Genomic DNA, 201,557 nt, shown 5'->3' with positions numbered 1-201,557 from the left:
AAGCCAAACGCAACCAAAGACTTATCACAGCGAGCCGTAGCAACGACATCAACCGCCGCACTTACGACCAGATAAGTCTAAGCACTGTTCAACAAAATACAGCTTTAAGTGACAACCACTGCTCTTTTTGCGCCGTATACCTGAGCTAATGAATCTTAGGAAGTGTTATGACACAAAACAGCTCAAAGGTCCCTGCACACCGACTTTCACGTTTTGGTAGCCTGGCTTCGTTAGCGGGCAGGGTCGCAGGTGGAATGTTAGCCGAAGGTGCGCGCCAGCTTGTCAAAGGCCATCTGCCAGCGAAACAGGATTTGTTGTTAACTCCTGGCAATGTTAAACGTGTCGCCGAGCAACTGGCACATCTGCGTGGTGCCGCGATGAAAGTAGGCCAGCTATTGTCGATGGATGCCGGCGATCTACTACCACCAGCGTTGACCGACATTCTGGCAAGGCTACGCGCCAGTGCCAACCCAATGCCAGCTAAGCAGTTGGCCCAGGTACTGCAGCAGGAGTGGGGGGATAACTGGCAACGGCATTTTGCTGATTTTACCTTTGTGCCTATGGCTGCCGCCTCAATAGGTCAGGTGCACCAGGCTTATCATGACAACGGTAAACGTTTGGCAGTTAAGATCCAGTACCCTGGCGTCAGGCAAAGTATTGATAGTGATGTTGATAACGTGGCAACGCTACTGCGGTTAAGCGGCTTATTACCAAAGGGTGTAGACTACCAAAGCTTACTTGAAGAAGCTAAACAACAGTTAAAGCATGAAGCGGATTATTTATTGGAAGCGCGCTATTTAAGCCGCTACGGTCAACTTCTTGCTACCAGCCCTGATTATCAGGTGCCCACTGTTTTTCCGGAGTTGAGTACAGCCAATATTCTGGTGATGAGTTATGTGGAAGGTGCGCATATTGAAAGCCTGGCGCAGGCAAGTCAAGCTGAACGTGATAGGGTAATGACCTTACTGTTTCAGCTATTATTTCGGGAATTGTTTGAATTCCGCCTGGTGCAGACCGATCCCAATTTTGCCAACTATCTGTACGACGGTCGTCGGCAACAGTTAGTCCTGCTGGATTTTGGCGCTTGTCGCGAATATTCTGCGGATTTTAGTGACGGTTATCGCACCTTGTTTGGCGCAGCGCTTAAAAATGATAAAGCCAACATTGAAACCGCCTTACAACAGATTGGTTTTTTCAGTCAGCATATCGTCGAATCCCAGAAAGTCGCGGTACTAGAGTTAGTTGCTTTGGCCTGTGAGCCGTTAAAACAGCCGCATGCTTTCGATTTCGGAGCCTCTGATTTAGCCAACCGGCTACGCGAGGCCGGTATGGCCCTCAGTATGAAGCAGAACTATTGGCATACGCCGCCAGCAGACGCAATCTTTTTGCACCGAAAAATTGGCGGTCTTTATCTGCTGGCTGCCCGGTTAAAAGCGCGCGTTAATTTGCAGGCTATATTACTTCCTCACCTGGTTTGAGCGCAGCAAAGGGAGATAGTGAGCGCAGGTGTCTAGCCTGCGCTTTTGTTGCCGGGATTTAGCGTACCAAATGCCATTTAGTCTGACGGCCTGCCAGATAAATCACCGTTTTACCGTCAAAGTAGGCGCTTTGCTCCAGCTTGATATGTGCCAATTGGTTTCGCCATTCTGGAATAGCTTGCTTGATGTTACCCTCTATCGCATAGGCAGTATTGGCATAGAGCTTCCAGTCGCCTTGTACTGGCGTTGGCCCCTGATTATCCCACATTCCGATGGTGGGCCCCGGAGCATGGCCGAAAAATCCCAGTGGGTGTGAGTAAGTACTGCTGAGAATGCCGGCTGCCTGAGCTTTTTGCTGGGTGGCTTTTAAAATCTGATTGCCGGTACGCCCCGTTATAAACTCCTTTTTCAGGATATCCTGCCAGCGGTTGCCGGTTGCCAGCGCGGCTTTTAATCCTGCAGGGGCATCCTCCTCATCGGCTTTAAGCACATAGGCCATTTCCTGGGTGTCGCTACACAGCTTTAGATAACAGATCCCAACGTCAGTATGCAGAATATCACCACGTTGAATAACGCCGGACTCGCCGCAAAATGCCGTATCTTTATCACAAGGTGTGCCAGGGCGCTGTAAGCTGACATAAGGCATAAACCAAATTGGTAATTGCAACTCACTAAAACGCTCACGCAGATACCAGGCGACATCTTCAGTGGTGGTTACACCAGGCGTAATGACCCGGCTACTAAAGCCCTCGGCAATGACGCCACGGGCAATGCCGATAATATGCGGATAGACAGCCAATTCAGTAGCAGTACGTTGTTCTAACCAACGCACCACCAGATTTTCCGCAGGCACCAGGCGACTTTGGTAAGCCTGTGGTAAAACTTCTTTTAAGCGGCTATGCAGGGCCGAGGTTAAACCATCCGCCACCGGCCACTCTTTTGAGACGTTAATACCAATTGTTTTTGGATCTTTGCTGACAATTAAATCAGCCAACGCCTGCCACTGCTCATCGAGGCTGCCGCCTTGCCAGGCCGCAGTGTAGGGCGCGCCCAACGGGTAGCGGTTTACCGTCAGTTTTTCGATAGTACCATCAGCCAAGCGATTAAAAACCAGCATAGTGGTGCGCCTGGCGGCAAAGCTGGGTTGGGGCACCAGCGTAAAATACACCGGATCTTCGGCCTTTTCGCGATTAAGTACCAACCACATATCCAGGTTTTGTTCTGCCATCAGCTGTGGCAAGAGTTGCTCTAACCGCTCTGTAAGCATCGCGTTTTCCGGAGCAATACGCTCCCGCTGCGGTAGCACCGCAAAATCTGCAGCGCTATTAATATAGCGCCCCTGACTAAAGCTTGCTTCGGCGGCGACATGCAAGGGGTGGCAGATAAGTAAAGGCAGGCAGCATTTTAAAATTAAACGAATTTTATGCTTCATATAGTTTATTCTTCGTAGATGTGGTTTTAGTTATTGGGTCTTAGGTTATTCGCGTTGGCTGCAACAAGAGTTGCCGCCGACGGGCGATTAAATACGAAACTTCTGTACCAGTATATGCAGTTGTTCCGCCAGCTTTGCCAGCTCATTGCTCGAGGCACTGGTTTGATTAGCGCCGGATGATGTTTGCAATGAAAGATCTCGGATATTCACCAGGTTCTTGTCAACTTCCCGCGCTACAGTAGCTTGTTGTTCTGCAGCACTGGCGATGGTGAGGTTTTGTTCATTGATCTGCAGTACCGAAGCAGCAATTTGTTCCAGGGCTGCGCCGGCTTCGTGTGCAATTTGCCGGGTGCGATCGGCTTTTTCGGCACTAACGCTGATGGCTTTAACGGTATTACTGGTTTCCGCCTGAATGGCATGTATCATACTTTCAATTTCTTTCGTCGACTCCTGTGTTCGATGCGCCAATGCCCGTACCTCGTCGGCGACAACGGCAAACCCCCGGCCTGAATCACCTGCTCTGGCGGCCTCTATAGCCGCGTTCAAAGCTAATAGGTTAGTTTGTTCTGCGATAGCACGAATGACATCAAGGACTCTGCTGATGCTGGTTACCCGCTCAGCCAGAGTTTGTACACCCTGGTGGGTATTGGTAATTTCATGCTCAAGTTCGGCAACAGTCGCGATGGTATGTTTGACCTTGTCCCGGCCAGATTTCGCCTGTTCCTCAGCAAGCTCTGAGTTCTGTGATGTTGCGGCAGCGTTACGGGCTACTTCTTCAACAGCAGTGGTAAGTTCGGTAACTGCAGTAGCGGCTTGCTCTAGTTCATCACTTTGTTGGTGGAGTACCCGGGTTGATTGCTCAGTAACAACGCTGAGTTCTTCTGCTGTTGTTGATAGCTGATTCGATGAATCATTAATGGCAACAATAGTGTGCTTCAGCTGTTGTTGCATCTGTACTAACGCGCGGATCATCGCCGCCATTTCATCGCGGCTCTGGTCATCAAAGTGTTGTGTCAGATCGCCTTTAGCGATTGTTTCGGTAGCACTCAGAGCCTGATTGATCGGTTGTAATAAACTGCGACTAAACACGAACGCAAAGAGGGCGACTAAACCAACCGCAATAACGATCGCTGTGATCATCATGGTATTGGCCTGGTTGATAATGCTATACACATCCGTGCCAGCAGCCTCCGCCCGTGTTTGTTGATAGCGCCCAAGTTGATTGAGAGCATCCGTGACCTGAAACCCCAGCTCAGTGAAGCCCTCATGCCGAAAACTGTCTGCGCGAGCAAAATCACCAGCGCGGACAAACTCCATCAGCCGCGCGTGCTGTACATCATAATTTCTCTTGCCGGTCATCACGGCCTCGAGCATTTGCCGACCCTCTGCGGACTCGACCAAGCGCCGCATCTTTTCATAACTAGCATTAAAGCTTTGCTCTAACTCAGTTAACTGTGTAAGGGCTTGTTGTCTGGCTTGTGGGTTGGGAGCGTAGATTGCATTGAGGGTATGCAGGCGGGTAAGTAAAAAGTCGCGCCTTAGCTCGCCAACGGTGATAGCTGCAGGAACTCTGCGCTCAACCAGGGTTCCAACCACTTGACCTGTCTGATGAAATTGACTAATGGCGATAATGCCGAGAATTAAGGTAATAAGCCCCAGTAATGCAAAAGCCAGTGTTGCGCGAAGTCCAATTTTGAGTTGTCTTACCATGGTGGTTCCCTCCAAACTTATATAGTGGTAGAAGTTATAGCAGGGTGTTACCAGAAGCTCAATTTTTTACCGTTTGCCAGTAAGATAATTGCGACCAACTTTTTATGACATCATCTTGAGTTGGTTTGGCATGTTAATTATTTAGAAAGTATGGAGAATTTTGCGAAGCCAGTTATCATGGCATTGACAGCTATTTTATTGTAAAGGACATTCAAAGCGTGATTGATTTATCAAATTTCGGCTACTTGCTGCTTAGTGTGCTGGCTTTACTGGCCGCTACGCTCGGTTACTTATTGGCCAGCGTTAAGCTGCGGCAAAAACTGGGGCAGCTTGCCACCGAATTAGCAACTCAGCAGCAAATAAGTCAGACGAGTCAGCAGCAACTTGAACAGCTACAACTGAGCCATCAAACAACGCAGATGCAACTACAGCAGCTGCAACTGGCCGATACGAAAAATACTGAGAAGTTACATTTTAGCGAAACCACTAACCAACGTGTTCAGCAAGAACTGGTGCAAGCGCAACTTGAGGTTAAACAGTTATTGCAGAAGTTGGAGCAACAAACTGGTTTTACGCATGAACAACAGCAACAGAACCAGCGTCTTAGCGCACAGCTTGAAGAAAGCGCTAAGCAGTTGGTGCTGCGCAGTTCAGAATTGGAGCAGATGCGTAGCGCCCGCGAGCAGCTGCAACAGGAATATCATCATCTCTCAAACCGTTATACACAGCTGAAAACCGAGCTCGATGAGCGGGAAGCGAGCCATCAGCGGGAACTGGTTAACTTCGAAAAGCAAAAACAAAGCCTGGTGGAGCAGTTTAAAGCCTTATCTAACGAGATCCTGGACGCAAAAGCACAAAGTCTGCAGGAGACCAGCAAGCTAAGCTTAAATGCGATGTTAAGTCCGTTCCAGCAATCAATTGAAGCTTTTAAAAAAGAAGTGCAGGATATCCATCACCGGGAAACCACGGCACAGGGTGAGCTGAAAAAAGAGTTGGCATCGTTAAAAGAACTGAACCAGCATATCACCAAAGAAGCGCATGAGTTATCTACTGCACTGCGGGGCCAGAAGAAGTTGCAGGGCAACTGGGGGGAACTGGTACTGGAGAATGTGCTGGATCGCTCCGGTTTGCAGCCGGGTAAGGACTATCAGCGAGAGGTCAGTTTTAGTACCGACGACGGCAAATTCCGCCCCGATGCGATAGTATACCTGCCACAAAACAAGCATTTGGTGATAGATGCTAAGGTGTCACTCAACGCCTATACCCGTTATGTTAACGCCGAACAGGAGCTTGAGCGGCAACAAGCCTTAAAAGAGCATGTGCAGGCGGTGGCTAGCCGGATCAAAGAGTTGTCGGCGAAAGACTACTTCCGTTTGCCGGGTTTAAACTCGCCGGATATGGTGTTTATGTTTATCCCGATTGAATCGGCTTTTGTTGAAGCCCTGAAGGCGGATGAAAGCCTGTTTCAGCAAGCCATCGAAAATAATATTCTGGTGGCGACACCCACTACCTTGCTGACCAGCCTGAATATTGTGCGTCAGCTGTGGCGCTATGAAGATCAAAACAAGCACACTGCGGCTCTGGCCGACAAAGCGGAAGCGGTATTTAAAAAGCTGAACAGCTTTTTGGGGAACTTTGAAAAAATTAAACGTGGGCTCGACAGCGCTGGCGCGGCCTATTTGGCGGCTGAAAACCAACTGGTTAGCGGTCGTGGTAATCTGGTAAAACAGGTAGCCGATTTTAAAAATCTGGCACCCGCGATCAAGGCAGAGCTACCACAGTATTTTGTCGAAAAAGCTGAGCTTGAGATTGATTTTATTGCCGCAAGCGATGGCGATAAACCACAACCTTTACCTTCGGAGTTTGCTGATGACTGAGCCCCAGGTTGAAATAAAACTGTTTTCTGCCAGCACCCCGCTAAATGATGCGGTATTGCGTACGCTGGCCCATCTGCCGACCCGCAGCTTAGGGTTGCTTGTAGCCGACGAGTTCTGGTGCCGGTTATCTGATGCCGATTTTATGCGCATCGCAGTGCTACTGGCCGAGAAAAGTTATATCGAAGGTGGCTGCCCGATTGGGGCAGTAATTATCGATAACGCCAGCCGTCGCATTGTCGGCAAGGGCCATAATACGCTGGTGCAGGAAAGCCATCCTTATAATCATGGCGAAACGGCCGCGATCCGCGATGCCGGGCGGCTCGATTTTAGCCAAACCACACTTTTTACCTCACTCAGCCCTTGCAATATCTGTACGGCGCTATTGATTAACCGTGGTTTTAACCGGGTAGTGGTCGGCGATGTCAGCAGTGCTGGTGGCAATGAGCAAACGCTAAGCAATCACGGTGTTACGGTCAAGGTGCTTGAAGATAGCAAAGGTGTAGCGCTGTATCAGCAGTTCCGGCGTGAGCAACCAGAGTTAGAGCGTGAAGACTGGCTTGGCCTGCGGCAGAACAAAGACTAAATCAGAGGCTGCACAGTATGGTTATACCCGCACCATACTGTGCGCTAAAAGTCTGCTAGGGTAAGGATGTAAGCGTTTGTTGCAGCGCCGGGAACAGCCCTGGGCTCTTCTTCGATTGTAAAAGCTGCTGCGCAATACGAATATCTGCTGTGTAGTAAAGCGATGCAAAACCCAGCCGGTTGCGGCCTAAGTTGTGAAACACCATGCCAAAGGCAATGTCACCGGCGCTGAATTGTTGGTGATTGGCAGCAAAATAACTGGCTGGCCGGCTGAGTTCTTCGTCGACCAGTAACGAGCGTACCCGACCTGGCCCACCATGATAAGCCTGGATCAGCAGCAGGCGATAAATTTGCTCCTGCTTGTCTTCCGGCAAATGCCCAAATTTTGCCACAAACACCGGCTGTAGCATGCGATGGTTACGTTCAAACAGCCAGAGTGCGCAATCCACCTGAGCAATGCGGTGTAAATGCTTATTTGCCGGTACGCCACAATCTTTTAGGGCGGTTGGGGTAAGCTGTAAAATACCCCGGGCATTGGCTTTGGATTTGGCTTCACGCACACCGCCGCTTTCGATAATCAGCATCCCCGCCAGATCCGGTAACAGGTTGGGTGGCAGAGTAATCTTCTTTTGCTGCACCCGGCGGTTGTAGACGGTTTGTAACACCTCATGCAGCGACGCCTGCTTCTTTGGCGTGCCGACCGAAATACCCTGCCAATTGCCAGACAGGCGTCCATCCGGATGTTCACCCAGATAGCGGGCTATCGCGAGCGGTAAATCAACATAGGGTTGATGACAGCGAATGGCAAAGGGGTAACCGACGGTGTTGCTGTTGCCGGCAACATAGGCCGGTACCAGGCCTTGCTGCGCCAGTTGCTGACGGCTTTGATTTAACCGCTGCTGCGTTTGCAACGAATTATCGGCATCTTCGACGTATTTCAGAAAGTTACCGCGCATATCAAACAACACATGACGCTTTTGCTCGGTACAGTAGCCAGAGCGGGTCAGGATCCAGCGCCGTACATTCATCATATTGTCGTAAACGCCCTGGCTATCATCAAAGGCCTTGGTACGGACCACATCGGTCCAGCTTTGAAAAGCCGCGCCCTGTGCCTGGGAGGCCGGCGTAAAAAGCGACCATACCAGTCCTGCCAGGACCAGTGGCACATTATTGCGACGAGAGAAGAGTGCCATGCAAACTCCGCGAGCTGTTGCTATTCCGCTGAATAGTATTACTGAATGATAGCTGAACACAATACGGCATTAGGATGAGAGGCCGACTTTTTTACAGGTTGGAGCAGTGCGTTCTGTAATTGCTGTTCGCGCGGCAGCCAACCAATCCAAAGCGCCGCGACAACGTATAACAGCGTAATGTCGTGAAGAAGGATGATGCGGTGAAAATTATTGTTAGCCTGGTTGTGGCGTTGTGTTTAGCCGCCTGTTCAGTGGTCGGTCGCAGTGAGGTAGAGATTGCGCCTTATCAGGTGCTTAAGGCCGATAGCAGCCAGGGCATCGAAGTTCGCCGTTACGAGCCTATGGTGCTGGTGTCGACCAGTATGGCCGGTGATGGCAGAAATAACGCTTTTCGAAAATTATTCCGTTACATCTCAGGTGATAATGCCGGCAGCAACAATATTGCGATGACTGCACCGGTGTTGATGGCAGGAGAGCCGGCAAACGAGGGTACGAAAATCGCCATGACCGCCCCGGTATTTATGTCGGGGGCCAATAGTGAGCCGCGGATGGCCTTTGTTATGCCAAAGCACTTTACTCTCGACAGCACACCCAAGCCGACCAACCCAGATCTGCTGGTTGAGGAGGTGCGCGACTATACAGTAGCTGCTATTCGCTTCAGTGGCACCTTATCACAGCGCAATGTGCAGCGTTACAGTCAGCAATTGCAGCAATGGATTACCGCCAATGGCCTTACTGCAGTTAGCGAACCTGTTGCCGCCGGATATAACGGGCCTTTAACGCTGCCAATGCTCAGGCGCAATGAGATTTTGATCGAAATCACGCAGTAAGCATCCGGTTTAGCTGCTGTTTGGACAAGAGACTTTCAGCGCATTGATTTACAGCATAGTTAAGGCAATCAATATGTTGTATTAATAGCAATATAGTTAAATTGAACTTATATTGTATGTGGGATTAGCTGTTTGGTTGTCGCCGTGATGAAGAAAGGCGTTATTGTCTTACTTAGTTTGTTGTTGCTGTGCGCTGCAGGCCAGGTATCGGCCAGTTACGCCGGGGCACGAGATCCAGGCCTTGAGCAACGCCTGGACACCATTCTGGGAATAAACCTGCTAGCGCGTGATCGTGAAGCGTTAAGCTTGGTTCTGCGTGCGCTTAACGATCAAACCCCTACCGCCACGCTCGCTCGTGCCAAAGCCTATCAAGCTTTAGCGCAGGCAATTCAGGATAATGAGCCGGCGGCGGCAATTGCACTTCTTGATGCTTTGTCAAATGAGCCGGAAATTGCGCAGGATCCGCATGCACTTGCAGAGTTAAGTAATGCACGGGGCGAAATCTACCTCCATACCCAAAATCGCGACGCGTTACGGCGCTACCTTGGCGAGCTAAAAGATCAGAGCATAGCGGAACCCAAACTTTATTTTCACAGGTTGCATCTCATCGCGCGCAGTTATGACTTGCTCCATGATTATGAACAAGCCCTAACTTATCTGCTGCGTGCGCATGAGATGGTTGCAAGTATACAAGATGAGCAGCAACAGCGCCGCCGGCAGTTTATTAACCTGCATATCGGTCGCACCTATGCCCGTTTACGGCACTTTGACAGTGCACGACAAAGCCTGGATAAAACCATTGCAGAATCTAACCGGCTTGGGGTGACAGAATATCTACCGGAATTACATATGGTGCGGGGCTTTGTGATCCAGGTTACCGAAGGGCCTAACGCTGCCGCTGAGGCTGACTTTTTAAAAGCGACCACGCCAGTCCGCGGCGAGCCAGTTGGTCGCACTCAAATGCTGGCCTTCAATAATCTGGGAACCCTTAAACTTCATACTGGCCAGTATGCCGCGGCGGAACAATATTTCTCACAAGGCATTGAAATAGCTCATCAAATAGATAATAGCTTTGAGCTGCATATAATGCGCTTTAACCAGGGTTACGTGATGGTTAAACAAGGTGGTTATGAGCAAGGCTTAAGTATTATGGAAGCTGCCTTTGCTGATTTCAGCCAGGTCGCGCCGCCCGGTACTCAGGCAGATATGCTAAATTATTTAGCCGACGCTTATGAAACGGCACAGCGATTAGAGCGGGCATTGGGTGTGTTGAGGCAGCAGCTGGAACTACGTGAAACCGCTCATCGGGCTGAACGTGAACGCACCCTGGCTGAATTGCAAGTGCAACACGATGCTCAGGAAGCAAGCCTACGTATCCAACTACTAGAGCAGGAGTCTGCGCTACGCGAAGCGAAGATAGCTGAGCAACAACGCAATCAATATTGGGTTATCCTGCTCAGTAGTATCCTGTTCGTTGCGCTTGCATTATCTTTGTTAGCTGCCCGTTACGTACGACAACTTAACCGGCAGTTATCACAGGCTAATCAGGAATTAACAGAGTTATCTCATCGCGATCCCTTAACGCAACTTTATAATCGCCGCGCTCTGGCGGGCTTTTCTGAACAACATGGTGATTTGCTGGTGCTGTTCGATCTGGACAAATTTAAGGGTATTAACGATCAGTTCGGCCATGATGTCGGTGATCAGGTGTTGCAAAGTGTAAGCCAACGAGTAAAAGCGGTGCTTCGAACGGAAGATTTGTTAGTGCGTTGGGGTGGGGAAGAGTTTTTAGTGGTTATTCGCCGGATCAACGAGTTGGGGCTGGATGTGATCAAAGCTAAGCTGCATAGCGCTATTGTGCATTCACCTTTTGCCGACATAACGGTAAATGCATCAGGTGGCGCCGTGTTTTTACAGGGGCAAACCAGTACCTGGCAATCGGCAATCAAGCGGGCAGATGAACTATTGTATCAGGCTAAAGCAAATGGGCGCGCCCGGATCCTGCTTGAGCACAACGGCGAAGTTCAAACGTGGCAGATGCGGGAAGCGCCGCCGGAGAATAGTTAAAAAGCATGACAACGCACCTCATCCAAATTCGCCACCATTAATTGTTGGGCCTGCGGCCGGGCTTCAATTTTAGTCAGATCCAGGTTTAGCGCCTGCACGGCATAAGGTACTAGAGCTGAGCGCACAGAGAACACCCGTTTCCCCTCCTGCATATTGTAATCATAGGCAATAATCGCTTTTTGATAGTCCGTCAGGCGGGAGTCGGGTACCAGTACGATATCAATCTTGTTATTCCAGCGTTTATCATCTGCTTTGGTAAAGTCCGCGTCACCTTCCAGACCATTAATGCGACGAAAGCGGCTTAACACAAAATCGCGAAAGGCCCGATTTTTCTCACAGTAAGCACGCACATGCCAGCGCAGTGGTGTGCATACCAGAGTATGAGAGGCGATTATCCGGCTCTCTTCATCCGGCGAGCTTAACGACATATAACCCATATCGATTATTTTACCATCGCGAGCAGCCTGCACCAGTGCGCGCAATACCAAAGTTGTTGCACAAATATTTAGTGGTTAAACGACTCTCCCACAGTGCGACGATTTCGATTAGCCGGTAACGCATTAACAGCTCCCAGCGAAGTGGCCAGCCGCTGTCATCCAGGCAGTTTGGTAACTCAGTTTTCAGGTTATGCATCCCAGCTCCTGTAAATATGCCTGTTTACCAGACAGTCAATCAGCTTGATCAAGCTAACTATCTTAACCAGAGCGAACAGGAAAGGCACTTTACCTGGCAGGCTAATACCTGAAAAATAGAATGGTCTGCCTGAAAAACATACACTGAACACTTACACAGTGTGGCGCTATTTTGGTAACGGCGTATTCTGTAGCAACAGGACGTAATGTGTCGCTGCAGATAACACTTCTGGTGTGTAATGCAGTTGATAAAGGAGCAGGTGCCGGATGCACCAACACGGAACAGGACAGGGCATGATGCCGATAATATTACAGGTAAGTTTGGGCAGGGATGCCAAAACGCATTACAGGAGGCGACCATGAATATGCTGCAACAGGATCTGTTTTTAATTACGCTGGAATCGCAATTTCGTGACATCTTTCAAACCAGTAAGGCTGGTAAAGATAATAGCGAACAGCGGCTGCGTGCGCAGGGTTTTATCCATGCTGGTGAGCTGTTACAGCTTTGTACACGTCAACAGGTACAGCAGTTAATGGAGCGAGTACATCTGGAGGTATTTGGTATTCGTATTAGTGAGCGGCAACCTGCCGAGGCCAGACGTCGGCAACAGGCATTACAGCTTGGCGATTATGATTACTTTGATGAGCCGGCATTTATTCGATCACAGCGAGAGTGAAGCGCTGAAGCCAACAACAATAGCTAAACTGCGACTTATTTTGTCTTAGTAAGAGGTAAGACTGCCGTCACGATTAACTCCATCGTCTGATATAGCGTTTATTTAATGAGTAGGAGAGTACATTGAATCAACAAGCAACCAAAATCGTGATTATTAGTGGCGCTGGTATCAGCGCTGAGAGTGGCTTAGCGACCTTTCGCGATCCCGATGGCTTATGGCAGCAATATGCTCTGGAAGACCTGGCCACCCCACAAGCCTTTGCGCGTAACCCTGCATTAGTGCATCGCTTTTATAATTCGCGGCGCATACAAGCAGCGAAAGCCGAGCCCAATGCAGCGCATTTAGCCATTGCCAAGTTAGAGCAAGCCTTTAACGTGGTGGTAGTAACGCAGAATGTCGATGATTTGCATGAGCGGGCAGGGTCGAGCAAGGTGCTGCATTTGCATGGCAAATTAAATGAAGCGCGCAGCAGCAGAAATCCAAATCTGATTGAAGTTATCGGTCAGCGCGAATTAAAAGTGGGAGAGCTCGCCGCTGATGGCTCAGCGCTACGCCCTAATATTGTCTGGTTTGGCGAAGAGGTACCCGCCATGGAGCCTGCCATTAAAGAGATCGCCAGTGCCGATAAAATTTTAGTTGTCGGCACTTCACTACAAGTTTATCCCGCTGCATCATTACTATTCTATGCACGCAAGGGAGCAGAAAAAGTACTGATTAACCTGGAAGCCACCGATAATGATGCCGGCTATCAATTTATACAAGGAAAGGCGGCTACGGAAGTACCGAAGTTGGTGGAGAAGTGGTTGGCCAAGCAAGAATGGTTTGATCCTAAGTCAAAACAAACTGGCATTTGAAAAGCAATTGCTGCTGGAAAATTGCTGTTGATTTCTGTAATGTCGGACCAGTTGCTACTGCCGGGCTAAATCTGTTCTAATGCAGTTACATATTCTACAGGGCTATATTCAGCATATTTATCTGGTGCAGCATAACGATAGTTTAATGCTGCTCGATGGTTGTAGTCGTGCTGATATCGCTACGGTAACGGATTTTATTCAGCAGCAATTGGGTTTGCCGCTGGAGGCGTTAAAGCTGATTATTGTGACCCATATGCATCCGGACCATGCCGGTGGTGCACATAAGCTCAGGCGTTTAACCGGCGCCCGTATTGCCAGCCATCCCAAAGCACGGCGCTGGTATAGTGGCCTGTTGGGCCGCACCGCGCATCTGATTGATGTTAGCCTGACCTGGTGGGTTGCTACCAGGCTGGGTAAGCCCAAGCGGCATATTTGGTATAACCCGCTGTTAAAACCAGACTTGTTATTACTGGACGGGCAGCAGATACCAGGCTTTGCCGAGTGGCAAGTGCTGTACACTCCGGGCCATACCGATCATGATTTATCCTTGCTGCATCTGCCAACCAGGCAATTGTATATCGCTGACCTAATCGTATCGGTTAAAAAACGGCTGGTACCGCCATATCCGGTGTGTCATCCGAACCAATATAAGCAATCATTGCAGCGTGTGCAGGACCTTGCACCTAGCAAGATCTATTTTGCCCATCTGCCGGCACGTGCCGCTGAGAGTATCGACTTTGCCGCGATACTGGCGCAGGCACCAACCTTACCAAAAAATCATTGGCACTCGATGAAGAACCGTATCTTGCATACGCTAGGCCGACAAGATCGGTCGCATTAAGCCTGGTCGTTGTCACTGGCTGTAATAATAATGTTCTGAAACAAACGTTGGCATTTTGGTTTTTTGCGCAATAAGTTGTGCATTAAAAACTAATGCGCAAAATTTAATGCAAAAAATAGAAATTCTGAGTGCGCAACACCAGTTTGTGATGTCATTGGGGAAGTTAGTTAAGCATCAGCGGGCTCAGCGTATGGCTCAGGGCGAACTTGCTACACGCACTGGCCTGGCTATTTTGTCAGACTGGGTGTGGGAGAAGGGGATATTGAGCGCTTCCATGGCGTTATTCCACGTTTATAGATTTCAAATCTTGTTACATACGATCTTTAACAGTAAAAAGTGTATACTTTCTCAAGTCTTACTAACATTGTGAAAACATTGCCATGCACCTGCTTACTGAAAAAGTGTGGAATATGAAACCCAACAAGCCCTTAGCTAAACAGCTTGCTAAAAGGGATTTACCTGCTTTGGTGTGTGATGCCGTCAACCTGGAAGGTGTAGCAATGACTCTGCCGGAAGTGCAGACCATCCTTGATGGCATTACGGTGGGAGGTCATCGCATCAGTGATCAAAATATGGCAATTAACCAAGCTAAAGCTTGGGAGTATCTGTTCAGTCTAGTTGAGCAAGATAGGTTTACATTTGATAAAGTAACTGCCATCCAAATTCATAATATCGCCGGAAAAGAAGAGGCGTTAGAGTGGGGAAAGTTCCGCTCAGGCTATGTTTCTATTGCTGGCTCTGATTATGCCCCTCCTGCGCCTGAGATGTTAGACGATAAATGGCGTGAAATTGAGCAGCTGGTTGAAAGCGAAGTCGATATCTACGACAAGGCTATTACAGCTTTCCTTCAAATGGCTCGAGTACAATTTTTCTGGGACGTGAATAAACGCACTGGCCGTTTTATGATGAACGGTATTTTGTTAGCGAATGGGTATCCTATCATTAATGTGCCAGCTAAGCGTCAGCTAGAATTTAACACCTTAATGCTTGATTTCTACGCGGATAATAATATGACCGCAATGAATAAGTTTTTAAGAAGTTGTATCGATGAAAGAATCATTCGGAATTTTAAGCTCGATTTGCCACTAGGTTAGTCTCCAACCTAAGTTTTACCCGTTAAAACGGTTTTTATCATGAGCAATACTTGGGTTGTCGACCTTCGCCATTATCTGAACGAAAACGGTGCTATTTAAATCCCATTAAGCCCGGGGTTGCGTTTGCCCGAGCAATTTGACGCTGCTCCTTATTGGGTGGGGCTACTTCCCAAATGACCACCTTTCTTTGTCTAAGGCGCGATGTTATTTCAGTCAATGGACAATGATTTCTTGATATCGCAGATCCTTGCCATGAGTACTAAAGGGGCAAAAATTGATTCTTTGAAGCCAAATTTTTTGTAGAACGCTTGCGCACTGTTATCGATAGCATGTACTAAAATTCCGGCACCACCGAACTCAACTTCGTCAGTTATTGCCAACACCGCTTTTTGATAGTTTGCAAGCCCGCTTTAATCTGGCAAAAAGTAAACTGAAAGCATTGGATTCGATGAATGTCGGCGCACGCTGGCCGAATAAGGTTGCGTCTGTATCAGCCGGCATGCAATTGTTACCACCCAAAATAAACGCCGACTTGTTACAAAAAGTACAACAAGCGTTGCTAGAGGATAAACAGCTGGACGTTAGTTATCATGCCTTGCACCAGAGTGCAGTGAAACATTATCGGTTAAACCCGCTAGGGTTAATCCAGCGTGGTCAGATAAGTTACCTGATAGCCTCGGCTGAGCCTTATTGCGACCCGCTACGTTTTGCCATTCATCGTTTTCAGCAAGTGGAAATAACCGAATACTCATCAGTGATACCTAAAGAGTTTAACCTACGAGGCTATCTGGCTAAAGGTGCGATGGAGTTTAGCGAAGGTGAAACCATAAAGCTCGAACTTACGGTAAAACCAGTATTAGCTAACTTGTTGTTGGAAACACCACTTTCAGCCGACATGAGCTGCGACCAGCTGGTAAATGGTGATTACCACATCAGAGCAACGGTACATAAAGGCTGGCAGCTGAATTTATGGTTGATGTCGCAAAGTGATTATTTAACCGTGTTGGCTCCTTTTGATCTACGTGAGGATATCAAACAGCAGTTAACTGAGGCGCTGGCCAAATATTAATAATTAATGCTAAAAGCAATGTTTATTCACTCTATTTCAAAATGGTTTAGGAGAATTAATGTTATACAAGCTAGAGCAAGACAGCTACAAAATCTCAGGTATTGAGCCTGTTGAGTTTAAAGATTTGTCATCATTCGGAAAATTGGAAAAGGACTTAGAAAATCTTATAGCTGACAATATCTTAGATTTGTTGTTCGAAGATGCCAAGTTGATGCCTGTATTTCAAGAGCGGTCATATCAGGCTGAAGCAGATATATATGCATTGAATGAGCTGGGAGAACTTGTCATTTTTGAGTTAAAGCGCAGCGCTGCAGATTATAGTGCAGTGCAACAAGCTCTTAGATATGCAGAGGACGCTGGGCAATGGACATATCAAAAGCTAGAAAGTAAATTCAGACAATATGTTAAAGACGAAACGAAATCTCTGGTTGATGCTCACAAAGAGGCGTTTGAACTCGAGCACAACCTCGAGCCAAAAGAATTTAATCAAAAGCAACATCTGATAATTATTGGCAGCGCAGCTGATGAGTCGTTAATTTCTTCAGTGGATTACTGGCGAAAAAATGGGCTATCTATAGAGTTTCTGCCATATCGAATTTACGAGTTAGCAGGTGAAAAATACTTTGAGTTTTTTGCGCCTCCATATGATAAGCATAAAAACCCGGCAGATGTTAAAGGTGTACTATTCGATACAAACCGTACCTACGATGAAAATGGCATCTGGCATATGCTGGAAAATAAGCGGCTCGAAGCTTATGGGGATGCTAAACGTTTTGCTAGTCATGTGCATGAGGGTGATATTGTTTTTTTCTCACACAAATGGTGTGGCGTAGTAGCCGCAGCTAAAGTAAAAAGTAAGGTATACAAGCCTGACAGCGATACTTGGTATCGTGACGTTGAGTTTTTAACCCCTGTACCATCCCGGCAAGACAATTTGGCCTATATGCCGTTCGCCAAAGTCAGTGAATTTCTGGGCAAAAGCTTTTTTTGGGCGAGAACCATTAAAGTACCTTACCTGACAAAGGCTGAAGCATTGTTGTTAGTGGAAGAATTGAAAGCCTACTTAATAAAATAGCACCGGAAGCTTGAAAACCGTGTTGGCCTTACAATAAGAGTGGCTGATATATGTCAGCGTTCTCATATGTTTCCATCGCGACACAATATGACGCAAATGTTCTATATGCTGGCAATTGGTCATGATAGGAGTCTGTTAATGCCTTACCAGCTGGCGATATTACAACTAAGTGGTTTTAACGCGACAGGTGCTAAATGGTCGCAGCAAGATGCTCTCGGCTATGCTGCTGCCGGTGAGGTGCCAATGCTACTGCAGCAAGATCAAGTTAATCAAGTGCTGGAGCTGCCATCGCCAAACAGTTTATTGCTGGCCGCTGATGGGGTATCTGCCAGCCCAGCAGCGGCTATAGCAAGCTCCAGCGTTGTTAAGTATTTGCTACAGCACTGGCCTGGTACAGGGTTTTCCAGTAGGCAGTTAAGTCTGGCCCAACAATATCTTGTCGATACGCTCGGCCGCAAACGGCAGAGTTTTGGGGCAGCAACTACCATAGCGGCATTGCATTTAAGCGCAGAGCGCTTTGTGGCAATTAATGCCGGTGATAGCCGTATTTGGCGTTTGCGAAATGGTCAGTTGCAACAACTGAGTGAGGATCATGACTGGCAGAATGATAGCGCAGAGCTAAAACAACAAACCGGCCTGGCTCAATGCTACCGGGCGTTAACCAGTTATCTGGCTGCCGATAGTGAGGCGGCTGATTTTACTGTTGCGGTATCAGATGGCGCCTTGCAAACCGGCGATCAATTTGTGCTCACCACAGACGGTGTGCATGACCTGGTTACACCAGAGGAGTTAGCTGAGATGTTTGCTGTTGCTGATAGCGCCACAGCGTTGCAACAACTGCAGAGCCTGATATTGGAGCGGGGCGCAACAGACAATGCTAGTTTATTGTGGCTGCGGCCGATGGCTAACGCTGGTGAGTGCTAATGTGCAGTGTGAGCTTTGTGGGTAGCTCAATTCTAATGGGGTATATGAACCCAGGCTGGGCTAAAGGTAAACAAAGCTTTATTTGTTTGGTGCGACCTTTAAATAGAATTGCGCCCTACGATCTTCGTTGCAGACTAACTGCGGTAGTAATAACAGGTTGCCCTGGCGCTCTAGCGGTAAAAAGGTACCTTGCATCATAAGCAATAAACGTGACTGAGCTTCATTGGGCAGCTGATCTGCAAGTTGTTGTAAAATTTGCGTGTTGTAAGCTGCGGTTAACACAAACCAGCTTAGTTCATCCTGGCCTTGGGTAAGTACGTAGTCTTCTTCAGCCGCTATAGTGGGCAGGAGTAAAAAGTTACTAATACGTTCCAGCTCAATTGTGACCATGACTTATCCTCGGTATCGTCTTTAGAAGCAGCATAACGTCGCAGCGCGGCAGAATGTGTCGAGGGTTGAGTTCCTGCCGCTCCAAAGGAGCCATATACTGACTAAAAATCCTCCATCAATGCATCCCAAAAGCCAGGTTCATCATGATGCTGGTTCTTCATCGCATGCTCTAAGGGTAGATAACAAAAAGTGACACCTTCGAATTTGCAGCTCCCATCCGGATACTCCAGAAAGCGGCTTAACTTTATAAAGTCTGGATCAGATTCATCAAAAGGAACATCGACATAGATTTGTCCTTTATAGGACGACAATTCATATTCACTGGCAACATCACCGCAGGGGACATGATTGATGTGGTTCTTATCGAGCCAGTCGATAATGTCTTGCCGACTTTTCCAAGAGGACCAATCGGGGGTTGTAAAAGCCTGACTGTTAAAAGTGAGGTAGAGCACGTCTCGTTGTTTTTCTCGACAAATTTTATCAATGTATTGAATATGTTGTGGCATTTTAAATTGCTTCCCTTCAGGTTAATCCGCGCAGCCTAACGACTAAAAACGATCGAGTCAAAACGGATATGCTTGTTTTGCATACACTGTATGTTGAAACAGTATGGTGTAAATGTAAATACCGGATTAGGATTGCCGTCAATAATTAAACATTAACCTATCCTTAAGTTAACTTTGTTTTTGGCTTCGCCCTATCTCATACGAGGAAATTTATGTCTCGAACGATGTTACGTGACGGTGCCGGGCGGGTATACGCCTTTATCAATACTGAGCCAAATGGCGATCAAACTATTCGACTAGCCGATGGCGTGCCGATTGGTCGATACTATAAAGGTATGGATATGACCATGGATTTACGCAGTGGTCGTCAAATCGCAAAAGGGAATGCCTTGATGGCGTTAGTGCCGCCACCGGTGTACTGATGCGTCACTATGTTTATGTTTCAAAGAACTGAAATCTGTAATTAAGGATAATTAATGAAAGAAGCGGTATCTGCAATTCTAGGTTTTTACGAGGAAGTTCAACCTCGACTTCAGCATGAATATACCTGGAAAATTCCCGTTGTTGACGGGTTTTCTTCCACTCCACTGTCGGGTTATGACGCCAATGTTGAACTGAAAAAATTCTTAAACAAGGAATGGAAAAGTGCAGACTTTGAGAAGAAAAAAGAATTGGCGAGGTTTGTGGTGGCCGATTGGGGCGGCGTCAGAGCAAACAAAGTTGAAACACTTGATAGATACGTAACACAGGCAGATCTCCAGAGACCGATTACGCCTCTGCAGGGAGTTGCAAGTTATTCAAAGATTTTTGCGATCGCAGCGCCAGAGCAATACGCTATCTACGATGCCAGAGTGGCAGCTTGCTTAAATGCCTCTCAATTCTTAAACGGTGTCCGGCGAGGACTTACGTTTAACTATGTTTCTGGCCGAAATAATATTATCGGGCATGCAACAAAAAAACAGGGATTTGTGTTTCACCCATCTTTCAAGTCAAATGCTTTACATACTGTTGGATGGGATGCCATTCCAAAAAATGAAACCTACCAAACTTACTTAACCTTGCTAAACAGCTGTTCTAAAGCGTTATCAAATATTCCTCTTTATGCTCTTGAAATGTGTTTATTCGCATTTGCCGAAGAACAATGTAATAAAGCGCTTGCTAAGTTCGCCAGCAGTTAAAACTGTGCCAGCACAATCTGAACATATTAATCAAGGTTTACCAGGGGGAGTGGGATGTGGTTTGAAGAGCTAACCGGTTTTATTGAACAGGATGCATCACAGGTACATCAACAGATTGCAATACAAGGCGACAAGCTATTGTTTAAAAACTCGGGTAAGGTGGTGCAAGCAGGGACACTTAGTACCCCATCGTTAGCGGAGTTAAACGAACAGGCGCAGTTGGTTTTGCATACCGATGCAGTGGTAACCGGCGTTTTGTCGCTGGAAGAAGTGGTAGCGGATGTACAAGAATTGCATGCCAACCCAGATAATGCCGGTGCTTTATTCCAGGTTGCATCGCAGTTTAATCTACTAGAGATGGTCTCACCAGATGTAACGCCGGAGCAGGGTGTTACCCGCTATCAAAACGACAAAACACAGGGGCCTGCCTGTGCCATTGCCTGCGGCGCGGGGTTAATATACCGCAATTACTTTGTACCAGTTGGCGAACAGCTGGGTCAAACAGCCAATAAGCAGCTTAATATGCTTGCTTCGCTGGAGCAGGCATTGGTGCGTTACTTCAGTCAACTGGCAGCAACGGACTATGCAAATATTACGTCACCCTGGGTAATGCAAAATGGGTATGCACTGCCAAGTAAACAGCAACTTATTCTGATCAATAAGGTGCTTGCAGGGCTAAACCCAACGGAATATCAGCAGTTAAAAGAGCTGGTTTGCATAGGGCTGCAATATGATACTCAGGTAACGATAAAGCAGGCATCACATTTGGTTACTCAAGCCTATTGCTCTGCAATGCCTGTGGCTTATAGCTACCACTCCAATGATTTATGGCAGCCATTGGCAAGCTTAATTCTGGAAGCTGCCTATGAAGCAACCTTTGCGGCAGCGGTTGTGAATGCAAAGCGCACCGGCAATAAACGGCTGTATTTAACGCTGTTAGGCGGAGGCGCCTTTGGTAACCAACCGCAGTGGATCTTAAATGCGATTAAACAAGCCTGTACTCGTTATAAAGATTACGCCTTAGAGGTAAAAATTGTGAGCTACCGGTATTCAAACCCGCAGCTTGCGGCGTTGCTCTCGTCATTAACCTAGTTCGCGCAGTAAGCCAGTGCTTGAATGCCTTTGCCTAAGGTAAAGCCTGGCTGCTTATACATCATTTTTCACTCTTATCTCATTGATTTTTCAACTTCGGTAATGGCGCGACATATCTTGTCGCGACACTGCCTTATGCTGGGTTATCTACTAGTCAGAGGTGTCTATGTCCGCAAATCGCCAGATCTTAACCACCCCAAAAGAGCTACAACAATTTCTATCGCTTCAACTTAAGTTGCTGGAAAACGCTGAGCATGCATCGCTGGTCGCGCCGGTGATGCTATGGGGCCCACCAGGTGTGGGTAAAAGCACTATCGTTCGTGAGCTGTGCAAAAAACAGGGGATTGGTTTTATCGATATCCGGCTTGCACAGCGTGAGCCGGTGGATATTCGTGGTTTACCGGTAGTGCGCGGTAATCAGGTTGACTGGTTACTCAGTGGCGAATGGCCACGCGATCCGAACAGCCGTGGCATTATTTTGTTTGATGAAATCACTGCGGCCGATCGCAGCCTGCAAGTTGCAGCTTATGAGATTATTCTCGATCGGCGGCTGGGTGATCTTTACCAATTACCCCCTGGCTGGTTGGTATTAGCGGCTGGGAATCGCAGTGGCGATCGCGCAGTGGCCTATACCATGTCTAGCGCCTTAGCGAACCGGTTTTGCCATTTGGAGCTTAAAGCTGACTTAAACAGCTGGACGCTGTGGGCACGCAATCATGAACTCGACGATGGCCTGATTGCCTTTTTACGTTATCAACCACAATGTTTTTTTGATATGGAAACCGATGTTGAGCGGGGTTGGCCCAGCCCGCGCAGTTGGGAGAAAGTATCGTTTTATCTCAAGCAGCGTGAGCAATTAGGCGAAAGCCTGCTGCAAAAAATACTCTGTGGTTTAGTGGGGCCGGGGGCGGCTTATCAGTTAATCGCCTTTTTAAAATCACGCTCTGAGATGCCAGATATTGATTTAATGCTTAACGGCAAAGTGCCTATAGAGATCCCAGAGCGGCCAGATATGCTTTTTGCTTTCTGCTCAGCGTTAAGTCATCAGCTTTGGCGGCAAGATACCATGTTAGACACCCGAATCGGACGTTTTCTGGATATTGGCGTTGCCATGAGCGCCGATTTCGCGACCTTGGCATTAGTAGATTGTTTACAGCATCCAAAAGAGAGTGAAGTGCAAAGAAGAACCGAATTACTGCTGGGGCATAGCAAGTTTAGCCAGTGGTCTGATAAACACGGCCAGCACGTTAATTTGGGTAAAGGGGCTAACCTGGCCGAGGATGCACCAATATGACAGCGCCGCTCAGTATTCATTGCCGCTATCCTAATGCGCTGGAACTGCGGGATAAACAGCAGATGCAAGAAGAGTTAACGCAACTGCGATCGGATATGTTGCTGAGCCAGCCTTTTGTGGCGGTGCTGGCCATGCGTTTAAACATGGTGGTGGTGGTGGATGATCGGCTGCCCACCGCCTGCACCGACAGCCAGCATATCTTTTTTAACCTGGATTTTATGCGTAAATGCAGTGCGCCACAGCGCCGTTTCGTTATCGCACATGAGGTGTGGCATTGCGTAATGGGGCATTTTCTACGCCAGCAACAGCGTGATCAACAGCGGTGGAATTTCGCCTGTGATTATGAAATTAATGGCATCCTGAGCTACTTTTTTAAACGTGATGATCTGCCCAATAATATTTTGTTTGATCAGAATTATCGGGGTAAATCTGCCGAGCAAATTTACACCTTGTTGGGTAAATTACCGGACAACGAGTGGACAGAAACCTACTATCAGCCTGGTAATCGATTACCCGCTGGCGGAGCACAGTTTGACCAACATCAACCTGACCTCAGTATGCCAGATTTAGAGGAATTTAAGATCGACCCCGATTTTCGACCACAAAGCCCCGCTGAAATGGATGTTGAACGTTGGCGCGAATTTACCGCTGCAGCGGGACAAGTCACTGGGATTACTGCAGGTAGCTTCGGGGCAGATGTGCAACAGGTAATAAAAAATGCGCTGAAACCACAACTGAATTGGCCTACCTTATTGCAACGTTTTATTCAGCGCACCATAAGTGGCAGTTATCAATGGCATAAACCGGCCCGACGCTATCTGGCCCAGGGTTTATATTTGCCAGGCAGGCAAGGGCAGTGTCTGCGGTTGACACTCGCCATTGATACCAGTGGTAGCACCTTACAAGACTTACCAAAGTTTTTAGCCGAGCTTACTGCCATCTTACAGGGTTTTGAACAGGTACAATTGCAGGTGATAAGCTGCGATGCCAGCATTACCGATGTTAGTTTTTATGACAAATCTGATCTGCCGGCGCTAACAAAGTGGCAAGCAAAGGGGTTGGGTGGCACCAGCTTTACTCCGGTATTTCATTATATCGCTGACGAGCCGGACCATGTGGGCATACCCAATGCGCTGATATTTTTTACAGATGGTTATGGCAATGCGCCAGTCGAGGCACCTGCATATCCGGTCATTTGGGTGCTAAGCCCTAATGGCGAGCCGCCGGTAAAGTGGGGCGAAGTGCTGCATCTTCAATAAGCCGGATAGAATAGTGGAATACACGATTATGGTTAAACCTTAAGCCAAAAACGCCAGCATTATAACGATAGCTGGCGTTTTGATTAAGTGATTAAGCAGATTTTGCCAGTGCCGCCTTGGTATACCATACCTTTACACTGTCATAGGAAACGTCTGCAAATCTTGTGATAAAGGGTAATTTACTGTCATAGGCCATGGCTAAAAGCTTAGGCCGAACATATTCCGGAAACACCCGCATGGCAGCAGGTAAAATGCCGCTAAGCAATTTAGGTGATACGCTTTGCAGCAAAAATTGGAACAGCTCTTTAAGCAGCTGTTGCTGGTCAGCGTTATCGGCTTCTGCTGTTGCGCTAAGCTGTTTAAAATAATGACATAACCGTTTTAACCCGGGTACTAAGTTTTCATTCAAATTTAACCAGGTATTAGTTTGTGCCAGTTTTTTCTGCGTCATTACCGCCAGAAAATCCAACTTCTCGTCCAACAACAGATGGACAGCCTCACTACTTAGCATGGTACACAGGGTAAAAAAAGCCACCGGCTCGCTGGTTAATGCCGTCTGTACCATCAAGGGCATAAAATCGTCTGCTTCTGGCAAGCCGTTACGCTTTGCTTTAAGCCAAAACAAAAAATCAGCCTCATAACTTTCAAAAACACGATCCACCTTAATATTCCAGCGCCAGTTTGATAGCTTAATGCCCGTTGGCTCTTGCCGGAAATGTACCTGGCGACGTTGGTTTTTAAGATGCAAGACCGCCCTGAGTTCCCATAATTTCTCAATATCGTAGTCAAGCTCGGCTAAGGCTTGTAATAGCATAATGGCATGGCCAACATTGTAGGGCTTGTATTGACGAAGAGCCTGTTGCAGCAATGCCTCAACCAACTCCTGATCCATATGCTCAGTCAGTTTTTGTAGGGTGTCACGAATCATGCCCTCGTTAATAGAAAAACTGGACTGATCCAGTAATTCCGGGGCAAAGATGCCGTTGGTAAAAATTAACGGCGAGCCAACGGCTAACCGTTGCAGGTTAGGGCAATCGGTGACATGAAGTTGATCAATTTGCACGGCAGCTAATTCAGTTAGCGCGCAACGGCGTAGTTTAACGCTTTGCCAGCGGCCGGAAAGAGCAACACTGCCATGCGCTGCATCAGTTAACTGCGCTTCCTCAGCGCTAAAATCAGCAGGCGCAGTGAGCTGACTAAATTGTGGGCACTGTTGTAGTTGCAGGCGTGCCAAACCCGGTTCTAATACCGCAATAGTGCGCAAGCCTATCGCCCGTTGCACAACAAGATGTTTTACCTGACTAACCGTTAGGCAATCGATCCCTGCAATATCGGTAAACAGCAGATGATCAATATTAGCAAAAGTAGGCACAACCGCTTGTTGATAGCCCCCGTAACACACCACCAAGCTATGGTCTGGCAATTCCTGCAAGGCAGAAAAATCGCTTACCGTCATTTGGCTTAAATCAAAAAAGACTACTTCATGAAACAAGGCCGCTTTAATCTGCGGGGTGAGCGTAAGCAGCTCGTTATCCTGCAGCCAGCACATATCCAGATGCGCTAATGGGGCTTCGATGGATAAGCCATGTGGAAAATTCGGTAAATCAAGATGCACCACCCAACGATTCTCGTTATGTCCACTGAGTTGCATAGTTTTTAACGCAGTTGCACCCTGTACCCGTACGTGCCGCTCGGCAGGCTCAGGGCAATGCAACGCTAATGTTTGCAATGCGCTAACCTGATAAAGGTCTAAATGTTTAAGCTCGCGCTGCTGAATATACACTTGCTCCACCAAATTATCGGTTAAGCAACTGCTGTAATCTTGGTTTAACGGTAAAGGCGAGGTATCGCTAAAATGCTTAATAATCGTCATAGCGTATTCCCATTATTAAGCAAGGTTAGCGGTAGCTGCATTAAAACCAGCTAGCAGCTCAGGTAAGCTTATTACCGTTAGCCGGTGGGTATAGTATGCCCCGGTATCAATATAGACGCGGTTGCAAATATATTCTGGGGTTCTTACCACCACATGGCCGGATACCACGTAATCGATATTGGATACGCGTAACCTTGCTAAGTCATTTAATTGTTTAGCTTTTAAGATCCCACGACCAGAAAGTAAGCATCGTTGCCAACGCGGCTCGCCAGCCGCATTTTTCTCAGTTTGGTTACTCAACTCGGTATCATTTGCTAAATTGCGTAAACGCTGCCAGCAATTATCTGGCACATCGCCATGTACCACACCGATACGTAGATCTGAGGTGATAAGTTCCAGCGCCAATGGCTCAGCTGCCAAGTGGTGTAATTTTGTAAGCACGGTATTGGCTTCATCGCGGTTAAAGGCTTTTAGGCGGTCAAACCAGTCGCCATCATTCTGCATCCAGTAATTGTAATCACCCACTGGATAATGGTCGTGGTTACCCGTTACCATTGCAATGTATTTTCTTTCTAAGCCTTCCAAAACAAAATCAACTACTTGCGGGCAATAGTCGCCACGGTCAATTAAATCACCTACCAGCACCAGCAGATCGCTGCTTGGGTCAAACTGACGCGTATGTAATGCCTGTTCAAGCAAGTCAAAACGGCCATGAATATCACCGCAGAAGTAAATATTGCGGTAGTGTTCAACATTGAGCACTTTGAGTTTGGGTACGGATGGCATCGGTTCTGGCATCGGCATTTCTCCTGGCGGGCGATTTCGTAGCAACTCCCAAGTGTAAAGTGTGCCTGCGACAAGATGTGTCGAGCTTAGTTAGGTTGTGGCATAAAAGCTTATCTTAAAGCAACGTAATACAGTCAACGTTATGCGGGAAACCGGACAAAGGTGCCGCCAGTTTAAAAAACACAACAAAAAGCTCATCGCTAATTTTTACTCGACGCAATTTGTCGCAGCTACCCGGCATACTGGTTCTCCATTACAGAGGAGTGCCACTATGCCGATAGCAAAGCGTAAACCACGTCGTCACCAGCCAGAGTTAGATGCAGCAGCCAATTTTGAGCATCTGCCGATTGGCTTGTTGTGGAACTATCGTTTAGTTCTGGAGTGTAATGTACTCAGCCGGTTCTTTGATCAGGATGGCGAGCTGGACCGCGAAGATGCACAAAGCGTAGGCATTCCGGATCAGGCGATGGAGTTTGATCGAGCCCAGATGCAGCGCTATCTAAAGCAGCAAATCAAAGTACTGGAGCGGCAGGTTGAACAGGGCGTTCCGTTGTCATTACGCAGTAATGCGCAACAACTCGCGCAGTTGGTTGGTTTAAACGACACTGAGCAACAGGTGCTGATCTTTGTGGCGTTGGTCAAGACCGAGCAAATCGTTAACAACCTCTGCGAGATGATTCGGGTTAAGCATCTGAGTAGCCTGTGTAAGCTGGTAGCGAAGGCGCTAAATTTACCGCTAGCTGATATCAAAATGGCCTTAAGCGATAAATCAGCCTTACTTACCACCGGCATATTAGAGCTGGAAATTCACAGTTTTGGTAACACCATTGCCGATTGCTTTGACTTTCTGAGTCAGAAATTCAGTGAATTACTGCTATCTGACAACGCCGAACCGACGGCGTTTTTTAAAGAAATTATTCAGCAAGCGCCGGCATCTACTCTTAAGCTTGAGCATTTTGCCCATGTGCAACAAGACTTGGATATCTTATTACCTTATTTGCAGCACAGCGTAGCGACCAGCAAAGCCGGGGTGAATATCCTGCTGTATGGTCAACCTGGCACCGGTAAAACCGAACTGTCGCGGTTATTGGCACAGCAACTCAATGTCACTTTACATGAAGTAAGTTGCCAGTGTGATGATGGCGATGCCATCGCCGGTAATGCCAGAATGCGCGCATACCGCTTGGCACAGCGTTGTTTGGCCAATACCCAAAGCCTGTTGCTATTTGATGAGGTAGAGGATGTGTTTATCCAAAATCCGTTTGCCCGTCAGTCTGAGCAGCGTAAAGGCTGGTTAAACCGGATGCTGGAGCAAAACCCGGTTCCGACCTTATGGTTAACCAACAATCATCAGATTATTGATCCGGCCTTTATCCGCCGCTTTGATCTGGTTATTGAAATGCCAGTACCACCACAAGCACAACGCGCTGAGTTTTTGCATCAGGCTGCAGGTGGCATCTTAACGCCTAATGCTGCCATGCAGCTGGCGGCACACCCAAGGCTAACGCCAGCAGTAATCGATCGTGCCAGTAAAGTGGTACAAAGCATTCAGCTTGATACTGATAAGTATGATAAAGCGACGCTACTGCAGCGCGTGATGCAGCAAACCTTATCCGCGCAGGGGCATCAGCTACCCTTTGCTAAGGGCCAGGAATTAGGTGATGTGTACGATCCAGGCTTAATTAATACTGAAGCGAATTTGAGCGTGATTGTTGAGGGTTTAAAGATGCAGGGCTCTGGCCGCTTATGTTTGTATGGCCCACCGGGTACCGGTAAAACTGCCTTTGCGCATTATCTGGCCAAACAACTGGCTAAGCCGTTAATTATTAAACGCGCCTCGGATCTGTTAAGCCCCTATCTTGGTGAAACAGAAATGGCGGTGGCGGCAGCTTTTAATCAGGCGGCAAAGCAGCAGGCTATTTTGCTTATTGATGAAGTGGATAGTTTTTTACAGGATCGCAGTAAGGCACGGCAAAGCTGGGAGGTGAGTATGGTTAATGAGTTACTCACACAGCTTGAACGCTTTGACGGACTCTTTATTGCCAGCACTAACCTGATGCACAATTTAGATCAGGCGGCACTGCGGCGCTTTGATCTAAAAGCCTGCTTTAGTTACTTAAAACCGGCACAGGCGCAGCAGTTATTGCAGGCTCATTGCCAGCAATTAGGCTTAAATGTTTGTGATACAAGCTTGCAACGTGTCGCTAGCAGCAGCGTGTTAACCCCTGGTGACTTTAATGCAATACGCCGGCAGGCACGGTTTCAGCCATTTGCCAGTGCGCAACAGTTTGTAACAGCACTCTTGACCGATGTGGCGTTAAAAACTCAGCACCAGACTGAAAGCAAAGGGATAGGTTTTTTGCAATAACCAGATTAACTCAGGCAAGGACGCCTAATCCTCAGCGTAAAGCGCTGCGGCGCCGCGGATTTTATCCACAATTGCCTGCCTAAGCTCGGGTGGAGATAGCACCTGAATAGCCAAAGAGTGGGATAAAATCCACCACTGCAACTGCCAGCCATCAATAACGCTGGCGCTAAGTTCAAACCAGCCGTCGGCAGCTGGGGTAAGCTTCATATCTTCTGCTAACGGCGCTTCATACAGAATCTTGGCCAGATGCGGGTTAACCCGGGCCACTAACTGAATGGCTTTACCACTGCCAAACTGCAAAGCGCCTGCGTTAATATACTGCGCCAGTGAAAAGCCATCAGGTATTTTTATTGCCGTATCGGTTAGTGTTAAGGCATTAAAGCGATGCAAAGCAAATAAACGCTGGTCGCTATAGTCACCAACGGTCGCCACCAGATAGGTAATATGGCCGCGTTGTACCAACCCCAGCGGGTTAATCTGATACTCTTTTTGTACCTGATCGTGGATTGCCGTATACACCGCAGCCAATTGTTTGCCCTCGGTCATCGCCTGTTGCACCGCTTCGTAATGCTCAGCCGGCGTTGCAGGTGGCGTTAAGGGTAAAGCGGGTGAGACCACGGCAATTTTATCTGCCAACAAGCCTTTGCTGTTGCTGCCATCCAACGCATCAATTTTGCGTTTAGCCAAAGCAAAGCGATCTTTTAAGCCTTGCAGCATAGTATCTGGCAGGATAGTTTTTAAAGTGCCTTCAACCAGCTGTAACATCATCGCATCAGCAACGCTTACGCCAGGGATATGGCTGGTTTTATCCTCCATCCAGCGCCAATACTGGGCATTGCCTTCTTTATTACAATAAATGGGAAAGGGGATCGACAAATCAATCAGATCTCTATCCACTGTGCGGCGGGTCACCTCAAAACCAGCGGCAGCCAGTTTGTTATGAATATCGCTAACACTAATCCCGTTTCCTTGCGAGGGGATCATCTTTAGCACTTCCCACTGGCGGCTTATCGAGGCGTTATTTTTATTTGATGGCATCGCTGACTCCTTGCAAATCCACTTTGCCGTCATCTTAATGGCTGACTTAACAAATGAAAAGACTAAAATATCCCTAAAATCAGCACTTAACCATCTTGTTATCCGGTAGTATCTGCATAACGTTTTAGCTAAACCACATTTTGCTCGTCACATTTTGTCGTAGGCCTATTTTAGACTCACCAGTGATTAACCGCACAGGAACTGCAGCATGAAAATCCTCCATACTTCCGACTGGCATTTAGGCCAGAATTTTTACACCAAAAGCCGCAAAGCGGAGCATCAGGCATTTTTAGACTGGCTACTGCAGCAGATTACCGCACAGCAAATTGATGCGGTTATTGTGGCCGGGGATATTTTTGATACCGCTACACCGCCCAGTTATGCCCGTGAGATGTATAACCAGTTTGTGGTAGATATGCATAAAGCCGGTTGTAATTTAATAGTGCTGGGTGGCAATCATGACTCTGTTTCAGTGCTTAACGAAACCAAATCGCTATTAAAGCAACTGAATGCCTATGTTGTCGCCAATACCAGTGAAGATGCGGCAGAGCAGGTGATCCCGCTTTGTAACCGTGCCGGCGAAGTGGGCGCGATCCTCTGTGCCGTGCCCTTTATTCGGGCCCGCGATATACTGGAAAGTAACGCCGGTGACAGCGCCGATGCAAAGCGCGAGGCCCTGGCCTTGGCGATCAAACAGCATTATCAGCGGCTTTACGAAGAAGCACAGCAACAACAGGCCGCACTACCCAATTGGGTACCGATTATTGCCACTGGTCATCTGGCTGCCGTGGGGGTGACAGCTTCCGAAAGTGTACGCGAAATCTATATCGGCACCTTAAATGGCTTGCAAGCCGACACCTTTCCGCCAGCAGACTATATTGCGCTTGGCCATATTCACCGGCCACAGCTGGTAAGTAAAAATCGACCCATTTACTATTCGGGTTCACCCATTGCGCTAAGCTTCGATGAGCTTTCGCATAAAAAACAAGTCAATGTGCTGGAATTTACTACCAATAAAACACTGCAGCTGGACTTACTTGAAGTGCCGACATTTCAGCCTTTAGCCGTGTTAAAAGGCGATCTGATGGCATTAGAACAGTCCTTGCAGCAGTATGCTGACCATAGCGGCGTGGCAGTTTGGCTCAGCATTGAAGTAACAGGGCAGGACTTTTTAAGTGATATCCAGCAAAAGATCCAGCAACTTACACAAGACCTACCCGTAGAGGTACTGCAAGTTAAACGCAGCCGCAAGAACGTGCAGACTGACACCACTAAAACGGCCGAGCGCACCTTAACTGAGCTTACTCCAGAAGAAGTATTTGCCAAACGCCTGGCACAGCAAGATTTTACCAAGGATCCACAGCAGCCAGAGCGCTTAACCCTGCATTTTGCGCAAACCCTTGCCAGCTTGCACGAACAGGAGGCTAACGTATGAAGATTTTAACCCTACGCCTGAAAAACCTGAACTCGTTAAAAGGTGAGTGGAAAATCGACTTTACTGCCGCGCCCTTTGCCGACAGTGGCCTGTTTGCGATCACCGGGCCAACCGGGGCCGGTAAAACCACTTTATTAGATGCGATCTGCCTCGCGCTCTATCACGAAACGCCGCGCCTGGGCGCCATTAATAATAACAATAATGAAATTATGAGCCGCGGTACCGCCGAGTGTTTGGCAGAAGTGGAATTTGAAGTAAAAGGTATCGCTTATCGCGCGTTTTGGAGCATGCGTCGTGCCAGAAATAATGTGGACGGGCAGCTGCAGGCGGCTGCAGTAGAATTAGCGGAAGTTGCCACCGGTAAAGTGCTGGCCAATCAGATTAAGCCCAAATTAGATGAAGTGGAGCGTTTAACCGGGCTGGATTTTGGCCGCTTTACAAAATCCATGTTGTTATCGCAAGGTGCTTTTGCTGCATTCTTAAATGCCAGTGAAGCAGAGCGCGCCGGGTTATTAGAGCAGCTAACTGGTACTGAAATTTATGGTTTTATTTCACAGCGGGTGTACGAGCGTTACACAGCAGCTAAACAACAGCTGCAAGCCTTGCAGCAACAAGCCCAGCATATTGAACTGTTAAGTGAAGCACAGCAGCAGGAACTGCAGGATGCCCGCCAAGCCTTAATCACTGCCAACCAGCAAGCAGAGCAACAACTCAAAGCGCTGCAACAACAACTTAATTGGTATCAGCAGCAACAAGAGCTGCTTAGTCAGCAAGCAAGTGCCCGGCAGCAAGTGACTGAGGCACTGCAAGCAGAGCGGGCAGCTGCAGCGGATCTAAACCGCCTAAGTTTAAGCGAGCCCGCAGAAATACTGCGTACGCCCTGGCATTTATTGCAGCAGGCAGAGCAACAACTTGCCGCCTTACAAGCCGAAGCCAGCCAATTAATCGCGCAGCAGCAAAAGCTAGGCGAAAATGTTGCCCAGGCACAACAGGCGCAACAGCAAGCTGAGCAGCAATTTAACCAAGTGCGCCAGGCACAGCACCAGCATGATCTGCTGATTATGGATAAGGTATTGCCGCTGGATAGCCAGATCCAAGCTATGAATGAGCAGCTTAAGCAAACGCAGCGGCATCAGCAGCAAAGCCAGCAGCAGCTATCTGAGTTAACTTTAGACCATAGTCGTTTAAGTCAGGCGTTATCCGTTACCCAGCAACAGCTGCAAAGCACACAGCGATTTTTAGCCGAACAGCAGCACGATGGTGCTTTAGTAAGCCTGTTACCGGCCTGGCAGCAACAGCAGCAGTATTTGCAGCAGCAACAGCATGATATTCAAGCCGTAAAAGCACAGTTGCCAACGCTGGAGCAGCAAATTAACCAACAACAGCATCAACATACTGCTTTAACTACCCAAGCTCAGCAAGCGTCAACAGAGCTTAGTCAGGCCCAGCAAGCGGCTGAGCAGGCTAGTCAGCAGCTGTCTGCGCTGCACCAAGAAGGCGATTTAACTCAGATCCGAGAGCGGCTAAAGCAACAGCAAACCTGGCTTGATGCAGTAAAATATGCACAAAGCACTCAGCAGGCTTATGGCCAACTTGCGCAGCAGCAAAACGGCTATCAGCGACAAGCCCAGGATTATCAGAAGCAAGCTGAGCAATTAGTGACCCAGCAAGCGGCATTAACTGCTCAGGGAGATCTGGCCAAGCAGCTTGTTCATAGCCTCGGGCAAACTATTGATACAGAAAGCCAGCTGGCCAGCTATCGGCAACAACTCTGTGACGGAGAAGCCTGCCCACTGTGCGGCGCCACTGAGCATCCAATGCGAGCACACAGTATTGCGGTACCGGAAATTATTCAGCAGCAAGCGCAGGCCAAAGCACAGTTAGACAGCCTGACAGGCCAGTTACACGCCACCACGCTGAATATTGCTAAACTTGAACAGCAGCAAAGCTTATTAGTAGCAAGCGAGCAGCAAGCTCAGGAAAAAATCGCTGAGCTCTATCAACAATTTAGTAGCTGGTGCCTGAATTTACCGGCAGCGCTGCTGGCGTTCTGGCAAGCAGCGATTGCAGGCAAGGGACAGCATGTCGTTTCGGAGACTGCCTTAATACTGCAGCAGTTAGCCAAAGCAGACGAGCAGGGCGCCCGGGCGCTTGTGCCACAACCCGAGTTAATGACCGCGCTTAATACAGCGCTGCAGCAGGCCATCGAATTGGATAACGCACATTTAACGCAGCTATTGCAGGCACAGCAACAGCTAGCTCAGGCGCAGGCGGCGTTAAACACTAAGCAGCAAACCCATACGGCGCTGACGAATCAACTGGCATTAGTTGCGCAGCAACAGCACAGCACCCAAGCTGAGTTAAGCCGGCTGCAGCAACAGCTTAGTAAGTTAGAGCAACAAAGTGCGGCAGCCTTAACGGCACTTGTGCAAGATATCATGCAGCAAGGCTTTAGCCTAAACAACACCCTAAGCCTGCCGGAGCTGGCCAGTTGGCTAGCACAAAAAACACAAGATTTAACGCGCTATCAGCAATACCAGCAGCAAGGACAAAAACTCTCGCAGCAGCTTGCCGAACAGCAGAATCAGGTGGCTGGCCTGAGCGCACAACAGCAAGCCGCAGAGCAAAACGCGGCAAACCTGGCACAAGAGCTTAGCCGCTTAACAGAAAGCCTGACTAACCTAACTGCCGAGCGACAGGCACTTTACGGTAATAAGGTGGTAAAAGACGAAACGCAGGCCTTTACCGTGCGCGTACAACAGGCCGAGCAGCACCTGTCTCATGCTCAGCAGCTGTTACGCCAGGCCGAGCAGGCGCAGCAACAAAACCAAACGGCGATGGCGCTTAATCGAAGTAAAACCGCCGAGCAGCAAACCAGGCTTGCTGAACAAAGACAAGCATGGCTACAACAACGTGAAGCACAGCAGTTTAGCAGTAATGAGGCCTTTTTAGCGGCGTTATTGCCAGCAGAGGAGCGTAGCCGCTTAACGCAGCTAAAACAGCAGCTCTCTGAAGCAAAAACCACCGCACAAACGCTACTGTCGCAGGCCAGCAGCAAGCTTGCGGCGCTAATGGCTCATGCTGAGGCCGCAAACTGGCAGCAGCAAGTAACGGATGAGGTGGCGCAGCAGCACAATAACCTGCAACAACAGCGCGAACAGAAATTGCAGCGCCTGGGCGAAATGCAACAACAGCTTCAGGAAGATGCGAAGCGCCGGCAACAACATGCGGCACTGCTCACCGAGATCACCAAAGCAGAGTTGGCCTTTGGTGACTATGACGCGATGAATGACTTAATCGGTTCCGCCAAAGGCGATAAATTTCGTAAATTTGCCCAGGGTTTAACGCTGGATAACCTGATTTATTTAGCCAATAAACAGCTGGAGCGCTTACACGGGCGCTATGCGCTAAGTCGCAAAAATGCCGAAGGTTTAGAGTTATCAGTATTGGATACCTGGCAGGCCGATACGATACGCGATACCAAAACGCTATCGGGCGGTGAGAGCTTTTTGGTGAGCTTAGCCTTAGCACTGGCGTTATCTGATTTAGTGAGCCATAAAACCAGTATCGATTCGCTGTTTTTAGACGAAGGCTTTGGCACCCTGGATGCGGAAACTCTGGATATCGCCCTCGACGCGTTGGATAACTTAAATGCTACCGGTAAAACGATAGGGGTAATAAGCCATATCGAAGCCATGAAAGAGCGTATTCCGGTGCAACTTAAAGTCACCAAAAAAAGCGGCTTAGGCATCAGTGAGCTTAACAAAGAGTTTCGGGTAGAGGCATAAAGCGAAACGTAGAAACCGGCATGGGAAGTAAGCAGCGAAATAGCAGGGTAAAGGCCTGCTTATTTCCGCTAAGGTGCAGCAACCTAATCATCTAAAAGGGGGTATCGGCGCAGGCTAGTACAAAAGTTGTAGCTAAAGTGCTTGCCTAAGCTGTACCTGATATGGCATTAATAGGGCCAGAAAAAGCAACCAGGAAGCTGATTCAAATGGTATTAACGGATCTAAGCTACAGCGCCCTTAAAGCCTATCAACGGCAACATCGTGATCATTTCCCGGAAAACCTGTCACTGCGGGTACACCGCGCCTTAAGTTGGCTAAGTAAAGCCGAACAAGCCAGAGCCAACCAAGATACCGACACCGAATTTATTTACTACTGGATCAGCTTTAATGCCGCTTACGCCAACGAATTTGGCGAAATCGACCGTGTCGGCGAAAGAGAATTGTTTGAAGCCTTTTTAAGCAAAATTGCCGACCTGGACACCACTGAGCGGCTATACCAGCTTATTTGGCAACAATTTAGCGGCAGCATTCGCCTGCTAATGGACAATAAATTTGTTTATCAGCCATTTTGGGATTACCACCGCGGCCGCATTAGCGAAGATGAATGGCAACAGCGCTTTTTGGCATCAAAAGCTGCACTAAACGTGGCGCTGGCAGCAAAAAATGTGCCGGTTGCCATGGCACAAATTTTTACCAGGCTGTACACCCTGCGCAACCAAATTATCCATGGCGGTGCAACCTACAACAGCCAGGTAAACCGCGAACAACTCAAAGATGCTTGTAACCTGCTAAATAAGTTAATCCCACTGATTATTGCGCTAATGATGAGTGCGCCAGATCAGCTTTGGGGTGAGGGGTGTTATCCGGTGGTAATTTAGAGGTCAGCTGATCTTTTAACGTTGTTGATTTACATTTATTTATTAGTAATTTAAGGGGTCAATTATGCAGTCAAGAGTTAAAAGCGTTAAATTCATTAAGGTAAAAGGTAGTAACAAATCATCACCAGTGCATTTGACCCATTTTCCTGTAATGGGAAAGAGCGAGGGGGCGGTAATTGCTTATCTCAAAGACAAATATAAAGGTTTTGATATTATCATCACCGAGTTAGAGTGGGCTTAATTAAAAAAATAATTTCAATAGAGAGTTTAGTATGCGAATAATTATAGAAGATAATGCTCTTCCTTTATTAATGACCTCAGCCATCGAAGCCTATGATTATGAACACAAGGCTCACAAAAACGGTAAAGGTTCATCTCAACTTGAAACATATGGTTTATTGTGGGGTTATATGATCCCAAGCAAAACTGAGGGTGGCCAGGATAAAATAGTTGTTACGACTTGTACTGTCGAAACATCAGCATTAAGACACCAAGATTGGGTTGAGCCTAATTATGATTCTATACAAGCAAAAAAAGAGATGATTGAGCAATATTGGCCTCATCTTGAGTTGGTCGGGACATTCCATTCACATCCTTATAAATCACTTGAGGATATGAAAAACAGAGAAGGTCCAGCTTGGAAGGCCTCAGACGGCGATAAACTTCATTGGCCTCACATTCACGAGTGTATTGCCTACAATCAACCTGGTTTGGCGCACTTAATCATTACTGTTACTCAACTTAAAAAGAAAGGCTGGGCATATCCTGAGAAACAATATGATAGCTTTTGCAGTGGTTACAGTTTCGTTGCTGGCTTAAAGAAAATTTGGTTAACATCTTATGCTACTGTGCAAGATGTCATTTTTGAACAAGATGAAGAGAAAACATTTAGTGTCATCAAAGGTGTAGATTTGGACATACCTTCATTACAAACACGAATGTTAAAAAACAACATATAAGATCAAACCTAAGCGTGTTGATTTAGACTCAGCACGCTTTTGAACTGCAATTATCGCAGCTTTTTTGAGTAATATTCCCTAAATAATTGCAAAGTCATCATTGGGATACCTGAGCGCATGAATACAAACGTCTTTAGCGGAAATAACGCATTCAGCGGGAATAAACGCGCGCTAAGCGAGCGGGATATCTGCTCTAAGTTTATCACCCCAGCAATTCAGCAAGCAGGCTGGGATTTACAAAGCCAAATTCGCGAAGAACTCACCTTTACCGCTGGCCGCGTTATTGTGCGTGGCCGTATGCATACCCGTGGCGAAAAGCGCCGTGCTGACTATGTTTTATATCACAAGAAAAACCTACCGCTCGCCGTAGTGGAAGCCAAGGACAATAAACACAGTGTTGGTGCGGGTATGCAGCAGGCCTTGGCTTACAGTGAAGCGCTGGATGTGCTGTTTGTATTCTCCAGCAATGGCGATGGTTTTTTATTTCATGACAAAACCGGTTTAAGCGGTAAAACCGAACACGAATTATCCCTTAATGAATTTCCGTCACCGGCGCAGCTGTGGCAATGGTATTGCCAGCACCATGGCTTTGAGGACAGTGCCGTACAGCTGGTAGATACGCCTTATTATGATGACGGCAGTGGCCGCAGCCCTCGTTACTATCAGATGACCGCAATCAACCGTACCGTGGAAGCGGTAGCGCGTGGGCAAGACAGAATATTACTGGTGATGGCCACCGGCACCGGTAAAACCTATACCGCTTTTCAAATAATCTGGCGGCTTTGGAAATCACGACAGAAAAAACGCATTTTGTTTTTAGCCGATCGCAATATTCTGGTCGACCAAACCAAAAACAACGACTTTAAGCCCTTTGGTCAGGCGATGACCAAAATCACCAACCGCACGATTAATAAGTCGTACGAGATTTACTTATCCCTGTATCAGGCGGTGACCGGCACGGATGAAGAAAAAAATATCTACCGTGAATTCTCACCGGACTTTTTCGATTTAATCGTGATTGACGAGTGCCACCGTGGCAGTGCGCGGGAAGACTCAGCCTGGCGCGATATTTTGGATTATTTTAAATCGGCCACCCATATTGGCCTGACAGCCACCCCCAAAGAAACCAAAGATGTCAGCAATATCCATTACTTTGGCGAGCCAATTTTTACCTATTCGCTCAAGCAAGGCATTGATGACGGTTTCTTAGCGCCGTATAAAGTGGTGCGTATCGACTTTGATATCGATTTACAGGGGTGGCGGCCGAAAAAAGGCCAGAGAGATAAATATGGCCTGGAGATTGAAGACCGTATCTATAACCAAAAGGACATGGACAGGAATATCGTCTTTGACGAGCGCACCCAGCTGGTGGCGCAAAAGGTTACCGAATACCTGCAAAAAACCGGCGAATATCAAAAAACCATTATTTTCTGTGACGATATCGACCATGCTGAGCGCATGCGCCAAGCGCTGGTGAATCTTAACCCAGAGCGGGTACGCGAAAGCACCAAGTACATTATGCGCATTACCGGCGATGACAACGAGGGTAAGGCCGAGCTGGATAATTTTATTAACCCAGAGAGTCGTTATCCGGTAATTGCCACCACCAGTAAGCTGATGACCACCGGCGTAGATGCGCAAACCTGTAAGTTAGTGGTACTGGATCAGCGCATTCAGTCGATGACCGAGTTTAAGCAAATTATTGGTCGCGGCACCCGCATTAACGAAGATTACGACAAACTCTGGTTTACCATTCTCGATTTTAAAAAAGCCACTGAGCTGTTTGCCGATCCGGCCTTTGATGGCGATCCAGTGATGATTTATAGCCCCAAACCAGGTGAAGAGCCGGTGCCGCCTGAAGCACCTGGCACCATTGAAGAGCCCGCTGCGCCTTACGGTGAAGGCGATACACCTGAAGGTGAGGGCGAAGGCGAACCTTATGAGCCAGTTGGGCCAGGTGAGCCACGTAAAAAATTCTATGTTGCAGGCCAACCCGTCACCATGATTGGCAGTCGGGTACAGTTTTTAGGGCCAGACGGCAAACTCATTACTGAATCGCTAACCGATTACACCAAACACTGTGTGCAAAAGCAGTTTGCCACCTTAAAAGATTTCTTCCGCCACTGGAGCAGCGCCGAGCGTAAAGCCGAGATAATCGAGCAGCTTAAAGAGCAGGGCGTGCAATGGGACGATTTACGCGCAGAAGTTAAGCAAAAGCGCGGCAATGAGCTGGATGCCTTCGATTTAATTGCTCATATCGTTTACGATGCACCGCCGCTAACCAGGCGCGAACGCGCCAACAATGTGAAAAAGCGCAACTACTTCACCAAATACCAGGGCGCGGCCTTGCAGGTACTGGAAAACCTGCTGGAAAAATACGCCGATACCGGTATTGAACATATTGAAGATATGAAAATTTTGCGGCTGCCGCCGTTTGACCAGATTGGCACTGGCTTAGAGCTTATTAATGCCTTTGGTGGCAAAGCCGGTTACGAGCAAGCCTTACACGAATTAGAACAAGCGCTGTACGACGATAAAAGCATTGCCTAAACAAGCTGTGAATAGCGCAAACGAGGAACACCATGTCAATTAGCAGTACCATTAAATCCATCCAAGACATTATGCGTAAAGACGTGGGCGTCGACGGCGATGCCCAGCGTATCGGCCAGTTAGTCTGGATGCTGTTCTTAAAAATCTATGACGATAAAGAGCAGGAGTGGGAAATGTTTGGCGATTACACCTCGCCCATTCCACAGCACCTGCGTTGGCGCAACTGGGCGGCCGATGCCGAGGGGATGACCGGCGATGAGCTAAAGCAATTTATTGATAACGAGCTATTCCCGACACTGCAAAACCTGGAGCCAAAAGGCGATGACCAGCGCGCTTTTGTGATTAAAAGCGTATTTGAAGATGCCTATAACTATATGAAATCGGGTCAGCTGCTGCGGCAGATGATTAACAAAATTCAGGACGGCATCGACTTTAACAAAGCGCAAGAGCGCCACCTGTTTGGCGATATGTACGAGCAAATTCTGCGTGATTTGCAAAACGCCGGTAATGCCGGTGAGTTTTATACCCCGCGCCCGGTGACTGAATTTATGGTGCGCATGGTTAATCCCAAACTGGATGAAAAGGTGCTTGACCCTGCCTGTGGCACCGGTGGTTTTCTAACTTGCAGTATTGAGCATAAGCGCAAGCATTACGTCAAAACACCAAGCGACGAGCAGGTACTGCAAAACAGCATCTTTGGCGTGGAGAAAAAGCCACTGCCGCATTTGCTGGCTACCACCAATATGATTTTGCACGGCATTGAAGTGCCGTTTAATATCCGCCACGACAACACCTTAGCCCGGCCGCTTATCAGCTGGGGGCCAAAAGAGCGGGTCGACTGCATTATTACCAACCCGCCCTTTGGTGGTATGGAAGAAGACGGCATCGAAACCAACTTTCCGCAGGCGCTGCGTACCCGCGAAACCGCCGACCTATTTATGACGCTGATAATCCACCTGCTAAAAGACGGTGGCCGTGCTGCAGTTGTACTACCAGACGGCTTTTTATTTGGCGAGGGCATGAAGTCACGCTTAAAAGAAAAGCTACTGGAAGAGTGTAACCTGCACACCATAGTGCGCCTACCCAATGGCGTATTTAACCCTTATACCGGCATTAAAACTAACCTGCTGTTTTTCACCAAAGGCACGCCAACCAAAGACATTTGGTTTTACGAGCACCAATACCCAGAGGGCATAAAAAACTACAGCAAAACCCGGCCGATGCGTATTGAAGAGTTCGCCGTGGAAGAAGCCTGGTGGGGCAGCGAAGCCGATGGCTTTGCCACGCGTGAAGAAAACGAGTTTGCCTGGAAGGTATCGGCAGATGAGATTAAGGCGCGTAACTACAACCTGGATTGTAAAAACCCGCATATAGGCGAGCAAATAAGCCACGATCCAGAAGAGCTATTAGCCAGCTACGCCAAACAGCAGCAGGAAATACAGCAGCTACGCGACCAGCTAAAAAGCATACTGGCCGAAGCCCTAGCGCCAACTAGCGGCAGAGGTTAAGCGCATGACCGTACAAGTAGAACAGCTTATTACCGAGCATTTAGACCTATGGACGCAAGCACAAACCGCCAAAAGTACCAGCGGACGGGGCAGTAATAACAAAATAGAGCTTACCGGCATTAAAAAACTGCGCGAGCTGATTTTAGAACTTGCCGTGCGCGGTAAGTTAGTGCCGCAAGATCCAAACGATGAACCGGCCAGTGAGCTGTTAAAGCGGATTTCAGCTGAAAAAGAGGCGTTGGTAAAAGCGGGTAAGCTTAAAAAGCAAAAACCGTTGCCGCCGATTACGGATGAGGAAAAACCGTTTGAACCTCCTAGTGGTTGGCAGTTCGTTAAGCTGCATCAGATAAGTGTTATAAATGGTGGATTTGCTTTTAAAAGTACAAATTATTCAAGCGAAGGAGCTAGAGTAATTCGAATATCTGATTTTGATGACCAAGGGTTGAAATCAGAATCAATTGTAAAACATGAATATAGCTCTGTTCTAGAACCGTTTAAGCTGCAAGAGAATACAATTCTGATGGCGATGACTGGAGGAACAGTTGGTAAAGCTTTTCTAGTCAAGAAAGTTGATGAGCTTATGGTCGTCAATCAAAGGGTTGCTTCCATAAAAATTGACGGCGGTCTTTTACCTGAGTTTGTATCAGCAGTTATCAAGACTCCTCTGGTTCAAAATATTATAAATGAAGCCAAGAACTCAACCAACGACAACATTTCAATGGGCGACATTCAAGGTTTTATAATTCCGATCCCGCCAAAATGTGAGCAAATAAGAATTGTTTCTAGGCTTCACGAACTAATGGCCCTTTGCGATCAACTGGAACAACAAAGCTACCAGCAGCTCGACGCCCATAACCAAATTGTTGATGCCCTACTCGCCACCTTAACCCAAAGCCAAAACGCCGATGAGTTAGCCAGCAACTGGCAACGCCTCGCGGCACATTTTGATACGCTCTTTACCACCGAATACAGCATCGACGCGCTAAAGCAAACCATTCTGCAACTGGCGGTAATGGGCAAGCTGGTTAAACAAAACCCTAACGACGAACCCGCCAGCGAACTGCTAAAACGCATCGCCGCTGAAAAAGACGCCCTGGTTAAAGCCGGTAAAATCAAAAAACAAAAACCATTACCGCCGATAAGTGATGACGAGAAACCGTTTGAACTACCAGAGGGGTGGGAGTGGTGTAGGTTAGGGTGGATTGCTGAAATTAACCCGCGCAATTATGCCGAAGATAGTGTTAAAGCTTCATTCGTTCCAATGGCATCAATTGGTAAATCACACACCGGCGAACATTTAACTGAAACAAGAGATTGGGGGGACATCAAAAAAGGCTTCACTCACTTCGCTAATGGCGATCTGGGTATCGCCAAGATCACGCCATGTTTTGAAAACAGTAAAGCTGCAGTTTTTGATGGTTTAACTAACGGCATTGGTGCAGGAACCACAGAACTTCATATCGCCCGTTTTATTTCTCCAGAAAATACACTTGCCAAATATCTGTTGTTGAACATTAAATCACCACTTTACTTGAAGATAGGTGAGTCAAAAATGACAGGAACGGCAGGTCAAAAACGTCTGCCCAAAGACTTTTTTGAAGGTAATCCATTTGCTCTGCCTCCTATATCTGAACAAGGCAGGATAGTTTATCGGGTAAACGAACTTTTTGAGCTTTGTGATGCTTTAAGTGAGAAATTGAATAGCAGTAAACAAATTCAAGTAGTCTTAGCTGAAGCATTGGTAGAGCAGGTGGTCGCCTAATGCCCTATAGCAAACCCTGGCTAAGTTACAACGAGCAACTGGCGTTGCTGGAAAGCCGGGGTTTGCTTATTACTGATCGGGCTGCCGCGCTAGAGTATTTAGAGCGGATAGGCTATTACCGTTTAAGTGGCTATTGGTATGCTTTTCGTGAGCGCTCTGGTGAGTTGGTGTTGTTGGATAATGGTAAAAAGCCGAAAAACCCAAAGAGCACGACCATGTTTAGTGGTATGCGCGAAAAGGAGCAGGACGCCATTTCAGCGTTATATGGGCTAAGTAATGGCCGCGTTTTTGCCAGCTGGCTGCGCAGCCTAAACTATCTGCGCAATGTCTGCGCGCATCATAGCCGCCTGTGGAACCGTAATATTATTGACCAACCCAAATTACCTGATACTGCGGAAGTGGCTTGGATTGCAGACTTCACCAGTAATAATCACGCTATCGCACGCTGCTTTTTATTGCTAAAAATCTGCCAGCATTTACTGCTGATGATTAATCCATCCTCGACCTCGCCAGCTAAGATGCGGGAGCAATTACTTGATTTTCCAGACTTAGCGCATATCGGGTTAGATCTGAAAGGAATGGGCGTTACTGCCGATTGGACGAATAAATGGTAATAAAAAACCCCTAAGCAGTGTGGTCGCCGAAGCAACGTTACCGATAGGGGCCGTGTTACTGGCTAATGTAGTAGCTAAGAGGACGTTAGTCAATAAAAAGTGAGTTGGCCAAAACATTTTTTAGGCTGGCCGCGCCCTGTAATCAGGACGGGGCCGGAACGCTGTCTACACATAGTAGATGAGATGCTAAAAGCTCAGAGAAATAAAACCATTCAAGCAAGAGTAAGTCATTTCTATGCAAGCAACATTGACACTTAACTGGTATCACATTAATAGCTTTACGTTGTTCAGCAGCGAAAAAATATACGACGCTGACTTTATGCGTCGTTTTGGCAAGCCGGGAGTTTATCTTTGGGTAGAGCAGGGGGCGCATGGCAGCTTTAGCAATTATGTGGGTAAAACCAATGAGTGTTTAGTGCAGCGCAATCTATATCATTTGGCACGTTTGCTGTCGTTAAAATATTCGCTACCACGTTGTTATAACAACGGTTTACGTTATGTGTATGCTGACCCATTTAAATTTCCAGTAGAAAAGAGCTACGAGGCAGTGCTTAATCCAGCGGCCTTATCTGATGAGCGATATGTGGCAATTGCTTCTGGTATGCAAAAGTATCTTCATAATCTCACACTTTATTTTGCGGTTGTCGAGGATATTAGCTGTTTGGCTAATCTTGAAAAGCAGCTGATTTCAGATTTGTATCCAGTAGAAAATATTAGCAGTACCAGAAATCGGTATGAGCATTACAACTTGCTACATCAGGGCGATTTAAGCGATATGATGGTAAAGCAGTTTTCTAGTGCCGCACTTGCTGAATTACAACGAGATCCGACCAGGCCCAGCAAGGCAAGGTTGCAAAGCAATATGCCTTAAGCATGGTTGGTTCTTAAATAGTTAATGATAGTTCTTCTTTTTCATAGCAGGTTAAACCTTTAATGGCCACGTTATATCGTTTACAAATTACCTTACAAGACGCGCCGGTAGCTATCAACCGCACTATTGAGGTGCCAGATACGCTTAGCCTAAACCAATTTCATCTGGTGCTGCAGGCGGTGATGGGCTGGGAGAATTCACATCTATATCAGTTTGAACAGGGTAATCAGATTTGGACGCATCCGGCTTTCCTGGACCCGTCTTATGATATTGATAGCGAGTTTGTGCGTGACCAGGATTGCGAAGCCGTGCTGTGTATGTTGCTGCAAAACGTTGGCGATACCATGCAGTATTTGTATGATTTTGGTGATCACTGGGTGCATGATATTGAGCTTATCGCTATTGTTCATCGCGAGTTTAGCTTATCGCAGGCCGTTACATTATTAGAGGCTAAAGGCGCTTGCCCGCCTGAAGATGTTGGCGGGGTAGATGGCTATGCTCAGCTGTTAGCTGCTTTTGCAAACGAGGATGCGGAGGAATTGGCCGGCTATCAACTGTGGTTAGGCTGTGAGCAGTGGGATGCTGGTAATGCAAAGGCAGATGTTCTGGCAAAGCGAGTGCAAGAGGTCAATAACCTTTTACTGCATTCTGTAAGGGCGCATTTTATCAACTGGGCGCTAAACCCCAGTGACTATGTTAACCATACGCCCATTATGCAATTATTGCAGCCGTTACTTACCGTGCTTTATGCCGGGCCGCTTAAGTTAACCGTAAAAGGTAATTTGCCACTAAAATTAGTACAGGCCATGTTTAACGTTGAGCAAACTTTACCTTGCTGGCAGCAACGCCGTTTTAAAGTGAGCAAAATACATTCTGAGCAAGAATCGGCGCTGATTAGCATTAGCCGGCTCATTGCTCAAAAATCTGGTTTAGTAAAGCTCAGTGCCAATAAACTGCAACTTACTAAAACCGGTGAAAAGCTACTGCTGGCGCAAGATCATGCCAAAATTTACCAAAAGCTGTTAGCCGCCGCACTTGATAAGCTGCGCTGGACCAGTTTCGATGGTTATCCGGATTTTAGCTTTTATCAGTTGGGCTTTATGCCGATGTTGGATTATCTGCAACAAGCTGGCACTGATATTACCTCTGACGCTTTAATTGAAATGCTGCGGCAGTGGCTGCCAGAGTTTGACGTAGAGACTTATGATGATTATATCGATGATGCCTTTGTGTCACGTTTTAAGTTTATTGGTGAACTGTTTGGTCTGATCAGCGTTAAGCCGCTGCCTGATGATGAGTTATATCTGTTACGCGATCGCTTTAGCATAACCCTAAACCCTGAAGCGGCAGCCATGCTGCGTTTTCCATATCCGGTGATGTAGGTTTAAAAACGGTAAAAGCCAGAAAACTGATATCGTAGGTACAGGATTTAGTAAGTGAGTGGCCTAGCTATTTTGCCAGACTGGGCGTGGGAGAGGGGGGATATCGAACGCTTACACGGCATTATTCCGCGTATTGATTAAGACTTTGCTGTAGTAAAGGCAAAGTAAGATCGCGTCTCCGGTACGGCAAGCATACCGGAGACGGGCGCGTTGTAGTCGGCTTAGTTGGTTGCGGGAGCCCTGCTGTTTATGAAGAGCGAACCGACGACCTTCGGGCTCCCGAAGTCTTAAAACAAAAAAACCGACTTTAATAGTCGGCTTAGTTGGTTGTGGGAGCCCTGCTGTTTATGAAGAGCGAACCGACGACCTTCGGGTTCCCGAAATTTAGATACAAAAAAACCAGCTTAGTGCTGGCCTTTGAGTTGGTTGCGGGAGCCGGATTTGAACCGACGACCTTCGGGTTATGAGCCCGACGAGCTACCAGGCTGCTCCATCCCGCGTCCGTCATTGCGGGGCGCATCTTAGAGCTTTCGCTTTACATACGCAAGCGTTAATTTCGCTAATTTGGTTTGGTTGCCTATTTGCTAAGCAAAGCGTCTGTTTATTGCTGCTATTGCTCCCTAAATGCATACCAGGCTGCGCTGAAACAACCTTGGCCGCAACGCTGAGAAAGTGCGGCGCCGAGGTTGTCGATTCTGCTATACTAGCGGCCATTTTATTTTAAGGTTTGTTGCAATGCTGGAATTTTGGGCTTTAACGTCGAAGGGCGTGGAAGAGCTGTTAGCGGATGAGATCCGCAGTTATCAGGGTGAAGTGTTAAAGGTCTCAATGGGCGTAGTGCGCTTTAAGGCCGATATTAAAACGGCCTACACCCTATGTTTATGGTCACGTCTGGCAACAAGGATCCTGCGCTTAATTCAGTCGGAGCCGGTTACTGCCGAGTCGGATCTGTATCAGATCGCAAGTCAAATCGACTGGGGCCAGTTAATGTCGGTGCGGCAAACCTTAGCCGTCGACTGTGTTGGCAAGCATCCCAAAATTGATAATACCCAATATGGCGGCATGCGCTTAAAAGATGCCATTGTCGATCAGTTTCGCGAAGAAACCGGCGATCGGCCGGATGTGGATCGCTTAAACCCCGATGTGCGGTTTCAGGTACGTTTGGATAAACAGCATTTTCATTTCTTGCTGGATTTCTCCGGCCCGTCGTTACATCAGCGCGGTTACCGTACCGGGCAGGGCGAGGCACCGTTAAAAGAGCATTTAGCGGCAGCTTTATTAAAGCGCTCTGGCTGGACTGTCGGTACCCCTTTGTACGATCCGTTCTGCGGTAGCGGCACTATTTTAATTGAGGCGGCGCAAATCAGCCTGAATCAGGCGCCGGGACTGGCACGGGAAAGCTTTGCGTTTGAGCGGGCACCGGGTTTTCGGGCCGCGGTATGGCAGCAATTAAAAGCTGATGCTAAAGCGCAGGCCTTGCCCGCGGGCGACACTATCCAGTTTTGGGGCACTGATACTGACGAACGCAGCCTGAGTAAAGCGCGGCAAAATGCGGCCCGTGCCGGCGTGGCTAATTTGATCAAATTTGATTATGCCGATGCCACGGCGTTAAAAGGCGCCGTGACGGATACCTCGGGTGTGATAGTGACTAACCCGCCTTATGGCGAGCGCTTGGGCGATCTGCCGGCACTGATCCCGCTTTACAGTAATTTCTCGCTGGCGCTAAAAACCCACTATCAGGGCTGGCGCCTGGCAATTATTACCTCGAACAGCGACTTACTGCGGGCGCTGCGCTTATCTAAAGCCAAGAGCTACAAGTTTAGTAACGGCCCGCTGGACTGTGAATTTACCTTGTTTGACCTCACAGAAAAGCAGGTGCAGGTTAGCTCCAGCGCGCCCGCGTTGTTTTTTAGTGAGAGCAGCGCCTTTGGTAACCGGCTGGCGAAAAACGTAAAAGCCATTCAAAAATGGGCCAAACGCGAAGGCTTAAGCTGCTACCGCTTATATGATGCCGATATTCCGGAATATAACGTTGCGGTAGATTGGTATGACGGCGAAGTGGTGGTGCATGAATATGCCGCGCCCGGCACCGTCGATGAGCAAATTGCCCAGAAGCGCTTGTTCGATGTGGTTAATCAGGTACCAACAGTGCTGGGGATCAGCCCGGATAAGATGATCCTGAAGGTGCGGGAAAAGCAAAAGGGCACTAACCAGTATCAGGCACTGGCTAAAGCAGGCCAGTATAAAGAAGTATCAGAGTATGGCGCTAAGTTCTGGGTCAACCTGCGCGATTATCTGGATACCGGGTTATTTTTAGATCACCGTATTACCCGCCGTATGCTGCAGCAACAAGCGCAGGGTAAGCGGGTATTAAACTTGTTTGCGTACACCGGCAGTGCCTCGGTGCATGCGGCTATTGGCGGTGCGAGCAGTGTCACGACCGTTGATATGTCCAACACCTATCTGGATTGGGCTAAACGCAACTTTATGCTGAACGGCCTTAACGGTAAACAATACCAGTTTGAACAGGCAGATTGCTTACAGTGGCTCGCCCGCAGCAGGAATTTATTTGATTTGATCTTTGTCGATCCGCCAACCTTTTCCAACTCGAAACGGATGGAAGATAGCTGGGATGTACAGCGCGATCATGTCAAATTACTGAATATGTTAATTAGCAAGATGGCACCGGGCGCTAAGGTGATTTTTTCCAATAATAAGCGGCGCTTTAAACTTGATTACGCGGCGCTTGAAGAAGCCGGCTGGCAGGTGAAAGATATTTCGGCCGCGACCTTACCGGAAGATTTTAAGCGCAACCCGCATATTCATGTCTGTTTTGAGCTAACCCGGCCATGAGTGATTTAACCCTATACAGCACCTGGGGCTGCCATCTGTGTGAACAGGCCGAAGCTTTGGTGCAACAAGCTGGCCTGGCCGATAAACTGCAGGTACGGGATATCGTCGATGATGAGGTGTTATTTGCCCGTTTTCGGGTGCATATTCCGGTACTGGCAGCCAGTGATGCGCAGGGGCAGGAACAATTATTGTATTGGCCTTTTGATCACAGTGCGTTAGCCAGCTGGCTAGCCGCTTTGGATCTGACAACAACCGATTAAAGCAGGATAGGGTAACGTGGAGTTATTACGTTTTCAGCAGGCTTGCCTGGCCTTTGGTACCCACCCGGTACTGGATAAGGTGGATTTTAGTTTATTTACCGGTGAGCGGGTGTGTCTGGTTGGCCGTAATGGCGCTGGCAAGTCGACCTTTTTAAAATTGCTGACCGGTCAGCAAAATTTGGATGATGGTCAAATTGTGATGACGAACGGCGTGGCGCTAAGCCGGTTAGAGCAAGACCCCCCAGCCAAAATGGACGTCAAAATTGCCGACTTTATCCGTGATGGTGCCGGCGATTTAGCCGAAAAACTGCAGCAGTTTTATACCTTATCTGAGAATCTGGACGGTGCCGGCGATGCTGAGTACCGGTTATTTGAGCGCTTGCAAAGTGAGCTCGACGCCCGCGATGGCTGGGGCTTGGAAGCGCGGGTTGACATGCTGTGTCAGCAGTTTGATATGGACGGTAACGCCAGTTTAGCCACCTTATCTGGCGGCTGGTTACGCAAAGCTGCGCTGGCACGGGCGTTAATTGCCAAACCTGATATTCTGCTGCTGGACGAACCGACTAACCATTTGGACGTGGCTGCAATTCAATGGCTGGAGGGCTTTTTAAAGAGCTTTGCCGGCGCCATTATCTTTATCTCGCACGACCGCGCCTTTATTCGTGCTTTAGCCACCCGGATTATCGATCTTGACCGTGGCTTATTGACTTCGCATCCGGGTAACTATCAGGAATATCTGGATCGCAAACAAAAGATGATTGAAGACGAACAGCAAGCCAATGCGCTGTTCGATAAAAAACTGGCCGAAGAAGAAGTCTGGATCCGCCAGGGTATTAAAGCCCGCCGTACCCGTAACGAGGGCCGGGTGAGAGCATTAAAAGCGCTGCGCCGTGAACGTGCGGCGCGGGTAGAGCAGTTAGGCAAGGTCGATTTTGCGATTGAGCAAGCGGCGCGATCCGGCAAGCTGGTGTTTGAAACCAAACAACTCAGCCATGCCTTTAATGGGGTACCGGTTATTCGTGATCTCGACTTACTGGTAATGCGTGGGGATCGTGTGGCCTTAGTCGGCCCCAATGGTGTTGGTAAATCCACGCTGATTAAGCTGTTATTGGGTGACTATCAGCAGGATAGTGGCGAGATTAAACGAGGCACTAATCTGGAAGTGGCGTACTTTGATCAGCACCGGATGGCGCTCGACTTGGATGCGACGGTGCAGGATAACGTCGCCGACGGTAAGCAGGAGATTAACTTAAATGGTCAAAGCCGGCATGTGTTAAGTTACTTGCAAGACTTTTTATTTCCGCCGCTGCGCGCGCGCACACCGGTACGCGCCTTATCCGGTGGTGAGAAAAACCGCTTATTACTGGCCAAGCTCTTTGCTAAACCCTCTAATTTGCTGATCCTCGACGAACCAACCAACGATCTGGATGTGGAAACCCTGGAGCTGTTAGAAGATATTCTGGAGCAGTATCAGGGTACTGTATTGCTGGTCAGCCACGACCGGGAGTTTGTTAATAACACCGTGACCAGCTCACTGCTGTTTGCTGGCCAGGGCCGGATTATTGAAATTGCCGGCGGTTATGACGATGTGCTGGACTGGCAAGCGAAGCAGGGCGCTGATCTCACCGCAAAAAAAGCTGAGCTGGTAGCCGAAGTTAAAACTAATGCGCAGGAAAAACCGGCGCAGGCTTCTGTTAACAGCGCTAAGAAGTTATCATACAAAGAGAAACGTGAATTAGAGCAGCTGCCGGCGCTGATTGAAAGCCTGGATCAGCAGCTTAGCGCCTTACAGACTGAAGTGAATGATGCCGACTTTTTTAAGCACAGCGCAGACTACACCCAGCAAAGGTTGAACCTAATCCAAGAAACCGAGTCGAAGCTGGCGCAGGCGTATCAGCGCTGGGAAGAATTAGAAGCCGCAATATCGTAAATTTTTAGGGGCCCGTTAATGAAATTATCACCGATCAGCTTAGCAGTATTGCCGTTGCTGACCATGTTCTCGGCGCAAGCCGCGGTGTATCAGATTGTTGAATTAGATACCAATAATAAAGTCCGTGCCACCAGCGGCGCTGCTGCAACCTTACAGGGCGCCGTTGTGACCAATGGCAGCACTTTTCTGGATGTGCAACTTGATCTTGAGACCATTGATTTTGATAGCGACGTAATTAAAAGCTTATTAACTGAGCAACAACTTGCAGATGCGAAAAATGGTATCATCGATGCGACAGTGCAGAATATATTAATAAGTTATTTGATTAACGTTCCTTCAGTACGGAACCAACCTATTGGTATTACCCGGGTGTTTAACAAGCCGCAGAATGGCGTTAATACCGGCCTCATTATTCGCGACACTAACCAAACGCGCACTAACACCGAGTTTGCTTACGCAAGCAATAATGCTGGCCAGTTGGTTGTGGTTGCCACTGCACCTTCGCAGAAAGTCAGATTTGAACCTTTACCAGAGCCTGTACCCGAGGACACGCCTGAGCCAGAAATCCCGGTGATCCCGCAACCCTTTATGGCCTGGGTGCCACAACCTGGTTATATGCTAGGTTATGTTGTTAGTGATAATCAGACTATTGTATTACCGCCGGCGATAACTGAGCTGGGTGGTGGTATGTCGGCTGCACAGGATATTAATAATAATGGTGTGGTAGCAGGTTTTACTTCAGCTGGCGTTACTGACGATGTAAAAACAGCGGTCAATACCATTTGTACCGGGCGGTCGCAGCCATTACAGTATTGTTTAAATCTTTCTATGTCGAACCGCTCTGTTAGTTTGGCAAGTATGCTAGACCAAATTCGCAGAGTCCAAACCGTTGATGTTTTACCGCAGGGTTACCAAGAACGTGCGGCGTTGTGGCAAGTTAACGATAATGGCACTGCCAGCTTAATTCGTACTCTTGGTTATTTAGGTGAAAAAGGAAACGGGGGTATTGCTCCTGAGTCAGAAGAATATCCTGCACCAACCTATTACAGCAGAGCGACAGCGATAAATGATAATGGTATTGCGGTAGGTCATTCGCTGTACACGGATGTTGATCGAATTATTCGTTATTTTGATAACTTTGGTTTTGAATATCGTCGTGCTTATTCTGCTCCTCATGCCACTATTTATCAGCAAGATGATGTTAAAGGATTTATTAATACCCAAGATTGGTTAGCCAGTATCGCGGTAGACATTAATAACCAGGGCTTGGTAACAGGCTATGCGTTCAGAAGTATTAATAGTGCGGTACGCTCAAAACTCTTTACCTATAATATTGACAATCAGGAATTGAAGTTTGTTGATGGCTTTTTCAGCAGCTCAACAACAGAACCTCGGGCGCTTAATAATAATGGCCAGGTCGTTGGCCGTGCAGAGGTGATTATCGGTGGTACAGTAAGTCGGCGTTACCATGGCTTTATGTACGACAGCCGGGATGGCAGTTTCCGGGATCTGAATGATCTGGTGGGTTGTGATGCGCCTTACACTATAGTTGACGCTACAGCGATTAACGATAACGGCGAAGTGATGGCGACAGCTTTAGTCCGCCGCCCGCGTTTAGATGCGAAAGGGCAACAGCAATTAGATGATGCAGGCCAGGTTATCACAGAAGAGCAAGCTACTGCGGTTAAGCTTAGACCGATCCCCAATGGTCAACCGGCTAATTGCGGTGCAGAAGACCGCCAATACGAACGTAAAAGTGGTAGTGGCTCGGCACTCTGGTTGCTGATGTTAGGTGCGCTATCTCTGGTGCGTTACCGCCGTTCGCGCTAACTTCTACTGAGTCTAAACCCCAGTGCTTGAATGAGTGCTGGGGTTTTTCTTTAGGTAATCAAAATCATTTTCTTTAGATGATTTTGGTCTAACAAGCTTTTCAAACTTTTGTATCGACATCTCATGTGCTTAGCAGAAGTCAAGCATTATATTACTCAATTTGAGTTTGAACCTTCCGGTCATATTGGCTATCTATAAACTGTAACATTGTTGTGTTAGGCGCAACTTTGTTACTGTTCAAAAAACACAAAAAGTTGAGGAAGACTGCCGTATGAAAAGACAAAAACGTGATCGTCTGGAACGTGCTCATGCTCAAGGTTACCGCGCTGGTGTTACCGGCCGCTCAAAAGAAATTTGCCCTTATCAGAATTTAGATGCCCGCTCAGAATGGCTTGGAGGTTGGCGGGAGGCAATGGCAGACAGGAATGTCGGATTATTTAACAAAGGTGCCTGATTACGGCCTGTAACGCAAAAGCCCCGTTAACTAGCGGGGCTTTCTGGTTTAAGGGGCTAAGCGCTTAGAAGCTTGACGTATCCTGGAATAAACCCACTTTCAGATCGGTTGCGGCATAGATTTCACGACCATCGACACTCACCACACCATCACCAATACCCATAAACAGCTTACGTTTAATCACCCGTTTCATATTGATGGTGTAAGTGACTTTTTTCGCCGTTGGCAGAATCTGACCGGTAAACTTCACTTCACCCACGCCAAGCGCGCGGCCTTTACCCGGGCCACCTGACCAGCCTAAGAAGAAGCCCACCAGCTGCCACATTGCATCTAAGCCTAAGCAACCCGGCATAACCGGATCACCTTTAAAATGGCAGGCAAAGAACCAAAGATCCGGGTTGATATCCAGTTCAGCGATAATCTGGCCCTTGCCATATAATCCGCCTTCTTCTGAAATATGGACAATCCGATCCATCATCAGCATATTGTCTGACGGCAGTTGGCTGTTGCCCGGGCCAAAGAGTTCACCATTGGCACAGGCGATTAAATCTTCTTTTGTAAAGCTATTCTTAGTCATGTATGTTTAGTCCAATAAAAATGCTGCGTCAGCTTAGCGAACAGCTGTACGCCAGACAAGTCCGATTTGTACAACTTTGCTATTTTTATCGCAGATAACTGGCTAAGTTGGCAACGAATTTTCGTATAGTTAAACTGACATCCCTATCTGGTATGAGGTCGTACCGGTACCGGAGTGCTGTGGATAAGTTGAGGGTGTAATGAGTGATGAAAAGGCCAGAGCGCTGAGTAATGCCGAAAAGCAGCGGCGTTATCGGGAGCGGCAAAAGGGTTGTGGTAAAAAAGAGCTGCGCGGTTATTTAACACCGGAGGCACTGCAGTGTTATCAGGAAATTGCTGAAAAAACCCAGTGGAACGACAGCACCTTGCTCAGCAATGCGATTCGTTTAATGTACGCCGCGCACAAGCTGGGGCAAATTGGCATTTTGAATAGCTGGCTAAATGAGCATAAGCGTTAATCGCTGCCAGTTTTCGGCTTGCCGATGACGCTGCTGTCGCTTCGCGCTATAATGGCGGCCGTATTTTGATCACGCCCTTGCGCGGATCAGTGATTAGCCAAGCCAGGAATGTAGCATGATTTTATTTGTCCGCGATCTTACCGTTATCGACTTCTCTTATCTGCACCGCCAGCGTGGCATGCTGGGTGAGAGTTATATCGTCGATGTCGAATTACAGGGCGCGCTGGACGATACCGCTATGGTGTTTGATTTTGGCAAGGTGAAAAAGGTGATTAAGCAGGCGATCGATAGCCTGGTTGACCATAAATTAGCGGTGGCGGCAGAGTGCCCGGCGCTGCAGCTGGATACCGCCGGCGAGCTAACATTGCTGCGTTATCAGAGTGAGCGCGGTTTGCTGCAGTTAGCCTGTCCTGAGCAGGCTTTTGCAGTGATCCCTGGTACTGAAATCAATGAAGCGACGGTAACGGCATTTTTACAGCAACAAATTAAGCCGTTACTACCAGCCAATGTCGAGCAGCTAACTTTGACGTTGCGCCCGGAAAATATCAGTGGTTTTTATTATCACTACAGCCATGGCCTGAAAAAGCACGACGGTAACTGTCAGCGCATTGCCCATGGTCACCGCTCGACCATTCAGATTTATGAAAACAATATGCTGGCGCCGAAACTCAATAAAGGGTGGGCGGAGCGCTGGCAGGATATTTACCTGGGTACCGAGAGCGATCTGGTCGCGGCAGAGCAACTGGTACATCTTACCCCCGGCGCGCAGGACTACAGTTTCCGCTATCAGGCGTCGCAGGGCTGGTTTGAACTCTGTATCCCGCAAAGCCATTGTGAAATTGTGCCCTGCGATACCACGGTAGAATGTCTGGTCGACTTTATTGCTGATACGTTAAAGGCGCAGCACAGTACTCATTCGTATAAGGTGGTAGCTTATGAAGGTGTGGGCAAAGGCGCTATTGCTGTGCGCCCTTAACTGGGCAGCGCTGGCAAGTAGCAGTGCCAAAGAACTGGTTTTAGACGGGCAGTTAACCCAGGGTAGCCTGATCCGCGCCACTGTACCGGCAGGTGCTAAAGTGTGGTTTAACGACCAGCCCCTGGCAGTCAGTGAACAGGGGCATTTTGTGTTTGGCATTGGTCGCGATGCCGCACTTAAGCATCAGTTAACGGTAGAACATCAGGGGAAGCGGCAGCAGATCCCGCTGACCTTTAGTGGCCGCCAGTATGATATTCAGCGTATTAGTGGCGTCGAACAAAAATATGTTGAGCCGCCAAAAGAGGTTACTGCCCGTATCGCAAGGGATAATCGGCGGGTCAGAGAAGTACGACAAACCTTTAGCGCGAAAACGTTATTCCTGGATGCACCATTAAAACCCGCGGCAGGGCGGATCAGCGGCGTCTATGGTAGCCAGCGCATTTTTAACGGTCAGCCGCGCAATCCTCATTTTGGCCTGGATATTGCGGCACCCGTCGGGGCACCGGTACTGGCTCCCTGGGATGGCAAGGTGCTGCTGGCTGAAGATCTGTATTTTTCCGGTTTAACCCTGATCGTGGATCATGGCATGGGGGTAACCTCAACCTTTATGCATTTGCACCGTTTTAATGTCGCGGTCGGCGATACGGTAACGGCCGGTATGCAAATTGCCGAAGTGGGTGCCACCGGTCGGGTAACCGGGCCGCATCTGGATTGGCGGATAAACTGGTTCCAGGAGCGACTGGATCCGCAGTTATTATTACCTGAGTTTGCGCCAGCAGCACCAAAGCGGATCCCGCTTAACTAGTCAGCTTTCGAAAAACTGTCTGCAGCATCCACATCGCAGCCGGTTTTAGATGAATATAACAAAGCGCCGGCGGCTAGCGGCGCTTTTTTATTTGTCGCTCACCAGATTTCGGCTAGGTAGCTTGTGCTAACCAGGATGCAACCGTGCTCTGATCTGCAACGCTGAGCATCGCGACCTGCGCCTTCGCCGCCTGTAGCGTTAAGGATAAGGTGAGCAGGCGATCTTTACGGAAAATCGTTAACGGCTGTACTGAACCATAAGGCAGCCGCTTTAACAGTTGCGGCAGGCTTTTTTCCGTCACCTTATAGCCAGCCAGTGCCAGCAACTGGTCGCCGGCCATCAAACCGGCCTGATGGGCTGCAGAGTCCAGATAGAGCTGTTGTACCGTTAAGCCGCCATTTTGTGCTTTCAGGCTACACCCCAGGCTGGCCGGTGCCGCTTGTTCATTATTGCCATGGGTATCGTCAAAATGCTGTGGGCTACGCCAGCTTAGCGTCAGGCCGAGCTTGGCAAAGCTCTCAGCCAGCGGTAATGGCTGGGCGCGGTTAACCCAATCTGTAACCTGATTGGCCAGGGCAGTGAAACCCTGTGCGGCTAATGCCTGACAGAAACTCTGATCGGCGGTGCCGGTTGCCAGATATTGCTGATAGAAATCTCGGCAAAAGGCACTGAGGTTTGTGCCGGCTGCTTGTAGCTCGGCCTCAACGGCCAGCGCCACCAGGGCTCCCTTGGCATAATAGCTGACGATACTGTTAGGTGCATTTTCATCCTGCAGATAATACTTGGTCCAGGCGTTAAAACTGCTGTCGGCTAAGCTTTGCCGGCTATCGGATGGGTTTCGCGTAACCCGCGTAACCAGCTGCTCCAGTGCGGTCAGATAAGCGCTTTGGTTGATCCGGCCACTTTTAACCAGCGCAAGATCATCAAAATACGAGGTAAAGCCTTCATACAGCCACAACTGCGGTGTGTATTGTTCCTGCGCTAACTGATAAGCATGAAAAGGTGCCGGCTTTAACCGTTTTACCCACCAGGTATGAAAGTACTCATGGCTGATTAATCCCAGCAGGGTTTGATAGGCTTCATCCGGCGCTTTAAGTTGCGGCGCTGGCAGGTCATGGCGACTGCATAGCAGTAAGGTGCTGTCCTGATGTTCCAGGCCGCCGTAGCCGTTTTCGGTGATCCAGAGTAAAAACCAGTAATGACTGAGATCGTCCGGTAAACCGCCAAATACTGCGCGCTGCGCCAGACAGAGCTGCTCGGTGTCTGCCAGTAAACGTGCGCTGTCGTAATGATTTTGACCGCTGACCACCAGATAGTGCGGCACACCGTCTACGGCAAATTGCTGCAACGTAAAGTGCCCCAACAGCAGTGGGCTATCAATCAGCTGGCAGTAGTTCGCCGCCTGATACAGACCAAAATCCAACATCGCTGTGCCGCTGCAGCGTGGTAACGCGGTCGCGACGCGCCAGTTTTCGGTTACGTGAAACCGCGGGCGGATCAGCTCCAGCTGCTGTGGCAAGCTAGTCTGATCGCTAACGGCCAGACATAAACAAGCAGGATTCAGAATGGCAACTTCATCGTCGAGGTAAGCGGCGCGCACCGACATATCATTGGCGTAGATCAGATAGCTGACGGTAACCGCCTGATTACGACAGCTAAGCTGCCAGCGCTGCTTATCCAGTTGTGTAAAATCCAAGTCGCCGTCGGCATCACGGGCACTGATCTGCATAATATGGCGGGCAAAATTGCGGATCATGTAGCTGCCGGGGATCCAGGCCGGCAAACTCAGTTCATGCGAGGTGCTGCTTGGCATAAAGGTCAGCTGGATACTCAGTTGATGTGCGCTGATATCGCTAAGCTCGATTCGATAGTGAACGCGGTCCATATTTCCCCTGTTGAAATTGTTGCAACCTGATGTGCTTTTGGGCTACCTGCTTTAGATGCATGTTTTAAGCGCATAGTTCAGGCACTGACTTTAACTGCTGCGACTGCTGTTTAAAGCAGCAAAAACGGTAGCGACATTGCCACACGCCATTATAGCTTCACGTATAATAGCAGCTTTATATTACCAGTAGGTTTTGTTATGGCAAATGAAGCGCTTATCCAAAAAAGAATCGAGTACGCGGTTACGCGTGTTACTAAAACGGTGTTCCCGGGCCGCACCAACCACCATAACACCTTATTTGGTGGCGAAGCCTTAGCCTGGATGGACGAAGCCGCCTTTATCGCCGCCACGCGCTTCTGTCGCAAGCCATTAGTAACGGTATGTTCAGATCGGGGCGACTTTAAAGAATCGATCCCGGCCGGGACTATTCTGGAGTTGGTAGCTCGGGTGGCGCATGTAGGCCGCACCAGCATCAAGGTTCAGGTCGATATCTTTGTTGAGCATATGTACGACGATAATCAGCATAAAGCTATTTCCGGTAGCTTTACCTTTGTGGCGCTGGATGACGAGCGTAAACCGACACCAGTACTGGGCTAGTTTGCCGCTGGCAGTGTCGGGCTACTTGTGTTACTGGCCCGACCTTGTTATGTTCGTTCAAAATAAGCCCCGTTAAAAGAGGTCGTCATGAAAACAGCCGAGCAATGGTTTAGCGAATACGCTGTCAGCCATCAAAATCCCGTCAATAAACTGATCCACTGGTTTGCGGTGCCCATTATTTACATCACGGTGCTGGGGCTGCTGTGGCAAATTCCGATGCCCTTTGCCGGTTTTGCTGAGCAGGGCATCAACTGGGCATTACTGCTGATTCTGCCCGCACTGCTGTTTTACTTTTTGTTGTCTTTTAGTATTGGTCTTGGCATGACCATCTTTACTGCAGCAGCGGTGACCTTATTGCGAGCGCTGGAGCAACAGAGTGTGCTGGAGATCTGGCAATTATCGCTGTTGGTGTTTGTGCTGATGTGGATCCTGCAGTTTATCGGCCATAAGATTGAGGGCAAAAAGCCATCGTTTTTTCAGGATCTGGCGTTTTTATTGATTGGCCCGGCCTGGTTACTGGGCTTTATTTTAAAACGCTTACGCATTCGCTATTAGACTGCTTAGCAGATGTTAATCGTAAGCGACCGCCTGCTTGCGATTAATGTCTGTCGAAACACGGCAGGTGGTAGCGGCATTGTGGCTAAGTCACCGTATAATAATCGTATTATTCTGTAATTTCCGGCATCGAATTTGAATAAGCTGTTTGAAGACCGCAACCGCCAGTTTTGGATCCTACACACCCTGGGCTGGTTGGGTTTCGCGATTGTAAATTACCTGAGCTCACTGGTGCTGGATACCCGCGATGCTTATCTGATTGTCATCAGTTTAGATGCCTACGTTGGCTGGCTGCTGACGATACCTCTGCGCTATCTGTATCGTTCAATCTGGGCCTGGCACCCATGGAAGATGATCCTGACCGTGTTAGTGGTCGCCTTGCTGATTGCCATGTTCTGGACAGTGATCCGCAATTTTAACTATTGGGAAATTTACCGCCACGGTTACCGGCCCAGTGACTGGCTGTTATATATCAAAGATACGCCGGCGGCGTTTTATGTAATGCTAAGCTGGAGTGGTTTGTATTTTGGCATCAAGTATTACCAGACTCTGCAGGCAGAAAAACAAAAATCGCTGACTGCGATGAACAAAGCGCATGAAGCGCAGCTAAAAATGCTGCGTTATCAGCTCAATCCGCACTTTTTGTTTAATACCCTAAATGCTATTTCTACCCTGGTGCTGATCAACGATAACGACACTGCCAATAAAATGGTCAGTCGGTTAAGTGATTTTTTACGCTATTCTTTATACAAAGATCCCATTAACAAGGTACCGCTGGAGCAGGAAATCTATGCTGCCAGGCTGTATCTGGAAATAGAGAAAGTGCGTTTTTCTGAGCGCCTGTCGATCGGTATTGATATTGAGCCTGGTACTGAGAAGGCGCTGGTGCCCAGTTTGATCCTGCAGCCGCTGATTGAAAACGCGATCAAATATGCAGTGGCACGCGAGGTTAATGGCGGCGAGATCGTGATCACCGCCCGTAAATTCGGTCACGACCTGCTGTTAGAAGTCGCAGACAATGGCCCGGGGTTACCAGACATTGTTGTGGCCGATAAAACAGCGGATAATGGCAGCGGTGTTGGCCTGGTGAACACCCGTGAACGACTGGCCGCGCTGTATGACAATGATTTTGCCCTGGTACTAACCCAAAATCAGCCACGTGGCGTAAAAGTGAATATCAGAATTCCATTACAACTAGAACAAACGGAAACGGACAATGCTTAAAGTCATAGTAGTAGACGATGAACCTCTGGCCCGCAAAGGCATGTTAGTACGCCTGGCGGCTTTTCCTGAGCTGCAGGTGGTTGCTGAATGTGCTAATGGCCCGGATGCCATCGCTGCTATCAGCACGGCAGCACCGGATTTGGTGTTTTTAGATGTCGAAATGCCCGGCATGGATGGTTTTGCGGTTTTAAAAGCCTTGCAGCAGCAGAATACGCGGCTGCCTTATATTGTGTTTGTTACGGCCTATGACCACTATGCGTTTAATGCTTTTGAGGTACAGGCTGTTGATTATGTCTTAAAACCGGTAGAGCCGGAGCGCCTTAAAGCTGCGGTAGAAAAAGTATTAACCTTCCATAATGCTGCTGATAGTCAAAAGCGTACCGATCAGCTGGCGGCTGCGGTAGCTCGCCTGACCGGCGACCAGCCAGACCATATACTGGAACGTCTGGATAAAGCTGAGCCAGTGGTGAATGACCGGTACCCGGAAGCTATTAGCATTAAAGACAGCGGTGAAATTACGCGGGTACAGGTACAGGATATTGATTGGGTTGATGCCGCCGGTGACTATATGTGTATCCACACCCGGGATGGTCAAACCCATATTTTGCGGCGTACTATGAAAGAGCTGGAAAGTGAGTTGGATCCGCGGTTATTTGTGCGGGTACATCGCTCTGCGATTGTCAACGTCAATACCATCGCCAAGCTGCAGATGCTGACTAATGGGGAGCATCAACTGGTGCTAACCAATGGCCAGGCAGTCAAGGTCAGCCGTAGTTATAAGGATCGCGTAAAGCAGGTGTTTAGTCATTAAAGCCTGCTACTTTCGTTTTAAATCGCAATAAAAAGGTGCAGCAGAGTGCACCTTTTTATTATCAGTAACTGCCAACTTGTTGCTGCCAGCGGACCAGGAAAGGATCGATGGCTTTCTGGCGTTCGCCGGTTTTCGAAAGCGGGTACAGCACGGCTTCACCATTAATTTCGCCGGCCATTTGCAAATGCGCCCCTTGTAACAGTTGCTCAACGGCAAAGGCACCCAGTTTTGTGCCTAGGATCCGATCGGCACCTACCGGGCTGCCACCACGCTGAATATGACCTAAGATACAGGCGCGACATTCAATGCCAATGGCGTGACTGAGGGCTTCAGCCAGGGCAGTGGTGCCGCCTGGATAGCTATTTTCGGCAACCACAATAATATAACTACTTTTACCTAGTAGCAGTTGTGCGTGTTGAATAGGCGTAATCACTGAACGCAGATCATCCGGACTCAGGCTGCCAAACTCCGGGCAGATAATCTGTTCAGCGCCGGCTGCAATCCCGGCTGACAGCGTAATATAGCCACTATGGCGTCCCATTAGCTCAACCAAAAAAATCCGTTCAAAGGCATCGGCGGTGTCACGAATTTTATCAATGGCATCCAGCGCCGTATCAATAGCGGTGGCATAACCAATGGTGTTGTCGGTACCATCAACATCGTTATCGATGGTGCCGGGTACGCCAATAATTTGCCCCTGATAGTGTTTGGCAATTTTCAGCGCACCGCGAAAGCTGCCGTCACCACCAATCACGATCAGCGCATCAATATCCAATTGATGCAAGGTCGCGGCCGCCTGTGCCGGGCCATCCGGCGTTTGCAGTGCAGGGCAGCGGGCACTTTTTAAAATGGTGCCGCCGCGCTGAATAATATTTTGTACATGATGGCCAAGCAGCGTCTTATATTCCTGCTCGAACAAACCGTTATAGCCATGTTTAAAGCCAATCACTTCAACATTGCAGGCGGCAGCCGTCAGTTGAATCGCGCGGATGGCGGCGTTCATGCCTGGCGCATCGCCACCTGAAGTCAGCACCGCCAAACGTTTGATCCTATTCATTTGCATGCTCCTTAATGATGATTTGAGATCAGTATAAGCGTTAGTCGGCAGATTACCTTGATTTGTCGCAAGAATACGAAAAGCACAGGACAGGTACGTTCGTTTGCGCGACAATAGCAACACTGCCGTCCGTGCAGTCGCTTTTAGGATCCCGCTGATGCATCAAATTACCGGAAAAACGCTGTTAGGCTTTTTGCTTGCGCTTACCACTGCTGTGCTTTGGGGCGTGTTACCCATTGCCTTAAAAATTTTACTTGAGGTAGTGACTGCTAATACCATCACTGCGATTCGCTTTCTCGCTGCCGCCGTTATCGTTGGCGTCTGGCTGGGCTTTAGGGGTAAGCTGCCGACGCTTGTTCTGTTAAAACGCCCAAAATTAGCGGTGTTGCTGGCGATTTCGATTGTCGGTTTGCTGCTTAACTATATTTTGTATTTAACCGGTTTGGATAGATTAAGCGCGGAAACGGCGCAAACAGTGATCCAGCTGGCGCCGTTCTTAATGATGTTAGGTGGGATCTGGATTTTTAAAGAACGCTTATTGTTGTGGCAGAAAATTGGTGCCTGGACCTTGGTTACTGGTTTACTGATGTTTTTTAACGAGCGTCTGCTGACGTTGATTGCTCAGGCCAGCTCTGAAACGCTCGGCGTATTATTGGTGATCGCAGCTGCCGTTACCTGGGCGGCCTACGCGCTGGCTCAGAAACAGTTACTGGTAAATTACAGCTCAAAGCAGATTATGTATCTGATTTATTTTGCCGGTGCGCTGGCTTTTATACCGGTGTCTGATCTTCAGCCATTAGCGACCTTTAGCACCTTGCAGTGGGGTTTATTGTTATTCTGCTGTTTAAATACCGTGGTGGCATATGGTGCCTTTGCCGAAGCGCTGCATCACTGGGAAGCCTCAAAAGTAAGTGCCGTGCTGGCGATAACGCCATTAATTACCATTGGCAGTGCTAAGTTATTGGCTTGGATCTGGCCGGAGCTGGTGCGGGCGCAAGAACTGAATGGCTGGTCGTTAGTAGGAGCCTGTCTGGTAGTGGCCGGCTCGGCACTTACCGCACTGGCACCGCAGTTTGTGCAATACCGGGCGGCGCGTAAGGTTCGAAAACTACAGCGAGATGTGTTGTAACGTGCACTGCGGGTAAACGAAAAATGGCCCTAATCAGGGCCATTTTTTTCAGAATGAGATCGTTATTTTACGGTAACAATTCTACAGGTATTGGATGCGCCTACCGTCTCCATTACATCACCGTGAGTCATAATCACCAGATCACCACTTTTCAGCCCGGCTTTATCACGGATCACGTCAATTGCTTTATCCGCCATCTCTGCCGCAGAGACTTCAGTACTGTCAAAGAATGCCGGATAAACGCCGCGGTACATCGCCATTTTATTCAGAGTGCGGGTATGGCGGGATAGGGCATAAATCGGTTGTGGTGAGGTAATCCGCGACATCAATTTAGCAGTATAGCCTGACTCGGTCAGGGTAATAATAGCCTTAATGCCTTCCAGATGGTTTGCTGCATACATCGCGGATAAGGCGATGGTTTCGCTAACCTCAGAGAACGTCAGGTTCATCCGGTGTTTTGAGCTTTGCACTGACGGATGTTTTTCCGCACCGTTACAAACGCGCACCATAGCTTTGACGGTTTCGATCGGGTACTTACCGGCAGCAGTTTCGGCCGATAACATCACGCCGTCGGTGCCGTCCAGTACTGCGTTCGCAACGTCCATCACTTCAGCACGGGTTGGCATCGGACTTTCAATCATGCTTTCCATCATCTGGGTTGCCGTGATCACGATGCGGTTTAACTGCCGTGAGCGGGCGATAATGCGCTTTTGCTGGCCAACCAGTTCAGCATCACCAATTTCAACACCCAGATCGCCCCGGGCTACCATCACGGCATCAGAGGCCTTGATAATATCATCCAGGGTGGCGTCATCCGCAACGGCTTCGGCCCGTTCGACTTTAGCCATAATGCGCGCTTCAGAGCCTGCCGCAACCGCCAACTCACGGGCATAACGCAGGTCGTCGCCACAGCGAGGGAACGATACCGCTAGGTAATCGACATCAATTTCGGCAGCAGTAATAATATCGCGCTTATCTTTATCGGTGAGGGCTGGCGCAGTTAAACCGCCACCCTGGCGGTTAATACCTTTGTTATTACTTAGCTTGCCACCAACGACGACGGACGTCGTAACGCGCTCGCCCTGAACTGCCGTAACCTGCAATTGAATACGGCCATCGTCAAGTAATAACAGATCGCCGGCTTTGACATCCTGCGGCAGCTGTTTGTAATCGATCCCGACCTGAGTCTCATCGCCTTCACCTTTCGGCAAGCTGGCATCGAGTACAAAATCTTGTCCTTCTTCCAGCATAACGGCATTGTTTCTGAAGGTTGAAACCCGGATCTTCGGACCTTGCAAATCACCTAAGATAGCGACATGAGCACCGACTTTCTCGGCAGCTGCGCGTACCATCTGCGCCCGGGCTTTGTGGTCATCGGCTGAGCCGTGAGAAAAATTAAGCCGGAACACAGTGGCGCCGGCTTGGATAAGTTTTTCGATAACAGCCTGGCTGTTGGTCGCTGGCCCCAGGGTGGCAACGATCTTGGTTCTTCTTAACATTAGAAACTCCCGCTAATGACGCACTTGGCATAGTGTGTCGTAGTCTAATGTAATTTTATTACAGAATACAGGTTAAATTTGAATATAAATTACATGTCTGAGCAGTAACACGCTTTAGAGTGACATATCTTTTTTATCAAAGCGTGAGCCACGCAGACTGTCTTTAACTTTTTTCAGGTTCTCTCTAAACTTGCTGCCACGTCTTAAAGTAAAACCCGTTGCCAGGATATCAATCAGTACCAGCTGTGCGACCCGCGATGCCATTGGCATATAAAGATCGGTATCTTCAGGTACATCCAACGACAGTACTAACGAGCACTCACGCGCCAGGGGGCTTTCATAAGCAGTAATACCGATGACGGTGGCATCATTTTCTTTTGCAATAGCGGCAATTTCACACAGATTTTTAGTGCGACCGGTATGACTGATACAGACTACGACATCACCTTCAGTGCTGTTTATTGCTGACATCCGCTGCATCACGATGTCGTCAAAGCAGACTACCGGCACATTAAAACGGAAGAATTTATTCTGCGCATCGTGAGCGACCGACGCCGAGGCCCCCAAGCCAAAGAAGGAGATTTTTTTCGCCTGCGTCAGCACATCAACTGCTTTATTGATGGTGCTGATATCGACCCGCTGACGTGCCGTATCCAGCGCTGCCATTGTTGATTCAAAGATCTTAGCGGTGTAGGCTTCAGGGCCATCTTCCTCTTCAACGTGTCGGTTTACATAAGGAGTGCCATTCGCCAGGCTTTGTGCCAGGTGTAATTTAAAATCCGGAAATCCTTTCGTATCCAGGCGGCGGCAGAAACGATTGACGGTCGGTTCACTCACATCGGCCATCTTGGCCAGCGCCGCAATACTACTGTGGATCGTCACCTGCGGATTCGCCAGAATGACATCGGCAACTTTGCGCTCAGACTTGCTAAAGTTGTTGACACTGCTTACGATTTTTTCCAGTACATTCATTCGTGGTTACCTGCGCTTGTCCGTCCTCGTGCTAGGAGGGCTATGCTATAGTGCGTTTTTATCGGCGTATTATGACGACGCCTTGTTAGCTGAGTTGTCTGCTTTCACTCTGGCGGACAAAACGGTATTAAATTTACCACAATTTATCCGGAATGCGATCAAGGCTACACTATAATAATCCAATCACGCTTAACAGCCAGTATTTTGTAATTTAATTACAGTATTTGGCGTTTACAACCGCTTATCAGTCAGCTAGACTGGGTTAAGTGTTGTAAAATTACATCTTCTTTATAGGCTGAGTTATGACAACCACCCCAAACCAGGCATGTGATTTAATTTTATTCGGTACCAAAGGCGATCTCGCCCGCCGTAAGTTACTGCCAGCCTTATATCAGTTAGAAAAAGCCGGGTTACTGTGTGAACAGTCGCAAATCATCGGTGTTGCCCGGGATGAACTGGACCGCAGCAGTTATGTTGAGCTGGTTAAAACCAATCTGGTTCGTTTTCTGAAAAAAGAAGCGTTGGATGAGAACGTCTGGCAATCGCTGGCAGCCAAGCTGCAATATGTGCAGCTGGATATGACCAAAATTAGCGATTACCAGAAGCTGGCGGCGGTTACTGAGCCGAGTAAAAGAATCACTGTCAGCTATTTTGCTACCCCGCCTGCGCTTTTTGGTGATTTATGCCGCGGCCTGGCTGAAGCCGGCTTAGCCGCCGAGCCATCACGGGTCGTGCTGGAAAAGCCAATTGGTCACGATCTGGCATCGTCTAAAGTCATTAATGACCAGGTTGCTGAATACTTTAAAGAATCTCAGATTTACCGTATTGACCATTACCTGGGTAAAGAAACGGTGTTAAACCTGTTAGCACTGCGTTTTGCCAACGCCATTTTTGCTTCGAATTGGGATCATAATGCCATCGATCATGTGCAAATTACCGTGGCGGAAGAGGTTGGGGTAGAGGGCCGTTGGAGCTACTACGATGATGCAGGTCAGATGCGCGATATGGTGCAAAACCACTTGCTGCAGGTGTTATCGCTGATTGCAATGGAGCCCCCGGCAAGACTGGACGCTGATAGCATTCGGGATGAAAAGCTCAAAGTATTAAAAGCACTGCGTAAAATCGATCAGAGCAACGTGCAGGAAAAAACCGTGCGTGGCCAATACAGCGCCGGCTTTGTTGCTGGTCAGGCGGTACCCGGTTATTTAGAGGAAGAGGGCGCAAGGCCCAACAGTAAAACCGAAACCTTTGTTGCGATTAAAGTGGATATCGATAACTGGCGCTGGGCCGGTGTGCCTTTCTACCTGCGTACCGGCAAGCGGATGCCGAAAAAGCACAGTGAAGTGGTGATTTGTTTTAAACCACAGCCGCACAATATTTTTCGCGACACCTACCGCGATCTGCCCGCCAACAAGTTGATTATCCGCTTGCAGCCCGATGAGGGGGTTGAAATTCAAATGATGAACAAAATCCCGGGGCTGGGCGAACATATGCGACTGCAGCAGAGCAAGCTAGACTTAAGTTTTGACGAAACCTTTAAGTCGCAACGCATCGCTGATGCTTATGAGCGTCTGTTGTTAGAGGCGATGTTGGGAAATCAATATTTGTTCGTGCGTCGCGACGAAGTTGAGCAAGCCTGGAAGTGGGTTGACAGCATTCTGCAAGCCTGGAAAGACAGTAATGAACCGCCAAAAGCCTATCAGGCTGGTACCTGGGGTCCGGTAGCGGCCATTTCAATGATGGCGCGCGATGAACGTAACTGGGATGAGTAAGATGCAACTACAACAGTTTGTGAACAGCGATGCGTTAAACGACGCCTTTGCTGCTCAGCTAGTCACCATCTTAGAACAGGCAATTGCTGAGCGCGGCGCTGCTTATCTGGTGGTATCGGGTGGCCGCACACCGCAGGTGTTATTTGCCAAATTGGCGGACACACCTCTGGCTTGGGAAAAAGTAACAGTGTTACTGGCTGATGATCGCTATTTACCGCCGGATGCCGAGCATAGCAACGAGCGTTTAGTACGTAATACCTTGTTGCAACGCCATGCTGCCAGCGCCCGTTTTATCAGTTTATATGCCGCTGCCGATGATGCTTATGCCGCGGTGCCAGTTATTGCCAATCGGCTGTCTGCGTTGCCGACCTTTGATGCGGTGATCCTCGGCATGGGTGAAGATGGCCATACTGCTTCTTTATTTCCGTGTTGTGCAGAGTTAGCGGCCGGCATGGCGGATAATGCCCCTGTGGTATTGGCCACCAGCCCGACCACAGCGCCTTATCAGCGGATCACCCTGAGTAAAGCGCGCTTACTACAAAGCCGACAGTTGTTTTTACATTTGGTTGGCAGTAGCAAGCTGAAGGTGCTGGAGCAAGCGCAGGGAGCAACGGATGAGTTCGCGATGCCAATCCGTGCCTTTTTACATCAAACAGCGGTGCCAATGGCAGTGCTGTACTCGCCAAGTTAGAGGTTAACCATGAACCCAGTTATTCAGCGCGTCACCGACCGAATTATTGCCCGTAGCAGCAAAAGCCGGGCTATTTACCTGGACCGGCTTGAAGAAGCCCGTCGCAAGGGGCCTCATCGCGGGGCGCTCAGTTGTGGTAACCTGGCGCATGGCTTTGCCGCTTGTAATGCCTCCGAAAAAAGCGATCTGCGTAGTCTGACCAAAGCCAATATCGCTATTATCTCGTCTTACAACGATATGCTGTCAGCACATCAGCCCTACCAGTTCTACCCGGAGATCATTAAAAAAGCGGTGGCCGAAGTGGGTAGCGTGGCACAGTTTGCCGGTGGTGTCGCCGCCATGTGTGATGGTGTGACCCAGGGCCAGCCGGGAATGGAGCTGAGCTTAATCAGCCGCGATAATATCGCGATGGCGGCAGCTATTGGCTTATCTCACAATATGTTTGATGGCGGCCTGATGCTTGGGATCTGTGACAAAATAGTGCCGGGTTTATTGTTAGCTGCGCTCAGTTTTGGTCATTTGCCCTTTGTGTTTGTGCCCGCCGGCCCCATGCCGTCTGGTATTCCGAACAAAGAAAAAGCCCGGGTTCGCCAGCTGTTTGCCGAAGGCAAGGTCGGTAAAGAAGAACTGCTGGAAGCCGAAGCAAAATCCTACCATGCTGCCGGTACCTGTACTTTCTACGGTACCGCCAACTCTAACCAGTTAGTGGTAGAGGTGATGGGCCTGCATCTACCTGGCTCGTCTTTTATCAACCCTTACACGCCGCTGCGTGATGAGCTCACCCGCGCCGCTGCGCGCCAGGTGACCCGCCTGACCGATCTGGGTACCGATTACCTGCCAATTGGTAAGTTGGTCGATGCTAAGGTGGTGGTCAATGGCATAGTGGGTTTATTGGCAACCGGTGGTTCTACCAACCATACCATGCATTTAATTGCCGTGGCCCGCGCGGCTGGCTTTATTGTGAATTGGGATGATTTTGCAGAGTTATCACAAGCTACACCGCTACTGGCAAAAATTTACCCGAACGGTCAGGCCGATATTAACCACTTTCAACATGCCGGTGGCGTGCCTTTCCTGATCCGGACGCTATTAGACGCAGGCCTGTTACATGAAGATGTGCAGACAGTAGCCGGTTTTGGTTTACGCCGTTATACCCAGCAGCCGCTGCTGGAAAACGGGAAGTTGCGCTGGGTGGATGCACCGCTGCAGTCTCAGGATCCGGACGTCTTAACCACGGTTGATAAGCCCTTTAAAGCTACCGGTGGTTTACAGGTGTTATCCGGCAATATCGGTCGCGCGGTACTGAAAACCTCAGCACTGCGGCCAGGCACCGAAGTGGTTAAAGCGCCAGCTGTAGTCTTTCATAGCCAGCATGAATTAGAAGCCGCGTTTAAAGCCGGTGAGCTGAATAAGGATTGTGTGGTGGTAGTGCGGTTCCAGGGTCCCAAAGCCAGCGGTATGCCCGAGCTACATAAGTTAACGCCACCACTTGGTGTGTTACAGGATAAAGGGTTTAAAGTGGCTCTGGTCACTGACGGCCGGATGTCGGGTGCCTCAGGTAAGGTACCGGCGGCTATCCATGTTACACCTGAAGCCTTGGACGGTGGCAATATTGCCCGGATTCAAACCGGCGATTTGCTGCTGGTCGATGGCGAAACCGGCAAACTGGAAGTGTTGGTTGATGCCGCTGAGTTTGCAGCCCGTACCCCGGCCACAGCGGATCTGAGCCATAACCTGTACGGTATGGGCCGCGAGATGTTTGGTGCCATGCGTCTGCAGTTAACCGGTGCCGAGCAGGGCGCTTGCAGCTTATTTGTCACGGAGGAGCATCTGCATGGCTGAACGCCAATTCGCGATCGTCGCTGATATCGGCGGCACTAATGCCCGCTTTAGCCGGGTGGCACTGGATACGCTGGCGCTGGATCAAGTAGCGGTTTATCCGTGCGCCGATTTTCCGACTCTGGCCGCGGCGTTACAACATTATCAGCAGCAACTGGGCTTAACGGCGATTAAAGACGTCGCCATTGCTATTGCCTGTCCGGTGAACGGCGATAACGTGAAAATGACTAATTTCCACTGGCAATTTTCGATCAAAGCCATGCAAGCTGAGCTGCAGTTAAACACCTTATTGGTGATGAACGACTTCACTGCAGTAGCGATGTGTTTACCGGCGCTGGCAGAAGATCAGAAAATCCAGATTGGCGGCGGTCAGGCGCAGGCCAACAAACCCATGGCAGTGTTAGGTGCCGGCACCGGTTTAGGCGTCGCGCATTTACTCCCGGTCGACGGTAAGTTTTTACCTTTGCCAGGTGAGGGCGGTCATGTGGACTGGGCAGCGCAAACTGAGCAGGAGTGGTTTATTCAGCGCCAACTGGCGGCACAGTATGGACATGTGTCGCCAGAGCGACTGCTATCAGGTCCCGGACTTGAAGCCATTTATCAGGCACTGGCGGTTTTTCAGAAACTCGAGGTAGCACCTCTTACTGCCGGTGAGATTGGTCAACAGGCATTATCTGGCCAATCGCAACTTGCGAAAGATGCGGTAGCGCAGTTTTACGCCAGTTTAGGCGCGGTAGCCGGCGATTTGGCGCTGACACTCAGCACCTTCGGTGGAGTTTATGTCGCGGGGGGAATAGTACCGAAGTTACTGCCGTTGCTCGGTAGCAGCGAGTTTCGCGCTCGCTTTGAGGCCAAAGGCCGGTTCGCGGGCTTTAATCAACAGATCCCAACCTTTATCGTCACCGCTGAACAGCCGGGCTTACTGGGCGCAGCCGTCTATTTAAAACAAACATTGGCAGGTTAAGTTATGGCATTTACGAATTGGCAGTTACAACCGTCAGTGTTGTTTGCAATGGGCCCGGTGGTACCGGTTATTGTGATTAAAGATTTGGCTGACGCCGTACCAATGGCGAAAGCCTTACTAGCGGGTGGCATTAAAGTATTAGAAGTGACATTGCGCACGCCGGTAGCGCTGGAAGCGATTAAGCTTTTAGCCAAGCAGGTACCAGAAGCTGTGGTCGGTGCCGGTACTGTGACTAACCCAGAGCAACTGGCACAAGTCGCAGCCGCCGGCGCCAAGTTTGCAATTAGTCCAGGCTTAACCCGTGAGCTACTGCAAGCCGGCAAAGAGGCCAGCATTCCGCTGATCCCCGGTATCGCCAGTATCTCTGAGCTGATGGAAGGCACAGGTTTGGGTTATACCCATTTTAAATTCTTTCCGGCGGAAGCCGCCGGTGGCGTAAAAACGTTAAAATCGATTTATGGTCCCTTTGCTGATATCCGGTTTTGCCCAACAGGTGGCATTAACGAGCAGAACTTTCGTGAGTATCTGGCCCTGCCAAATGTCAGTTGTGTTGGCGGTTCCTGGATTGTACCTGACAGCGCGGTAGCCGCTAAGGACTGGGCAAAGATCACTGAGCTTACCGCCAAGGCAGTCGCTGAAGCGCTCTAATGTAATACAGTTTAACCAGCAACGGGCCTTTTCTGGCCCGTTGTGTTTTGCTGGCGCACTAACTTTGAGTTTTTCCGCATAACAGCGTATGATACGCCCCTTTTTTCCGGCAGCAACAATAGGTTCCCGCAGTGATTTCTACCAATAATGTAACCATGCAGTTTGGCGCTAAGCCGCTGTTTGAAAATATCTCCATTAAGTTTGGTGACGGTAATCGTTATGGCTTAATTGGCGCCAATGGCTGCGGTAAGTCAACCTTTATGAAAATTCTGAGCGGTGAAATGGAGCCGACTGCGGGTAATGTCTTTGTTGAGCCGAATTACCGTGTGGCCAAACTGCATCAGGATCAGTTCGCCTTTGAACAGTACTCAGTGATTGATACCGTGATTATGGGCCACGCTGAACTGTGGGCGGTAAAAGCCGAGCGGGATCGGATCTATGCGGATCCGGAGATGTCAGAAGAAGACGGTATGCGCGTCGCCGATCTGGAGGTGGCTTTTGGTGAGATGGATGGCTATTCCGCCGAATCTCGCGCCGGTGAACTGCTTTTGGGCGTAGGTATTCCAATTGAACAACACTATGGCTTAATGTCTGCGGTGGCGCCGGGTTTTAAACTGCGGGTATTGCTGGCGCAGGTGCTGTTTGCTGATCCGGATATTATGTTGCTGGACGAACCGACCAACAACCTGGACATCAATACTATTCGCTGGCTGGAAAACGTATTGGCCGAGCGTAACTCGACCATGGTGATTATTTCGCACGACCGGCACTTTTTAAACAGTGTCTGTACCCATATGGCTGATCTGGACTTTGGTGAGTTGCGGGTTTACCCGGGTAACTACGATGAGTATATGACAGCGGCGACACAGGCGCGGGAGCGTTTATTGGCCGATAATGCCAAGAAAAAAGCGCAGATCGCTGAGTTGCAGACTTTCGTTAGCCGTTTCTCAGCCAATGCCTCTAAGGCCCGTCAGGCCACCAGCCGCGCTAAACAGATTGATAAGATTAAGCTAGAGGAAGTAAAAGCGTCCAGCCGGGTTAACCCCTTTATCCGCTTTGAGCAGCAAAAAGGCCTGTATCGTCTGGCATTAGAAGTCGAAGGGCTAACCAAAGGCTTTACTGAACACAAGCTGTTTAAAAACCTGAAGCTGACGGTTGAGGTGGGTGAAAAAGTGGCAATCCTCGGTACCAACGGTATTGGTAAATCAACCTTACTTAAATGCCTGGTTGGCGATCTAACACCAGAAAGCGGCACCGTAAAATGGTCAGAAAACGTGAATATTGGCTACTATGCGCAGGATCATGCGCATGATTTTGCTGAAGATATGACCTTATTTGACTGGATGAGCCAGTGGAAACAGCCATCTGATGATGAGCAGGCAATCCGTGGCATTTTAGGCCGCTTATTATTCTCTCAGGATGAGATTAAAAAATCCGTGAAGGTGTTATCGGGTGGTGAGCAGGGCCGGATGTTATTCGGTAAGCTGATGTTACAGCGGCCAAATATTCTGATTATGGATGAACCGACCAACCACCTGGATATGGAATCGATTGAATCCCTGAACCTGGCATTGGAAAATTACAAGGGCACTTTACTATTTGTCAGCCATGACCGCGAATTTGTGTCTTCGCTGGCCAGCCGGATTATTGAAATCACTGATCAGGAAGTGCGTGATTTCGTCGGTAGCTATGACGAATACCTGGCAAGGCAACTGGCCTTGCAAGCCTAATATCAATTAGCTGACTTCCTGTTACCAGACAACCCCTAAGCCAGACTTAGGGGTTGTTTTTTTTATTTTCAGGCCCCAGATCAATAAACGTAAATAAAACTTAATTCAGAAATTCAGGTAGCTATGCTATTTTTTAGCTATTGTTTTTTATACCTGAACAAATAACGGGAGTGTCGAATGAAGATTAATATCGGTATTGATGAAGAGCAACGTAAAGCCATTGCCCACGGTTTGTCTGTATTGTTGGCGGATACCTATACGTTGTACCTGAAAACCCATAATTACCACTGGAACGTGACCGGCCCGATGTTTCAGACGCTGCACACCCTATTCGAAACCCAGTACAATGAGCTGGCGTTGGCCGTTGATGAAATCGCCGAGCGTATCCGTGCGCTGGGCGAATTTGCACCAGGCTCTTATAAAGAGTACGCCAAGCTGACCAATCTGAAAGAAGCGGATGGTATTCCAGCCGCAGAAGAGATGATTAAAGATCTGGTAAAAGGTCAGGAAGCCATTGCCAAAACGGCTCGCTCTATAGTGCCGGTCGCCGATGGTGCCTCAGATGAGGTAACCCTGGATCTGTTAACTCAGCGCATGACTGTGCACGAGAAAAATGCCTGGATGCTGCGTAGTCTAATCGCTTAAGCACAATATTAACGTTATCCTATCCAGATAAAACAGGGAGCCTTGACTCCCTGTTTTCTTTTTAAGCAACTCTGTACCACTTTGGTCTAATTCTGCATTTTATCGTGGTATTTTTGCCATTCATCTGACATTCTTAGCGCCCGGATGTGTTACCATCCGGCCGCCCAGCCTACGGGCAACTTACCCTCAACTAAATTTGTGCAAAAAAGTAACAGGTTTAATCATGCGAACGTTAAGTGTTTTGTCCTGCTGTGCCGCGCTGTTGCTGGCCAGCCCCGCCGCCTTGGCAGCGGCAGCTGGTTAGCTCTCCCTGACGTATTCAACTATCGGTTTTATTTGTATCGCCATTTTTGTGCTGGCTTATACGCTGGTGATGGGCGAAGAAAAATTGCATATGCGCAAATCAAAACCGGTGCTGGTTGCAGCAGGTCTGATTTGGATCCTGATTGGTTGGGTCTATGTGCAAAATGGCATGCCAAACGTGGCCGAAGATGCTTTCAGACATAACTTGCTCGAGTTCGCCGATTTACTATTGCCACAGCTGTTGCCTGTCATACCTTCCTGCATCTGCCACCGGTACTGGGTATGATGATGGGCCTGGGCTATTTGCAGTTCTTTGGCTATTTCCTGCGTATGACGTTACCAGGTTCGCTGGCCCGTAAACGCGCTATGGCAGAGCGGGCGGGGGATATGGAACGTTTACGGCGCTTAGGTGGTGTGGTGCCCTTTGATGTATTCAGTAAGGTGCAACGCGCTGAATGGGATACCTTACTGTTTTTCTATGGTGTAGTGATGTGTGTTGGCGGCCTGGGCTTTCTGGGCTATCTGGCCGTGATGTCCGACCTGCTATATAGCCAATGGGGCCCAACTAATGCCAACGTTGCCTTAGGGGTGATCTCCGCCGTAATTGATAATATTCCGGTGATGTTTGCGGTGTTGACGATGCAGCCAGATATGTCACATGGCCAGTGGCTGCTGATTACACTTACCGCAGGCGTTGGCGGAAGCCTGCTGTCGGTTGGCTCTGCTGCCGGGGTGGCATTAATGGGCCAGGCCAGAGGCATGTACACCTTTGCTGGCCATTTGAAATGGGCTCCGGTAATTGCGCTGGGTTACATCGCCTCGATTTTCGCACATCTGTGGCTAAACGCCAGCTTGTTTGACGTATACGGGTGACGCTATTCAGTCGCTGGCTTGATCCGAAAAACGCAGTCTCTGGTGGCTGCGTTTTTTATAACGGGGTCTGTCCAGTGCGGCTGGCGAAAAAACTACTAAGATTTTTCCGGAAAACCTTGTAAAATCCATCACAACAGCGACACTTAGTAAAAAGGTGTTCGTAGCAGCGTGGTCATTTTACATCAGGCGCTGTTTTACTCAGTCGGTAGGTTGTGACAACCGGAGAAGCTAAGATGAATGCGTTACAATATGCGCAGAATGTAGTAGAGCTATTTTCTTTACCTGACAGTTATTTCCGGGTGCGGGAGTTGATGGAATCCGATACGGCGAGTTTGGATGATATTGCTGAAGTTATCTTATTAGACCCGGTGTTGACATCAAAGTTATTAAAGCTGGCTAATTCAGCAATTTATCGTTTACCCTATCAGGTAGATTCTGTCAGTAAGGCTCTGCTAGTTCTTGGAAAAACTCAGGTTTATAATTTGATCCTGAGTATTGGTATCAGCTCCGCCTGTAGCCAAATAAATTGCACCGCTATCGATTTAGAGCGCTTTTGGGAGCAAAGTGTCAATGCTGCCTTAATTGCAAAATACCTTGCTACCCATATCAGCCTTAAATCCGCCGATCGCACCTATGTATCTGGCTTATTACATAACATTGGCGAGTTGGTAGTGGCTCAGCAAAATGCTGAGATAGCAACTGAGTGTCAGCAATACAGTTCTGAGATAAAGCCCTGGCAGTTGCAACAACGCAAATTAGGTTTTACTTACGCAAGTTGTGGTGCAGAGTTGTTGCATCTTTGGCAGCTGCCTGATGCGATTGCAGATCCCGTTGCATTGCAGCACAACAGTCAATACGAGGCAAGAAGTCCGGAGGATCTCATTGTTTATTTAGCAGTGAGATTGGCACTGGCCAATCAGCATCCTGAATTGTATAGCATCAAAACGCTGGTTGATCCTTTCTTATTAGAAACACTGCAGTTAACTCAAGCAGATTTACTTAAAGCCATCGACTTCTGCAATACTGAAGGGTTATTTGTATTATCCGTTCTTAACCCCCGGATAAGTACTATCTATTAATGTCGTCTTTATAGCCGGTTGTGCCGGCTTTCTTTTGGTTATTCGGATCACATCATGTCTACAAGCAATTTGTCGAAAAGACCACTGTATACTGGCTATGCAGGTTCGGCCTTACTTGAAACGCCACTATTGAACAAAGGAAGTGCTTTCTCAGCGCAGGAGCGTGCCGCCTTTAACCTGACAGGTTTACTACCGCCCCGTTATGAAACCATCGAAGAGCAGGTGAGCCGCTGTTATCAACAATATCGGAGCTTTGAAGATCCGATTAATAAGCATATTTATTTGCGCGCTATTCAGGATAATAACGAAACGCTGTTTTATCGGTTGGTGCAGCAACATTTGGAAGAAATGTTGCCCATTATCTATACGCCGACGGTCGGTGACGCCTGTGAACAGTTCTCCGATATTTATCGCAGTGCCCGTGGGCTCTTTATTAGCTATGAAGACCGCTATAATCTGGATGACGTGCTGCGTAATGCAACGAAAAGCAAAGTCAAAGTCATAGTGGTAACAGATGGTGAACGGGTGCTGGGCCTGGGTGATCAGGGCATAGGCGGTATGGGCATTTCTATCGGTAAGTTGTCGCTTTATACCGCTTGTGGCGGAATCAGCCCGGCCTATACCTTACCCGTGATGCTGGACGTGGGCACTAACAACGAAAAATTACTTAACGATCCTATGTATATGGGCCTACGGCAACCGCGGGTTGGGCAGGAGGAATATAATGAGTTTATTGACCTCTTTATTCAGGCGGTAAAACGGCGTTGGCCGGAAGCCATTATTCAGTTCGAAGATTTTGCCCAGCCCAATGCGATGCCGATTCTGCAGCGCTATCGTGACAGCGTGCGCTGTTTTAATGATGATATTCAGGGTACTGCTGCAGTAACGGTAGGGACCTTGCTTGCGGCTTGCCGTAGCAAAGGTGTGCCATTACATCAGCAAAAAGTGGTATTCGTCGGCGCTGGCTCTGCAGGCTGCGGTATCGCCGAGGCGATTATTAGCCAGATGGTGGCAGAAGGTTTAGCTGAAGCTCAGGCGCGTAGTCAGGTGTATATGGTTGACCGCTTCGGACTGCTTACCGATACCATGCCGGATTTACGTGACTTCCAGCAAGCTCTAGTGCAAAGCAGTGCGCAAATTGCCAGCTGGAGCTTTAGCGGTGACTATCCAAGCCTGTTAGACGTAATGCATTGTGCTCAGCCTACCGTGTTAATAGGGGTATCTGGTCAGGCTGGATTATTTACTGAGCAGATTATCCGCGCGATGAAAAAGGGCTGTGCCTTGCCGATTATTTTTCCATTAAGTAATCCGTCACGGCAGGTAGAGGCAACACCAGAGCAGGTGATTGAGTGGACAGAGGGAGACGTGATTGTTGCGACCGGTAGCCCCTTTAAGCCCGTTCATTATCAGGGGCGTGAATTTCTGATCACCCAGTGTAACAACAGCTATATTTTCCCGGGTATCGGTTTGGGGGTAATAGCCGCAAACGCCAGACTGATTTCAGACGAGATGTTGCGTGCTGCCAGTGAAACCCTGGCAGCGAATTCGCCTCTGGCTAACACCGGAACAGGGGGCTTGTTACCGCCTTTTACTGAGCTCGCTGCGTTAAGTAAAAGGATTGCCTTTGCTGTCGCTAAGGTCGCGATGCAGCAGGGCCTGGCGCTGGAGCTGGACGACAATGCGCTGCAACAAAAAATTGAAGATAATTTCTGGCGACCGGAGTACCGTAATTACCGCCGCGTCAGCAGTTAATAGTAATTTTACTCCCAGGGCTTAGCCCTGGGTGCTTGTTTGGATTGCTTTGAGTAAATTGGCCAACGTGGCTTGTTGTTGTTTCATTTCAGCCAATACATTTACCGCTGTCAGCATAAGTAATTGGTCACGACTGGCCAGCGGTTGCTGTGTAGCCTGTAAGGTTATCCGCTGTTCTAATTCGCTGGCAACCTGCTGCAACACTAACTCTAAATCCGACTCAGCCTTAAAACGGTAGTGTCGCCCGGCGATGGTAATACTATAAGGTCGAACACTCATTGAGGTTGTTGAGTAAGCTCAGTTAACAATTGCGTCATTTGCTGAGCGAGCTTTGCCTGACTGTCGTCTTTCTCCATCATCTCCAGTTGTAACAGCTCGTGCTGTTCTTGTAAGTTATTTAACTGTTGTTGTAATTTGATATTCTTACTGATAAGTTCTTTTACTGCATCTTGCAGCTGGTCAAATAATGTGACAGTGCTCATATCGATTTCCGGCCCTTGAAGAAAAGGCGCTACACTAATAAAAGCCGCAACGGAATACCAGTTTTAACGGAACATCCACTACTGATCGCCGGATTTATACTCAAATCATCTAACTTTCAATGTTAAATCCGACTCCAAGGGGCAATGCAGCCAAATTGCAGACCAGCCATAGTTTTGATCTGGAACAGCATTTTACTTGAGAATTGGCTTTATATTAGCGCAGAATAAATTAAAGGGGTTTAATATGCTTAAAACTGTTAGTGTTGAAAGTGTCATGCAGGATGGCTTTGCCGTAGCGGCCCGGATCGGTGAGCACCAGCTGATGATTGATCAGCCTGTTACAGCAAAAGGGACTGGGTTGGGGCCGACGCCCTTGCAGATGTTACTTTTTGCCGTTGGCGGCTGTATTGCCACTATTGGCCGGATTGCCGCCTTTCAACAGAAAATCGCACTACACGGGATGCGGATCACCGTCGAGGGGGATTATGACCCAGATGCGCTGATGGGCAAGGCGACGATCGAGCGGGCAGGCTTTCAACAGATCCGGATCCTGGCTGAGATTGACGCCGATCTGTCGGTGGAGCAGAAGCAACGCTTTCTTGATGAAGTATGCGCCCGCTGCCCGCTGCATGATAACCTGCTAACGGGGACTCAGGTCGCGCATCAATTGGTGAGCAGCTGAGTCGGCTTTGCGATAACGGCCTGAGCGCGACCACGATGCTTGCCCTGATAGAGGGCGTCGTCGGCAAGTTTTACCCACTGTTCGAGCGAACTGCAACTGACGGGTAGCTGCGCTATGCCGAAAGTCGCGCTCAGCTTTAATATGGCGCCCTGGTATGAGCAGGGCTCCTGCTGCATCTCTCGTAGTAAGGCCTCACAAAATACTTTGGCATCACTTGCTGTACAGTCCGCCAGAGCCAGAATAAATTCTTCGCCTCCCCAGCGCCCAGTCAGATCGCTGCCTCTCGCCCTTGTACTTAGCTTAGCAGCGAAATGCTGCAGGGCGGCATCACCTGCGGCGTGACCAAACTGGTCATTAATGCTCTTGAAATAATCCAGATCAATTAACACCAGGCTAAGAGATTGCTGACTGCGTTGTAACTGTAAACGTAAACGTTGAAAGTGTTCCGTAAAACCGGCGCGATTTAATAACCCCGTTAGCTCATCATGATCAGCTTTGTTTTGCAGTTGTTGTGCTAACAATTCAAGCTCCTGCGTTCTGGCACTAACCAGGCCGGCCAGACGTGCGTTGCGTCTTCTTAAATTAAGCTCTCGCAGATAGACACTTAATAACAAGGTAGTTAGGAAAACGACAGCAGAGACAATCCATAAGTAAGGTGAATACCACCAGGGTGCAGCGACCTGAATTTGGATTCGCAATGGCTCTGCGGATTGGATACCCTGACTATTCTGGCCAATCACTTCTAACAGGTAATTGCCGGGAGCTAAGCCTAAATAACGTAATTCGCGGTTACGGGTTGCGCTACTCCAGTTCGATGAAAACCCTAGCAGACGGTATCGGATAGTGTTTTTGTCTGGTTCACGGTAGTCCAGAACTGAGACACCGATCACCAATTCCCGAAAGTTAGCCGGTAACGCAATTTGCGTCTGATTAACAGGATAATGCCGGGTCTGATCTCTGCCATCGATTTCAACCTGGCTCAGCGCGACTCTGGGCACAGGCATATACTCGGCCTCTATATCAAATTTGCTATTGGCGACCCCCATAGCGGTACCCAGCAAAAAGCTGCCGTCGGGTAACAATAGATGGGCATTACGCTGCATCGTCAGATCGGGTAGGCCATCATTCAGACTATAACTGGTAAAACGTTGGCTGTGCTCATTAAAGCGGGCAGGACCATGATTAGTCAAAGCCCATAACCGTTGTTGCTGATCGAGGAAGGCGCCGGTAATAAAGACACTTGGCAGTCCTTGCTCGGTTAAAAATTGTGAACTGCTGCCGCTTTGTAGATCAAGGCGCCACAGCCCATATTCGGAGCAAAGCCAAACTATTGTTTCAGCGACAGGTAATACACAATTAAATCCTTCAACCAGATTGGCGACACCGGTTTCTACCTGGTGCCAGCTTTGCCCGACAGGTCTTTTATACAATCCGGAGTAACGGGTTGCTGCATATAGATTGCCGCTTTGATCAGTGACGATCTGATAAATCTGGTCGCCGCTGTTTGTCGCCAGGTTAGTCAGGCTAATAGTCGCCTGCTGCGTTTGCGGTTGCCAGCGAAGTAGACCCCGCTGCCAAACCCCCAGATAAAAATCGCCGTCAGTAGAGATATGAAAGGCAGTAATAGCGCCCGGAGGAATACCTGCCAGCTCAAAAGGCGTCAGCTCTGGTCTAAGCCGGCCATCCTGCATTTGATATAAGCCACTGTCTGTCGCCAGCCAGAGCGAGCCGTCAGGCTGCGAAGCAAATTGATAAATTTTGCGAATATTATGTTGTTGGCGATACAGAACCTGATGCCACTGGTTGCTGGCATGCTCCAGCCAGATTAAGGCACCGTGTGCGGCTATCCAGATATTACGTTGCTGGTCCTGATACAGGGCACTAATCAAACGACTTGCCGCCTGTTGCAGGGGGCTCGGTAGTTGACTACTCAAGGGTTGAAAAGCCCGTTGTTGCGGATTACCGATAAAGAGTCCCTGATCCCGGCTACCTACCCAGAGTTGGCTGTCGGCGTTTTCATAGAGGGTTCGGACATCGACATCCGGCAGATAATTAAAGCCCTGACGATTTTTAATCCACTGCTTAGCCTCGGTATCATATAAAAATAATCCTTCGGTGCTGCCGACCCATAAATAATTATCCGGACTTTGATAAAGTACATTTACTCGGGGAGAGGCGACTTGCGCCGGCATTTCCAGACGGGCAAAACAGTCACAGCCGGAATGATACTGATAAACCCCCGTGGCCGAACTGGCCCAGATACCCGAGCTAAAATGCTGAATAGCGCGTACTTCACGCGCTCGTTCAAGGATATTTTTTTCCGGTTGCGGCAACAGATAGCGTTTTACCTGCTGCTCTGTATTAAGCAGCACTATGCCGTCAGCGGTGGCAAACCAAAGACCTTCAGCCGATTCAGTGATCCACCAGATCCGGTTCTTATGCAATGGATGTTCGAGCTCCGGCGCCGCATAACGCTTGATCTCCCTGGGGTTAGCTAAATCAATATAGTTAACCCCCGCGACAGTACCAATCCATAAACGTTGCTTGCTATCCAGAAATAAGGTTTGTACCCGATCAGATGCCAGCGCGTCAGGATCGCCACTATCGGCCCGGAAATTGTACTGAACATCGTTTGCAGCAGCGAGATAGGTTAAACCATGACCCCAACTGGCCATCCAGATAGCGCCATTATTCTCTAATACAAATTTATCGACATTTTGCCGCCGTAAACCACTTTCTGCGACACTTAGCCAATTAACGCTTTCGCTGCCATCAAACCGTAACAGTCCGTCGCTGTCCGTTGCCAGCCACATAAAGCCATGCTGGTCCTGAGTGATGTGATAAACCGAAGACTGTCGGGCGGTCAGCTTATCGGTAGGTGGGCTAAACACATAGTCTATGTCTGCAACAGCACTGAAACAGCATATCGCCAGTAGAAGTAGCAAGGGTTGCAACAACTTTGACATCAGACCCGGACTAATATTATTTGAGCGTATTCAAGTTATACCTGTTTTAATAAAAAAGCACAATCTGACCTTGGTCTGGCGTCAGGTTAAGCAGATCGCAAGCTTTAATCTGCAAGGTGTTTACTGTTAAGATCAGGGTTGGCGGACAAATTGGGTTCGCAACAGGATCAAAGTCAGAACAGGCCGGTTTTGACTTGCAGTCATCAGAGCGTCCACGGCCGGCGCGGTAGTTGTTGTGATCAGATACGTTTTGCTCGTTATTCTGCTGCTTAGCATTAGCAGTCCGGTATTTGCCAATCCAGGCAATTTTGAACAGGCCAAAGTTACCCTCAAGCAAATTTATCAGGGCCATGAACGTACCTTTTATTGCGATTGTGCGATCAGTTGGGTTGGACGCAGTGGTGGTCGGGTTGATCATCAAAGCTGTGGCTTCGAAGTCTATGCGCCCCGGGGTACCCCTAGTGAGGCAACGCTGGCCAGAGCGGCTCGTTCAGAAGTGGAGCATATTATTCCGATCTCCTGGGTGGGGAAGCAATTAAAATGCTGGCAAAACGGCGGCCGTAAGAACTGCCAGCAACAGGATCCGTTATTTAACCTGATTGAAGCTGATCTGTTTAATCTGACCTATGCCGTAGGACAGATCAATGGTCTGCGGGCCGATCTGCCCTTTGGTATGGTTGGGCAAGAATTCAGCGGTCAGTTTGGCCGCTGTGATATCCGGATTGATACCAAACAGCGTAAGGTTCAGCCCAAGGCAGATATCCGCGGCGATATTGCGCGGGTGGCGTTTTATATGGCCGATCGCTACAACCTGAAATTAAGCCGCCAGGATCAGCAAATGTTTCTGGCTTGGCACAGTCAGGATCCGGTTTCAGAGAAAGAGCGGCAGATCCACCAGCGCACAGCTATGCAGACCGGGCGTAATAATCCTTTTGTAACCGGTGAAAAAAGCTGGCAGCTAGGCTTTGCTACCAGCGGCATTGGCTTAACCGCTGCCGGTTGGGACAACCGCAACGACACGCAGGTTGCCAAAGTGGAAAGCAGCAGCAAAGTGACAGGTCCAATCCATGCTAACCGCAACTCCAAAATCTATCACCGGCCGGATTGCCCCAATTATCAAAGTATGGCGCCAGCAAACCGGGTGATTTTCCAAACCATATCTGAAGCCGAGCAACAGGGCTATCGGGTGGCGGCGAATTGTCCGGCAATATAAAAAACAGACCAAGGAATTAATTTACCGCCGTAAGCTCTAAGCAAAATCTTAACTAAGGAGCCGGCTATGCTAAATAAAGATTTTCTTAACAAATTACTGAGTAATGGTACAGGGCTGACTGGTGCACCGGGCACCGGTGGTAGCATCAATGACTTATTAAAAGGTCGGGCCGGTGCTGCCGTAGCCGGCGGCGCACTAGGGTATTTGCTGGGAAGTAAAAAGGGCCGGCAACTCGGAGGCAAGGTGCTAACCTACGGTGGCCTGGCCGCGCTTGGTGTACTGGCTTACAAGGCCTATGGTAACTGGCAGCAGCAACAGGGAAATCAGCCAGCAAGCAGCACAGCGGCCGAGCTGCATACTGAAAGCGGTTGCCGTGCCATTCTGGTCTGCTTGATTGCTGCTGCAAAAGCGGATGGTCATATTGATGAGCGTGAGCTACAGCTGATTGAGCAGGAAATCAGCAGACTGACCACGGATGCCGGGATCCGGCAATTTGTTGATGCTGAACTGAAAAAACCACTGGATCCGGCCGCGGTGGCAAGATTAGCTACCTCAGAACAACTGGCTGCCGAGATGTATATGGCGACCTTGCTGGTGATCGATGAAGAGAGCTTTATGGAGCGTAGCTATCTGACCGAGTTGGCCAGACAGCTAAAGTTACCGGAAAGCTTGCAGCTGGAGCTGCGGCAGCAAGTTAAGGCTGCGGGCCAATTGGTAGCCGGATAAACGAAAAAGTAGGCGCCACTGCCGGCGCCTACTTTTACAAACCGAAGGGCGCAAAATCAGCCGTGCTGTGGCGTTCAGCCAGACCTGGTGTATCACCAAAGTTACGGTTTACCAGATAGCCGCGTTTTACCGCCGGACGTGCGTCCAGTTGTTGTGCCCAGCGCAACACATGCTGGTAGCTGCCGACATCCAAAAATTCAGCTGCATCGTAAAGCCGGCCCAATACCAGGCCGCCATACCAGGGCCAGATTGCCATATCGGCAATGCTGTATTCGTTACCAGCAACAAAGGGCTGGCGCGCCAGCTGCTTATCCAGCACATCCAACTGACGTTTGGTTTCCATAGCATAGCGGTTGATCGGGTATTCGTATTTTTCCGGCGCATAGGCGTAAAAATGACCAAAGCCGCCGCCAACAAAGGGGGCGCTACCCATTTGCCAGAATAACCAGTTCATCACTTCAGTTCGGGCGCCAGGCTCAGTGGGTAAAAAGGCCTGAAATTTTTCTGCCAGATACAACAAAATTGAGCCAGATTCAAATACCCGGATGCCGCGGTCACGGTCAAATAATGCCGGAATTTTCGAGTTAGGATTCAGTTCGACAAAGCCACTGCCAAATTGCGCACCGTCTTTGATGCTGATAAGCCAGGCATCATATTCAGCCGCATGACCGGCAGCTAATAACTCTTCCAGTAAGATTGTGACTTTTATGCCATTGGGCGTCGCCAGTGAATAAAGTTGCAGCGGATGTTCGCCAACGGGTAAAGGCTGCTGGTGAGTAGCGCCGGAAACCGGGCGGTTGATACTGGCAAAGGCGCCGCCATTTTCAGACTGCCATTGCCAGACTGCGGGTGGGGTATATGAGGTTGTCATCCTATGCTCCTGTGATCTGTATTTATTCTAAATCGGGCCGATATTGATAAACTACAAGGCCATTAAGACATTTTTTACACTTCAGTTCAGCTATTTGTCATTTTTATCCCGTACACTAAGTTAGTTTGAGATCGCTACAGGGAGTAATTTATGCAGAGATTAATTGCTTTGGCCGTCGCCTTGGGTATTGTTAACCCGGCACTGGGCGCTGAGGCGGAGCAACGTCTGGAACAATGTTTAGCCCTTGCCGATCAGCAGCGACTCAGTTGTTATGACGATATAGTCAAAGCCATGCAAAAGCAGCGTTTACTGGCTGAGCGACAGCCAGTAACGGCGGTTGCCCAAACTGTAGCAGAACAGCCCGATACGACGGACGCCGAGCCAGTCACAGCTGCGCCGGTAATTCCAGTTGCTACCATCCTACAAAGCTTGTGGGAACTTACCGAACAGGATAAACGCGGCACCTTTCGGGTGCGTACCTATCAACCTAACTTTATTTTGCCGGTGCATTACAGTAGCGGTGTAAACCGCCAACCGGCAAGTCCAACCCGCAGCGGTGCCGAGCTGCAGGAAAACTATAAAGATATTGAAACCAAGCTGCAGGTATCACTTCGGGCGAAAATTCTTGAAGACTGGCTATTGCCCAATGCCGATCTCTGGTTTGCCTATACCCAGACCTCGATGTGGCAGCTGTGGAACTCAGAAGACTCCGCACCTTTTCGTAGTACTGATTATCAGCCGGAGGTGGTTTATGTTATCCCGACGGCTGAGTACTTAGGCGCTTTGCCCTTTGGCTGGCGGTTACAGATGCTGCAATTTGGTTTTGTGCACCAATCTAATGGTCAGAGCGAGCCGTTATCGCGCAGCTGGAACCGCTTTTATACCGCGGCAGCGTTCGAGCGCGAGCAGGTTGGACTTCTGCTGAAGTTTAATAAACGGGTTGCTGAATCATTGTCGGAAGACGATAACCCGGATCTGACAAACTTCCTGGGCAGTACCGAGCTACAACTGAACTGGCTACCGGGCAGTGCCACCGCTTCATTAACGCGCAGAATGAACTGGCAGGATTTTTCCAAGGGCTCCTGGCAGCTGGATTTGACCTATCCAATCAATAAGCAACAACCCGATGGTTTACGGCTGCATTTACAGCTATTTTCCGGTTACGCCGAGACCTTGCTGGATTACAATCACCGGCAAAATAGTATAGGCTTGGGCGTGATGTTATTTAACTTTTAACTGTCAAACGACGATGAAGTGCCGACATACACGGCCAGTACTGTTTGTAAAGGATTTACCATGCCTGCGAAATTTACCATCGAATCCCGCCATTATTTACTGATCCTGGCGCTGCTATTGGCTTTGTATGGCAGCTATCTGCTGGTGGCACCTTACTTAGGCGCTATTGTGCTGGCCTTTGTCTTATCATTGCTGTGTTATCCGGTACACCATTGGATAGGTAGCAAAATGCCAACTAAACCCAACCTGGCGGCAACCTTGTCCTGTTTGCTGTTGGTGCTGGTGATCCTGGTACCCGCCAGCCTGGTGTTTGCCGCTCTGGTGCAACAAGGGTTGCTGGTTACCAAACAAATCTATCTTTGGCTGGGTCAGGGCGGGGCTGAGCAATTACTGCAGCATCCTTATCTGCAACAATTACAGGCACTGGCGGCTGATAAGCTCCCCGGCGATCTCTTAACACCACGGCAGATTATTGAACGTCTGAGCGAATTTGCTGCCGGCTTTAGTAAAGAGTTGTTAAACCTGAGTACCAAGATGCTTGGCGATCTGACCGGTCTGTTATTCAGCTTTGTCTTGATGTTGTTTGTGCTGTATTTCTTATTACGCGATCACGATAAAGTTGTGGCCGCTATTCAGCATTACATTCCGTTATCCCGCTCGCAAAAAGATGCCTTACTAAGCGAAGCCAAGTTGGTAGCACGCTCAGCAGTACTCGGCTCAGTGCTGACTGCTATTGCGCAGGGGCTTGCTGGCGGTATTGCCATGGCCATAGTCGGTTTTCCGGGATTATTCTGGGGCACGATGATGGCCTTTGCCTCCTTTATCCCGGCGGTAGGCACAGCGCTGATCTGGCTGCCGGCCAGTTTATATTTATTCTTTACCGGTGATTGGGGCTGGGGACTCTTTCTGGCTGGCTGGGGCGTGTTAGTGGTGGGCTCGATAGATAATGTCCTCAGACCTATTCTGATGCAGGGTAGCTCTAATATGAGCACCTTACTGATTTTTCTGGCCCTGCTCGGTGGTATCCAATTATTTGGTTTAATTGGCGTAATTTACGGCCCGATTATTTTTGCGCTAACGCTGGTATTACTGCGGCTTTATACCATCGAGTTTAAAGACTTTCTGGCGCAGCAGGATAAAAGTTAAGTCTGAGTATGACAGATGATGGTTTAAAACCGGGCTGGCTGCACTCGGTTAACGATATTGCCAAACCCGACTGGCAGGCATTATTTGATAACGCTCACCCTTTTAGTCGCCAGGCTTTTTTAGCGGCGCTGGAACAAGGTGGCAGTGTTGATGGTAATAGCGGTTGGCACAGCCAGCATCTTGCCGTTTGGCAAGGCGAGCAGTTGGTTGCCTTAGTACCTGGCTACTTAAAAACTCACTCTTATGGCGAGTATCTGTTTGATTGGCAAATTGCACAGGCCTATCAGCAATTGCCGTTAGCGTATTATCCAAAATGGGTAGCGGCGCTGCCGTTTACGCCGGTGACAGGGCCAAGGCTTGGCATGCGGCAAGGCACTGATCAACATGCGGTGCTACACGTGGTTTGTCAGTTTCTAAAAGCTGAGCTAAACCAAGGTAAACTATATAGTGCACAGTGGCTCTACCCAGAGGCTGAGCTAGCTACGTCCTTAGCGGAGCAGGGGCTATGGCTTAGATATGATGTGCAATTTCTCTGGCAAAATCAGCATTACAAAGATTTTAACGACTTTCTGGCTAGGCTGAACTCGCGCAAGCGCAAACAAATTGCTAAGGAGCGCGCCGCCTGTACCGGACTTAGCTTGCAAACTCTGACCGGTGAGCAGCTTACCGATAACCACTGGCGACAATTGATCCGTTGTTATCAGGCCACTTACCTTAAACGTTCCGGCCATCACGGGTATATCACGCCACAAAGCTTTCAACTAATGGCGAAAACAATGGCGACACAGATCGTAGTATTTGCGGCTTTTGACTCGCAACAACCACAGCAGATCGTTGCTGCCGCACTCTGTTTTCGGGGTAAGGATGCGCTCTATGGCCGTTACTGGGGCGCGTTGGAACACAATGACTATTTGCATTTTGAGCTTTGTTACTATCAGGGTATTGAGTATTGCATCAAGCAGGGATTATCGTTTTTTGATGCCGGTGCTCAAGGTGAACATAAGCTTAAACGCGGTTTTGCGCCGGTATTACGCTATGGTGCCTACCGTTTTGCTGATACGCCGTTATCAGCTGCGATCCAGGGCTATTTCAAACAAGAGCATCAGCATTTGCAGCACTATCTTCAAGCTGCAGCAGCGGCCTTGCCCTACAAAGCTCTGGTTAAATAAAGCTCCGGTTGAATAAATGGGTATTGAAGCAGCGGCTAGCGTTTAAACCAGAGTAGCCGGTTATTTGCCGGCATCGCGATATCCTGCTGTAGCAAAAAACCTTCTGCCGCCGCCAGTTGCAGAATGTCTTCGCTATGGCGAATACCCATCGCCGGATCCCGACTTTTTAAGCTGGCATCAAAAGCCTGGTTACTGGCGCTGGTGAATTCGCCTTGATAGTTAAAAGGCCCATAGATACATAGCGTTGCTTCTTGTGCGGCAAATTCATCTAAGCGCCTAAACAGGCGCTTAACCAGTGGCCAACTGATAATATGCAAGGTATTGGCAGTAAAAATACCATCAAATCGCTGCTCGGGCGTGCTGTCATCGCTGATATCCAGTGCCAATGGTGGCGGTAAATTGGCTAGCGCCGCACGGCGGATCCGTTCAGCCAGTGCCGGTAAATTGCAGTGCTGATCGCTGCTTTGCCAGCTAAGGTGAGCTAGCTGACTGGCGAAGTAAACCGCATGCTGGCCAGTACCACTGCCGATTTCCAGTACCTGCTGGCAATTGGCAAAAGCCTGATTTAATACCGACAGAATAGGGGACTTATTATTTTCACAGGCTTGCGAGTAGGGTAGATCGCTATCATTCATCGTTATCACACTTATCTTAGGTTTGCTCACAGTCTGTAGCAGCGGTTTCCAGTAGTAATTGCGCCCAAAGCGCCGCACCTTTTGCTGAAGGATGAAAGCCGTCTGCTGCCAGCAGCTCCGGGCTTAACGGCAGCTTAGCATCAACCATTACTGCATTGGGCCAATGGGCTAGCTCTTGCGTTAAAACCTTGTTTAATAGTCGCGCCTTCAACCCAAGCCACTGATTTAACGGCCAGGGTAATGCGGTAAACTGCTGCATCGGTGGTATGGCGCTGATAATAATCTTCGGCGACTGAAATCGTGTGCTAAGCAATGTGAGTAATTCCCGACACTGCTCGCGGTACTGGCGATTTCCGGTCAGAGCAGAGACATTATTCACGCCAATCGAAACATAGATCTGATCAAAGCGTTGCTCTGGCAGACCTTGTAGTAACTTAACCAGCCCGTTACAACAAAGACCGCTTTGCGCGACTAATTGCCATTCTACTGAGTTTGCAACCGCTAACGCCCGGGTAAGATAGCCCGCCAGCGCTTGTTGCTGCGAAGCGATACCGGCACCGGCTGCCGCCGAGTCACCGCAAATCAAAACTCTTAATACAGATTGTTGTGCAGCATTGCTTGCAGCAATACTGCCAGCTCTGTCACCAGTGGCTTCCGGTAACCGCACAGCCAGCTTGCGCAGGCGCTTGCCTTGCCAAAGTAATAATGGCCAAAGTAGAGCAGTGACCAAGTACCAAAATACCTGCATATAAGCTGTTCTCAAAACTCGCTATAAATCCGAAGTTAGGATTATAACACTAAATCTATCAAATACAGTTGCTTAGACATTTCCAGCATTTAATACATTTAACATAATATACATTATGGGCTATTGCAACTTAGGCAAAAACAGCTTTAAAAACTAACATAACTGGTCCCACCAACCCTTTGGGCGCTAGTACCTCATCCCATGAGCTTAATCACTTTAGCAGACTAACCGCAATAACTATTAGTCTTTTCTCCGGCATCATTTTCGCTTAAGGTTAAGTAATAAAATATGTAACCCTCTATGACAGGATGTTGAATGAAGCGGATACTTACTGCAGCGTTATTAATTTTTCCTCTTGCGGCACTGGCTAACGACCAATACAGCCAGCGCCGATGTGATTCCCTCAATGCAGAGCGTGAAACCATTAGAAAGCGTTTTAACAGTGGTTATGGTGTTTCTGAACGCAATTATTTGAACAAACGCGATCGAGAGCTATTTATGCTCATATCAACCCATTGTAAGAAACCAGTCCAGGAACGCCGGTTAAGTACAATCCAAACACCAGTGCGCTCTGAGCAAACAACAAGCTCTTCCGCTACAACGTCTTCTGTTACACGCTCACCCAGGGCAAATTTCAGTGCTAGAAACCACGTTTTCTCACCTGAAAAAAGTGCTGCCTGGGATGCTTTTTACAAGATCCCTGCTCGTTGTCGCAGCAGAGATACTGCGCCAGAGGATTTTGTATTCTGTGCAGAGGATAAAGCCGACCAACGTCGCGAATTTGAGCGCCAATGGTCTAAGCAAAACCCATAGATTGTTGTTGGTCAAATAGGTACAGTCTGGCGTTGCTTTTTAGCCCATTCGATATGTTGTTGGATTTTATCGCTCGTTAGCAGAAATGCCAGGCTGTTGTATTCTTTCGCCAGGGTCATTTCGTCGTAAAACCGATGGATAGTCTTATGACACAGTTTACAAAGCATAATGCCGGCTTGAAGCTGAGCTTTGTCATAATGCTTTTTAAAAAACGCCCGGCGATGCATTTTTCTTGGAATAAGATGATGAAAGGTTAATTCAACTTGCCGTTGGCACAGCATGCAGTGTTGAGCCGCAGTTGTTGGCATTACCAAATCCAATAATGTTTTATGTTACAGCACATAAGCAGCTATACGCTGTAGTCTGCACTTTAGCTCAAATCTCAATCTTGCAGCGGTTTAATACCAACCTGGGTAATGTCACCTTGCTCATTCATTTCACGAACCGTTAAAAGTAACTGATCCAGTTTCACCTGATCACCGATTACCACCCGGCGATGGAAACGTTCGCTAATATAGGCAGACAGCGTCTGTTCACGATTCAATTCAGCCATATTAATCGTATAGAACGCATCTAAATCGCCAAGGCTAACAGCGCCATTGAGTAAGAAATCACCGAAGAAGTTACTGTTATCCAGAACGCTCTTTTCAGCATCACTAGCCAGCATTTCACTTAGCTTTTTCACATGTTTTAAATGCGACAACACCATAATGGTATCACCGGCGGCGATGGCAGGATCTTCACTGGCCTGTAACCAATCGCCGTCCCGGATCAGCCCCAGATACTGTACCGGCAGCTGCACTGCGAGTTGCTGCCAGCGCATGGTTAGCACCGGTGAACGTGATGTCACTTTATAGGCCAGTACTTCCATCACATCTTTTGACGGAACGGCATCCAGAGGCATGGCCTGGTCAGGCTCAAGCTCTGCCGGAACTTCCAGTTTTAACCAACGGGCTACCGGGATCAAACTCCAGCCCTGTAGCACCAGCGAGACAATAACTACTACAAAGGCGACATCAAAATACAGATGCTCATTTGGCACACCGGCCAGCCATGGAAACAGCGCCAGAATAATAGGCACCGCGCCCCTTAAGCCAACCCAGCTGATAAAGAGCTGATCCCGCATCGGAAATTTGAACGGGATCAAACAGATAAATACAGCGAGTGGTCTGGCAATAAAAATCAGTACGCCCGCCAGCAATAATGCCTGCCACAGATGGTCCATCAGGTTACCGGGTGAAACCAGCAGACCTAACATTAAAAACATACTGATTTGGCTGATCCAGGCTAACCCGTCGTGCATTCGCAGAATATGGATGATCTGAGGTAAACGGGCGTTACCAACAATATACCCCATCAGGTAAACTGCCAGAAAACCGCTGCCACCAAAGGAGTTCGTCAGTGCGTAAATCATAATACTGCTGGCCACCGCCAGTAGTGGAAAAAAAGCAAAGCTTAGCGGCAATTTACGGCACAAGAATACGAACACCCTGCCCGCACCATATCCCATAGCACCACCGACCACGGCTTGCTGTAAAAAGGTCACCAACACAAAAGCGTCCAGCGCCTTGTCCTGAGCCAGCAGCGAAACCAGCGTCAGGGTCAGAATAACCGCCATCGGATCGTTACTACCGGATTCGATCTCCAATGTCGACGCCACCCGCTCTTTAATTTTTAGCCGCTGTGACTGGAAAATCGAAAATACGGCCGCAGCATCAGTAGAGCTTAGGATCGCGCCAAGCAACAAACCTTCAATCCAACCCAAGCCAAGTAAATAGGCAGCTGCCACCCCGACAGTGCCACAGGTAATCACTACTCCGAGCGTTGCTAACATCGACGCCGGCGCCAAGGCAACCCGAAATCGCTCCGGGTGCGTCCGCATACCGCCGTCGAACAGAATAATCACCAGCGCGATGGAGCCGATCAAAAAGGCAATCTGAGGGTTAGCGAACTGGATACCCCCTATTCCATCCTCACCGGCGACCATTCCAATCAGCAGGAACACCAATAGCATAGGTGCACCGAGCCGCGCCGAAATCAGCGTGGCGATAATACTGATAAAGAACAATAAGGCGCCGGCCAGTATGGCCAGGTTAATTCCATCCATTTATGTTGCTCCGCTAACAGCATACTGCCAGCGGTAACTGGCAGTATGGAGTGCACCAGGATCCGGTGCCGCTGTACCGAGAATAGCGGATTGGGCGGGGCTTTTACCAGCCTTTAACGTAAATTGCTGGTTTTTAGCTTAAAAATCAGGCAAGTTCGTCAACAATTGCCTTTAAGGCGCCAAGTGGATCCGCGGCTTTCGTGATTGGCCGGCCAATGACCATATAATCGACGCCAGCAAGTTGTGCTGCCTTGGGTGTCATCACCCGGCGTTGATCGTCTGCAGCACTGTTTGCCGGGCGGATCCCCGGGGTGACCAGTTGAAATTGCTGACCAAATTGCTGTTTTAACAAAGTCGCTTCCTGCGCAGAGCACACCACGCCATCCAGGCCCGCTGCAGCAGTTAATGCCGCCAGTTTTTGTACCTGCTGTGCCGGCGTTAGCATTATGCCAAGCTCAGTGAGATCCGATTGCTCCATACTGGTTAGCACAGTCACGGCGATCAGTTTGGGGGCCTGAGCGCCAAAAGGCAGTAGCGCTTCTTTGGCTGCCTGCATCATGCGGCTACCACCACTGGCGTGGACGTTTACCATCCAAACGCCAAGCTCGGCCGCTGCCGCCACTGCTTTGGCTACCGTATTCGGAATATCATGAAATTTCAGATCCAGGAAAACCTCAAAGCCTCGCTGTTGCAGGGCTTTAACAAAGTCAGGTCCGAAATGAGTAAACATCTCCTTGCCCACTTTTAACCGGCACAGGCTGGGATCTAACTGGCTAACCAGATTAAGCGCTTGCTGCTGCTGTTCGAAATCCAGCGCAACAATCACAGGCGAACGACAAGACATGAGATATCCTTTAGCTAAAAATTAACGGCCATCGATCCCGGCAATGGGTTCTACAGTCTCCCACTGCTGACAGGACGGACATAACCAATAAGGTTGACGGGTTTTAAAGCCACAACTGCGGCAACTATACAGGGCTTTGGAGTCGAGATAGGCGTTTACCAGCTCTTCCACCGAGATCAGTGCCTCGGCAGCCAACGCCGATTGCTGCTGACGCAGCTGCAATAATTTCTGGAATAAGCGGATATTCGGCTGTTGCCGCAGTTTAGGTAATAAATATTGCTCTGCTGCGGCGGCAGACTGATGTTCAGCCAGGTGGTCCGTCAGTAACAAACAGGCACTGATATTATGCTTGTCTGCCAGTGGGCTGAGTAACTGTTGCCATTCGGTCGCGTCCAACTGACATTGCTGCAATAATGGCAGCAGCTCTGCCGCCCATTGTACGCGCTGCTTTAACACACTCAGTATTGCCGCTTTCGCCACTGCCGGCTGCTGTTCAGCCAATGCCTGACGGGCCAGCGCAACGCGAGGCCGGATCGCTTGTGGAAAATGCTCTGCCAGTTGCTGCAGGCGGTTCAGATCCAGCTGTTGGCTCTTTTCCAGATGCTGAATTTGCATATTTGCCAACATAATGCGCAAACTACGCGATTGGGTTTTTTCAACCGCCGGTTGCAATGCTACGGCTTTTTGTGGCTCATGGGTGGCCAGGAAGATACTGAATAGCTGTTTCAGCACAGCTTCGCGCAGTAGCTCATTATCGGTGAGTGGTAACAGCAGGTATTCGGCGCGGTCAAACAAACCGGCTGAAAAGTAGTCTTTTGCCAGCTCAAACTGGATCTGCTGTGCTTTGCTTTTTGGCAGTTTTAGCTGGTGCAGCTTTTCATGAATTTTTATCGCCTTGTCCCAATCGCCTTTACGACGGAACAGGTTTGCCAGTGCCAGATAGGTATCAATAGTAGCGGCTTCAATATCCAGCAGTTCCAGCAGTTGCTCGATAGCCTTATCTTCCTGATCGGTGAGCAGAAAGTTCAAACCAGATGACAGATTGCGGGTAACGTCAGCCCTGCCCTTAAGCTCTTTGGTTTTCAGGCTATTTCGTCCCATAAACCAACCGTAAGCAGCGGCAACAGGAAGTAACAGAAATAGCAGTTCAGGCATAGCGGTCAGGCTTTATCAGCGGTTTTACTAAACCAGCCCCGGGTTTTGCGTTGTAGCGAGAAGAGCAAACTGAATACCAGGCCCAGCAGTAAGCCGGTGAGTAAAAAAATCACGGCGATATCGACGACGCGCAATTCCAGTCTGACGACCAGTAGATTCAGCTCAGTGAGTTGTTGATTAGTGGAGCCGAGTAAAAAACCCAGCAAGATTACCAGCAGCGTGAAAAAAATAAAAACCAGTCTACGCAACACTCAGCTCCGTTAAGTTTGCCGATAACAAGCAATAACTATCAGGTGTTATCTTTAACCCGATCCCGCAGTTCTTTACCGGGCTTGAAGTGTGGCACGTATTTGCCATCTAACTCAACCTTGTCGCCGGTTTTTGGATTACGGCCAACACGGGGGGCGCGATAATGCAGCGAAAAGCTACCAAAACCACGAATTTCAATACGTTCGCTGGAAGCAAGCGATTGTGCCATCTGCTCCAGAATTTCTTTTACAGACGCTTCAACATCTTTGACCTGAATATGGGGGAAACTGGTGGCAAGCTTTTCAATTAATTCAGATTTGGTCATAGACCCTCCGGCATACCTGCGTGTAGAGAAAGCAGGAGGCTTAGGCCCCCTGCTTCACTGGCATTTTAGTCCTGCTTTTGAGCAGCTTTAAATGCTTCAGCCATAGCGTTTACACCAAAGTCAGCATCTTGTTGCTTGCTGTTGATGTTATCCATAGCTTCTTTTTCTTCAGCTTCAAACTTGGCTTTGATAGACAGGCTGATTACGCGGTTCTTACGATCCACGCCCATCAGACGGGCTTCAATGGCTTCGCCAACTTTCAGCGCTGTAGTAGCGTCTTCAACGCGATCACGTGAAATATCAGACACGCGAACGTAACCTTCAACACCACCTTCTAACATCACAGTAGCGCCTTTAGCGTCAACGGCTGAAACTTCACCTTTAACGATAGCACCTTTTTTGTTGTCAGCAAGGTAATCATTGAACGGATCTTCGTCCAGTTGTTTGATACCTAAAGAGATACGCTCACGCTCTGGGTCAACTTGCAGTACAACAGCGTGTACTTCGTCGCCTTTCTTGAATTCACGAACTGCATCTTCGCCGGTAGAGTTCCAGCTGATGTCAGATAAGTGAACCAGACCGTCGATGCCGCCGTCCAGACCGATGAAGATACCGAAGTCAGTGATAGACTTGATCTTACCGCTTACGCGATCGCCCTTGTTGAAGCCCTTAGCGAACTCTTCCCATGGGTTAGCTTTACACTGTTTCAGACCTAAAGAAATACGACGACGTTCTTCATCGATTTCCAGAACCATAACTTCCACTGCATCACCCAGGTTAACAACCTTAGATGGGTGGATGTTCTTGTTGGTCCAGTCCATTTCAGATACGTGTACTAAGCCTTCTACGCCTTCTTCGATTTCTACGAAGCAGCCGTAATCAGTCAGGTTAGTGACGCGACCAGAAATTTTCGCGCCTTCTGGGTAACGTGAAGCGATAGCTGCCCACGGATCTTCGCCCATTTGCTTCAGGCCTAAAGATACGCGTTGCTTATCACGGTCGAACTTCAGTACTTTAACTGGAATTTCGTCGCCAACGTTAACGATTTCGCTTGGGTGCTTAACGCGCTTCCACGCCATATCAGTGATATGCAGTAAGCCGTCTACGCCGCCTAAGTCTACGAAAGCACCGTAGTCAGTCAGGTTCTTAACGATACCCTTAACTTCCATGCCTTCTTCTAAGTTTTCTAACAGCTGGTCACGTTCCTGGCTGCTCTCAGATTCGATCACGGCACGACGTGATACCACCACGTTGTTACGCTTCTGATCCAGCTTGATAACTTTGAATTCCAGCTCTTTGTGCTCTAAGTGTGCTGTATCACGTACCGGACGTACGTCTACTAATGAACCAGGCAGGAAAGCGCGGATGCCGTCAACTTCAACCGTGAAGCCACCTTTAACTTTACCAGTGATAACACCGATAACAGTTTCTTTGTCTTCACAAGCTTTTTCCAGGCGAACCCAGGCTTCATGACGCTTAGCTTTCTCGCGAGACAGTAAGGTTTCACCGAAACCATCTTCGATAGCGTCTAAGGCTACGTCGATGATGTCACCCACGTTCACTTCGATTTCGCCGCTCAGAGATTTGAACTGCTCAACCGGAATGGCTGCTTCTGATTTCAGACCGGCGTCAACCATAACGACGTCTTTCAGAACAGCAACAACAGTACCTTTAACGATGGCACCTGGGCGGGTTTCGATGGCTTTGAGGCTTTCCTCAAATAATAAAGCAAAATTTTCAGTCATAGTCACTTTTTCGGTTAAGTGCTCCACTTCACATCTTGTGTTATGGGGTTGCTAAATTTACCAGTAAGCATCCGTGTTACTGGCTGTCCAACATGCAGCTTCGGCCTGGTTCACCGGTTGTGCACAGGCAATTTGCCTTGCACCACCTGCAGCACCTCTTGCAGCACTTGTTCAATAGTTTTACCGGTCGAATCCAGCATATAGGCGTCCGCAGCCGGTTTTAGCGGTGCCGTCGCGCGATTGGTATCCCGATCGTCGCGGGCCTGGATTTCGCTTAAAAGGTCGCCGATATTAACATCAAAACCCTTTTGTTTCAACTCTAAAAAGCGCCGGTTGGCGCGCTCTTGCGCGGTGGCGGTTAAAAAGATTTTAACTTCAGCCTGTGGGAATACGACTGTACCCATATCACGGCCGTCGGCGACTAAACCCGGTTGTTCGGCAAAGGCGCGCTGGCGACGCAGCAGTGCTTCACGCACTGTGGGTAAGGACGCAATTTTTGATGCCATTTCAGCCACTTCCTGCGTACGGATACTGTGGCTAACATTTTCACCTTCCAGGATCACCAGGGTATTACCGGCTTCGTCACTGGCAAACTGCACATCCAGGTGCGCGGCCAGTGGTTGCAGCGCTGCTTCATCAGCGGCATCAATCTGATGATGCATCGCCGCCAGCGCTAACACCCGGTATATGGCGCCGCTGTCGAGTAACTGCCATCCCAGTTGCTGGGCAACTAAACGGCTGATCGTACCTTTACCCGCGCCACCAGGGCCATCGATAGTAATAACAGGTGCATTAAGTGGCATCCTACCCCCAGAAAACAGATTAATAGCTATTGAAAACGGCGCATATTATACAGCTTTTTATGACAAAAGCTGTGTTTAACTGCGGTGGAGAAAAAGAAAACGCGTAGCCGGCTTGGTTACGCGTTTTGACCGAGAGAGCCGGTTTTACTGGCTCAGCTGCCGGAATACCTCAAAGTATTGCGGGAAAGTTTTAGCGGTACAATCCGGATCTTCAATGGTTACCGGCGTATCACTTAATGCGACCAGTGAGAAACACATCGCCATCCGATGGTCATTATAGGTGGCAATGCTGGCATGCTTTAGCTGCGCCGGTGGCGTGATTTTCAGATAATCTTCGCCTTCTTCTACCTCGGCACCGACTTTTCTTAGCTCTGTTGCCATCGCTGCCAGCCGATCGGTTTCTTTAACCCGCCAGTTATAAACATTGCGGATCACCGTCGGCCCTTTGGCAAACAGCGCCGTGGTGGCAATGGTCATCGCAGCATCCGGTATGGCGTTATAATCACGGTCAATGCCAGTTAATTGGTTACGGGTAACGGCGATATAGTCACTGGCCCATTCCACTGTGGCGCCCATCGCCTCCAGTGCATCGGCAAAGTGAATATCGCCCTGCACCGCATCTTTACCAATGCCGGTGACTTTAATGGTACCGCCTTTAATCGCCGCGGCCGCCAAAAAGTAAGACGCCGATGACGCATCGCCCTCAACCAGCCAGTGGCCCGGTGAGCGGTAACACTGGTTACCCGTTACCAAAAAGCGCTGATATTGCTGGTTTTCCACCGTGACGCCAAAGCGTGCCATCAGAGCCAGCGTGATATCAATATAGGGTTTAGAAACCAGCTCACCGTCAATCAGGATCTCGCTATCGCCGTTCAGCAGTGGCGCCACCATCAGCACCGCCGTTAAAAACTGACTGGAGATACTGCCATCAATCCGTATTGTACCGGTGCTAAGTGGTTTACCCTGGATCCGCAGTGGCGGAAAACCGTCCTGCTCCAGATACTGAATATCGGCATCAAGTTGGCGCAGTGCGTCGACCAGATGGCCGATCGGCCGCTCATACATCCGAGGTTCGCCGGTTAGCGTCACATCAACATTAGACGCAGCCAAAGCCGCCGTTAACGGGCGCATCGCGGTGCCGGCGTTACCCAAAAATAACGTTAGCGCATGCGGATGATGAAATAAGCCGCCGAGACCCTGTACTTCGCATTCGGTACGACAAGCTGATAACTTATAACTGACGCCGAGCGCCGTTAAGGCGTTCAGCATATGCTTAACATCATCGCTGTCGAGCAAGTTAGTGATGCGGGTCGTGCCTTCGGCCAGTGCGGCTAACAGCAGAACCCGGTTAGAGATACTTTTCGAGCCGGGTAAATGCACTTCACCGGCCACTTTCGAGATAGGTTGCAGAGTTAGGGTTTTCATCCGTGTACCCTCTCAAACTCTTGCATAAAGCTGACCAGCGTTTGTACACCCGCAAGCGGCATTGCATTATAAATACTGGCGCGCATACCGCCGACCATGCGGTGCCCCTTTAACGCCAGCAAACCATGTTGCTCGGCTTCGGTTACGAACAGATCGTTTAAGCGCTCATCGGCCAGGAAAAACGGCACATTCATCCAGGAACGATATGCCGTATCAACGTCGTTGCGGTAAAAATCACTTTGATCGATAAACTGATACAGCGTCTGAGCTTTTTGCTGATTTAATTTCGCCATTGCCGCCACACCGCCCTGAGCTTTTAACCATTTAAACACTAAACCGGCCAGATACCAGGCATAGGTTGGTGGCGTGTTAAACATGCTGTCATTTTCGGCCGCCAGGCGGTAATCCAGTACCGCCGGAATGGCGCTGTTGGGCGCCGGCAATAAATCTTCTCGGACTATGGCAACGGTCAGGCCTGAGGGGCCGATATTCTTCTGCGCGCCGGCATAAATCAAACCGTAGCGGCTGACATCCAGTGGCCGCGATAAAATGGTCGATGACAGATCCGCAACTAACGGCACTGAGGTTTGCGGTAAGGTCGAGAACTCGAGGCCATCAACGGTTTCGTTCGGGCAAAAGTGCGCATAGGCCGCAGCTGAGTTAATCTGCCAGTCTGCTGGACTTAGCAAACTACGGTTGCCATCGGCGTTCTTAACGCGGATATCCTGCGCCTGGATCTGACCAAACTTAGTCCCTTCTTCAACCGCTGCGGATGACCAGGCACCAGAGACAAAATAGTCGGCGCTTTGACCGGCCTTTAATAAATTAAGCGGCACGGCGGAAAACTGGCCACGGCCACCACCGTGCATAAACAGCACCTTGTAGTTGGTGGGGATCGCCAGTAAATCGCGCAGGTCTTGTTCCGCCTCAGCGGCGACTTTAATAAAAGGCTTACTGCGATGGCTCAGCTCCATTACCGAGCAGCCTTGGCCTTGCCAGTTCACAAATTCCTGCTGGGCTTGCGCCATTACTTCAACAGGCAGCATCGCCGGGCCAGCGCAAAAATTATAGGTTGTCATGGTTAGATCTCACTTTCGTTGCGTAATTTAAAACTGGCCTTAGTTGTTCTTTCTTGTTCTGCCTAAAAGAAAACGAGCGCCAAAGCGCCCGTTTTCTAAACAGTATTATTCTTCTTCGCCGGCGTCATCCTGCGCCAGTTGGCTGTCCTGTACCTCCGGCGTACGGACTACAGCTTCGGCATCAGCCAGCGCTGTGACCTGCTCTTCCTGAATTTCAGCAATTCGCTCCACACCCGAGACTTTTTCGCCTTCCTGGGTACGGATCAGGATCACGCCCTGGGTGTTGCGACCCACTTCTGACACTTCACGTACCCGGGTGCGTACCAAGGTACCTTTGTCTGAAATCATCATGATCTCGTCACTTTCTGCGACCTGCACCGCACCGACCACCAGGCCGTTACGCTCAGAAACCTTGATCGAGACCACACCCTGGGTAGCGCGGCTCTTGGTCGGATATTCGGTCAGTGCAGTACGCTTACCATAGCCGTTTTCGGTTACAGTCAGAATAGCGCCTTCGCCCTGAGGAATAATCAGTGACACCACGCTGCCGCCATCGCGTAAGCGGATACCGCGTACACCGGTGGCGCCTCGGCCCATTGGCCTTACAGCGTCTTCTGCAAAGCGTACAACCTTGCCATCGTCCGAGAACAGCATAATTTCATTGCTGCCATCGGTAATGCCAACATCGATTAGCTTATCGCCTTCATTCAGATTCACCGCAATAATACCGTTGCTGCGAGGCCGCGAGTATTCGGTTAACGCAGTTTTCTTCACAGTACCGTTGGCGGTGGCCATAAAGACGTACTTACCTTCCTCATATTCGCGCACAGGCAGGATGGCGTTAATGCGCTCTCCCTCTTCCAATGGCAGAATATTGACGATAGGTTTGCCACGCGCGGTGCGGCTGGCTAGCGGTAACTGATACACCTTCAGCCAGTATAAACGGCCGCGGTTCGAGAAACACAAAATGGTATCGTGCGTGCTGGCAACCAGCAGCTTATCCACGAAGTCTTCATCTTTTACGGTAGTAGCCGCTTTACCACGGCCACCACGACGCTGCGCCTCATAATCAGTCAATGGCTGATACTTGGCATAACCCAGATGCGATAAGGTCACCACCACATCTTCTTCGGTGATCAGATCTTCTAAGTTGATATCCAGCATATTGTCCTGGATTTCAGTGCGCCGGGCATCGCCGTATTGGGCTTTGGCCGCAGCCAGCTCTTCGCAGATCACTTCCATCAGCCGCTCCGGGCTTGACAGGATATGCAGTAACTCAGCAATCAGGTCCAGCAGCTCTTTATACTCGGCCAGGATCTTTTCATGTTCCAGACCCGTTAACTTGTGCAGACGTAAGTCGAGGATCGCCTGGGCTTGCTGTTCCGTCAGGAAGTACTGACCATCACGGATACCAAAATGTGCTTCCAGCCATTCCGGGCGCGCCGCATCCTGACCAGCACGTTCCAGCATGGCACTGACGCCACCCAGCTCCCAGCCGCGCTCGACTAAACCGGCTTTGGCTTCTGCCGGGCTGGCTGAAGTTTTAATCAGTTCGATAATGGCATCGATATTGGCCAGCGCAACGGCTAAACCTTCTAAGATATGGGCGCGCTCGCGGGCTTTACGCAGATCGTAAACCGTGCGGCGGGTCACCACTTCGCGCCGATGCAGAATAAAGTATTCCAGCATCGCTTTGAGGCCGAGCAGCTTCGGCTGACCATCGGCCAGCGCCACCATATTGATACCAAATACCGTTTGCATCTGGGTATTGGCATATAACTGGTTTAACATCACGTCTGAGGATTCGCCGCGTTTTAGCTCAATCACAATCCGCATGCCGTCTTTGTCAGACTCATCACGTAGCGCTGAAATACCTTCAATACGTTTTTCTTTTACCAGCTCGGCAATTTTTTCAATCAGGCGCGCTTTATTTACCTGATACGGAATTTCGTTAACGATAATGGCTTCGCGGCCCGTTTTTTCGTCGGTTTCCAACGTGGTTTTGGCGCGGATATACACCTTGCCACGGCCGGTACGGTAGGCTTCTTCAATACCTTTACGGCCATTGATAATGGCCGCAGTCGGGAAATCCGGGCCCGGAATATGTTGCATCAGTTCATGCAGTTCAATATCCGGATTGGCAATTAACGCCAGACAGCCATCAATAATTTCATTCAGGTTATGCGGCGGAATATTGGTCGCCATACCTACGGCAATACCGGATGAGCCGTTAATCAGCAGGTTCGGTACCTTGGTCGGTAATACGGCCGGAATTTGTTCGGTGCCGTCATAGTTAGGCACAAAATCAACGGTTTCTTTGTCCAGATCGGCTAACAGCTCATGGGCAATGCGGGCCATTCTGACTTCGGTATAACGCATGGCAGCGGCAGAGTCGCCGTCAATCGAACCAAAGTTACCCTGACCGTCCACCAGCATATACCGCAGCGAAAATGGCTGAGCCATCCGCACGATAGTATCGTATACCGCACTGTCACCATGAGGGTGGTATTTACCGATAACGTCACCGACGACACGGGCGGATTTTTTGTAGGCCTTGTTCCAGTCGTTACCCAGTTCCTTCATGGCAAACAACACGCGGCGGTGCACTGGCTTCAGACCATCCCTGACATCGGGTAAGGCCCGGCCAACGATTACGCTCATGGCATAATCGAGGTAGGAATTTTTTAATTCCTCTTCGATATTTATTGGAACTATTTCTCTGGCCAGATCTGTCATAAAACGTTATTTTCCCTTAAATCAGATAGATAACTCGCTTTTCTTGCCTTTGTTTAGCGCGAGACAACGCCGGATTCTATCACAGAAATATTACCTTGCCATGCCTGTTTGCACCGCCTGCTCGAATTGCCGCCGTTGCCAGCACCGGCTAAGGCTTTATAATGCGCGAAAACAATCAGGTAGTGACTATGAACAGCCCCGATAACTTCGATAAAAACAGTAACGTCGATCAGAATGAAATCAGTAAGTTTAATGAGATTGCTGCCCGCTGGTGGGATCCGGAAGGCGAGTTTAAACCACTGCACTTATTAAATCCGACCCGCTTAGGTTATATCAGTGATCAACTCGGTGGGCTGTTTGGCCGCAACACTCTCGACGTCGGCTGTGGTGGTGGCATTCTGGCCGAGAGTATGGCGCGCGCCGGCGCAAAGGTAACTGGTATTGATATGGCGCCGGATGGCCTGAATGTCGCCCGCCTGCATGCCCTGGAAGCCGGAGTGAATATTGATTATCAGCAAAGCACCGCAGAAGACTTTGCCGAGCGCCACGCCGGCGAATTTGAACTGGTGACCTGTATGGAAATGCTGGAGCATGTACCGGATCCGGCATCGGTGGTACGCGCCTGTGCCGAACTGGCCGCCCCCGGTGCAACACTGGTGTTCTCTACCATTAACAAAACCGCCAAGGCGTACCTGTTTGCCATTGTCGGCGCTGAGTATCTGTTAAAGCTGGTGCCGCGCGGTACCCATCAGTTTGACAAGTTTATCCGCCCCTCAGTATTGATGCGCTATATCGAAGACGCCGGTTTGGAATTAGTGGATGCCACTGGTCTGCATTTTAACCCTCTCAATAACAGCTTTAAGCTTGGTGCCGGTTTGGATGTCAACTACTTCGTGGTAGCGCGTAAGCCACTCTGATGGTCAAGCAGCTGGGGACCGTGATACACCCTGGCTGCTAAATAACCGCTTAAACTAAAAATGACGCTTTATAGAACAAATAAATCCAAGCAAAAAAATCTATAAAAAAGCTTGCCTCTGACCGGTGCATCCGGGCACACTGAGCTCAAGGTTAGTGGCTGCTAACCGGCAAAAAAACTGCACAAAAAAGCCGCTTTTTCCTCGCTTGCAAATTCCAACAATACACACTATCTTGTGATCGTCTTTTGAAATACACCCATATGTTGTGTAAATCGTCAGCAACCCGGGTGTATTGATAGCCGTGCGCTAAACCCGATTCATTTATTATTAAAAGAAATGGAATACTTCAGCGATGACTCAAACTCTTTTTGTGACTAAGCGCGATGGTCGGCGCGAACCTCTGGATTTAGATAAAATTCACCGCGTCATTGACTGGGCGGCCGAGGGGTTAAAAAACGTGTCGGTGTCGCAGGTGGAACTGAAATCCCATATTCAGTTCTACGATGGCATCAAGTCGTCCGATATTCATGAAACCATTATCAAGGCCGCTGCCGACCTGATCTCAAAAGAGACCCCGGATTACCAGTATATGGCGGCCCGGCTGGCAGTATTCCATTTACGCAAAAAAGCCTATGGTCAATTCGAACCACCCCACCTGTACGATCAGGTTGTGAAGATGGTCGAAGCCAAGCGCTACGATATGCATATCCTGACCGACTACAGCCGCGAAGAGCTGGATATTCTGAATAGCTATATCGACCATAGCCGCGATCTGAATTTCAGTTATGCTGCGGTCAAACAGCTGGAAGGTAAATATCTGGTACAAAACCGGGTAACCGGTGAGATTTATGAAAGCGCCCAGTTCCTCTATATGCTGGTTGCCGCCTGTTTATTTGCCAATTACCCGAAGAGCACGCGGTTGGACTATGTACGCCGCTTCTATGATGCGACGTCGCTGTTTAAGATTTCACTGCCGACACCTATTATGTCGGGCGTGCGTACCCCGACCCGTCAGTTCAGCTCCTGCGTACTGATTGAGTGCGGTGATAGCCTGGATTCGATCAATGCCACCTCCAGTGCCATTGTAAAATACGTCTCGCAGCGCGCCGGTATTGGTATTAACGCTGGCCGTATTCGTGCTCTGGGTAGCCCAATCCGTAATGGCGAAGCCTTCCATACTGGTTGTATCCCGTTTTATAAGCATTTCCAGACCGCAGTAAAAAGCTGCTCGCAAGGCGGTGTGCGTGGTGGTGCCGCCACCCTGTTCTACCCCTTATGGCATCTGGAAGTGGAATCGCTGCTGGTACTGAAAAATAACCGTGGTGTCGAAGAGAACCGGGTACGGCATCTGGACTATGGCGTGCAGTTTAACCGCCTGATGTATCAGCGCCTGATTAAAGATGACTATATCACCTTATTCAGCCCGTCTGATGTGCCGGGGCTGTATGATGCTTTCTTTGAAGATCAGGAAAAGTTTGAAGCCTTATATGTGAAGTATGAAGCTGACAGCAAGATCCGTAAAAAGCGCATTAAGGCAGTCGAACTCTTTACCTTATTTATGCAGGAGCGCGCCAGTACCGGCCGCATTTACCTGCAAAACGTCGATCACTGCAATACGCACAGCCCGTTTAACCCGGCGCTGGCACCGGTACGGCAAAGCAACCTGTGTCTGGAAATTGCGCTGCCGACCAAACCGCTGGAGCATGTTAACGATCCAAACGGTGAGATCGCGCTCTGTACACTGTCAGCCTTTAACCTTGGCGCCATTGAACAGCTGGACGAATTTGAACCGCTGGCTGATTTAGCAGTGCGGGCACTGGATAGCCTGCTGGATTATCAGGATTACCCTATTCCGGCGGCACAATCCGGCTCCATGGCGCGCCGTACTCTGGGCATTGGTGTGATTAACTACGCCTACTACCTGGCGAAGCATGGCGTCAAATACTCGGATGGCTCGGCCAATGCCCTGACCCACCGCACGTTCGAAGCGATGCAGTACTATCTGCTGAAAGCCTCGGTAAAACTGGCGCAGGAACAAGGCCCTTGTCCGAAGTTTAACGAAACCACTTATGCGCAGGGTATTCTGCCGATTGATACCTATAAAAAGGATCTGGATAAGGTTTGTGCTGAAGCCTTACAACTGGACTGGGAGCAGCTGCGTAAAGATATTCAACAGTACGGCCTGCGTAACTCAACGCTGTCGGCGCTAATGCCATCTGAAACCTCATCGCAGATCTCGAACGCCACTAACGGTATCGAGCCGCCGCGCGGCCATATCAGCGTCAAGGCCAGTAAAGACGGCATCTTAAAGCAGGTCGTGCCAGAGTATGAGCGCTTAAAAGATCAGTATGAGCTGCTGTGGGATATTCCATCAAACGATGGTTATCTGACGCTGGTGGCCATTATGCAGAAATTTATCGACCAGACCATTTCGGCTAACACCAACTATGATCCGGCCAAGTTCGAAGGCGGTAAAGTACCGATGAAGATCCTGCTGAAAGATCTGCTTACCGCTTATAAGCTGGGTGTGAAGACAATGTATTATCACAACACCCGTGATGGCGCTTCTGATATCCAGGATGATATCAAGCCCGCAGCAGAAGACGACGGCTGCGCCGGTGGCGCCTGTAAGATCTAATGCAGTGAAGAGCGGCCCGGCCGCTCTTTTTTAGTAAGTTTTTGTCAGATTCTCAGGATTAAAATCAGCATGGCGTACACCACCTTTAACCGCAATATCAATGACCAGCTCAAGGAACCGATGTTCTTTGGTAATGCCGTAAACGTTTCCCGTTATGACCAGCAAAAGTATCCGATTTTTGAAAAGCTGATCGAAAAGCAGCTGAGCTTTTTCTGGCGGCCGGAAGAAATTGACGTCAGTAAAGATCGGATTGATTTCCAGCAATTACCTGAGCATGAAAAACATATCTTTATCAGCAATCTGAAATACCAGACGCTGTTGGACTCGGTACAGGGCCGTTCGCCGAACGTCGCACTGTTGCCGATTGTGTCTATTCCGGAGCTGGAAACCTGGATTGAAACCTGGGCCTTTAGTGAAACCATTCACAGCCGCAGCTATACTCATATTATCCGCAATATCAGTGCTGAACCGCATAAGATCTTCGACGATATTATGCTGAATGAGCGGATCTTAGAGCGGGCAGTTGATGTTACCCGTTACTATGACGATCTGATTGATGGTATTAATCTGTATCAGCGTTGCGGTGAAGGCACACACCAGATTAATGGTAAGACCGAGCAAATCACCTTGCGTGAGCTGAAAAAGCGGCTTTACCTGTGCTTGATGTCGGTAAACGTGTTAGAAGCGATCCGCTTTTATGTCAGCTTTGCCTGCAGTTTTGCTTTTGCCGAACGTGAGCTGATGGAAGGGAATGCCAAGATTATCCGGCTGATTGCCCGCGATGAAGCGCTGCATCTCACCGGTACCCAGCATATGCTGAATATTCTGGCCAGCGGTGATGATGATCCGGAAATGGCGGAAATTGCCAAAGAGTGCGAAGAGGAATCTTACGCCATCTTTATGCGCGCGGCAGAGCAGGAAAAGGACTGGGCAGCCTATCTGTTTAAAGATGGTTCGATGATTGGCCTGAACAAAGATATTCTGTGTCAGTATGTCGAGTTTATTACCAATAGCCGGATGCAGGCTGTCGGCTTAAAACCACGCTTTGCTACCACCCAAAACCCCATTCCGTGGATCAATACCTGGCTGGTGTCTGACAATGTGCAGGTGGCACCGCAGGAATCGGAGATCAGCTCCTATCTGGTAGGACAGATTGATAACGAAGTCGATACCGCCGACTTTGGTGATTTTGATCTGTAACGCCGATGCCGCAGGTTCGCATTAATGGCGAGGTGGTCGTCAACTTCGATGGCTCCTCGCCTAACCTGCTACAGTTTCTGGAGCAACAACAGCAGACCGTTAACTATCAGTGCCGCGAGGGCTTTTGCGGCGCTTGTCGCTGTAAACTGTTAAGCGGACAAGTTAGCTACCTGCAAGAGCCGCTGGCCTTTGTCCGCCGTGGCGAATTCTTGCCATGTTGCAGTATTCCCAAGACCGATATCGAACTGGAAATTCCGAAATAAATGGTATTTTTGCTTAAGTTAAAGCAAAATTAGCGCCGGATTTTGGCTGCTTTAGACGGTTGTTGATGAAAGCTCTTGTTCTGTCGTTGATGTTAACGCTACCGCTGCCGGCACTCGCCAACAGCGATTATCAGTCTTTATTTGCTCAGGCGCGTTATACCGAGTTATTACAACGCATGGAGCAAGATCCGGCGGCGCGGCGCGATCCGCAGCTGATGCTGCTGATGGTACGTTCGCTGATCCAGCAACAGTTCCGCGAAGAAGCCAATACGCTGTTAAATCAATTGATTGAAGAATTTCCAGAGCACAGCGCCCTGCTGACGCAGGCGGCACTGAACAAAATCGCGCTGGCCAATAGTGGCAATATCTTTAATGCCCGTAAAAGAGCAACCGATGGTCTGGAGCTGCTGCAAAAAGCCATCAGCCTGGATCCGGAAAACTATCTGGCACAGCAAGCGCTGATTAACTTTTATCAGGTTGCTCCTGCCACTGCCGGTGGCAGCAAGCCTTTAGCAGCTGAACTTGCCGAGCAATTATTTGCGAAAAATCCGGTGCAAGGCACCCTTGCCCGGGCTGGCATTGCTGTGGCTGAGGGCCGGTTGAGTGATGCGCAAGCGCTGCTTGATGCCCAGTTACTGCAGACACCGGATAACACTGAACTCTTACTACGCAAAGGTGCCGTCTTAACGCAGCAAAGCGCTTTTCTGGTAGCACAACAAACCTATTTACAGCTGTTGCCATTGCTTAGCGATCCGGTAAGCCAGCAGAATGTACATTTTCAGTTAGGGCGGCTGGCCGTGTTTACCGAGCGCTACCGGCTGGAGGGGATCCATGCGCTGGAAAGCTATCTGTCATTTTATGATAATAGCCAGCAACCCCGTCTGCCGCGCGCCCGATTACGTTTAGCGCAGTTATACCTCGCTCAGGGTGATATTGTGCGTGCCAGAGCGCTGTATCAGCAAACTGCCAGGGTGGTGCTGGATGAAGCCGACTTTATCGAAGCCAGAGCGCAGTTAGCCGCGCAGCTGGAACAGCGTTAACCCTCAGACATAGGCCGCAGGGCGTGCCGCAGCCAAAACTGCGGCAATTGAGCATCTTACTTGCGGATCCCTTCGACACTCAGTTCCAGATAGACAGTTGCCGCGGCCGGGCCCAAGTCATAGTTGATGCCGAAGTCTTTTAATGCAAAGGCGGTGGTGCCGGCAAAACCTGCCCGATAACCGCCCCAGGGATCCTGACCTTCACCAATTTTCTCGGCAGCAATCACGATATCTTTGGTTACACCATTTAACGTGAACTTGCCATGCAGCTCAAAGTTATCACCGGTGGTGGGAACGACCTTGGTGCTAACAAAGCTGGACTGTGGGAATTTTTCGACATTCAGGAAGTCCGCGCTGCGTAAATGCTGATCCCGCTCAGTATGGTTTGAGTCGATACTGGTGGTATCGATAGTGACATTGATTTTCGAGGCAGCCAGATTGTTACTGTCATAGCTAAAGTCGCCGCTAAAGTCATTAAAGCGACCATATAGCCAGCTATAACCTAAGTGGCTAATTTTAAACTGGATAAAGGCATGAGCGCCTTCAGTGTCAATCACATAGTCAGCGGCTTGTGTCGGCAATGCCATTAATGCAGCTAAAGATGATGCTAACAGTAATTTTTTCATCAGGTTCCTCCGGGAGATAGTCATTACGAAACGCTATCCAGCTTACCTGAAAGAACCCGAAAGAAAATTGCATTAAAACGCAGGTAATGTTCGATTAATTAGATTTATTGCAGCTTTATGCAGCAGCATTGGCGAGAAGATGTTGCTTTAGCGCTAACAAGCTGGTCAGACCGGTACCGGAGTGCTGTGGATAAGTTCAGACTGGTACCGGAGTGCTGTGGATAACGGCTGTTTCGGTTAGGATTCGAATTTGCCGTCGCGGATATGTTTTTCGCCGCGTGCTTTCGCCAATTGCACCTGCTTTTGCCGCTCGGCGAAGGCTGCTTTTTGCTCGTCCGTGGTTTTGTCGTGACAGTGCGGGCAGCTTAAGCCTTTGACATAGTGCTCAGACGCCAGATCGGCAGCCGATAACGGCATCCGGCAGGCATAACACTGGTCATAACTACCCTGCTCCAACCCATGCTTTACCGCCACGCGCTGGTCAAACACAAAGCATTCGCCCTGCCATTTGCTGTTTTCTTCCGGCATCTCTTCCAGATACTTCAGGATACCGCCATCCAGATGGTACACCTCTTCAAAGCCCTGGGTTTTTAAAAAGGCAGTCGATTTCTCACAGCGGATACCACCGGTACAGAACATCGCCACTTTTTTGTGTTTGGTTTTATCCAGATTCTCGGCGGCCCACTGTGGGAACTCTCGAAAACTGGTGGTGTTGGGGTTAATCGCGCCCTCGAAAGTGCCGATCGCCACTTCATAGTCGTTACGGGTGTCGATCAGAATAGTGTCAGGATCGCTAATCAGCTTATTCCACTCTTCACCTTTAACATAGGTGCCAACGATATGCTTTGGATCCAGGCCTTCGACACCCATAGTCACGATTTCTCGTTTCAATTTAACCTTGGTGCGATAAAACGCCTGCTCCGCGGCGAAAGATTCTTTGTAACTCATCCCCACAAAGCGCCCATCGGCCTCAAGCCAGGCTTTTACCGCATCAACCCCTTCGCGCGGGCCAGAAATAGTGCCATTAATCCCTTCCGCGGCTAACAGCAAGGTGCCTTTCACCTTATGCATCACCATATGGTTATACAACGGCTCGCGCAGAGCTTCATAATCCGGTAAATCAACAAACTTATATAAGGCAGCTACAACAAACATCTTTTATCCTCTTGCCAGGCTGGACCGCAAATCCAGTGCAATTAATGGTTAACGCCACGAGGGCGGCGCGCATTATAACGACATCCGGCCTACTGTCCAACCGCTGTTTTCGTGCCGCCAGCTTGTTAAGCCGGTAAAAAGGTACTGAGCAGTAAATGGCCAGCCAGCAGTAACAATACGATACCCATTAACCGATCAAACCAATAACCTTTCGCCAGCAACAAGCGCCGCACCGCCGGTCGGGTTAGTAAAACGGATAACAAACAGAACCACGCAGCGGTGGCAACGGCCATATAGAGGCCATAGATCACTTTATAACTGAGCGGCGTGCTGGCTGAAATCACCACCGCGAACAGCGACAAGAAGAATAAGGTCGCTTTAACATTTAAACCATTAGTAATAAAACCGGCTAAAAACGCGGCGCGCCGGGCCGGTACATCAGGCATCGCCTCTTCTTCACCTGCCATGCCAACCGGCGGCCGGGCCCGAATCGCGCCCTGCCCCAGATAAATCAAATAACCGGCAGCCACCACCGTTAACGCCTGAAATAACCAGGGTGTGGTTTTTATCAATAAGCCAATACCAACCAGCGAATAGGTAATATGCAACAAAATGCCGGTACCAATGCCCAAACTGGCCCAAATGGCGGTTTGCCGGCCGTAGCGCACGGCATAACGCAGGATAATCGCAAAATCGGGGCCCGGACTGGCTACCGCTAATAAATGTGCGGTGGCAATTAACAAAAACTCTGGCCAAAATGCTGGCATACTGCTTAATCCTTATTTTTATAAGTTCTAACTTTGTGACGCCTAACTTAAAAAGCGGTCAGAAAACTGGGCCCACTGATAATAGGCATTTTGTGCCAGCCGGCGGCCGCGGGTAAAGGGAAAGGGCTGAAGCGGGCTTTGATAAAGCGCTAATGGCGGTAAGGTTTCACCCATCAGCTTTTCGGCTAGGCGTTGTCCGGCCAGTAAGCTATAAGATACGCCACTGCCACAATAGCCGGCAGCATAATAGATTCCCTCGGAAGTTTGAGCAATACGCGGCAGATCGTCGTAAGAGACGCCAACCCAACCCGCCCAGTGATACTGATAATCGATACCTTGCAGCGCCGGCAAGGTTTGCCACAGCGCTTTGCGTAACTGCGCCGGATAATGCGGCTTGGTCAAATCAGCGCCACTGATCGCACTGCGACCACCAAATAGCACGCGATTATCCGGTAATAGCCGGTAGTAATATTTCAGGGCTCGGGTATCCATCGCCATAAAGCCGGGCGTCAGGCCACAGGCCGATAGCTCTGAGGCAGTCAGGGGCCGGGTTACAATGATGCTGCTTAGCACCGGCAGGCAGCCCCGGTTAAGCTCAGGCAGAATATTTTTCGGTGTATAGGCATTAGTGGCCAGCACCAATTTGTCACAGTGCAGTGAACCGGCACTGGTAGTCAGTTGGTAGCCAGCACCAGTGTGGTTAATCGCCTGCAGTGAGGTATTGGCAAATAACTTTACCCCGCTGCGCTCAGCTAAACCTGCCAGCCCCCGCAGCAATAGAAACGGATTAATACCATAACAATCAGGTAGTCGTAAGGCGCCAAAGGCGCCCGGACTATTAATACAAGCTTGCAGTGCTGTTTGATCCAGAAAACTGACCGCATAAGCAAAATCCCGTTGTAAGCGCTCAGCTTGTTGCTGCAGTAACTGCGCCTGTTTCACGGTATGGGCAATTTTCAGATACCCCGGTGTTTGCGCCTGACAATCGATATTACCGGCAGCGACCAAGTCTTTTAACCGCTGCAAGGCTAAGCCATATTCCTGGTGAAATAGCTGTGCCTGCTCTAAGCCAAACCGGGCTTTAAGCTGGCTGAGGCCCAATCGACCGGTACCACGCAGCACAAATCCGGCGTTACGGCTGCTGCAGCCCCAACCTGGTTGATTCGCCTCCAGCAACACCACCTGCCGCTGATAGCGTTGACTCAGCTCGTAAGCACAGCTAAGGCCGGTATAACCGGCTCCTACTACCACGATCTCAGCCTGCTTTGGCAGTGCTGAGGCCTGAGCCTGACTTGCTACCGAAGTATCTGCGGTCCAGTAAGAATCGACATAGTGGTTACCGCTATCTAAAGACGATGCAATATAAGGGTCGTAAAAAGCGGGCATTAAAACTCCAGTACCATTTCGGCCGCACTGCAGTAACAGAGCGCACCACAACGCGGGCAAAGATAACCTGCCGCAGACAGATGCTGCCAGCGGTTAGGATGAACTTTTAATAAGCGTCCACCGGCTTTACTAAAATAACGTACAGCACTGTTATGCGGGCTTTCGCGCCATAAATGCGCCAGACCAGCTTTCGCGCCCTGTTGCCTGAGTGCAGCAATTGCCTGCTGCAACAACTGCTGACCAATACCCAGCCCTTGCCAAGCCGGATGTACTGCCACAGATTTAAAATAGGCTAGCTCTGTGGCGCTTACCGGCCAAAGATCAGGTGAGCACCACTCATCTTGCAGCCAGTTACCGGCGCTAAAACTTAGCCGGTATCCGACTAGCTGCTCGTCAGCAAGCGCAATAAAGTTGGCATTACCGCCGGCACTTTGCCCCAGACTCTGCCACTGCATCAGCGTAGCCTTGTCCAAATAGCCCGGACCATGCACCAAGGTTGCGAGCTCGACCACTGACTGAGCTGCGATGTCAGTTAAGGGTATAATCCGGATTTCCGCTTTACCTACAGTCTTGAATGTATGCAAAGGCTGTTCCTCTTTAAGGTTTTGCTGTTTAAAAATCCTGCAGTTGCGCCAAAATGCAGCTTAAATAAGATAGACAGCGGCACAATATTAAAATATGTTTAAAAAGACGCCATTAAAAATAACAGCGTAGCGTCCGCAACTTTTGTCAATTATCCAGGAACTAATCATGACCAATAAAGCTAACCAATATAGCCCGGTCTGCCGGGCAGTAAAATGCGCGTTAGCCTCCGGGCTGGCATTGGGACTCTACTCTACCAGTGCTCTGGCTCAGGAAGCAGCAGCTGAAGAACAAAAAGTCGAAAAAATTGCCGTGGTCGGTACCCGCGCTGCACCGCGATCGATTGCCGATTCACCGGTACCGGTTGATATTATCGGCGGTGATGAACTGATGAAAAGTGGTAGCAGCGATATGCTGAACATGCTGACCACCACTATTCCTTCGTTAAACGTGCAAACCACACCGATCAGTGATGCAGCCACCCTGATCCGCCCGGTCAACCTGCGCGGACTATCATCAGACAGTACCTTGGTGTTATTAAATGGCAAACGTCGCCACCGGGCTTCGGTTATCACCTTTTTAGGCGGCGGCCTGAATGATGGCGCTCAGGGGCCGGATATTTCGGTGATCCCGGGTATTGCATTAAAACAAGTCGAAGTGTTGCGAGACGGTGCCGCTGCCCAGTACGGCTCTGATGCAATTGCAGGTGTGATTAACTTTGTACTGAAGGATAACGCTGACGGCGGCTCTATTGAGGTGAAGCAAGGTGAGTTCTTTGCCGGCGACGGTACCTCGACGGAAATCGCAGCCAACGTAGGCATGCCACTGACCGATAATGGTTTCTTTAACGTCAGTATGCAGTACAAGAACGTTGACCCTACCAGCCGTAGCGTCCAGCGCGCTGATGCCGCAGCGCTGGCAGCTCAGGGCAACCCCTTTATTGCCCCTATTACCCAGGTCTGGGGTTCACCGAAGATCAAAGATGATATTACACTGTTTGCCAACGCCGGCCTGGATCTGGGTAATGATCGTGAAGCCTATATCTTTGGTAACTACTCTGAGCGTGATGTGACCGGTGGTTTCTATTACCGTAACCCCCATACCCGTGGTGGCGTGTTCTCAAATGATGGTGGGCAAACGCTGGAAGTCATCGATACCGCGGGCTTAGGTAACTGTAGCAATGTCTCGCTATTTGATGGCACGCGCAAACTGAGCCATAACGAAATTACTGCCCGGGTCAATGCGCTACCGGCAAACTGCTTTACCTTCTTCTCGATGTTCCCGGGCGGCTTTACCCCGAATTTTGGCGGTAATATTACTGATACCTCACTAACGGCAGGCACTAAGGGCGAATTCAAATCCGGCTTTGCGCAGGGCGTGTTCTATGACTTTTCGGCCTCAGTTGGTCGCAATGAATCGGCATTCAACATAATCAACACGGTAAATGCCTCATTGGGGCCAGATACCCCAACAGACTTCGAGGCGGGTAAATATATCCAGTTAGAGAAGAACTTTACTGCCGACTTTATTAAGTATGTCAATATGGGCTTACATAATGATGTCGCGGTAGCCGGTGGTTTACAGTGGACTGAAGAAACCTTTGAAATTGTTGCCGGTGAAGTCGCGTCCTGGGAAATCGGCCCTTATGTCAGCCAATTAACCAACGGCTCTAACGGTTTCCCAGGCTTTCAACCAGACGATGCCGGCGTGAACACTCGTCGTAACTATGCGGCCTATGTTGATGTCGAAGCCGAGTTTACGGACAACCTGTTGATGGCCGCCGCGCTGCGTTTTGAAGATTACGATAGTTTTGGCACTACCACTAACTACAAGATCACCGGCCAGTATCGCTTAAATGATGACTGGGCATTGCGCGGCTCGCACAGCACTGGCTTCCGGGCACCAACTGTTGGTCAGGCTAACGTGCGTAACGTTCGTACCGCAATCTTTGAAGGTGAGCTGCAAGATGTTGCCCTGCTGCCTCCTACGCATCCGGTATCGCTGTTAAAAGGTGGTAAAGAGCTGACACCGGAAGAATCGCGCAGCTATACCCTGGGTCTGGTATACAGTGGCAGTGGTTTCTTCTTTACCGCTGACTGGTTCCGGATTGAAGTCGATGATCGGATCAGTCAGTCTACCGAGTTTAATGTAACTCAGGCTGATCGTGACGCCTTACGTGCCGCTGGAGTGCGTGGTGTGGAATCACTGTCGAAGGTGACGTTCCTGACCAACGACTTTGACACCGTGACTACAGGTTTAGATCTGGTTGCCAACTACAGCACCAGTATTCTGAATGGCCGTAGTACCTTTAGTCTGGCCTATAACTGGACCGATACCGAGGTTAAACGCTTTACTGAGGTTACCGGTGATTTCAAAGTGTCACGCTTGGAGAAGGATTTACCGGATCACCGGGCAACCCTGACCTGGAATCAGCAGTGGCAGGATATCGACATGTTTGTGCGCTCTAACTACTACGGCAGTTTCCAGGGCGTGCATGCTGATGATCCAGATTTAACCGGTAAGGGCTCATCCAAAGTGACCTTTGATGTTGAACTGGCCTACCACTGGAATGATAGTTTTACCGTTGCCGTCGGTGCGCAAAACCTGTTTGATACCAAACCGGAGCGTTTACCGCAGTGGATGAGTGACATTCTGGGTGCCAAGTACTTTGAAACTTCGCCAATGGGTATTAACGGCGGTTATTACTACCTGAAAGGCGTTTATCGCTTCTAAGCTGGCTCACAGCAGCAAAACACCCGGCAACTGCCGGGTGTTTTTTTAGCGATACTCGCTACACCAAGGCTCGCAACAGCGCCTGCAGCGGATGGCGCGGCTTATCACCAACCAGCCGTTTTACCTGACTGCGACAGGAGAAACCGGTCACCAGAATCTGCTCATTACCGAGCTGGGTTACCGGCGCGCGCCAACTGAGTTCAAACAGCGCTTTACTGTTCTCAAGTTGCTGCTTTTCATGGCCATAGGTACCGGCCATACCACAGCAGCCAACGCTGACCGGCTTTAATTCCAGCCCCATCTGGGCAAAGATCTGCTGCCAATGCTTTTCACTGGCAGGTAAGGCGGTTTTCTCAGTACAGTGCGCCAGTAACGAGAACTGCTGTGTCTGCGCCACCTTAGGCAAGCTTTGCTGCACTAACCATTCCTGCAATAGTAAGACCTGGAAATCCCCCCGCTCTGTGCCAAGCGCTTTCACATACTCGTCGCGATAGACCAGCACCAATGACGCATCCAGACCTAACAATGGCAGCTGATACTGATTTAGCTGGTTAAAAAAGGCTGCCGCCGTGGCAGCGGTCGCCGCAAATTGCTTTAAAAAGCCTTTTACATGCTCCGGCTTACCGTTTGGCAGAAATGGCAATAACAGCGGCTGATAACCCAGTTTTTCCAGCAACTGCAGTGCGTCGGCCACCAGTTCCGCTTCGTAAAAACTGGTAAAAGGATCCTGCACCAGCAGTACCGTGCGTTGCCGCTCCTCAGCCGTTAAAGCGTTCAGTTTATCAAACGAAAAGCTGTAACGTCCCTCCAACCGCTGCGCCAGCGTGGGTACCGATAACAGTGGCGTATCGACATAGCCAACGCCATGCTCCAGGCCTTTTTGCAGCCAGCGCTGCCCGAGGAAAAAATTCACCAGCTTAGGGGCTTTCGCCAGTAAGGGCGCGGTACGCTCAATATTGGCAACCACATAGTCTTTTGCCGGCCGTAAATAGCGACTGTGGTATAGCTGCAGGAAACGGGCGCGGAAGCTTGGCACATCAACCTTGATCGGACACTGGCCGGCACAGGCTTTACAGGCCAGACAGCCCTCCATTGCCTCCATCACCTCATGCGAAAAGTCCGCATCGCCCTGGCGTTTAGCCAGCGTATTCTTTATTTTCTGCCAGATACTGCTGATGCCCTGGCCTTGCTGTAACAAACGCTGTTCCGTTTGCAGGATATCTTCGCCCGCCTGCTGTTGTAAGCGCAGCCACTCGCGCATTAAACCGGCACGGCCTTTCGGGCTATGGCGCCGATCTTTAGTGACCTTACTGGACGGACACATCGGCGAGCTTTCTTCATAGTTAAAACACAGGCCATTGCCGTTGCAGTTCATACTGCTGTCAAAGCTTTCACGCACCGCAACCGGAATTTGCCGGTCAAACCAGGCACGCTTTTGACCGTCAACACTGACCAAAGCATCGTGACTTTGATAAGGTGTACAGATTTTTCCCGGATTGACACGGTTGCGCGGATCAAAAGCCGCTTTGATTTTCCTAAGCTCAGTAAAGAGTTCCTCACCGAAAAACGCCGGTCCGTATTCACTGCGATAGCCCTTACCATGCTCGCCCCACATCAAACCGCCATATTTTGCGGTTAACGCGACCACCTGATCTGAAATAGTCCGCAGCAAACGTTCCTGCTCCGGGTCATATAAATCCAGTGCCGGCCGCACATGCAACACCCCGGCATCAACATGACCAAACATGCCATAGTGCAAACCGTGTGCATCTAACAGCGCACGAAACTCGAGGATAAAATCAGCCAGATTTTCCGGCGGCACCGCGGTATCTTCGGCAAAGGCCACCGGTTTATGATTGCCGGCGGTATTGCCCAGCAGCCCCACCGCCTTTTTCCGCATGGTGTAAATCGCATTAATTGCTGCTGCATCATAGGTAAGCTGATAGCCAATGATGCCGCCTTGCTGCTGTTCGATCGCCTCGTCCAAACGCGCAGTCAGAGCGGAAATTTTGTCGTGAATTTCCTGCTCAGACTCGGTGTTATATTCAACAATATTCAGGCCCTGCATCTCCTTGCCGGGCACATCAGTTATCAGCTCTTTGACCTGATGCCAGACGATATCGCTACGTGCCAGGGTCAGCACCTTACTGTCGACGGTTTCCACCGAGGTGGCAGCCGCTGCGACCAGGAAAGGCGAGTTACGCAGCGCACTTTCAAAGCTGTCGTATTTAATATTGACCAGGCATTTATATTTGGCGATCGGCGTGATATTAAGCTTAGCCTCGGTAACAAAACCGAGCGAGCCTTCCGAGCCGGTAATAATCCGCGACAGATCAAACTCAGTCATGTCGGCGTTAAACACATGCTCTAAATCATAACCGGTTAAAAAACGGTTCAGGCGTGGAAATTTATCTAAGATCAGCGCCCTTTTATTACGGCAGCTATCTAATACCTGGCGGTAGATGCGGCCGATGCTATTAGGTTGCTCGGCTCGGTGCTCAGCTTCAAACAGCGGCATCTTGCGGGTATTCAGCACATTACCGTCAATCAGCACCGTTTTCAGGGCTAACACATGGTCGCTGGTTTTACCATAGACCAGCGAGCCCTGACCTGAGGCATCAGTATTAATCATGCCGCCGATAGTGGCGCGGTTGGACGTGGACAGATCGGGGGCAAAGAAAAAGCCATAGGGCTTTAAAAAGGCATTCAGCTGATCTTTAATCACCCCGGCCTGCACCCGTACCCAGCGCTGTTCGACATTCAGCTCCAGAATTTGCCGCATATGCCGTGATAGATCGACCACGATATGCTCGGTCAGTGCCTGGCCGTTAGTGCCGGTGCCGCCGCCGCGCGGGCTGAATTTTAGATGGCTAAAGCTGGAGGTTTGCGCCAGTGATGTCATGATGACCAGATCATCAGTACTGCGCGGTAACAATACCGCTTGTGGTAAGGCTTGATAAATACTGTTGTCGGTGGCGACAGCCAGCCGACTGCCATAGCTGGTTTCAATATCACCGGTAAAGCCGGCATGTTGCAGGGCTTTGGTAAAGGCAACGACGCTGGCGTCCAATGCCAGCTCAGGATTCAGCTTCGCAATCATAATTCTGCCACTTCAGCTTAAACTGGCGGCAGTATAGCACTGCGTCAGATTATGCCAAAGTGGGCTTAGGGCTTTGGCAGTAAATTCCTGCTTACTCCATATGCCCAAGTTTTGCGGCCTTGGTCGCCAGATAGCGATGCGAATGGGCAGTAGTTTTCACCCGGTGCTGTACCCGCTCCAGCACATTGACGCCGGCATCCTGCAGTGCTTTTAACTTGCGGGGGTTATTGGTCAGTAAGCGGATTTGTTTTACACCCAGTTGGGCAAACATGTCGGCGGCAATACCATACTCGCGTTGGTCTGGTAAAAAACCCAGAATCTCATTGGCTTCGACCGTATCCAGCCCCTTGTCCTGTTCAGCATAGGCGCGGATTTTATTGATCAGACCAATACCCCGACCTTCCTGGCGCAGATATAAAATCACGCCGCGACCGGTTTCGGCAATTTTCCGCATGGCGGCTTCCAGTTGCGGGCCACAATCACAGCGCAAACTAAACAGCGCATCACCGGTTAAACATTCAGAGTGCACGCGCGCTAATACCGGCTCATCGCTGCTAATATCACCGAGGGTCAGCGCGACATGTTCTTTACCATTTGCCGCTTCAAAGCCGTGTAAACGAAACTCGGCAAAGGGCGTCGGTAACAGGGTGGAAGTAACCAGTTTAATACTCATTTAAATTCTCAAATAAAACGCTGACAACACAGTAGCGGAAATTGGGATCCCCAGTCCAGGAATCAAGTCTTAGCGGCAGCGCTCTGCTAAAAAAGCCCCGCATCAATTGTTATATTATCACAATTCCGATAATAACGGTTAAGGCTTTTGCCCGCCGGATCGGTTACAATCAGCAAGATGCCGCAGCTGGCACTTTGTTGTTTTATGTTTGGCTATTTCGTTTTTAGCTATCCCGCTTTTCTCTATCGGATTAATTCGCATGCTAGGTTTTTTTGAACGCTTAACGCGCCCTTTTCCAGAACAACAACCCTCGCAACCGCCACAGGGCCTGCTGGCCTTTTGCCGCCACTATACCAAAGGTATGGAGCTGCCGCTGCTGGTGATGTCGATAAGTTCGGCACTGTTAGCGATCCTCGAAGTGTCGTTATTTAGCTTTATGGGCCAGTTGGTCGATTGGCTGGTAGCGAAAGAACCCGAAACATTCTTTAGTGAAGAGCGCGCTAACCTGATTTGGATGGCGTTAGTTACGCTGGTCTTACTGCCGCTGTTAACACTGTTTCATTCCGCGCTGGTGCATCAAACCCTGCTCGGAAATTATCCAATGTCTATCCGCTGGCTGGCTCACCGTTATCTGCTAAGACAAAGTATCGGCTTTTATCAAAATGACTTTGCCGGCCGTATTGCAACCAAAGTCATGCAAACGTCGCTGGCGGTGCGCGAAACCGTAATGAGGCTGCTGGATGTGCTGGTGTATGTACTGGTGTATTTCTCTGCAATGCTGTTTTTTGTTGCCGATGCCGATTGGCGCCTGATGATCCCGATGCTGATCTGGCTAGTTTTTTATATTGGTTTACAACTGTATTTTGTACCGCGTTTAAAGCGGGTATCAACCGAGCAGGCTGATGCGCGCTCAGAAATGACAGGCCGCATAGTCGATAGCTACACCAATATCAATACCATTAAGCTGTTCTCGCATACCCGGCGCGAAGAAGACTATGCCCGCGAGAGTATGGAGGTATTTTTAAAACCGGTATACCGGCAAATGCGGCTGGCTACCGGCTTAAGCGTGTCGGTACAAAGCCTGAACTATCTGCTGGTGTTTGCCGTCGCCGCCCTGGCGCTGTACTTATGGGCTGGCAGCGCCATCACCGTTGGCGCCATTGCCATTGCTGTTAGTCTGGCACTTCGGTTAAACGGCATGGCACAGTGGATTATGTGGGAAGTCAGTAGCCTGTTTGAAAATATCGGTACTGTCGCCGATGGCATCACTACCCTGTCGCAACCGGCCAGCGTGCTGGATAAGCCCAATGCCAGTGAGCTGGTAGTCAGTCAGGGCGAGATCCGCTTTGCTGCCGTCAGCTTTAACTACGGCAAGGCCCTGAACACCGCAAAATCGCCGGTGATCGATGGCTTGAACCTGACGATTAAACCGGGTGAGAAAATTGGTCTGGTTGGCCGCTCCGGCGCCGGGAAATCGACGCTGGTTAACCTGTTACTACGTTTTTATGATGTCCAAAGCGGTCAGATCCTGATTGATGGCCAGGATATCAGTCAGGTCAGTCAGGAAAGTCTGCGCCGGCAAATCGCGATGGTCACGCAGGACACCTCTTTGTTGCATCGCTCGGTACGTGACAACATCAGCTATGGTAAGCCGGATGCCAGTGAGCAGGAACTGCTGACAGCTGCAGAGCAAGCGGAAGCCTCACTGTTTATTGATGAGCTAACCGATCCTAAAGGCAATAGCGGACTGGACGCCCAGGTGGGTGAACGCGGCGTTAAGCTCTCTGGCGGCCAGCGGCAGCGTATTGCCATTGCCCGGGTGCTGCTGAAAAACGCCCCTATCCTGATCCTGGATGAAGCGACGTCTGCGCTGGACTCTGAAGTCGAGGCTGCGATCCAGGCCAGCCTGAATAAACTGATGACCAATAAAACGGTAATTGCTATTGCACACCGGCTGTCGACTATTGCCCAGATGGATCGCTTAATAGTGCTGGACCAGGGTAAGATCGTTGAGCAAGGTACGCATGCCGAACTGGTTGCCGCCGGCGGTATTTACGCCCAGCTTTGGGCGCATCAAACCGGCGGTTTTATAGGTCTGGATTAAACCGCCTGTACTCCGGTACGCAGGTCGGCAGTGATAGTGCCGACCTCTGGGATCAGGGCATCATGTGCCTTGTCCAGCCAGGGCTCAGCCAATGCTTGCTGATACCAGTCCTGCATTGCCGGCAATTGCAGCAAGCGGGCAAAATAGGCATTGACCTCTTGGCTTAAACTCAGGCCATAGCTTTGCAGACGAAAGGCAACAGGCGCATAAAAGGCATCTGCCGCAGTGAACTGTGCGCCGGCCAGATAGGGGCCGCCAAATTTATGCAACCCTTCAGTAACCAGCTCATCCAGCCGGGCCAGATCCCGTAATAGCGGCGCACTATGTTCATGTAGCTGAATGCGCAGGCCGCAGTTCATGCTGCAAATACTGCGTAACGCATTAAAATTAGCATGAATTTCTGCCGCTGCGCAGCGCGCCCAGGCCCTTACCCGGCGATCCGCTGGCCACACCGTCGGATAATGCTCATACAGATACTCGGCAATCGCCAGCGAATCCCAGATCACCGTGTTGTGCTGCACCAGACAGGGTACCTTGCCACTGGGTGAGAAACTACGGAATTTAGCAAAGCTGTCTTGTTCGGCAAAGGGAACCAGTTGCTCGGTAAAGGCGATATCCAACTGTTTCATCAATAGCCAGGGCCTTAATGACCAGGAAGAATAGTTTTTATTGGCGATATAGAGTTCTCGCATAACAGACTCCGTCACTTGTTTAGGTTTACCCCTCAATGCTTTGGGGCTTAACTGGTATGATGTGTTTCTGTAAGTTGTCAGCTTAGCCGAAAAAACAGCCCCGGCAAGGGCCAGGGCTGATATATATCAAACATCATCGCGATTCAGCTTTGCTGCTAAGCTTAGTCGCTGCCTTTTTGCTCCGCCTGAGATTTGGCTAAGCGCTGCTCCCAAAAGGTCGCATTTTTAATGCCCAGTTTAACCGGGTCAAAGCTAATTGGGCCGCCGGCTTTCTTCTGTTCTTCATAGTCCTTCAGACACAGAATGGCAGGCTTATGCAGGAAGAAAATCACCAGAATACCCAGCACGTTGATCCAGGCCATTAAGCCTACCCCAATATCACCTATATCCCAGACATAGCCAGCAGCATTGACAGTGCCGTAAGCCACCATCGCCATCAGCAGAATTTTAAACACGATCAGTGGTAGCTTGTTATTAAACAGACGGTTTAGGTAAGCGACATTGGTTTCAGTGATGTAGTAATAGGCCAGAATAGTGGTAAAGGCGAAGAAGAACAGCGCTAAACCCACAAAAATTTGACCAAAACCACCGAACACACTATTCAGTGCCAGTTGCGTAAAGGCGGCAGAGCCGATTTCGGTAGCCGCATCGACATTTTGTACAATAAATTGACCGGCCGGTAATTCACCGACGACGTTGTACTGCTGTGTAATTAAAATCATTAACGCCGTGGCGGTACAGACAAACAAAGTATCGACATAAACTGAGAACGCCTGCACCAAGCCTTGCTGTGCCGGATGGTCAACCTCAGCGGCAGCTGCAGCGTGTGGGCCAGTACCCTGGCCTGCTTCGTTAGAGTAAATACCGCGCTTTACACCCCAGCCAATGGCGGCGCCAAAACCGGCTTGTGCAGTGAAGGCATCTGATAAAATCAGGCCAAACACACCCGGTACTTTATCTAAGTTTAAGAACACGATAATCAGCGCCATTACAATATAGCCCAGCGCCATAAAGGGCACGACTACCTGAGTAAAGTTAGCGATGCGCTTAATACCACCAAAGATAATAAAGGCCAGTACAATTAAGATCAGTGCCAGTGCCGCCAGTTTATTGGTACCGACTTCGCCAAAACTGGTGGTTACCATATTGCCGTCACCAAAGACCTGAGTTACCGCATTGCCGACCGCATTCGCCTGCACGCCAGGTAAGAAAATACCACAGCCGATAATCGCCGAGACGGCGAATAACACTGCCAGCCAGCGCCAGCCCAGGCAACGTTCAAAATAATAAGCCGGACCGCCACGGTACTGACCATTTTCTTCAACTTTGTATACCTGACCCAGCGTTGACTCGGCATAAGCGGTACTGGCGCCCAAAAAGGCCACCACCCACATCCAGAATACGGCGCCCGGACCACCGAAACCGATGGCGGCAGCAACACCGGCAATATTACCGACACCGACCCGGCCGGATAGCGATACTGCCAGGGCTTGAAACGATGAAATGCCTTTATCTGAACTCGTGTTGTTAAACAGCAGCTTGCACATTTCTTTAAAATGCCGCACCTGCGCAAAGCGGGTCATGATGGAGTAAAATAAACCGGCACCCAGACACAGATAAATCAGTGCCTCACTCCAGATTATGCCGTTAATGGTATTCACCAATTGTTGCATTACGTTCCCCTGAATTGTTGTTATTGTTGTCGAGCTAAAGCCATCTGCGCCCAGCTCTGTGCCGCCCTGGCAGGCTAACACCCTTAATTTGCCATAAGCGCGGCGCTATGGCTATGCTGATATAAAAGAAATCCCGCCAAAAGGCGGGATTTTAACACCGATAGTCTTTAACGTTTGTTATAGAGGCTTGCCATATTTTTCAGCAAGATACAGCCAGGTATCGACCACAGTGTCCGGATTTAACGACACACTTTCAATACCCTGCTCCATCAGCCAGGCGGCAAAGTCTTCATGATCCGAAGGCCCTTGACCACAGATGCCGATATACTTGCCTTTGGCTTTACAGGTCTGAATTGCCATTGCCAACAGCTTTTTAATAGCCGGATTACGTTCGTCAAACAAATGCGCAATCAAACCGCTATCGCGATCCAGTCCCAGCGTCAGCTGCGTCAGATCGTTAGAGCCAATCGAGAAGCCATCGAAATATTCGAGGAATTCTTCAGCCAGCAAAGCATTAGACGGCAGCTCACACATCATAATAACCCGCAGGCCATTCTCGCCGCGTTTTAAACCATGTGCGGCCAGCAAGTCGATCACTCCGGCGGCTTCTTCCAGGGTGCGCACAAAGGGGATCATAATTTCGACGTTACTAAACCCCATCTGGTTACGAACCCGCTTTAATGCCTCTACTTCTAACGCGAAGCAATCGCGGAAATCCTCTGACAGGTAACGCGAGGCACCACGGAAACCAATCATCGGGTTTTCTTCGTGCGGCTCATACTGCTGACCACAAATCAGGTTAGCGTATTCGTTGGATTTAAAGTCTGACATCCGTACTATGACTTTTTCCGGTGCAAAGGCACAGGCCAGCGTAGCAATACCCTCGGTCAGCTTGGCGATATAAAATTCCACCGGATCGGCATAACCGGCCGTCATTTCATCGATGGTTGCTTTTAACTCGGCGCTTTGACCGGCGTAATTTAACAGCGCCTTGGGATGCACGCCGATCATCCGGTTAATAATAAACTCTAACCGCGCCAGACCAATACCGGCATGCGGTAAACGCGAGAAAGCAAAGGCGCGTTCCGGATTACCGACGTTCATCATCACTTTCAGATCCAGTTTTGGCATCTGATCAACCTGGCTGGTTACCACATTAAAGTCCAGCAGGCCCTGATAAACAAAGCCGGTATCGCCTTCGGCGCAGGATACGGTAACGTCAGTCCCGGCCTGAATTTTCGCCGTTGCATCACCGCAGCCAACAACAGCCGGGATCCCCAGCTCGCGGGCAATAATGGCAGCATGACAAGTACGACCGCCACGGTTAGTGACGATAGCCGAGGCGCGCTTCATAATCGGTTCCCAATCCGGATCAGTCATATCAGTAACCAGCACATCGCCCGGCTGAATTTTATCCATCTGTGAAATATCAGTTAGCACCTTGGCGGTACCGCGACCAATCCGTTGCCCAATGGCCCTGCCTTCTACCAGTACCGCGCTTTTCGCCTGTAACTGGTAACGCTCAATACTGTTGCTATCTTCGCGGCTTTTTACCGTTTCCGGCCGTGCCTGTACAATATAGAGCTTGCCATCTACGCCATCTTTGGCCCATTCGATATCCATCGGCCGGCCGTAATGTTTGGCAATAATCACCGCTTGCGCCGCCAGTTGCTCGACTTCGTTGTCGGTTAGTGAGAACTGGCGTCTGGCGCTTTGCTCAACATCAATAATTTTTACCTGCTTGCCATGCCCCTGTTCGCTGGAGTAAACCATCTGCAGCAGCTTACTACCCAGGTTACGCTTTACCACCGCCGGCCGGCCGGCTGCCAGCGTGGGTTTGTGCACATAGAACTCATCCGGATTCACCGCGCCCTGCACCACCATTTCACCCAGGCCGTAAGACGAGGTAATAAAGACCACATCTTCAAAACCGGATTCAGTATCAATACTGAACATAACACCGGATGAGGCCAGATCAGAACGCACCATCCGCTGCACGCCGGCAGACAGGGCCACACCGCGGTGGTCATAGCCCTGATGCACCCGGTAAGAAATAGCACGGTCATTAAACAGCGACGCAAACACGTGTTTAATCGCAGTAATCACCGCATCATAGCCACGGACGTTTAAAAAGGTTTCCTGCTGGCCGGCAAAGGAGGCATCCGGCATATCTTCTGCTGTAGCTGAGGAGCGCACGGCAAAGGAGACATCCTGGCTGCTGTCCGGGTGTAATTGCTGGTAGGCTGCGAGGATCGCTTGTTCCAGCTCAGGCTGAAACGGCGTATCGATAACCCATTGCCGGATCTGCTTGCCGGCTTCTGACAGCGCCTGAATATCACCAACATCCAGCGTATCCAGCAGTTTATAAATACGCTCATTGACGCCGCTTTGCTCTAAAAACTGATTAAAGGCATAGGCCGTGGTGGCAAAACCGCCCGGCACCTGCACCCCGGCCGAGGCCAGATTACTGATCATTTCGCCCAAAGAAGCATTTTTGCCGCCGACCCGGTCAACATCATGCATTCCCAGGTCCTGATACCAAATGACGAATTCTTGCACCTTTCTCTCCAATTTTTGTTGCCAAGCAGGTAAGCTTACAGCAAGGGTTACAATCGCAGCGATTTTACACTTTGGCTGCAAGTAAGAAAACCTTTAATTTTCATGTAGTTTTTTTACAAGAAATGGAGCTGACGTGCGCACTGCTTTTTATATTTCCGATGGTACTGCCATTACCGCAGAAGTCTTTGGCCATGCATTATTGACGATGTTTCCCGCGCAATTTGAGCACGTTACCATACCCTTTGTCGAAACGCTCGCCATGGCACAGCAGGTGGTGCAACGCATTAATGACTGTTATAAAACTACAGGTTTAAAGCCGCTGGTGTTTCATACCTTCGTTGACGAGCAACTCAGGCTACAGATCAGCCAAAGTAACGGCATCTGTTATGACTTTTTAAATGCCTTTGTCGCGCCGCTGCAACAGGAGCTGCAACTGGCACCGGTGCCGAAAACCCACCGCACCCACAGCATGCATGAGAAAACCTACGATTTTCGGATTGACGCGGTCAATTTTGCGCTGGCCAATGACGATGGCGCCAACATGAAGAGTTTTAGCCAGGCCGATATTATTCTGATTGGCGTCAGCCGCTCCGGCAAAACCCCGACCAGTCTCTATCTGGCGCTGCAATACGGCATCAAAGCGGCGAACTACCCCTTTGTCGAAGAAGATATGGAGGCTCTGCGGTTACCGCCGGAGCTAAAACAACATAAAGCTAAACTCTTTGGCCTGACCATCAGTCCGGAACGCTTAAGCCAAATTCGCGAACAGCGCCGGCCCAACAGCCGTTATGCCTCGGTGCGCCAGTGCACATTGGAGCTAAAAGAGGTGGAACGCTTATATCAGCGCGAGCAGATCCCGTTTTTAAACTCAACCCAGTTATCGATAGAAGAGATTTCGGCGAAAATTATCGCTATGACTGGCTTGAAGCGGCAGAAGTATTAGTACGCTTGGGGTAGCAGCAGGACAGAGAAAAAGCCCTGACCAAAGAAACAGTCAGGGCTTAAGCTTATTTACGGGCGGCGCTTAACGTATCAGCAATTAAAAACGCCAGTTCCAGTACCTGATCAGCATTTAAGCGCGGATCGCACTGGGTGAAGTAACGGCTGGATAAGTCGCTTTCACTCAGACCATAGGCGCCACCGGTACATTCAGTGACATGCTCACCGGTCATCTCCAGGTGAATACCGCCGGCATGGGTACCCTCAGCCTTATGTACGGCAAAGAAATTGCGAATTTCCCGCAAAATGGCTTCAAAATCCCGTGTTTTATAATCATTGCTGGCTTTCACGGTATTACCGTGCATCGGATCTGAGCTCCAGACCACTTTACGGCCTTCCTGCTTCACGCGGCGAACCAGTGCCGGCAGTTTATCTGCCAGTTTATCGGCGCCCATCCGGGTGATCAGGGTCAAACGGCCCGCGGTGTTATCCGGATTTAGCGCATCAATCAGACGAATTAAATCATCTTCCTGCATGCCTGGCCCTACTTTCACTCCGACCGGGTTATGAATGCCGCGGAAGAACTCAAGATGCGCATGATCCAGTTGCCGGGTACGCTCACCAATCCACACCATATGCGCCGAACAGTCATACCATTTGCCGGTTAAGGTATCCCGCCGGGTCAAGGCTTCTTCGTAATTCAGCAACAGGGCTTCATGCGAGGTAAACAGCTGGGTTTCGCGGATCGACGGCGAGTTTTGCGCCGTGATCCCACAAATCTCCATAAAGCGCAGCGCTTCTTGAATGCGGTTTGCCACACTCATATAACGCTCTTTTAGCGGGTTGCTTTCAACAAAGCCCATATTCCAGCGCGCGACCTGGTGCAAATCGGCAAGACCACCCTGCGCAAAGGCACGCAGTAAATTTAGCGTTGCCGCAGAGTGATGATAAGCGGTGATCAACCGTGCCGGATCCGGCTCCCGCGCTTCCGCGGTAAACTCGAAGCTATTGACGATATCACCGCGATAGCTCGGCAAACTTACGCCGTTAATGGTTTCCAGATCGCTGGAGCGTGGCTTGGCATACTGCCCGGCCATCCGTGCCACCTTCACCACCGGTAAACCACCGGCAAAGGTCAGCACTACCGCCATCTGCATTAATACTTTAAAGGTATCGCGGATCTTCGGCGCATTAAAATCGTTAAAACTTTCAGCGCAATCACCACCCTGTAGTAAAAACCCATTCCCCTCGGCCACCTGGCCGAGCTGACTAAACAAATCCCGGGTTTCCTGAGCAAAAACCAAAGGTGGGTATTTGTGCAGTTGTTGTTCTGTTTGGGTTAACAGTTGCTGATCCCGATACTGCGGTTGCTGCTGGATCGGCAGGTTGCGCCAGCTATGTGGCGTCCAGGTGGTCACGATGCTATTCCTGTAAGTTAGTTACACACCCGCTAAACTTATAGACTTCTGGACGTAAATTCAATCCTGAGCTGACACTTTTTCGCAGCAAAGTGCCTGCTATCGCGCTGATTGACCCTCTGGCTCAGCTAAGGCCGGCAATTGTTGCAGCAGCTGCTGACAGCTTTCTTCCAATAACCTTAACACCAGCTCGAAGCCTTTACTGCCGCCATAATAAGGATCAGGTACTTCCTGATAGCGCGGATATTCAGGATGAAAGCTCAGCATTAAGCGCAGTTTATGCTGATAGGGCTCTGGGCAACGGCTCGCTAATTCCCGCAGGTTTTGCTTATCCATCGCCAGAATCAAATCGTAATAGGCAAAGTCAGCATCCATTACTGGTCTGGAGCGCAGCGCTGAAAAATCATAGCCGGCCGCCGAACCAACCCGTACCGAGCGCGGATCGGGTGGCTCCCCCTTATGGCTGGCGCTGGTACCGGCAGACTCGACTTCTAACTCCAGCCCCCGCTGCACCGCTAACTGTCGCAGCACAGCATGTGCCGTTGGTGAGCGGCAAATGTTACCTAAACAAACAAAAAGTATTCTCTTCATGCGTCTTTGCTTTTCAAATTGTGGTCTGACGTTATATAGTTAGAGTATTCGCGATAAGGGTAGCTGTTATGGAAAGGTTTTCACGCCTGATATTACTCACTGATGAAACTGAACAACTTAGTACGTGTCGTCATGCCCGTGCCGTTGGCATTGATGTCGAGCAAACCACCCTCGCCGCTTTCACAGCGCAGCGCCAGTATAAAGGTATTCTGGCCGGATACCAATTCAGCAGTGAAACCTCGGTCAAGAAAGGATTTTCCGCTAAATTACTCAGTGTCAGCCGGCAGGTGCCCTTGTTTTTATTTCAGGCCGAGCGCCAGTTGATTGATCCAAACCGCGCTTTATTTGCAGGCTTACGCGGCGTGATCTACAACGATGAAAAACCCGACATTATCAAAATTGCCTTGCAAACCCTGATGTCTGGTCAGCTTTATTACGGCCGCAAGGTGATGTCTGATGCGCTGGATGCGTTGTTCCAGTTGCGTGAACAGTCGAATAAACGGATTAAACTGCCGTCGTTACTCACCGATCAGGAGCAACGCATTAGTATGCTGATCGCCGAAGGCGCCCGGAATAAAGAAATTGCCGAACAGCTCCAAATCAGTGCCAATACCGTAAAGGTCCATGTATCTGCCATCTTTAAAAAAACCCATAGCCGGAATCGGACTGAACTGGTACGGTGGCTACAGGAAGCATCAACCTAAGGGTTCAGGAGTAACAGCCCTGACCATAGCAATTTTTTAAGGAGTCAGGGTGTTAGCCGAGCTACATCATATCGAACAACAACTGAATCAGGTCATTCTGGGTAAAAGCCTGCAGATCCGTCTGGCGTTAACTTCAGTACTGGCGCAAGGCCACCTGCTACTGGAGGATTTACCCGGCATGGGCAAAACCACGCTGGCGCATGCCTTGGCCAATGCGCTCGGCTTAAGCTACAAGCGGGTGCAATTTACCAACGACCTGCTGCCCGCTGATCTGTTGGGAATGAATATTTATGATGCCCGGTCAGCGCAATTTTATTTTCAACCAGGCCCGGTGTTTAGTCAGGTATTGCTGGCTGATGAAATTAACCGCGCCAGCCCAAAAACCCAGAGCGCCCTGCTCGAAGCCATGGAAGAGCGTCAGGTCTCCATTGACGGCGATAGCAGGCCTCTGCCAGAGCCGTTCTTTGTAATAGCCACCCAGAATCCGCATTTTCACTCCGGTACTAATGCCTTGCCGGAGTCGCAGCTGGACCGGTTTTTATTCCGCTTATCGCTGGGGTTTCCTGATGCGGCCGCAGAAAAGCAGCTTCTCCGTGACGACAGCAAGGGTTCTCGCCTGAGCTTTATCAGCCGCGCGCTGTTGCCGGAGCAACTGATCGCGATGCAGCAACAGTTACAACAGGTGAAGCTCAGTGAGCCGTTGCTGGACTATCTGCTGGCGTTGATCCGGGCCAGTCGCGGCCAAAGCGGTATGCTGCCATTATCGCCACGCGCCGGCAAAGGCCTGGTACGGGCGGTAAAGGCTCTGGCCTTTTTACAAGGTCGGGATTATGCCACCGCCGAAGATGTACAAAACGTCTTTCCGTACTTAGCCGAGCACCGCTTAAACCCACAAAGCGTGGCAGGTCTGTCGCCACTTAGCCAGCAGCTGCTGGAACAAACACCCTGCCCGGTTTAAGCTGGCCTTGTTATTTATGCTAAAGCGGCTGTTGCAGCAAAAGTTTCAGGCTTATCTGGCGCGTAGCCAACCGGCGCAACCCAGCGTCTGCCTGACGCAAAAGCGGATCTATATTTTACCAAGCCGCCTTGGGCTATGGTTTGCACTGTTGGTGCTGATTCTGTATTTACTGGGCACCAATTATCAGAATAATCTGATCCTGCTAAGCAGCTTTATGCTGCTGAGTTTATTGTTGCTGACGATGTTACTGGCGTTTTATAACCTGTACCGGCTTAAACTTAGCGTGGTTGCCGATGCCGAAACCTTCGCTAATCAGCCTGCGGCCTTACCGCTACAGCTTAACAGCGCAAATTGTCAGATGCTGCAACTGGGTTTACAGGGGCAACGGCTGCAACAATTGGTGCCAGTCATTTCCGGTCAATTGGCGTTCGCATTGCAGTTACCGCTGCTTAGCCGCGGCTGTTATGAATTACCACGGCTTAAACTCAGTAGCCAGTTCCCGTTCGGACTGTTCAATTGCTGGAGTTATCCGGCGCTCAGTGCGCAGCTTTGGGTCTATCCGGCAGCGCTGGCGCCGACCGGCCAGCAAAACCTCGACGAGGATCCGGATAATCAGGGGCAGACGCAACCGCTGGAAGGCAGCGAATGGTTAAAACCGTATCAGGCGGGTGACCAACCCCGGCGCATACTGTGGAAAAAACTGGCGACCAACCCGCAACAGCCAATAGTCCGCCAGCAACAGGACGGCAATACCGTAAATGAGCAGTGGGTTAAGGTGCCTAATGCCAGTGGCGCGGCGCTGGAGCTGGCTCTGCAGCACGCCTGTTACCGTTTACAACAGCTGGAAGGTGCCGGTTCACGTTATGGTTTATTGTTACCGGGCAAAACCTTGGCCCTGGGCCAGGGCACGCAACATTTGCAACGCTGCTTACAGGAGTTGGCGTTATGTTAGCCCAGGAGCTGCAACTTAGCCGGCGCTGGCAGCAGCTGGCTGTGGCGCTGCAATTTAGTATCTTGCTGCTGTTTCAGGATGCCTTTACTGCCTGGAGCAGCGCTTTATTCCTGTTATTATTTGGCTGGTTGCTGCTGCGGCTCATTCAGCAGGCTGAACCCCTAAGTCCACGCCAGATCAACTGGCTGCTCGCACCGCTGTTACTGCTGCTATTCTGGCAGGCGCGCAGTATCGGTGCGATGAATCTGATGTTTCATATTCTGCTGCTCTCTGCGGTAGGACGCAGCTTTAGCCTGAAATTACGCCGTGATGCGATACAACTGCTGTGGGTGCAGTATTTTGCGCTCAGTTGCGGTTTTATTTTTTATCAGCAAATGCTAATGGCACTGCTAATTTTTGGTTTGTTAGCACTGAACTTAACGCTGCATTTTCAGTTATTTGCCCCGAACAGTAGTCAACTTAAACTTAAGCCGTTATTAAAAACCGTGGCACTGGCGTTGCCGATCTGGCTCGGGCTTTTCCTGTTGTTCCCGCGCTTACCGCCGCTGTGGCAAATGCCGAATCAGCAACAAGCCAGTACCGGCCTTGGCAGTGAACTGGATCCCGGCAGTATTGAACGGCTGGTACAAAATGATGCCCTGGCTTTTCGGGTCAGTTTTAACGGGCCGCCGCCAGCCCGCGAACTTTGGTACTGGCGTGCTAAAGTCTATGAACACTTTGATGGCCGCCGCTGGCAGGAGCATAGCCGTTTTGACCGGCGACAGCAGCAGCTCACGGCGTTGGCCACCCCGGCAAGCAGTAATAGCCAAAACCGGCTCGACTATCAGGTACTGGCAGAGAGCAGTTTTCAGCGCGATGTGTTTAGCCTCGGCCTGCCGTTGAGCTGGAGCGAAAACCTGCAGCCGCGTCCGGCAGCGCTATTGCAAAGTACGCAACTGATCAGTCAGCGTCTTAGTTATCAGGTCAGCAGCCTGTTAAGCCCGTTACCACTGGTGGCAAACGCTGAGCGGCAGCTTAACTTGCAACAAGCCGGCAACAGTAATCCTCGCAGCCAGCAATTGGCCATGCAGCTGCAACAACAATATGGTAGTGATGGCCATCAGCTGAGTGCGGCCCTGGCCACGCTATTTCGTGAACAAGCCTTTTACTACACGCTGGAGCCCCCAATGCTAGGGGCCGATGCCATTGATCAGTTTCTGTTTCAAACCCGCAGCGGTTTTTGTAGCCACTATGCCTCAGCCAGCGCGATGTTACTTAGAGCTGCCGGCGTACCGGCACGGGTGGTTGGCGGCTATCAGGGCGGCGACTGGCAAGCTAGTCAGCAGTATTTAATTGTGCGCCAGCGTGACGCCCATGCCTGGGTTGAGTATTTGCAGGATGGCTACTGGCATTTGTTTGACCCCACTGCGGCCATTGCACCTGAGCGGATTTTACAGGGGCTGGCGCAGGCGCTAAGTGAACCGGAGCGCACGTTACTCAGTGGCTGGCAACCAGGTTGGCTGCAACAACTGGCATTACAGTGGTCACATCTGGATTATCTGTGGGCGGTGTGGGTGTTAGGCTTTGATCAAAACCAGCAATCGGTGCTGTGGCAGCAACTCGCCGCGTTATTGCACTATTGGCCACTGCTTGTCGCTATCTCACTCGGAGTGCTGTCACTGCTGATGGCTTATACGCTGGTACGCTACCGCCAGCAGCGGCTGCGACAGCAACAGGCGCCGGACCACTGGCGACGTCAGGTATTGTCCGTGTTGCCGCCACCCGGGCAAAGTGCTGAACCACTGAGTCATTGGCTAAACCGGCTGGCAACAGCCAATCCGGGTCAGGCTGAGCTACTGCAGCAGCTGCGCCAGCACTATGAACAGCTGATCTTTGCCGGTAATCAGCAGGCGGCTTACCCGTTGCAGCAGCTTATCAAGCGTGAGCGTAAACAATTACGGGCGCTAAAGCGCCCGTAATATGCCGTACAACAGCACTTAACTCTGATGTGCACCCAAAATGCGCAAAGTGCTTTGCAATTGCTCCGCACAGTGGATTCCCAGATCAGTCAGATAGCCGCCGTCCGGTTGGCTGATCAAGCCTTTGGCATACAGGCGGCTAATAGCCGCCAACACTTCAGGTTGCGCGACCTTGTGCGCTTTGATCCCGGAATTGATGCTATCCAGATTAAACAACGCCAGCACCCGTAACTCTTCTATCAGCTCAGCACTAAATGGCATAGTCACTCCTTCTCTGCCTTTTTTATTCAAGATACGCCGGGGCAGCAAAAAAGCAAGCTTAATCAGCGTTTAATATCCTCAGCTATCGCCGGTGTCAGCGGTGCCGCCCGCAGCGGTTGTACCGGCTGGCGGCTTAACTGTGTGGTTAAATAGTTAAGTGCCGCCTGCAACTGGGCATCCTGGCCGTTAAAGCTGGCATAAGGCAAATTCACCACCTCAATATCCGGTTCTACGCCATAACCCTCGATGATATAGCGGCCATCCATGGCAAACTGTGGCGTTTCCGCTACCCGCGCCACACCGCGGTCGGCCAGTAAGTTACGGCCGGATAACCAGACACCGGCACCGGCGGTTCGCTGCCCAATCACCGGGCCCAGGCCCAGCGCCCGCACGCCGGCGGAGAAGGTTTCGCCATCAGAGTAAGTCAAGGGGTCAGCCAGCACCACTAAATGGCCGCGGAAGGCTTGCTGCATATTGGTATAGGGCGCGCCATGGGTTGGCTGCCAGAACGACCAGGCCCGGCGTAACAGCTTCTCAATAATCCAGCTGTCAATATTGCCGCCACGGTTGCGCCGCACATCGATAATCAGGCCCTCTTTCTGGAAATGGGCATAAAACTCACGGGCAAAATTGGCAATATCTGCCGGCCCCATCGCATTCAGATGCAAATAACCAAAACGCCCGGCTGATGCCTCAGTTACCTGCTGCAAATTGCGCTGCACCCAGTCCTGATAACGTAACATCGATTCCTGCGCCGCCGGCACAGGTTCGACAATACGCTTCAGTGCGGTATTACCGCGCTTTAGCTCCAGTAACACCTGGCGACCCGCCTGATTACGCAGTGCCGTGGTCAATTCCGCCAGATTGCTGATGCGCTGACCATTCACCGCGATAATCAGATCACCAGCCTGAATATTAACCCCTGGTCTTGCCAGCGGTGAGGCCTGAGCCGGCAGTTCCGGATCGGTCTGATAAATATGTGCGATCTGCACCCCGCCCGGCTGATTGTTTAAACGCGCACCCAGACTCGCCGCACCGGGCGCGGTGGGATCGTCACGATATTCCCCTCCGCGCACCTGCGAATGCAAGGCGTTTAGCTCGCCCATCATTTGCGATAACAGGTCGTCCAGTTCGTGCCGATCTGTAACGCGCTGCAAGAGCGGTAAATACTTGCTGCGGGTCGCTTGCCAATCCAGCCCCCGCATATTTTTGTCAAACAGAAAATCGCGGTGCATCAGCCAGGCGTCATTAAACATCTGCCGCCACTCGGTTTGTGGCACCACCGCGAGGCGCAGTGCTGCGGTATTTAACCGGGCCGTGCTCAGATCCGCCGGTAACTTATCGCTGGCCGGCACCAATAACAGCTCACCACTGTTATCCTGCGCCGCTTTTTGAATAAACAGGGTTTTGCCATCGGCACTTAACTGATAACGCGCCACGCCTTTGCTAACGCTGCTGGTTTTCACCGCACGCTGGGCAACATTAACGGTCAGTAATTCGGACGCCTGCTCGCCCTGCTCGCGGCTTAGCAGATAAAGCCGTTCATTATTCAAACTTAATTGCCGGTAATTGCCGGCGCTGACAGGCACCTGCCATAAACGGCTGGCTAGCCCTTGCCAATCGATACGCTGCGCGCGACTGCCCTGCATCGTCTCGGTGGCAGCCTTGTTATCGCAGTTAACCAGCTCTTGCGCCGGCGCAAAGGGGAAACAGGCCTCGGCTTTCAGGCTAAGGGCAAAGATTTCTGCTCTTTTATCAAACATCGGCCCCAGGTTACGGTCGCCCCAGGGGCTTGATGGCGTGGCGCGGAACTGACGATCAGAGAGAAAGTACAACCAGAGACCATCCGGGCTAAAGGCCGGGGCATAGGATTCATATTTATCGCTGGTCAGTACTTCGCTGCGCTGCTCCCCCAGACTGTACAGCACCACCTGACTGCGTGGTCGCTGCTGATGATTCAGCGTAAACGCCAGTAGCTGGCTATCTGCTGACCATATCACATCGGCGTAGGGTGAATGTCCCCAGCCTTGCTGATAAATTTTGCGATTACTGCCAGTTTGCAGATCGAGTAACCAGAGATCGCCGTTTTTATCATCGTGCGCCAGATAGCGGCCATCCGGTGACAGCTGTAAGCCCCAACGGAAGGTTGACCCGTCTTTGGTTAATTGCTCAGCACGGTTAGCACCATCGGCAGCAAAGCGCCAGATCTCGTTTTCGCCACTGGCATCGTTAATAGCGTACACCCAGTTACCATCATGACTCAGCAAGGCTTGCCGGGAGCGACTGCCTTCTGGTGTTGCGATCTGAACTGTGCGTCTGTTGTCCTGGCCGACCAGGATAATCTGGCTTCGTACCGTTAAGGCCGCTTGTTTGGTATTCGCATTAGCCGTGACGTCAGTGAGGTAACTCAGCGGCTTATCCAGCCAGCGCTCGCGTTGTTGCAGCCGATCCGACGCCAGTTGTAACGGCAGCGTCTGGCTTTGCCCCGTCTGCAGATCCAGCTGCACCAGATCGGCACCCAATTGATACACCGCCTTACCGCCACTGACCGATAAGCGGCCAATACGCCAGTCTTGCTGTTGCGTATGCTGTTGCAGATCCTGACCAGCTAAGGTGACCGACCAGATATTACTATTGCCATCGGCATCACTGACAAAGTAAACCCGACCATTAGCCACCTGTGGCTGGCTGATCGAGCCAGCATGTTCCGGCAATAAACGCTCGGCCTCTACGCTTGAGCCTAAAGTCCAGCGCCACAGCTCGCCCATGGCGCCGCCGCGGTAAACTTTGGCATTATCCCCGGTCAGATGCAGGCCAAAACGGGTAAAAAATAGCGTATTACTGCTCTCATCCAGCTGACCGTTATTGGCATCGGCCAGCGGCAGTATGGTACTGAGGCCGGTTTTTGGATCGAGTAAGGTCAATTGCCAGAAATTCGCCGGGCCACTGGCGTTATCGGTAGCATATAGCAACCGGCCATCGCTCAGGCTTTGTAACAAACGCACCCGGCTGTTTTCAAAGGTCAGGCGTTCGGCCGGGCCACCGCTCAGTGCCAGCTGATAAACCTCATCCGTCCCCTCGTAATTGGCGACAAAGTACAGCGTCTGACCATCAGCGGCGAGCAAGGGATCGCGCTCCAGTGCCGGATGGGTTGTCAGGCGCTGCGCCTGTTGCTGACCAAGGCTGCCCTTCCAGATATCACCTTCAGCGGTAAACACCAGTTGTTGTTGCTGCAAAGCCGGAAAACGATAGTAGCCTTCGCTTGCTGTGCTGGCCAATGCTGGGTTAAAGCAGCTAGCAAAACACAGAGAAAGTAGGGTTAGCGGGAAACGGCGGCCAATAGCCATGGTGAATACCTCATTGCTGTTATATTGTTATTCTAATAGCCAGAAACTAACAGAATGCCGCTACCACGGGTAGTCACAGCCGCTCAAATGACCGGAAAAAACGATAAAAAAAGCCAGCACTGAAACGCTGGCTTGTTGCTAACCATCAACCCGAACTAACGCAGAACTTCCCCCAGTGCCTGTAAACACAGCGCCACGTTCTCGCGCCGGGCGCCAAAGCCCATCAGGCCAATGCGCCAGGCTTTACCGGCCAGATCGCCAAGGCCGGCGCCAATCTCCAGGTTATAGTCGTTTAGCAAACGGCTACGCACAGCGGCGTCATCCACGCCGGCCGGGATATAAACGGCATTCAGCTGCGGTAACCGATAAGGCTCGGCCACCACAAAGTCGATCCCAAGCTGGTGTAACCCCTGCTTTAATTGCTGATGCATCGCCTGATGTCTGGCCCAGGCTTGCTCCAAGCCCTCTGCCGCCAGTAAGCGTAGCGACTCATGCAGCGCATACAGCGTATTAACCGGTGCCGTATGGTGATAAGCCCGTTTAGCACCGCCGCTCCAATAGGACATCACCAGGCTTTGATCAAGGAACCAGCTTTGCACCGGCGTCTTACGTGCTTTGATTTTTGCCACTGCAGCCGGCGAGAAAGACACCGGTGATAAACCCGGTACGCAAGACAAACATTTCTGACTGCCGGAATAAATGGCATCAATGCCCCAGTCATCTACGCGCAGCTCGACACCACCGAGTGAGGTGACGGCATCCACAATACTCAGACAATCATACTGCCTGGCCAACGCACAGAGCGTTTTGGCATCTGATCGCGCTCCGGTCGAGGTTTCCGCATGCACAAAGGCCAAAAAGCGCGCATCCGGGTGCTGTTTCAACGCATCTTCAACCCTAGCCGGATCGACCGGTTCGCCCCAGCTATGATCGACCGTCACGGCAATACCGCCGCAACGTTCGACATTCTGCCGCATCCGTTCGCCAAACACGCCGTTACGACAAACGATCACTTTCTCACCCGGCTCTACCAGGTTGACAAAACAGGCTTCCATCCCGGCTGAGCCCGGTGCGGAGATGGCCAGCGTCATCTCGTTGCGGGTTTGAAACGCATATTGCAGCAGTTGTTTCAGTTCATCCATCATGCCGACAAACAGCGGATCCAAATGGCCGACAGTAGGTTTACTTTGTGCTGCCAGCACGGTCGGATAGACATCAGAAGGCCCGGGGCCCATTAAAATACGCCGCGGTGGATTAAAAGCCGCGATAATAGGTGCGGGGATCAGCGCCAGGGTCATAAATAAGCTCTCCTTAACATAGCCTGCAGCGTGCAAGGCAAAAAAGCGAACTGGCAGCATAGCAAATTATCCGGCCAAAGACGGTGCAGGCGCGGCATTTAGCTGAATAACGAAGATAAAGCGGCGAAATAGCGGCACGACAGCCGTGCTGTTGTCGGCTATAATCGCCGGTTTCGTCAGTGGGAGTACCCTATGCAAACCCTACCCGCCTGTCCCAGTTGTCAGGCTGAATACACCTATCAGGATGGCGAGTTGCTGCTTTGCCCGGCCTGCGGCCATCAATGGTCTGCGACTGACAACGCAACCCCTGAGCAAGGACTGCAAATCCGCGATAGCGCCGGCAACCTGCTGCAGGACGGCGATACCGTTACCGTAATTAAAGATCTAAAAGTGAAGGGCTCTTCAGCAGTAGTGAAAATTGGCACTAAGGTGAAGAATATCCGGCTGGTGTCAGGCGATCATGATATCGACTGTAAAATTGATGGCTTTGGCGCCATGAGCCTGAAATCGGAGTTTGTACGTAAGGTTTAACTGGCGGTAACGCACCAGATAGCAGACACCCCGCTAGTGCGGGGTGCTGTCGGTTAAGGCTTAATTGCAGACTTAAGTTAAGGCTTAAAACTGCCGGCTGTTTTGCAACGCAGCAATGCGTTTTTCCAGCGGTGGATGGCTTAAGAACAGTTCTGATTTGGCTTTCTTACCGGAAATACCAAAGGCCATCATACTGCCTTCCAGGCGGCTTTCATGGTTATACTTTAACCGCTCCAGCGCTTTAATCATCTTACCGGCACCGGCTAAACGGGCGGCACCGGCATCAGCCCGGTATTCTCGCTGCCGCGAGAACCACATCACAATGATGCTGGCCAGAATACCAAATACCATTTCCAGTACGATAACGATGGCAAAATACGCCAGCTGGCCCATTTGCTGGTTGTTGTTACGAATCACACCGGCAATTAAACGCGCTAAGAAAATCACAAAGGTATTCACCACGCCCTGGATCAGCGTTAGCGTCACCATATCGCCATTGGCGATGTGAGACACCTCATGTGCCAACACCGCTTCGACTTCATCTTCGCTCATATTGCGCAGCAAACCGGTAGATACGGCGACCAGCGCATTATTACGGTTAGCCCCGGTAGCAAAGGCATTCATTTCTGGCGAGTCATAGACCGCCACTTCCGGCATACCAATGCCTGCCGCTTTCGCTTGCTTGGCCACGGTATTCATCAGCCAGTGCTCAGTAGCATTACGCGGCTGAGTGATCACCACAGCGCCGGTAGAGCGCTTAGCCATCCACTTAGACATCAGTAACGAGATAAAGGAGCCACCAAAGCCAAAAATCGCGGCAAACACCAGTAAGCCGCCGATACTGCTATGGTCTATTCCCAGAAAGCTGAACACGATATTTAATACAATGCTCAGAACTAAAATCACCGCTAAGTTAGTTGCCAGAAATAACAACACCCGTTTCATCGATACACCCTCTTAAGATTTACTGCACCTGTATATATGGGCATAGACCATGAATTCAATTTCTGGTTGCCGTTTTACGGCAAAAAATATGAAAAGTCAGGTAAAACGTGTAAGTAAATATAAGCACTCACAACGGCCTAAGTCAGATGTTGTTCTAAGGCTGCCGCTAACTGAAGCGCGATTTCCGGCTTAGCGACAGCGGCATAAGGCACAGTAGCCAGCAAGGGCGCCTGAATACGCTGCGTTAAGTCCGCAATATTTTGTGCCAGATACAGCATATCCGGGCTGATAATATTGGCGACCCAACCAAGGATCCTGGCACCACTGCGCTCTAATTCCCGCACCGTGAGCATGGCATGATTTAAACAGCCCAGCTTAATGCCTACCACTAACACCACCGGCAATTGCTGTTCCAGCACCCAATCCGCCAGATAACGCTTATCCGATAAAGGTAATAACCAACCACCGGCGCCCTCGATTAAAATGCGCGGCGCCTGAGTTTGCTGTAACTGCTGCAAATGTGCAGTCAGTTGTGGCTCATTCAGCCTGATACCAGCGGCGGCCGCCACCAGATGCGGTGCGGCTGGTTCGGCTAAACACACCGGATTATGCTGCACATAAGGCAACGCGATACCAGAATGCTGCTGCAACAGTAACGCGTCACTATTTTGCAGGCTGCCATCCGCCGCCTGCTCTGCACCCGCTGCCAGCGGTTTCGCGCCCAGCGCAGTAATGCCCAAAGCGGCATAGCCTTGTAACAACAAGGCACTGACATAGGTCTTACCGGCATCGGTATCAGTGCCGGTAACAAAAAAACAGTGTTGGTTCATCATTAATCCCTGCATGGCTTGCTAAGCTGTAACACCGCAACCTGATAGCTGGCCGTTAAACCTGAAGCACTGGCATTCGGATAGGCCGCCGCAACCTGTTGCCAGTAACCCTTGCCGGTTAACCCCTGCCGCCCACGATTGGCAATATAACTGGCGCCCAATTGTTTTAACTCTTTTGCCAGCGCAAAGATATCCGGGTAGCTAAGGTCAAGCTGATAGCTATGCACTTGCCAGCTTGCGCCTGAGGCCTCTGCGGCGGTGCTGAGTGCATTGAGGGGTAAAAAATGTTGCACATGCTGGTGCTGATCCACCGCAGCAAAGGCGGTCTGCAACTCGCTAAGGGTGCCGGCAACTAAGGTCGTGACCACAGCCCGCCCCCCTGGCGTCAGTACCCGGCTAATTTCGTGCAGTACCTGGGCTGGCTCAGGGCACCACTGCAGCATTAAACTGGAAAATACGGTATTGATACTGGCATCAGCCAGTGGGATCGCCGCCGCATCGGCTAACAGATAATGCGCCGCCTGCCCCTGTGCCTTGGCCGCAGCCAGCATGCCGGGACTAAAATCCAGCGCAGTCAGCGTTTCGGTATGTGGTGCTAACTCCGGATGCAGCCAACCCGGGCCGCAGCCCAAATCGAGCGTGTTGCCCAGTGTTGTGCCTGTAAGCGAACCGGCAGCCGTTAAACCGGCCAACGCCTGATAGGCGACCTGGCGCTGTAAGCGGGCCGCGTGCTGATAACTGGCCGCGGCTTTACCAAAACAGGCGGCGATGGCGCCCTGAGAAGCTTGTATTACAGCCTGCATTAAAAGTACTGCCTTAAGGTATTGATTAAAAACCGGATATCGTCCGGCTGATGACTGGCGCTCAGCGTTATGCGTAACCTGGCGCTATTAGGTGGTACCGTCGGTGGCCGGATCGCGGTTAGCCAAATCCCCTGTTGTTGCAAGGCCTGGCTCAGTGCCAAAGCACGACTGGCTTCGCCTAATAGCAGCAGCTGAATGGCACTGTGCTGGCTGCGATCCAGCCAGCTTGTCGTCGCCTCTTCTGCATGCAGCAGCGGTAAACCGGCCTCTGCTGCCAGTTGTCGGAACAAGCGGATATTGTCCTGTAGCAGGTCACGTCGCCACTGCTCAGTGCGAACTAAGCGGATGGCACAGTGCACCGCCGCGCAAAGTGCCGGTGGCAGCGCTGTGCTGTAAATATAATGTTTGGCAAACTGTTCCAGATACTCGATAACGGTGCTGTTCGCTGCCAGAAAAGCACCGCTGGCGCCCAGGGCTTTGCCAAAATTGGCCATGGTGCAGAACAGCTCGCTGTTTGCCACCCCCTGAGCCGCCGCGGTACCTCGCCCCTCAGGCCCCAGTACGCCTATACCATGCGCATCATCCAGTAGCAGCGCGGCCTGATGCTGCTGACACAGCTTCAGCATAGCCGGCAAATCCGGACTATCACCATCCATACTAAAGACACCTTCAGTCACCACCAACTGATGTCTGGCGCTGACGGTTTTTTGTAACAGCTTTTCTAAGGAAGCCAACTTATTATGCGCAAAACGCCGCAGTGGCTGCTTGGCCTGCGAAGGATGCTGCTGCGCAGCGCTAATCAGGGAGGCATGGCAGAGCTTATCGAGCAGCAGCTGATCATCGGCACTGGCCAGACACTCCAGCATACTTTGGTTAGCGGCAAAGCCCGAGCTAAACAGCAAGACCCGCTCGACACCAAGCCAATCACAAAGCTCGGTACTTAACGCCTGATGCGCGGCATGAAAACCCGTTACCAGCGGTGAGCCGGTACTGCCCACCCCATATTGGCTGACCGCATCACACAGCGCTTGCTGGACTTTGGGCTCGCTGGCCAACCCCAGATAGTCATTACCGGAAAAATTCAGATACTGCCGGCCATTGACATGCAATAACCGGCCAGAGACGGCGCCAAGTGCCCTGGTGCTACGCCTGAGCGCCTTAGCCTCGCGCTCGGCAAGTGCCTGTTGCATGGCGGCAAGCTGCATGGCGCTTAGCCTGCAGCATGATATAGCGGCGGATTTTGCTGCTCTTTAATGGCATCGGCCAGTGCCAGCGCATGGGCTTCATCCGACACATCCTGGCGCTTTTCCGGCACTATGCCGAGCTTGGCAAATAATTGCATATCCGCATCCGCCGCCGGGTTTTCGGTGGTCAGCAGTTTGTCACCGTAGAAAATGGAGTTGGCACCGGCGAAAAAGCATAGCGCCTGCATCTGTTCATTCATCCGGCTACGGCCAGCAGATAAGCGAACATGGCTTTGTGGCAACATAATACGGGCGACGGCAATGGTACGGATAAATTCAAAACCGTCCAGATCGGCGACATTCTCCAGTGGTGTGCCTTCTACCTTGACCAGCATATTAATTGGCACACTCTCCGGATGCAGCGGCAAATTAGCAATTTGCATCAGTAACGCCGAGCGGTCATTAGCACTTTCGCCCATACCGACAATGCCACCACAACAGACTTTCATGCCGGCATCGCGCACATGGCTCAGCGTATCCAGTCGATCCTGATAACTGCGGGTGGTAATAATTTCACCGTAAAACTCCGGCGAGGTATCCAGGTTATGGTTGTAGTAATCCAGACCCGCTGCGGCCAGTGAATGCGCCTGCTCCGGCTCCAGCTTACCCAGTGTCATACAGGTTTCCAGGCCCATGGCTTTTACGCCACGCACCATTTCAATTAAATACGGCATATCGCGCTGCTTAGGGTTACTCCAGGCAGCGCCCATACAAAAGCGACTGGCGCCCTTGTCTTTCGCGGCCGCGGCCTGGCGCAGCACCTTTTCTACCTCTAACAACCGCTCACGCTCAAGGCCGGTATTGTAATGGCCACTTTGCGGACAATATTTACAATCTTCGGCACAGGCACCGGTTTTAATCGACAGCAAGGTGCTAACCTGCACCTCATTGGCATTAAAATGCACCCGGTGCACCGACTGTGCCTGAAATAATAAATCATTAAAGGGTAAGGCGAACAGCGCATTAACCTCGGCTAAAGTCCAGTTATGGCGGGGAGTAACCTGAAAAGATGTGGCCTGCATGGGGATCCCTGTTATCAGCGTAGCAGCATTGAGCCGCAATGGTTTTTCCGCTAGTCTAGCGACCACCCCCGGCTTGTCAACGCAGACCAGCCATCAAAGTTTACTACTGATTATTTTATGAGCATAAATCTGGATTTTGATCGCCAGCATATCTGGCACCCCTATACGTCGATGTTAACGCCACTACCGGTTTATCCGATAGTGCGGGCCGATGGCTGCGAACTGGAGTTGGAAGATGGCCGCAAACTGATTGACGGCACCGCATCCTGGTGGTCAGCCGTGCATGGTTATAATCACCCACGGCTGAATCAGGCCGTTAGCAGCCAACTTAGCCAGATGGCGCATGTAATGTTTGGCGGCATTACCCATCAACCTGCCGTGGCACTCTGTCAGCAGCTGCTTAAGATGGTACCGGCCAATCTCAGCAAGGTTTTCCTGGCCGACAGCGGCTCTATTGCGGTAGAAGTGGCGCTGAAAATGGCACTGCAATACTGGCAAGGTGTGGGTCAAACCCAAAAGACCCGGCTGGTAAGTCTGCGCCAAGGCTACCATGGGGATACCTTCGCGGCGATGGCGGTCTGCGATCCGCATGACAGTATGCATAGTATGTTTAGCCAGTTACTGCCACAGCATGATTTCCTGCCGGCACCACAGAGTGCTTTTGCCGGCCTCTTTGACGATAACGATCTGACACCGCTACGTGACCTGCTGCGCCAGTCTGCCAATGACATCGCCGCCATCATTCTGGAGCCGATCGTTCAGGGCTATGGTGGTATGCGCTTTTATCATCCGGATTATTTACGCGGTGTACGCGAGCTCTGTGACCAGTATCAGGTGCTGCTGATTGCCGATGAAATTGCTACCGGCTTTGGCCGCAGCGGTAAGTTGTTTGCCTGTGAGCATGCCGCAATCAATCCGGATATCCTCTGTCTGGGCAAGGCGTTAAGTGGTGGCTATCTGACGCTGGCCGCCACGCTGTGTAGTGATGAAATTGCCCGCGGTATTAGTTTAAGTGCGGCCGGCGGGTTAATGCATGGCCCGACCTTTATGGCCAATCCGCTGGCCTGCGCAGTGGCACTGGAGAGTATCCGCATCATTGCCGAAGGACACTGGCAGCAGCAGGTGGCGGCGATTGAACAACAGCTTACCGTGGAGTTAGCCCCCTGTGCTAAGCTTGCGGCAGTCAAACAAGTGCGGGTACTGGGCGCCATTGGCGTGCTGGAAATGCAACAAAAAGTGGACGTGGCGAAATTACAGGCTCAGTTTGTCGAGCGCGGTGTCTGGATCCGGCCCTTTAATAACCTGATCTATATTATGCCGCCCTTTACCATTAGCAGTGCACAGCTAAGTCGTCTCTGTTGGTCGATGTACGAGGTTGCCTCGTCGTGCTAGAGTAAACTAAACAGCAAAACAGGCCGTAGTTTTTGTGCCTAAACTATTGGAGCCGATAATGAAATTAACTAAAACCCTTAGCCTTTTTACCGGCGCAGCCCTGCTACTTTGTAGTAGCGTGGCGTTGGCCAACCGCTTTGCCGATGTACAGGTTAGTGCTACCCCGCTAAAAGATAATGTCTATATGCTGACCGGCGCTGGCGGCAATATGGCTGCGGTAGCAGCACCTCAGGGCGTGCTGTTGATTGACAGCCAGTATGCCGAGCTGGCGGAGAAAATTCGCGCCAGCTTAAAAACGCTAAGCCCGGCTGAACTCACAACGTTGATTAATACCCATATGCATGGCGATCATGTTGGTGGCAATGCCGCCCTGGCCGCTCAGGCTGACATTATTGCTCATGCCAATGTTAAAACCCGGCTGGCCGGTAACGCCAATTTCGATCCGGCGGGCTTACCGAAAACCACCATTACAGAAAAAACCACCATTAATCATTTTGGCGTCGAGCTGGTGCTGGAGCCGATGCCGGCCAGCCATACCGACGGCGACTTGCTGATTTGGTTCCCGGCACAGAATATTGTGCATATGGGCGATCTGATGTTTCAGGGCCGCTTCCCATTCGTTGATACCAATAATGGCGGCAATGTGCAGCAATATATTGAAAACACCCGCTATGTGATTAGCAAAATTGATGAGCGAACGCAGGTGATTCCGGGCCATGGTGAGCTGACCAATAAAGCCGGCTTACAGCAGGAACTGGCTATGATGGAGCAAACGCTGGCGCTGGTGACTGCCGCCAAACAGCAAGGCGTCTCTGAAGCCGAGCTGATTGCCAAAGGTCTGGGTGACGAGTTCAAAGCCTGGCACTGGAACTTTATTACCGAAGAGCGCTGGATCAAAACCCTGTATCAGGCGGTACCCTGATGCTAAAACGCCTGAGCCTGCTTGGCGCACTGTTTTTCAGCGCCGCTATCTTGTCACAAACCCCGGGTGAGCCAGTGCAGTATCTGTTGTCGGAAATAAATGGCAGCAGCACGAACCAACTGGCGCTGACCGATGGCAGTCTCTGGCGTTTAACGGCACCGCGGGCTTTAGCCCGTGGTAGCGCTATTCTTATTAGCGGCCGTAACTTACGTACTGGCAACGTACAGGCATTAAGTGGCGGCTTTCAGTTTGATCTGAGTTATCAGGATGGTCAGCTGCCGGCGCAACAAGGTTATAAGCTGCAACTGATAGCCAGTCAGCAGGATGGCAAGCAACTGCTGCTGGAAAATAATATCCGGCTTTGGGTGCTGGATGCGGATCGACTCGAAAGCCGGCACTTTCGGGGTACCGCTGAGGTGATCCTAAGTGCCGATGGTCAACAGCTTATCTATTTACCTAATTTGAAAAAGGTGCAGGTCCGTCAGGTCGCCACGCCCTAGTACGCAACTTTCTTCCGGCGAGCCAACTCTTTTCTGCTGGCGCAATTTTTTGCTTGTATTCAGCCTTGCGCCAAGTATCATTACTGCTTTAATTCAACCTGGGCGCTAGAGCTGATGCTGCCCCTGCTTGTCCCTTTGGAGTTGTTTGCATGACGCATGCTGTTATTAAAGATGTTCTGGCCGGTCGCTATGCGGTTGGCGAAAAGATCACGGTAAAAGGCTGGATCCGCACCCGCCGCGATTCAAAAGCCGGTATTTCCTTTTTAGCCGTGCATGACGGCAGCTGTTTTGATGCGGTTCAGGCCGTGGTTCCGGCCAATCTGGCCAATTACGAAACAGAAGTAAAGCGTCTGACCACCTCTTGCTCTGTGGCGGTTTCAGGTGTGATTGCCCGCTCTGAAGGTCAGGGCCAGGCGTATGAAATTCAGGCCGATGTCGTTGAAGTGTTAGGCTGGGTAGAAAACCCGGATACTTACCCGATGGCGCCTAAACGCCACAGCATGGAATATCTGCGCGAACAGGCGCACCTGCGGCCACGCACCAATATTATGGGCGCGGTCACCCGGGTACGGCACTGTCTGGCACAAGCCATCCACCGTTTTTTCCATGAGCAGGGTTATTACTGGATCAGCACACCGATTATTACCGGTTCGGATACTGAAGGTGCCGGTGAAATGTTCCGTGTCAGTACGCTGGATATTCATAACCTGCCACGCAACGATCAGGGGAAAGTTGATTTTAGCCAGGATTTCTTTGGTAAAGAGACCTTTTTAACGGTATCAGGTCAGCTGAACGGTGAAGCCTATGCCTGTGCGCTGTCAAAGATCTATACCTTTGGCCCAACCTTCCGTGCTGAGAATTCGAACACCAGCCGTCACCTGGCTGAGTTCTGGATGATTGAACCGGAAGTCGCCTTTGCCGAACTAAAAGATATCGCCCAGCTGGCCGAAGATATGCTGAAGTACGTGTTTAAAGCGGTATTGGCCGAGCGCGCCGACGATCTCGCCTTTTTTGCCGAGCGGATTGATGCTGATGCGATCAACCGGCTGGAGAAGGTGGTGAACTCCAGCTTTGTGCGGATGGACTACACCGATGCCATCGAAATTCTGAAAACCTGCGGTAAGAAATTCGAGTACCCGGTAGAATGGGGTGTTGACCTGCAGTCTGAACACGAGCGCTATCTGGCCGAAGAGCATATTGGTGCGCCGATCATTATGCAAAACTACCCGAAAGACATTAAAGCCTTCTATATGCGTTTAAATGAAGACGGTAAAACTGTGGCAGCGATGGACGTCCTGGCACCGGGTATTGGTGAAATTATCGGTGGTAGTCAGCGTGAAGAGCGCCTTGAGATGCTGGATAAGCGCATGGACGAGATGGGGCTGAACAAAGAAGATTACGGCTGGTATCGCGATTTACGCCGCTACGGCACAGTACCACACGCCGGCTTTGGTTTGGGCTTTGAGCGCTTAGTGTCCTATGTCACTGGTGTTGGTAATGTGCGCGATGTGATTGCTTTCCCGCGAACACCGGGTAATGCCGAGTTCTAATTGTTGAATGTTGAATGTTGAATGTTGAATGTTGAATGTTGAATGTTGAATAGAACATTCTGATAAGACAGAAAAAACCCGCAAATTATTGCGGGTTTTTTCTGCTTAATGTACCGGGATAACGTCAGACTTCGCTCTATTTATTACTCTGACAAACCGATTAAAACTCAGTGAAAAAGCTATCCGCATCCAGCGGTGTGCGATTAGGTGCCTGGCCATTTGGCGTGCCGAGATATAAAAAGCCGACAATTTCATCATCTGCTGCCAGCTCAAACGCCTGCTTAACATAATCATACTGAGTGTAAGCGCCGGTGCGCCAAATACCACCATAACCTAAGGCAAAGGCCATTTGCTGCATTGCCATCACTGCACAGGCGGTGGACTGTACCTGCTCCGCTGCGGGGACCTTCGGATGGTCGTTAATCTTCGCAATACAGACAATCACCATCGGTGCCCGCAGTGGCAACTGCCGTGCCCGCTCCTGTAATTCCAGCGAAATGGTAGGATCTTCTTCAATCGCCGCTTCGGCAAAAATATCGCCTAAGCGAACCAGCGCCTCCCGCCCTTGCACTACGACAAAACGCCATGGTCGTAAGGCACCATGATCCGGTACCTGCACTGCGGCACGTTTAATCAGTGCCATAGCTTCAGCTGAGGGAGCCGGCTCGGTTAGGCGCGGCGAAGAATAACGGCTGGTCAGAAGAGTTAATGCATCCATAAACTTACCTGTAAGTAGCTAGAGCTGTTGCTGCGCAGGCTATCAAAAAAAACCGTCTGACTCACGGCAATTTTGCAGCAAGCTGCGCAAGTGGCGATTAACTCCGCGAAAACTGCTCAGTCAACGCCTGTTGGTAAAGCTGAATATAACTTTGCACCGAGCTTTGCCAGCTAAAGTTCTGCTGCATACCGCGTAATTGCACCGCCCGATAGGCTGGCTGTTGCAGATAAAGTTGCTCGGCTTGCTGTAACGCCGACAATAAAGCGGCGATACTGACATCACTAAAACCAATGCCCGTTGCGGCCTGGTCTGGCCATGGGACAACGGTATCTCGCAACCCCCCGGTTAGCCGCACCAAAGGCACAGCGCCATATTTCAGACTATACAACTGATTTAAGCCACAGGGTTCGAATAACGATGGCATTAAAAAGAAATCACCGGCCGCTTCAGTCTGGTGTGCCAGGGTCTCATCAAAGCCCTCAAAAAAACGGAACTGCGCCGGAAAATCTTCCTGTAACTGATAGAGTTGCCGGCAATAATGTTGCTCGCCACTGCCAACAATAAACACCTGTACCGGACTTTGTAGCAAAAACTGGCGCAGTGCCGGGATCAGATAGTCATAGCCTTTCTGACCGGTGATCCGGCTTACCGCCACCATTAACGGCACGTCCGCCGCCGGTAAATGAAAGCGGGCTTTTAGCTGTTGTTTACAGGCTGCTTTGCCACTTAGATCGGTGCTATCGAAATTTCTAATCAAGGTTAAATCGGTGGCCGGATCCCACTGCTGATAATCGCAACCATTCAGAATACCGACAAAATCAGCTTGCCGTTGTTGATACAAGCGGGCCAAACCATTGGCCGCTGGCTCCGATAACAACTCGTCACGATAGCCCTGGCTGACCGTATTCACTTTGGCCGCATAACGAATGCCCTGCTCCAGCATATTCAGAAAGTGATCCTGCTGCTGCGCCAGTTCCAGCTTACCAAACCACTCTGCGCCGGCCGTTAACTGATAGGCGCCATTATGGATAGTAAACACAAAGGGGACCCTGCCAAGTACCGGGTCCTGCGCATAATGCTGTTTTAAATAGGCCGCTGTCACTGCGGTTTGCCAGTCATGGCCATGGATCAGATCGACATCCGGTAAATACTGGCGGCACCATTCCAGCGCGGCTTTGCAGAAAAACGCAAAGCGCAGCGGATTGTCGGCATACCCCTGATCACCATCATCATAGGGCCGCTCACGATGAAAGAAATCATGATGCTCCAGCAGGCGGATATCCACCCCACCCTGACTGGCTTGCGCCAACTGCCGTACCGCGCAGCCCAGTGGCCGACCGCCTAAATGAAAATAAACCGAGTGCCATTCCCCGGTTGGCCGGCTGTACAGATTGGTATATTGCGGCAATAAAACGGTGACCTGATGGCCAGCATCAACCAGCCCCTGCGCTATGCCGCGACAGGCATCTGCCAGCCCACCGGTTTTGATCAGCCCTTCATATTCACTACATAACAACAGAACTCGCACCAGGCAGATCCTTTTTTTTACAGGCAGCCTTAGCTGCCACTGTCATCATCAAAACCCACTTTGGCCCCTTTCGGGATCACCACCACACCACCCGGCGAGATATGAAACCGCTTGCGATCCGCTTCAATATCCTCACCAATCACGGTGCCGGGTGCTATCTTAACATCTTTGTCGATGATGGCACGGCGAATACGGCAGCCACGGCCGATATCGTTATTGCCCATCAGTACGCATTTTTCGATATAGCTATGGCTATGTACATGCACGTTGTAACCCAGTATCGACTGATAAACGATAGAGCCGCTAACAATACAACCCGCTGCGACCATTGAGCTAATCGCCTGCCCGGTACGGTTCGCCTGATCATGCACAAATTTCGCCGGCGGCATCGGTGGCGTATAGCTACGCAGTGGCCAGTAGCGGTTGTAAACGTCAAACGGCGGGTCAATAGAAATCAGATCCATATTGGCTTCGTAATAAGAGTCCAGCGTACCAACATCACGCCAGTAACCGGAACTGCTCTCCGATTCACCACGGATTTTATTAGTCGAGAAATCATAGACAAAGACTTCACCGCCCGGCACCAGGCCCGGAATAATATTATGGCCAAAATCATGTTTGGAGTCCGGATTATCGGCATCGTCGTTTAACACCTTAACCAGACATTTGGCTTCAAAAATATAGTTACCCATCGAGGCCAACACCATATCGGGCCGGCCGGGGATGGTTTTCGGATCCTGTTTCGGTTTTTCCTGAAAACCGATCATCCGGCCGTCGGCATCGACTTCAATAATGCCAAACTCATGCGCCTGCGACACCGGTACCGGAATGGCAGCCACCGTCAACTTAGCCTGCTTTTTGCGATGAAAGTCCAGCATTTGCCGCACATCCATCTTATAAATATGGTCGCCACCAAAAACACAGATATGCTCCGGATCCAAGCCTTCAATTAAATGCAGGTTTTGATAGATGGCATCAGCCGTGCCCAAATACCAGTGCTTACCGGTTTGCATCTGGGCTGGGATCGGATCAATAAAACGGTTGGTAATGCCGCCGACCCGCCAAGCGCGGCTTAGGTGTTTCATTAGAGAGTGCGATTTAAACTGCGTAATCACAAAAATTTGCAGCAAGTCTGAGTTCACAAAGTTGTTTAAGACAAAGTCAATGATCCGGTAGTTACCACCGAACAGCACCGCTGGTTTCGCCCGCACGCCGGTTAAAGGCGCCAAACGGGTACCTTCACCACCCGCCAGAATCATCGTTAATACACCTGACATAGTTTCTCCCCTTTAGCACTGTGCCTGGCACAGTGGTTCCATATAATGAAATTGATACTGTGTTATCCCCGGGGTTGGTCTTGGTTGTGCGGGGTTCAGGCGATTGCGGCAGGCTTTTCACTGCACTGCTTGGCCTTCACCTGCTATGCAATAGCAATACCAATATCTGACTACTGCTTGGCGGCTTTGCATTTTATTAGTGTTAATGAAACTACTAATAAAGATAGCAGCTAATACTGCGTAAAAATAGGGCAAGTAAAGGACAAAAAGATGACAAAGAGATGACCGGTCGCACTTTTTTGGTGCAACCGGCCAGTCAAAGGTAGGGAACCTGGCCTGAGCCAGGCAAAACGACTAGATTTGTGCTGCCAGCTCCGCGCCCTGACGAATGGCGCGCTTGGCATCAAGCTCGGCAGCAACATCCGCACCGCCTATTAAATGCACTTTCTGCCCCCGCTCAATTAAACCTTGTTGCAGCGCCCGCAGCGGCTCCTGACCGGCACAGATCACCACATTATCCACCGCCAGGCAGCGCTCTTCGTTATTAATGCTGATCCAAAGCCCGGCATCATCTACTTTCAGATAATTTACGCCGGCCAGCATTTCCACGCCTTTTTTCTGCAACGAGGCCCGGTGTGCCCAGCCCGAGGTTTTACCCAGGCCAGAGCCAACCTTGGTATTCTTACGCTGCAACAAATAGATCTTGCGCTTGGCTGGCTCAGCCGGCTCGGCTTTTAGCAAGGCACCACGCGCCTGATAGGCCTTATCAACGCCCCAGTCTTTTAACCAGGCATCCGGTTGCAGCGTCAGTGAATGTTCTTCGGTCAGATATTCCGATACATCAAAGCCAATGCCACCGGCGCCAATAATAGCCACATGCTTACCCACGGCTTTATGGTCGCGCAGCACATCCAGATAACTCAGTACTTTCGGATGGTCCTGCCCCGGCAAACCAATATCACGCGGCACTATCCCGGTGGCCAGAATAATCTCATCAAAGCCACCGGCGCTTAACGACTCCACGCTTTGCTCAGCATTTAAATGCAGCTTAATCGCATGTAGCTCCAGCATCCGGCCGTAATAACGCAGGGTTTCGTGGAACTCTTCTTTGCCCGGAATTTGTTTGGCGTAGTTAAACTGGCCGCCGATTTGGTGCGATTTATCAAATAAGTGCACCTCGTGGCCACGCTGCGCAGCATAAACACTAAAGGCCAGGCCAGCCGGGCCGGCACCGACTACCGCCAGCTTTTTGCGGGTTGTAGCCGGGGTGAAATTTAGCTCAGTCTCGTAACAGGCACGCGGGTTTACTAAACAACTGGCGCGTTTTTGCTGGAAGATATGATCCAGGCAGGCCTGATTACAGGCAATACAAGTATTAATCAGATCGGCCTGATCAGCAGCCGCTTTATTGACAAAGTCGGCGTCAGCCAGGAAAGGTCGCGCCATGCACACCAGGTCAGCCTGACCATTAACCAGAATATCTTCCGCTACCTGTGGATCATTAATACGGTTAGTGGCAATCACCGGCACGGACAGCTCCTTGCGCACCCGCTCCGTGATCCAGCTAAAGGCAGCCCGCGGTACCCGGGTGGTAATAGTCGGGATCCGCGCCTCATGCCAGCCAATGCCGGTATTAATCATCGTCGCACCGGCCTTGGCAACGCCTTTACCTAAAGCGACGACTTCATCAAAGGTATTACCATCTTCTACCAAATCGAGCATAGACAGCCGGTAAATGATAATAAAGTCCTTACCACAGGCTTCACGTACCGCCCTTACAGTTTCCAGCGCAAAACGGCTGCGGTTATCAAAGCTACCGCCCCATTCATCGGTACGCTGGTTAGTGCGCTGACAAATAAACTGGTTAATCAGGTAGCCTTCCGAGCCCATAATTTCCACACCATCGTAACCGGCTTTTTTCGCCAGTTTGGCGGCATTGGCAAAGTCTTTAATGGTGGCACGCACCTGACGGCCAGACAGCTCTGATGGCTTAAACGGAGTAATGGGTGATTTAATTTTGCTGGGGGCGACGTTAAACGGATGATAACCATAGCGACCAGCATGTAACAGTTGCAGGCAGATCTTGGCGCCGTACTGATGCACAGCTTCAGTGACCTGCTTATGCTTGCCAACCTGCCACCAGAAACTTAGCTGACAACCAAAAGGTACCAGGTTGCCGCGAAAATTCGGGCTGATACCGCCGGTAATAATTAACCCGACACCACCTTTCGCGCGCTCAGCATAAAAGGCCGCCAGTTTACTAAAACCATTTTTCTCTTCTTCCAGGCCGGTATGCATCGACCCCATAATCACTCTGTTGCGTAATGTTGTGAAACCGAGATCGAGCGGTTGTAATAATTGTTGATAAGCCACATAAACCTCTCTGGTCGTACCTGTCATAAATGCCAGACTCTAGCGAGTTTGGCGCCGTTTCGCAAGCGATATACATTTTCTTACAAATTCGGTTTCGACTTTGCAGCAAAAGCAGTTAGCATACCTAATGCAAAAAATCGTTCGAGACACAGGAATATCTCATGGCAGAAAAAAAGAAAGGCATCATCCGGCGCTTCTTTGGCGCGATCTGGGCCGTCTATAAGGGCTTTCGCTCCACCGTGCTTAATATCATCTTTATTTTATTTGTGATCTTAATTGGCAGCGCCATCTTCGGTGGCGGCGACAAAGTCAAAGTGGCGAAAACCTCTGCCCTTTACCTGAATCTGAGAGGCGATCTGGTTGAAGAAAAACGCTTTGTTGATCCTATCGCCGCCATTATGAATCAGAGCCTGGGTGGCCAGGAAGAAACGCCGGAGATCCTGGTTAGCGATCTGGTTGCGGTAATTAATCATGCCGCTAAAGATAACCGCATTCAGGCCATGGTGCTGGATTTATCCGGCTTAGGTCGTGCTTCACTGGACAAGATGCTGGCCGTTGGCAGCGCGATTGAGAATTTCAAGCAAGGCGGTAAAAAAGTATTCGCCTACGGCGCCTTCTTTGCCCAAAACCAGTATTTTCTGGCCAGCTATGCTGATCAAATCAGCCTGGAGCCAATGGGTGCTGTGATCCTGGAAGGTTACGGCAGCTATCCGATGTTCTACAAGAGCGCACTGGAAAAACTGAAGGTCAGCACCCATGTGTTCCGCGTGGGTACCTATAAATCTGCGGTAGAGCCCTACACCCGCGATGATATGTCTGCTGAAGCCAAAGAAGCCAATATCGCCTGGTTAAATGCGCTGTGGCAGGAATATAAAGAACAGGTTGCCGGCCGTCGTGGCTTTGCACTGGATAACTTTGACGAAACCTTTGCCGGTCTGTATGCCAAGGTGGCTGCCGCCGAGGGCGATTTAAGCAAGTACGCGCTGGAAAACAAGCTGGTTGATAGTATCCAAACCCGCGAAGAGTTCCGTCGCAGCTTAATTGCCGTTGTCGGTAAGAACGACAAAAATACCTACAACCATGTCACCTTCGATGATTACAGCAAGCTGGTGTTACCGGCCAAGCAGTTTGATAATCCGATGACCGAAAAAGTAGCCGTTGTCGTGGCCCGCGGTATGATTATCGATGGTACGGCAAAAGCCGGTACCATTGGCGGTGATTCTACTGCAGCACTGCTGCGTCGTGCCCGCCACGATGACAAGGTTAAAGCCGTAGTACTGCGCATTGACAGCGGCGGTGGCAGTGCTTTCGCGTCAGAAGTGATTGGTCAGGAAATTACCCTGCTGCGTGAAGCTGGCAAACCGGTTATTGCTTCTATGGGCGCCGTTGCTGCCTCAGGTGGTTACTGGATTGCCGCGCCTGCCAATGAAATCTGGGCCGCCCCGACTACGATCACCGGCTCTATTGGTATCTTCGGTTTAATGCACACGCTGGAAAATGCGATGCAAACTCTGGGCTTAAACGTAGATGGCGTAGGTACCACTGAGCTGGCAGGCTTATCGGCCGGTGTTCCGCTGTTTAAAGGGTTAAATGACCCAATGAAAGATTTAATGCAGCTGCTGATCGAGCGCGGTTATACCGAATTCCTGACCATGGTGGGTAAAAACCGTAATATGAGCGTGGAAGCGGTAGATAAGGTTGCCCAAGGTCGTGTCTGGACCGGCCGGATGGCGCAGGAGTTTGGCCTGGTGGATAAACTGGGTACCTTCGACGATGCCATTGCCCGTGCTGCGGAAATGGCGGGCCTGGATAACTACGATGTCAAAGTGATCCAGCAAGAGTTAAGCCCGGCAGAGCAATTCTTTGTTGATATGTTTGGTGCTGCCCAGGCCAAAGGCTGGGTACCGAGCTTCGGCCAGTCGATGCAAAACCGTGCCCTGCGTCAGTTAAGCCAGCAGGTACAACAGGACTTCCTGTTAATGAACCAGTTTAATGACCCTAATGGCATCTACTCCTACTGCCTGAGCTGCCAGATCCACTGACAGCAAACGCAATAAGGATTACAATGCCCGGCTCTGACCGGGCATTTTTTTAAGGTTCCCATGCAAAGAAAACGTATTTATGTCGCCTATACCGGCGGTACCATCGGTATGCAGCAATCCAGCCGCGGCTTTATTCCGGTACCGGGCTTTTTAACCGACACAGTAAAACGGATGCCGGAGTTTTACCGGCCGGAAATGCCCGAGTTCGACATTCACGAATATCATCCGGTAATCGATTCCTCCGACATGACACCGGCGCACTGGTTAAGTATTGCCAAAGATATTCAGGCAAACTATCAGCGCTATGACGGCTTTGTGGTGCTACATGGCACCGATACCATGGCTTACACCGCCTCTGCGCTGTCTTTTATGCTGGAGAATCTGCAAAAACCGGTGATTATCACCGGCTCACAGATCCCACTGGCGCAGCTGCGCTCCGACGGCCAGGTTAACCTGTTAAACGCGCTGTATCTGGCGGCCAATTATCCGATCCCGGAAGTGTCGCTGTTCTTTAATAACCAGCTGTTCCGCGGCAACCGCGCGACCAAGGCCGATGCCGACGGCTTTAATGCCTTTGCTTCGCCCAATTTACCGCCGCTGCTGGAAGCCGGTATTCATATCAAGCTGTTAGCCGGCAAGCTGAGCAATAGCGCCGAGGCCCTGCCGTTACAGGTTGCTGAGATCACACCGCAGCCGATCAGTGTGGTGACACTCTATCCCGGCATTACCACCGACGTGATCAGCAATATGCTGGCCGCACCGGTACGGGCGCTGATTATTAAGTCTTTTGGTGTGGGTAATGCACCACAGCGCCCGGAACTACTTAAAGTGCTGGAGAATGCCAGTAACAGCGGCCAGGTATTAGTAAACTGCACCCAATGCTTTAAAGGCAAGGTCAATATGGATGGTTATGCCACCGGTAATGCCTTACGCCGCGCCGGCGTGATCAGTGGCTTTGATATGACGCTGGAAGCAAGCCTGACCAAGCTGCATTACCTGCTAAGCAAACCACTCAGCCCGGAGCAGATCCGCACTCAGATGCAGCAAGATCTGCGCGGTGAATTAACCCTGTAAGCGTAAAAACTGCCATAGCTTCCCCGCGCCATGACTCCGGTATGCTTGCCGTACCGGAGTCGGTTCTGCGATATCAAATCACGCAGCTACCTTAACGCTACACCAAACCTCGACTCCGGTATGCTCGTCATACCGGAGTCGGTCCTGCGATATCAAACTAAGCAGCTACCTTAACGCTGCACCACACTCGACTCCGGTATGCTTGTCGTACCGGAGTCGGTCCTGCGATATCAAACTAAGCAGCGATCTTAACGCTACACCACTCCTCGACTCCGGTATGCTTGCCGTACCGGAGTCGGTCCTGCGCTAGCAAACTAAGCAGCTATCTTAACGCTACACCACACCTCGACTCCGGTATGCTTGCCGTACCGGAGTCGGTCCTGCGATCTCAACCAACTCTCTCCCTGGACGCTTGCCAAAAACGCTCCGCGGTTTGTAACACCACATCCGCAGCCACATTCACTGATACCGGGATATTGACATCCAGCCCCATGCTAAAGCGTTGTAATACCGGCTTTTTTAACTGGCTACAAAATGCGCCGGGCTTAAGACCAATGCGCAGATGAGGCGGTAACCGGGGGTCGGTATAGAAAATATCCATCCGGGCGATTTCATGCCACGGAATAAGATCGATACCATGCATGGCCTTTATATTGCCGTAGCTTATCCCGAAACGGCTAAGCACTATTTCTTGCGGCCAGTTTTGGCAGTGTAATTTGCAAAGCCAAAGCCCTAATAGCAGGAAAACAGCAAGAGCCACGGTAACGGCCAGTCTTACCACTAATGGCTCTGCCCCCAACAGAAATAATTGAATAAACAGCAAAAAACCAAAGAAAATCAGCGCGATATGTTTGATGCTTATTCCCCGGCGATCAGGGCGAAATACGATTTCATCTTGCATCACAAGATCCTTAATATCAGGCTATTCAAAAGCAGCTTTCGGCGGTATCTACCGGTAACACAGCTATCTCAGTCTCAGAAGCTTTTCGTCCGGGCTAGTATTAATGATGATTATATACCTTTTTAGCGTAAAGCTACCCCGCTCTTCGACTCCGGTATGCTTGCGTACCGAAGTCGTGGTGTGGTGTCGCTTTTGGTTATGACTGTAGGTGTTGATTACCAGGACACTCGGCAGGTTTTTCTGTGCCTTTTATCTTCTGTAGATCTGATCGAAGATGGCGCCTTGCGCAAAATGTTTCTGATGTGCTGCTTCCCAGCCGGCAAAGTCTTCAATAGTAAATAAATTTAATGCCGGGAATTGAGCTGAGTACTCTTCGGCAATATTCGTGTCGCGAGGCCGGTAAAAATGCTTAGCGGCAATTTCCTGCCCGGTTGGCGAATAAAGAAACTCAAGATAAGCCTCTGCTGCAGCGCGGGTGCCCTTTTTATCGACCACCTGATCGACTACAGCGACGGATGGCTCGGCTAAGATTGAAATGCTTGGCACCACAATTTCAACCTGCTCTGCGCCCAGTTTTTTGATTGCGAGTAAGGCTTCATTTTCCCAGGCGATCAACACATCGCCTATTTGTCGGTCCAGGAAAGTGGTTGCAGCCCCCCTAGCACCAATATCGAGCACCGCAACATTGCGAAACAGTGCTGTGACAAACTGTTTGGCGTAAGCTTCGTCATTCCCACTCTTCGCTAAGGCGTAACCCCAGGCTGCCAAATAGTTCCAACGCGCCCCACCCGAGGTTTTGGGATTGGGAGTAATAACGCTGACATGTTCTTTGGTCAGATCCGCCCAATCTTTAATGTTTTTCGGATTACCTTTGCGAACCAGAAAAACAATGGTGGAGGTATAGGGCGCCGAATTATGTGGTAACCGGGCTTGCCAATCCTTTGCGATTTTTCCTGCCTCAGCAATAGCATCAATGTCTTGCGCCAGGGCTAACGTCACCACATCAGACTCAATGCCGTTGATCACGGCAATAGCTTGCCTGCCTGAGCCACCATGAGATTGATTAAGCCGCAGCGGCTGAGCCGAATTCTGACTTTGCCAATGGCTGGCAAAGGCCTTGTTAAAATCCTGATAAAACTCACGGGTAGGATCGTAGGATACGTTTAGTAAGGAGAGCGGTTTGGCGATTGCGGTATTGGCAAACATTGAAACCGTTAACGCTATAAGTATTTTGCGCATATTAAGCACCTTTTTTATTTAAAGTTTTCGCAAAATTAGCACGCCTTATATGCCAAATCTAATTGCAAATTCCTCTCTTATATTCTTTATAGTTATATTTGACGATATCGAGAAAATCGCTTGTCGGAGCGATCTTTGATGCGCCCACTATCGCAGAACCGACTCCGGTACGGCAGGCGTACCGGAGTCGTGATGCTGTTAAAACAGTGCGGCGACGCGTTGTAATAACGGTTGTTCGTTGGCAGCGACCGGGCCGTGTGCCAACCAGTGTTGCAGTAATTGCTCGGCATTAACCTGCTGACCACCGTTATGCTTCATTGATAACAGCGCTAACTGCACCTGCTGTTTTTCGCCGGGTTCAACCTGAGTTGCGCCCTGCCCGGTTAACAGCTCTAAGGCTACCGTTAGTTCGCGTCGGCTTAGTGGCGGTGTTGCGCCCTGTAAAGCATCACGATAACCGGCGGGTACCAGCTCTGGGCGCCACTGGCCTGCAGCCAGCGCTTCGAATAACTGGTTTAACTCGGCTTTGTGCTTTTGCTGACGCATACCGGCGGCTTTACTGGCTAATTCAGCGGCCAGTTGTTCACGCGCGGCCCGGGCTTCGGCCAGATCCGGCAAGCTCAGCTGCTGCAATTGCTGTTGCAGCTGTTGTACCGTGCTTAAGTCTGTGGCAGCAGTCAGCGCCTGAGTAATATCTTGCAACTGCTGTTGCAGGGCCGACCACGCCTGCTGCTGCGCGGCTTGCTGCGCCTGATGCTCGGCCTGACGTTGATTAAAGAACCCATCGCACAGTGCGCGGAACTCTAACCATAAGCTCTGATCCTGTTGCTTGCCGGCAAAACCCAGTTGTTTCCAGCGTTGCTGCAATTCTTTTAACACCGACGCCGTTTGGCCAGCATCGGTTAGCAATAATGCGGCTTTGGCATCGTCAATCAATGCCTGTTTTGCTGCGGCCTGGGTTTGCTGTGCCTGGTTTAAGCGGGCTTTTAACTGCTGGGTAAGTTGCTGATACTGTTGCTGTAACGCCTGATAATCCTGCCGGTTTACCGCGCCGGCCTCACGCCAGCGTTGGGTTAACTGACGCAGCGATTGTTCCAGCGCTTTTTCCGGCAGCTCTGTATGCAGCAATAACGCCAGTTCGGTCAGAATTTGCTGCCGCTGCGCCAAGTGTGCAGCACGTTCGGCATCCTGCTTGGCAAAAAACTCGCGACACGGGGCAAAGGCAGCTTCACAGGCCAGGTCAAACGCCTGGTTCAGGCTATCGTCTTCCGCCGGATCGGCTTTACCCAGCGAGTTCCAGTTAGCGCGGCTGAGCTTCACCTGCTCAGCACGCGCTTTGGCATCGGTTAGCGGCTCAGCAGAGAGTTGCTGCATCTGTTGTAGCATCTCGCGTTTTCGCGGCGTGGCAATATATTGCTGCAGCTCGTTCAGCGCCTGATACAGTGCGCTAACTTCGCTAAAATCCCGCTCGGCTTGCTGCTGTAAGCTGGTGTCTAGCTGCTGATAATCCTCGGTCAGACCTTTATAGAGCCCAAACAAGACCTTATAACGGCCGGCACTGTGCAAGCGTTTAAACTCTGCACATTTGCTGCGTAATTGCCGTAACTGGCGTTGTTGCTGTTGCTGCAAGCCGGTCAGTGCCTCTTTCCAGCGTTGCTGCAGTTGCTGGCGTTCGGCCAGTAATGGCTGTGGCACAGGTAAACCCAGCCCCTGCTCCAGCTGCCGCCAGCTGGCTTTAAACTGCGAATAATGGTGCTCCGCCACTGGCAAATCGGTTGCGGTTTGCGGCAGTGCTATATCGCTAAACTCTGACACTAACAGCGTTAGTTGCTGCAACTTTGCCGCAGCTGCCGGCAAGGCGCTAAGCTGCTGCGCCAGATTTTGCAGTTGTACCGAAAGCTGTTGTTGCTCTCTTTCGGCCAGGGGGGCGGCAGAGAGCTCCTGTAACAGTTCACGGTGCGCCGCTTCTAACAATGACAGCTGTTCTGGCGTCAGAGAGGATAGCGCAGTCAGTTGTACACTGATTTGCTGCTGTAATGCCGTTACCGCCTGATGTAACTGCTGAAAACTGGCTGCAGCCTGAGCCTGCTGCTCAGCCTCCCGCTGCTTTGCTGCAATTTCGGCTAATTTGGGTGCTAACCAGTCGGATAACTTGCTGTTTAACTGCTGAAACTTATCCTGATACTGTGCCGCTTCGGCCTCAGGTAACAACGGCAGATCGGCAGCCAGCTGCTGCCATTCGGTCGCCAGTTGCTGTTGCAGTGCCGGCACGTCGCTCAGGTTAGTGCGCTCGCGAAGCGCATTTAACTTGGCCAGTAACAAGGTAAGTTCTTTGCGCAGTTTTACCGGGCGCTGCTTATCTGCCTGTAGCTTGGCCAGTTGTTGTGCCGCCTGCTCGGCCAGTTCGCCCGGCAATTGCTTCGCCAGCTTATCGAGCTGCTTTTCATCCTGGATGTCGGTAAGTAAGCGCGCTTTTAACGCCACCGGGAAATCAGCATCCTGCAGGCTTTGCAGCACCAGATCCTGACGCTCCAGCCGCTGTAGCAAACTAAAGCGCAAACTAACATCGCTATCCTGCAGTGCCAGTTGCTCCAGAATACTGCTGCGCTGACATTGTTCGATAAATTTCTGTTTTAAACCTGCGGCCACCTTACCGGTTAGCAACTGCTGGATCAGCTGTTGCTCGGCATAAAGTTTTAGGCGCTCGGCAGCGTCCTGCTTACTGGCTTGCCACCATAGTGCAAAATCATTTAAGCGGTGCAGCGCAGCCTTGCGCACTGCTTCGGCGCCGTCATTAAAGGCCAGCTCATGCAGGGTGTTTTTATGTTCGGTATTTTGCGGATCCAGACTTTCCAGCGCCTGTAGGCGTACTGCGGCATCCTGATGTTGCCATTTGGGTTTAAACCAGCGTTTAAAGATCATCGTGTGAAAACCTTGCGATAGCGGCAGGATCAGAAAATTGCTTTTTTAATTCAGCTTTGGATTTATGGACAATTTGGCCATCGGCGCCAACGGTAAAAATCTCGTCCGATTTCATTACCTTGGCCTGATAAGCCATCACCAGTTGCAGGGTGTGGGCTTTTTGCTCGTCAGACAGCGGCGTGCCATCGGCCCAGCGGCCAGTTTCGGCCGCCTGCGCCAGTTTTTCGTAGGTGTCAGGCGCCATAGCGCTGACCAGTGCATTAAAATCCATACTACTTCTTACGCTTTAACCAGATAATCCGGGCGCGGCAAACCACATACCAGATAAAACCCAGCGCGATCGCCGCCGTTGAGACATATTCGTTATAGCTGCCGGTTTCCGGTTGCCACCAGTACAGAATACCGAAGCCACCAAGAAACAGCAGTAACGCCAACATCGACTGATTCATCAGTGATTGTGACTGTCTGAGCATCCGATCCCGATGCTGCGCCGCCAGTTTCTCCGGCGTGGCCGCAGTCAGATCGGTTTTACACTTCGGGCACTCTGCTGCTTTGTTAGAAACCCGGTGTTGGCACACCGGGCAGGAAATAATTGCCATCTGCTGTTCCTGTGTGGTTAGGTTGTTATTACTGACCTAAATCATCAACTACGGCCAAAATCGCCGTTAACGCATCCTGCCCCAGTTTCATTGACCGTACGTCTGACCAACCATAGGCTTCATCCGGCAGGTTGGCGTTATCTTTAAACGGCATCTCCAGCGTATAGGCCAGGGTTTTAAATTGCTCGGCAACCCAGTTTGAACACACGGTTAAATTGGCTTTGCCCGGCTCATCGCGATCATAGCCGTAAGTGGTCTGAAACTCTGGTGTTACCGCCAGCAGCGCTTGCTTAAAGCTAGTTTCTAACTGCGCCATTTTGGCGTTATAGGAAGGCACGCCCTCGGCACCGGCGACAAAGTTGTACGGCAGGTTTTCATCACCGTGCACATCCAGCAGCATATCCAGTCCCAGCTCCAGCATCTTCTGGCGCACCAGGAACACTTCCGGGCTCTGTTCCATACTCGGGTTTTGCCATTCGCGGTTCAGGTTAACGCCAACGGCGTTGGTACGCAGATGACCACGCACGCTGCCATCCGGGTTCATATTAGGTACTATGTAAAACACGGCTTTGGCCAGCAGGCTACGCGCTACGCCGTCATCTTCATCCAGCAGGCGATCTAATAAGCCTTCGACAAACCACTCGGCCATGGTTTCACCCGGGTGTTGCCGGGCAATGATCCAGACTTTCTTTTTGCTGTCATCCGGCTCACCGACTACCAGCATACTCATATCGCGGCCATCCAGGGTTTCGCCCAGTTCAACCAGCTGACAGTTGTAGTCGTTTTGTGCCTGATGCAACAGATCCATATGCCGCTCGTAGCTATAAGGCGCGAAGTAAGCAAAATAAACTGACTCGGCTTCCGGATAATGGGTAATGGTCAGGGTATTGCCGTCATATTCGGTTTCGACCCGGAACCAGTTCTGCCGATCATAAGAGGCCACTGCCTGATAGTCTTTCCAGCCATCCGGATAGGCCGATTTGCCGGCATTGGTAATGTGCAGTTTATGCACCTGGGCATGGGGGCTGTTTAAGCGAAAATGGAACCACTGGTAAAAATCCGACATATTGTCTTTACGGATCGCCAGTTGAATATTATTCGGATCGGTGGCATTGATAACTTCGATATTGCCACTGTCAAAATTTGCGGTAATTTTCATAACAAAACTCATTGGTTGTAGGCTGATACGCTGCGGCAATCCAATAGGATCGCGCAGACTGTTATTCTTCTGTTGGCGGATTCTCGCGCACAAAGGCGATCTCTGCAAACCCAAATTTACTAAATGTTTGTAATCGATAGTTTTTAATTGCCGACTTATCTTTAGCGGTTTGCATTAATTGCTTTTCCATCGCCAGAAACTGCGTTAAGTCAATGCCCTCTTCCGCCGCGGCGGCTTCATAAGGGTCGCGAAAGCGATCAAAACTAAAGGCAATGACTTTGCGTTGCCCCTTGTATAAGTAGGTGACCTGTCGTGCCATATCGGTTTACTCCTGTCTTGCCGGCCGGCATAACCAAAGCGACGCCAGCAAAATTACCGAGCCCAAAGCCAGAGACCAAAGATTGGCGCTGCGGTTCCAAATTAACAGATTTACCAGCAAACCCGCCGGGATCAGTGCATTATTCATTACCGCCAGAGTACCACTGGAGACCAGACTGGCGCCTTTATTCCACCAGTAATAACCGCCGCCGGAGGCAACTAGCCCCAGCCATAATAATACGGCCCACTGCGTGGCATTAACCGGATATTGGGCTGTGCCGAGGATAAACCAAGCCGGCAGTGCCACCAGCAGTGCGCCGACATAAAACCAGCCAAACTGCTGGTATTGCAAGCTGGCAGGCGCTTCACCTTGCTGCATTAGCCGTTTATAACCAACCTGCCCGGCAGCAAAACATAGGTTAGCGCCCTGCACCACCAAAAAGCCAAGCCAGTAATCCGGTGCCGGCATGCCATCACGCATAATCGCCGCGGCCACTACCGCCATTGCCGCCGCCAGTAAAAAGCGCGGCTGAAAGCGCCCGGCCAGCACATCGTAAAGCAGCGTAATATAAACCGGGGTAAAGATGGTAAATACCAGTACCTGTGGTACCGACAACAACAAAAACGACTGATAATAAAACAGGTACATCAGCCCCAGTTGCACCGCACCAAGCGCGGCTAGCTGCAGCGCCAAGCCGGCTTTTATCGGATAACGCAGCAACCAGGGTAAAAATACCAGCAATGCCAGCGCTATTCGGGTCAGCACCGCAAAATAGGCATCGACCTGCCCGGCCAGATACACACCAATCAGGCTAAATGAAAACGCCCATAACAGCGTAACACCAACGAGATAGCCCATCAGGCGTTAGTTACCGGCCTTTCAGCCGCTTGCGTATGCTGTTTCAGCACCGGGGCAGCATACATTTGTGTTAAAAACGGCTGCGACTCCGGCGGTAACGCATCCAGCCTTTGTTGCCAGCTTGCCTGCTGTGCGGCATCGGCTTTGGCGCTGTCACCTGCGGCCAGATAATTAACCGGAAACAGTTTATAGTTTTGCCAGATCTGCTGATCAATCATCGCGGCCAGCGCGTCAGCATCCGCCGGAATATCAGTTAACGGTTTAGCGAAGGCAACATGCACCCGGCCTTTAAAGCCGACAATGCCTTTGATAATGGCATCGATATCTTCAAACTCACCTTTCTGGTAATTACCATGATGCTGTTTGTGAGAAAGTTCTCTGGCTTTATCCTGATCACAGGGATCTAACTCATACGATAAACACACCGGCACGATATTCAGGTTGCGCATATAGTCAGCAAAGCTGTCACCGCGCTTTTTGCCTTCCATATAAAACATTTTCAGAATTGCCGGATCGGTTTCATCATTACCATCTTTGGCGCGGCCTTCTTTTTGCGCAATCCAGATAGATTGCTGTTCATCCAACGAATGGCGAATATAGGCCGAGAGTTGCGACAGATTTTTCAGCATTTCCCGCGGCCCTTTGGCGCCGCGTTTGACGATAAAGCTTTTATTCAGCTTCATCAGCTCGGTAGCACAGGCTTTACGCAGCAGGTTATCGCCAATGGCGATCCGTACCGTCTCAAAGCCATGCTTATGCAAACACCAGTTAACCAGCGCCGGATCCATCGCAATATCGCGATGGTTGGAGATAAACAAATACGCCTGACCCGGCTTTAAATGTTCCATCCCGCTAAAGGTCATCGCAGTGGTCGAGGTTTTCAGCATCCGCTCCATAAAGGCGGCAACCTGCAGCTGCACCTGCGCAATAGAGCGCAGCTTGGCCCATTTGCGTTTTAGGAAAAACTTGACCGCCGGCGCTAGCAACCAGCCAAAACTGCCGGCCAGATGCGGAAAGCGGTAATGCAAAATGGCAGCAATAAATTCCTGATCGGCAATCAGCCGGCCAATAGCGGCTTGAACTTCATGGTCATGATAAGGCCGGATATCGGCAAAAGGATCGTTCTGGATGTCGCTCACAAGCTTACAACACTGCTAATTATTATAAAGAGGCGTATTCTACTCTTTCAGACGGAATTCGCCAGCACCGCAATAACTTTGTCGAAAACATCGGAGCAGCAACGCTGCGTAAAAAAGCTGCACTCACACAAAAGCGCATTGCATTTCATACCGAAATCATTATGATACGCCCTACGTCGGTACGTAGCGCAGCTTGGTAGCGCACTGTCATGGGGTGTCAGGGGTCGTGGGTTCAAATCCCGCCGTACCGACCATTTAATCCTCACTCAAAAAGTTTTCTCGTTCACCTGCTTAATTAATCTTTTAGCCATCATCAAGTCGACGCCTTAATCCTGAAATTACTCCTTGCCGGTTAGTCATTAACGAGCATTTAGCAAGGCGATAGCGACCAGTAAAGTAATACTAAAACTCAGTAATGAACCAAGCAGAATATATTCTGTCAGTGCCCTGTCATGTGAATCCCGCAAATCGTTAAAGCGCAGTACCGACTTCGCCGCCACAACCAACCCGATAGCTGAGTATTGCTCAACCAGTATCAAGGTTAAGATTAGTAAGCGCTCGGCAATACCGATTAAATGCCCCCCAGCCGGAGAGCCTTGCTTACTGGTCGACTTAGGTGTTACCAGCTTTGCCAGTACTAAACTGATTAATAAGGATGCCGGTTTCATTAATAGCAAGTACGCGAGTAATATCAGTAAATTCTGAGCGTCGAGTAATGATTTAACATATTGCAATATCACGCCAAAGCCAATGTCTGTTAAACACAGCCACACTATTACCACTATCAACACGTGCAACAATTGATCAGCGATAAAATAGCCTAGCCCACTGTAATAGGACTTAACCAGATCAATGAGTATATGGCTGATGGCAAGTATTAGCGCAAAAGCAATAACACTCCACAAACTCATGCTGGGCCAACTTAAAAAATGCCAACTAACTAATACAAACAAGTTAAGGCCGAAGTGCACCAAACCGTGATAATACAAAGCGGCACAGCGCCAATGTCTATCTGACCTTGCAACAACCCAACTGGTTGGCTGCAAGAAAAAATCAGCAAGTAGATGAACCAGGATTAAACTAAGAAACAGACTTAAATCACTCATCCGATACGTCCTGTAATATGGTGCTCGCAATATGCCAAAAACGATTCTACCAACTGATAATCTGCGTGGCTGTTGTTCAATAATTTTGTCACGTTTGCTCTGGATGTGCCCAGTTTACTTGCGATAGCATCATGCGAGCTACCAGGAGCTAACAGGTATAACAACAAGGCTTCAGCTTGGCGGGCGGTTAACTTACTTAACATGGCATCAGCCAACCGCAAAGGCACACCCAGTACCTGCTGTAGCTCGGCTTGCTCACTGAAAATGGCCAAGCGCTGCCCGGAGACAAGTTTATCCAAGCCATTGCCAGATAAGATAAAGGCGGCACCACTGGCACTTTTTACGTCCTTGCGTAAATTACTCACTCCCCCTATACCGATACTAATTTTACAATCCTGTCCCAAACTAAGCATGGTTAAACGGATATAAAAAGCCAGCATTACCGAAGCTTGCGGCTTTGGTAACAGGATTTGAAAAGCATCACCCCGATAAAAATTAAAGCTGCACGCCAATTGATCCGTTTGTGAAAGCAATAACTGCTCAAGTTGGTACAAAATGGTGTCGTAATGCTCACTCGCTACATGGCGTGAATTTACGAAATCACCGGTAAGCACTGCATAAATTGGCGGCATAAGGATCTCAGTAGCATGGGACTTAACACCAATAGTAACCAAATTCGGTTACAAGTCAAATAAGAAACCATTTTTGGTTACAACTCGATAAGTAACTAATATTGGTTACTAACTTTGGCTGTAGATCATACTTGAGCTTATTTTTATCAACTCGATAAGTTTAGTAAAGGCTGCTCAAGCTTACTCGCTTATTCATCGGGTAAGTTGGCAAGTGCATTACAATTCATCAGTCGTATCGCGTTGCAAGCAGCCCAGCGCTAAAAAATTCCAACTATGGTATTTTTTTGTTATAACAAAAATATCAAGTTATTAATTAATCTACACAAAATCAATTAACATCAAATTTTCCATATCTGAAATAGCCGACATATTGGATGTCATCTAGATTGATTCCGGCACATTTTTTGTGCTCTATCAATCAGGAGAATAATTCGATGTTACGTAAGAACAAATATCTAAGCTGGGTATTGTGTGCGGGCATGACACTTTTCAGCTACTCGGCATCAGCAAGCATTGTCGAGCTGGATTTTGAAGGCGCCGGCGATTTTAGCAATTTGTTGAACTTTTATAATGGTGGCTTTGACAGTGCGGGGAATCAAGGCGTTAACCACGGCATATCATTTGGAAGTGGCGCCTTTACGGCAGTTGCCGCCGACGATGGCAGCAGCGGTTTTACCAACCTACCCTCAGGTCAAACCCTACTATTCTTTGAGGGGCCAGCAAGCTGGCTAAATTTCGAAGCGGGCTTTACTGATGCCTTTGCATTGCACTACAGCTCGGCGCAAGTTGGGCAAATTATGATTTTTGATGGTTTGGCTGGCACGGGTAATCTGCTGGCTTCGTTAAACATCAGCAATCAGTTTGACCGATTATGTGCCGGAGACTCCTATTTTTGTACCTGGGATTTTGCTTCTATCAGCTTTAGCGGCATAGCGCGCTCAGTAAGTTTTGCTCAGGCTACAGAGTGGTCAGCCTTTGATAACCTGCGCTTTGGCGTTTCATCCTCGCAACCCGGAGCCCCGGTACCGGCCCCTGCTACTTTATTACTGCTAGCTTCAGGCTTGTTGTTAGCTCGTCAAACCCGCCGGCAAACACCCAAAAAAACAACTAACCCGCTGGCATAATATTAACAAGGACAATGTAGATGAGAACATTAATCGCTGTAAGCCTGTTATGCTGCGCCTTACCGGCCACCGCCGCGAATAACCTTGCCATCAGTGGCCCGGGTGCGGGTGCAGACGGCACCAGTAAATTCGGCAATACCAGCTATGGCTTTGTCAAAGACGGTAATTTAAGCTCGTACTGGCAACCAAATTCCACCAGTAACGAGCGCGTCTCGGTAAAATGGAGTACCGCCATTAACTTTAATCAGGTGATTTTGCGTGAACTTGGTGATCAGGTAACCAGCTGGCGCCTGGTGAACCACGACACCGGTGCCGTACTGGCGACAGGCAATCGAATTGGTAGTGAACTGCAAGTCAATTTGGGCAATGTCAGTATGAAAAAGCTTAACTTGCTGATTATCAGTGCGACTGGCGCGCCACAAATTGCAGAATTTGAGATATACCTGAATGATGATGCGCCAGAACCTTCTCCGATCACTCCACCAACCGATCCAACACCTGACCCAACTCCTGATCCGTCGCCAGGCCCTGTCGATCCAGTGCCGCCAGGCATCGACGGCCAACCCATTTATGGCAGTTTTAATGCCTGTGCCAACAGCCCGCAAGGCTATGCCTCACTGGGTGGGGGTACAACAGGCGGTCTGGGTATCCGCTCCACCCGGGTTACCGTCACCACGGGGCTGGAATTAGCTCAGGCGCTGGCAAACAAAGACCCAAACCGGCCACTTACCATTCGGGTTAATGGCACTATCACTCCGGCTAACTCAGGCGGATTTAATAAGTTTGACATCAAGGATATGCGGGATGTCAGCATTATTGGTGTCGGGCAAAACGGTATTCTGGATGGTATTGGCTTAAAAGTGTTCCGCGCCCAGAATGTGATAATCCGAAACTTAAAAATCAGAAACGTCAATATTGGCGATAAAGACGGCATTACTATTGAGGGGCCGGCCCGTAATATCTGGATCGATCATAATGAAATCTCAAACAGCCTGGACGTTCATAAAGATTTCTATGATGAACTGGTGAGCGGTAAGCGGGATATCGATAATATTACTATCTCATTTAACTACCTGCATAGCAGCTGGAAAACCTCACTTTGGGGCTCAAGCGACTCTGATAGCTATGACAGACGTATTACGTTTCACCATAACAGGTTTGAAAACGTAAATTCCAGACTTCCGCTGTTCCGCTTTGGTCAGGGGCATTTGTTTAACAATTATTATCATAATATTCTGGAAACCGGGATGAACTCACGCATGGGTGCTATTCTGCGGGTTGAAGCCAATGTGTTTGAAAACGCCAAAAATCCTTTGGTGTCTTTCTATTCAAACAACATCGGCTACTGGGATACCCGGGATAATATGCTGATTAACACCCAATGGGCTGAAAGTCCTGCAGACGGTATCATTGCCGGGCCGGATATGCTTGCTACCGCAGTATTGCGTGTGCCTTACGATTATAAGTTGGTACGCACTGAAGAAGTGAAAAACTTTGTGCTGGCAAACGCCGGCGTAGGTAAATGCGCGTTTTAACTAAAATTGGGCAGTTAAACTGTTAACTGCCCTTGCAGCTTAGTAAAAACCACTGCTACAGCAGCTGCTAAGTCGGGTATCTTAAGTGCAGGTTATTAGCCCTGAGATTGCGCCGTAAAAGAAAGTAATCAAGGGGCGGGCTTACTCGGCATCAGCTACGCTAACTATAATGCGATACGGCCAAGGCTAGCCCCGCCTAGTAGGCTAGCCTCACTGGTTAGCAGCAGATCACCCTGATGCCACAGAATGGCCTCCCACTGCCGCGTCGGTCTAATAACATGGTACTGTCCCAATTCCCATTGCGGCGTATTATTAATAACAGGAAGCTGCCAAATAAAAGCAGCCACACTCAGAAACCCCAACCGATAACCGACTAACGCCAGGCGTTCGGTGTCAGGGTCAAAATCGGCGCCGGTGATTAAACCATTTGTAAAAAACCGCTCACTACTGACGACTTCCTGAACTGCTGCCGTTTTATCTAGTCGGTATAACCGGGTATGACGATCTTGCCAGTTTTTAGTAAACAACCACAGTTCATCACCCACCACCGTCAGCGCTTCGCAATCATCGTTATGGGCATGCGGACGGGTTGAGGGCTCGGTATCTGCGAGCCGAAACATGATTCTTTTCGCAACCACTTCGGCGCCGTCCTCAGCCTGATCCAAATCTTGCCAGGCTACTTTATAAATTTGCAGCCAGCTGCGATCACCAATATTGTTACCGCAATCAGCGATATACAACCAGTCGCTATCCTGTGCCAATGCTTCCCAATCGTAATTTGCCGCATTTTTAATATGCACCCGCCGGCTAATCGCATCGCCCGCCTCGGATAACTGATACAAGGTAGCGGCATGGCCGCTGTCGTTATGTGTCCATAACCTACCATCACGCATTGCCAGGCCCGATGACTCATCAACCTCAGCCGGTAACTTAGCTAATAAGGTCACATTCAATGCACCGGATTCGGCTAACGGATAATGAGGGCTGGCAGGCGATAACGAACAACTAGTGAGTAAAAACACAGCATAGATCAAAACAAAACTAATCCGTTTACAACCAGCCATAATCAGTGCTTGCCTCCTTCAGCAATGCGGGAACTAACAGAGAAACCGAACAACGCCGAAGGTTACACCGCCAACGAAAATTACACCACCACCCAACACCACAACAAAAAATACCACCGCTTCCGACTCCGGCATGATTACGTACCAGAGTCAGGCCTTCGATGCTGAATTTAGCTGAAATTTTATGGCTTTGCGGTTAAAAGGAATTACTAGGAAGCAGATTGCGTTGTTCCAGCGCCGAAATCAATTGCATCGCAAAATTTTCTAACAACGGCGTAAAGTTAGCTGCGCTATTAAGTGCATCAGCCAATAGCTGCAAGTCTTCTATATATTCATGCACCATTTTGTTTCGCAGTTGCCGGGCCAATAACCAATTTTCAGCAGATTCTAACCAACCAAAACGCTCCGCCTTGTTTAGATTATCCAAGACCGGGCCCTTGTGCTCACCCAATGCAGCCAAGGTAGCCGGCAACAACTTATCGCCAAGGTTGTCTTGTAACCTGGCAAAACGGCTGGCAAAAGCATCAAGTTGTTCGGAAAACGCTGGATCAGTATCCAGTTGCTGCAAACGCTCGGGTGTGAGTGGCGCATTAAATAAGCGTTGCAAGGTTACTGCGAGTTGTTTCCGCTCCTTGTCGATAACACGAATTAGAAAAGCCAGGCGTAACTGTTCATCAGATAGTGTGGTCATAGCGGTATACCCTTTGCCGCAATCTGGTGAATTGCTGAGCGTTGCAAATTTGGCGCTTGTAATAACACATCAATTTTTTGTATGCCGATACGCTGTATTATTTTAGCTTCCAGGCGGGCAGCAACTAAAGCGGGCTGACTGATTTCATTAGTGCTGCTTACCAGTAAGTCAATATCCCCGCCACGGACGTCATCGCGTTGCCGCGAACCAAATAACGTCACTGTCGCCTGACTGCCAAGCTCTGCAGATACCACGGCTTTAATTTGCATAATTTGTTGTTCAGTCAAACGCATAATGCCCCACTCCCAGAGGTTTTAGTATATACCAAAGCGAAGGAGGAACAACCATTTGGGGCAGATTACATAGCAACTCCCTAAAGCGCCTCAGGTTGAATGACTAAAGCACCACTGAGCGCATTGCCAAAGGCCGCTCTGCTTTGTACACTGCGGCCTTTTCGTATCTGAGTAAAAGAGCATCTGATGGCACTTAAAGCCACTGTTTACAAAGTCCAGCTGCAAATTGCTGATATGGATCGGCATTATTATGCAGACCACAGCCTGACGCTGGCACAGCACCCGTCGGAAAATAACGAGCGTATGATGGTGCGCTTACTGGCCTTTGCGCTGAATGCCAATGACACCCTGCAATTTACCAAGGGGCTAAGCAGTGAAAGCGACGAGGCAGAGCTATGGGATCTGGCGCTGGATGGCACCGTTAACCTATGGGTCGAGTTTGGTCAGGCCGATGAAAAATGGCTGAAAAAGGCCTGTAGCCGGGCAAAACAGGTGCATTTATATTGCTATGGTGGCCGGGTGGTGCCGATTTGGTGGCAGGCGAATCAAAATGCGCTTAGTCGCTATCAGCAACTATCAATTTGGGACCTTCCGGAGCAAAGCGTGCAGCAGATGGCCACGTTGGTACAGCGCAGTATGAACCTGCAATGCAATGTCAGCGAAGGCCAAATCTGGCTATCTGATGACAGCCAGAGTGTGCTGATTGAACCTGTGCTGCTAAAAGCCGCCGGCCGTTAAGCCCGGTGTTTTTCCTGAATATGCAACTGTGAGCTAACTGGCGATCACCTTGTTATTCTGATACGCTCTTGTTATCTCAAAACTTAATTTATTCAGACTGATGACTAACTCTGAGCCGATAGTATCCCGGATTACGCAGCTCGCAAAACAAAACACGGATATTGGGGCTATCTGGTTATATGGCTCAAGAGTACAAGGAAGAGCCAGGCCAGACAGTGATTATGATCTCGCTGTTGCCTTTAATGATTTCGCACTCGATAACTTAGCGCGCTACAATCGTCCCCACTGTCTGGCACTTGATTGGGCCGCAGAGCTCGCCCTATCTGAAGCCAAAATATCTATCGTCGACATCAACCAAGCACCGATTTATTTGGCGTATCAGATTATTGATACCGGACAACTGATATATAGCGATGGTAGTGCAAGAGCATGGCAAGAAATAACGCGGATTAATAGCTTATTTGAGTATCAACAAAGAGAAGCAAGTCATGAGGTTTGAAGATGCCGGCTTAAAACTTTATTTAACTGAAGCCGCCAAACATAAACAAGACTACTGCCAACAATTAGACGAATTGCGTGCAGACTTAGCCCAGGGGGAATTACGCCGGCGTGACTACCTGGCTATCGAACGTTTATTACAACTGCTAACAGAATTGAGTATTGGCCTGGCCAAGCATTGTCTAAAAAGATATCAGCAACACAGTTCTGTCGACGCCTATCAAACTTTCTCACAGCTACATCAGCACGGCATGATTACGGCTGACGAATTGTCAGAATGGCGCCAGATTATTGGGATGCGAAACGGATTAGTACACGATTACTTAAATATTGATGTCAACATTGTGCGTTTGATTGTCGCGCAAGGGCGTTATCACACCCTTGCAGACTTTTGTGACAAAGCAATCCGATTTTTACGATAATGCTATTGTGAACGCATACACCGAATATCGTTATCCTCTGACTCAGGCCAGCCGCGGATCCGATACTGCGGCGCCGGCCTGTTGCTGATTGGCTGCATGAAAGGCCAGTAAGGCCGGATAATCTTCCAGATCCAACAATTCGCGGAATATCACCCAGTCCAGTAAGCAATACAATGCCATCGCCGGATATTGCCAGTTGGCAAATTCCTGATTAGCGGCCTGCTGCTCCAGCACAAACATTGAGGCAGCAATCCGCTCTTTTTGCGCATTAAAGAACAGCCGATCTTCGTTAGTATTCAGACCGCTGCGGGTACATAAAAACAACGAGACCAGCGAATCATTGACTGCATTAATCAATGTGAGTTGATTTTCCTGATACCAACTTAATGCTGCCAGGCCCATTTTGGCGGCAAGATACCGGTAAATCACATTAGAATCGAAGATAATCTCGTCGTTATCCTGCAACATCGGGATCTTTAACGTTGGGTTCAGCGCTAATAACTTCTGCCGATCAGCCTCGGCAAAAATATTCATATTGATAAACTGATGCGCCGTATCGGCCAGCAACAGCCGGATCCGCCGGACATAGGGTGAAGTCTGAGAACCATATAATTGCATCGCTGTATCTCCCTCGCTATCAAAGTGTGCTAACAAAATGCCGGTCCGTTACGGACAAACCAACTAAAGATGGAAAAAAGCCGCCAGCAGCATTGCCAAGCTATGCAGCTTTATTGCATAATCATCCCGCTTCATTTTGCTTTATATTAAGCTTGCTGCCCACGTTTTTGCGTGGGCTTTTTCTTTTTAGCGCGGTCGATTGTTACAACGCTGTCTTATCATCCTGACTAATACGACTGGCGACAGCCCCGCTCTGCTCTTTATATTTGGCATCGCTGCGCTTGTTATAAGGCTTATCCGCCGGCCCTGTCATCAGTTCAAAATTCAGGGCGCCAATTTTCATATTGGGCCTTAGCGCCAGCGGTAACTTACCACTGTTAAAAAACTCCAGTACGATATTGCCCGACCAGCCCGGATCAATGCGATGCGCGGTCACATGCACCATTAGGCCTAAACGGGCTAAAGAAGAGCGCCCATCCAGCCAGCCGACGATATCTGCCGGCAGCGTTACCGACTCCAGCGTAATACCCAGCGCCAGCTCAGCCGGGTGCAAAATAAAGACACCATCGTCCTCCAGTACAATTTCATCGCTCATTACCGCATTTAAGGCGGCATCGACTTCGACTCGGGGGCCACTCAAATCGATAAAGGGCGCGGTATGCGCCTGAAATACCCGAAATTTATGGCCAAGCCGAATATCAACACTAACGCCGCTAATCATATCGGCATCCGGTGCCGGACTGATGCGGATTTTTCCCTCGGCCAGGTAAGCGGCTATATCACGGTCACATAATCTCATTACTAATCATCCGTTATGACAATTTCCACGCTCTGGCTGCTGGCACCGGTAAGTTGCCACAGCAAGGCACGACTAATTTGTTGATAATACTCCAGCAAGCTGGCATCTCCGGCCGTCAAAGCAGTACCGCTATCGGCTTGTTGGCGCAGTGCACTTTGCAGCGGTAACTGGCCTAGTACCGGCACCTGATAGCGCTCGGCCAGTTTTAAGCCGCCTTCACTACCAAATACATCATCGCTGGCGCCGCAGCTGGGGCAGATATAAAAACTCATATTTTCAATCAGGCCCAGGATTGGGATTTTCACCTGTTGAAACATGGTAATCGCCTTGCGGGCATCGGCCAGCGCCAGATCCTGAGGTGTAGTCACCACCACAGCGCCCGTTACCGGCAGCTTTTGCGAAATGGTGAGCTGAATATCGCCGGTACCGGGTGGCATATCCACCAGCAGAACATCCAGCTCAGGCCACAGGGTTTCATTCAGTAACTGCAATAACGCCTGGCTGGCCATCGGGCCGCGCCAGACTGACGCCTGCTCCGGGTCAACCAAAAAGCCAATCGACTGCAAACAGACACCATGCGCCTGTAGCGGATGCATTAATTTATTATCCGGTGACGTGACTTTCTCACCGGTTAAACCAAATAGCGTGGGTACCGAAGGCCCATAAATATCGGCATCTAACAGGCCGGTGCGCACGCCCATTGCCGCCAACGCCATCGCCAGGTTAGCGGAGGTGGTAGATTTGCCAACCCCGCCCTTACCCGATGCCACCAGAACTATGGTTTTAATCGATTTAAAAGCAGCGGGTCTGGCTCTTAAAGCTTCAATAACGCCGCTTAACTCGTTCGCGTCCGGCGCGGTCTGATCTTTAGCCTGAGTTTTCTTTTTTAGCCAGTTAAACATGGTCACTCCGTTAAAAGGCTTTTTTGTAAACTAATCGCTTTTGTTGACAAATCGTTGGGAAACGCCGCTTGTGCGGATGCGATTTAATGCCGGTTATAGTATCATTAGTTCATATCTTTTCAGTTATTTATTCTCAAGAGCAATCGTCAATGTCGAGCCGGAAAATTCTGATCACCAGTGCGTTACCCTATGCCAATGGCCCTATTCACCTCGGACACCTGCTGGAATATATTCAAACCGACATCTGGTCACGGTTTCAGAAAGCCCGCGGTCACCAGTGTTACTACGTCTGTGCTGATGATGCGCACGGCACCCCTATTATGCTAAAAGCGCAGCAACAAGGCATCACGCCGGAGCAGATGATTGCGCAAACCAAAATTGAGCATATGGCCGATTTCGCCGGCTTTGGTATCGCCTTTGATCATTATCACTCTACGCACAGTGACGAAAACCGGTACTTTGCCAACCTGATTTACCAGCGTTTAAATGATGGCGGTTACATCAAGCGCGATACCATCAGCCAGCTGTACGACCCGCAAAAAGAAATGTTTTTACCGGATCGCTTTGTTAAAGGCGATTGCCCGAAATGCGGTGCTTTGGATCAGAACGGTGATAGCTGCGATGTCTGCGGTGCCACCTACAGCCCCACCGAAGTAAAGAACCCGCGCTCGGTCGTATCCGGCGCCACGCCAATTCTGAAAGACAGTGAACACTACTTCTTTGATTTACCGGCCTTTGCCCAGATGCTGCAGGACTGGACCCGTAGCGGTGCCTTGCAGGATGAAATGGCTAACAAACTGCAGGAATGGTTTAAAGATGGCCTGCAGCGCTGGGATATCAGCCGCGATGCGCCTTATTTTGGCTTTGAAATTCCGGGCGCACCAGGTAAGTTCTTTTATGTGTGGCTGGATGCACCTATTGGCTATCTGGCCAGCTTTAAACACCTGTGTGAAACAGCCGGTATCGATTTTGACAGCTACTGGGCTCCGGATTCTGACGCCGAGGTCTATCATTTTATCGGTAAAGATATTATCTACTTCCATAGTCTGTTCTGGCCGGCGATGCTGCACGGCGCCGGTTTCCGCAAACCTAACGCCATCTTTGCCCATGGTTTTGTCACAGTAAATGGCGCCAAGATGTCCAAGTCACGTGGTACCTTTATCAAGGCCCGTACCTATCTGGATAATCTGGATCCGGAATATCTGCGCTATTACTTCGCCTCTAAGCTAACCAGCGGCATTACCGATCTTGACTTAAATCTGGAAGACTTTATCCAGAAGGTTAACGCCGATCTGGTGGGTAAAGTGGTGAATATCGCCAGTCGCTGCGCCGGTTTTATTACTAAGCGCTTTGACAGCAAGCTTTCCGCCAGCCTGAGTGAGCCGGAGCTGTTCGCCGACTTTATTAACGCTGGGGATAGCATTGCGCAAAGCTATGAGCAGCGGGAATTTGCCAGGGCCATCCGCGATATTATGGCGCTGGCCGATAAAGCCAATCAGTATATCGATGCTAAGGCGCCCTGGGTGCTGGTAAAAGATGACAGCAAGCAGCAGGAGGCGCATGAGGTGTGCTCAATGGGCCTGAATCTGTTCCGCGTGTTAATGCATTATTTAAAGCCGGTGTTGCCGAAAATGGCCAGCGACAGTGAAGCCTTTTTAAATACCGAACTGCTGTGGGCCAATTACCGTGAGCCACTGTTAAATCATGCGATTAACCCCTTTAAAGCACTGATGCAGCGCGTCGATCCGCTAAAAGTGCAAGCCATGGTCGATGCCTCAAAAGAGAACTTACAACCTACTGCTGAGCCGGTTGCAGTCGCTAAAGCTGAAACAGCTAAGGCTGAGGTTAAAGTTGTTAGCGGCGAACGGGAACCCATTAGCGATACCATCAGCATTGATGACTTTGCCAAGATAGACTTACGGGTCGCGACTATTATCGATGCCAAGCCGGTGGAGGGCGCCGACAAACTGGTACAACTGCAACTGGATATCGGCGGCGGCGAAACCCGGCAGGTGTTTGCCGGTATTAAAGCCGCTTACACGCCAGAGAGTCTGGTTGGCCGGCAAACGGTGATGGTGGCCAACCTGGCTCCGCGCAAAATGCGTTTTGGTTTATCCGAAGGCATGGTACTGGCCGCAGGCCCGGGCGGCAGCGATATCTTCCTGCTGACACCGGATCAGGGCGCCACCGCAGGTATGCGCGTTAAATAAAGTCGTTTACAGGAGCTTAGGATGGCCTCACCGTTTCGCAGTTTTTCGTCACTGTTCTCCAGCACCCTGATTATGGTGCTGGGATCAGGTTTGTTAACTACCTACCTGGCATTATCTTTAAGCCGGGATGGTGTCGAACAACTATGGATCGGTGGCATGATGTCGGCTTACTACTTCGGGCTGGTCGTCGGCTCGAAAGTCGGTCATAAGCTGATTGCCCGGGTTGGTCATATCCGTACCTTTGTTGCCAGCGCCGGCATTGTAACGGCGTCAGCGCTGTGCCATGCCTTAACCGATGTGCTCAGTATCTGGTTGTTACTCAGGTTAATCGTCGGCACCGGCATGATGTGTATGTATATGGTGCTGGAAAGCTGGTTAAACGAGCAGGCCGATAGCAGCCAGCGTGGCAGTGTCTTTGCCGGTTATATGATTGTCTCCTATATGGGGATGGTGGCCGGGCAAACCGTACTGTCGTTCTTCCCTGAGCTGGGACTGCAACCGCTGTTATTGATTGGCATTTGTTACGCACTTTGCATCGTGCCAATAGCACTAACCCGCCGCATCCACCCACAGCCTATGCACCCAGCGCCGCTGAAAATTTTGCCGTTCTGGCGCAAGGTGCCGCAATCCCTGACCACGATTTTGATCGCTGGCGGGATTTCCGGCTCTTTTTATGGGCTGGCGCCCGCCTTTGCCGCCAGTAATGGCATGGGTACAGCCGAGGTTGCCAGCTTTATGTCGGCTACTATTCTGGCAGGTTTATTAGCCCAGTGGCCGATGGGTAAACTATCGGACCGTATTCCACGTAGCCGTTTGTTACGCTTTAACAGTGCCCTGCTCGGCATTTTAGTGTTAGTGATCGCACTGCTACCACTTAAAGGCCTGGCACTGCTGATCGCCACCTTTTGCTTTGGCATTCTGGCCTTTACGCTGTATCCACTGGCCACAGCACTGGCTAATCAGAATATCGAACAACCGGAACGGGTGGCCCTGTCGGCGACCATCCTGCTGACCTTTGGCATCGGTGCCACCCTGGGGCCGTTGGTGGCATCCTTTATTATGCAAATGCTCGGTAACGCCATGTTGTATGGCTATATGGCCATTTGCTGCCTGATCCTGTTTTTGCGTCTGACACAGGTAAACTACAACCAAAAAATGGTCAAACGCTTGCTAGCTCAGCAACAACCGTCAGATTACCAGCTCGCCTCTGGCGATCTCGTGTCATCACCGCTAGCTGCAGCACTGGACCCGCGGGTTGATGAGCAACTGGTGAAAGAGCAAATGCTGGACGAGCCCGCAACCAGCAACACCAGCCAACACACTGCAGAGGCAGGTCCTGTGGACGATGCTGCAGACAACGTAGCTAGTGACATTACTACCGCGGCGGCTGCGACAACTGTAGAGACAACGACTACGCCGCTAGCGCCCAGCGACAGCGCTGACATTGCAGCAGTTGAGACACCACACACTATTGTGACGCCTGACACCGCGACTGCAGAGCCTGAAAGTAAAGACATTAAAGCTGCGCCGGACGCTGCCGACCAAGCCACGGCCCAGGACAGTCAAAGTCTGCTGGAGCGTGCGGCGGCACAAAGAAAAAGCCCAACAGCTGAGTAAGTTGTTGAGCCTGTTGCAGGCAGCATCTGGTTAGTTTTGCACCATTTCCGCCTTGTTCCACAGATTCTGGTTCTTTTGATTCAGGAAGTAATCATCCGGATGCCAGCAACGCGGTAATAATGGCGATGCCATCCGCTCCTCAAAGTTGTAGACAAGCTTACGCAAAATATCCAGCAAGCGTTCCTCCGGTACAATTTCCAGTTTCCGACGCGCCTGCGGAAAATACAAATTATTATCCGGGCTCACCACACAGCCACGCGCCGACGCCTGATAGGTCAGGCTGTAGGTAACAATCCGGCAGATGGCTTTTCGAAAATCCGGCGGATAAAGGCCGGTGACAATGGCGTACTCATAACGCTCCATATCATTACCATCCGAGTCTTTCGGGATATAGGTAATTCCATAGCCTTGTGGAAACATGCCGACGATACGCAGAAAAGCCGCCACCGCATTTTTACTCAGTTTGCCCTGCTCTGCGGTTTTTTCCAGTAACAGCGCCGCTTTCGGCAAATCTTCGTAGTTATAGCTCTGCCGGGTAGATAAAATCATACCGGTATAAATCTGTGGGATACGCAGAATACTGCCCATTACATCCTGCGGTCTGACGGCCTGTTTCAGCAGTAACTGGATCAATTCACGCTTTTCAATTTCGCCCTGGACAAAACGGTCGCGCTCCTCTTTACTACGTCCCAAATAGCGCCCTGTGGTTAAGGCATCCTGGACATAGTTCAGCGCCTCAGTATAACTGGTTTGCAAAAAAGTGTTGCGCTCTTCGGCATCCAATTCCCTGAATTCATCATAGGAGCCGTCCGGGCCTTTTAAGATCGCCTGACAGCTTGGGTGACAACGCCCGATATCCTGCAACAAGGCAGCCATCAGCACGGGCACGTGTACATCGTCACGGTAAGGGTGGTATTCCGTTTCATCGTTATAAGGAATGGCTTTACCTTCCTCATAACGCTCGAGAATAAAGGGGTGGTCAATCAGGCCATCAATCACCAGCCGGTCTAACAGGCGTAAACTTAATACCGCTTTGTACAGATGGCGGGCTTTCTGATTTTCTTTGGCGATATTGCGCCCACGGGTTGGGCAGATTAACTGGATGGTGCCGAGCATCTTGGCGGAGTAGCTGTTGGTATCGCTAAAGCTCTCACCCTGACAGATTGATAAAATATCACGGCACAGTAAGAACAATTCGTTGTAGCGCAGAAACCGGCTCTCTTCGAGGTCCTCACTAAAGGTCTTATGTTGATCTTCGGCCTGCTTCAGATTACGCGCAATCGCTGCCTGTTCGCCCTTTTTTGCTTGTTGATGCCGGCTTTCAAATAAAAATAATTGCTGCTCTAATTCGGCCGACTTCTGATCGCGCAGTGCTTTTTCAGCAAACCACTGCACCGCCTGCTCATATAACGAATCCTGTAACGGACTTTGGTTATAAATACGCTCAACCAGCCGTTGAATAACTTTGGCATAAGCCGCTTTTCCAAAACTTGGTGGCATCCTGACGTCTTTCCTCAGCTTAATTCCATAGTGGCTCGATAGAACCGGGTTACTCGATAAAACTCACAACTAACTTACCCACAGTCTGATTACTGGCAAGCAACTGATGTGCTTGCTCCAACTGCTCCGGTTTATATACGCCGGTTAACACCGGTTTGATCTTTCCTTCAGCCAGCATGGCAGCAAAATCAGTGCTAAATAAGTGAGTTAACTGCGCTTTATAGGCTGCGCTACGATTGCGTAGCGTTGAGCATAGCAGCTGGCCACGTTTTTTAAACAACAAACTCAGGTCAAACTCGGGTATTTTTCGCCCCCCCATCATGGCATAGATAATAATTTTGCCATCCATCGCCAATAACGTAGCTTCGGCGTTCAGATAACTGCCCGCCACCGGATCCAATACCAGATCAATCCCTTCAGGCCAGGCTGTGCTTAACACCTCTGCAAAATCCTGTTGTCGGTAATTGATACTAAGATCGGCGCCTAACTGCTGGCAGAACGTCGCTTTTTCTTCAGTGCCTACGGTCACGGCGACCTGCAAGCCACGGGCCTTTGCCAATTGGATTGCGCTGGTGCCCACGCCACTGGCGCCGGCATGGATCAACACCCGTTGTCCGGCATCAGCTGCGCCGAGCATAAACAATAGCTGATAGGCAGTAAGAAAAGTTTCAGCGGTAGCGGCCGCCTGCTCGAATGTCCAACCCCGGGGGACAGGCATAGCTTGCGCCGCCGGGATCCGGACATACTCGGCGTAACCACCGCCATTCACCAGGCCAAATACCTGTTGTCCAAGCCAACCGGCTAAGCTGTGATCTGCGACTGCTACTACGGTACCTGCCGCTTCTAGTCCCAAAACCGGGCTGTCTGCAGCCGGTGGCGGATATAGCCCCTGGCGCTGCATTAAATCAGCGCGGTTAATGCCAAAGGCTGCGACCTTGAGTAACAACTCGCCGCCAGCCAGTTGCGGCAGCGCACTGGTTTGCCAGCTTAAGCTGCTGTGTTTACCCGGCTCAACAACAGTTACCGCTTGCATGGTGGCAGGGAGTGAGTTCGCCATAAGATTCCTATATTGGCAGTGCGGCGAAAGCGGCGGCCACTTGCCGATTTTGCTTTAGCTTTCGCTGTGTCTTCTCTAAAATGCGGTCTTTAGTCTAGCATAGCGACCTACCAGATATGAATAATAGCAGCATACCGGCGGTGATCCTGGCCGAGGGCCGTGAAAAAGCCCTTAACCGCAAACACCCGTGGATTTTCTCTAACGCCATTGCCAAAGTGCATAACACGCCGAATCGTGGCGATACCGTTGCTGTCGTCAGTAGTAAGGGCGAGTGGCTGGCCTGGGCTGCTTACTCGCCGGCGTCGCAAATACGTGCCCGGATCTGGAGCTTTCAGCAACACGAACAGATTGATCAGGCGTTTTTTAAACAACGTCTTCAGCGCGCCTGGCAACTGCGGCAGAGCTTGTTTAATACTGAAGAGACGAATGGGCTGCGGGTCGTGGCGGCTGAATCGGATGGTCTGCCAGGCATTACTATTGATAAATATCAGGATGTGTTAGTAGTGCAGCTACTCTCTGCCGGTGCCGATGCCAAACGTAAACAAATAGTGGCCGCACTGCTTGAGGTGTTTCCGGAGCATAGTATTTATGAGCGCTCTGATGTGGATGTGCGCAAAAAAGAAGGTCTGCCGCTGGTAACCGGCTGGCGACATTTACCACGTGACAGTGGTGAGGTGTTGATTAAAGAGCACGGTATGACCTTGGTCGTTGATGTAGTTAACGGCCATAAAACCGGTTTTTATCTGGATCAGCGGGTAAACCGGGCGGCGCTGCGCCGTTTTGCCAGGGACGCGGAGATTTTAAATTGCTTTAGCTATACCGGCACCTTTGGTGTGGCGGCCTTAATGGGCGGCGCCAAACAGGTGACCAACGTCGATCTGTCTGAGCTGGCACTGCACACTGCGGCACGCAATGCCGAACTCAATCAGTTAGATCTAAGCAGACTGAGCAATCAAAAGGCCGATGTGTTTAAACTGCTGCGCCAATATCAGGAGCAAGGCAAGACCTTTGACATCGTGGTGCTGGACCCGCCAAAATTTGCAGAGAATAAAGCCCAGCTTAACAGTGCCTGTCGCGGCTACAAGGATATTAACCGGGTAGCGATGCAACTGGTGAAGCCAGGTGGCTTGCTGTTTACCTTTTCTTGCTCGGGTTTGATGGAAGAAAGCTTATTCCAGAAAGTGGTGGCAGATGCGGCGCTGGACGCGAAACGTGATTGCTTGTTTATTGAACGCTTGCAGCAAGACAGCGATCATCCGGTCGCCAGTTTCTACCCTGAAGGTTACTATCTGAAAGGCTTGATCTGTAAGATTTATTAAAACATCGGGCTGCCCACTCTGGGCAGCCGGTAAACATGCTATGGGCTTTGGCTAATTCAGATCGAGGAATGCCAGGCCCAACTGATAGCAGTCTTCACTTTCCTGACTGCAACGCATCACCTTGGCGGTCGCATCCAGCGGCGCGACACTGGCATCCGGCGACTCTAACCGGATCCTGACCAGGGTGCCCATTTCCAGTGGTTCATCGATTTCCACCGCCATTCCTGAGGCGCTAAGATCGCGGCAAATCCCATCTATTACCCGGGCCGCCTCAGGGTCATTGATCATCACCTTTACCTCGGCATTAACCATCATACGGTAAAAGTGGCGGTTATCAGTCCTATGTGGCATATACAACTCCTTCGCTACGCTTTGCATCATCTTAGCAAGCTGTGGCAACGACGCAAGTTTATTATTTAAGCTCCTGCACCGCATGCAAAATACGCTTTACCGAAATCGGATAAGGGGTACCGAGCTGCTGCGCATGCTGTGACACCTTGAGCTCTTCCAGCATCCAGCGGATCTGACTCACCGGCTCCGGAATGGCCTGACCGGCATATTTACCGAGTAAATTCTGATAAGCCTGTTCAGCCTTCTGATACTCGTGCATCAATAAACGGTCGCGGTTCGGATCGACCGGGAGTTTTTCCAGCCGCTTTAACATCGCCTGCAGATAGCGCTTCAGATCATCCAGCCTTGAGGCACCATGTTGACTGACAAAGCCTTTAAAAATCAGCTGCTCTAACTGCTGTTTAATATCGGCCTGCGCCTGAAAATGTGCCAGATCCACCTTACCTTTTAAGCGTTTTTGAATGTCGTGATAGACGGTTAAAATTTGCTCGACCTGTAGCGCAATCTGCCGTACCCGCTCATTCAGCTCAGCGCGTAGCGTTTCGCGTAACCGCTCAAAGGCGGTTTTGTCCTGCACCGGTAATTGCTGGCGGATCAAGGCATCTGTTGCGGCGGCGATACAATCATCGATCAGCTCCAGCACCTTACCAAAGGGGTTAAAGTACAGGCCGAGCTTGGCTTTGTTCGGTAACGACTCCTGCAGATATTTCACCGGTGAGGGCACATTCAGCAGCACTAAGCGGCGCAACCCCTTAATATTCTCCTGCTCTGCCCGCAGTGGATTATCCATCAGCTTAATGGCAACGCTCTGACCGGCGTCCACCAGCGCCGGAAAGGCTTTAATTTCAAAGCCGGCCTGCAGCTTAATATACTCTTTGGGCAGCTCGCCAAAACTCCATTCGGTCAATTGCTCCTGCTCAATACCCTGCTCAGCCACTTCACTGAGGCTTTGCTGCACTGCGCCCTGTAATTGCTGTTTCAGTAGCGCCAGAGAGCGCCCCTGCGCCACCAGCTTACGCTCATCGACAATTTTAAAATTTATTTTTAGGTACGCCGGCAGCTCTGTTAACTGCCAGGCATCGTCGGGGATAGTTATGCCTGACATCCGCTTTAACTTGCTGCTAATCGCAGTGAGCAGTGGCTCGCTAAAGGGTGTCAGGCTTTGCATTAAGGCATCAGCATAATTCGGCGCCGGGACAAAGTTGCGTCGGTATTGCTTAGGCAGCGATTTAATCAGCGCCACTAATAGCTCATGGCGCAGCGCCGGGATCTGCCAGTCAAAACCCTGCTCTTCGACCTGGTTTAATAATGCCAATGGGATCAACACGCTGACACCATCATCCGGCTCACCGGGGGCAAAATGATACTCCAGCGGCAGCGTTAAATTGCCCTGGCGCCAGCTTTCAGGGAAGCGCTCGGCACTGATATCAGAGGCATCGCGCTGATACAGCAGCTCAGGGTCAAAATTCAGTAACGCTGGCTGCGTCTGGCGGGCTTTTTTCCACCATTTGTTAAAGTCGATACGGTTATTCGCCCACTGCGGTATACGTTCGGCGTAAAACGCGGCCAGCGCATCTTCGTCTACCAGGATATCGCGGCGGCGGGATTTTTCTTCCAGCTCCTGCACCTTACTGATTTGTTGCTGGTTATAACTTAAAAAGGCTTCATTTAAGCCCAGTTCGCCATTGACCAGGGCTTCCCGGATAAACAGCTGGTGTGATACCGCCTCGTCAATCCGGCTATACAGCACCGGTCTTTTACCCACGATAATCACGCCGTACAGCGCGACCTGTTCATAAGCCACCACAGCGCCTTTTTTCTTTTCCCAATGCGGTTCACTGTAGCTGCGATTCACCAGATGCGCCGCTAACGGCTCAATCCATTCCGGTTCAATTTTCGCTACTGTACGCGCATACAAGCGGCTGGTTTCAACCCATTCGGCCGCCATAATCCATTTCGGTTTACGTTTAAACAGATGGCTGCCGGGAAACACATAAAAGCGGGTTTGCCGTGGTCCCAGATAGTCGGCATCGCTGTCTTTACTGCCGATTTGCCCCAGCAAGCCGGTTAAAATGGCGCTGTGAATAGCCTGATAGCCTGGCGAATTGGCGTTAAAGCTAAGTTGTTGCTCCTGCGCGACCTGAGTCAGCTGCGCCACCAGATCTTGCCACTCCCGTACCCGTAAGTAATTTAGCAGCTCTTGCTTACACAGCCGGCGAAACTGGTTATTGCTCAGCGCCTCCTGCTGTTGTTGCAGGTAATCCCAAAGCTTTAACCAGCTGCTAAAATCAGAATCCGGATCCGCAAAGCGGCCATGCAGCTCATCGGCTTTTTGTTGCTTATCCAGCGGCCGCTCGCGCGGATCCTGAATGGATAAGGCAGCAACAATCACCAATACTTGCTGTAAGGCGCCCTGCTCGCTTGCTGCCAGCACCATCCGCGCCAACCTGGGGTCGATCGGTAAACGCGCCAGCGTTTTGCCTAATGGCGTTAAACTGAGCTGTTGCTTGCTACGTTGCTGTGGGATCGCGCCCAGCTCTTCCAGTAGCTTGATACCGTCGTTAACAAAACGGCTGTCTGGTTTTTGCAAAAATGGAAAGGCTTCGATATCACCCAGTCCCAGTGCCAGCATCTGCATAATGACTGACGCCAGGTTAGTGCGCAGAATTTCCGGATCGGTAAACTCCGGCCGGCCTAAAAAATCCTCTTCGCTGTAAAGCCGGATACAGATCCCCGCCGCCACCCGGCCGCAGCGGCCTTTGCGCTGATTGGCACTGGCCTGACTAATGGCTTCGATCGGCAGTTGCTGTACCTTGGAGCGATAGCTATATCGCGAAATGCGCGCCGTGCCCGGATCGATCACATAGCGAATACCCGGCACGGTAAGCGAGGTTTCGGCGACGTTGGTCGATAAAATAATCCGCCGCCCGGCATGCGTCTGAAAAATGCGGTTTTGCTCTGCTGCACTTAAGCGCGCATATAAGGGTAACACTTCGGTATGTGGCAGCTTTAGTTTTTCCAGCGCATCGGCGGTATCACGAATTTCCCGCTCACCGTTTAAGAAAATCAAAATATCGCCCGGCGGCTCACGATACAGCTCTTCTACCGCGTCAAAAATACCCTGCAGCTGGTCGCCATCTTTATCATCCTGCTCGGTAAAGGGCCGGTAACGCACTTCAACCGGATAGGTGCGGCCTGAAACTTCAATAATGGGCGCATCGAAAAAATGCCGCGAAAAACGCTCGGGATCGATGGTGGCCGAGGTAATAATCAGCTTCAGATCCGGCCGACGTGGTAATAACTGTTTTAAGTAGCCCAGCAGAAAGTCGATATTCAGGCTGCGCTCGTGCGCTTCATCGATAATGATGGTGTCGTATTGGTTTAAAAAGCGGTCTTGCTGCATTTCGGTTAGCAAGATACCGTCGGTCATCAATTTGACCAGCGTTTGCTGATTAGTATGATCACCAAAGCGAATTTTATAACCAATTTGCTGGCCAACCTGACATTGCAGCTCTTCCGCCAGGCGGGCACAAACACTGCGCGCCGCCAAACGCCTGGGCTGAGTATGGCCAATAGTGCCTGCCACACCCCGCCCCAGTTCCAGACAGATTTTCGGAATTTGCGTGGTTTTACCGGAGCCGGTTTCGCCGGCAATAATCACCACCTGATGCGCGGCAATGGCGGCTTTAATTTCATCTTTTTTCGCCACCACCGGCAGCTCAGCCGGATAGCTTAACGTCGGCATGGCAGAGAGCCTGGCAGCACGTAGCGCAGAGGACTGGGCAATTTGCGCCTCAAGTTTGCTCAGTTGCGCCGCAGCTTGCTCTGGTGACAGCTGTTTTAGCTGGGCCAGTTTACGGCGCAGCCGGAATTGATCTTGCAGCAGACACTGACCGATTTGGGCCGACAAGGTGGAGACAGTGGATGGTGTTTCGACAGACAAGTTAGCGCCCTCAGCTTTCAGAGGGCGCAATGCTATCAAGTTAGGGGTTAGGAGTGCAACGCTACTGCAGCCTTAGCGCCAGCTTTCTTGCGTCATGCTTCGCTTTACCGCTAGCCAGTTATACGCTAACCCGCTTTGCTATAGTGCGAGTGTAGTTCTTTATCTATGGCACCTAACACATCAGAGCGGGTAATAATCCCCAGCAGATGACCGTTATCATCAACCACCGGGTAGAGCTTGGGTTTGGCTTTTAACATGGTTTGCGCCAGATCGATAATGCCGTCGTACTCTTTTACCGTCAGCACCTCGGTCCGCATCACATCACTGACCCGCGCGGCCTGCTGGTCATGATAAGTCGACATCAGCATCCGTGCTAGGCAATCCTGCTCCGAGATAAAACCAATAATTTTGCGCTGCGCATCAATCACCGGGCCACCGGTTTGCCGGCCTTTAATCAGCCGATCCACCGCCATTTCCACTGGCATTTCAGCATCAAAGGTCACCGGATGACGATTCATATAGTCGGCAACTTTTAGTAAGTCCATGCGTCCCCCTTATCTTCTTAATACAAGGTGCGGTTGCCGCAATCCTGTTACACCGGACTTCCAGCTACCGCTTAGTTAAGGTTAGACGATGAAACGCCGTTTTGCCTGCTATTCACGCGTTATTCGGCTTGAAAAATCTCAACTTTAAGTGGTGTCGTATCGCCCAACATCGCCCGGTACATACCCTCGGTATTAAAGGCCCAGCTTAAGCGCCCTTGCGGATCCACTACAATTACGCCACCCGTGCCACCGACTTGTGCCAGCTCAGCCATCACTTCCGTTGCCGCTGCACTGGCCGTTTTGCCTTGATACTTCACTCTGGCGCAGATATCTGAAGCAACCTGATAACGGATAAAATACTCACCATGGCCGGTAGCGGAGACCGCACAACTTTGGTTGTCGGCAAAATTACCGGCACCAATTACCGGGGCATCGCCAATCCGGCCATAGCGCTTGGCGGTCATGCCACCTGTTGAGGTCGCGGCGGCCAGATTACCGGTCTTATCAATCGCCACAGCGCCAACGGTGCCCATACGCCAGGCAGGGTCAAAAGGAATGGCTGCCTGATGTGGCTGTGGTTGCAGTGCTTGTTTCGCGCGTTTTAATGCCTCATAGCGAAATTCAGTGTTGTAATAGCTGTTGGGAACCCGCTCCAGCTGAAGGGTATCGGCAAAGGCCTCAGCGCCGGCACCGGCGAGCATCACATGCTCGGATTGCTCCATCACTGCCCGTGCCAGCAAGATTGGGTTTTTGATGGTACTAACACCGGCAACGGCGCCGGCTTGCCGGTCTTGCCCCTGCATAATAGAAGCATCCAATTCATGGCTTTCATCATAGGTATAAACCGCGCCCTTGCCGGCATTAAACAGCGGCGAGTCCTCCAGAATCATTACGGCGCGAGTTACCGCATCCAGGCTGCTACCACCTTGTTGCAACACGGCATAACCCTGTTCCGCAGCATGCTTAAGGGTTGCTTCATACGCCTGACGTTGGGTATCTGTCAGCTGAGCTTTGTTAATGGTACCGGCACCACCGTGGATCACAATACCGGATGGTGCAGCCGCAAAAGACAGAGCTGGGACGAGACAAAGCGCTGCTAACAAAGATTGAGGTTTCATAATTCGACTCCGGATATAAAAGGTTACTGATTGTTGTAAGACATTATCAGACGCAGAGCAACTTATTCCGGCTGATGGTGCTTTTATTGCGTTGGATCAAGGCGTCGCAGCAGCAGCACGTTAGACTGGGGCCTGTTGTTATACGTACTGCGTAAACCTGACGCTTGGCGCCCCTCTCTGTGGCGCCTTTTTTTCATTGTTTCTTTTCCATGCGGCTGATGCTAAGGTTTAGTTTATCGTTAACTCGCCGGTCTCAGCCTATGCTATTGCGTCAAATCAGTCTGATTAGTTGCCTTATTCTGGCAAGTCTTAACCTTAACGCGACAGCCAAAACACAGCAGCTCACCGCTGCCGTGGCCAGCCCGGATCAGTATGGTGCGCAAGTGGCGGCTGAAATCTTGCGCCAGGGTGGTAATGCGGTCGATGCCGCTGTTGCCACAGCCTTTACCCTGGCAGTCACCTATCCGGAGGCAGGTAACCTGGGCGGCGGTGGCTTTCTGACTTTATGGTTTAATGGCAAGGCCTATTTCCTGGATTACCGGGAAACGGCTCCGGCCAGAGCACACCGCGATATGTACCTGAACGCTGAAGGTGAGGTGATTGAAAACCTCAGTTTAATTGGCCATCAGGCGTCCGGCGTGCCGGGCACGGTAATGGGCATGTGGCAATTACATCAATTATTTGGCAGTAAGAGCTGGCCGGAATTGCTGGCGCCAGCGATCCAATTGGCTGAGCAGGGTTTTATTGTGCCAGATAAAGCCTATCTTTATGAAGGCGATATGCTGCAACGCTTTGCCGGTAAAACCAATTTTGTTGCTTACTTTGGCAAGATGCAGCCGGGTGAACGCTTTGTGCAAGCTGAGCTGGCCGCGACGTTAAAACGCCTGGCTGCCGAGGGCCCCAGCGACTTTTATCAGGGCAAAACCGCTGAGTTGATTGTTGCCGAAATGCAGCGTGGTGGTGGCTTGATCTCAATGGCCGATCTGGCTGCCTATCAAGCAGTCTGGCGTACCCCTCTGGTAACGCGCTGGCGTGACCGCCAGCTTATCACCGCACCGCCCCCCAGTTCAGGCGGAATTGCCTTACAGCAGTTACTGACGCTCAAAGAGCTGAATCAACAACATTTTCAAGATGTTGCACACAACTCCGCCCAGTATGTACACCTGATGGCTGAGATTGCGAAACGGGTGTTTGCCGATCGGGCCGACTATCTGGGCGATCCGGCCTTTACCGAGGTGCCGAGCCAAAAATTGCTGGCGCCTGACTACCTGGCCCGGCGGGCCCAGGAGATCAATCCCAAAGCTATATCGGCCACTGAGACCATTAAACCAGGTCTGGAATCAGAGCAAACTACGCACTTTTCGATTGTTGATCATGCCGGCAATGCCGTCTCCAATACCTACACCCTGAATCTGGATTATGGCAGTGGTGTGGTAGTCAGCGGTGCTGGTTTTTTATTGAATAACGAAATGGATGACTTTTCTGCCAAGCCAGGTGTGCCTAATGCTTTTGGCGTGGTCGGCAGCGATGCTAACGCCATAGCACCGGGTAAACGTATGCTGTCTTCGATGACACCGACTATAGTGTTGAAAGATAATCAACCGGAGCTGGTGATCGGTACGCCGGGTGGCTCGACGATTTTTACCAGTATTTTTCAGGTGATGAATAATTTGTATGACTTTAACATGACAGCAGAACAAGCTGTCGCCGCACCCCGCTTTCACCACCAGCTGCTGCCAAAAGATCAGATCCGGATGGAAAGTGTGCAAGCTCTGGCTGAACCGGTACAAGCTGAATTAACCGCCCGCGGTTATTCGTTGCATACGCCAAACTGGGACTTAGGCGATATCCAACTGATCCTGCTTAATCAGGATGGCACACAAGCGGTGTCCGATCCGCGTGGCCGCGGCGCGACCAGGCTTATCGCCGCGTCGCCTAGCCAGCCATAACGGTCGCCCTATGCAGTATCTTTATTCCGGTCTGTTGTTGGTTATTACGCTGCTTTGGCAAAACAAGGCCACGGCTGATAGCGCCAGTCTGCGTTTTTGTTATGAAGATAAACCGCTGTTACCCTTTTATAATGGCCACGGTGACTTGCCTGCGCCACAGCCTGGCGCCGCTATCGAGCATCTGCAAGCAGTAGCAAAGGCTACTAACATCGAGCTTGTTCTGATCCGCCAACCTTGGCTACGCTGCCTGGCGCAACTAGAAGCCAATCAGGTCGATGCGCTGGTAGCGGAATATGCCAGCGAGCGCGACCACTATATGCAGGCGCCACGCCGCCCTGATGGTCAACCCGATGAGAGTCTGGCCATGAGTAGCTTTAGCCTGTGTCTGACTTATCATCAACAGGGTTTGCTACCGGAGAAACTGAGTCAACAGCGCGAGTTTGCCCTGGCCCGCCCACTTGGCTACCGCCCCTTGCCGATGCCCGGCCCCCATATTGAGGTATCTGCCGATTCAATTAGCCATGCGCTGGAATTAGTCAGCTCAGGACGGGTGGACGCGACCACAGTGCTCTGTGAGTTGAACGGCATCACTGTCGAGCCCGCCGAGCTACTGTTGCGACCGCTGCTGATCTACCCGACACCGGTGTACCACTCGGTTGGTTATTTGATGTTCAGTAAGGCCTTTTATCAGCAAAATCCGGATCTTGCTGTCAGGATCTGGCAACAGGTAGCGCAACAGCGGGATACCAACCGTTATCTGGACTATTTACAGCAGCCACAGCAATAGCTGCTGTACTAAAGCATTATTGCCAGACGTGACACAGCAACTAAGCTGGTAGCGTATTTCCTTTGGAGTGACTATGCGCCCTTTTATTCCCAGTGTTTTCAGTACTGCCATGCTGTGCAGTGTCGCGGCTCAGGCGGCCGCGCTTCCCGATTTACAAGCGGTCCCGGAGCTTAAGCTATCACCGTCGCTGACGGTGTCGGGGTTATCATCCGGCGGCTATATGGCAGCACAGTTCCATTTGGCGTTTGCCCCTGAGGTTTCCGGCGTGGCCATTCTGGCGGCAGGCCCGGTGTACTGTGCACGTAACGATTTACGTCAGGCCTTGGCGCACTGTATGAATCAGGCAACCGCAGCACCTGATCTGCAGGCGATCAACGCTTACCTTCAGCAACAGCAACAAGCCGGTAAGCTGGCAGCACCGGCAGCGCTGGCAAATAGCAGAGTCTGGATCTTTAGCGGGAGCGCCGACAGCACCGTGTTGCCGCAAGTCAGCGCCGCCCTGTACCAGCAATATCAGCAATGGTTGCCGGCGGAGCAGTTGGTATGGATTAACGACCAGCCCTTTGCCCATCATTTCCCGACGGCAAAAAGCGGTTTAACCGACTGCAATAAATCCGAGGCACCCTTTGTTGCCAGCTGTGAGTATGACGCTGCCGGCAAATTGCTATCCCATCTGCTTGGCGAGCTACAGAACGCCGCCAGCAACAGCAGTGGCACCTTGCTGAAATTTGATCAGCACCAGCTGGCCAGTGCTGCCCGCGGCCAATTAGCACAGTACGGTTATCTGTATGTGCCAACGGCCTGTGCTTCGGGTAACAACTGTCGCTTACACGTCAGTTTTCATGGCTGCCGTCAGGACGCCAGCCAGGTGGGCGATGCCTTTATCCGGCATACCGGCTTGAACGAATATGCCGATAGCAATCAGCTGGTGATCCTGTATCCACAGGTTGAGAAAAGTGCAATGTCGCCCTTTAACCCGAATGGCTGCTGGGATTGGTGGGGCTATAGTGGCGAGGATTACGCAACTAATGCCGGCGCGCAAATAAAAGCAGTAAAACAGTTAGTGGATGCCCTGCAACAGCGCCGCTAGTGCTGTTGCAGTTAACTGATGTCACTTTAGGTTGCCGGTGTTAACTCACTGGCTGCATTTTCATCAGCACTGTGCTGCAGCAGTTGCTCCAGACAGTGCTGACGGACCCCATAAAACTGCTTTAAGGCGGCAATCTGTGCCAGGATCGGCGCTCGGGGTTTTGGTTTTTGTCGCCGGGTCGCCAGGATCATTTTATTTTTACTGGTATGCTCCAGTGAAATAAATTCAAACACCTTGGTATCGTAACCATGGGCTTCCAGCAGCAGTGCGCGCAGACTGTCGGTCAGCATCTCAGCCTCCTGGCCCAAATGAATACCATGCTGTAACATCGGTGACAGTACTGCGGGTAGCTGCACCTGTGGCCGGATCTCCTTGTGGCAACACGGTGAACACATAATAATTTCAGCGCCGGTGCGAATGCCCATATGAATAGCATAATCGGTGGCGGTATCGCAGGCATGCAGCGCCACCATTACGTTAATGCCCTGTGCTTTAAAATGCTTTACATCGCCCTGGGCAAACCGGATGCCATCGAGTTGTAACTGAGTCGCGGTGTTATTACACAGGTCAACCAACGACTGCCTGAGCTCCACCCCTGTTACCTGCGCCGCAATACCGGCGCTATGCCGGAAATAGTCATGCATCGCAAAGGTCAAATACGCCTTACCAGAACCAAAATCCGCCACATGCAGCTCAGCGCGTTCTAACAAGCCGGTGTCCTTTACTGCGCCGGAGAGGATTTCAATAAACTTATTGATCTGCTTCCACTTATTCGACATCGACGGAATGATCTCACCACGGCTATCGGTGACGCCTAACGCCGTTAAAAATGGCCGGCTTTGTTCAACGTAGCGTTGCTTGGCTCTATTATGACTCTCGATTTTGGCCGTTTGTGCCTGTTGCTTAGTGGCCAACAGATACTTACCTTTTTTACTTTTCGACAGTTGCGCGCTATGTCGGGTACTTTGCAGATTAGCTTGCGCAAACGCTGTCAGCAGGCCATCCAGCACAGTCGCTGCCTGCGCAGCCGGGTAGTTCTTAGTCACATGGTTGGTTTGATACTGATACAGAAATTTCAGCTGCCAGCTGTCCTTTAACTGTACCGGTGTAACCTCCAGCCGTTGTAATGCTGGCTCCGTGCCCTGGTATTTACTTAAAACCAGCTTGACCAGCTGCTGCTGGTGCAGACTGTCGTTTAACAGCGCGGTAAAACTTAGCCAGGCGGCCTGATGTTCAGCCAACAGTGTTCTCCTAAAAATCGCGGCTATAAAACCGGGGCCATCAAATGCGCGGCGCGCGATACTGCGCGCCGCCACCAGGGCCGTTCAATAATCTCCGTCAGGCTCATTTGCCGGGAACGCTGAAAATCAGCAACAAACATGGTCGCAACCTCAGCATTAAAGGCCTCATCTAACAGCAGCGCGGTAATTTCAAAGTTTAGCCGGAACGAGCGGTTATCCAGGTTGACGGTGCCAATGGCGCTGAGCTGCTGATCGACCAAAAAACTCTTCGCATGTAAAAAGCCCTGCTGATAGCGATAGATTTTAACACCAGCATCCAGCAAAGGGCCAATAAAGGCGTAGGCCGCCTGAGTGACCAGCAGATTATCAGTGCGCTCCGGGATCAGGATCCGGACATCCACCCCGCGCAGCGCTGCCAGCTTCAGTGCCGCCAGGGTCCCCTCGTCAGGTACAAAATACGGACTGGCGATCCAAATCCGCTCGCGCGCACTATGCAGCGCATGTTGAATCAGTAAGCTGGCAGTTTCAAAGCGATCAGCTGGTCCGGATGGCAAGATCAGCACCGGGATATCACCATCAGCAGCTGCTTCTGCCTGCCAGTAAAGCGCCGGGATGGTTTCGGCGGTCCAATACCAATCTTCGACAAAAGACAATTGCAGTGCCAGCACGCCGGGGCCAGTGAGTTTTAAATGGGTATCCCGCCACTGGCCGTAACGCGGGACCTGCCCTAAGTATTCATCACCGACATTAAAACCGCCCAACCAGCCCTGTTTACCATCGGCAATCACGATTTTACGGTGATTGCGAAAATTCAGCTGAAACCGATTGCCCGCGCCCTTGGTGGAATGAAAAGGTCGTACTGCGACACCGGCATCGGTCATTGCACGTAAATAGCTTTGCGGTAAGCGATAACTACCGATTTCATCATATAAAAAGTATACCTGCACGCCCTGACGGGCTTTTTCAATCAGCAGTTGCTGTAACTGCCGACCGAGCTGATCATCACGCACAATATAGAACTGCACCAGCACATACTGCTGTGCCTGGCGAATACCGTCAAAGATACTGGCAAAGGTTTGCTCGCCATCGATTAGCAGTTGCGCGCTGTTACCGCGTAAAAACGGCATCTTGGCCAGGCGTTCAACTGCTTGCAAACTGCCGCGATCGCGAATGCTGTGTAATACAAAATCCTCAACCCCGGATGCTTTTAACTGGTGCTTGTTAAACAGCTCATGCTCGGTTTCCTGACGCGAGATCACATAGCCCTGAAAACGACTGCGGCCAAAGATCCAATAAGCAGGCACTGCCGCATAGGGAAAGGTATTGAGGGAAATAATCCAGGCGATGCTGCCCTGAGCGGTGCGCGACGACATCAGGGCATCCAGCGACGATAAGGCACCTGAAAGGTGGAATAAGGCTAACAGCAACAGCAAAAAGCGGCGCCTTTTACTAAGGCCGCCCACCCGCCTGCCATCAACCAATGGCTGCCGGGCAAAGGCTTGCTGTAACAGAGATTTGATTTTTAACATGCGGTAACAACCAGCTCAGAGCGGCCTGACACTGTGTCTGCAGTTGAGTATGTGACCGCATCAGGCGGTACGGGCATAACCGACATCAACCTCAGTCGGCAAGGCGCGGTTGCGCAGCACGCGGATCACGGTATGGCGGCTAAGCTGTTTGCCGGCTAAAGACTCGCCGTCTTCAAGCAACAAGCATTCGACACATTCCAGATCCGAGGCCACAACCAAAGCCAGTAAGGTATCTTTACCTTGCAACTGCACCAATTGATACAAACCGCTATCCTGCGCCCGCTGGGTCGCGAAATACCAGCTTTTATGGGCACTTAGTTGCCGGTAACGATTAGCAAGGGCATGTAAACAGAGTTCAAAGCGCAGAGCGTCATCAGCAATGACTGGCTGCAGCGCTTCATGAAAACGCCAGAAAGCTTCCGCTTCCGCCAGTGAAAATGGCTGGCGGACGGGTTTGTCATTCAGGTTGGCAGCAGACAGCTCAGAGCTAAACTGCAACTGGTCATCAATATCCAGTAGCAGCCGATCTTGCTGTGGGCAATAATACCAGGTCCATTGCTCTGACGGCGTTAACATCGCTCTCCTAAATCTGGTCAGACTACGCAGTAATTAGCACTAATATAGCACGCTGATCAAAAAGTTAAAGATTATTTATGTCTAAAAAATGTTGATCAGCGACGGATCTTTATAACGCATCAACGATTGATTTTACCAGCGCCGGCCCGCCGTAGATAAAACCGGTATACAGCTGCAACAAGTCGGCGCCCGCCGCCAGTTTTTGTTGGGCAGAGCTGACATCATGGATCCCGCCCACACCAATAATCGGAAAATCATTGCCGACAGCCTGGCGCAGCTGGGTTAATACCGCTGTGCTACGCTGTTGCACTGGCTTACCACTTAAGCCACCTGCTTCGTCCGCATATTTTAATCCTGCTACCAGGCTACGATCCAGGGTGGTATTGGTGGCAATGGCGCCGTCCATTTTACTGCGCAGTAAGGTCTCTGCCACCTGCTCTACCGCGACGCTGTCCATGTCCGGCGCGATTTTTACAAAGACCGGCACATAGTTATCATAGTGTGCCTGCAAATCTAACTGTTCATTCTTAACGCTTTGTAATAAATCAAATAACGCTTCACCGAATTGCAGGTCGCGCAGACCGGGGGTATTGGGCGATGAAATATTGACCGTAATATAGCTGGCATAGGGATAAACCTTACGCATACAGTGCACATAGTCGTCTTTGCCCTGTTCGTTTGGCGTGTCCTTATTCTTGCCGATATTAATGCCTAGCACGCCTTTAAACTGGCTGTGTTTGACATTGTTAACCAGATAATCGACGCCTTTATTATTAAAACCCATGCGGTTAATAATGGCTTCAGCCTGCGGCAAGCGGAACATCCGTGGTTTCGGGTTGCCCTCCTGCGGCCTTGGCGTCACGGTACCCACTTCCAGAAAACCAAAACCCATCTGGGCAAAGGCAGTAATACAGTCGGCATTTTTATCCAGCCCTGCAGCCAGACCAACCGGATTTTCAAAGCGGATACCGGCTACCGTTTTCGGTTTGGCGACCAACTGTTGCCGCCACAAGGCTGACAGTGGCGTATTTACCAGCCGCTTTAAACTGCCAAGGGCAAAATCATGTGAGCGCTCGGCATCACAACTAAACAACACTTTTCTGGCAACTGGATAAAACATAACAAATCCTGCAATAAAAAATACCCCGGCTAAGCGGGGTATTGTAATGACTTCAGACTAAAGTTAACAGCATCAGACCGACTGACTTAACAACATCAGTTCACGCATTGCTACTGAAAACTTCGCAAACTCATGGCTTTGCGTAGTCTTAAACTCTGACAACATTAACCGCCAGCGTTCAACCAGATGCTGATGCTGATCCAGCCAGTTCTGGATAATGTCATCGGCATTACAGACACTGCCACAGCTCTTCACTACCACTGAGGTTAAACCACGTTGTTGCCAATCCAGCTCCTCGCGGTACGAAGCCCGTGCCAGCGCCTGCCAGTGGTTTGCCACCGGTTGGCGGGTAATTTGCTCCAGGAACCAATGCAGATCCAGTTTATCACCCAGTTTGAAGTAAATTTCCGCTACCATCGGTAGTGGCGTCTGCTGGGCATCGGCAACCTGTGCAATATCCATTACCGAGAATACGGTGCTTAACTGCGTCAGATAACGTGCCACCGTCGCCGGGATCCCCTGCTCTGTCAGCTCATTACATTTCTCAGTCAGCTCCTGCATCTCACGCTCGGCCATGTAGTTTGCCAGATCGTTACTGATGCTCTCGTAAGCCGGTTTAAAGAACTTGATGGTCTGGTTAATATCCAGCGCCTTGTCGCGGTGACGCACAAACCAGCGGGTAGCCCGGCGCATGGTACGACGTAACTGGAACAAGACCCGGCTTTGCAGTGCCGCCGACACTTTATTATCCAGTTGTTCCAGCTGCTGCCAGTACTTGGCCACATCGAACAGTTCACGCACTATGGCATAACAAATAGCCACTTCCGCCACGCTGGCACCGGTTTCTTCGAACATACGCTGCACAAAGTTCGGGCCCATTTCGTTAACTAGCATATTTGCAAGCTTGGTGGCCACGATCTCGGCTTTCAACGGATGCTGACTGATTTCCTTGCCAAACTTCTGTTGTAATACTGCCGGGAAGGCACCGGTTAACAACTGCTGGAAGTAAGGATTATCCGAAATCTCCGGCGTCACTAAACGCTCTTTTAACACCATCTTACCGTAGGCAGTCAGGATCGCCAGTTCAGGACGGGTTAACCCCATGCCTTTGGCCATCCGATCGGCCAGGTCGTCATCTGATGGCAGGAATTCCAGCTCACGGTTTAATTTGCCGTCTTTCTCCAGGGCATGGATAAAGCGGGTATATTCCTTGATCTGTTCAGAACCTAACAACGACGACAGACTGATACTCTGGGTTTGCCGGTAACAATCGCCGATCACGATCGCAGCCACATCATCCGTCATATCATTTAGTAATTTATTACGCTGTTTCAGCGTTAAATCACCGGCTGCCGTCAGGGAGTTTAACAGGATCTTGATATTAACTTCGTTATCCGAACAGGTTACACCGCCCACGTTATCGACGAAATCGGTATTGATACGACCACCGTTGGCCGCATATTCAATCCGGCCACGTTGGGTACAACCCAGGTTGCCCCCTTCACCGAAGATCCGTGCGCGCAGCTCGCGACCATTGACCCGCAGTGCTTCCGAACCACGGTCACCGACTTCAG

General features: G+C 50.2%; 171 protein-coding genes, 2 tRNA genes and 3 pseudogenes (1 of these 176 only partly in view). 90 read left to right on the top strand and 86 right to left on the bottom strand.

The features are described 5' to 3' along the window. Nucleotides 1-167 precede the first annotated feature (167 nt). A complete protein-coding gene (locus AEST_RS09155; protein ID WP_039925325.1) occupies nucleotides 168-1,478 on the top strand; it encodes an ABC1 kinase family protein in 1,311 nt (436 codons plus the stop codon). 58 nt (nucleotides 1,479-1,536) lie between these two features. Here the strand turns inward: AEST_RS09155 and AEST_RS09150 are convergent, their stop codons facing one another. Further along, nucleotides 1,537-2,910 carry a M24 family metallopeptidase gene (locus AEST_RS09150; RefSeq protein WP_008608624.1) on the bottom strand — a complete coding sequence of 458 codons (1,374 nt, stop codon included), beginning with the start codon at nucleotides 2,908-2,910 and terminating at the stop codon, nucleotides 1,537-1,539. An 87-nt stretch (nucleotides 2,911-2,997) separates the two neighbouring features. Continuing rightward, the gene (locus AEST_RS09145) at nucleotides 2,998-4,620 is read right to left on the bottom strand and encodes a methyl-accepting chemotaxis protein (RefSeq protein WP_008608623.1); all 1,623 of its coding nucleotides are present in this window, start codon (nucleotides 4,618-4,620) and stop codon (nucleotides 2,998-3,000) included. 218 nt (nucleotides 4,621-4,838) lie between these two features. On the opposite strand from AEST_RS09145, the gene AEST_RS09140 reads away from it, so the two are divergent. Together AEST_RS09140 and AEST_RS09135 are read left to right on the top strand one after the other, a co-directional pair. Continuing rightward, nucleotides 4,839-6,497, top strand: coding sequence for a DNA recombination protein RmuC (locus AEST_RS09140; protein ID WP_008608622.1), 1,659 nt, complete (start codon nucleotides 4,839-4,841; stop codon nucleotides 6,495-6,497). Continuing rightward, complete coding sequence (locus AEST_RS09135) at nucleotides 6,490-7,080, top strand: nucleoside deaminase (RefSeq protein ID WP_008608621.1); 591 nt, start codon at nucleotides 6,490-6,492, stop codon at nucleotides 7,078-7,080. Before AEST_RS09140 ends, AEST_RS09135 begins: the two co-directional genes overlap by 8 nt. A gap of 55 nt (nucleotides 7,081-7,135) precedes the next feature. On the opposite strand, the gene AEST_RS09130 is transcribed toward AEST_RS09135, so the two are convergent. Continuing rightward, nucleotides 7,136-8,272, bottom strand: coding sequence for a transglycosylase SLT domain-containing protein (locus tag AEST_RS09130; protein WP_008608620.1), 1,137 nt, complete (start codon nucleotides 8,270-8,272; stop codon nucleotides 7,136-7,138). A 200-nt stretch (nucleotides 8,273-8,472) separates the two neighbouring features. Here AEST_RS09130 and AEST_RS09125 point away from each other — a divergent pair, with 200 nt between their 5' ends. Both AEST_RS09125 and AEST_RS09120 read left to right on the top strand, forming a co-directional pair. Beyond that, nucleotides 8,473-9,102, top strand: coding sequence for an SOUL family heme-binding protein (locus AEST_RS09125; protein ID WP_008608619.1), 630 nt, complete (start codon nucleotides 8,473-8,475; stop codon nucleotides 9,100-9,102). Nucleotides 9,103-9,249: 147 nt separating this feature from the next. Continuing rightward, nucleotides 9,250-11,169, top strand: a complete 1,920-nt coding sequence (locus AEST_RS09120) for a GGDEF domain-containing protein (RefSeq protein WP_008608618.1) — start codon at nucleotides 9,250-9,252, stop codon at nucleotides 11,167-11,169. Here the strand turns inward: AEST_RS09120 and AEST_RS09115 are convergent. Beyond that, complete coding sequence (locus AEST_RS09115; protein WP_238534585.1) at nucleotides 11,166-11,597, bottom strand: BrxR family transcriptional regulator; 432 nt, start codon at nucleotides 11,595-11,597, stop codon at nucleotides 11,166-11,168. The two genes, AEST_RS09120 and AEST_RS09115, sit on opposite strands and share 4 nt — an antisense overlap. A gap of 19 nt (nucleotides 11,598-11,616) precedes the next feature. After that, on the bottom strand, nucleotides 11,617-11,802 hold the full coding sequence (locus AEST_RS17410; RefSeq protein ID WP_008608616.1) for a BrxR family helix-turn-helix transcriptional regulator: 186 nt from the start codon (nucleotides 11,800-11,802) through the stop codon (nucleotides 11,617-11,619). Between the two features lie 238 nt (nucleotides 11,803-12,040). Here AEST_RS17410 and AEST_RS09110 point away from each other — a divergent pair, with 238 nt between their 5' ends. The 4 genes from AEST_RS09110 to AEST_RS09090 all read left to right on the top strand — a co-directional run bounded on the left by AEST_RS09110 (nucleotide 12,041) and on the right by AEST_RS09090 (nucleotide 15,267). Further along, nucleotides 12,041-12,478 (top strand): hypothetical protein, encoded by a 438-nt coding sequence (locus tag AEST_RS09110; RefSeq protein WP_238534583.1) that lies wholly within the window; start codon nucleotides 12,041-12,043, stop codon nucleotides 12,476-12,478. 122 nt (nucleotides 12,479-12,600) lie between these two features. Then, nucleotides 12,601-13,332 carry an SIR2 family NAD-dependent protein deacylase gene (locus tag AEST_RS09105; protein ID WP_008608612.1) on the top strand — a complete coding sequence of 244 codons (732 nt, stop codon included), beginning with the start codon at nucleotides 12,601-12,603 and terminating at the stop codon, nucleotides 13,330-13,332. A gap of 79 nt (nucleotides 13,333-13,411) precedes the next feature. After that, a complete protein-coding gene (locus AEST_RS09100; protein WP_008608610.1) occupies nucleotides 13,412-14,173 on the top strand; it encodes an MBL fold metallo-hydrolase in 762 nt (253 codons plus the stop codon). 410 nt (nucleotides 14,174-14,583) lie between these two features. Next, on the top strand, nucleotides 14,584-15,267 hold the full coding sequence (locus AEST_RS09090) for a Fic family protein (protein ID WP_237709266.1): 684 nt from the start codon (nucleotides 14,584-14,586) through the stop codon (nucleotides 15,265-15,267). Between the two features lie 209 nt (nucleotides 15,268-15,476). Here AEST_RS09090 and AEST_RS17405 read toward each other — a convergent pair. Continuing rightward, nucleotides 15,477-15,620, bottom strand: a pseudogene (locus AEST_RS17405) (GNAT family N-acetyltransferase); the annotation flags it as partial. Nucleotides 15,621-15,640: 20 nt separating this feature from the next. Here AEST_RS17405 and AEST_RS09085 point away from each other — a divergent pair. The 3 genes from AEST_RS09085 (at nucleotide 15,641) to AEST_RS09075 (ending at nucleotide 18,335) form a co-directional block, all read left to right on the top strand. Next, entirely contained in the window at nucleotides 15,641-16,336 is a 696-nt protein-coding gene (locus tag AEST_RS09085) for a helix-turn-helix transcriptional regulator (protein ID WP_008608607.1), read from the top strand. A gap of 58 nt (nucleotides 16,337-16,394) precedes the next feature. Continuing rightward, the gene (locus tag AEST_RS09080; protein WP_008608604.1) at nucleotides 16,395-17,411 is read left to right on the top strand and encodes a PDDEXK family nuclease; all 1,017 of its coding nucleotides are present in this window, start codon (nucleotides 16,395-16,397) and stop codon (nucleotides 17,409-17,411) included. 138 nt (nucleotides 17,412-17,549) lie between these two features. Beyond that, entirely contained in the window at nucleotides 17,550-18,335 is a 786-nt protein-coding gene (locus AEST_RS09075; RefSeq protein ID WP_008608602.1) for a PP2C family protein-serine/threonine phosphatase, read from the top strand. A gap of 78 nt (nucleotides 18,336-18,413) precedes the next feature. On the opposite strand, the gene AEST_RS09070 is transcribed toward AEST_RS09075, so the two are convergent. Both AEST_RS09070 and AEST_RS09065 read right to left on the bottom strand, forming a co-directional pair. After that, nucleotides 18,414-18,725: a hypothetical protein gene (locus AEST_RS09070; RefSeq protein WP_008608601.1), complete on the bottom strand. Its 312-nt coding sequence runs from the start codon at nucleotides 18,723-18,725 to the stop codon at nucleotides 18,414-18,416. Nucleotides 18,726-18,826: 101 nt separating this feature from the next. Beyond that, nucleotides 18,827-19,231, bottom strand: coding sequence for a hypothetical protein (locus AEST_RS09065; protein WP_039925323.1), 405 nt, complete (start codon nucleotides 19,229-19,231; stop codon nucleotides 18,827-18,829). A 212-nt stretch (nucleotides 19,232-19,443) separates the two neighbouring features. Here AEST_RS09065 and AEST_RS09060 point away from each other — a divergent pair, with 212 nt between their 5' ends. The 5 genes from AEST_RS09060 (at nucleotide 19,444) to AEST_RS09040 (ending at nucleotide 24,054) form a co-directional block, all read left to right on the top strand. After that, nucleotides 19,444-19,653, top strand: a complete 210-nt coding sequence (locus AEST_RS09060; protein ID WP_238534582.1) for a hypothetical protein — start codon at nucleotides 19,444-19,446, stop codon at nucleotides 19,651-19,653. A gap of 54 nt (nucleotides 19,654-19,707) precedes the next feature. Next, nucleotides 19,708-20,409, top strand: coding sequence for a hypothetical protein (locus AEST_RS09055; RefSeq protein ID WP_008608597.1), 702 nt, complete (start codon nucleotides 19,708-19,710; stop codon nucleotides 20,407-20,409). A 54-nt stretch (nucleotides 20,410-20,463) separates the two neighbouring features. Then, complete coding sequence (locus tag AEST_RS09050; protein WP_008608595.1) at nucleotides 20,464-21,501, top strand: hypothetical protein; 1,038 nt, start codon at nucleotides 20,464-20,466, stop codon at nucleotides 21,499-21,501. Nucleotides 21,502-21,667: 166 nt separating this feature from the next. Further along, complete coding sequence (locus tag AEST_RS09045; protein ID WP_008608593.1) at nucleotides 21,668-22,795, top strand: ATP-binding protein; 1,128 nt, start codon at nucleotides 21,668-21,670, stop codon at nucleotides 22,793-22,795. Then, the gene (locus tag AEST_RS09040; protein ID WP_008608592.1) at nucleotides 22,792-24,054 is read left to right on the top strand and encodes a vWA domain-containing protein; all 1,263 of its coding nucleotides are present in this window, start codon (nucleotides 22,792-22,794) and stop codon (nucleotides 24,052-24,054) included. Before AEST_RS09045 ends, AEST_RS09040 begins: the two co-directional genes overlap by 4 nt. A 91-nt stretch (nucleotides 24,055-24,145) precedes the next feature. On the opposite strand, the gene AEST_RS09035 is transcribed toward AEST_RS09040, so the two are convergent. Both AEST_RS09035 and AEST_RS09030 read right to left on the bottom strand, forming a co-directional pair. After that, the gene (locus AEST_RS09035) at nucleotides 24,146-25,927 is read right to left on the bottom strand and encodes a hypothetical protein (protein ID WP_008608591.1); all 1,782 of its coding nucleotides are present in this window, start codon (nucleotides 25,925-25,927) and stop codon (nucleotides 24,146-24,148) included. Between the two features lie 15 nt (nucleotides 25,928-25,942). Next, nucleotides 25,943-26,725: a metallophosphoesterase gene (locus AEST_RS09030; RefSeq protein WP_008608590.1), complete on the bottom strand. Its 783-nt coding sequence runs from the start codon at nucleotides 26,723-26,725 to the stop codon at nucleotides 25,943-25,945. A gap of 259 nt (nucleotides 26,726-26,984) precedes the next feature. On the opposite strand from AEST_RS09030, the gene AEST_RS09025 reads away from it, so the two are divergent. After that, the gene (locus AEST_RS09025) at nucleotides 26,985-29,081 is read left to right on the top strand and encodes an AAA family ATPase (protein ID WP_008608588.1); all 2,097 of its coding nucleotides are present in this window, start codon (nucleotides 26,985-26,987) and stop codon (nucleotides 29,079-29,081) included. A gap of 24 nt (nucleotides 29,082-29,105) precedes the next feature. On the opposite strand, the gene AEST_RS09020 is transcribed toward AEST_RS09025, so the two are convergent. Beyond that, nucleotides 29,106-30,119 carry a helix-turn-helix transcriptional regulator gene (locus tag AEST_RS09020; RefSeq protein ID WP_008608587.1) on the bottom strand — a complete coding sequence of 338 codons (1,014 nt, stop codon included), beginning with the start codon at nucleotides 30,117-30,119 and terminating at the stop codon, nucleotides 29,106-29,108. 208 nt (nucleotides 30,120-30,327) lie between these two features. On the opposite strand from AEST_RS09020, the gene sbcD reads away from it, so the two are divergent. The 11 genes from sbcD (at nucleotide 30,328) to AEST_RS16820 (ending at nucleotide 45,866) form a co-directional block, all read left to right on the top strand. Next, complete coding sequence (gene sbcD / locus AEST_RS09015) at nucleotides 30,328-31,554, top strand: exonuclease subunit SbcD (protein WP_008608586.1); 1,227 nt, start codon at nucleotides 30,328-30,330, stop codon at nucleotides 31,552-31,554. Then, nucleotides 31,551-35,342, top strand: a complete 3,792-nt coding sequence (locus AEST_RS09010; protein ID WP_008608584.1) for an SbcC/MukB-like Walker B domain-containing protein — start codon at nucleotides 31,551-31,553, stop codon at nucleotides 35,340-35,342. The genes sbcD and AEST_RS09010 overlap by 4 nt, the downstream gene beginning before the upstream one ends. A 206-nt stretch (nucleotides 35,343-35,548) precedes the next feature. After that, nucleotides 35,549-36,220 (top strand): HEPN domain-containing protein, encoded by a 672-nt coding sequence (locus tag AEST_RS09005; RefSeq protein WP_008608582.1) that lies wholly within the window; start codon nucleotides 35,549-35,551, stop codon nucleotides 36,218-36,220. 64 nt (nucleotides 36,221-36,284) lie between these two features. Next, on the top strand, nucleotides 36,285-36,461 hold the full coding sequence (locus AEST_RS17175) for a hypothetical protein (protein WP_008608581.1): 177 nt from the start codon (nucleotides 36,285-36,287) through the stop codon (nucleotides 36,459-36,461). 31 nt (nucleotides 36,462-36,492) lie between these two features. Further along, the gene (locus AEST_RS09000; protein WP_039925320.1) at nucleotides 36,493-37,179 is read left to right on the top strand and encodes an MPN domain-containing protein; all 687 of its coding nucleotides are present in this window, start codon (nucleotides 36,493-36,495) and stop codon (nucleotides 37,177-37,179) included. A gap of 117 nt (nucleotides 37,180-37,296) precedes the next feature. Continuing rightward, the gene (gene hsdR, locus AEST_RS08995; RefSeq protein WP_008608580.1) at nucleotides 37,297-39,729 is read left to right on the top strand and encodes an EcoAI/FtnUII family type I restriction enzme subunit R; all 2,433 of its coding nucleotides are present in this window, start codon (nucleotides 37,297-37,299) and stop codon (nucleotides 39,727-39,729) included. Between the two features lie 32 nt (nucleotides 39,730-39,761). Further along, nucleotides 39,762-41,237 (top strand): type I restriction-modification system subunit M, encoded by a 1,476-nt coding sequence (locus tag AEST_RS08990; protein ID WP_008608579.1) that lies wholly within the window; start codon nucleotides 39,762-39,764, stop codon nucleotides 41,235-41,237. 4 nt (nucleotides 41,238-41,241) lie between these two features. Continuing rightward, nucleotides 41,242-42,999, top strand: a complete 1,758-nt coding sequence (locus tag AEST_RS08985; protein WP_008608578.1) for a restriction endonuclease subunit S — start codon at nucleotides 41,242-41,244, stop codon at nucleotides 42,997-42,999. Beyond that, nucleotides 42,999-43,613: an Abi family protein gene (locus AEST_RS08980; RefSeq protein WP_008608577.1), complete on the top strand. Its 615-nt coding sequence runs from the start codon at nucleotides 42,999-43,001 to the stop codon at nucleotides 43,611-43,613. Before AEST_RS08985 ends, AEST_RS08980 begins: the two co-directional genes overlap by 1 nt. A 235-nt stretch (nucleotides 43,614-43,848) precedes the next feature. Further along, the gene (locus tag AEST_RS08975; RefSeq protein WP_008608576.1) at nucleotides 43,849-44,484 is read left to right on the top strand and encodes a hypothetical protein; all 636 of its coding nucleotides are present in this window, start codon (nucleotides 43,849-43,851) and stop codon (nucleotides 44,482-44,484) included. A 62-nt stretch (nucleotides 44,485-44,546) separates the two neighbouring features. Beyond that, nucleotides 44,547-45,866 (top strand): plasmid pRiA4b ORF-3 family protein, encoded by a 1,320-nt coding sequence (locus AEST_RS16820; protein WP_008608574.1) that lies wholly within the window; start codon nucleotides 44,547-44,549, stop codon nucleotides 45,864-45,866. Between the two features lie 423 nt (nucleotides 45,867-46,289). Here the strand turns inward: AEST_RS16820 and AEST_RS08965 are convergent. Next, nucleotides 46,290-46,366, bottom strand: a tRNA-Met gene (locus AEST_RS08965). Between the two features lie 235 nt (nucleotides 46,367-46,601). Between AEST_RS08965 and rlmKL the strand changes: the two genes are divergently transcribed. The 5 genes from rlmKL to rmf all read left to right on the top strand — a co-directional run bounded on the left by rlmKL (nucleotide 46,602) and on the right by rmf (nucleotide 53,193). After that, nucleotides 46,602-48,719 (top strand): bifunctional 23S rRNA (guanine(2069)-N(7))-methyltransferase RlmK/23S rRNA (guanine(2445)-N(2))-methyltransferase RlmL, encoded by a 2,118-nt coding sequence (rlmKL, locus tag AEST_RS08960; RefSeq protein ID WP_008608573.1) that lies wholly within the window; start codon nucleotides 46,602-46,604, stop codon nucleotides 48,717-48,719. Next, the gene (locus AEST_RS08955; protein WP_008608572.1) at nucleotides 48,716-48,979 is read left to right on the top strand and encodes a glutaredoxin family protein; all 264 of its coding nucleotides are present in this window, start codon (nucleotides 48,716-48,718) and stop codon (nucleotides 48,977-48,979) included. The genes rlmKL and AEST_RS08955 overlap by 4 nt, the downstream gene beginning before the upstream one ends. 16 nt (nucleotides 48,980-48,995) lie before the next feature. Then, a complete protein-coding gene (uup, locus tag AEST_RS08950; RefSeq protein WP_008608571.1) occupies nucleotides 48,996-50,909 on the top strand; it encodes an ATP-binding cassette ATPase Uup in 1,914 nt (637 codons plus the stop codon). 18 nt (nucleotides 50,910-50,927) lie between these two features. After that, nucleotides 50,928-52,739 (top strand): DUF3466 family protein, encoded by a 1,812-nt coding sequence (locus tag AEST_RS08945; protein ID WP_008608570.1) that lies wholly within the window; start codon nucleotides 50,928-50,930, stop codon nucleotides 52,737-52,739. Between the two features lie 271 nt (nucleotides 52,740-53,010). Then, nucleotides 53,011-53,193 (top strand): ribosome modulation factor, encoded by a 183-nt coding sequence (rmf, locus tag AEST_RS08940; protein ID WP_008608569.1) that lies wholly within the window; start codon nucleotides 53,011-53,013, stop codon nucleotides 53,191-53,193. A 64-nt stretch (nucleotides 53,194-53,257) separates the two neighbouring features. Here the strand turns inward: rmf and fabA are convergent, their stop codons facing one another. Further along, complete coding sequence (fabA, locus tag AEST_RS08935; RefSeq protein WP_008608568.1) at nucleotides 53,258-53,770, bottom strand: 3-hydroxyacyl-[acyl-carrier-protein] dehydratase FabA; 513 nt, start codon at nucleotides 53,768-53,770, stop codon at nucleotides 53,258-53,260. 199 nt (nucleotides 53,771-53,969) lie between these two features. On the opposite strand from fabA, the gene AEST_RS08930 reads away from it, so the two are divergent. From AEST_RS08930 to AEST_RS08920, 3 genes are all read left to right on the top strand, one after another. Next, nucleotides 53,970-54,227, top strand: a complete 258-nt coding sequence (locus AEST_RS08930) for a hypothetical protein (protein WP_008608567.1) — start codon at nucleotides 53,970-53,972, stop codon at nucleotides 54,225-54,227. 115 nt (nucleotides 54,228-54,342) lie between these two features. Beyond that, the gene (locus AEST_RS08925) at nucleotides 54,343-55,203 is read left to right on the top strand and encodes a 6-pyruvoyl trahydropterin synthase family protein (protein WP_008608566.1); all 861 of its coding nucleotides are present in this window, start codon (nucleotides 54,343-54,345) and stop codon (nucleotides 55,201-55,203) included. Further along, nucleotides 55,163-56,008 (top strand): M23 family metallopeptidase, encoded by an 846-nt coding sequence (locus AEST_RS08920; RefSeq protein ID WP_008608565.1) that lies wholly within the window; start codon nucleotides 55,163-55,165, stop codon nucleotides 56,006-56,008. Before AEST_RS08925 ends, AEST_RS08920 begins: the two co-directional genes overlap by 41 nt. Before the next feature lie 112 nt (nucleotides 56,009-56,120). Here the strand turns inward: AEST_RS08920 and AEST_RS08915 are convergent, their stop codons facing one another. Continuing rightward, nucleotides 56,121-57,893 (bottom strand): M61 family metallopeptidase, encoded by a 1,773-nt coding sequence (locus AEST_RS08915; RefSeq protein WP_008608564.1) that lies wholly within the window; start codon nucleotides 57,891-57,893, stop codon nucleotides 56,121-56,123. 198 nt (nucleotides 57,894-58,091) lie between these two features. Here AEST_RS08915 and AEST_RS08910 point away from each other — a divergent pair, with 198 nt between their 5' ends. The 4 genes from AEST_RS08910 (at nucleotide 58,092) to AEST_RS08895 (ending at nucleotide 61,080) form a co-directional block, all read left to right on the top strand. Continuing rightward, entirely contained in the window at nucleotides 58,092-58,490 is a 399-nt protein-coding gene (locus AEST_RS08910; protein WP_008608562.1) for an acyl-CoA thioesterase, read from the top strand. A gap of 87 nt (nucleotides 58,491-58,577) precedes the next feature. Then, nucleotides 58,578-59,045, top strand: a complete 468-nt coding sequence (locus AEST_RS08905) for an Mpo1 family 2-hydroxy fatty acid dioxygenase (protein WP_008608561.1) — start codon at nucleotides 58,578-58,580, stop codon at nucleotides 59,043-59,045. Between the two features lie 135 nt (nucleotides 59,046-59,180). After that, complete coding sequence (locus AEST_RS08900) at nucleotides 59,181-60,269, top strand: sensor histidine kinase (RefSeq protein ID WP_008608559.1); 1,089 nt, start codon at nucleotides 59,181-59,183, stop codon at nucleotides 60,267-60,269. Next, nucleotides 60,262-61,080 carry a LytR/AlgR family response regulator transcription factor gene (locus AEST_RS08895; RefSeq protein WP_008608557.1) on the top strand — a complete coding sequence of 273 codons (819 nt, stop codon included), beginning with the start codon at nucleotides 60,262-60,264 and terminating at the stop codon, nucleotides 61,078-61,080. The genes AEST_RS08900 and AEST_RS08895 overlap by 8 nt, the downstream gene beginning before the upstream one ends. Before the next feature lie 61 nt (nucleotides 61,081-61,141). On the opposite strand, the gene AEST_RS08890 is transcribed toward AEST_RS08895, so the two are convergent. Next, nucleotides 61,142-62,137: an ATP-dependent 6-phosphofructokinase gene (locus tag AEST_RS08890; RefSeq protein ID WP_008608556.1), complete on the bottom strand. Its 996-nt coding sequence runs from the start codon at nucleotides 62,135-62,137 to the stop codon at nucleotides 61,142-61,144. Between the two features lie 157 nt (nucleotides 62,138-62,294). Here AEST_RS08890 and AEST_RS08885 point away from each other — a divergent pair, with 157 nt between their 5' ends. Beyond that, the gene (locus AEST_RS08885) at nucleotides 62,295-63,266 is read left to right on the top strand and encodes a DMT family transporter (RefSeq protein WP_008608555.1); all 972 of its coding nucleotides are present in this window, start codon (nucleotides 62,295-62,297) and stop codon (nucleotides 63,264-63,266) included. A gap of 62 nt (nucleotides 63,267-63,328) precedes the next feature. On the opposite strand, the gene pyk is transcribed toward AEST_RS08885, so the two are convergent. Both pyk and AEST_RS08875 read right to left on the bottom strand, forming a co-directional pair. After that, nucleotides 63,329-64,765 (bottom strand): pyruvate kinase, encoded by a 1,437-nt coding sequence (gene pyk / locus AEST_RS08880; protein ID WP_008608554.1) that lies wholly within the window; start codon nucleotides 64,763-64,765, stop codon nucleotides 63,329-63,331. Nucleotides 64,766-64,879: 114 nt separating this feature from the next. Continuing rightward, nucleotides 64,880-65,737: a MurR/RpiR family transcriptional regulator gene (locus AEST_RS08875; RefSeq protein ID WP_008608553.1), complete on the bottom strand. Its 858-nt coding sequence runs from the start codon at nucleotides 65,735-65,737 to the stop codon at nucleotides 64,880-64,882. A 302-nt stretch (nucleotides 65,738-66,039) separates the two neighbouring features. Here AEST_RS08875 and zwf point away from each other — a divergent pair, with 302 nt between their 5' ends. From zwf to AEST_RS08825, 10 genes and pseudogenes are all read left to right on the top strand, one after another. Continuing rightward, a complete protein-coding gene (gene zwf / locus AEST_RS08870) occupies nucleotides 66,040-67,509 on the top strand; it encodes a glucose-6-phosphate dehydrogenase (protein WP_008608552.1) in 1,470 nt (489 codons plus the stop codon). A gap of 1 nt (nucleotide 67,510) precedes the next feature. After that, nucleotides 67,511-68,200: a 6-phosphogluconolactonase gene (pgl, locus tag AEST_RS08865; RefSeq protein WP_008608551.1), complete on the top strand. Its 690-nt coding sequence runs from the start codon at nucleotides 67,511-67,513 to the stop codon at nucleotides 68,198-68,200. Between the two features lie 9 nt (nucleotides 68,201-68,209). After that, entirely contained in the window at nucleotides 68,210-70,042 is a 1,833-nt protein-coding gene (gene edd, locus AEST_RS08860) for a phosphogluconate dehydratase (RefSeq protein WP_008608550.1), read from the top strand. Beyond that, nucleotides 70,035-71,003 carry a glucokinase gene (locus AEST_RS08855; RefSeq protein ID WP_008608549.1) on the top strand — a complete coding sequence of 323 codons (969 nt, stop codon included), beginning with the start codon at nucleotides 70,035-70,037 and terminating at the stop codon, nucleotides 71,001-71,003. The genes edd and AEST_RS08855 overlap by 8 nt, the downstream gene beginning before the upstream one ends. Before the next feature lie 3 nt (nucleotides 71,004-71,006). Next, nucleotides 71,007-71,651 (top strand): bifunctional 4-hydroxy-2-oxoglutarate aldolase/2-dehydro-3-deoxy-phosphogluconate aldolase, encoded by a 645-nt coding sequence (locus tag AEST_RS08850; protein WP_008608548.1) that lies wholly within the window; start codon nucleotides 71,007-71,009, stop codon nucleotides 71,649-71,651. 131 nt (nucleotides 71,652-71,782) lie between these two features. After that, nucleotides 71,783-73,381 carry an ABC-F family ATPase gene (locus AEST_RS08845; protein WP_008608547.1) on the top strand — a complete coding sequence of 533 codons (1,599 nt, stop codon included), beginning with the start codon at nucleotides 71,783-71,785 and terminating at the stop codon, nucleotides 73,379-73,381. Between the two features lie 177 nt (nucleotides 73,382-73,558). Continuing rightward, entirely contained in the window at nucleotides 73,559-74,026 is a 468-nt protein-coding gene (locus AEST_RS08840) for a Dps family protein (protein WP_008608545.1), read from the top strand. A 310-nt stretch (nucleotides 74,027-74,336) separates the two neighbouring features. Further along, a pseudogene (gene nhaD, locus AEST_RS08835) lies at nucleotides 74,337-75,202 on the top strand (sodium:proton antiporter NhaD). Nucleotides 75,203-75,435: 233 nt separating this feature from the next. Continuing rightward, nucleotides 75,436-76,281 (top strand): HDOD domain-containing protein, encoded by an 846-nt coding sequence (locus AEST_RS08830; protein WP_008608542.1) that lies wholly within the window; start codon nucleotides 75,436-75,438, stop codon nucleotides 76,279-76,281. A 54-nt stretch (nucleotides 76,282-76,335) separates the two neighbouring features. Then, on the top strand, nucleotides 76,336-78,033 hold the full coding sequence (locus AEST_RS08825; protein WP_008608541.1) for an NAD-dependent malic enzyme: 1,698 nt from the start codon (nucleotides 76,336-76,338) through the stop codon (nucleotides 78,031-78,033). Between the two features lie 21 nt (nucleotides 78,034-78,054). Here AEST_RS08825 and AEST_RS08820 read toward each other — a convergent pair whose 3' ends face one another. Beyond that, on the bottom strand, nucleotides 78,055-78,312 hold the full coding sequence (locus tag AEST_RS08820) for a cell division protein ZapA (protein ID WP_008949211.1): 258 nt from the start codon (nucleotides 78,310-78,312) through the stop codon (nucleotides 78,055-78,057). Then, the gene (locus tag AEST_RS08815) at nucleotides 78,309-78,515 is read right to left on the bottom strand and encodes a hypothetical protein (RefSeq protein WP_008608539.1); all 207 of its coding nucleotides are present in this window, start codon (nucleotides 78,513-78,515) and stop codon (nucleotides 78,309-78,311) included. Before AEST_RS08815 ends, AEST_RS08820 begins: the two co-directional genes overlap by 4 nt. A 244-nt stretch (nucleotides 78,516-78,759) precedes the next feature. On the opposite strand from AEST_RS08815, the gene AEST_RS08810 reads away from it, so the two are divergent. Next, nucleotides 78,760-79,197 (top strand): OsmC family protein, encoded by a 438-nt coding sequence (locus AEST_RS08810; protein ID WP_008608538.1) that lies wholly within the window; start codon nucleotides 78,760-78,762, stop codon nucleotides 79,195-79,197. On the opposite strand, the gene AEST_RS08805 is transcribed toward AEST_RS08810, so the two are convergent. Next, entirely contained in the window at nucleotides 79,179-82,163 is a 2,985-nt protein-coding gene (locus tag AEST_RS08805; protein WP_238534581.1) for a ligand-binding sensor domain-containing diguanylate cyclase, read from the bottom strand. The genes AEST_RS08810 and AEST_RS08805 overlap by 19 nt on opposite strands. A 235-nt stretch (nucleotides 82,164-82,398) precedes the next feature. Between AEST_RS08805 and AEST_RS08795 the strand changes: the two genes are divergently transcribed. Then, nucleotides 82,399-83,376 carry an endonuclease gene (locus AEST_RS08795; RefSeq protein WP_039925312.1) on the top strand — a complete coding sequence of 326 codons (978 nt, stop codon included), beginning with the start codon at nucleotides 82,399-82,401 and terminating at the stop codon, nucleotides 83,374-83,376. A gap of 66 nt (nucleotides 83,377-83,442) precedes the next feature. After that, nucleotides 83,443-84,102 (top strand): tellurite resistance TerB family protein, encoded by a 660-nt coding sequence (locus AEST_RS08790; protein ID WP_008608533.1) that lies wholly within the window; start codon nucleotides 83,443-83,445, stop codon nucleotides 84,100-84,102. 34 nt (nucleotides 84,103-84,136) lie between these two features. Here AEST_RS08790 and yghU read toward each other — a convergent pair whose 3' ends face one another. Continuing rightward, nucleotides 84,137-84,973: a glutathione-dependent disulfide-bond oxidoreductase gene (gene yghU, locus AEST_RS08785; protein ID WP_008608531.1), complete on the bottom strand. Its 837-nt coding sequence runs from the start codon at nucleotides 84,971-84,973 to the stop codon at nucleotides 84,137-84,139. Nucleotides 84,974-85,123: 150 nt separating this feature from the next. On the opposite strand from yghU, the gene AEST_RS08780 reads away from it, so the two are divergent. The 3 genes from AEST_RS08780 to AEST_RS08770 are packed head-to-tail and all read left to right on the top strand — an operon-like array spanning nucleotide 85,124 to nucleotide 88,524. Beyond that, complete coding sequence (locus AEST_RS08780) at nucleotides 85,124-86,209, top strand: phospholipase A (protein WP_008608530.1); 1,086 nt, start codon at nucleotides 85,124-85,126, stop codon at nucleotides 86,207-86,209. 60 nt (nucleotides 86,210-86,269) lie between these two features. After that, on the top strand, nucleotides 86,270-87,355 hold the full coding sequence (locus AEST_RS08775; protein WP_008608529.1) for an AI-2E family transporter: 1,086 nt from the start codon (nucleotides 86,270-86,272) through the stop codon (nucleotides 87,353-87,355). Between the two features lie 8 nt (nucleotides 87,356-87,363). Then, nucleotides 87,364-88,524, top strand: coding sequence for a GNAT family N-acetyltransferase (locus AEST_RS08770; RefSeq protein WP_008608528.1), 1,161 nt, complete (start codon nucleotides 87,364-87,366; stop codon nucleotides 88,522-88,524). Between the two features lie 35 nt (nucleotides 88,525-88,559). On the opposite strand, the gene AEST_RS08765 is transcribed toward AEST_RS08770, so the two are convergent. Both AEST_RS08765 and AEST_RS08760 read right to left on the bottom strand, forming a co-directional pair. Then, a complete protein-coding gene (locus tag AEST_RS08765; RefSeq protein WP_008608527.1) occupies nucleotides 88,560-89,159 on the bottom strand; it encodes a DUF938 domain-containing protein in 600 nt (199 codons plus the stop codon). A gap of 16 nt (nucleotides 89,160-89,175) precedes the next feature. Then, nucleotides 89,176-89,907 carry an SGNH/GDSL hydrolase family protein gene (locus AEST_RS08760; protein ID WP_008608526.1) on the bottom strand — a complete coding sequence of 244 codons (732 nt, stop codon included), beginning with the start codon at nucleotides 89,905-89,907 and terminating at the stop codon, nucleotides 89,176-89,178. A 315-nt stretch (nucleotides 89,908-90,222) separates the two neighbouring features. Here AEST_RS08760 and AEST_RS17170 point away from each other — a divergent pair, with 315 nt between their 5' ends. After that, complete coding sequence (locus AEST_RS17170) at nucleotides 90,223-90,720, top strand: hypothetical protein (protein WP_008608525.1); 498 nt, start codon at nucleotides 90,223-90,225, stop codon at nucleotides 90,718-90,720. 11 nt (nucleotides 90,721-90,731) lie between these two features. Here the strand turns inward: AEST_RS17170 and AEST_RS08755 are convergent, their stop codons facing one another. From AEST_RS08755 to gyrA, 11 genes and pseudogenes are all read right to left on the bottom strand, one after another. Then, nucleotides 90,732-91,028 carry an HNH endonuclease gene (locus tag AEST_RS08755; RefSeq protein ID WP_039925310.1) on the bottom strand — a complete coding sequence of 99 codons (297 nt, stop codon included), beginning with the start codon at nucleotides 91,026-91,028 and terminating at the stop codon, nucleotides 90,732-90,734. Between the two features lie 74 nt (nucleotides 91,029-91,102). Then, nucleotides 91,103-92,827: a potassium/proton antiporter gene (locus AEST_RS08750; RefSeq protein ID WP_008608523.1), complete on the bottom strand. Its 1,725-nt coding sequence runs from the start codon at nucleotides 92,825-92,827 to the stop codon at nucleotides 91,103-91,105. 145 nt (nucleotides 92,828-92,972) lie between these two features. Next, nucleotides 92,973-93,671 carry an orotidine-5'-phosphate decarboxylase gene (gene pyrF, locus AEST_RS08745; RefSeq protein WP_008608522.1) on the bottom strand — a complete coding sequence of 233 codons (699 nt, stop codon included), beginning with the start codon at nucleotides 93,669-93,671 and terminating at the stop codon, nucleotides 92,973-92,975. Nucleotides 93,672-93,692: 21 nt separating this feature from the next. Next, complete coding sequence (locus AEST_RS08740) at nucleotides 93,693-94,826, bottom strand: tetratricopeptide repeat protein (protein WP_008608521.1); 1,134 nt, start codon at nucleotides 94,824-94,826, stop codon at nucleotides 93,693-93,695. Nucleotides 94,827-94,831: 5 nt separating this feature from the next. Next, on the bottom strand, nucleotides 94,832-95,077 hold the full coding sequence (locus AEST_RS08735; protein ID WP_008608520.1) for a DUF1049 domain-containing protein: 246 nt from the start codon (nucleotides 95,075-95,077) through the stop codon (nucleotides 94,832-94,834). 38 nt (nucleotides 95,078-95,115) lie between these two features. After that, nucleotides 95,116-95,424 (bottom strand): annotated as a pseudogene (ihfB, locus tag AEST_RS08730) (integration host factor subunit beta); the annotation flags it as partial. A gap of 41 nt (nucleotides 95,425-95,465) precedes the next feature. Then, a complete protein-coding gene (gene rpsA, locus AEST_RS08725; protein WP_008949235.1) occupies nucleotides 95,466-97,145 on the bottom strand; it encodes a 30S ribosomal protein S1 in 1,680 nt (559 codons plus the stop codon). A 110-nt stretch (nucleotides 97,146-97,255) separates the two neighbouring features. Further along, nucleotides 97,256-97,948: a (d)CMP kinase gene (cmk, locus tag AEST_RS08720; RefSeq protein WP_008608517.1), complete on the bottom strand. Its 693-nt coding sequence runs from the start codon at nucleotides 97,946-97,948 to the stop codon at nucleotides 97,256-97,258. Nucleotides 97,949-98,092: 144 nt separating this feature from the next. Further along, a complete protein-coding gene (gene aroA, locus AEST_RS08715) occupies nucleotides 98,093-99,373 on the bottom strand; it encodes a 3-phosphoshikimate 1-carboxyvinyltransferase (protein ID WP_008608516.1) in 1,281 nt (426 codons plus the stop codon). Beyond that, complete coding sequence (serC, locus tag AEST_RS08710; protein WP_008608515.1) at nucleotides 99,370-100,452, bottom strand: 3-phosphoserine/phosphohydroxythreonine transaminase; 1,083 nt, start codon at nucleotides 100,450-100,452, stop codon at nucleotides 99,370-99,372. The genes aroA and serC overlap by 4 nt, the downstream gene beginning before the upstream one ends. Before the next feature lie 105 nt (nucleotides 100,453-100,557). Further along, nucleotides 100,558-103,188, bottom strand: coding sequence for a DNA topoisomerase (ATP-hydrolyzing) subunit A (gene gyrA, locus AEST_RS08705; protein WP_008608514.1), 2,631 nt, complete (start codon nucleotides 103,186-103,188; stop codon nucleotides 100,558-100,560). A gap of 188 nt (nucleotides 103,189-103,376) precedes the next feature. On the opposite strand from gyrA, the gene ubiG reads away from it, so the two are divergent. The 5 genes from ubiG (at nucleotide 103,377) to AEST_RS08680 (ending at nucleotide 109,246) form a co-directional block, all read left to right on the top strand. After that, nucleotides 103,377-104,105, top strand: a complete 729-nt coding sequence (gene ubiG / locus AEST_RS08700) for a bifunctional 2-polyprenyl-6-hydroxyphenol methylase/3-demethylubiquinol 3-O-methyltransferase UbiG (protein WP_008608512.1) — start codon at nucleotides 103,377-103,379, stop codon at nucleotides 104,103-104,105. A gap of 352 nt (nucleotides 104,106-104,457) precedes the next feature. Then, nucleotides 104,458-106,743: a class 1a ribonucleoside-diphosphate reductase subunit alpha gene (nrdA, locus tag AEST_RS08695; protein WP_008608509.1), complete on the top strand. Its 2,286-nt coding sequence runs from the start codon at nucleotides 104,458-104,460 to the stop codon at nucleotides 106,741-106,743. Nucleotides 106,744-106,812: 69 nt separating this feature from the next. Further along, nucleotides 106,813-107,943, top strand: a complete 1,131-nt coding sequence (nrdB, locus tag AEST_RS08690; RefSeq protein ID WP_008608508.1) for a class Ia ribonucleoside-diphosphate reductase subunit beta — start codon at nucleotides 106,813-106,815, stop codon at nucleotides 107,941-107,943. Between the two features lie 5 nt (nucleotides 107,944-107,948). Further along, nucleotides 107,949-108,206 (top strand): class I ribonucleotide reductase maintenance protein YfaE, encoded by a 258-nt coding sequence (gene yfaE, locus AEST_RS08685; protein ID WP_008608507.1) that lies wholly within the window; start codon nucleotides 107,949-107,951, stop codon nucleotides 108,204-108,206. Nucleotides 108,207-108,271: 65 nt separating this feature from the next. After that, nucleotides 108,272-109,246: a tetratricopeptide repeat protein gene (locus AEST_RS08680; RefSeq protein WP_238534580.1), complete on the top strand. Its 975-nt coding sequence runs from the start codon at nucleotides 108,272-108,274 to the stop codon at nucleotides 109,244-109,246. 56 nt (nucleotides 109,247-109,302) lie between these two features. Here the strand turns inward: AEST_RS08680 and AEST_RS08675 are convergent, their stop codons facing one another. The 5 genes from AEST_RS08675 to AEST_RS08655 all read right to left on the bottom strand — a co-directional run bounded on the left by AEST_RS08675 (nucleotide 109,303) and on the right by AEST_RS08655 (nucleotide 113,764). Continuing rightward, nucleotides 109,303-109,872 carry a YceI family protein gene (locus tag AEST_RS08675; protein ID WP_008608501.1) on the bottom strand — a complete coding sequence of 190 codons (570 nt, stop codon included), beginning with the start codon at nucleotides 109,870-109,872 and terminating at the stop codon, nucleotides 109,303-109,305. A 237-nt stretch (nucleotides 109,873-110,109) separates the two neighbouring features. Further along, complete coding sequence (gene trhO, locus AEST_RS08670; protein ID WP_008608500.1) at nucleotides 110,110-111,027, bottom strand: oxygen-dependent tRNA uridine(34) hydroxylase TrhO; 918 nt, start codon at nucleotides 111,025-111,027, stop codon at nucleotides 110,110-110,112. Nucleotides 111,028-111,152: 125 nt separating this feature from the next. Next, nucleotides 111,153-111,794 (bottom strand): LysE family translocator, encoded by a 642-nt coding sequence (locus tag AEST_RS08665; protein ID WP_008608499.1) that lies wholly within the window; start codon nucleotides 111,792-111,794, stop codon nucleotides 111,153-111,155. A 42-nt stretch (nucleotides 111,795-111,836) separates the two neighbouring features. Then, nucleotides 111,837-113,180 carry an NAD(P)/FAD-dependent oxidoreductase gene (locus tag AEST_RS08660; protein ID WP_008608493.1) on the bottom strand — a complete coding sequence of 448 codons (1,344 nt, stop codon included), beginning with the start codon at nucleotides 113,178-113,180 and terminating at the stop codon, nucleotides 111,837-111,839. Next, the gene (locus tag AEST_RS08655; protein WP_238534578.1) at nucleotides 113,180-113,764 is read right to left on the bottom strand and encodes a GNAT family N-acetyltransferase; all 585 of its coding nucleotides are present in this window, start codon (nucleotides 113,762-113,764) and stop codon (nucleotides 113,180-113,182) included. The genes AEST_RS08660 and AEST_RS08655 overlap by 1 nt, the downstream gene beginning before the upstream one ends. 166 nt (nucleotides 113,765-113,930) lie before the next feature. Between AEST_RS08655 and AEST_RS08650 the strand changes: the two genes are divergently transcribed. Continuing rightward, the gene (locus AEST_RS08650; RefSeq protein ID WP_008608487.1) at nucleotides 113,931-116,495 is read left to right on the top strand and encodes a TonB-dependent receptor plug domain-containing protein; all 2,565 of its coding nucleotides are present in this window, start codon (nucleotides 113,931-113,933) and stop codon (nucleotides 116,493-116,495) included. A gap of 58 nt (nucleotides 116,496-116,553) precedes the next feature. Here AEST_RS08650 and ydiJ read toward each other — a convergent pair whose 3' ends face one another. Both ydiJ and ribA read right to left on the bottom strand, forming a co-directional pair. Further along, entirely contained in the window at nucleotides 116,554-119,595 is a 3,042-nt protein-coding gene (ydiJ, locus tag AEST_RS08645; RefSeq protein ID WP_008608485.1) for a D-2-hydroxyglutarate dehydrogenase YdiJ, read from the bottom strand. Nucleotides 119,596-119,686: 91 nt separating this feature from the next. Beyond that, nucleotides 119,687-120,268 (bottom strand): GTP cyclohydrolase II, encoded by a 582-nt coding sequence (gene ribA, locus AEST_RS08640; RefSeq protein ID WP_008608483.1) that lies wholly within the window; start codon nucleotides 120,266-120,268, stop codon nucleotides 119,687-119,689. 259 nt (nucleotides 120,269-120,527) lie between these two features. On the opposite strand from ribA, the gene AEST_RS08635 reads away from it, so the two are divergent. After that, a complete protein-coding gene (locus AEST_RS08635; protein ID WP_008608482.1) occupies nucleotides 120,528-122,372 on the top strand; it encodes an ABC transporter ATP-binding protein in 1,845 nt (614 codons plus the stop codon). Here the strand turns inward: AEST_RS08635 and AEST_RS08630 are convergent. The 3 genes from AEST_RS08630 to ppsA form a co-directional block, all read right to left on the bottom strand. Further along, nucleotides 122,369-123,064, bottom strand: a complete 696-nt coding sequence (locus tag AEST_RS08630; RefSeq protein WP_008608481.1) for a glutathione S-transferase family protein — start codon at nucleotides 123,062-123,064, stop codon at nucleotides 122,369-122,371. The genes AEST_RS08635 and AEST_RS08630 overlap by 4 nt on opposite strands. A 161-nt stretch (nucleotides 123,065-123,225) precedes the next feature. Next, nucleotides 123,226-124,737, bottom strand: a complete 1,512-nt coding sequence (locus AEST_RS08625) for an alanine/glycine:cation symporter family protein (RefSeq protein WP_039925308.1) — start codon at nucleotides 124,735-124,737, stop codon at nucleotides 123,226-123,228. A 177-nt stretch (nucleotides 124,738-124,914) separates the two neighbouring features. Then, complete coding sequence (ppsA, locus tag AEST_RS08620) at nucleotides 124,915-127,296, bottom strand: phosphoenolpyruvate synthase (RefSeq protein WP_039925338.1); 2,382 nt, start codon at nucleotides 127,294-127,296, stop codon at nucleotides 124,915-124,917. A 133-nt stretch (nucleotides 127,297-127,429) separates the two neighbouring features. On the opposite strand from ppsA, the gene ppsR reads away from it, so the two are divergent. Next, on the top strand, nucleotides 127,430-128,239 hold the full coding sequence (ppsR, locus tag AEST_RS08615) for a posphoenolpyruvate synthetase regulatory kinase/phosphorylase PpsR (protein ID WP_008608478.1): 810 nt from the start codon (nucleotides 127,430-127,432) through the stop codon (nucleotides 128,237-128,239). A 64-nt stretch (nucleotides 128,240-128,303) separates the two neighbouring features. Here ppsR and AEST_RS08610 read toward each other — a convergent pair whose 3' ends face one another. Together AEST_RS08610 and AEST_RS08605 are read right to left on the bottom strand one after the other, a co-directional pair. Beyond that, nucleotides 128,304-129,653, bottom strand: a complete 1,350-nt coding sequence (locus AEST_RS08610) for a class II 3-deoxy-7-phosphoheptulonate synthase (protein WP_008608477.1) — start codon at nucleotides 129,651-129,653, stop codon at nucleotides 128,304-128,306. A gap of 99 nt (nucleotides 129,654-129,752) precedes the next feature. Then, complete coding sequence (locus AEST_RS08605; protein WP_008608476.1) at nucleotides 129,753-130,244, bottom strand: low molecular weight protein-tyrosine-phosphatase; 492 nt, start codon at nucleotides 130,242-130,244, stop codon at nucleotides 129,753-129,755. 68 nt (nucleotides 130,245-130,312) lie between these two features. Between AEST_RS08605 and AEST_RS08600 the strand changes: the two genes are divergently transcribed. The 4 genes from AEST_RS08600 to AEST_RS08585 are packed head-to-tail and all read left to right on the top strand — an operon-like array spanning nucleotide 130,313 to nucleotide 134,816. Further along, the gene (locus AEST_RS08600) at nucleotides 130,313-130,948 is read left to right on the top strand and encodes a response regulator transcription factor (protein WP_008608475.1); all 636 of its coding nucleotides are present in this window, start codon (nucleotides 130,313-130,315) and stop codon (nucleotides 130,946-130,948) included. A gap of 49 nt (nucleotides 130,949-130,997) precedes the next feature. After that, nucleotides 130,998-131,906, top strand: coding sequence for an AAA family ATPase (locus AEST_RS08595; RefSeq protein WP_008608474.1), 909 nt, complete (start codon nucleotides 130,998-131,000; stop codon nucleotides 131,904-131,906). A gap of 16 nt (nucleotides 131,907-131,922) precedes the next feature. Continuing rightward, complete coding sequence (locus tag AEST_RS08590; RefSeq protein ID WP_008608473.1) at nucleotides 131,923-132,858, top strand: DUF58 domain-containing protein; 936 nt, start codon at nucleotides 131,923-131,925, stop codon at nucleotides 132,856-132,858. Then, nucleotides 132,852-134,816, top strand: coding sequence for a transglutaminase TgpA family protein (locus tag AEST_RS08585; RefSeq protein ID WP_008608471.1), 1,965 nt, complete (start codon nucleotides 132,852-132,854; stop codon nucleotides 134,814-134,816). The genes AEST_RS08590 and AEST_RS08585 overlap by 7 nt, the downstream gene beginning before the upstream one ends. Nucleotides 134,817-134,834: 18 nt before the next feature. Here the strand turns inward: AEST_RS08585 and AEST_RS08580 are convergent, their stop codons facing one another. The 3 genes from AEST_RS08580 to AEST_RS08570 form a co-directional block, all read right to left on the bottom strand. Beyond that, a complete protein-coding gene (locus AEST_RS08580; protein WP_008608470.1) occupies nucleotides 134,835-135,077 on the bottom strand; it encodes a TIGR02647 family protein in 243 nt (80 codons plus the stop codon). Nucleotides 135,078-135,139: 62 nt separating this feature from the next. Beyond that, complete coding sequence (locus AEST_RS08575) at nucleotides 135,140-138,424, bottom strand: S41 family peptidase (RefSeq protein ID WP_008608468.1); 3,285 nt, start codon at nucleotides 138,422-138,424, stop codon at nucleotides 135,140-135,142. A 155-nt stretch (nucleotides 138,425-138,579) separates the two neighbouring features. Next, nucleotides 138,580-139,710, bottom strand: coding sequence for a pyridoxal-phosphate-dependent aminotransferase family protein (locus tag AEST_RS08570; RefSeq protein WP_039925337.1), 1,131 nt, complete (start codon nucleotides 139,708-139,710; stop codon nucleotides 138,580-138,582). A gap of 204 nt (nucleotides 139,711-139,914) precedes the next feature. Between AEST_RS08570 and AEST_RS08565 the strand changes: the two genes are divergently transcribed. Further along, nucleotides 139,915-140,253, top strand: a complete 339-nt coding sequence (locus tag AEST_RS08565; protein WP_008608465.1) for a zinc ribbon domain-containing protein YjdM — start codon at nucleotides 139,915-139,917, stop codon at nucleotides 140,251-140,253. Between the two features lie 84 nt (nucleotides 140,254-140,337). On the opposite strand, the gene htpX is transcribed toward AEST_RS08565, so the two are convergent. The 5 genes from htpX to bioB all read right to left on the bottom strand — a co-directional run bounded on the left by htpX (nucleotide 140,338) and on the right by bioB (nucleotide 145,097). Further along, nucleotides 140,338-141,198, bottom strand: a complete 861-nt coding sequence (gene htpX / locus AEST_RS08560; protein ID WP_008608463.1) for a protease HtpX — start codon at nucleotides 141,196-141,198, stop codon at nucleotides 140,338-140,340. 137 nt (nucleotides 141,199-141,335) lie between these two features. Further along, nucleotides 141,336-142,031 carry a dethiobiotin synthase gene (gene bioD, locus AEST_RS08555; RefSeq protein ID WP_138984180.1) on the bottom strand — a complete coding sequence of 232 codons (696 nt, stop codon included), beginning with the start codon at nucleotides 142,029-142,031 and terminating at the stop codon, nucleotides 141,336-141,338. Beyond that, entirely contained in the window at nucleotides 142,031-142,831 is an 801-nt protein-coding gene (locus tag AEST_RS08550; protein WP_008608461.1) for a methyltransferase domain-containing protein, read from the bottom strand. Before AEST_RS08550 ends, bioD begins: the two co-directional genes overlap by 1 nt. After that, nucleotides 142,831-144,036: an aminotransferase class I/II-fold pyridoxal phosphate-dependent enzyme gene (locus AEST_RS08545; RefSeq protein WP_008608460.1), complete on the bottom strand. Its 1,206-nt coding sequence runs from the start codon at nucleotides 144,034-144,036 to the stop codon at nucleotides 142,831-142,833. Before AEST_RS08545 ends, AEST_RS08550 begins: the two co-directional genes overlap by 1 nt. A 5-nt stretch (nucleotides 144,037-144,041) precedes the next feature. Then, nucleotides 144,042-145,097, bottom strand: coding sequence for a biotin synthase BioB (gene bioB, locus AEST_RS08540; protein ID WP_008608458.1), 1,056 nt, complete (start codon nucleotides 145,095-145,097; stop codon nucleotides 144,042-144,044). A 117-nt stretch (nucleotides 145,098-145,214) separates the two neighbouring features. Here bioB and bioA point away from each other — a divergent pair, with 117 nt between their 5' ends. The 4 genes from bioA to asnS all read left to right on the top strand — a co-directional run bounded on the left by bioA (nucleotide 145,215) and on the right by asnS (nucleotide 149,461). Then, nucleotides 145,215-146,489, top strand: coding sequence for an adenosylmethionine--8-amino-7-oxononanoate transaminase (gene bioA / locus AEST_RS08535; RefSeq protein WP_008608457.1), 1,275 nt, complete (start codon nucleotides 145,215-145,217; stop codon nucleotides 146,487-146,489). Nucleotides 146,490-146,547: 58 nt separating this feature from the next. Then, nucleotides 146,548-147,411, top strand: a complete 864-nt coding sequence (locus AEST_RS08530) for an MBL fold metallo-hydrolase (RefSeq protein WP_008608454.1) — start codon at nucleotides 146,548-146,550, stop codon at nucleotides 147,409-147,411. Beyond that, nucleotides 147,411-147,911, top strand: coding sequence for a hypothetical protein (locus tag AEST_RS08525; protein WP_008608453.1), 501 nt, complete (start codon nucleotides 147,411-147,413; stop codon nucleotides 147,909-147,911). Before AEST_RS08530 ends, AEST_RS08525 begins: the two co-directional genes overlap by 1 nt. A 149-nt stretch (nucleotides 147,912-148,060) precedes the next feature. After that, nucleotides 148,061-149,461 (top strand): asparagine--tRNA ligase, encoded by a 1,401-nt coding sequence (gene asnS / locus AEST_RS08520; protein WP_008608452.1) that lies wholly within the window; start codon nucleotides 148,061-148,063, stop codon nucleotides 149,459-149,461. 160 nt (nucleotides 149,462-149,621) lie between these two features. Here asnS and AEST_RS08515 read toward each other — a convergent pair whose 3' ends face one another. The 4 genes from AEST_RS08515 to AEST_RS08500 all read right to left on the bottom strand — a co-directional run bounded on the left by AEST_RS08515 (nucleotide 149,622) and on the right by AEST_RS08500 (nucleotide 155,384). Continuing rightward, complete coding sequence (locus AEST_RS08515; protein ID WP_008608450.1) at nucleotides 149,622-150,179, bottom strand: NAD(P)H nitroreductase; 558 nt, start codon at nucleotides 150,177-150,179, stop codon at nucleotides 149,622-149,624. A gap of 97 nt (nucleotides 150,180-150,276) precedes the next feature. Next, nucleotides 150,277-151,707, bottom strand: coding sequence for a glycogen synthase (locus AEST_RS08510; protein WP_008608449.1), 1,431 nt, complete (start codon nucleotides 151,705-151,707; stop codon nucleotides 150,277-150,279). Nucleotides 151,708-151,736: 29 nt separating this feature from the next. After that, nucleotides 151,737-152,984 carry a glucose-1-phosphate adenylyltransferase gene (gene glgC / locus AEST_RS08505; RefSeq protein ID WP_039925305.1) on the bottom strand — a complete coding sequence of 416 codons (1,248 nt, stop codon included), beginning with the start codon at nucleotides 152,982-152,984 and terminating at the stop codon, nucleotides 151,737-151,739. Nucleotides 152,985-153,338: 354 nt separating this feature from the next. After that, nucleotides 153,339-155,384, bottom strand: a complete 2,046-nt coding sequence (locus AEST_RS08500) for an NADPH-dependent 2,4-dienoyl-CoA reductase (protein ID WP_274517116.1) — start codon at nucleotides 155,382-155,384, stop codon at nucleotides 153,339-153,341. Between the two features lie 134 nt (nucleotides 155,385-155,518). Here AEST_RS08500 and sppA point away from each other — a divergent pair, with 134 nt between their 5' ends. Both sppA and ansA read left to right on the top strand, forming a co-directional pair. Further along, nucleotides 155,519-157,399, top strand: coding sequence for a signal peptide peptidase SppA (sppA, locus tag AEST_RS08495; protein ID WP_008608446.1), 1,881 nt, complete (start codon nucleotides 155,519-155,521; stop codon nucleotides 157,397-157,399). A 60-nt stretch (nucleotides 157,400-157,459) separates the two neighbouring features. Then, nucleotides 157,460-158,473 carry an asparaginase gene (gene ansA / locus AEST_RS08490; RefSeq protein ID WP_008608445.1) on the top strand — a complete coding sequence of 338 codons (1,014 nt, stop codon included), beginning with the start codon at nucleotides 157,460-157,462 and terminating at the stop codon, nucleotides 158,471-158,473. 388 nt (nucleotides 158,474-158,861) lie between these two features. On the opposite strand, the gene AEST_RS08485 is transcribed toward ansA, so the two are convergent. From AEST_RS08485 to AEST_RS08445, 9 genes are all read right to left on the bottom strand, one after another. Further along, on the bottom strand, nucleotides 158,862-159,374 hold the full coding sequence (locus tag AEST_RS08485) for a hypothetical protein (protein WP_008608444.1): 513 nt from the start codon (nucleotides 159,372-159,374) through the stop codon (nucleotides 158,862-158,864). Between the two features lie 249 nt (nucleotides 159,375-159,623). Next, the gene (locus tag AEST_RS08480) at nucleotides 159,624-160,613 is read right to left on the bottom strand and encodes a sulfate ABC transporter substrate-binding protein (protein WP_008608443.1); all 990 of its coding nucleotides are present in this window, start codon (nucleotides 160,611-160,613) and stop codon (nucleotides 159,624-159,626) included. Nucleotides 160,614-160,811: 198 nt separating this feature from the next. Beyond that, the gene (locus AEST_RS08475) at nucleotides 160,812-163,535 is read right to left on the bottom strand and encodes a DUF349 domain-containing protein (protein ID WP_008608442.1); all 2,724 of its coding nucleotides are present in this window, start codon (nucleotides 163,533-163,535) and stop codon (nucleotides 160,812-160,814) included. Then, entirely contained in the window at nucleotides 163,525-163,806 is a 282-nt protein-coding gene (locus AEST_RS08470; RefSeq protein ID WP_008608441.1) for a YeaC family protein, read from the bottom strand. The genes AEST_RS08475 and AEST_RS08470 overlap by 11 nt, the downstream gene beginning before the upstream one ends. A 1-nt stretch (nucleotide 163,807) precedes the next feature. Then, the gene (locus AEST_RS08465; RefSeq protein WP_008608440.1) at nucleotides 163,808-164,134 is read right to left on the bottom strand and encodes a hypothetical protein; all 327 of its coding nucleotides are present in this window, start codon (nucleotides 164,132-164,134) and stop codon (nucleotides 163,808-163,810) included. A gap of 28 nt (nucleotides 164,135-164,162) precedes the next feature. Beyond that, a complete protein-coding gene (locus AEST_RS08460) occupies nucleotides 164,163-165,293 on the bottom strand; it encodes a M14 family metallopeptidase (protein WP_008608439.1) in 1,131 nt (376 codons plus the stop codon). Nucleotides 165,294-165,354: 61 nt separating this feature from the next. Continuing rightward, nucleotides 165,355-165,612, bottom strand: a complete 258-nt coding sequence (locus tag AEST_RS08455; RefSeq protein WP_008608438.1) for a DUF2960 family protein — start codon at nucleotides 165,610-165,612, stop codon at nucleotides 165,355-165,357. Between the two features lie 6 nt (nucleotides 165,613-165,618). Continuing rightward, entirely contained in the window at nucleotides 165,619-166,470 is an 852-nt protein-coding gene (locus AEST_RS08450; protein ID WP_008608437.1) for an EamA/DMT transporter family protein, read from the bottom strand. Beyond that, the gene (locus tag AEST_RS08445) at nucleotides 166,470-167,609 is read right to left on the bottom strand and encodes a 1-acyl-sn-glycerol-3-phosphate acyltransferase (RefSeq protein ID WP_008608436.1); all 1,140 of its coding nucleotides are present in this window, start codon (nucleotides 167,607-167,609) and stop codon (nucleotides 166,470-166,472) included. Before AEST_RS08445 ends, AEST_RS08450 begins: the two co-directional genes overlap by 1 nt. Before the next feature lie 177 nt (nucleotides 167,610-167,786). Here AEST_RS08445 and AEST_RS08440 point away from each other — a divergent pair. Then, nucleotides 167,787-167,863 (top strand) — tRNA-Pro (locus AEST_RS08440). A 105-nt stretch (nucleotides 167,864-167,968) separates the two neighbouring features. Here AEST_RS08440 and AEST_RS08435 read toward each other — a convergent pair. Continuing rightward, nucleotides 167,969-168,715, bottom strand: a complete 747-nt coding sequence (locus AEST_RS08435) for a DUF3307 domain-containing protein (RefSeq protein WP_008608435.1) — start codon at nucleotides 168,713-168,715, stop codon at nucleotides 167,969-167,971. After that, on the bottom strand, nucleotides 168,712-169,389 hold the full coding sequence (locus AEST_RS08430; RefSeq protein ID WP_141686134.1) for a hypothetical protein: 678 nt from the start codon (nucleotides 169,387-169,389) through the stop codon (nucleotides 168,712-168,714). The genes AEST_RS08435 and AEST_RS08430 overlap by 4 nt, the downstream gene beginning before the upstream one ends. 392 nt (nucleotides 169,390-169,781) lie before the next feature. Here AEST_RS08430 and AEST_RS08425 point away from each other — a divergent pair, with 392 nt between their 5' ends. Together AEST_RS08425 and AEST_RS08420 are read left to right on the top strand one after the other, a co-directional pair. Continuing rightward, nucleotides 169,782-170,471, top strand: coding sequence for a hypothetical protein (locus AEST_RS08425; RefSeq protein WP_008608433.1), 690 nt, complete (start codon nucleotides 169,782-169,784; stop codon nucleotides 170,469-170,471). 20 nt (nucleotides 170,472-170,491) lie between these two features. Next, entirely contained in the window at nucleotides 170,492-172,006 is a 1,515-nt protein-coding gene (locus tag AEST_RS08420) for a pectate lyase family protein (protein WP_008608432.1), read from the top strand. Between the two features lie 164 nt (nucleotides 172,007-172,170). Here the strand turns inward: AEST_RS08420 and AEST_RS08415 are convergent, their stop codons facing one another. From AEST_RS08415 to AEST_RS08405, 3 genes are all read right to left on the bottom strand, one after another. Then, complete coding sequence (locus tag AEST_RS08415) at nucleotides 172,171-173,070, bottom strand: hypothetical protein (RefSeq protein ID WP_008608431.1); 900 nt, start codon at nucleotides 173,068-173,070, stop codon at nucleotides 172,171-172,173. Between the two features lie 196 nt (nucleotides 173,071-173,266). Continuing rightward, the gene (locus tag AEST_RS08410; protein ID WP_008608430.1) at nucleotides 173,267-173,761 is read right to left on the bottom strand and encodes a hypothetical protein; all 495 of its coding nucleotides are present in this window, start codon (nucleotides 173,759-173,761) and stop codon (nucleotides 173,267-173,269) included. After that, nucleotides 173,758-174,054: a nucleotidyltransferase domain-containing protein gene (locus tag AEST_RS08405; protein ID WP_008608429.1), complete on the bottom strand. Its 297-nt coding sequence runs from the start codon at nucleotides 174,052-174,054 to the stop codon at nucleotides 173,758-173,760. Before AEST_RS08405 ends, AEST_RS08410 begins: the two co-directional genes overlap by 4 nt. A gap of 186 nt (nucleotides 174,055-174,240) precedes the next feature. Between AEST_RS08405 and AEST_RS08400 the strand changes: the two genes are divergently transcribed. The 3 genes from AEST_RS08400 to hepT all read left to right on the top strand — a co-directional run bounded on the left by AEST_RS08400 (nucleotide 174,241) and on the right by hepT (nucleotide 175,712). Beyond that, a complete protein-coding gene (locus AEST_RS08400; RefSeq protein WP_008608428.1) occupies nucleotides 174,241-174,792 on the top strand; it encodes a YaeQ family protein in 552 nt (183 codons plus the stop codon). A 100-nt stretch (nucleotides 174,793-174,892) separates the two neighbouring features. Next, entirely contained in the window at nucleotides 174,893-175,291 is a 399-nt protein-coding gene (gene mntA, locus AEST_RS08395) for a type VII toxin-antitoxin system MntA family adenylyltransferase antitoxin (protein ID WP_039925304.1), read from the top strand. Further along, the gene (gene hepT, locus AEST_RS08390) at nucleotides 175,281-175,712 is read left to right on the top strand and encodes a type VII toxin-antitoxin system HepT family RNase toxin (protein WP_008608425.1); all 432 of its coding nucleotides are present in this window, start codon (nucleotides 175,281-175,283) and stop codon (nucleotides 175,710-175,712) included. Before mntA ends, hepT begins: the two co-directional genes overlap by 11 nt. A 42-nt stretch (nucleotides 175,713-175,754) precedes the next feature. On the opposite strand, the gene AEST_RS08385 is transcribed toward hepT, so the two are convergent. The 3 genes from AEST_RS08385 to apbC form a co-directional block, all read right to left on the bottom strand. Next, nucleotides 175,755-176,330, bottom strand: a complete 576-nt coding sequence (locus tag AEST_RS08385) for a glutathione S-transferase family protein (RefSeq protein WP_008608422.1) — start codon at nucleotides 176,328-176,330, stop codon at nucleotides 175,755-175,757. A 202-nt stretch (nucleotides 176,331-176,532) separates the two neighbouring features. Beyond that, nucleotides 176,533-177,129, bottom strand: coding sequence for a dCTP deaminase (gene dcd / locus AEST_RS08380; RefSeq protein ID WP_008608421.1), 597 nt, complete (start codon nucleotides 177,127-177,129; stop codon nucleotides 176,533-176,535). Between the two features lie 2 nt (nucleotides 177,130-177,131). Further along, on the bottom strand, nucleotides 177,132-178,037 hold the full coding sequence (apbC, locus tag AEST_RS08375) for an iron-sulfur cluster carrier protein ApbC (protein ID WP_274517115.1): 906 nt from the start codon (nucleotides 178,035-178,037) through the stop codon (nucleotides 177,132-177,134). 143 nt (nucleotides 178,038-178,180) lie between these two features. On the opposite strand from apbC, the gene metG reads away from it, so the two are divergent. Together metG and AEST_RS08365 are read left to right on the top strand one after the other, a co-directional pair. Then, nucleotides 178,181-180,241: a methionine--tRNA ligase gene (gene metG, locus AEST_RS08370; protein WP_008608419.1), complete on the top strand. Its 2,061-nt coding sequence runs from the start codon at nucleotides 178,181-178,183 to the stop codon at nucleotides 180,239-180,241. Nucleotides 180,242-180,262: 21 nt separating this feature from the next. Next, nucleotides 180,263-181,858: an MFS transporter gene (locus tag AEST_RS08365; RefSeq protein ID WP_008608416.1), complete on the top strand. Its 1,596-nt coding sequence runs from the start codon at nucleotides 180,263-180,265 to the stop codon at nucleotides 181,856-181,858. Nucleotides 181,859-181,888: 30 nt separating this feature from the next. Here AEST_RS08365 and AEST_RS08360 read toward each other — a convergent pair whose 3' ends face one another. Together AEST_RS08360 and AEST_RS08355 are read right to left on the bottom strand one after the other, a co-directional pair. Continuing rightward, on the bottom strand, nucleotides 181,889-183,358 hold the full coding sequence (locus AEST_RS08360; protein WP_008608415.1) for a hypothetical protein: 1,470 nt from the start codon (nucleotides 183,356-183,358) through the stop codon (nucleotides 181,889-181,891). Between the two features lie 49 nt (nucleotides 183,359-183,407). After that, entirely contained in the window at nucleotides 183,408-184,415 is a 1,008-nt protein-coding gene (locus tag AEST_RS08355; protein ID WP_008608414.1) for an NAD(P)H-quinone oxidoreductase, read from the bottom strand. A gap of 116 nt (nucleotides 184,416-184,531) precedes the next feature. Here AEST_RS08355 and AEST_RS08350 point away from each other — a divergent pair, with 116 nt between their 5' ends. Next, a complete protein-coding gene (locus AEST_RS08350; protein ID WP_008608411.1) occupies nucleotides 184,532-185,734 on the top strand; it encodes a class I SAM-dependent rRNA methyltransferase in 1,203 nt (400 codons plus the stop codon). A 51-nt stretch (nucleotides 185,735-185,785) separates the two neighbouring features. Here the strand turns inward: AEST_RS08350 and AEST_RS08345 are convergent, their stop codons facing one another. The 4 genes from AEST_RS08345 to AEST_RS08330 all read right to left on the bottom strand — a co-directional run bounded on the left by AEST_RS08345 (nucleotide 185,786) and on the right by AEST_RS08330 (nucleotide 191,691). Continuing rightward, the gene (locus AEST_RS08345; RefSeq protein WP_008608410.1) at nucleotides 185,786-186,085 is read right to left on the bottom strand and encodes a PilZ domain-containing protein; all 300 of its coding nucleotides are present in this window, start codon (nucleotides 186,083-186,085) and stop codon (nucleotides 185,786-185,788) included. A gap of 61 nt (nucleotides 186,086-186,146) precedes the next feature. Beyond that, on the bottom strand, nucleotides 186,147-190,028 hold the full coding sequence (gene hrpA, locus AEST_RS08340) for an ATP-dependent RNA helicase HrpA (protein WP_008608407.1): 3,882 nt from the start codon (nucleotides 190,026-190,028) through the stop codon (nucleotides 186,147-186,149). Between the two features lie 125 nt (nucleotides 190,029-190,153). Then, nucleotides 190,154-190,573, bottom strand: coding sequence for a CBS domain-containing protein (locus AEST_RS08335; protein WP_008608405.1), 420 nt, complete (start codon nucleotides 190,571-190,573; stop codon nucleotides 190,154-190,156). Nucleotides 190,574-190,692: 119 nt separating this feature from the next. Next, nucleotides 190,693-191,691 (bottom strand): isoaspartyl peptidase/L-asparaginase family protein, encoded by a 999-nt coding sequence (locus AEST_RS08330; protein WP_008608403.1) that lies wholly within the window; start codon nucleotides 191,689-191,691, stop codon nucleotides 190,693-190,695. A 260-nt stretch (nucleotides 191,692-191,951) separates the two neighbouring features. Between AEST_RS08330 and ggt the strand changes: the two genes are divergently transcribed. From ggt to AEST_RS08315, 3 genes are all read left to right on the top strand, one after another. Then, a complete protein-coding gene (ggt, locus tag AEST_RS08325) occupies nucleotides 191,952-193,640 on the top strand; it encodes a gamma-glutamyltransferase (protein WP_008608402.1) in 1,689 nt (562 codons plus the stop codon). A 10-nt stretch (nucleotides 193,641-193,650) separates the two neighbouring features. After that, the gene (locus AEST_RS08320) at nucleotides 193,651-194,427 is read left to right on the top strand and encodes a type 2 periplasmic-binding domain-containing protein (protein ID WP_008608400.1); all 777 of its coding nucleotides are present in this window, start codon (nucleotides 193,651-193,653) and stop codon (nucleotides 194,425-194,427) included. Between the two features lie 73 nt (nucleotides 194,428-194,500). After that, entirely contained in the window at nucleotides 194,501-195,517 is a 1,017-nt protein-coding gene (locus tag AEST_RS08315) for an extracellular catalytic domain type 2 short-chain-length polyhydroxyalkanoate depolymerase (RefSeq protein WP_008608399.1), read from the top strand. A 26-nt stretch (nucleotides 195,518-195,543) separates the two neighbouring features. On the opposite strand, the gene AEST_RS08310 is transcribed toward AEST_RS08315, so the two are convergent. The 5 genes from AEST_RS08310 to AEST_RS08290 form a co-directional block, all read right to left on the bottom strand. Continuing rightward, nucleotides 195,544-196,758 carry a class I SAM-dependent methyltransferase gene (locus tag AEST_RS08310; protein ID WP_008608398.1) on the bottom strand — a complete coding sequence of 405 codons (1,215 nt, stop codon included), beginning with the start codon at nucleotides 196,756-196,758 and terminating at the stop codon, nucleotides 195,544-195,546. Nucleotides 196,759-196,781: 23 nt separating this feature from the next. Further along, nucleotides 196,782-198,287 carry a cardiolipin synthase gene (cls, locus tag AEST_RS08305; protein WP_008608397.1) on the bottom strand — a complete coding sequence of 502 codons (1,506 nt, stop codon included), beginning with the start codon at nucleotides 198,285-198,287 and terminating at the stop codon, nucleotides 196,782-196,784. Between the two features lie 60 nt (nucleotides 198,288-198,347). Continuing rightward, nucleotides 198,348-198,863: a cell division protein ZapC domain-containing protein gene (locus tag AEST_RS08300; RefSeq protein WP_008608396.1), complete on the bottom strand. Its 516-nt coding sequence runs from the start codon at nucleotides 198,861-198,863 to the stop codon at nucleotides 198,348-198,350. 109 nt (nucleotides 198,864-198,972) lie between these two features. Beyond that, on the bottom strand, nucleotides 198,973-199,983 hold the full coding sequence (gene pyrD / locus AEST_RS08295) for a quinone-dependent dihydroorotate dehydrogenase (RefSeq protein WP_008608395.1): 1,011 nt from the start codon (nucleotides 199,981-199,983) through the stop codon (nucleotides 198,973-198,975). A gap of 72 nt (nucleotides 199,984-200,055) precedes the next feature. Further along, a protein-coding gene (locus tag AEST_RS08290; protein WP_008608394.1) for an NAD-glutamate dehydrogenase crosses the window boundary here: on the bottom strand, nucleotides 200,056-201,557 show its final stretch. 3,325 nt of this gene lie beyond the right edge of the window; 1,502 of the gene's 4,827 nt are visible here — the last part of the coding sequence; its start codon lies beyond the right edge, outside the window — the gene reads right to left on this strand; it ends in the stop codon at nucleotides 200,056-200,058.

Source organism: Alishewanella aestuarii B11 (genome assembly GCF_000280055.1).
Taxonomy (GTDB): domain Bacteria; phylum Pseudomonadota; class Gammaproteobacteria; order Enterobacterales; family Alteromonadaceae; genus Alishewanella; species Alishewanella aestuarii.
This window is presented reverse-complemented; position numbering and strand designations above follow the sequence as displayed.

Coding starts and splice junctions, on each gene's coding strand:
- AEST_RS09155 (WP_039925325.1), top strand. CDS start 168: ATGACACAAAACAGCTCAAAGGTCCCTGCACACCGACTTTCACGTTTT.
- AEST_RS09150 (WP_008608624.1), bottom strand. CDS start 2,910: ATGAAGCATAAAATTCGTTTAATTTTAAAATGCTGCCTGCCTTTACTT.
- AEST_RS09145 (WP_008608623.1), bottom strand. CDS start 4,620: ATGGTAAGACAACTCAAAATTGGACTTCGCGCAACACTGGCTTTTGCA.
- AEST_RS09135 (WP_008608621.1), top strand. CDS start 6,490: ATGACTGAGCCCCAGGTTGAAATAAAACTGTTTTCTGCCAGCACCCCG.
- AEST_RS09130 (WP_008608620.1), bottom strand. CDS start 8,272: ATGGCACTCTTCTCTCGTCGCAATAATGTGCCACTGGTCCTGGCAGGA.
- AEST_RS09120 (WP_008608618.1), top strand. CDS start 9,250: ATGAAGAAAGGCGTTATTGTCTTACTTAGTTTGTTGTTGCTGTGCGCT.
- AEST_RS09115 (WP_238534585.1), bottom strand. CDS start 11,597: ATGTCGTTAAGCTCGCCGGATGAAGAGAGCCGGATAATCGCCTCTCAT.
- AEST_RS17410 (WP_008608616.1), bottom strand. CDS start 11,802: ATGCATAACCTGAAAACTGAGTTACCAAACTGCCTGGATGACAGCGGC.
- AEST_RS09110 (WP_238534583.1), top strand. CDS start 12,041: ATGCAGTTGATAAAGGAGCAGGTGCCGGATGCACCAACACGGAACAGG.
- AEST_RS09100 (WP_008608610.1), top strand. CDS start 13,412: ATGCAGTTACATATTCTACAGGGCTATATTCAGCATATTTATCTGGTG.
- AEST_RS09090 (WP_237709266.1), top strand. CDS start 14,584: ATGAAACCCAACAAGCCCTTAGCTAAACAGCTTGCTAAAAGGGATTTA.
- AEST_RS09080 (WP_008608604.1), top strand. CDS start 16,395: ATGTTATACAAGCTAGAGCAAGACAGCTACAAAATCTCAGGTATTGAG.
- AEST_RS09075 (WP_008608602.1), top strand. CDS start 17,550: ATGCCTTACCAGCTGGCGATATTACAACTAAGTGGTTTTAACGCGACA.
- AEST_RS09070 (WP_008608601.1), bottom strand. CDS start 18,725: ATGGTCACAATTGAGCTGGAACGTATTAGTAACTTTTTACTCCTGCCC.
- AEST_RS09065 (WP_039925323.1), bottom strand. CDS start 19,231: ATGCCACAACATATTCAATACATTGATAAAATTTGTCGAGAAAAACAA.
- AEST_RS09060 (WP_238534582.1), top strand. CDS start 19,444: ATGTCTCGAACGATGTTACGTGACGGTGCCGGGCGGGTATACGCCTTT.
- AEST_RS09055 (WP_008608597.1), top strand. CDS start 19,708: ATGAAAGAAGCGGTATCTGCAATTCTAGGTTTTTACGAGGAAGTTCAA.
- AEST_RS09050 (WP_008608595.1), top strand. CDS start 20,464: ATGTGGTTTGAAGAGCTAACCGGTTTTATTGAACAGGATGCATCACAG.
- AEST_RS09045 (WP_008608593.1), top strand. CDS start 21,668: ATGTCCGCAAATCGCCAGATCTTAACCACCCCAAAAGAGCTACAACAA.
- AEST_RS09040 (WP_008608592.1), top strand. CDS start 22,792: ATGACAGCGCCGCTCAGTATTCATTGCCGCTATCCTAATGCGCTGGAA.
- AEST_RS09035 (WP_008608591.1), bottom strand. CDS start 25,927: ATGACGATTATTAAGCATTTTAGCGATACCTCGCCTTTACCGTTAAAC.
- AEST_RS09030 (WP_008608590.1), bottom strand. CDS start 26,725: ATGCCAGAACCGATGCCATCCGTACCCAAACTCAAAGTGCTCAATGTT.
- AEST_RS09025 (WP_008608588.1), top strand. CDS start 26,985: ATGCCGATAGCAAAGCGTAAACCACGTCGTCACCAGCCAGAGTTAGAT.
- AEST_RS09020 (WP_008608587.1), bottom strand. CDS start 30,119: ATGCCATCAAATAAAAATAACGCCTCGATAAGCCGCCAGTGGGAAGTG.
- sbcD (WP_008608586.1), top strand. CDS start 30,328: ATGAAAATCCTCCATACTTCCGACTGGCATTTAGGCCAGAATTTTTAC.
- AEST_RS09010 (WP_008608584.1), top strand. CDS start 31,551: ATGAAGATTTTAACCCTACGCCTGAAAAACCTGAACTCGTTAAAAGGT.
- AEST_RS09005 (WP_008608582.1), top strand. CDS start 35,549: ATGGTATTAACGGATCTAAGCTACAGCGCCCTTAAAGCCTATCAACGG.
- AEST_RS17175 (WP_008608581.1), top strand. CDS start 36,285: ATGCAGTCAAGAGTTAAAAGCGTTAAATTCATTAAGGTAAAAGGTAGT.
- AEST_RS09000 (WP_039925320.1), top strand. CDS start 36,493: ATGCGAATAATTATAGAAGATAATGCTCTTCCTTTATTAATGACCTCA.
- hsdR (WP_008608580.1), top strand. CDS start 37,297: ATGAATACAAACGTCTTTAGCGGAAATAACGCATTCAGCGGGAATAAA.
- AEST_RS08990 (WP_008608579.1), top strand. CDS start 39,762: ATGTCAATTAGCAGTACCATTAAATCCATCCAAGACATTATGCGTAAA.
- AEST_RS08985 (WP_008608578.1), top strand. CDS start 41,242: ATGACCGTACAAGTAGAACAGCTTATTACCGAGCATTTAGACCTATGG.
- AEST_RS08980 (WP_008608577.1), top strand. CDS start 42,999: ATGCCCTATAGCAAACCCTGGCTAAGTTACAACGAGCAACTGGCGTTG.
- AEST_RS08975 (WP_008608576.1), top strand. CDS start 43,849: ATGCAAGCAACATTGACACTTAACTGGTATCACATTAATAGCTTTACG.
- AEST_RS16820 (WP_008608574.1), top strand. CDS start 44,547: ATGGCCACGTTATATCGTTTACAAATTACCTTACAAGACGCGCCGGTA.
- rlmKL (WP_008608573.1), top strand. CDS start 46,602: ATGCTGGAATTTTGGGCTTTAACGTCGAAGGGCGTGGAAGAGCTGTTA.
- AEST_RS08955 (WP_008608572.1), top strand. CDS start 48,716: ATGAGTGATTTAACCCTATACAGCACCTGGGGCTGCCATCTGTGTGAA.
- AEST_RS08945 (WP_008608570.1), top strand. CDS start 50,928: ATGAAATTATCACCGATCAGCTTAGCAGTATTGCCGTTGCTGACCATG.
- rmf (WP_008608569.1), top strand. CDS start 53,011: ATGAAAAGACAAAAACGTGATCGTCTGGAACGTGCTCATGCTCAAGGT.
- fabA (WP_008608568.1), bottom strand. CDS start 53,770: ATGACTAAGAATAGCTTTACAAAAGAAGATTTAATCGCCTGTGCCAAT.
- AEST_RS08930 (WP_008608567.1), top strand. CDS start 53,970: ATGAGTGATGAAAAGGCCAGAGCGCTGAGTAATGCCGAAAAGCAGCGG.
- AEST_RS08925 (WP_008608566.1), top strand. CDS start 54,343: ATGATTTTATTTGTCCGCGATCTTACCGTTATCGACTTCTCTTATCTG.
- AEST_RS08920 (WP_008608565.1), top strand. CDS start 55,163: ATGAAGGTGTGGGCAAAGGCGCTATTGCTGTGCGCCCTTAACTGGGCA.
- AEST_RS08915 (WP_008608564.1), bottom strand. CDS start 57,893: ATGGACCGCGTTCACTATCGAATCGAGCTTAGCGATATCAGCGCACAT.
- AEST_RS08910 (WP_008608562.1), top strand. CDS start 58,092: ATGGCAAATGAAGCGCTTATCCAAAAAAGAATCGAGTACGCGGTTACG.
- AEST_RS08905 (WP_008608561.1), top strand. CDS start 58,578: ATGAAAACAGCCGAGCAATGGTTTAGCGAATACGCTGTCAGCCATCAA.
- AEST_RS08895 (WP_008608557.1), top strand. CDS start 60,262: ATGCTTAAAGTCATAGTAGTAGACGATGAACCTCTGGCCCGCAAAGGC.
- AEST_RS08890 (WP_008608556.1), bottom strand. CDS start 62,137: ATGAATAGGATCAAACGTTTGGCGGTGCTGACTTCAGGTGGCGATGCG.
- AEST_RS08885 (WP_008608555.1), top strand. CDS start 62,295: ATGCATCAAATTACCGGAAAAACGCTGTTAGGCTTTTTGCTTGCGCTT.
- pyk (WP_008608554.1), bottom strand. CDS start 64,765: ATGTTAAGAAGAACCAAGATCGTTGCCACCCTGGGGCCAGCGACCAAC.
- AEST_RS08875 (WP_008608553.1), bottom strand. CDS start 65,737: ATGAATGTACTGGAAAAAATCGTAAGCAGTGTCAACAACTTTAGCAAG.
- zwf (WP_008608552.1), top strand. CDS start 66,040: ATGACAACCACCCCAAACCAGGCATGTGATTTAATTTTATTCGGTACC.
- pgl (WP_008608551.1), top strand. CDS start 67,511: ATGCAACTACAACAGTTTGTGAACAGCGATGCGTTAAACGACGCCTTT.
- edd (WP_008608550.1), top strand. CDS start 68,210: ATGAACCCAGTTATTCAGCGCGTCACCGACCGAATTATTGCCCGTAGC.
- AEST_RS08855 (WP_008608549.1), top strand. CDS start 70,035: ATGGCTGAACGCCAATTCGCGATCGTCGCTGATATCGGCGGCACTAAT.
- AEST_RS08850 (WP_008608548.1), top strand. CDS start 71,007: ATGGCATTTACGAATTGGCAGTTACAACCGTCAGTGTTGTTTGCAATG.
- AEST_RS08840 (WP_008608545.1), top strand. CDS start 73,559: ATGAAGATTAATATCGGTATTGATGAAGAGCAACGTAAAGCCATTGCC.
- AEST_RS08830 (WP_008608542.1), top strand. CDS start 75,436: ATGAATGCGTTACAATATGCGCAGAATGTAGTAGAGCTATTTTCTTTA.
- AEST_RS08825 (WP_008608541.1), top strand. CDS start 76,336: ATGTCTACAAGCAATTTGTCGAAAAGACCACTGTATACTGGCTATGCA.
- AEST_RS08820 (WP_008949211.1), bottom strand. CDS start 78,312: ATGAGTGTTCGACCTTATAGTATTACCATCGCCGGGCGACACTACCGT.
- AEST_RS08815 (WP_008608539.1), bottom strand. CDS start 78,515: ATGAGCACTGTCACATTATTTGACCAGCTGCAAGATGCAGTAAAAGAA.
- AEST_RS08810 (WP_008608538.1), top strand. CDS start 78,760: ATGCTTAAAACTGTTAGTGTTGAAAGTGTCATGCAGGATGGCTTTGCC.
- AEST_RS08805 (WP_238534581.1), bottom strand. CDS start 82,163: ATGTCAAAGTTGTTGCAACCCTTGCTACTTCTACTGGCGATATGCTGT.
- AEST_RS08790 (WP_008608533.1), top strand. CDS start 83,443: ATGCTAAATAAAGATTTTCTTAACAAATTACTGAGTAATGGTACAGGG.
- yghU (WP_008608531.1), bottom strand. CDS start 84,973: ATGACAACCTCATATACCCCACCCGCAGTCTGGCAATGGCAGTCTGAA.
- AEST_RS08780 (WP_008608530.1), top strand. CDS start 85,124: ATGCAGAGATTAATTGCTTTGGCCGTCGCCTTGGGTATTGTTAACCCG.
- AEST_RS08775 (WP_008608529.1), top strand. CDS start 86,270: ATGCCTGCGAAATTTACCATCGAATCCCGCCATTATTTACTGATCCTG.
- AEST_RS08770 (WP_008608528.1), top strand. CDS start 87,364: ATGACAGATGATGGTTTAAAACCGGGCTGGCTGCACTCGGTTAACGAT.
- AEST_RS08765 (WP_008608527.1), bottom strand. CDS start 89,159: ATGAATGATAGCGATCTACCCTACTCGCAAGCCTGTGAAAATAATAAG.
- AEST_RS08760 (WP_008608526.1), bottom strand. CDS start 89,907: ATGCAGGTATTTTGGTACTTGGTCACTGCTCTACTTTGGCCATTATTA.
- AEST_RS17170 (WP_008608525.1), top strand. CDS start 90,223: ATGAAGCGGATACTTACTGCAGCGTTATTAATTTTTCCTCTTGCGGCA.
- AEST_RS08755 (WP_039925310.1), bottom strand. CDS start 91,028: ATGCCAACAACTGCGGCTCAACACTGCATGCTGTGCCAACGGCAAGTT.
- AEST_RS08750 (WP_008608523.1), bottom strand. CDS start 92,827: ATGGATGGAATTAACCTGGCCATACTGGCCGGCGCCTTATTGTTCTTT.
- pyrF (WP_008608522.1), bottom strand. CDS start 93,671: ATGTCTTGTCGTTCGCCTGTGATTGTTGCGCTGGATTTCGAACAGCAG.
- AEST_RS08740 (WP_008608521.1), bottom strand. CDS start 94,826: ATGCCTGAACTGCTATTTCTGTTACTTCCTGTTGCCGCTGCTTACGGT.
- rpsA (WP_008949235.1), bottom strand. CDS start 97,145: ATGACTGAAAATTTTGCTTTATTATTTGAGGAAAGCCTCAAAGCCATC.
- cmk (WP_008608517.1), bottom strand. CDS start 97,948: ATGCCACTTAATGCACCTGTTATTACTATCGATGGCCCTGGTGGCGCG.
- aroA (WP_008608516.1), bottom strand. CDS start 99,373: ATGAAAACCCTAACTCTGCAACCTATCTCGAAAGTGGCCGGTGAAGTG.
- serC (WP_008608515.1), bottom strand. CDS start 100,452: ATGACAACCTATAATTTTTGCGCTGGCCCGGCGATGCTGCCTGTTGAA.
- gyrA (WP_008608514.1), bottom strand. CDS start 103,188: ATGACAGATCTGGCCAGAGAAATAGTTCCAATAAATATCGAAGAGGAA.
- ubiG (WP_008608512.1), top strand. CDS start 103,377: ATGAACAGCCCCGATAACTTCGATAAAAACAGTAACGTCGATCAGAAT.
- nrdA (WP_008608509.1), top strand. CDS start 104,458: ATGACTCAAACTCTTTTTGTGACTAAGCGCGATGGTCGGCGCGAACCT.
- nrdB (WP_008608508.1), top strand. CDS start 106,813: ATGGCGTACACCACCTTTAACCGCAATATCAATGACCAGCTCAAGGAA.
- yfaE (WP_008608507.1), top strand. CDS start 107,949: ATGCCGCAGGTTCGCATTAATGGCGAGGTGGTCGTCAACTTCGATGGC.
- AEST_RS08680 (WP_238534580.1), top strand. CDS start 108,272: ATGAAAGCTCTTGTTCTGTCGTTGATGTTAACGCTACCGCTGCCGGCA.
- AEST_RS08675 (WP_008608501.1), bottom strand. CDS start 109,872: ATGAAAAAATTACTGTTAGCATCATCTTTAGCTGCATTAATGGCATTG.
- trhO (WP_008608500.1), bottom strand. CDS start 111,027: ATGTTTGTTGTAGCTGCCTTATATAAGTTTGTTGATTTACCGGATTAT.
- AEST_RS08665 (WP_008608499.1), bottom strand. CDS start 111,794: ATGCCAGCATTTTGGCCAGAGTTTTTGTTAATTGCCACCGCACATTTA.
- AEST_RS08660 (WP_008608493.1), bottom strand. CDS start 113,180: ATGCCCGCTTTTTACGACCCTTATATTGCATCGTCTTTAGATAGCGGT.
- AEST_RS08650 (WP_008608487.1), top strand. CDS start 113,931: ATGACCAATAAAGCTAACCAATATAGCCCGGTCTGCCGGGCAGTAAAA.
- ydiJ (WP_008608485.1), bottom strand. CDS start 119,595: ATGATTGCGAAGCTGAATCCTGAGCTGGCATTGGACGCCAGCGTCGTT.
- ribA (WP_008608483.1), bottom strand. CDS start 120,268: ATGAGTATTAAACTGGTTACTTCCACCCTGTTACCGACGCCCTTTGCC.
- AEST_RS08635 (WP_008608482.1), top strand. CDS start 120,528: ATGCTAGGTTTTTTTGAACGCTTAACGCGCCCTTTTCCAGAACAACAA.
- AEST_RS08630 (WP_008608481.1), bottom strand. CDS start 123,064: ATGCGAGAACTCTATATCGCCAATAAAAACTATTCTTCCTGGTCATTA.
- AEST_RS08625 (WP_039925308.1), bottom strand. CDS start 124,737: ATGCAACAATTGGTGAATACCATTAACGGCATAATCTGGAGTGAGGCA.
- AEST_RS08605 (WP_008608476.1), bottom strand. CDS start 130,244: ATGAAGAGAATACTTTTTGTTTGTTTAGGTAACATTTGCCGCTCACCA.
- AEST_RS08600 (WP_008608475.1), top strand. CDS start 130,313: ATGGAAAGGTTTTCACGCCTGATATTACTCACTGATGAAACTGAACAA.
- AEST_RS08590 (WP_008608473.1), top strand. CDS start 131,923: ATGCTAAAGCGGCTGTTGCAGCAAAAGTTTCAGGCTTATCTGGCGCGT.
- AEST_RS08585 (WP_008608471.1), top strand. CDS start 132,852: ATGTTAGCCCAGGAGCTGCAACTTAGCCGGCGCTGGCAGCAGCTGGCT.
- AEST_RS08580 (WP_008608470.1), bottom strand. CDS start 135,077: ATGCCATTTAGTGCTGAGCTGATAGAAGAGTTACGGGTGCTGGCGTTG.
- AEST_RS08575 (WP_008608468.1), bottom strand. CDS start 138,424: ATGGCTATTGGCCGCCGTTTCCCGCTAACCCTACTTTCTCTGTGTTTT.
- AEST_RS08565 (WP_008608465.1), top strand. CDS start 139,915: ATGCAAACCCTACCCGCCTGTCCCAGTTGTCAGGCTGAATACACCTAT.
- htpX (WP_008608463.1), bottom strand. CDS start 141,198: ATGAAACGGGTGTTGTTATTTCTGGCAACTAACTTAGCGGTGATTTTA.
- bioD (WP_138984180.1), bottom strand. CDS start 142,031: ATGATGAACCAACACTGTTTTTTTGTTACCGGCACTGATACCGATGCC.
- AEST_RS08550 (WP_008608461.1), bottom strand. CDS start 142,831: ATGCAGGCTGTAATACAAGCTTCTCAGGGCGCCATCGCCGCCTGTTTT.
- AEST_RS08545 (WP_008608460.1), bottom strand. CDS start 144,036: ATGCAGCTTGCCGCCATGCAACAGGCACTTGCCGAGCGCGAGGCTAAG.
- bioB (WP_008608458.1), bottom strand. CDS start 145,097: ATGCAGGCCACATCTTTTCAGGTTACTCCCCGCCATAACTGGACTTTA.
- bioA (WP_008608457.1), top strand. CDS start 145,215: ATGAGCATAAATCTGGATTTTGATCGCCAGCATATCTGGCACCCCTAT.
- AEST_RS08530 (WP_008608454.1), top strand. CDS start 146,548: ATGAAATTAACTAAAACCCTTAGCCTTTTTACCGGCGCAGCCCTGCTA.
- AEST_RS08525 (WP_008608453.1), top strand. CDS start 147,411: ATGCTAAAACGCCTGAGCCTGCTTGGCGCACTGTTTTTCAGCGCCGCT.
- asnS (WP_008608452.1), top strand. CDS start 148,061: ATGACGCATGCTGTTATTAAAGATGTTCTGGCCGGTCGCTATGCGGTT.
- AEST_RS08515 (WP_008608450.1), bottom strand. CDS start 150,179: ATGGATGCATTAACTCTTCTGACCAGCCGTTATTCTTCGCCGCGCCTA.
- glgC (WP_039925305.1), bottom strand. CDS start 152,984: ATGTCAGGTGTATTAACGATGATTCTGGCGGGTGGTGAAGGTACCCGT.
- AEST_RS08500 (WP_274517116.1), bottom strand. CDS start 155,384: ATGACAGGTACGACCAGAGAGGTTTATGTGGCTTATCAACAATTATTA.
- sppA (WP_008608446.1), top strand. CDS start 155,519: ATGGCAGAAAAAAAGAAAGGCATCATCCGGCGCTTCTTTGGCGCGATC.
- ansA (WP_008608445.1), top strand. CDS start 157,460: ATGCAAAGAAAACGTATTTATGTCGCCTATACCGGCGGTACCATCGGT.
- AEST_RS08485 (WP_008608444.1), bottom strand. CDS start 159,374: ATGCAAGATGAAATCGTATTTCGCCCTGATCGCCGGGGAATAAGCATC.
- AEST_RS08480 (WP_008608443.1), bottom strand. CDS start 160,613: ATGCGCAAAATACTTATAGCGTTAACGGTTTCAATGTTTGCCAATACC.
- AEST_RS08475 (WP_008608442.1), bottom strand. CDS start 163,535: ATGATCTTTAAACGCTGGTTTAAACCCAAATGGCAACATCAGGATGCC.
- AEST_RS08470 (WP_008608441.1), bottom strand. CDS start 163,806: ATGGATTTTAATGCACTGGTCAGCGCTATGGCGCCTGACACCTACGAA.
- AEST_RS08465 (WP_008608440.1), bottom strand. CDS start 164,134: ATGGCAATTATTTCCTGCCCGGTGTGCCAACACCGGGTTTCTAACAAA.
- AEST_RS08460 (WP_008608439.1), bottom strand. CDS start 165,293: ATGAAAATTACCGCAAATTTTGACAGTGGCAATATCGAAGTTATCAAT.
- AEST_RS08455 (WP_008608438.1), bottom strand. CDS start 165,612: ATGGCACGACAGGTCACCTACTTATACAAGGGGCAACGCAAAGTCATT.
- AEST_RS08450 (WP_008608437.1), bottom strand. CDS start 166,470: ATGGGCTATCTCGTTGGTGTTACGCTGTTATGGGCGTTTTCATTTAGC.
- AEST_RS08435 (WP_008608435.1), bottom strand. CDS start 168,715: ATGAGTGATTTAAGTCTGTTTCTTAGTTTAATCCTGGTTCATCTACTT.
- AEST_RS08425 (WP_008608433.1), top strand. CDS start 169,782: ATGTTACGTAAGAACAAATATCTAAGCTGGGTATTGTGTGCGGGCATG.
- AEST_RS08420 (WP_008608432.1), top strand. CDS start 170,492: ATGAGAACATTAATCGCTGTAAGCCTGTTATGCTGCGCCTTACCGGCC.
- AEST_RS08415 (WP_008608431.1), bottom strand. CDS start 173,070: ATGGCTGGTTGTAAACGGATTAGTTTTGTTTTGATCTATGCTGTGTTT.
- AEST_RS08410 (WP_008608430.1), bottom strand. CDS start 173,761: ATGACCACACTATCTGATGAACAGTTACGCCTGGCTTTTCTAATTCGT.
- AEST_RS08405 (WP_008608429.1), bottom strand. CDS start 174,054: ATGCGTTTGACTGAACAACAAATTATGCAAATTAAAGCCGTGGTATCT.
- AEST_RS08400 (WP_008608428.1), top strand. CDS start 174,241: ATGGCACTTAAAGCCACTGTTTACAAAGTCCAGCTGCAAATTGCTGAT.
- mntA (WP_039925304.1), top strand. CDS start 174,893: ATGACTAACTCTGAGCCGATAGTATCCCGGATTACGCAGCTCGCAAAA.
- hepT (WP_008608425.1), top strand. CDS start 175,281: ATGAGGTTTGAAGATGCCGGCTTAAAACTTTATTTAACTGAAGCCGCC.
- AEST_RS08385 (WP_008608422.1), bottom strand. CDS start 176,330: ATGCAATTATATGGTTCTCAGACTTCACCCTATGTCCGGCGGATCCGG.
- dcd (WP_008608421.1), bottom strand. CDS start 177,129: ATGAGATTATGTGACCGTGATATAGCCGCTTACCTGGCCGAGGGAAAA.
- metG (WP_008608419.1), top strand. CDS start 178,181: ATGTCGAGCCGGAAAATTCTGATCACCAGTGCGTTACCCTATGCCAAT.
- AEST_RS08365 (WP_008608416.1), top strand. CDS start 180,263: ATGGCCTCACCGTTTCGCAGTTTTTCGTCACTGTTCTCCAGCACCCTG.
- AEST_RS08360 (WP_008608415.1), bottom strand. CDS start 183,358: ATGCCACCAAGTTTTGGAAAAGCGGCTTATGCCAAAGTTATTCAACGG.
- AEST_RS08355 (WP_008608414.1), bottom strand. CDS start 184,415: ATGGCGAACTCACTCCCTGCCACCATGCAAGCGGTAACTGTTGTTGAG.
- AEST_RS08350 (WP_008608411.1), top strand. CDS start 184,532: ATGAATAATAGCAGCATACCGGCGGTGATCCTGGCCGAGGGCCGTGAA.
- AEST_RS08345 (WP_008608410.1), bottom strand. CDS start 186,085: ATGCCACATAGGACTGATAACCGCCACTTTTACCGTATGATGGTTAAT.
- AEST_RS08335 (WP_008608405.1), bottom strand. CDS start 190,573: ATGGACTTACTAAAAGTTGCCGACTATATGAATCGTCATCCGGTGACC.
- AEST_RS08330 (WP_008608403.1), bottom strand. CDS start 191,691: ATGAAACCTCAATCTTTGTTAGCAGCGCTTTGTCTCGTCCCAGCTCTG.
- ggt (WP_008608402.1), top strand. CDS start 191,952: ATGCTATTGCGTCAAATCAGTCTGATTAGTTGCCTTATTCTGGCAAGT.
- AEST_RS08320 (WP_008608400.1), top strand. CDS start 193,651: ATGCAGTATCTTTATTCCGGTCTGTTGTTGGTTATTACGCTGCTTTGG.
- AEST_RS08315 (WP_008608399.1), top strand. CDS start 194,501: ATGCGCCCTTTTATTCCCAGTGTTTTCAGTACTGCCATGCTGTGCAGT.
- cls (WP_008608397.1), bottom strand. CDS start 198,287: ATGTTAAAAATCAAATCTCTGTTACAGCAAGCCTTTGCCCGGCAGCCA.
- AEST_RS08300 (WP_008608396.1), bottom strand. CDS start 198,863: ATGTTAACGCCGTCAGAGCAATGGACCTGGTATTATTGCCCACAGCAA.
- pyrD (WP_008608395.1), bottom strand. CDS start 199,983: ATGTTTTATCCAGTTGCCAGAAAAGTGTTGTTTAGTTGTGATGCCGAG.